General features: G+C 32.4%; 169 protein-coding genes, 7 tRNA genes and 1 other RNA gene (2 of these 177 running past the window's edge). 112 read left to right on the top strand and 65 right to left on the bottom strand.

Annotated features, from left to right (window positions below):
• Positions 1 to 61: the 3' end of a helix-turn-helix domain-containing protein gene (locus IFB02_RS02070; RefSeq protein WP_191072978.1), read on the top strand. It extends 2,378 nt beyond the left edge of the window; the window shows 61 of its 2,439 coding nt (coding positions 2,379-2,439); its start codon lies off the left edge, out of view; it ends in the stop codon at positions 59 to 61.
• A 54-nt stretch (positions 62 to 115) separates the two neighbouring features.
• Here IFB02_RS02070 and IFB02_RS02065 read toward each other — a convergent pair whose 3' ends face one another.
• Positions 116 to 1,258, bottom strand: coding sequence for an acyl-CoA dehydrogenase (locus IFB02_RS02065; protein WP_191073164.1), 1,143 nt, complete (start codon positions 1,256 to 1,258; stop codon positions 116 to 118).
• Positions 1,259 to 1,352: 94 nt separating this feature from the next.
• On the opposite strand from IFB02_RS02065, the gene IFB02_RS02060 reads away from it, so the two are divergent.
• The 10 genes from IFB02_RS02060 to IFB02_RS02015 all read left to right on the top strand — a co-directional run bounded on the left by IFB02_RS02060 (position 1,353) and on the right by IFB02_RS02015 (position 10,839).
• On the top strand, positions 1,353 to 2,417 hold the full coding sequence (locus tag IFB02_RS02060) for an anhydro-N-acetylmuramic acid kinase (protein ID WP_191072977.1): 1,065 nt from the start codon (positions 1,353 to 1,355) through the stop codon (positions 2,415 to 2,417).
• Between the two features lie 96 nt (positions 2,418 to 2,513).
• The gene (locus IFB02_RS02055; RefSeq protein ID WP_191072976.1) at positions 2,514 to 3,161 is read left to right on the top strand and encodes a hypothetical protein; all 648 of its coding nucleotides are present in this window, start codon (positions 2,514 to 2,516) and stop codon (positions 3,159 to 3,161) included.
• Entirely contained in the window at positions 3,154 to 4,662 is a 1,509-nt protein-coding gene (locus IFB02_RS02050; RefSeq protein WP_191072975.1) for a hypothetical protein, read from the top strand. The genes IFB02_RS02055 and IFB02_RS02050 overlap by 8 nt, the downstream gene beginning before the upstream one ends.
• Before the next feature lie 162 nt (positions 4,663 to 4,824).
• A complete protein-coding gene (locus IFB02_RS02045) occupies positions 4,825 to 6,051 on the top strand; it encodes a Glu/Leu/Phe/Val dehydrogenase dimerization domain-containing protein (protein WP_106688189.1) in 1,227 nt (408 codons plus the stop codon).
• Between the two features lie 4 nt (positions 6,052 to 6,055).
• On the top strand, positions 6,056 to 7,450 hold the full coding sequence (gene nhaD, locus IFB02_RS02040; protein ID WP_106688190.1) for a sodium:proton antiporter NhaD: 1,395 nt from the start codon (positions 6,056 to 6,058) through the stop codon (positions 7,448 to 7,450).
• A 63-nt stretch (positions 7,451 to 7,513) separates the two neighbouring features.
• A complete protein-coding gene (locus IFB02_RS02035; RefSeq protein ID WP_106688191.1) occupies positions 7,514 to 8,218 on the top strand; it encodes a MotA/TolQ/ExbB proton channel family protein in 705 nt (234 codons plus the stop codon).
• 1 nt (position 8,219) lies between these two features.
• A complete protein-coding gene (locus tag IFB02_RS02030) occupies positions 8,220 to 8,612 on the top strand; it encodes an ExbD/TolR family protein (RefSeq protein WP_106688192.1) in 393 nt (130 codons plus the stop codon).
• Between the two features lie 7 nt (positions 8,613 to 8,619).
• Positions 8,620 to 9,483 (top strand): energy transducer TonB, encoded by an 864-nt coding sequence (locus IFB02_RS02025; RefSeq protein WP_106688193.1) that lies wholly within the window; start codon positions 8,620 to 8,622, stop codon positions 9,481 to 9,483.
• A complete protein-coding gene (locus IFB02_RS02020) occupies positions 9,483 to 10,700 on the top strand; it encodes a bifunctional folylpolyglutamate synthase/dihydrofolate synthase (RefSeq protein WP_106688194.1) in 1,218 nt (405 codons plus the stop codon). Before IFB02_RS02025 ends, IFB02_RS02020 begins: the two co-directional genes overlap by 1 nt.
• Positions 10,701 to 10,764: 64 nt before the next feature.
• Positions 10,765 to 10,839: transfer RNA gene (locus tag IFB02_RS02015), tRNA-Val, on the top strand.
• Positions 10,840 to 10,872: 33 nt separating this feature from the next.
• Here the strand turns inward: IFB02_RS02015 and IFB02_RS02010 are convergent.
• A complete protein-coding gene (locus IFB02_RS02010; protein ID WP_191072974.1) occupies positions 10,873 to 12,156 on the bottom strand; it encodes a UDP-N-acetylmuramoyl-tripeptide--D-alanyl-D-alanine ligase in 1,284 nt (427 codons plus the stop codon).
• A 68-nt stretch (positions 12,157 to 12,224) separates the two neighbouring features.
• Positions 12,225 to 13,904 carry a gliding motility lipoprotein GldJ gene (gene gldJ / locus IFB02_RS02005; protein WP_191072973.1) on the bottom strand — a complete coding sequence of 560 codons (1,680 nt, stop codon included), beginning with the start codon at positions 13,902 to 13,904 and terminating at the stop codon, positions 12,225 to 12,227.
• Positions 13,905 to 14,170: 266 nt separating this feature from the next.
• On the opposite strand from gldJ, the gene porU reads away from it, so the two are divergent.
• The 6 genes from porU to IFB02_RS01975 all read left to right on the top strand — a co-directional run bounded on the left by porU (position 14,171) and on the right by IFB02_RS01975 (position 23,422).
• Positions 14,171 to 18,073, top strand: a complete 3,903-nt coding sequence (gene porU, locus IFB02_RS02000; RefSeq protein ID WP_106688196.1) for a type IX secretion system sortase PorU — start codon at positions 14,171 to 14,173, stop codon at positions 18,071 to 18,073.
• A gap of 32 nt (positions 18,074 to 18,105) precedes the next feature.
• Positions 18,106 to 19,338, top strand: coding sequence for a type IX secretion system outer membrane channel protein PorV (gene porV, locus IFB02_RS01995; RefSeq protein WP_106688197.1), 1,233 nt, complete (start codon positions 18,106 to 18,108; stop codon positions 19,336 to 19,338).
• A gap of 82 nt (positions 19,339 to 19,420) precedes the next feature.
• The gene (gene cdd, locus IFB02_RS01990) at positions 19,421 to 19,903 is read left to right on the top strand and encodes a cytidine deaminase (protein ID WP_106688198.1); all 483 of its coding nucleotides are present in this window, start codon (positions 19,421 to 19,423) and stop codon (positions 19,901 to 19,903) included.
• 91 nt (positions 19,904 to 19,994) lie between these two features.
• Positions 19,995 to 20,993 (top strand): pyruvate dehydrogenase (acetyl-transferring) E1 component subunit alpha, encoded by a 999-nt coding sequence (gene pdhA / locus IFB02_RS01985; RefSeq protein ID WP_106688199.1) that lies wholly within the window; start codon positions 19,995 to 19,997, stop codon positions 20,991 to 20,993.
• A 3-nt stretch (positions 20,994 to 20,996) separates the two neighbouring features.
• Positions 20,997 to 22,649, top strand: coding sequence for a pyruvate dehydrogenase complex dihydrolipoamide acetyltransferase (locus tag IFB02_RS01980; protein ID WP_106688200.1), 1,653 nt, complete (start codon positions 20,997 to 20,999; stop codon positions 22,647 to 22,649).
• A gap of 92 nt (positions 22,650 to 22,741) precedes the next feature.
• Positions 22,742 to 23,422, top strand: a complete 681-nt coding sequence (locus IFB02_RS01975; RefSeq protein ID WP_106688201.1) for an SDR family NAD(P)-dependent oxidoreductase — start codon at positions 22,742 to 22,744, stop codon at positions 23,420 to 23,422.
• A 2-nt stretch (positions 23,423 to 23,424) separates the two neighbouring features.
• Here the strand turns inward: IFB02_RS01975 and IFB02_RS01970 are convergent, their stop codons facing one another.
• A complete protein-coding gene (locus IFB02_RS01970) occupies positions 23,425 to 23,850 on the bottom strand; it encodes a hypothetical protein (protein ID WP_146131269.1) in 426 nt (141 codons plus the stop codon).
• A gap of 118 nt (positions 23,851 to 23,968) precedes the next feature.
• On the opposite strand from IFB02_RS01970, the gene IFB02_RS01965 reads away from it, so the two are divergent.
• Both IFB02_RS01965 and ctlX read left to right on the top strand, forming a co-directional pair.
• The gene (locus IFB02_RS01965) at positions 23,969 to 24,523 is read left to right on the top strand and encodes a thioredoxin family protein (protein WP_191072972.1); all 555 of its coding nucleotides are present in this window, start codon (positions 23,969 to 23,971) and stop codon (positions 24,521 to 24,523) included.
• A gap of 52 nt (positions 24,524 to 24,575) precedes the next feature.
• Positions 24,576 to 25,508 carry a citrulline utilization hydrolase CtlX gene (ctlX, locus tag IFB02_RS01960; protein ID WP_191072971.1) on the top strand — a complete coding sequence of 311 codons (933 nt, stop codon included), beginning with the start codon at positions 24,576 to 24,578 and terminating at the stop codon, positions 25,506 to 25,508.
• Between the two features lies 1 nt (position 25,509).
• On the opposite strand, the gene IFB02_RS01955 is transcribed toward ctlX, so the two are convergent.
• Positions 25,510 to 27,573 carry a tetratricopeptide repeat-containing sensor histidine kinase gene (locus IFB02_RS01955; protein WP_191072970.1) on the bottom strand — a complete coding sequence of 688 codons (2,064 nt, stop codon included), beginning with the start codon at positions 27,571 to 27,573 and terminating at the stop codon, positions 25,510 to 25,512.
• Positions 27,574 to 27,897: 324 nt separating this feature from the next.
• Between IFB02_RS01955 and argS the strand changes: the two genes are divergently transcribed.
• Positions 27,898 to 29,682 carry an arginine--tRNA ligase gene (gene argS / locus IFB02_RS01950; RefSeq protein ID WP_106688206.1) on the top strand — a complete coding sequence of 595 codons (1,785 nt, stop codon included), beginning with the start codon at positions 27,898 to 27,900 and terminating at the stop codon, positions 29,680 to 29,682.
• Between the two features lie 52 nt (positions 29,683 to 29,734).
• On the opposite strand, the gene IFB02_RS01945 is transcribed toward argS, so the two are convergent.
• From IFB02_RS01945 to IFB02_RS01935, 3 genes are read right to left on the bottom strand one after another with little or no spacing between them, the layout of a single operon-like run.
• Positions 29,735 to 32,269, bottom strand: a complete 2,535-nt coding sequence (locus tag IFB02_RS01945) for a TonB-dependent receptor (RefSeq protein ID WP_106688207.1) — start codon at positions 32,267 to 32,269, stop codon at positions 29,735 to 29,737.
• A complete protein-coding gene (locus IFB02_RS01940; protein WP_106688208.1) occupies positions 32,256 to 33,173 on the bottom strand; it encodes a FecR family protein in 918 nt (305 codons plus the stop codon). The genes IFB02_RS01945 and IFB02_RS01940 overlap by 14 nt, the downstream gene beginning before the upstream one ends.
• A gap of 39 nt (positions 33,174 to 33,212) precedes the next feature.
• A complete protein-coding gene (locus IFB02_RS01935) occupies positions 33,213 to 33,728 on the bottom strand; it encodes an RNA polymerase sigma factor (RefSeq protein WP_106688209.1) in 516 nt (171 codons plus the stop codon).
• A gap of 331 nt (positions 33,729 to 34,059) precedes the next feature.
• Here IFB02_RS01935 and IFB02_RS01930 point away from each other — a divergent pair, with 331 nt between their 5' ends.
• The 3 genes from IFB02_RS01930 to IFB02_RS01920 all read left to right on the top strand — a co-directional run bounded on the left by IFB02_RS01930 (position 34,060) and on the right by IFB02_RS01920 (position 36,613).
• Positions 34,060 to 35,112, top strand: a complete 1,053-nt coding sequence (locus IFB02_RS01930) for a hypothetical protein (RefSeq protein WP_106688210.1) — start codon at positions 34,060 to 34,062, stop codon at positions 35,110 to 35,112.
• 107 nt (positions 35,113 to 35,219) lie between these two features.
• Complete coding sequence (locus IFB02_RS01925) at positions 35,220 to 35,993, top strand: zinc metalloprotease (RefSeq protein WP_106688211.1); 774 nt, start codon at positions 35,220 to 35,222, stop codon at positions 35,991 to 35,993.
• Between the two features lie 26 nt (positions 35,994 to 36,019).
• A complete protein-coding gene (locus IFB02_RS01920) occupies positions 36,020 to 36,613 on the top strand; it encodes a porin family protein (RefSeq protein WP_106688212.1) in 594 nt (197 codons plus the stop codon).
• A gap of 56 nt (positions 36,614 to 36,669) precedes the next feature.
• Here the strand turns inward: IFB02_RS01920 and IFB02_RS01915 are convergent, their stop codons facing one another.
• On the bottom strand, positions 36,670 to 37,269 hold the full coding sequence (locus IFB02_RS01915) for a nitroreductase family protein (RefSeq protein ID WP_106688213.1): 600 nt from the start codon (positions 37,267 to 37,269) through the stop codon (positions 36,670 to 36,672).
• 103 nt (positions 37,270 to 37,372) lie between these two features.
• On the opposite strand from IFB02_RS01915, the gene IFB02_RS01910 reads away from it, so the two are divergent.
• The 4 genes from IFB02_RS01910 to IFB02_RS01895 all read left to right on the top strand — a co-directional run bounded on the left by IFB02_RS01910 (position 37,373) and on the right by IFB02_RS01895 (position 40,963).
• Positions 37,373 to 37,714: a winged helix-turn-helix transcriptional regulator gene (locus IFB02_RS01910; protein WP_106688214.1), complete on the top strand. Its 342-nt coding sequence runs from the start codon at positions 37,373 to 37,375 to the stop codon at positions 37,712 to 37,714.
• A gap of 68 nt (positions 37,715 to 37,782) precedes the next feature.
• The gene (locus IFB02_RS01905; RefSeq protein ID WP_106688215.1) at positions 37,783 to 38,382 is read left to right on the top strand and encodes a SprT-like domain-containing protein; all 600 of its coding nucleotides are present in this window, start codon (positions 37,783 to 37,785) and stop codon (positions 38,380 to 38,382) included.
• A 10-nt stretch (positions 38,383 to 38,392) separates the two neighbouring features.
• Positions 38,393 to 39,475: a mannose-1-phosphate guanylyltransferase gene (locus IFB02_RS01900; RefSeq protein ID WP_106688216.1), complete on the top strand. Its 1,083-nt coding sequence runs from the start codon at positions 38,393 to 38,395 to the stop codon at positions 39,473 to 39,475.
• A 9-nt stretch (positions 39,476 to 39,484) separates the two neighbouring features.
• Complete coding sequence (locus tag IFB02_RS01895; protein WP_106688217.1) at positions 39,485 to 40,963, top strand: DUF389 domain-containing protein; 1,479 nt, start codon at positions 39,485 to 39,487, stop codon at positions 40,961 to 40,963.
• A 24-nt stretch (positions 40,964 to 40,987) separates the two neighbouring features.
• On the opposite strand, the gene IFB02_RS01890 is transcribed toward IFB02_RS01895, so the two are convergent.
• Both IFB02_RS01890 and IFB02_RS01885 read right to left on the bottom strand, forming a co-directional pair.
• Complete coding sequence (locus IFB02_RS01890; RefSeq protein WP_106688218.1) at positions 40,988 to 41,755, bottom strand: ABC transporter ATP-binding protein; 768 nt, start codon at positions 41,753 to 41,755, stop codon at positions 40,988 to 40,990.
• Entirely contained in the window at positions 41,752 to 42,492 is a 741-nt protein-coding gene (locus IFB02_RS01885; RefSeq protein WP_106688219.1) for an MlaE family ABC transporter permease, read from the bottom strand. Before IFB02_RS01885 ends, IFB02_RS01890 begins: the two co-directional genes overlap by 4 nt.
• Positions 42,493 to 42,598: 106 nt before the next feature.
• On the opposite strand from IFB02_RS01885, the gene pafA reads away from it, so the two are divergent.
• The gene (gene pafA / locus IFB02_RS01880; protein ID WP_106688220.1) at positions 42,599 to 44,266 is read left to right on the top strand and encodes an alkaline phosphatase PafA; all 1,668 of its coding nucleotides are present in this window, start codon (positions 42,599 to 42,601) and stop codon (positions 44,264 to 44,266) included.
• A gap of 4 nt (positions 44,267 to 44,270) precedes the next feature.
• Here the strand turns inward: pafA and IFB02_RS01875 are convergent, their stop codons facing one another.
• From IFB02_RS01875 to rsfS, 7 genes are all read right to left on the bottom strand, one after another.
• The gene (locus tag IFB02_RS01875; protein WP_106688221.1) at positions 44,271 to 44,612 is read right to left on the bottom strand and encodes an SdpI family protein; all 342 of its coding nucleotides are present in this window, start codon (positions 44,610 to 44,612) and stop codon (positions 44,271 to 44,273) included.
• A gap of 2 nt (positions 44,613 to 44,614) precedes the next feature.
• Positions 44,615 to 44,881 carry an acyl-CoA-binding protein gene (locus tag IFB02_RS01870; protein WP_106688222.1) on the bottom strand — a complete coding sequence of 89 codons (267 nt, stop codon included), beginning with the start codon at positions 44,879 to 44,881 and terminating at the stop codon, positions 44,615 to 44,617.
• Between the two features lie 6 nt (positions 44,882 to 44,887).
• Positions 44,888 to 45,538 carry a phosphatidylserine decarboxylase family protein gene (locus IFB02_RS01865; RefSeq protein ID WP_106688223.1) on the bottom strand — a complete coding sequence of 217 codons (651 nt, stop codon included), beginning with the start codon at positions 45,536 to 45,538 and terminating at the stop codon, positions 44,888 to 44,890.
• Positions 45,528 to 46,352: a phosphatidate cytidylyltransferase gene (locus IFB02_RS01860; RefSeq protein ID WP_106688224.1), complete on the bottom strand. Its 825-nt coding sequence runs from the start codon at positions 46,350 to 46,352 to the stop codon at positions 45,528 to 45,530. Before IFB02_RS01860 ends, IFB02_RS01865 begins: the two co-directional genes overlap by 11 nt.
• Positions 46,353 to 46,356: 4 nt before the next feature.
• On the bottom strand, positions 46,357 to 46,965 hold the full coding sequence (locus tag IFB02_RS01855) for an LUD domain-containing protein (protein WP_106688225.1): 609 nt from the start codon (positions 46,963 to 46,965) through the stop codon (positions 46,357 to 46,359).
• Positions 46,966 to 47,080: 115 nt separating this feature from the next.
• On the bottom strand, positions 47,081 to 49,045 hold the full coding sequence (ftsH, locus tag IFB02_RS01850) for an ATP-dependent zinc metalloprotease FtsH (protein WP_106688226.1): 1,965 nt from the start codon (positions 49,043 to 49,045) through the stop codon (positions 47,081 to 47,083).
• A 9-nt stretch (positions 49,046 to 49,054) separates the two neighbouring features.
• On the bottom strand, positions 49,055 to 49,426 hold the full coding sequence (gene rsfS, locus IFB02_RS01845; RefSeq protein WP_106688227.1) for a ribosome silencing factor: 372 nt from the start codon (positions 49,424 to 49,426) through the stop codon (positions 49,055 to 49,057).
• 94 nt (positions 49,427 to 49,520) lie between these two features.
• Between rsfS and IFB02_RS01840 the strand changes: the two genes are divergently transcribed.
• Positions 49,521 to 50,249, top strand: a complete 729-nt coding sequence (locus IFB02_RS01840) for a biotin--[acetyl-CoA-carboxylase] ligase (RefSeq protein WP_106688228.1) — start codon at positions 49,521 to 49,523, stop codon at positions 50,247 to 50,249.
• Here the strand turns inward: IFB02_RS01840 and IFB02_RS01835 are convergent.
• Positions 50,233 to 50,640 carry an orotate phosphoribosyltransferase gene (locus tag IFB02_RS01835; RefSeq protein ID WP_106688229.1) on the bottom strand — a complete coding sequence of 136 codons (408 nt, stop codon included), beginning with the start codon at positions 50,638 to 50,640 and terminating at the stop codon, positions 50,233 to 50,235. The genes IFB02_RS01840 and IFB02_RS01835 overlap by 17 nt on opposite strands.
• Before the next feature lie 31 nt (positions 50,641 to 50,671).
• Positions 50,672 to 51,316, bottom strand: coding sequence for an orotate phosphoribosyltransferase (gene pyrE, locus IFB02_RS01830; RefSeq protein WP_106688230.1), 645 nt, complete (start codon positions 51,314 to 51,316; stop codon positions 50,672 to 50,674).
• A 105-nt stretch (positions 51,317 to 51,421) separates the two neighbouring features.
• Here pyrE and IFB02_RS01825 point away from each other — a divergent pair, with 105 nt between their 5' ends.
• Complete coding sequence (locus IFB02_RS01825) at positions 51,422 to 52,003, top strand: NUDIX hydrolase (protein ID WP_106688231.1); 582 nt, start codon at positions 51,422 to 51,424, stop codon at positions 52,001 to 52,003.
• 223 nt (positions 52,004 to 52,226) lie between these two features.
• Positions 52,227 to 54,566: a T9SS type A sorting domain-containing protein gene (locus tag IFB02_RS01820; RefSeq protein WP_191072969.1), complete on the top strand. Its 2,340-nt coding sequence runs from the start codon at positions 52,227 to 52,229 to the stop codon at positions 54,564 to 54,566.
• A gap of 70 nt (positions 54,567 to 54,636) precedes the next feature.
• Here the strand turns inward: IFB02_RS01820 and IFB02_RS01815 are convergent, their stop codons facing one another.
• Positions 54,637 to 56,364, bottom strand: a complete 1,728-nt coding sequence (locus tag IFB02_RS01815; RefSeq protein ID WP_191072968.1) for a M14 family metallopeptidase — start codon at positions 56,362 to 56,364, stop codon at positions 54,637 to 54,639.
• Positions 56,365 to 56,461: 97 nt separating this feature from the next.
• Here IFB02_RS01815 and IFB02_RS01810 point away from each other — a divergent pair, with 97 nt between their 5' ends.
• A complete protein-coding gene (locus IFB02_RS01810) occupies positions 56,462 to 58,123 on the top strand; it encodes a SulP family inorganic anion transporter (protein WP_191072967.1) in 1,662 nt (553 codons plus the stop codon).
• Positions 58,124 to 58,304: 181 nt separating this feature from the next.
• Here the strand turns inward: IFB02_RS01810 and coaD are convergent, their stop codons facing one another.
• Genes coaD through IFB02_RS01795 form a run of 3 tightly spaced genes read right to left on the bottom strand, consistent with a single transcriptional unit; the run spans position 58,305 to position 60,388 of the window.
• Positions 58,305 to 58,760, bottom strand: coding sequence for a pantetheine-phosphate adenylyltransferase (gene coaD / locus IFB02_RS01805; RefSeq protein WP_106688235.1), 456 nt, complete (start codon positions 58,758 to 58,760; stop codon positions 58,305 to 58,307).
• A gap of 10 nt (positions 58,761 to 58,770) precedes the next feature.
• Positions 58,771 to 59,376: a zinc-ribbon domain-containing protein gene (locus tag IFB02_RS01800; protein ID WP_106688236.1), complete on the bottom strand. Its 606-nt coding sequence runs from the start codon at positions 59,374 to 59,376 to the stop codon at positions 58,771 to 58,773.
• 37 nt (positions 59,377 to 59,413) lie between these two features.
• Positions 59,414 to 60,388, bottom strand: coding sequence for a D-alanine--D-alanine ligase (locus IFB02_RS01795; RefSeq protein WP_106688237.1), 975 nt, complete (start codon positions 60,386 to 60,388; stop codon positions 59,414 to 59,416).
• A gap of 136 nt (positions 60,389 to 60,524) precedes the next feature.
• Between IFB02_RS01795 and IFB02_RS01790 the strand changes: the two genes are divergently transcribed.
• The 4 genes from IFB02_RS01790 to IFB02_RS01775 all read left to right on the top strand — a co-directional run bounded on the left by IFB02_RS01790 (position 60,525) and on the right by IFB02_RS01775 (position 63,409).
• A complete protein-coding gene (locus IFB02_RS01790; RefSeq protein ID WP_106688238.1) occupies positions 60,525 to 61,088 on the top strand; it encodes a PASTA domain-containing protein in 564 nt (187 codons plus the stop codon).
• A 2-nt stretch (positions 61,089 to 61,090) separates the two neighbouring features.
• Entirely contained in the window at positions 61,091 to 62,134 is a 1,044-nt protein-coding gene (locus tag IFB02_RS01785; RefSeq protein WP_106688239.1) for an RluA family pseudouridine synthase, read from the top strand.
• A gap of 221 nt (positions 62,135 to 62,355) precedes the next feature.
• Entirely contained in the window at positions 62,356 to 63,114 is a 759-nt protein-coding gene (gene yaaA, locus IFB02_RS01780) for a peroxide stress protein YaaA (protein WP_106688240.1), read from the top strand.
• On the top strand, positions 63,071 to 63,409 hold the full coding sequence (locus IFB02_RS01775; RefSeq protein ID WP_106688241.1) for a hypothetical protein: 339 nt from the start codon (positions 63,071 to 63,073) through the stop codon (positions 63,407 to 63,409). The genes yaaA and IFB02_RS01775 overlap by 44 nt, the downstream gene beginning before the upstream one ends.
• Here the strand turns inward: IFB02_RS01775 and IFB02_RS01770 are convergent.
• Complete coding sequence (locus IFB02_RS01770) at positions 63,406 to 63,537, bottom strand: 30S ribosomal protein THX (RefSeq protein ID WP_106688242.1); 132 nt, start codon at positions 63,535 to 63,537, stop codon at positions 63,406 to 63,408. The genes IFB02_RS01775 and IFB02_RS01770 overlap by 4 nt on opposite strands.
• A gap of 63 nt (positions 63,538 to 63,600) precedes the next feature.
• Here IFB02_RS01770 and IFB02_RS01765 point away from each other — a divergent pair, with 63 nt between their 5' ends.
• Positions 63,601 to 64,269 (top strand): uracil-DNA glycosylase family protein, encoded by a 669-nt coding sequence (locus tag IFB02_RS01765; protein WP_106688243.1) that lies wholly within the window; start codon positions 63,601 to 63,603, stop codon positions 64,267 to 64,269.
• On the opposite strand, the gene IFB02_RS01760 is transcribed toward IFB02_RS01765, so the two are convergent.
• From IFB02_RS01760 to IFB02_RS01705, 12 genes are all read right to left on the bottom strand, one after another.
• On the bottom strand, positions 64,266 to 65,318 hold the full coding sequence (locus IFB02_RS01760; RefSeq protein ID WP_106688244.1) for an alpha/beta hydrolase: 1,053 nt from the start codon (positions 65,316 to 65,318) through the stop codon (positions 64,266 to 64,268). The genes IFB02_RS01765 and IFB02_RS01760 overlap by 4 nt on opposite strands.
• Position 65,319: 1 nt before the next feature.
• Entirely contained in the window at positions 65,320 to 65,778 is a 459-nt protein-coding gene (locus tag IFB02_RS01755; RefSeq protein ID WP_106688245.1) for a tRNA (cytidine(34)-2'-O)-methyltransferase, read from the bottom strand.
• Positions 65,768 to 65,992 carry a hypothetical protein gene (locus tag IFB02_RS01750; RefSeq protein WP_106688246.1) on the bottom strand — a complete coding sequence of 75 codons (225 nt, stop codon included), beginning with the start codon at positions 65,990 to 65,992 and terminating at the stop codon, positions 65,768 to 65,770. Before IFB02_RS01750 ends, IFB02_RS01755 begins: the two co-directional genes overlap by 11 nt.
• Before the next feature lie 53 nt (positions 65,993 to 66,045).
• A complete protein-coding gene (locus IFB02_RS01745; protein ID WP_191073180.1) occupies positions 66,046 to 66,216 on the bottom strand; it encodes a hypothetical protein in 171 nt (56 codons plus the stop codon).
• Between the two features lie 70 nt (positions 66,217 to 66,286).
• Positions 66,287 to 67,051 (bottom strand): tryptophan synthase subunit alpha, encoded by a 765-nt coding sequence (trpA, locus tag IFB02_RS01740; RefSeq protein WP_106688247.1) that lies wholly within the window; start codon positions 67,049 to 67,051, stop codon positions 66,287 to 66,289.
• 119 nt (positions 67,052 to 67,170) lie between these two features.
• Positions 67,171 to 67,449, bottom strand: coding sequence for a GIY-YIG nuclease family protein (locus tag IFB02_RS01735; protein WP_191072966.1), 279 nt, complete (start codon positions 67,447 to 67,449; stop codon positions 67,171 to 67,173).
• A 35-nt stretch (positions 67,450 to 67,484) separates the two neighbouring features.
• Positions 67,485 to 68,666 carry a tryptophan synthase subunit beta gene (gene trpB, locus IFB02_RS01730; protein ID WP_191072965.1) on the bottom strand — a complete coding sequence of 394 codons (1,182 nt, stop codon included), beginning with the start codon at positions 68,664 to 68,666 and terminating at the stop codon, positions 67,485 to 67,487.
• A 73-nt stretch (positions 68,667 to 68,739) separates the two neighbouring features.
• The gene (locus IFB02_RS01725) at positions 68,740 to 69,387 is read right to left on the bottom strand and encodes a phosphoribosylanthranilate isomerase (RefSeq protein WP_191072964.1); all 648 of its coding nucleotides are present in this window, start codon (positions 69,385 to 69,387) and stop codon (positions 68,740 to 68,742) included.
• Positions 69,384 to 70,169: an indole-3-glycerol phosphate synthase TrpC gene (trpC, locus tag IFB02_RS01720; RefSeq protein ID WP_191072963.1), complete on the bottom strand. Its 786-nt coding sequence runs from the start codon at positions 70,167 to 70,169 to the stop codon at positions 69,384 to 69,386. The genes IFB02_RS01725 and trpC overlap by 4 nt, the downstream gene beginning before the upstream one ends.
• 273 nt (positions 70,170 to 70,442) lie before the next feature.
• On the bottom strand, positions 70,443 to 71,435 hold the full coding sequence (trpD, locus tag IFB02_RS01715) for an anthranilate phosphoribosyltransferase (protein ID WP_191072962.1): 993 nt from the start codon (positions 71,433 to 71,435) through the stop codon (positions 70,443 to 70,445).
• A gap of 149 nt (positions 71,436 to 71,584) precedes the next feature.
• Complete coding sequence (locus IFB02_RS01710) at positions 71,585 to 72,151, bottom strand: anthranilate synthase component II (protein WP_106688252.1); 567 nt, start codon at positions 72,149 to 72,151, stop codon at positions 71,585 to 71,587.
• Between the two features lie 20 nt (positions 72,152 to 72,171).
• Complete coding sequence (locus IFB02_RS01705) at positions 72,172 to 73,569, bottom strand: anthranilate synthase component I family protein (protein ID WP_191072961.1); 1,398 nt, start codon at positions 73,567 to 73,569, stop codon at positions 72,172 to 72,174.
• A gap of 314 nt (positions 73,570 to 73,883) precedes the next feature.
• Here IFB02_RS01705 and IFB02_RS01700 point away from each other — a divergent pair, with 314 nt between their 5' ends.
• The 4 genes from IFB02_RS01700 to IFB02_RS01685 all read left to right on the top strand — a co-directional run bounded on the left by IFB02_RS01700 (position 73,884) and on the right by IFB02_RS01685 (position 75,781).
• Positions 73,884 to 74,369: a TlpA disulfide reductase family protein gene (locus tag IFB02_RS01700; RefSeq protein WP_106688254.1), complete on the top strand. Its 486-nt coding sequence runs from the start codon at positions 73,884 to 73,886 to the stop codon at positions 74,367 to 74,369.
• Positions 74,370 to 74,374: 5 nt separating this feature from the next.
• The gene (locus IFB02_RS01695) at positions 74,375 to 74,986 is read left to right on the top strand and encodes a thioredoxin family protein (RefSeq protein WP_106688255.1); all 612 of its coding nucleotides are present in this window, start codon (positions 74,375 to 74,377) and stop codon (positions 74,984 to 74,986) included.
• A 91-nt stretch (positions 74,987 to 75,077) separates the two neighbouring features.
• Positions 75,078 to 75,386, top strand: coding sequence for a rhodanese-like domain-containing protein (locus IFB02_RS01690; protein ID WP_106688256.1), 309 nt, complete (start codon positions 75,078 to 75,080; stop codon positions 75,384 to 75,386).
• Between the two features lie 14 nt (positions 75,387 to 75,400).
• Positions 75,401 to 75,781, top strand: a complete 381-nt coding sequence (locus IFB02_RS01685) for a rhodanese-like domain-containing protein (RefSeq protein ID WP_106688257.1) — start codon at positions 75,401 to 75,403, stop codon at positions 75,779 to 75,781.
• Between the two features lie 34 nt (positions 75,782 to 75,815).
• Here the strand turns inward: IFB02_RS01685 and IFB02_RS01680 are convergent, their stop codons facing one another.
• Positions 75,816 to 75,974, bottom strand: a complete 159-nt coding sequence (locus tag IFB02_RS01680; RefSeq protein WP_106688258.1) for a YqaE/Pmp3 family membrane protein — start codon at positions 75,972 to 75,974, stop codon at positions 75,816 to 75,818.
• A gap of 411 nt (positions 75,975 to 76,385) precedes the next feature.
• Here IFB02_RS01680 and IFB02_RS01675 point away from each other — a divergent pair, with 411 nt between their 5' ends.
• From IFB02_RS01675 to IFB02_RS01625, 11 genes are all read left to right on the top strand, one after another.
• Positions 76,386 to 77,639: a tyrosine-type recombinase/integrase gene (locus IFB02_RS01675; RefSeq protein ID WP_191072960.1), complete on the top strand. Its 1,254-nt coding sequence runs from the start codon at positions 76,386 to 76,388 to the stop codon at positions 77,637 to 77,639.
• Between the two features lie 2 nt (positions 77,640 to 77,641).
• A complete protein-coding gene (locus IFB02_RS01670; RefSeq protein WP_191072959.1) occupies positions 77,642 to 78,814 on the top strand; it encodes a hypothetical protein in 1,173 nt (390 codons plus the stop codon).
• Positions 78,815 to 79,022: 208 nt separating this feature from the next.
• Complete coding sequence (locus IFB02_RS01665; RefSeq protein ID WP_191072958.1) at positions 79,023 to 79,316, top strand: helix-turn-helix domain-containing protein; 294 nt, start codon at positions 79,023 to 79,025, stop codon at positions 79,314 to 79,316.
• A complete protein-coding gene (locus IFB02_RS01660; protein ID WP_191072957.1) occupies positions 79,316 to 79,645 on the top strand; it encodes a hypothetical protein in 330 nt (109 codons plus the stop codon). The genes IFB02_RS01665 and IFB02_RS01660 overlap by 1 nt, the downstream gene beginning before the upstream one ends.
• Before the next feature lie 5 nt (positions 79,646 to 79,650).
• A complete protein-coding gene (locus IFB02_RS01655; protein WP_191072956.1) occupies positions 79,651 to 80,856 on the top strand; it encodes a primase-helicase family protein in 1,206 nt (401 codons plus the stop codon).
• Between the two features lie 867 nt (positions 80,857 to 81,723).
• Complete coding sequence (locus IFB02_RS01650) at positions 81,724 to 84,975, top strand: Eco57I restriction-modification methylase domain-containing protein (protein ID WP_191072955.1); 3,252 nt, start codon at positions 81,724 to 81,726, stop codon at positions 84,973 to 84,975.
• Positions 84,976 to 84,994: 19 nt separating this feature from the next.
• On the top strand, positions 84,995 to 85,219 hold the full coding sequence (locus IFB02_RS01645) for a hypothetical protein (RefSeq protein WP_191072954.1): 225 nt from the start codon (positions 84,995 to 84,997) through the stop codon (positions 85,217 to 85,219).
• A gap of 20 nt (positions 85,220 to 85,239) precedes the next feature.
• Positions 85,240 to 86,634, top strand: coding sequence for a GmrSD restriction endonuclease domain-containing protein (locus IFB02_RS01640; protein WP_191072953.1), 1,395 nt, complete (start codon positions 85,240 to 85,242; stop codon positions 86,632 to 86,634).
• 10 nt (positions 86,635 to 86,644) lie between these two features.
• Positions 86,645 to 88,114 (top strand): hypothetical protein, encoded by a 1,470-nt coding sequence (locus tag IFB02_RS01635; protein WP_191072952.1) that lies wholly within the window; start codon positions 86,645 to 86,647, stop codon positions 88,112 to 88,114.
• A 201-nt stretch (positions 88,115 to 88,315) separates the two neighbouring features.
• A complete protein-coding gene (locus tag IFB02_RS01630) occupies positions 88,316 to 89,233 on the top strand; it encodes an Abi family protein (RefSeq protein ID WP_191072951.1) in 918 nt (305 codons plus the stop codon).
• A 31-nt stretch (positions 89,234 to 89,264) separates the two neighbouring features.
• On the top strand, positions 89,265 to 90,569 hold the full coding sequence (locus IFB02_RS01625; RefSeq protein WP_191072950.1) for a hypothetical protein: 1,305 nt from the start codon (positions 89,265 to 89,267) through the stop codon (positions 90,567 to 90,569).
• Positions 90,570 to 90,641: 72 nt separating this feature from the next.
• On the opposite strand, the gene ssrA is transcribed toward IFB02_RS01625, so the two are convergent.
• Positions 90,642 to 91,038, bottom strand: a transfer-messenger RNA (tmRNA) gene (gene ssrA / locus IFB02_RS01620).
• A gap of 299 nt (positions 91,039 to 91,337) precedes the next feature.
• Here ssrA and IFB02_RS01615 point away from each other — a divergent pair.
• On the top strand, positions 91,338 to 92,543 hold the full coding sequence (locus tag IFB02_RS01615) for an NAD(P)-dependent oxidoreductase (protein ID WP_106688259.1): 1,206 nt from the start codon (positions 91,338 to 91,340) through the stop codon (positions 92,541 to 92,543).
• Between the two features lie 102 nt (positions 92,544 to 92,645).
• Positions 92,646 to 94,706 carry a hypothetical protein gene (locus tag IFB02_RS01610; protein ID WP_106688260.1) on the top strand — a complete coding sequence of 687 codons (2,061 nt, stop codon included), beginning with the start codon at positions 92,646 to 92,648 and terminating at the stop codon, positions 94,704 to 94,706.
• A gap of 22 nt (positions 94,707 to 94,728) precedes the next feature.
• Here IFB02_RS01610 and IFB02_RS01605 read toward each other — a convergent pair whose 3' ends face one another.
• The 6 genes from IFB02_RS01605 to IFB02_RS01580 all read right to left on the bottom strand — a co-directional run bounded on the left by IFB02_RS01605 (position 94,729) and on the right by IFB02_RS01580 (position 97,929).
• Positions 94,729 to 95,394, bottom strand: coding sequence for a DUF1361 domain-containing protein (locus tag IFB02_RS01605; RefSeq protein ID WP_106688261.1), 666 nt, complete (start codon positions 95,392 to 95,394; stop codon positions 94,729 to 94,731).
• Positions 95,387 to 95,758 carry a ribosomal maturation YjgA family protein gene (locus IFB02_RS01600; protein WP_106688262.1) on the bottom strand — a complete coding sequence of 124 codons (372 nt, stop codon included), beginning with the start codon at positions 95,756 to 95,758 and terminating at the stop codon, positions 95,387 to 95,389. The genes IFB02_RS01605 and IFB02_RS01600 overlap by 8 nt, the downstream gene beginning before the upstream one ends.
• Complete coding sequence (locus IFB02_RS01595; RefSeq protein ID WP_106688263.1) at positions 95,755 to 96,384, bottom strand: SanA/YdcF family protein; 630 nt, start codon at positions 96,382 to 96,384, stop codon at positions 95,755 to 95,757. Before IFB02_RS01595 ends, IFB02_RS01600 begins: the two co-directional genes overlap by 4 nt.
• Positions 96,359 to 96,859 carry a hypothetical protein gene (locus IFB02_RS01590; protein ID WP_106688264.1) on the bottom strand — a complete coding sequence of 167 codons (501 nt, stop codon included), beginning with the start codon at positions 96,857 to 96,859 and terminating at the stop codon, positions 96,359 to 96,361. Before IFB02_RS01590 ends, IFB02_RS01595 begins: the two co-directional genes overlap by 26 nt.
• A 55-nt stretch (positions 96,860 to 96,914) precedes the next feature.
• Positions 96,915 to 97,208, bottom strand: coding sequence for a winged helix-turn-helix domain-containing protein (locus IFB02_RS01585; protein ID WP_106688265.1), 294 nt, complete (start codon positions 97,206 to 97,208; stop codon positions 96,915 to 96,917).
• A 115-nt stretch (positions 97,209 to 97,323) separates the two neighbouring features.
• On the bottom strand, positions 97,324 to 97,929 hold the full coding sequence (locus IFB02_RS01580; protein WP_106688266.1) for a hypothetical protein: 606 nt from the start codon (positions 97,927 to 97,929) through the stop codon (positions 97,324 to 97,326).
• A gap of 143 nt (positions 97,930 to 98,072) precedes the next feature.
• Here IFB02_RS01580 and IFB02_RS01575 point away from each other — a divergent pair, with 143 nt between their 5' ends.
• A complete protein-coding gene (locus IFB02_RS01575) occupies positions 98,073 to 98,432 on the top strand; it encodes a hypothetical protein (RefSeq protein ID WP_106688267.1) in 360 nt (119 codons plus the stop codon).
• A 1-nt stretch (position 98,433) separates the two neighbouring features.
• Positions 98,434 to 98,781 carry a DUF1801 domain-containing protein gene (locus IFB02_RS01570; protein ID WP_106688268.1) on the top strand — a complete coding sequence of 116 codons (348 nt, stop codon included), beginning with the start codon at positions 98,434 to 98,436 and terminating at the stop codon, positions 98,779 to 98,781.
• Positions 98,782 to 99,022: 241 nt separating this feature from the next.
• Here IFB02_RS01570 and kdsA read toward each other — a convergent pair whose 3' ends face one another.
• Positions 99,023 to 99,841, bottom strand: coding sequence for a 3-deoxy-8-phosphooctulonate synthase (gene kdsA / locus IFB02_RS01565; RefSeq protein ID WP_106688270.1), 819 nt, complete (start codon positions 99,839 to 99,841; stop codon positions 99,023 to 99,025).
• 291 nt (positions 99,842 to 100,132) lie between these two features.
• On the opposite strand from kdsA, the gene typA reads away from it, so the two are divergent.
• The 6 genes from typA to IFB02_RS01535 all read left to right on the top strand — a co-directional run bounded on the left by typA (position 100,133) and on the right by IFB02_RS01535 (position 106,356).
• Positions 100,133 to 101,932, top strand: coding sequence for a translational GTPase TypA (typA, locus tag IFB02_RS01560; RefSeq protein WP_106688271.1), 1,800 nt, complete (start codon positions 100,133 to 100,135; stop codon positions 101,930 to 101,932).
• A gap of 3 nt (positions 101,933 to 101,935) precedes the next feature.
• Complete coding sequence (locus IFB02_RS01555) at positions 101,936 to 102,703, top strand: nicotinamide mononucleotide transporter (RefSeq protein ID WP_106688272.1); 768 nt, start codon at positions 101,936 to 101,938, stop codon at positions 102,701 to 102,703.
• Entirely contained in the window at positions 102,704 to 102,943 is a 240-nt protein-coding gene (locus IFB02_RS01550) for a uroporphyrinogen decarboxylase (RefSeq protein ID WP_106688273.1), read from the top strand.
• Positions 102,944 to 103,070: 127 nt separating this feature from the next.
• Entirely contained in the window at positions 103,071 to 103,946 is an 876-nt protein-coding gene (locus IFB02_RS01545) for a GNAT family N-acetyltransferase (protein ID WP_223878864.1), read from the top strand.
• Entirely contained in the window at positions 103,943 to 105,040 is a 1,098-nt protein-coding gene (locus tag IFB02_RS01540) for a DegT/DnrJ/EryC1/StrS family aminotransferase (RefSeq protein ID WP_106688275.1), read from the top strand. Before IFB02_RS01545 ends, IFB02_RS01540 begins: the two co-directional genes overlap by 4 nt.
• Before the next feature lie 8 nt (positions 105,041 to 105,048).
• Complete coding sequence (locus tag IFB02_RS01535) at positions 105,049 to 106,356, top strand: O-antigen translocase (protein WP_106688276.1); 1,308 nt, start codon at positions 105,049 to 105,051, stop codon at positions 106,354 to 106,356.
• On the opposite strand, the gene IFB02_RS01530 is transcribed toward IFB02_RS01535, so the two are convergent.
• On the bottom strand, positions 106,353 to 107,498 hold the full coding sequence (locus IFB02_RS01530) for a glycosyltransferase (protein ID WP_106688277.1): 1,146 nt from the start codon (positions 107,496 to 107,498) through the stop codon (positions 106,353 to 106,355). The two genes, IFB02_RS01535 and IFB02_RS01530, sit on opposite strands and share 4 nt — an antisense overlap.
• 38 nt (positions 107,499 to 107,536) lie before the next feature.
• Between IFB02_RS01530 and IFB02_RS01525 the strand changes: the two genes are divergently transcribed.
• Both IFB02_RS01525 and IFB02_RS01520 read left to right on the top strand, forming a co-directional pair.
• A complete protein-coding gene (locus tag IFB02_RS01525; protein WP_106688278.1) occupies positions 107,537 to 108,367 on the top strand; it encodes a glycosyltransferase family A protein in 831 nt (276 codons plus the stop codon).
• 4 nt (positions 108,368 to 108,371) lie between these two features.
• Positions 108,372 to 108,785 (top strand): sugar 3,4-ketoisomerase, encoded by a 414-nt coding sequence (locus IFB02_RS01520; RefSeq protein WP_106688279.1) that lies wholly within the window; start codon positions 108,372 to 108,374, stop codon positions 108,783 to 108,785.
• On the opposite strand, the gene IFB02_RS01515 is transcribed toward IFB02_RS01520, so the two are convergent.
• The 3 genes from IFB02_RS01515 to IFB02_RS01505 are packed head-to-tail and all read right to left on the bottom strand — an operon-like array spanning position 108,778 to position 111,694.
• Positions 108,778 to 109,665, bottom strand: coding sequence for a glycosyltransferase (locus tag IFB02_RS01515; protein ID WP_106688280.1), 888 nt, complete (start codon positions 109,663 to 109,665; stop codon positions 108,778 to 108,780). The two genes, IFB02_RS01520 and IFB02_RS01515, sit on opposite strands and share 8 nt — an antisense overlap.
• Positions 109,666 to 109,668: 3 nt before the next feature.
• Positions 109,669 to 110,352, bottom strand: a complete 684-nt coding sequence (locus IFB02_RS01510; RefSeq protein ID WP_106688281.1) for a cell division ATP-binding protein FtsE — start codon at positions 110,350 to 110,352, stop codon at positions 109,669 to 109,671.
• A gap of 7 nt (positions 110,353 to 110,359) precedes the next feature.
• Positions 110,360 to 111,694, bottom strand: coding sequence for a glycosyltransferase family 39 protein (locus IFB02_RS01505; protein WP_106688282.1), 1,335 nt, complete (start codon positions 111,692 to 111,694; stop codon positions 110,360 to 110,362).
• 165 nt (positions 111,695 to 111,859) lie between these two features.
• Between IFB02_RS01505 and IFB02_RS01500 the strand changes: the two genes are divergently transcribed.
• The 4 genes from IFB02_RS01500 (at position 111,860) to IFB02_RS01485 (ending at position 119,980) form a co-directional block, all read left to right on the top strand.
• On the top strand, positions 111,860 to 114,880 hold the full coding sequence (locus tag IFB02_RS01500) for a tetratricopeptide repeat protein (protein ID WP_106688283.1): 3,021 nt from the start codon (positions 111,860 to 111,862) through the stop codon (positions 114,878 to 114,880).
• Positions 114,881 to 114,910: 30 nt separating this feature from the next.
• Complete coding sequence (locus IFB02_RS01495) at positions 114,911 to 116,641, top strand: TonB-dependent receptor (RefSeq protein WP_106688284.1); 1,731 nt, start codon at positions 114,911 to 114,913, stop codon at positions 116,639 to 116,641.
• Positions 116,642 to 116,722: 81 nt separating this feature from the next.
• Positions 116,723 to 119,356, top strand: coding sequence for a DUF7619 domain-containing protein (locus IFB02_RS01490; protein ID WP_191072949.1), 2,634 nt, complete (start codon positions 116,723 to 116,725; stop codon positions 119,354 to 119,356).
• Between the two features lie 96 nt (positions 119,357 to 119,452).
• Positions 119,453 to 119,980 (top strand): DUF2059 domain-containing protein, encoded by a 528-nt coding sequence (locus tag IFB02_RS01485; protein WP_106688286.1) that lies wholly within the window; start codon positions 119,453 to 119,455, stop codon positions 119,978 to 119,980.
• Here IFB02_RS01485 and IFB02_RS01480 read toward each other — a convergent pair.
• A complete protein-coding gene (locus IFB02_RS01480) occupies positions 119,977 to 120,675 on the bottom strand; it encodes a class I SAM-dependent methyltransferase (RefSeq protein WP_106688316.1) in 699 nt (232 codons plus the stop codon). The genes IFB02_RS01485 and IFB02_RS01480 overlap by 4 nt on opposite strands.
• A 141-nt stretch (positions 120,676 to 120,816) precedes the next feature.
• Between IFB02_RS01480 and IFB02_RS01475 the strand changes: the two genes are divergently transcribed.
• From IFB02_RS01475 to IFB02_RS01460, 4 genes are all read left to right on the top strand, one after another.
• A complete protein-coding gene (locus tag IFB02_RS01475; protein WP_106688287.1) occupies positions 120,817 to 121,311 on the top strand; it encodes a YkgJ family cysteine cluster protein in 495 nt (164 codons plus the stop codon).
• A gap of 44 nt (positions 121,312 to 121,355) precedes the next feature.
• Positions 121,356 to 122,246: a hypothetical protein gene (locus IFB02_RS01470; RefSeq protein WP_106688288.1), complete on the top strand. Its 891-nt coding sequence runs from the start codon at positions 121,356 to 121,358 to the stop codon at positions 122,244 to 122,246.
• A gap of 15 nt (positions 122,247 to 122,261) precedes the next feature.
• Positions 122,262 to 123,089: a sterol desaturase family protein gene (locus IFB02_RS01465; protein ID WP_106688289.1), complete on the top strand. Its 828-nt coding sequence runs from the start codon at positions 122,262 to 122,264 to the stop codon at positions 123,087 to 123,089.
• Positions 123,090 to 123,351: 262 nt separating this feature from the next.
• Entirely contained in the window at positions 123,352 to 124,383 is a 1,032-nt protein-coding gene (locus tag IFB02_RS01460; protein WP_106688290.1) for a cell envelope integrity protein TolA, read from the top strand.
• 3 nt (positions 124,384 to 124,386) lie between these two features.
• Here IFB02_RS01460 and IFB02_RS01455 read toward each other — a convergent pair whose 3' ends face one another.
• Complete coding sequence (locus IFB02_RS01455) at positions 124,387 to 125,679, bottom strand: exo-beta-N-acetylmuramidase NamZ family protein (protein ID WP_223878863.1); 1,293 nt, start codon at positions 125,677 to 125,679, stop codon at positions 124,387 to 124,389.
• Position 125,680: 1 nt separating this feature from the next.
• Here IFB02_RS01455 and IFB02_RS01450 point away from each other — a divergent pair, with 1 nt between their 5' ends.
• The 27 genes from IFB02_RS01450 (at position 125,681) to IFB02_RS01320 (ending at position 151,271) form a co-directional block, all read left to right on the top strand.
• On the top strand, positions 125,681 to 126,919 hold the full coding sequence (locus tag IFB02_RS01450; RefSeq protein WP_106688292.1) for an ABC transporter permease: 1,239 nt from the start codon (positions 125,681 to 125,683) through the stop codon (positions 126,917 to 126,919).
• Positions 126,920 to 127,118: 199 nt separating this feature from the next.
• Positions 127,119 to 128,099, top strand: coding sequence for a PLP-dependent cysteine synthase family protein (locus IFB02_RS01445; RefSeq protein WP_106688293.1), 981 nt, complete (start codon positions 127,119 to 127,121; stop codon positions 128,097 to 128,099).
• A gap of 128 nt (positions 128,100 to 128,227) precedes the next feature.
• Complete coding sequence (locus tag IFB02_RS01440; RefSeq protein ID WP_106688294.1) at positions 128,228 to 129,499, top strand: DUF2851 family protein; 1,272 nt, start codon at positions 128,228 to 128,230, stop codon at positions 129,497 to 129,499.
• 55 nt (positions 129,500 to 129,554) lie between these two features.
• Positions 129,555 to 129,782 (top strand): PspC domain-containing protein, encoded by a 228-nt coding sequence (locus IFB02_RS01435; protein ID WP_106688295.1) that lies wholly within the window; start codon positions 129,555 to 129,557, stop codon positions 129,780 to 129,782.
• Between the two features lie 3 nt (positions 129,783 to 129,785).
• Positions 129,786 to 130,811: a potassium channel family protein gene (locus IFB02_RS01430; protein ID WP_106688296.1), complete on the top strand. Its 1,026-nt coding sequence runs from the start codon at positions 129,786 to 129,788 to the stop codon at positions 130,809 to 130,811.
• Positions 130,812 to 130,914: 103 nt separating this feature from the next.
• Entirely contained in the window at positions 130,915 to 132,531 is a 1,617-nt protein-coding gene (locus tag IFB02_RS01425) for an alanine/glycine:cation symporter family protein (protein WP_106688297.1), read from the top strand.
• Positions 132,532 to 132,542: 11 nt separating this feature from the next.
• Positions 132,543 to 133,427, top strand: coding sequence for a ComEA family DNA-binding protein (locus IFB02_RS01420; protein WP_191072948.1), 885 nt, complete (start codon positions 132,543 to 132,545; stop codon positions 133,425 to 133,427).
• A gap of 18 nt (positions 133,428 to 133,445) precedes the next feature.
• Positions 133,446 to 134,615, top strand: coding sequence for an acyl-CoA dehydrogenase family protein (locus tag IFB02_RS01415; RefSeq protein WP_191072947.1), 1,170 nt, complete (start codon positions 133,446 to 133,448; stop codon positions 134,613 to 134,615).
• Positions 134,616 to 134,632: 17 nt separating this feature from the next.
• Positions 134,633 to 136,060, top strand: a complete 1,428-nt coding sequence (locus IFB02_RS01410; protein ID WP_191072946.1) for a carboxypeptidase-like regulatory domain-containing protein — start codon at positions 134,633 to 134,635, stop codon at positions 136,058 to 136,060.
• Between the two features lie 83 nt (positions 136,061 to 136,143).
• Positions 136,144 to 136,338, top strand: coding sequence for a 30S ribosomal protein S21 (gene rpsU, locus IFB02_RS01405; RefSeq protein WP_106688301.1), 195 nt, complete (start codon positions 136,144 to 136,146; stop codon positions 136,336 to 136,338).
• Positions 136,339 to 136,429: 91 nt separating this feature from the next.
• Positions 136,430 to 137,320 (top strand): tyrosine-type recombinase/integrase, encoded by an 891-nt coding sequence (locus IFB02_RS01400; RefSeq protein WP_106688302.1) that lies wholly within the window; start codon positions 136,430 to 136,432, stop codon positions 137,318 to 137,320.
• Positions 137,321 to 137,342: 22 nt separating this feature from the next.
• Positions 137,343 to 137,639: a ribosome hibernation-promoting factor, HPF/YfiA family gene (gene hpf / locus IFB02_RS01395; RefSeq protein ID WP_106688303.1), complete on the top strand. Its 297-nt coding sequence runs from the start codon at positions 137,343 to 137,345 to the stop codon at positions 137,637 to 137,639.
• A 105-nt stretch (positions 137,640 to 137,744) separates the two neighbouring features.
• A tRNA-Thr gene (locus tag IFB02_RS01390) sits at positions 137,745 to 137,818 on the top strand.
• A gap of 62 nt (positions 137,819 to 137,880) precedes the next feature.
• Positions 137,881 to 137,962: transfer RNA gene (locus tag IFB02_RS01385), tRNA-Tyr, on the top strand.
• A gap of 35 nt (positions 137,963 to 137,997) precedes the next feature.
• Positions 137,998 to 138,070, top strand: a tRNA-Gly gene (locus IFB02_RS01380).
• Positions 138,071 to 138,081: 11 nt separating this feature from the next.
• A tRNA-Thr gene (locus tag IFB02_RS01375) sits at positions 138,082 to 138,153 on the top strand.
• A 64-nt stretch (positions 138,154 to 138,217) separates the two neighbouring features.
• Positions 138,218 to 139,405, top strand: coding sequence for an elongation factor Tu (tuf, locus tag IFB02_RS01370; RefSeq protein ID WP_106688304.1), 1,188 nt, complete (start codon positions 138,218 to 138,220; stop codon positions 139,403 to 139,405).
• Between the two features lie 64 nt (positions 139,406 to 139,469).
• Positions 139,470 to 139,542: transfer RNA gene (locus IFB02_RS01365), tRNA-Trp, on the top strand.
• Positions 139,543 to 139,589: 47 nt separating this feature from the next.
• Positions 139,590 to 139,787, top strand: a complete 198-nt coding sequence (secE, locus tag IFB02_RS01360; protein WP_106688305.1) for a preprotein translocase subunit SecE — start codon at positions 139,590 to 139,592, stop codon at positions 139,785 to 139,787.
• Between the two features lie 4 nt (positions 139,788 to 139,791).
• Positions 139,792 to 140,346 (top strand): transcription termination/antitermination protein NusG, encoded by a 555-nt coding sequence (gene nusG, locus IFB02_RS01355; RefSeq protein ID WP_106688306.1) that lies wholly within the window; start codon positions 139,792 to 139,794, stop codon positions 140,344 to 140,346.
• Between the two features lie 74 nt (positions 140,347 to 140,420).
• A complete protein-coding gene (rplK, locus tag IFB02_RS01350; protein ID WP_106688307.1) occupies positions 140,421 to 140,861 on the top strand; it encodes a 50S ribosomal protein L11 in 441 nt (146 codons plus the stop codon).
• Between the two features lie 20 nt (positions 140,862 to 140,881).
• Entirely contained in the window at positions 140,882 to 141,571 is a 690-nt protein-coding gene (gene rplA, locus IFB02_RS01345; protein WP_191072945.1) for a 50S ribosomal protein L1, read from the top strand.
• 19 nt (positions 141,572 to 141,590) lie between these two features.
• Positions 141,591 to 142,112, top strand: coding sequence for a 50S ribosomal protein L10 (gene rplJ / locus IFB02_RS01340; RefSeq protein WP_106688309.1), 522 nt, complete (start codon positions 141,591 to 141,593; stop codon positions 142,110 to 142,112).
• Positions 142,113 to 142,172: 60 nt separating this feature from the next.
• Positions 142,173 to 142,550, top strand: coding sequence for a 50S ribosomal protein L7/L12 (gene rplL, locus IFB02_RS01335; RefSeq protein WP_106688310.1), 378 nt, complete (start codon positions 142,173 to 142,175; stop codon positions 142,548 to 142,550).
• 124 nt (positions 142,551 to 142,674) lie between these two features.
• Positions 142,675 to 146,487: a DNA-directed RNA polymerase subunit beta gene (gene rpoB / locus IFB02_RS01330; RefSeq protein ID WP_106688311.1), complete on the top strand. Its 3,813-nt coding sequence runs from the start codon at positions 142,675 to 142,677 to the stop codon at positions 146,485 to 146,487.
• 74 nt (positions 146,488 to 146,561) lie between these two features.
• Positions 146,562 to 150,863, top strand: a complete 4,302-nt coding sequence (gene rpoC / locus IFB02_RS01325) for a DNA-directed RNA polymerase subunit beta' (RefSeq protein WP_106688312.1) — start codon at positions 146,562 to 146,564, stop codon at positions 150,861 to 150,863.
• Between the two features lie 90 nt (positions 150,864 to 150,953).
• Positions 150,954 to 151,271: a DUF3467 domain-containing protein gene (locus IFB02_RS01320; RefSeq protein ID WP_106688313.1), complete on the top strand. Its 318-nt coding sequence runs from the start codon at positions 150,954 to 150,956 to the stop codon at positions 151,269 to 151,271.
• Positions 151,272 to 151,467: 196 nt separating this feature from the next.
• On the opposite strand, the gene IFB02_RS01315 is transcribed toward IFB02_RS01320, so the two are convergent.
• A complete protein-coding gene (locus tag IFB02_RS01315; protein ID WP_106688314.1) occupies positions 151,468 to 153,057 on the bottom strand; it encodes a peptide chain release factor 3 in 1,590 nt (529 codons plus the stop codon).
• Positions 153,058 to 153,476: 419 nt separating this feature from the next.
• Between IFB02_RS01315 and IFB02_RS01310 the strand changes: the two genes are divergently transcribed.
• The 10 genes from IFB02_RS01310 (at position 153,477) to IFB02_RS01265 (ending at position 194,549) form a co-directional block, all read left to right on the top strand.
• Positions 153,477 to 174,515, top strand: a complete 21,039-nt coding sequence (locus tag IFB02_RS01310) for a tandem-95 repeat protein (RefSeq protein ID WP_191072944.1) — start codon at positions 153,477 to 153,479, stop codon at positions 174,513 to 174,515.
• A 49-nt stretch (positions 174,516 to 174,564) separates the two neighbouring features.
• Complete coding sequence (locus tag IFB02_RS01305) at positions 174,565 to 175,497, top strand: PorP/SprF family type IX secretion system membrane protein (protein WP_106687881.1); 933 nt, start codon at positions 174,565 to 174,567, stop codon at positions 175,495 to 175,497.
• Positions 175,498 to 175,503: 6 nt separating this feature from the next.
• On the top strand, positions 175,504 to 177,417 hold the full coding sequence (locus IFB02_RS01300; RefSeq protein ID WP_223878862.1) for an OmpA family protein: 1,914 nt from the start codon (positions 175,504 to 175,506) through the stop codon (positions 177,415 to 177,417).
• 462 nt (positions 177,418 to 177,879) lie between these two features.
• Positions 177,880 to 190,026: a T9SS type B sorting domain-containing protein gene (locus tag IFB02_RS01295; protein WP_165569179.1), complete on the top strand. Its 12,147-nt coding sequence runs from the start codon at positions 177,880 to 177,882 to the stop codon at positions 190,024 to 190,026.
• A gap of 53 nt (positions 190,027 to 190,079) precedes the next feature.
• Positions 190,080 to 191,024, top strand: a complete 945-nt coding sequence (locus tag IFB02_RS01290) for a PorP/SprF family type IX secretion system membrane protein (protein WP_106689209.1) — start codon at positions 190,080 to 190,082, stop codon at positions 191,022 to 191,024.
• 20 nt (positions 191,025 to 191,044) lie between these two features.
• Positions 191,045 to 193,006 carry an OmpA family protein gene (locus IFB02_RS01285; RefSeq protein WP_106689208.1) on the top strand — a complete coding sequence of 654 codons (1,962 nt, stop codon included), beginning with the start codon at positions 191,045 to 191,047 and terminating at the stop codon, positions 193,004 to 193,006.
• Between the two features lie 125 nt (positions 193,007 to 193,131).
• Positions 193,132 to 193,653 carry an isopentenyl-diphosphate Delta-isomerase gene (gene idi, locus IFB02_RS01280; RefSeq protein WP_106689207.1) on the top strand — a complete coding sequence of 174 codons (522 nt, stop codon included), beginning with the start codon at positions 193,132 to 193,134 and terminating at the stop codon, positions 193,651 to 193,653.
• Positions 193,654 to 193,656: 3 nt separating this feature from the next.
• Positions 193,657 to 194,067, top strand: coding sequence for a 6-pyruvoyl trahydropterin synthase family protein (locus tag IFB02_RS01275; protein WP_106689206.1), 411 nt, complete (start codon positions 193,657 to 193,659; stop codon positions 194,065 to 194,067).
• A gap of 83 nt (positions 194,068 to 194,150) precedes the next feature.
• The gene (locus IFB02_RS01270) at positions 194,151 to 194,420 is read left to right on the top strand and encodes a hypothetical protein (protein ID WP_106689205.1); all 270 of its coding nucleotides are present in this window, start codon (positions 194,151 to 194,153) and stop codon (positions 194,418 to 194,420) included.
• Between the two features lie 55 nt (positions 194,421 to 194,475).
• Positions 194,476 to 194,549, top strand: a tRNA-Thr gene (locus tag IFB02_RS01265).
• Between the two features lie 111 nt (positions 194,550 to 194,660).
• Here IFB02_RS01265 and IFB02_RS01260 read toward each other — a convergent pair.
• The 5 genes from IFB02_RS01260 to IFB02_RS01240 form a co-directional block, all read right to left on the bottom strand.
• Complete coding sequence (locus IFB02_RS01260; RefSeq protein WP_106689204.1) at positions 194,661 to 195,362, bottom strand: DUF4369 domain-containing protein; 702 nt, start codon at positions 195,360 to 195,362, stop codon at positions 194,661 to 194,663.
• 48 nt (positions 195,363 to 195,410) lie between these two features.
• Entirely contained in the window at positions 195,411 to 196,718 is a 1,308-nt protein-coding gene (locus IFB02_RS01255) for a DUF819 family protein (RefSeq protein WP_106689203.1), read from the bottom strand.
• Between the two features lie 582 nt (positions 196,719 to 197,300).
• Positions 197,301 to 198,230, bottom strand: a complete 930-nt coding sequence (locus tag IFB02_RS01250) for an alpha/beta hydrolase (protein WP_106689202.1) — start codon at positions 198,228 to 198,230, stop codon at positions 197,301 to 197,303.
• A 386-nt stretch (positions 198,231 to 198,616) separates the two neighbouring features.
• A complete protein-coding gene (locus IFB02_RS01245; protein ID WP_106689201.1) occupies positions 198,617 to 199,210 on the bottom strand; it encodes an alpha-ketoglutarate-dependent dioxygenase AlkB family protein in 594 nt (197 codons plus the stop codon).
• 1 nt (position 199,211) lies between these two features.
• Positions 199,212 to 199,571, bottom strand: coding sequence for a DoxX family protein (locus IFB02_RS01240; protein ID WP_106689200.1), 360 nt, complete (start codon positions 199,569 to 199,571; stop codon positions 199,212 to 199,214).
• A gap of 43 nt (positions 199,572 to 199,614) precedes the next feature.
• Between IFB02_RS01240 and IFB02_RS01235 the strand changes: the two genes are divergently transcribed.
• Positions 199,615 to 200,280, top strand: coding sequence for a M15 family metallopeptidase (locus IFB02_RS01235; RefSeq protein WP_106689199.1), 666 nt, complete (start codon positions 199,615 to 199,617; stop codon positions 200,278 to 200,280).
• 64 nt (positions 200,281 to 200,344) lie between these two features.
• Here the strand turns inward: IFB02_RS01235 and IFB02_RS01230 are convergent, their stop codons facing one another.
• From IFB02_RS01230 to IFB02_RS01220, 3 genes are read right to left on the bottom strand one after another with little or no spacing between them, the layout of a single operon-like run.
• A complete protein-coding gene (locus IFB02_RS01230) occupies positions 200,345 to 200,716 on the bottom strand; it encodes a VOC family protein (protein ID WP_106689198.1) in 372 nt (123 codons plus the stop codon).
• 56 nt (positions 200,717 to 200,772) lie between these two features.
• Entirely contained in the window at positions 200,773 to 202,005 is a 1,233-nt protein-coding gene (locus tag IFB02_RS01225; RefSeq protein WP_106689197.1) for a M48 family metallopeptidase, read from the bottom strand.
• 9 nt (positions 202,006 to 202,014) lie between these two features.
• On the bottom strand, positions 202,015 to 202,812 hold the full coding sequence (locus tag IFB02_RS01220) for a TrmH family RNA methyltransferase (RefSeq protein WP_106689196.1): 798 nt from the start codon (positions 202,810 to 202,812) through the stop codon (positions 202,015 to 202,017).
• Positions 202,813 to 202,890: 78 nt separating this feature from the next.
• Here IFB02_RS01220 and IFB02_RS01215 point away from each other — a divergent pair, with 78 nt between their 5' ends.
• Positions 202,891 to 203,697, top strand: coding sequence for a DUF6503 family protein (locus IFB02_RS01215; RefSeq protein ID WP_106689195.1), 807 nt, complete (start codon positions 202,891 to 202,893; stop codon positions 203,695 to 203,697).
• 30 nt (positions 203,698 to 203,727) lie between these two features.
• Here IFB02_RS01215 and IFB02_RS01210 read toward each other — a convergent pair whose 3' ends face one another.
• From IFB02_RS01210 to IFB02_RS01200, 3 genes are all read right to left on the bottom strand, one after another.
• The gene (locus IFB02_RS01210; RefSeq protein WP_106689194.1) at positions 203,728 to 205,023 is read right to left on the bottom strand and encodes an amidohydrolase family protein; all 1,296 of its coding nucleotides are present in this window, start codon (positions 205,021 to 205,023) and stop codon (positions 203,728 to 203,730) included.
• Between the two features lie 29 nt (positions 205,024 to 205,052).
• A complete protein-coding gene (locus IFB02_RS01205) occupies positions 205,053 to 208,034 on the bottom strand; it encodes an amidohydrolase family protein (protein WP_191072943.1) in 2,982 nt (993 codons plus the stop codon).
• A gap of 82 nt (positions 208,035 to 208,116) precedes the next feature.
• Positions 208,117 to 209,184: a DUF3810 domain-containing protein gene (locus IFB02_RS01200; protein ID WP_191072942.1), complete on the bottom strand. Its 1,068-nt coding sequence runs from the start codon at positions 209,182 to 209,184 to the stop codon at positions 208,117 to 208,119.
• A gap of 284 nt (positions 209,185 to 209,468) precedes the next feature.
• Between IFB02_RS01200 and IFB02_RS01195 the strand changes: the two genes are divergently transcribed.
• Positions 209,469 to 210,929 carry an aminoacyl-histidine dipeptidase gene (locus tag IFB02_RS01195; RefSeq protein WP_106689191.1) on the top strand — a complete coding sequence of 487 codons (1,461 nt, stop codon included), beginning with the start codon at positions 209,469 to 209,471 and terminating at the stop codon, positions 210,927 to 210,929.
• 416 nt (positions 210,930 to 211,345) lie between these two features.
• On the opposite strand, the gene IFB02_RS01190 is transcribed toward IFB02_RS01195, so the two are convergent.
• Positions 211,346 to 211,814 carry the 3' portion of a hypothetical protein gene (locus IFB02_RS01190; protein WP_106689190.1) on the bottom strand. 155 nt of this gene lie beyond the right edge of the window, so 469 of the gene's 624 nt are visible here — the last part of the coding sequence; its start codon lies beyond the right edge, outside the window — the gene reads right to left on this strand; it ends in the stop codon at positions 211,346 to 211,348.

The following is a 211,814-nucleotide window of genomic DNA, read 5'->3' as shown; positions in this document are numbered from 1 at the left end:
ACTAGATGATAAATATAGTTATGGTGAAATTAGGTTGGTTTTAGACGAATTAAACTCATAAAAAAAGGCTTCAACATTTCATGTGAAGCCTTTTCAATTTTATATAATTAAAATGTTATCCTTTAATAACACCTCTAGAAATTACAATCTTTTGGATTTCAGAAGTACCTTCATAAATTTGAGTGATTTTTGCATCACGCATTAAACGCTCTACATGGTATTCTTTTACAAAACCATTTCCACCGTGTATTTGTACAGCTTCAACAGTTTGTTCCATAGCTACTTTACTAGCGTATAATTTTGCCATAGCGCTAGACATATCGTAATTGTTACCTTGGTCTTTATCCCAAGCAGCTTTCATTACTAGCATACGTGCAGCTTCAATTTCTGTATACATATCTGCAAGTTTAAAAGCAATAGCTTGGTGGTTACAAATTACGGTACCAAAAGCTTTACGCTCTTTACTATATTTTAAAGCTAACTCGTAAGCTCCAGAAGCAATACCTAAAGCTTGTGCAGCAATACCAATACGTCCACCAGAAAGTGTTTTCATTGCGAATTTAAATCCAAATCCGTCTTCACCAATTCTGTTTTCTTTTGGTACTTTAACATCGTTAAATTGAAGCGTATGTGTATCACTTCCTCTAATTCCTAATTTATCTTCTTTAGGACCAATATCAAAACCTTCCATACCTTTTTCAACTATAAAAGCATTGATTCCTCTGTGTCCTTTTTCTCTGTCTGTTTGTGCAATTACTAAATAAACATCAGAACGACCACCATTGGTAATCCAGTTTTTTGTTCCATTAATTACATAATGGTCACCTTTGTCTATTGCAGTAGTTGTTTGCGATGTTGCATCACTACCAGCTTCTGGTTCACTTAAACAAAATGCACCAATTTGCTCACCAGTTGCAAGTTTAGTAAGGTATTTTTGTTTTTGCTCTTCTGTTCCAAAAGCTTCAAGACCGTAACAAACTAAAGAGTTATTTACAGATACCATTACAGAAGCAGATGCGTCTATTTTAGATAATTCTTCCATAATTAATACGTAAGAAATCGTATCCATACCACTTCCGCCGTATTTAGGATCAACCATAATTCCCATAAATCCAAGATCACCCATTTTTTTGACTAATTCTTGCGGAAATTGTTGCTTGTCGTCACGTTCTATAACGCCTGGTAATAATTCGGTTCTAGCAAAATCACGAGCAGCGTCGCGTATCATTAAATGTTCTTCAGTAAGATTAAAATCCATAGTGGTATATAAAATTGTTAATTCAATAAAAAATGTTCTCAAAGATAACTCTTTATTAGCATTTTTTCAATCGTTATAGTTATTTTTACATTATATGATAAAAGATAATTACAAAGTTGTTGGTGTGATGTCTGGGACATCTTTAGACGGAATTGATTTAGCAGAAATCCATTTCACTAAAAATGAAACTTGGCAATTTCAAATTTTAAATTCGACTACAATTTCTTATTCTGAAGATTGGCTCAGACAACTAAAAAACTTAACTCAAAAATCAAAAGAAGATTTACAGCAAATAGATGTTGATTACACCAATTATTTAGCTGAAGTTATTACGACTTTCATTAAAAAAAACAACATAAATCACCTTGATGCTGTTTGCTCTCATGGTCATACCGCATTACACCAACCAGAACAAAAATTAACGTATCAAATCGGAAATTTACCTGTATTGGCAGAACAATTAAAACAAACTGTTGTATGTGATTTTAGAGTACAAGATGTACATTTTGGTGGTCAAGGCGCGCCATTAGTACCAATTGGTGATCAGCTTTTATTTTCGGCGTATGATTATTGTATTAATCTTGGCGGATTTGCAAACGTGTCTACCCTAATTAATAAGCAGCGCATCGCTTTCGATATTTGTCCAGTAAATATTGTGCTTAATAAATACGTACAACAATTAGGGATTGACTATGACGATAAGGGATATATAGCTTCACAAGGAAAAATAAATCAACAATTATTAGAGCAATTAAATGCTTTAAATTTCTATAAAAAATCATATCCAAAATCCTTAGGATTGGAATGGGTAGAACAGCAAATTTTCCCATTAATAGATAACTACAAATTAGAAGTAAAAGATATTTTGCACACTATGACCCATCATGTGGCGCAACAAATAGCAAAAGTGATTAACCAAAAAGATAATGCATCTGTTTTGCTAACTGGTGGCGGAACGTATAATGATTTTTTAGTTGAAAGAATTAAAGCTTTAACCAATGCTAAAATCGTTATTCCATCTGCTGAATTAATAGAGTTTAAAGAAGCATTAATCTTTGGTTTTTTAGGTGTTTTAAAATTAAGAGAAGAAAATAACTGTTTAGCATCTGTTACAGGAGCAAGTAAAGATCACTCTTCTGGGAAGATTTATAAATTTTAACACTACAATATCAGTAGTTTACTTACTTTTGAAGCTTTGGTACAGCTTTTGAAAAGTATATCAAAAAATAATAACAATTAATAAATAATTAAAAAAATGAAACAACTATTACTAGCATTTGCATTACTAATTTCTGGATTAACTTATGCTCAAGATTTTGATGATAATTGGGAAGACAGATCAGAAAAGTTGCCAGGTTACATAATCACTAATAAAGGAGAAAAGATAGAAGGTTACTTAAAAAGATTCTTAAAAATTAAAAGTCAACGTAAAGTGAAATTCTTTAAAACATTAGAAGATAAACCAGTAGTTTATGATCCAAAAGATTTAAAAGCCTATAAAATTGGAGAAGATTATTACGAAACACATCCTTACGAAGGTTTAAGCGGAAATACAAAAGTCTTTTTATTAAGAACAGTAGAAGGAAAAATTAGTCTTTTTGATTATTACATAAGAGTAGAAGATGATAAAGGTGCAGAAATGACACTTAAAAAAGATGGCAACAAAGAGATTATTTTAGACTTTGATGGTACCAAAATTCAAACAGAAGTGTTAGCAGTAAAAGATGGTGATGATTACCTAAAATTTGCTTCGCCAAAGGTATTGTTTAGCTTTAAAAATGTAATGAGTAAATACGTGAGTGATTTTCCAGAATTAGCTAAAAAAATAAAAAGCAAAGAAAAAGGATATCGCGTTTTAGGTATTTTAAAAATTGTAAACGAATACAACGCACATTTTGAATAAAACAAAATTTAATACACTAACACTGTTGTTTATTTTATTATCTACAACAGTGTTTTCTCAAACCGCCAATTTTACTTGGACAGATTGGGCAAAAAATGGTCATAATGGATATCAAAATCCAAATATTATTTTTCCTACAACAGAAGATTTTACAATCTATAGTATAGAAAAATCAGGATCTCATGTTTACGCACCAAAGCTAATTTACATTACAAAGCATGATTACAATCGTCAAGTTTTAAAAGATGTAAATTTTAAATTACCACAACGTCAACGCATGGATGCTACTTTAATAGATGTTATAGAAGGCGATAACAAACTTTACTTTTTCTCTAATATTGCTTTAAAAAAAGATGGTAAAAACGTGCTATACGTTCAAGTATTCGATAATAATAGCTTTACTATTTCAGAAGAAAAAGAGCTAGTTACCTTACCTATAGAAAAAGTAAATAACTCAGGTTTTTTTAATGTAGAAATTTCTCCAGACAAAAACACATTAGCTGTTTTAGTAAATAATGTTTTTGAGAAAAAGCAAAACGAAAAAATTACAACAGTTTTATTTGATAAAGATTTAAATGAAATAGCTAATTCAAATTTCACTTTAAATTTTGAAAGCGAAAGAGCTTACAAAGAACAGCTTTACATCACTAATGATAAAACAATACATATTGTAAAACATACAGATATTTTTAAAAAAGAACCAAAAACAACTGTTATTACAATAAACGGAACAGATATAAACACACAACAAGTTTCTGCTCCAGAGTTTTATATTTCAGACAGTAAAGTAATAACTGTAGCTAATACAAATTATCTAATAGGTTTTGCGACAGATAATGTAAAACCAGGTATTTCGGTTGGCGGAAAAAAAGATAAAAGCTTTTTTCTTTACGATATAACTAACGGAAATTTAGTAATCAATCAAGGTTGGTCAGACGCTATACTTAAAAAAGTTTTAGGTAAGGGCTTTTTAGATTTAACAGTTCAAAATGTACTAACTCAAGATAACAACATCTATTTAATTGGTGAATGTTTTAAATCCGAAAGTGCTTTAAAAGAAGGCGCAAGTTTTGAGTATGATTACACGTATAATATAGGTCCAGGAATAGTTGTAAAGTTAGATACAGCAGGAGATGTAAAGTACGAGTCTTACTTAAAATATTCAGACACTTATAAAAATGAAGCTAAGCGTATTGCCTCATTTTACCCTTTTTTAGATAACGGAAAATTAAATCTGCTAACAACAGAAAAAGAATACGTTTTAAAAGAGAAAAAAATTGTTTTAGGTAGTAGAAAAATTGAAGCAAGAGCAGTTGTTTTAAACACAATTGACGATGCTGGAGAACAAACAATTGTACCATTTTGGGACAGTAAAGTTGGTGGCGAAGATTTAATGATAGATTTTGCACCAACCTTTACAAAACAAATAGATACTACCAATTTTGCTATTTATGGCTATGGTAATCTATATCATGCATTTGGAAAAATGACATTAAACTAAAAACTTAACAATAATTTATAATAATAAAAATGGCTTTACTTTTAAAGCCATTTTTTGTTTTTTATATTTGTTGTTACTAATTAACAATTCTTCAAAAAAATGAATCAACTAAAAACCTGTTTAAACCTAAACTAACTAGTTGATTTTATTCTTAATAATTAAATGAAAGACTTACTAAAAATTTACGAAAATAAGGCTCCAGAAATTGTATTTAACTGGAAAGATTCAGAAACAGATGCAGAAGGATGGACAGTTATAAACTCTTTACGTGGTGGCGCTGCTGGTGGCGGTACACGTATGCGCAAGGGATTAGATATGAACGAGGTTTTATCTCTTGCCAAAACAATGGAAGTAAAATTTACTGTATCTGGACCAGCAATTGGTGGTGCAAAATCAGGAATTAATTTTGATCCAAAAGACCCAAGAAAACGCGGTGTTTTAGAGCGTTGGTATAAAGCAGTTTCACCTTTATTAAAAAGTTATTATGGAACTGGTGGAGATTTAAATGTAGATGAAATTCACGAAGTAATTCCAATCACAGAAGATTCAGGTGTTTGGCATCCGCAAGAAGGTGTATTTAATGGTCACTTTCAACCAACAGAAGCAGATAAAATTAATCGTATCGGTCAATTACGTCAAGGTGTAATCAAGGTTTTAGAAAATGTAAACTATTCACCAGACGTTTCAAAAAAATATACTGTTGCAGATATGATTACTGGTTATGGTGTTGCCGAAGCTGTAAAACATTATTATGAAATTTATGGCGGAAATGTAAAAGGAAAACGTGCCGTAATCCAAGGATTTGGTAATGTTGGCTCTGCAGCAGCTTATTACTTAGCTCAAATGGGTGCAAAAGTGGTAGGAATTATAGATATTTCTGGAGGAGTAATTAATGAAAACGGATTTACTTTTGAAGAAATTAAAGAGTTCTTTTTAAATAAAAACGGAAATACTTTACTAGCAGAAAACATGATTCCGTTTGAAGAAATGAATCAACGCGTTTGGTCTCTTGAAACCGAAATATTTGCACCTTGTGCAGCATCACGTTTAATTACTCAAGATCAAATAGATCAGATGATAAATACAGGTTTAGAAGTAATTTCTTGTGGTGCAAATGTACCATTTGCAGATAAAGAAATTTTCTTTGGACCAATAATGGAGCATACAGATCAACGTGTAAGTTTAATACCTGATTTTATTTCTAATTGCGGTATGGCACGTGTATTTGCTTATTTTATGGAACGTAAAGTGCAAATGACAGACGAAGCTATTTTTAATGATACGTCTTCAATAATTAAAAAAGCAATACAAAACGTACACGATAAAAGTCCGTTAAAAACCGAAATTAGTAAAACAGCATTCGAATTAGCATTAAAACAACTTATCTAAACACATGGAAACAGCAATAATTTTAGTATTTGTAATTGGTTACTTAGCCATTACATTAGAGCATAATTTAAAAATAGACAAGCTTATACCAGCATTGGTAATGATGGCAATAAGTTGGGCTTTAATTTCTTTAGGAATAGATGCGTTTCCACAATGGTTTGACTCGGCTAACCACGGTTTAGTAGAAGGTTATACTTCTATGGGACATGAAAGCAGAATGCATTTAATGGAGGAAACATTATTACATCATCTTGGTAAAACAGCTGAGATTTTAGTGTTTTTATTAGGCGCAATGACTATTGTAGAAATTATCGATTATTTTGATGGATTTTCGACAATCAAAACCTTCATTAAAACTAAAAATAAGAAAAGTATACTTTGGATATTTTCAATTTTAGCTTTCATATTATCTGCAATTATAGATAACCTAACAGCAACAATTGTATTAATTTCTATTTTACAAAAAATAGTAAGAGATAGAGACGTACGTATTTGGTATGCAGGTATTATAATCATAGCAGCAAACGCTGGTGGAGCTTGGTCACCAATTGGAGATGTGACAACTACAATGCTTTGGATTGGTAAAAAGGTATCTGTTGGGCATTTAGTAGGTTATTTATTACTACCATCTTTAGTATGTATGGTTATACCATCGTTTATAGCGTCTTTCTTACCAGCATTTAAAGGTCAATTAGAGGTTGAAGATGATGTAGAAGATAAGCCAAAAAGTAAGTATAGTTCTACAATGTTATATTTAGGATTAGGTGCAATAGTATTTGTTCCTATTTTTAAAACTGTAACACACTTACCACCATATGTTGGTATGATGTTAGCTTTAGGTGTAGTTGCTGTATTTGCAGAAGTATATAGTTCTTCTAAATTTAGTTTAGCAGAAGTAAATCATACCGAAAGTGATGCTCATGCACACCATAGTCCAGTACATAGTTCTCTATCAAAAATCGAGTTACCAAGTATTTTATTTTTCTTAGGAATTTTAATGGCTGTAGCAGCATTAGAATCTTTAGGAACTTTATTTGGTTTTGCTAATACGTTAAAAGAAAGTATGCCAATGATGGGAACAGAATTACATGGTGAAGGCGTTTCAGATTTAGTGATTTTATTACTAGGAATTGGATCTGCGGTTATAGATAACGTACCATTAGTAGCGGCAAGTTTAGGAATGTTCTCTGAGCCTATGGATAATGAGTTATGGCACTTTATAGCATACTCTGCAGGAACAGGAGGAAGTATGTTAATTATAGGTTCTGCAGCAGGAGTTGTAGCAATGGGAATGGAAAAAATAGACTTTTTCTGGTATTTAAAAAAGATATCTTGGTTAGCGTTAGTTGGTTTCTTAGCAGGAGCATTAACTTTTTTCTGGACAAGAACACTATTTTAAAAACTGATTTACAAGAAAAATAAAAATTAAACGTTACCAATATATCATACCTAAAAGAAACTTATGATAAGTACAATAATACAAGACACTGCTCAAGACGCTTCAGAAGTTTTACAAGATGGAGAATCTGTTGAAAAAACATTATCTGTAATAGAGTTAATTACAACTGGCGGTACAGCAGGAATGGTTATAATAGCATTATTATTTGTGTTATTAATTATGGCAGTTTACATCTATTTTGAGCGTATTTTAGCTATAAAAGAAGCGTCTAAAATAGATGCTAATTTTATGAATCAAATTAAAGATTACGTTAGTAATGGTAAAATTGATTCTGCTCAAAATTTATGTTCTACCGTAAATTCACCAGTTTCTAGATTAATAAGTAAAGGTATTTCTAGAATAGGAAAACCTTTAGAAGATATTAATACAGCAATAGAAAACGCAGGAAGATTAGAAATTTATAATCTAGAAAAAAACGTAAGTGTTTTAGCAACTATATCTGGTGCAGCGCCAATGATTGGTTTTCTTGGAACAGTAATTGGTATGATTTTATCAATATTTGAAATAGCCAATTCAGGAGGATCAATAGATATTAAAACCTTAGCAGACGGTTTATACACAGCTATGACTACAACTGTTGGTGGTTTAATTGTAGGTATTGTTGCTTATATTGCTTATAACCATTTAGTTGTAAAAACTGATAAAGTGGTGTATCAAATGGAAGCTAATTCACTTGAATTTTTAGACTTATTAAACGAACCTAGTTAATATGCGATTAAGAGGAAGAAATAAAGTTACCCCAGAATTTAACATGTCGTCCATGACCGACATTGTTTTCTTATTACTTATCTTTTTCATGATTGCATCTACATTAGTTTCGGCAGAAGCGATAGACTTACTTTTGCCTAAATCTTCAAGTAAAACTACCCAAACAAAAAATGTTTCTGTAAGCGTAGATAAAGATGTTAATTATTATGTAGACATGAAAAAAGTGTCTAAAGATAATTTAGAAACAGAAGTTTTAGCAAAAGTTGGTCAATCAGAATCGCCAAGTATTACTATACGATCAGATCAAGATGTAGAGATGAAACATGTAGTTTATATTATGGATATTGCAAATCGAAATAAGATTAAATCTACTTTAGCGGTAAAGTCTAAGTAATTTTCAGATGAAATATTTAAACACCAAACACGAGCAAAATTCAGCAAAAATAACCGCTTTAATTATGGTTATTTTAATATTGTTGTTATTTGTAGTTGGTCCGCCTTATATGGATCCGCCAGAAGAGTATGGTGTTGCAGTTAATTTTGGTAACTCTGCTGTAGGAAGTGGTAATGTCCAACCAGATAACCCTGTAAAATCTGAAAACTTAAATATTAATAAGCAGCCACAAGAAGAACAAGCACAAGAAGAAACTAAGGAAGAAGCTGCAGCATCTACAAATGAAACTTCAGAAGAAGTGATTACTCAAGACTCTGAAGCGGCAATAGCAATTAAAAAACAAAAAGAAGCAGAAGCTAAGGCAAAAGCAGAAGCCGAAAGAAAAGCTAAAGAAAAGGCTGCAGCAGAAGAAAAAAAGCGTCAAGATGAAGCAAAAAAGAAAGCAAAACTAGATGCTATGATGGGCGGACTTAATAACTCTGATGGTGAATCTAGTGGAAGTGAAGGAGATGACAACCAAGCAGGTGATAAAGGTCAGTTAAACGGAGATCCTTATGCACCAAGTTATTTTGGTGATGGTTCAGGTTCTGGTAGTGGAGGAGTTGGATTTGGTTTAAGAGGAAGAGAACGATTAAGTAATAAAATATTTATTCCTGAATGTGATAATGAATATGGTATTGTTGTTGTAGAAATTCGTGTTAATAGAAATGGTAACGTAGTTAGTGCTAAACCAGGTATACAAGGTACAAAAGCTGATGCTTGTTTATACCAAGCAGCTAAAAAAACAGCTATGTCTTTTAAATTCAATCCAGATCCAAACTCAAAAATAGAACAAGTTGGTTATGTTAACATAAATTTCAAACCAAACTAATGACATATCAAGAGACTGTTAATTGGATGTTTACTCAGCTTCCAATGTACCAAAAGCAAGGTAAAACAGCATTCAAAAAAGATTTAACTAACACATTGTTGTTAGCTAATCACTTAAATAATCCGCAACATAAATTTAAATCTATCCATGTAGCTGGTACTAACGGTAAAGGATCTAGCAGTCATATGCTAGCATCTGTTTTACAAGAAGCTGGTTATAAAGTAGGCTTGTATACGTCACCCCATTTAAAAGATTTTAGAGAACGAATTAAGGTTAACGGAGTAGAAGTAAGTAAGCAGTTTGTAATCGGTTTTATTAAAAGAAATAGATCTTTTTTTGAAGTAAATCCATTATCTTTTTTTGAAATGACCGTTGGTATGGCGTTTGACTATTTTGCAAAACAAAAAGTAGATATTGCCATAATAGAAGTAGGTTTAGGTGGACGATTAGATTCAACAAATATAATTACTCCAGAAGTATCTTTAATAACTAATATTGGGTATGATCACACACAGTTTCTTGGTAATACGTTACCATTAATAGCTTCAGAAAAAGCAGGTATAATAAAACCTAACATTCCTGTAGTGATTAGTGAAACTCAAAAAGAAATAGAAACAGTTTTTGAAGACATTGCAAATCAAAATAATTCTAAAATATTCTTTGCAGATCAATCTGAAATAAAAACATATCCTACAGATTTAATTGGTGATTACCAGCAGAAAAATATAAAAGGTGTATTAAAAGTAATAGAAATTCTAAAACAGAAAAACTATAAAATCTCTAATTTAAATATAAAATCAGGATTGCTTAATACTGTTTTGAATACAGGATTAAAAGGAAGATGGCAGATATTACAAAACAATCCTAAGGTTATTTGTGATACAGCACATAACTATGAAGGTTTAAAAATTACAATCAATCAATTATTAAAAGAACAATATGATAATTTACATATTGTTTTTGGTGTTGTTGATGACAAGGATTTAACCAAAATTTGGTCATTATTACCTAAAAATGCAAAATATTATATATGTAAACCTGATGTTCCTCGAGGTATGTCAGAAAAAAAATTATTAAGCCAATTTTTAGAACTTAACTTTGACGCGAACAGTTATAGTTCTGTTAATGAGGCTAGTAATGCTGCTATTTCTCAAGCTTTACCTACAGATGTTGTATATATTGGAGGTAGTACATTTGTAGTTGCTGAAATTTTTTAAAATTTTTTTCAAAAAAGTTTTTGCAGATTCAAAATCTGTCTTATATTTGCAATCCAATTACGAAGGGCGCGTAGCTCAGTTGGTTCAGAGCACTTGGTTTACACCCAAGGGGTCAGGGGTTCGAATCCCTTCGCGCCCACAAAAAAAAAGGTCTTCTTTAGAAGACCTTTTTTTATTTTAATAGTTTTAAAATTCTTTCTAAAGCCATTCCTCGTGATCCTTTTATAAGTATTGTTGAATTTTTAAAAGGAATAAAATTTTCTTCAAAACTTTCTAGAGTTTGGAATTTAATAATTTTACTATCAGATGTAGAGATGTTATTAAAATGATTTCCTATCAAGAATACTTTATTAAGATTAAATTTAGAGCATAAATCTGCGATGTTTTGATGTTCTATTTCTGCATCTTTACCAAGTTCGAACATATCGCCTAGAATAGCTATTTTAGTCTTGTCAGATAGCTTATTTAAATTATCTAATGCTACTTCCATACTTGACGGATTAGCGTTGTAAGCATCTAATATTATCTTGTTACTTCCATTTTCAATAATTTGAGATCTATTGTTGTTTGGAATATAATTTTCTATAGCAGTTTTAATATCTATATTTTCAATGCTAAAATATTTACCAATTGTTGTCGCAGCACAAAGGTTAGTAAAGTTATAAGATCCAATTAATTTAGATTCAACTTTTATATTGTTGAAAGAGTAATTAACAAATGGATTTACTTCTATCAGTTTTATATGGTTTTCGCATTCACTTTCAGTTGAAGTAAAACAGATTGTTTTTTGATAAAGTTTTAATTTATTTTTTTGAATTTCATCATCAATATTATAAAATATAGTTTTATTATTTTCAATTAAATAATCGTATAATTCACTCTTGCCTTTTATAATTCCATCTACACCACCAAAACCTTCTAAATGTGCTTTTCCAAAATTAGTGATATACCCATAATCTGGCTCTGCTATTTTGCATAAAAAAGCGATTTCTTTTTGATGATTTGCACCCATTTCTACTATACCAATTTCAGTGTCTTTATTCATTGATAGAAGTGTTAATGGTACGCCTATATGGTTGTTTAAATTTCCAACAGTTGCTATTGTATTATATTTCTTAGCAAGGACAGTATTAATTAGTTCTTTAGTAGTTGTTTTGCCATTACTTCCAGTTAGCGCTATAATCTTTAAGCCAAGGTATCTTCTATGATAGTTTGCTAACTTTTGTAATGTTTCAAGACTATTTTTAACTAAAATGGTATTGCTATTTGTTTTATATTCTTCCTGATCTACAATTGCATACTTTGCACCATTTGTTAATGCTTGATTTGCAAAAGTATTTCCGTTAAAGTTATCTCCACTTAAAGAAAAGAATAAGCAATTTTTAGTTATTTTTCTTGTGTCTGTGCTTATTCCAGAGCTATAAAGAAATAGTTGATGTAATTCTTGTATTGTCATATAGGTTAATATAAAAAGTCCTAACTGTTAAGTTAGGACTTTAATTTATTTTAAAAAAGTAAATCTTTTTAGTTTTTAGTCTTTCTTTGACCTTTAGACTTAGATCCAACTCTTGACATAGCACATCTAAAACCAATGTAATCTGTAGCCATATTTTGTGGATAATAACGTCTTTGTGCAGGATCTAACCAGTACTCTCTATCTTTCCAAGATCCTCCTTTGTAAACTCTTACTTCATCATTAATTAATGAAGTACGTCTGCTTGACTTATCGTACTCTCTAATGAATTTTCCTGAAGAATCAACTTCTATGTTATGTTTTGGAGAGTTGTACATTTTTCTTGTAAACTCATCTGTAGATGCTTCACCTTCGTCTTCATCAAAATCACTGTAGTATCTTGAAGATTGCACATCTCCATCTCTGAAGTTTCTGTTATCACTTCTATCAAAGTTAGTTCTTAAATAAGTTTCTTTTTCGTCAACAGGTTGAGTAGCTATTTCACCTGGTAAATCTCTTGCTACTATATCTCCGTTTGGTAAAGTGTCAAATACAATTTCGTCTGTTGTTACAACTTTAACTGTACCTTCTTCTGTTATTACGTTTTTAGTATAAACGTTACCTCTATAGTAGTTAAAGTCATTAAATTCATCATCAACTATAGGTCTGTAAACATCGGCAACCCATTCTGCAACATTTCCAGCCATATCATATAAACCAAAATCGTTAGGATCGTAAGATTTTACTTGAGCTGTAATATCTGCACCATCGTCAGACCAACCAGCAATTCCACCGTAATCTCCTTTACCTTGCTTGAAGTTAGCTAATTGATCACCTTTAATTTTACGTTTTCCAGAACGCGTATATTGTCCATCCCATGGATATTTTTTACGTCCTCTGTACACGTTGTAACTTCTTACCTCAGATAATCCTAAAGCTGCATATTCCCATTCTGCTTCTGTTGGTAGTCTGTATTTAGGTGAAATTAATCCTGTTTCTCTAGTTGCGTAAACATTAATTTCTTCTCCTGCAGCATTAGTTTGTGGTTTTAATTTTCCACCTCTTAAAACTTCTTCGTTTCCTCCAAAAGTTTGAGTTGGACTATTAATGTATGTATCTGTACTAAAATTAGCATCTGCTGTTGCTTCTAATTCGCTACCTTGTTTTAAATATCCATTTTTTTGTAATTGATATTCGTTAACACGGTCAGTTCTCCAATTAGCAAACTCTACAGCTTGAATCCAACTTACACCAACTACTGGATATTCTCCATAACCAGGATGACGTAAATAGTTTTCAGTCATTACTTCGTTATATCCTAATCTATTTCTCCAAACTAAAGTATCTGGTAAAACACCGTTGTAAATTGCTCTAAAGTTTTCTTCTTCTGGCGGATAAGTTCTTTTAATCCAATCAAGATACTCTAAGTACATTTTGTTGGTAACTTCCGTTTCATCCATGTAAAAAGATTGTACATGTTGTTGGTTTGGTGTATTGTTCCAATCGTGCATTACATCGTCTTGAACTCTACCCATTGTAAAAGTACCACCTTCTACAAAGACTAATCCTGGAGCTGTTTCTTGCTCTTTAAATTTGGTGTTGTATTGAAAACCACCATCTTTAGAGTTAATATCCCAACCAGTTGCTCTTGATGTGTTAGAGCCACCACCAGATCTTTTACAACCAACCAAGGTTAAAGAGACTGCAAGTGCTAAAAATAACCTTGATACAATTACTTTTTTCATATTCATACGTTTAGTATAATTATTTTGTGTTTTAAGAGGACGCAATATAAGAATTTAACCCAACACTACAAGTGTTTTTAGCATTTTTGAATAAAAAAATATTGCATTTCATCCTGTTTATTTACATTACAACGATGTTTTGAATGTTTTTAATCGTTGTTTTCAGTCTGTATAACGTGTGTTATTCAATTTTATTATTGTAATTTTGAATCAGTTTTATGAAATTATTAAGAAATAAATAATATCATCTAAAATTTGACGTTACTATTGCAATGAAAAAGATTATACTAATCACACTTTTACTTTTTTGCTCTATATTATTTTCTCAGCAAAAAAACATAGTACTTAATTGGGATGGTTATCAAACCATGAAGGCAGATACTTATTCTGTTACTGTACCTCATTTTTTACCTAAAGAAAATTTTGATTTTAATATCGATCAAGGTGTTTTTTACGTAAATCAATGGATTAGTGATTTACCAGTTAATGAAAATACTGTGACTTTAAATAACTTAGCATTTCAAACAGTTTCTAGAGAAGAATTAAAAGGATTAAAACTTTCTTCTATACCTGATACACTGGAGTATTCGTTAAAAAACAGTAAAGGTAGATTAAAAAATTATGTTGTTTTTAAGCTTAAACCATACGTAAAAGACGGTAATACAATAAAACGCGTAACTTCTTTTGTTTTAAACTATTCTAATCAAAATAATAACCAAAGAAGTTTTAGTGCAAATCAAGCTATTACAAATTCAGTTTTATCTACTGGTAGTTGGTATAAATTTCAAGTAGAAACTTCAGGTGTACATATTCTTAATAAAGATTTTTTAAGTCAGTTAGGAATAAATGTTAATAATCTTGATCCTAGGACTATCAAGATTTATGGAAATGGAGGAATGATGATGCCATTTACAAACACAGGTAATTACCCATTAGATCCGCAAGAAAATGCTATTAAAGTTATAGGTGAGCAAGATGGTGTTTTTAATGATAACGATTATATTCTTTTTTATGCCGAAGGACCAACTGCAGATGTAGATCAACAAAATATAAATACCAATATTAACCCTTATAGTGATAGAACAGTTTATTATATAAATATAGGTTCTGGTAATGGAAAAAGAATACAAGCCTACAATCAACCAACTGGAAATGCAGACCAAATTTTTACAACATTTCAAGATTATAAATACCATGAGATTGATGATGTAAATTTAGTTTTTGTAGGAAGAAGATGGTTTGGAGAAGACTTTAGCGTAGAAAATAACCAATCGTTTAATTTTAATTTTCCAAATTTGGTTGCTGATCAACCAGTAAGATTAAAAGTATATACTGCTGCATCTGCACCTACAACAACTAATTTTTCGGTTAGTGTAAATAATAATTCTGTTGGAGTTATTAATATTTCTAGTTCCAATCCTGCAGATGGTGTTTATGCATCTGGAGGAAGTTTTAATAACGATATAAATGTTACTTCAGATAACATTTCAGTTACATTAGATTACAACAATCAAGGTGTGCCAAGTGCAAGTGCGTACTTAGATTACATTTCTATTAAAGCTACAAGACAATTACAATTTACAGGAAATCAGTTTAAGTTTTATAACCAAAATGCTTTTCAAGGAACGGGAATTGCACAATATTCTTTAGGTAATGCAAGTCAAGTTCAAGAAATTTGGAATATTACAGATCTTTATAATGTAAGTACGGTTGTAAACCAAAATGCAGATCAAACATTTTCTTTTAATACTAATTTAGGAGAAGAAAATAAGTTTGTAGCAGTTACTTCTCAAAATTATTATGTGCCAATAGCTCTAGAAAACAGTACAGTTGTAAATCAAAATTTAAAAGGAACCATTTTTTTAAATGAAAATGGAGCATTTGAAGACGTAGATTATTTAATGTTAACCACGACATCTCATTTAGCTCAAGCCCAAAGATTAGCTCAAATTAACCGAGATAAATATGGGTATAGAGTTAAAGTAGTAACCTTAGGAAAAATTTATGCTGAATTTTCCTCTGGAAATCCAGATATAGCAGGTATTAGAAATTTTGTTAAATACATTTACGATAACGCAAGTACTAATGCTAACAAATTAAAATACTTATGCATTTTTGGAGATTCTTCTTTTGATTATAAAGGAAGAGTATCTTCCAATACATATAATTTTCCAACTTGGAATGCCTATAGTAGTTTTAATCTTTCCAATTCATTTATTTCAGACGATTTTTATGGCTATTTAGATCAAGGTGAAGGTAATCTAGACGCATTTAATAACGCCAATAAGCTAGATTTAGCAGTTGGACGTATTGTTGCAGATTCGCCTCAATTAGCAAAAGATATGGTAGATAAAGTAGTCGCTTACTATTCTCAAGCAGCACTAGGAAGTTGGAGAAATAATTTTGTAGTTATATCTGATGATGTAGATGAAGAATGGGAAGCTACCTTACAAGAAACTACAGATTTAGTAGCAGATGAAGTCTCAGATAACAAACCATTTATCAACGTTACAAAAATTCATACAGATGCTTATCAACAAGAAGCGTCTGCTGGAGGAGATAGATATCCTGAAGTTACAGAAGCTATATCCAATGCAATAGAAAAAGGAGCTTTAGTAGTAGATTATTTCGGACATGGAGGAGAAGATGGATTAGCTTTTGAGCGTATCTATCAAAAACCAAATGTACAAGCATTAAATAACGAATGTAAGTTAAATATTTTTATAACAGTTACATGTGAGTTTACTAGATTTGATAACCCATTAAGAGAAACTGCAGGCGAGCTAATTTATTGGAATAAAAATGCTGGAGCAATTGGATTAATAACAACAACGCGACAAATATTTGTTACTGTTGGTAGAGATTTTAATAAAATTTTAAAAGAATATTTGTTCTCTTACAGCGATAATGATACTTATTCAGATCACGAATATCCAAGTGTTGCAGAAGCATTAAGGTTAGCAAAAAATGATCCGTCGTTTACCTCTTCGCAAAAAAATCTAGCATTCTTTATTGGCGATCCAGGTTTACATCTATCCATACCACAACCTAATATTCGTTTAACAAGAATTAATGATGTGCCAATAGATCAAGAAACAGATGTTTTACAAGCATTAGGTTATGCTAAGTTAGCTGGTGAAGTTACAGATATAAACGGAAATATACTTACAGATTATAACGGAACATTAACAGCAACTATTTTTGACAAAGAGATAGAGCGTCAAACTTTAGGAAACGATAATACATCAGATGCAAACGGTGTAATAATATTAGATTACAATACATTAGGTGCATTAGTATTTAGAGGTCAAGCATCTATAACTAATGGTCAATTTGAATTTGATTTTATAGTGCCTAAAGATATTGGAATTCCTGTAGGTACAGGTAAAGTTAGTTTTTATGCAGTTAAAGAAAACTCGTTATTAGACAAAACAGGAGCTAGTTTAAATACCTTAAAAATTGGAGGAATAAATCCTAATGCAGCCGAAGATAATATTGGTCCAACTATACAATTGTATATGAATGATGAAACCTTTGTTTCTGGAGGAATAACTAATGAGTCACCAATGCTACTTGCAAAACTACAAGATGAAAACGGGATAAATACAGCAAGTGGAATTGGTCATGATATTGTAGCAATTTTAGATGGAGATGAGGTTAATCCTTACATTTTAAACGATTATTACATTGCAGATGTAGACGATTATACAAAAGGATCATTATCTTTTCCTTTCAGAAATTTAGAGCCAGGTTTACATACATTAACAGTAAAAGGTTGGGATGTTTATAATAACTCTTCAACTACCGAAATTCAATTTGTAGTTTTCAAAGAAAATGAAGATTTGGTACTAACCAACGTTTTAAATTATCCAAACCCATTTGTAAATTATACCGAATTTTGGTTTAGCCATAATAGTTCAGAAACATTAAATATTTCAGTTCAAATATTTACAATTTCAGGGAAGTTGGTTAGAACATTAAACGGTTCTACAGATTCTGGAAATAAATCGTGTTGTGGATCAACTACAGCAGGAACATCTAGAGATATAATTTGGGATGGAAGAGATGATTTTGGTCAAAAAATAGGAAAAGGTACTTATATTTACAAACTAAAGGTACATTCACCTTCAACAAATAAAACAGCAGAAAAAATAGAGAAACTTGTAATACTTTAATAATAAATTATATTTGCTAACAAATTATATATATGAAAAATAAAATATTAATAGCGCTTTCTTTTTGCTTAACATTAAGTGGATTTGCGCAGGATAACGTAGTAATCAATCCAAGTGATACAAGGGTAATAACTACAGGAGTTCCTTTTTTATTAATTGCACCAGACGCTAGAGCTGCTGCTTTAGGTGATATGGGAGTAGCTACATCTGTAGATGCGTTTTCGCAACAATGGAATGCTTCAAAATATACTTTTTCAGAAGATCAATCTGGTGTTGCAGTAAGTTATACACCGTATTTAAGTAAATTAGTTAACGATATTTTCTTAGGTAATGTAACTTATTTTAATAGAATTAACGAGCAAAGTGCTGTCGCAGCAAGTTTTAAATACTTTTCTTTAGGAGATATAGAATTTGTTGAAGACGAGTTTTCTGAAGCATTAATTCAACGTCCAAACGAATTCACATTAGATTTATCTTACGGATTAAGATTAAGTGATCAATACGGTATGGCAGTAACTATGCGCTATTTAAGATCAGATTTAAAACTTAATACAGGAAATAACGATGCAAGTGCAGCAAGTACTTTTGGAGTAGATATTTCTGGATTTTATCAAAGTGAAGAACAAGCTTACAGTGATTTTAATGGACGTTGGCGAGGTGGATTTGCAATCCAAAATATTGGACCAAAATTTAAATATGACGAGGCTGGACAAGAAAACTTTCAGCCAACAAATTTAAGATTAGGTGCTGGTTTTGATTTTATTTTTGACGAGTATAATAAACTTGGTGTAACTGCCGAGTTTTCAAAACTATTAGTTCCTACGCCACCACAATATGGTTTTATCGATACAAATGGAGATGGAGAACAAACTAACGATGATCCAGCAACACCAGATGTAGACGAAAGCGAACCTACACAAATTGTAGCAGGAAAAGATAACGATGTGCCTTTCTTATCAGGGATTTTTCAATCATTTGGTGATGCGCCAGGTGGATTTAAAGAAGAAATGCAAGAGATAACCTATGCATTAGGAGCAGAATATGTTTACCAAGATGCATTTGCTTTAAGAGCAGGATATTTTCATGAAAGTGAAACTAAAGGTGCAAGAAAGTTTTTTGCTTTGGGAGCAGGATTTAAATACAACGTATTAAATTTAGATATGTCCTACTTGTTTTCTTCAGCAAAAGTGCCAAGTCCTTTAGAAGGTACATTAAGATTCTCTTTAACTTTTAACTTAGGCGCAGGAAATTACGACGAGTATTAAAAGCATTAAACAAAAAAACAAAAAAAAACTATTGTGAAAGCAATAGTTTTTTTGTCTATAATAGTTTAGTATCTTTATTATTATGAAAGAAATAAAAATAGAAACCACTTTACAGGTTTTTGATCATCTAAACGATACACCAAAAGATGTTCAAGATTTAATGGCAAAAGCAATCGAAGCAAGAGATAAAGCTTATGCGCCTTATTCTAAATTTAATGTTGGAGCAGCGTTATTGTTAGAAAATAATCAAATAATAACAGGAAGTAATCAAGAAAATGCCTCTTATCCGTCAGGATTATGTGCAGAGCGAACAGCAATATATTTTGCAGGAGCACAACATCCAGATCAAAAAATAGTAAGAATGGCAATATCTGCAGGATCAAAAATACATCCTACAATAACGCCAATTCCACCTTGTGGAGCTTGTCGTCAAGCTATATCAGAATACGAAAACAAACAAAATCTACCTATAGAAATATACTTTATGGGAGAGACAGGTAAGGTTGTTAAATCAGACTCGTTAGCCAATTTATTACCATTAGGTTTTGATAGAAGCGTGCTATAACGATTTCGTAAAATTTTTACCAATTTCGGTTTTTTCATTACTAACTAAAATGTTACTTTTGTTAACCGTTAAAATTTTTTAAACGTCACCAATGCAAAAAATAACTAAAGAAACGTATTTAAAATGGTATGAAGACATGCTATTTTGGAGGAAGTTTGAAGATAAACTAGCAGCAGTTTACATTCAACAAAAAGTTAGAGGTTTTTTACACCTTTATAATGGTCAAGAAGCAGTATTAGCAGGTGCTTTACATGCAATGGATTTGACTAAAGATAAGATGATAACTGCTTATCGTAACCATGTACAGCCTATAGGAATGGGTGTAGATCCAAAAAGAGTAATGGCAGAGCTTTATGGTAAAGCAACTGGTACATCTCAAGGATTAGGTGGATCTATGCATATATTTTCTAAAGAACACCGTTTTTATGGTGGTCATGGTATTGTTGGAGGACAAATACCTTTAGGAGCAGGTATTGCTTTTGGTGATAAATATCACAATAGCGATGCAGTAACAATTTGCTGTTTTGGTGATGGTGCTGCACGTCAAGGTTCATTACACGAATCATTTAACTTAGCAATGTTATGGAATTTACCTGTTGTGTTTGTTTGTGAAAACAATGGATATGCAATGGGTACATCTGTAGAGCGTACAGCAAATCATACAGATATCTGGAAACTAGGTTTAGGGTACGAGATGCCTTGTGGACCAGTAGATGGAATGAATCCAATTAAAGTTGCAGAAGCTTTTGACGAAGCTATCCAACGTGCCAGAAAAGGTGGCGGACCAACATTTTTAGAAGTAAAAACGTACCGTTATAGAGGTCACTCTATGTCCGATGCGCAACATTACCGTACTAAAGAAGAAGTAGAAGAATACAAAAAAATAGATCCTATAACTCAGGTTAAGGATATTATTTTAGAGAATAATTACGCTACAGAAGACGAGATCAAACAAATTGATAAACGTGTTAAAAAATTAGTTTCTGAATGCGAAAAATTTGCTGAAGAATCTCCATTCCCAGATAAAAGTGTAATGTACGATTCTGTTTACGAGCAAGAAGATTATCCATTTATACAACACAAATTATAAGCTATGGCAGAAGTAATAAACATGCCTCGTTTGAGTGACACCATGGAAGAAGGAACTGTCGCAACTTGGTTAAAAAAAGTAGGCGATAAAGTTGAAGAAGGTGATATTTTAGCAGAAATTGAAACCGATAAAGCAACAATGGAGTTTGAGTCTTTTCACGAAGGAACATTATTACATATTGGTGTTCACGAAGGAGAAACTACTAAAGTAGACGAGCTTTTAGCTATTATTGGTGAAGAAGGTGAAGATATTTCAGATTTATTAGACGGAAAATCTTCTGCTAAAGAAGAAACAAAGTCTGAAGATCAAACTGAAGAAAAAGAAGATACTACTAAAGACGATACAACTTCTAATGATGATTCAACTGAAAGTGCTTCAGAAGAATTACCAGAAGGTGTTACAGTAGTAACAATGCCTCGATTAAGTGATACAATGGAAGAAGGTACTGTTGCAACTTGGCTAAAAAATGTTGGTGACGCAGTAGAAGAAGGAGATATCTTAGCAGAAATTGAAACTGATAAAGCGACAATGGAGTTTGAATCGTTTCAATCAGGAACATTATTACACATTGGTTTAGAAGAAGGACAATCTGCAAAAGTAGATGCTTTATTAGCTATTTTAGGACCTGAAGGAACAGATGTTTCAGGTGTTGCTAAAAACTTTAAAGCTGGAGGAGAAGCATCAGCTAAAAAAGAAGAAGCTCCTAAAAAAGAATCTAAACCAGAGCCTAAAAAAGAAACGCCAAAACAAGACACTAAAACAGAATCTAAACCTGTTGCTCAGCCAACTCAAACTGCTTCTGGCGGACGCATTTTTGTATCGCCATTAGCGAAGAAAATGGCAGACGAAAAAGGAATTAACTTATCTCAAGTTAAAGGTTCTGGAGAAAATGGTCGTATTGTAAAGCGTGATATAGAAAACTTTACGCCAGCAGCACAATCTGCTCAAGTTGGTAAGTTTGTACCTTCAGGTCAAGAAGATTTTGATGAAGTGCCAAACAGCCAAATGCGTAAAGCTATTGCTAAAAACTTAGCTAAATCTAAGTTTTCTGCACCACATTATTACTTAAATGTAGAGTTTGATATGGACAATGCTATTGCATTCCGTACACAATACAACTCTATACCAGATACAAAAATTTCATTTAACGATATGGTTGTTAAAGCTTGTGCATTAGCATTAAAGCAACATCCACAAGTTAACTCACAGTGGTTTGACGATAAGATGAAATTAAACAATCACGTACACATTGGTGTAGCAGTAGCTGTAGAAGATGGTTTACTAGTGCCAGTTGTTAAGTTTGCTAACGAGCAATCATTACCACAAATTGGTGCAGCAGTAAAAGATTTTGCAGGTAGAGCTAGAAATAAAAAATTAACTTTAGATGAGATGGAAGGAAGCACATTCACCATTTCTAATTTAGGTATGTTTGGAATAGAAAGCTTTACGTCTATTATTAATCAACCTAACTCTGCAATTTTATCTGTTGGAGCAATCGTACAAAAACCAGTTGTTAAAAACGGTCAAATCGTTCCAGGTAACACAATGAAACTAACTTTAGCGTGTGACCACAGAACAGTTGATGGTGCTACAGGAGCACAATTCCTTCAAACATTAAAAGGATATATAGAAAATCCTGTAACAATGCTAGTTTAAATTTCCGCGTAAGCGAAAACTAAATAAAATAAAACCTGTTTCATCTTATTTGAAGCAGGTTTTTTTAACTTTATAATCCAAATAAAATTAAGATGAAAAACATAATAATAACAGGAACAAGTCGCGGTATTGGTTTTGAATTAGTTCAAATCTTTGCCCAAAAAGGTTTTAACGTATTAGCGTTATCTAGAAACGAGCAACCTGTTGTTGATCTTAATTTGCAAAACGTAACCTCTTTTTCGTTTGATTTAAGTAATGAAGACGATTATCATAAAGTTGAAGATTTTATAAAAGCTAATTGGCAACAAGTTGATGTGCTTATTAATAATGCTGGTGCTTTATTAAACAAACCATTTGCAGAAACATCTATATCTGATTTTGAATACGTGTATAAAACCAACGTTTTTGGTGTTGCTGAAATGACAAGAATCGTAATTCCTCATATGACTAAATCAAGTCATGTGGTTACAATAAGTTCTATGGGTGGAGTACAAGGAAGTATGAAATTTCCTGGTTTAGCTGCCTACAGTTCTAGTAAAGGCGCTGTTATTACTTTAACCGAATTATTAGCTGAAGAATATAAAGAAACAGGACCAAGTTTTAATGTCTTGGCTTTAGGAGCAGTACAAACCGAGATGTTAGAAGAAGCGTTTCCTGGTTATGTTGCACCAACAACTGCTAAAGAAATGGCAGAATATATAGCCGATTTTTCTTTAAACGGACAAAAATATTATAACGGTAAACTATTGCAAGTATCTAATTCAACACCGTAAAATTAACTGCGCTCTAAAGCAGCATAAGCATCTGCACTAGAAAATTTTTCTTTGTAGAAAATATTGTATTGTAGTATTTCAACAACTTTTATTAAGGTTTCAAAATCTTTTTTCTTGTAGGCGTGTTTTAAACTATTGTGTATTTTAAAATACATTTCGGTAGTTTTTGTTTCAGGATTATAGCCGTAAAAAAATAAAATTTCGTTGTCTTTAGGTTTAAAAAAGTTGTAGTCTTCTTTAATGCTACCTTTACTGTTTTTATAAATCTTTAGGTAGACTTTATTAGAATTAATATATTTATGTAATCCCAGTTCAGAAGGAGTTAATCTATATCTATTAACTTCTAAAAATTTTGAAGTATCAATATTATCTTGAGCTTTAGCTACAGTAAATGTAACAAAAAGCAATAGGAAAAGGGAAAATCTCATGTTGCTATTAATCTGTTAGAATGTTAGGGAAAACATAATATTATCTCTAAGTAAAAGAAATTTATTTAATATTCAAAGTAAAACACTAAAAATAATTTAATTATTTAACAACTTAATTATGGCGTTAACACCATCTAATTCATTTCCAATTAAGACTTTAGCTCCAGAATTCTCTTTATTGGATACAGTGTCAGATCAAACTTTAAATCTTCAGCAATTAAAAGGAGAAAAAGCAACAGTAATTATGTTTATCTGTAACCATTGTCCTTATGTGATTCATGTAAACAATAAAATAGTAGAATTAGCTAATACATATAAAAGTAAAGGCGTTTCTTTTATTGCAATAAGTAGTAACGACGTAGAAAATTATCCACAAGATGCTCCCGATAAAATGAAAGACGTTGCTAAGCAGAATAAATATCCTTTTCCGTATTTATATGATCCAACTCAAGAAGTAGCTAAAGCTTATGATGCAGCTTGTACACCAGATTTTTATGTGTTTGATAAAGATTTAAAATCTACATACCATGGTAGATTAGATGCATCTAGACCAGGTAACGATATTGATTTAACTGGAGAAGATCTTGATCAAGCGATACAAGCGGTATTAAACAATAAACAACCATTACAACAACAGTTGCCATCTATGGGATGTAATATAAAATGGAAATAACGTAATTATAATTAATTACTTTATTTTTGTCAGATCTAACTATAATATTAAAATGAAACAAACAACAAATACAATATTAATGATTCGTCCAGTTAATTTTAGGATGAATGAACAAACTGCAATTAACAACTACTTTCAAGAAGAAATAGATTTAAAAAATGCTGAAATTAATGCTAAAGCTCAAGAAGAATTTGATGCATTTGTAGAAAAATTAAGAGCAGTTGGTGTAAATGTAATTGTAGAAAATGATGATGTAACATTAGATACTCCAGATTCTATATTTCCAAATAATTGGGTAAGTTTTCATGAAAATGGTGACGTAGCTTTATATCCTATGTTTGCTGAAAATAGAAGAAGAGAACGAAGAGAAGAAGTTATAAACCGATTAGAAAAAGAAGGGTTTACAATAAATAATATTGTAGATTATACTTCTGCCGAAGATGAAGGCGTTTTTTTAGAAGGAACAGGAAGTTTATTATTAGATAGAGTAAATAGAAAGGCTTATTGTGCATTGTCGCCAAGAGCAGACGAAAGTTTGTTTATAGAATTTTGTGAAGATTTTGAATTTACTCCAGTAGTATTTACAGCAAATCAAACCGTAGAAGGAAAGCGTTTACCAATTTACCACACAAATGTAATGATGTGTTTAGCCGAAACTTTTGCAGTAATTTGTCTAGATACTATAGATGATAAAAAAGAACGCAAAAATGTAGTAAAACATCTTGAACAAGATGGAAAACAAATTATAAAAATTACCGAAGCACAAATGCATCAATTTGCAGGAAACATGCTTCAAGTTAGAAGTGAAGATGATAAATTATATTTAGTAATGAGTCAATCTGCTCACGACAGTTTAACAACAGAACAAATTAAAAAGATAGAGGCACATTGCCCAATAGTTTCTAGTAGTTTAGAAACTATAGAGACTTGTGGTGGCGGAAGTGCGAGGTGTATGATGGCTGAGGTATTTCTACCGAAGGTGTAGTTCATGTCTCACCAGGATTCTCAACTTTATTTTTAGGCAGCTCTACATAAAAAGTGCTGCCTATTTTTGGTGTACTTTCAACCCAGATTTTACCATTATTAAGTTCGACTAATTCTTTACAAATAGTCAGTCCTAAACCAGTACCTTTTTCTTTTTGTGTTCCTCTAGTAGTAAAGGTATTGCTTCCAAAAAGTTTTTCTTGATCTTCTTTTTGTATGCCTACGCCAGTATCTGCAACGCTTAAAATAGCATTGCCATTACTAATTTGATTGGATATAGAAATGCTATCTCCTTTATCACAAAATTTAACAGCATTAGCAAGTATGTTTTGTATAACAATTTCTACCATACTTTTATCTGCATAAATAAAATCTCTTAAGGTATTATCTATTAGTTTAATGCCTTTAGCTTCAAGCTTTTGGTCAATTAATTTTACTTTATCAGCAAAAACCTCTTGTATGTCAAATAAACTAGGTTTAGGCTCTAAAGATTGCATTTGGGATTTAGACCAATTTAATAAGTTAAATAACAACAACGAGGCGTTATTAGCATTTTCACTTAATTCAGGTAATAAACTATGAAACTCGTCTTGGCTTAATTGACCATCTTTTAATAAATCTATAAAACCCTTTGTAGATGTTAAAGAGTCTTTTAAATCATGCGACACTATAGAAAACAGTTTGTCTTTTACTTTATTAATGTTTTCAAGGTGTTTACTTTGTTCTAAAATAGCTTCGTTTTGTAATTCTATTTTTTTGTTTTTAGCCTCTAATTCTCTAGTGTACTTTAATCTGTTATTTCGTTTTAAAGAGAATAAAACAAAGAAAGTTAAGACAACAGCAAATGCGGCTAATAAGGCATAAAAAATTAATTTAAAGCGGTCAAATTTGTCTTTGCTTACTGTGTTTACAGGTAATAGTTCTTGTTGTGTTGGAGTTAGTGTATCTACAACTTCTTCAATAGGTTCTTCAATAATTACAGGTAATACACTAGCCTTTTCTTTATCTAATTTATCTTTAAGTTTGTGATATTCTCTTTGCCAAACAAATGCATTTTCAAAATTACCTTTAGTAGAATCTAAGGTTTTCATTAATTTGTAATTATACATTAATGTTTGATCATCATTTTCAATTCTACCTAAATTTGCAGCTTCTAGTAATTGTTCTTCAGCAGTTTTTAATCTGTTTTGTAGCAAGTTTAATTCGCCTAAAGCATTTAATGCAATCGCCATTTCGCGATTTTTTTGAAGATTTCTATTAAGCTTAATAGCTTCTACAAGATATTTAGCAGAAGTTTTATAATCTTCTTTTTTTAGATAAGCATCACCTAAATAAGGTAATATTTGAGCTCTAAGTGTAACATTATCCATGTTCGCATAACCTAAAGCACTTTCATAATAACTAATAGCTTGTGTATAGTTATTTTTAATAACATAAATATCGGCTAAAGTTTTATTGGTTTCTATCAAACGATCTATGTTATTGGTTTGGTTATCTACATTTAGTCGTTTTAAATTGTAAGTTATGGCTTTGTCTAAATCTCCAGATTGTTGATAAGCGTTGGCTAGGCTCTTGTATATGCTAGATAACTCGTTATATTTCTGTCTTTTTTCAAGTTCGTTAATAGAAGACATTGCGTAAGCTAAACCTTCTTTATAATGTCCTTTTTCAATCTCTAAAACACCAAGATTACTATTTACTTTAGCAACAGATAAAGTGTCTTTAATGTCTGTAAATAGTAGTTTAGAGTTTTTGTACGTGTTAATGGCTTTGGTTGTATTGCCATTTTTTTGATAGATTTTTGCCTTATAAAAAATGATATCGGCAAGACCTTTTTTGTAGTTTATATCTCTAGCAAGTTTTTCACTTTGCTGTATAAATTGTAAGGCCTTACTAAAGTTATTATCTTTAAATAATAATTCGATAATTTTTACAGATGTGTTTACTTTAGAAGAGTCAGGATTTTGATAAGCTAATTGAATAGTAAGGCTGTCCAGCTTTTCGTTTTGAGAAAAACCGAAGTATCCAATTAATAGCACAAGAAATAGGACTAATAGTCTCTTCATTTAAATTTACACAGCGTTTTTTAAGTTCTAAATCCTTAGAAACGATACAACTAACGATTTAATACTAAAAAACTAAGTTGGTTTAGTTTAAAGAAGAAAATTTAGAGGGATTATTTACTTCTTAGCATAAAATTCACTAATTCCTTGCTTTAAACATAATTTTTAAGAGGTAATACCAAAAAATTAGACCAACGGTTATGCCTTTATTTTCAACCTAGTAAAAAGTGTTTTTATAGACACATTCGAGCGATATTTTACTTCATCTAATTTACCTGATAAAGCGTTAAAAAAATACTATCTTTGCGCTTTTAAAATAGCCAAAGCATGAGTTTACAACATACATTAACAGCAAAAATTAAAGATGCTGTATCTACTATTTATGATGCTAAATTAGAAACGGTAGAATTTCAAGCAACACGAAAAGAATTTCCAGGAGATATAACAGTTGTAGTATTTTCTATGTTACGCGTTGTTAAAGGTAATCCAGTGCAAATTGGAGAATCTATAGGTAATTATTTAGTAGAAAATGTAAACGAAGTCCAAGGTTTTAACGTTGTAAAAGGCTTTTTAAATTTAGAAATTAGCGCATCGTATTTTGTAGACTTTTTTAATACAATAAAAGATGAAACTACTTACGGTTTTAATAACGCTTTCGCGGAAAACGACGCCGTAATGGTAGAGTATTCTTCGCCTAACACAAATAAACCACTTCACTTAGGTCACATACGTAATAACCTTTTAGGGTATAGTGTTGCCGAAATTTTAAAAGCTTCTGGTAAAAAGGTTTATAAAACACAAATTATAAACGATAGAGGAATACACATTTGTAAAAGTATGTTAGCTTGGCAAAAGTTTGGAAACAACGAAACGCCAGAAACTACAGGCTTAAAAGGCGATAAGTTAGTCGGGAATTATTACGTTAAGTTTGATCAAGAGTATAAAAAAGAAATCGAAACTCTAAAAGCAGCAGGTAAAACAGAAGACGAAGCAAAAAAAGAAGCTCCAATTTTAGTTGAAGCTCAAGAGATGCTAAAAAAATGGGAAGCAGGAGATGAAGATGTAGTTGCTCTTTGGAGTAAAATGAATGGTTGGGTTTACGATGGTTTTGATGTAACCTATAAAAATCTTGGTGTAGACTTTGATAAATTATATTACGAAAGCAAAACTTATCTTTTAGGAAAAGAATTTGTTAGCGAAGGACTAAAATCTGGTGTATTTTATAAACGTGAAGATGGCTCTGTTTGGTGCGATTTAACCGAAGATGGTCTAGACGAGAAAATTGTACTTCGTGCAGATGGTACAGCAGTTTATATGACTCAAGACATTGGAACTGCAATACAACGTATAAAGGATTTTCCTGATGTTGGCGGTATGGTTTATACCGTTGGTAACGAGCAAGATTACCATTTTCAAGTTCTGTTTTTAATCCTTAAAAAATTAGGATTTGATTGGGCTAAAAACCTATACCATTTAAGTTACGGTATGGTAGATTTACCATCTGGAAAAATGAAAAGTCGTGAAGGTACAGTTGTAGATGCAGACGATTTAATTGCAGATATGGCAACTACCGCCAAAACAATTTCAGAAGAATTAGGAAAATTAGATGGTTATACTCAAGACGAAAAAGAAGAACTTTATAAAACTATCGGTCTTGGTGCATTAAAGTATTATATCTTAAAAGTAGATCCTAAAAAACGAATCCTTTTTGATCCTAAAGAGTCTATAGATTTCCAAGGAAATACTGGTCCGTTTATTCAATATACATATGCAAGAATTCAGTCTATACTTCGTAAATCTGATGTAGATACTTCAGTGAAACTAGATGCAAATGAAGTAGATTTACACGAAAAAGAACGCGAATTAATTAAACAACTACAATTATTTCCTGATACGGTACAACAAGCAGCAACGCAACATAGTCCTGCTTTAATTGCAAATTATACTTACGATTTAGTAAAAGCGTTTAACAGCTTTTATCAAAATGTATCTATTTTAGGTGCAGATACTAAAAACGAAATTATTTTTAGAGTTCAGTTATCTAATACTGTAGCAAAGACCATAAAAAATGCGTTTAGCTTGTTAGGTATTAATGTGCCTGAACGAATGTAAAATACATATAGAATAATAAAAAAACGCTTTCAATTATTGAAAGCGTTTTTTATTAAAAACTAATTCTTAAACTGGCGTTAGGTGTAATAGGTAAAGATGTATTATTAATTTCGATAACATTAGTGTTGTCATCTGGATTAACTTTGTAGTATCTATTAATAATGTTTTTCTGGTTAGTCACATTTCTTACACCAATTCTAATAGATGTTTTAACTGCATTAAACCAATTTGGCTGATAATTTAAAGAAGCATCTAATCTAAAAAATGAAGGAAGTTGTTGCGCATTTGGCGCATCGTAATTAACAAAAAAATCATTACCTGTTTGTACTGTAGGATTATCTTCAATAGGTTTAGTATATGGCAATCCACTATGCCAATTTGCTCCAACAGATAGTTCTAAATTATCTAAAACAGAATAATTACCAGCAACAGAAACAGAATGTCTTATATCTACATTATTAGGAAATGTTGACGGATTAAAACTTTCAAAATCATAATTATTCGTACTATATGTATAACTTATCCAAGCACTATATTGTTTTGCGGTTTTGTTAATTAAAAATTCAATTCCGTTAGCGGTATATGCTCCAGTTGCATTTATATATTGAAAGTTGTTGTGAAATCCTTGATTACTAGCAGTAATCCCGTTTACATGTTTATAAAAACCTGTAACATCTACATAAAAATTGTTTTGTTTGTAATTAATTCCAAACGTAGCTTGTTTACTAGTAGAAACTGGTAAACTACTGTTGTTGGCTAAAATCCAACGTCTATTTTCTACGCCTAAAAAATCGTCTTGAAAATCGACTATTTGTGTTGCCGATTGGTTTTTAAATTCACCTTCTAATTTTAAAGCAAATTTAGTAGACAGTTGCTGTCTAATATTTAATCTAGGTTCAATTAAAAGTTTATCAAACTTTTGAAAATAATTAGCTCTAACACCAAGTCTAAAATAGGTGTTGTTTTTATTAAATTCGGCTTCTGTAAAAGCAGCATGTTTTAATAAAACATCTTTTTTTGTACGCTCGTATGCTGGTGCATTAACTAAGGTTTGATTAAGGATTCCAATTTCATTAAACTCGTAGCCATTTAAAAGGTTTAGGTGGTTACTTAATTTGTAATTAGAAGTAAGTTTTATACCGGTTTCTAAAACCTCGTTAGCTTGTTGTAATAGTTGGTTGGTAGACTCACGTAAATCCGATGCATTTACATTATACTGACTGTAAAAAGCAGACAGTTTGGTGTTAAATTTGCTTGACCAATTGGCGTCCCAATTGGCGCCAAATCCTAAATTGTCTTGAGATAGAACACTAGATTTTCTATTACTTTGATTGTTATTATCTGTAATAGTTTCAGCATAATCTAAATTGTTTTTTATCCCAATAATATTGGCTCTAAATTTATGGTTACTATTTAAATCGAATAACAGTTTTGCCGAATAATCATAAAAGAAAAATTCTGAATTTGTCGAGCTGTTTTCAATATTTTGATTGGTATTAATATCACTGTCTTGAAAACTTCTGTTAAAATAATTGTTATAAGTTGGCGTTTTAAATGCATCTGTATATGCACGTCTACCAGAGATTAAAAGTTCTAGTTTTTTGGTAATAGGAATATTAAAAAACGCATCTGCGCTAATAAGGTTTGCACCAACATTTCCAGAAAATAGTCCTGACAATTCATCTTTTGTAAGCATGTTAATCGTACTAGAAACACCATCGCTATATTGGCTACTTGTACCATTTTTTGTAACAATAACTTTATTGGTTAAGTTAGGGTTATAAGCAGAAATTAATCCAAAAAAATGACCAGAATGGTACATTTTTATTCCGTCCCAAAGCATTAAGTTTTGGTCGTTTGTTCCACCACGAACGTTAATGTTAGCAATGCTTTCGTTACTACTTTCTATTCCAGGTAAGACTTGTATGGATTGTAAAACATCAGGCTCTGTTAATCCAGGTAATACACCAAAATTGGTAGTGCTTAAAATTAAGCTACCATCTTTTAATTTTTTTAATCCGTTGGTTAAAAATTTGGTGATTATTATTTGGTTTAAGGTTTCTGCACTTTCATCTAAATAAATTGGATTACAACCTTGTTGTTTTAATAACGCAAACGCTTTTAAAGATTGCGTTTTAAATCCTAAATAAGAGATGTTTATGCTATTTTCTTTATTGATGTTTTCTAAAATGAAATAACCATTTTCATCTGAAATTACTCCAGTGTTTTTACCAACAACACTAATGGTTGCTCCAAAAAGTGGTTGTTTGTCTTTAGCGTTAAAAATATAACCGCAAATGGTTTCTTTTTTTATTGAATTTGAAACAGTTACGTATCTATTATCTAAAGTTTTAAACTCTAAACTGGTATTAGAATTTAGGTAATCTATAGTTTGATTAAGATCTAATTCGGTTTTTGGTGTTGTTATTAAAACACCTTCTACATCTTGATTGGCATAAGAGAATTTTACATCAAATTTAGTTTCGGTAGCTTTTATAAAATCTATTAAAGCAATTGTGTTTTGTTGAGCAAAACACGTTAAACTAAATAAAAAAACTAAAATAGTTATGTATTTATTTCCCTTCATATTTATAAAAGGTTACTTTTTTACCATCTATTTTGTAGCTTATATTTAAAGGAATTGTAACAGCTTGTAATGCAATATTTTTATCCTTGTGCGTAAAAGCACCAGTAAACAACATGTTGGTATCTATGTTTTTATAATCTATGGTTATGTTATATTGAATTTCTAATTCTTTAATAACATTAGATAAAGGGACTTTTACAAAAGAAGATTCTGCATTGATCCAAGATGGCGCATTAGCATTAAAATCGTCTAAATTTTCTACAACACCATTTATAAGTCTAAAGGTTTTACCTGGTGTTAATTTTACAGTGTTGTTTTGGTTTGTCACTGCAACTAAACCTTCGTAACATTGGACTTCAAAATAATTGTCTCTTTGTTTTACATTAAATTGTGTTCCTAATACTTGAACTTTTCCAACATTTGTGTTAACAGTAAATTTTTGCCCTTTTTCTACTTTAAAATAAGCTTCACCTTTTAAATCTAAATTACGATTGTTATCCCAATTCTTTTTGTTGTAACTAAGTTTTGATTTTGCATTTAGTATGACTTCAGATTGGTCTGGTAATGTTAGATTTTGCGTTTGGGCTATATCAGTTTTATAGTCAACAGTATTATTAAAAAATATGAAATATGAGGCGCAAAGCATTATGGTTAGCATTGCTGCAACACGATAAATTAATTTATAATTTAATGCTCTAACTTTAGTGTCTTTCTTTTTAAGTTGTCGCGATTTAAATTGCGATAAAGCATTGTTTGCATCTACTTCTGGAGCATTTAGGTGTTTACTATAATGTTCAATTTTAAGTAAAGTGTCATCCAACGCTTTAGATTGCTTTAACGACTCTTCTTCAGATTTAGAAAGATCGTTATTAAACCATTTTAATATGTTGTTATTTTCTTCCATTTCAATTATAAGACAATTAACTGTTGTTTTACCCTACCTTTATATGTTTTCAATTTTTTCACGAAGTGTTTTTAACGCGCCAGACATACGTTTTTCAACTGCTTTTTGAGAAATATCTAATAGTTCTGCAATCTCACGATATTTTTTTCCTTCAATTCTATTTAATAAAAAAACTTCTCTTTGTGCATCGGTTAATAAAGCGATTGCTTGTTGTAGCTTTTGTTTAAACTGTTCTTCTTCTAATAAATATTCTGGGTTTTGATTGGTTTGATCAATATAAGGTGTTGCTTTAGCGTATTCTAAAACCACTTTTTCGTGTTTTACTTTATTTAAAAACAGATTATTTACTGTTGTAAAAAGATAGGTTTTTGCTTTTTCAAATTCAATTTTAGAACAATTTTCCCAAATTTTAGAAAATGCATCTTGCACAATATCTAAAGCATTATCACTATCGCCACATTTGTAGTAAGCAAAATTGCTAGCAGCTTGTATGTGTTTTAAATAGAAGGCATTAAACTGTGCATCTTCACAAAGATTACTAGTGTTTTTATCCATAAACTAAAATTAATTTGGAGCTAAAAATTAAAAAATTTAATTACAAAAGTAGGGTAAAATTATTTTGTGTTGTCTTAATTGTAAATAATCCAAAATCCAAACTTATGCAAACTAGCAGAATGATAAAAATTATAGAAGTATGTTTAATTATAGTATTGTTAACTACTGTAATCGCTTCATTTTATATTTTATTTGAAATAAATAATAACTTAAGGTAGGGTAAAATTATTTTAAGTTGTCTTACTTATAGAAACCCAAAAAATTGCTTTGAAAAAGAATTAAAAGAAAAAGAATTAGAAAAAAAGAAAAATAAACTTAAACAATTAAAACTATGAAAAATTTAAAATTAATTACAGCTTTTGCATTATTAGCACTATTCAGTTTTACATCTTGTCAAGATGAAATTGATACCGATAACGGAGAAAACCCTAATACAAACACAGCAGATTCTCAAACAGCATCTAACTTAGAGCGAGTATCTATGTACGATGGATCTTTTGACGATTTTTTAGATGGCGTTTCATGTTCGTCTATCTTATTACCAGTAACTGCAACTGTAAACGGGACGCAAGTAACAATTGTTAACGAAGCAGATTACCAACAAGTGATAGATATTATGGCACAATTTAATGACGATAGTGACGAGGTACAGTTGCAATTTCCTTTAACTATTCAATTAAATAATTATACAGAGCTTGTTGTGACTAGTCAATCTCAATACAATTTGGTAGCTCAAGCCTGTCAAGCTGTAGAGCAAATTGCAGAAGACGCCATCTCTTGTGTAGAAGTAAACTATCCAATTACAATTTTAAATTATAATTTAAATTTAGAACAAACTGGAAGCGTTGTGATAGAGTCTAACCAACAATTATATGCTTATATAAATAATTTAAGTGACGATACATTATTTGCTGTTAACTATCCAATAACAGCAACTATTTCTGGTGATACAGCAACTACAATTGCTAGCGATTTAGAATTACAAGTTCAAATTAACGACTGTTTAGGACTTGAAGGCGCGCAAGAAGAGGCTGAAGAAAACGCACAACAATTAGAGCAATTACTTGTAAATGGTGTGTATCAAATAGAATCTTTTGTAGATACTAGTGTTGATACAGCTTCAGATTATGCCGAGTTTACTATAGATTTTGCAAACGATATGACTTTAGTTGCAGAAAATATAATTAACGCAACTGTGCAAGACGTACAAGGAACATATCAAGTGACTTCGCAAACAGAAGTATATTTAGAGTTAAATTTTGCAGGAAATACTTCATTTTCTTTACTAAATCACCAATGGGAAGTTACAAGTTATAACAATACTAGTATTTCTTTACAAAGTACTACTAATGCTGCCATAACATTAGTTTTAACACAAATTTAGAAATATAAGTTGGTTAGTTAGTTAATTATTTTGGTATAATTAATGTACTTAAGAACTGCTGTCTATCAAGGCAGTAGTTCTTTTTAAAAACCCAAATCTTATTTAAAATGAAACACTATTTTTTAATACCAATCTTATTAGTAACTCTTTTATTGTCTTGCAGTAAAGAAGATTCTGCAGAAGCAAATCAAGAATTAACAGGTGTAACCGCTAATCAACAACCAACAGGTACATCCTCTAACCACTTACTTTCAGATGCTGTTTTTAGTAGCATGGTAGTAGAGTTAGTGTATGTAGAAGGTTTTAAACCAACACAAACTGCGATTAATAATTTTGTAAACTTTTTAGAAGAAAGAACTTATAAACCAAACGGAATTACTGTAGTAACTAGATCAATAGTTTCTCCAGGAATGTCGTCTTATACAACACAAGATATTATTGATATAGAAAACGCTAACAGAACTAAATATAACACCGAAGATCAAATTGCAGTTTGGGCATTTTTTGCAGATGGGCAGTCTGCTAACAATACCGCAAACGGTGTTGTGTTAGGAACAGCGTATCGTAATACATCTTTTGTTATTTATGAAGAAACCTTGCATAGCTACAGCGATAGTGCTTTTGAAGCCAACAGAGATGTTTTAGAAACTACGGTTATCACACATGAATTTGGTCATATTTTAGGATTAACAAATTTAGGTGCAGCAATGCAAACCAATCACGAGGATACAGAGCATCCTAAACATTGTAATGATGAAGATTGCTTAATGTATTGGTCTGCCGAAACTGGATCGGGAATGGAAAATTTAATTGGTGTAAGTACAGCACCACAATTAGACAGCCAATGTATTGCAGATTTGCAAGCTAACGGCGGAAAATAATTAATAACAAACTAAAAAAGATAAAAATGAAAAATTTACTATTAACAATAGCATTAGTTTTTGGTGTAATATTTACATCAAATGCTCAAGATACAGATACAAAAAGTAAATCTACTGCAGGTATAAAAGGAGGATATAATTTAGCTGCTGTAAGTTATGATGGCGAAGGAGAAACAGGACAAAGAAGCGGATTTCATGTTGGTGTATTTGGCGAGTCTTATTTATCAAATGTAGTAGCACTTCAATTAGAGTTGCTTTACTCGCAACAAGGTTATCAATTAGAAAATAACAATAGCACGTTTACACAAAAGCTTAACTATATAAACATGCCTTTAGTATTAAAGATTTATCCGGTTTCTAATTTTTATTTAGAAGCTGGTCCACAATTAGGCTTTGCAATTTCGCATAAAGAGACTTACGACAGTAATTTTAATTTATTTGATACAGAGCAAGAGTTTGATCCTAATAATATAGATTATGGCGCTAATTTTGGTGCCGGAATTAAAACAGATTCAGGTGTTAGTTTAGGCGTGCGTTATCACTTAGGTTTAGGAGATATTTATGACGATGGCGAACCAAAAAACCGTGTTTGGCAATTCTCAGTAGCTTTCGGTTTTTAATCACTGAGGAAAAAAGGGAAAAGAAAAACCGCTTTGTAAAAAGCGGTTTTTTGATTTTATACAGTTTGTACAACGTCATCAAGATTTAATCTTGATTTAGGTTTTTTACTAGGTTGATTAAAATCCTCTTCATCTCTATAGCCTATAGCCACAGCAACTAAGGTTGCTTGATCTTTAAAGTTTAAAATAGTATCGTAATCTTTTGGATTAATACCTTCCATTGGTGTAGAGTCAATTCCCATAGCAGCACAAGCGCTTAATAAAACACCTAAGGATAAATACACTTGTTTGTCAAACCAAGATTTAATTTGATCTTCCGGTAAAGGTTTTATAAATTCTTTATAATATTTAACAGCTCCTTCTGGTAAAGCATCTTCAATTTGTTGTTCAAAAGTATTTAGATTATCAATTCTACTCAGTACAACTACTGTATCACAATTGATAACTTTTTCGGTGTTTATCCATGATACTTTAGATAATTTTTCTTTTGTGTTTTGGTCAGACACAAAAGTAAATTTCCATGGTTGACTATTTATAGAAGAAGGACTAAGTTGTAGTATTTGCTTTAGTTCTTCTATTTTTTGTGTTTCAATTTTTTTTGAAGCATCATACATTTTGGTCGTATAACGCTCTTGCATTGCGGTTAAAAAACTCATATTTAATATTATTTCATTTATACTATAAAAATTATAGTAGCAAAAATAAGTATAGTTTTTTATCTTTGCAATAACGGTCAAAAAGTATAGTAGTATTTTTAAAATGTCTAAAAAAGGAAAACACGTGTTTAATGGTAAAGAATATCCTTGTTGCGCAAGTCTTACAATGGGCGTAATTGGCGGTAAATGGAAAACCGTAATCTTATACCATTTAAAAGATGAAGCAAAACGTTACAGCCAATTAAGAAAAGAAATGCCTGCTGTTACCGAAAGAACTTTAAGTCTACAACTAAAAACTTTGGAAGACGATGGTATTGTAAAGCGAAAGGTATACACAACAAAACCGCCTTTAAAAGTAGAGTATTCTTTAACTAAACTAGGTGAAACTTTAATTCCTTTAATTATTTCTATTGCAGAATGGGGCGAAACAGCTTCAAAAACTTAATGGGTTAGATAGAAGTTCTATGTCATTTTAATTTCTTTTTATAAGCGCAAAATTTTACATTTGTAGCGATGCAGCATACCATATCTAATTACATTCCTGAAGCTTCAGTAGCAAAAGTATTACAGCTTTTAGATCAGGATAATCTAACGGTTTTAGTAAAAAAAGAGCGTAAAACACGTCATGGTGATTACCGTAAATTACCTAATGGTAAGCATCAAATTACTGTAAATGGAAGCTTAAATAAATATCGGTTTTTAATCACTTTAATTCACGAAATTGCGCATCTTGAAGCCTATAAAAATTTTGGAAAATTTATTAAACCGCATGGAAAAGAGTGGAAAGCAACATTTCAACATTTAATGTTACCATTTTTAAATCCAGAAGTTTTTCCGCTGCAATTATTACCAATGTTGGCAAAACATTTTAAAAACCCAAAAGCGTCTAGCGATACAGACGTGCATTTAGCCTATGCTTTAAAGCAATTTGACGTCAATACCAATAAAACTTATATATTTGAAGTACCTTTAAATAGCATCTTTAAAATCTATAACGGTAAAGTGTTTAAAAAAGGTAAAAAACGTCGTACACGTTACGAGTGTGTTGAGGTAGCAACAGGTAGACTATACTTGTTTAATGCCAATGCAGAAGTAACGCCTATAGACAATTAAATAACAATACATGCAAAACAAAAACTATTACGCGATATTAATGGCTGGCGGCGTTGGATCTAGATTTTGGCCAGTAAGTACAGAGAGTTTTCCTAAACAATTTCATGATATGTTGGGAACAGGCGATACTTTAATACAAAAGACGTTTCAGCGATTAAATAAATTAATTCCAACCGAAAATATTTTCATTTTAACTAATGAAAAATATAATGATCTTGTTTTACAGCAATTACCAGATGTAAAACCAGAACAGGTTGTTTTAGAACCAGCAATGCGTAATACAGCACCATGTATTTTATATGCATCTTTAAAAATTCAAAAAGAAAATCCAGATGCAGTTATGATTGTAGCGCCAAGTGATCATTGGATTGAAGACGAAGCTGCATTTACGCAAAATGTCCAGCAAGCCTTTCAGTTTTGTGAACAAAACGATGCGTTAATGACATTAGGTATTAAACCAACGTTTCCTAACACAGGTTATGGTTATATAGAATGTGGTAACGCTTCCGCAGAAAATATTAGCAACGTGATTCAATTTAGAGAAAAACCTGATTACGATATTGCTAAACAGTTTTTAGCTCAAGGCAATTTTTTATGGAATGCAGGTATTTTTATGTGGAGCGCAACTGCTGTGATAAAAGCATTTAAAACCAATCAACCTGAATTATTTGAGCATTTTTACAAAGGAATAGAAACTTACAATACAAGTGCTGAAGAAGAATTTATAGAAGAAAATTACGCTAAAGCGGAAAATATTTCGGTAGATTATGCTATCATGGAATCGTCTAAAAATGTATTTGTAATTCCTGCAACTTTTGACTGGAATGATCTAGGAACTTGGGGAAGTTTATATGATAAATTAGACAAAGATTCAAGTCAAAATGCAATTGTAAATGCCAAAACATTAACGCAAGACGCTACAGGAAATATGATTAGAACTACAAAAGATAAAGTTGTAGTTGTAGATGGATTAAAAGATTATATAATTGTTGATAAAGACGAAGTTTTGCTTATCTTTCCTAAAGAAAAAGAACAAGACATTAAAAAAGTACTTCAAAGTGTAAAAACTAAATTTGGAGAACATTACGGTTAATTTTAATTAATGAGTACAACAAACAATCCTAACGAAAATAAGTTTAACTTCTCTGAAGAAGACAAACAACAAGAAGCTGTAGAGCAAAAAAAGGAAGCGGTAAAAAAAGATGCCGAAGGTTTATTTAAAAGTATAAAAACCTTTTTAAATGAGCTTTTAGACTTTAGAGAGGATACAGATCGTGATGCTACTATAGAAGCTATAAAAAATGATATACCTTTTAAAGGCGCAACAGCATGGATTTTAATATGTTCTATCTTTGTTGCATCTATAGGATTAAATGCAAATAGTACAGCAGTAGTTATTGGAGCCATGTTAATTTCTCCTTTAATGGGACCAATTTTAGGAGTTGGGTTATCTATTGCAATTAACGATATTGATACATTAAGACGATCTTTAATCAACTTAGCAATAATGATTGTGTTAAGTTTATTAACTGCATTTTTGTTTTTTAGATTTTTCCCTTTAAGCGAAGACACATCCGAGCTTTTAGGACGAGTACAACCAGATATTCGTGATGTATTAATTGCCTTTTTTGGTGGATTAGCCTTAATTATTGCGCGTACCAAACGTGGTACAATTGCATCTGTAATATTTGGTGTAGCAATTGCAACTGCTTTAATGCCACCTTTATGTACAGCTGGTTATGGATTAGCAAAAGCCAATTGGAAGTACTTTGGTCAAGCCATGTACTTATTTACAATTAACACTATTTTTATAGCATTAGCTACGTTTTTAGTACTTAAGATTTTGCGTTTTCCTATGCTTAAATATGCTAATTCCGCTAAGAGAAAACGTATTGCTAGAGTCGCATCTTTAGTAGCAATTATTGTCATGATTCCTGCGGTATTTACGTTTTTAAGTGTTTTAAAAGAAAGTCAGTTTACAATAGATGCGAAGGACTTTGTTAATAATGAGCTTAAAGCTTTACCAAATTCTAATTACATTAAAAAATACGCCACTATTAATTATAGTGAAAATGGCGATTCTAATATAGAGTTAACCACTTTTGGAACAGATGTGATTTCTGACGAAACTAAAAATGTATTAGAGCAAAGATTGCAGTCTTATCGTTTTTTAAAGAATACTAAACTATTAATTAATCAAACTAAAAACAGACAAATTAATAATTTAGATTATATGGAAGAATTGCGTACACGCGACTCTTTAGACTTGTTAACGCAACAACAAAAAATAGCTATTTTAGAAGATAAGGTTAGAGAATTATCTGTGTTAGAAAAAGATCAAATTCCGTTTAAATCCTTAACAGAAGAGATTCATATTAATTATGAAACAGTAGATGAGGTATCTTATTCCAAAGTCATTACAAGTAACTTTAAAACTATAGACACATTACCAGTTTTTTCAATAAAATGGAATGATTCTTTAATTGATCAGCAGCAAATTGCTAATGAAAAGGACAAACTTTACAAGTGGTTAAAGTTTAAACTTAAAACGGACACTTTAGTAGTGACTCAAAAACGATAATTAATTAAGTAAGTAAAGCTAGAACTATCCGCGTTCTTCAATATACATCTGTCTAACTTTTTTAAACAACTCTGAAGAGTAAACAAAATCGGTTACAGCTTCATTGTCTGTTTTAAAAATGTCGTATCTAGAACCTTCCCATTCTTTATAACCATTTTTAAGAAAGACAATCTTTTCGCCAATTTGCATTACCGAGTTCATATCGTGCGAATTGATTACGGTTGTGATTTGATATTCTTCGGTGATTTCTTTTATTAAATCATCAATAACTATAGAAGTCTTTGGGTCTAATCCAGAGTTAGGTTCGTCACAAAAAAGATACTTAGGTTTGTTAACAATTGCACGCGCAATTGCTACACGTTTTTGCATTCCTCCAGAAGCTTCACTTGGCATTTTTTTATGAGCATCTGCTAAATTAACACGTTTTAAAACAAAGTCTACTCGATCTTGCATTTCACTTTTACTTTGTTTTGTAAACATTTTAAGAGGAAACATTACGTTCTCTTCAATAGTCATAGAATCAAACAAAGCACTACCTTGAAATACCATTCCTATTTGTGCTCTAATATTTCTTTTTTGATCTTCGCTTAATTTAGCAAATACATTTCCGTCGTAGGCGATGCTTCCTTCTTCATAATTAAAAATTCCTAATAAGCACTTTAAAAATACAGTTTTTCCAGATCCACTTTGCCCAATAATAAGGTTTGTTTTACCTTTTTCAAAAGTAGTAGTGATACCTTTTAATATATGGGCATCACCAAAAGACTTATGTAAATTTTTTACTTCAATCATTGGCTTAAAAGTAGTTGGGTTAATAAATAGTTTAATACAATTATTACAACACTTGTCCATACAAAAGATGTTGTACTTGCTTTACCTACTTCTAATGCGCCACCACGCATATAATAACCTTGATAAGAAGGAATTGTTGCTAGAATAAAAGCAAAAATTAGAGTCTTTATAAAAGCATATGCAATATGAAAAGGCGTAAAATCTAATTGTAAACCTTCTATGTAATCGCCCATGCTGGCATAACCACCATAAACACAAGCTGCTAATCCGCCAAGAATACCTAAAAACATAGAGATTGAAATAACAAATGGGTATAATGTTAAAGCAATAAATTTAGGGAATACTAAATAATTTAGACTGTTAATTCCCATAACTTCTAATGCGTCTATTTGCTCTGTAACACGCATAGTTCCTATGCTTGAAGTAATAAAAGAACCAACTTTTCCAGCCATAATTATAGACATAAAAGTTGGCGCAAATTCTAAAATAATAGATTGTCTAGTTGCAAATCCAACAAGATTTTTAGGGATTAAAGGATTGTCTATATTTAATGCAGTTTGTATGGTGACAACGCCACCAACAAAAAATGAAATAAAGGCAACAATACCTAAAGATCCAATAATTAAATCGTCAATGTCTTTTAGTATTAATTGTTTCATAACCGACCATTTGGTTGGTTTTCTAAACATTTCTACTATCATTAACGTATATGTGCCTAAATAGTGTAGGTAATTCATATCAATTTTATTACTGCTAAAATATAAAATTCTTGTAGGTATTTAACGTTAATTTCAAATTAGATGTCATAAAATCTGTATTTTTGGGCTTTAAAATTAAATATACATGAGAGCAATACTTTCTGTTTGCATAATCTTTTTAATACTAGCTTGTCAATCTCAAAAACAAGTAGTCACTTCTAACACAAATAATGTAACAACAACCGATTTGGATAAGCCTAAATTAGTTGTTGGAATAGTTGTAGATCAAATGCGATATGAATACCTAACAAGGTTTGAAAATAAATATGGTAATGGAGGATTTAAGCGTTTAATTAACAATGGTTTTAATTGTAAAAACAATCATTTTAATTATGTGCCTACTTATACTGGTCCAGGACACGCATCTGTTTTTACAGGAGCTACACCAAAAACACATGGAGTAATTGCTAATAATTGGTACGATAAGTATAGTGATTCTTTTGTGTATTGTGCTGGAGATACAACGGTACAATCTGTAGGAACACTTGATAAGGCAGGACAAATGTCTCCGCATAGAATGAAAACAACCACTTTTGCAGACGAAAACAGATTGTTTACTCAAATGAAAGGAAAAACCATTGGAATTTCTATTAAAGATAGAGGCGCAATTTTACCTGCTGGACATAGTGCAAATGCTGCATATTGGTTTCATGGTAAAGACGAAGGTCAATTTATTTCTAGTACTTATTACTTTGATCAATTACCACAATGGGTTAAAACCTATAACGCAACAAATCCTGCAGAAAAATATTTAAAAGATTGGAATACCTTATATGATATTTCTACTTATACCGAAAGTGGAAGTGATTTAAATGATTTTGAAGGCGGATTTTATGGAAAAGAAACCGCAACTTTTCCTTATGATTTAAAAACTTTAAGTGCTTCAAATAGAGGTTATGATATTTTAAAATCTACACCTTACGGAAATAGTCTTGTAACCGAATTTTCTATAGCTGCTTTAAAAGGCGAATTATTAGGTCAAGACAATTATACAGATGTATTAACTGTAAGTTATTCTAGTACAGATTACGTTGGACACAATTTTGGTGTTAATAGTAAAGAAATTGAAGACACTTACATTAGATTAGATTTAGAAATAGAGCAGTTGCTTTATGCTTTAGACAAGCAAGTAGGCTCAGGAAATTATACGGTTTTTCTAACTGCAGATCACGGCGCTGTTAATGTGCCAGCATATTTAAAAAGTGTAAAAATACCAGCTGGATACTTTAATGGTAAAGATTTTAAAGCTTATTTAGATACCTTAGAAGTAGAAGGACATAAGTTGTCTAATTGGATTAAAAATATTAGTAATCAGCAAATATTTTTAGATCATGATAAGATTGCTAGTTTAAATTTAGATTTAACTCTTGTTCAAAACCGTATTGTAAATCACATTATAAATTATCCTGGAGTAGATAAAGCTTATACAGCTACAACTATGGCTACTACACAATTTAATAATGGGATAGAAGTATTATTACAAAATGGATTTAACCAAAAACGTTCTGGAGATGTATTGTTTGTTTTAGATCCTGCAGTAATCCAATACAGTCATACAGGATCTACACATGGTTCTCCTTTAAATTATGATACTCATGTGCCGTTATTATTTTATGGTAACGGAATATTAAATGGAAGTACTAACGATTATACAACAATTCCAGATATAGCACCAACCATATCGGCACTTTTAGGTATTACTTTTCCTAATGGAGCAACAGGAAAACCATTAAGTTATCTATTGGTAGACTAAAGGATTAAAAACGTTTTTTTAATTGATTTTCTGTTGTGAAAATCATCCAAAATAATGATAAGCCTATTAATAATAGGCTTACATATAATTGTAGTTGATTATCAAGTGAAATAATTGATATTATTAAACCTATTAAAGTAAGTAGTACACCAGAAATAATCATTTTTTTAGAAGAAAACTTTTGCGCAAAATCCCAAGATTCTTGATTTTTCATAGATCTAATGGTTCTATAGCCATAAATTAAATTAATTTCTTTTGGCGGAAAATAGAATAATATTGCACCAACAATAGAGAAAACAACACCACATAATATACAAGGATTTAATAAGGTGTTTAGATCTATCATTATTATTTTCTATATAAGAAGTAGTTATTTACTAATTCAATGTATTTTTCTTTTGCCTCTTCTGGAGTTATATTTTTTATCTGAAATAAGGCATTTGTTTTAAAGGCATTAATTATTTGCTTTCTACTATTAGGTCTGCCATAATCGTTTGTGGCTTTTTTATAGTAGGCGTAAAGCCTAAGAAGAAAATCTGCAGGAAAAGGTTCTGTATGATTGTTAATACAATCTACAGCGTCTTCAAACTTCTTATTTAATGCTTCAGGAGTCATTAGTGTTTAAATTTCGGCAATAATACTTTCGCCTCCTTTAACTTTTTGATTTAATGTAACTTTAATATTAGTGTCTAAAGGTAAAAATAAATCTACTCTAGAGCCAAATTTTATAAATCCAGAATCTGTACCTTGTACAGCATCATCATCTTGTTTAGCATAGTTAACAATTCGCTTTGCTAATGCACCTGCAATTTGTCTGTATAAAACTTTACCGTAAATAGGATTTTCTACAACTACGGTTGTGCGCTCGTTTTCTGTACTAGCTTTAGGATGCCATGCCACTAGATATTTACCAGGATGATATTTACTAAATGCCACTTTACCACTAATTGGATATCTTGTCACATGTACATTTATAGGAGACATAAATACACTTACTTGTAATCTCTTTTCTTTAAAATATTCTGGTTCATAAACTTCTTCTATAACCACAACTTTTCCATCTACAGGAGATACAACAGTATTGTCATTAAGTACTGTGTTTCTTTTTGGGTTTCTAAAAAATTGAAGAATTAAAAATAAAATAACAAATAGCGCAAAAAATATCACGTATTTAAGCCATAATGCAACAACAAATTTGTCTGCTAAGACTGCAGAAATTGCAATAAATAAAAATGTAATTGCAATAATTTTATATCCTTCTTTATGAAACATAATTTAAAATTCTTAAGAATAAATAAATAAATGGTGCTGCAAAAATTATACTGTCAAACCGATCTAATAATCCACCATGACCAGGCATAATAACACCGCTATCTTTAACATTTGCTTGTCTTTTAATTTTAGATTCTATAAGATCGCCTATAGTACCCATAACGCTTACAATTATACTTAAAATAAGCCAACTTGTAAATGTTAATTCGTTATTTGTAAAAATAAAAATAAAATAGCTAGCAACTGTGGCAAAAAATAATCCACCTAAAAATCCTTCAACTGTTTTCTTAGGAGAAATACTTGGAAACAATTTTTGTTTACCAAAATTTTTACCAACTAAATAAGCAAAGGTATCATTAACCCAAACTAAAATAAATGCACCTAAGACAAGTACAGGATTAAACTCTTTACCATGTCTTCCTATTAAAACTAAAAATATAAAACCACTTGCAAGGTAAAAAGTGGTTATAATGTACCTTTTTGAACTAAATAACGGAATTCTTTTTTCTGAAAAAAGATCTTTAATCAGTAATAGTTGAACAAAAATAGTAAGGACTTGAAGTATTTGAGTTGCTTCTGTTAATCCTTTTTGAGAATTCATAACAAATTGCCAATACCCGAATACAAAATACATAATAGTGAATATAATGTAAGGGTAATAGCTTTTAAGTTGAATAAGTTTACAAAACTCTGCCATGCATATCATTCCAAAAATATAGAATAATACAACAAACGCATGTTGATTAAACAACGACAGTATTAGTAACGTTATATATAAAAGCCCAGATAATCCTCTGGTTAGTGTTTCGCTCATAAAACTATAGGTCTTCTAACAGCAACAAATATAAGTTTTTTGAACTGCTTCCGTAGGATAAAAAGTCTTTTTCCTCTTGAAGTTTAAAATGTTTTATTGTAGTAATGTTTGTAGGTATCTTATTAGGATTCTTACTTTTAATTTCCCTTAATCCTTCACTAATGTTAGGTACAATTTGACTAGTTGTAGCGTAAACAATAACGTTGTTAGGAAATTCGTTTAATTTTTTTTCGGCTAATTGATTAGAGCTAACAAGTAAGGATCCATCGTTTGCAATTAAATTTTCACAAGTTGTAATAAAATAAGTGCATTGTGATAGTGAACTGCCTACATTAAGTTGAGAGCTTTTAAACTTATCTTCTAAATTTTTATCGTAGAAAAATACCTTATCGTCTTCCCAGTTATTTTCTAGTATAATATTGTTCAAGTTGTCGTACACTTCGTCTAAAGAATCGCAATACAAAAACTTACCACCATTTTTTTTGAAGTTTATTGTAAAACTTTCATCTATTGGTAGTTCCTCTTTTGGCATGTATTTGCCTCTTTCGGTGGATTTTATATCTTCTTTATTCTTTTCAGATTTAGAACTAAATAACTTTCTAAAAAGACTCATTTAAATAATGCTATAATCAATTCTTAAATTCAAGATTATCAAATATAAAAAAAACTTAGACTATCTTAATGGATAATCTAAGTTTTTGTTCTTAAATTGATATTTCTCTATCCAGTTATTCTTCTTCTTCCTTTATTTGATCTGTAAGATGAACTTCTTTTTTAAAGTTTCTTTCTCCAAAAATCTTTTCTAAGTTGTCTTTGAAAATAACTTCTTTTTCTAATAACACTTCAGCTAATTCGGTTAATTTATCTTTATTTTCTTCAAGTAGTTGAATTGCTCTTGCGTATTGTTTTTCTATAATATCAGAGATTTCTTTATCTATAAGCTCTGCAGTTTGTTCACTGTATGGTTTAGAGAAACCATATTCATTTTGTCCTGAAGAATCGTAGTATGTTAAATTACCTACTTTATCACTTAAACCATAAACAGTAACCATTGCTCTAGCTTGTTTTGTTACTTTTTCTAAATCGCTTAATGCTCCTGTAGATATTTTATTAAAAATTACTTTTTCTGCAGCACGACCACCTAAAGCAGCACACATTTCGTCTAGCATTTGTTCTGGTCTAACAATAAGTCTTTCTTCTGGTAAATACCAAGCAGCACCTAAAGATCTTCCACGAGGTACAATGGTTACTTTTACTAACGGAGCAGCATGCTCCAACATCCAACTTACAGTTGCGTGACCAGCTTCATGAAAAGCAATAGCACGTTTTTCTTCTGGAGTAACGATTTTATTTTTCTTTTCTAATCCACCAATTATTCTGTCTACAGCATCCAAAAAGTCTTGTTTATCAACAGCCTTTTTATTATTTCTTGCAGCTATTAAAGCGGCTTCGTTACAAACGTTTGCAATATCTGCTCCAGAAAAACCTGGTGTTTGTTTAGATAAAAAGTCAAGGTCTAAGCCTTCTGCTTTTTTAAGAGGTCTTAAGTGAACTTCAAATATTTCTTTACGTTCTCTTACGTCTGGTAGATCTACAAATATTTGTCTATCAAAACGTCCAGCACGCATTAACGCTTTATCTAAAATATCTGCACGGTTGGTTGCTGCAAGTACAATTACGTTTGTATTTGTGCCAAAACCATCCATTTCTGTTAGTAATTGGTTAAGTGTATTTTCACGCTCGTCGTTACTTCCTGACATTGCGTTTTTACCTCTTGCACGACCAATAGCATCTATTTCATCAATAAATATAATTGAAGGCGATTTTTCTTTTGCCTGCTTAAATAAGTCACGAACACGAGATGCACCAACACCAACAAACATTTCTACAAAGTCTGATCCTGATAAAGAGAAAAAAGGTACTTTAGCTTCTCCAGCAACTGCTTTTGCTAATAATGTTTTTCCTGTTCCTGGAGGACCAACTAATAATGCTCCTTTAGGTATTTTACCTCCTAAAGAGGTGTATTTTTCTGGGTTTTTTAGGAAGTCTACAATTTCTTGTACTTCTTCTTTAGCACCTTCTAAACCAGCTACATCTTTAAACGATGTTTTAACATCGGTTTTTTCGTCAAATAATTTTGCTTTAGATTTTCCTATGTTAAAAATCTGTCCGCCAGCGCCGCCACCAGCTCCAGAAGACATACGTCTCATAATAAAAATCCATACACCAATTAATAATATAAAAGGTAGTAGGCTAAATAGTAACTCGCCCCAAGCGTTAGTTTCTGTTTTAAATTCTACCGTTGTGGTTACATTATTTGCCTTTTTAATTTGGTCTAATTCTTTTTCAAAATTTTGTAAGTCACCAAATTCAAAAGAATAGTTTGGTACGTTTTGAGAATCACCAAATAAAGACGTTGGTTTAGATTTTTTATGTTCTTCTTTTTCTTGAGCTTCTTTAGTAAGATATACTTTAGCAACTCTTGTATTTTTTATGATGTCTACTTTTTTAACGTCACCGTTTTTTAAATACTCGAAAAATTGAGCAGGAGATGTTTTGTTAGCACTGTTTAAAGAGTCGCTACCAAAAAATTGTAATCCAATAAAAAATACGAATAAACCAGCATAAATCCAGTACGGATTAAACTTTGGTTTTTTTGGAGGGATAGCTTTTTTGTTGTTATTATTTGCCATGTAAAGTGATTAATAATTAGTTTGTATAGCAGTTACTTTGGCGTCTCCCCAAAGACTTTCTATATCGTAATATTCTCTTATGTGTTTTTGAAATACGTGAACAACAACGTTAACGTAATCTATTAAAACCCATTCGGCATTATCTTCACCTTCGACATGCCAAGGTTTGTCCTGTAGAGTTTTGCTTACTTTTTTTTGAATGGAATTAACTATGGCGTTAACTTGTGTGTTAGATGTACCTTCACAAATAACAAAATAGTCACATACAGTGTTTTCTATTTCTCTAAGATCTAGAATATTTATTTCTTTTCCTTTTACATCTTCAATACCGCTTATGATAGAAGTGATAAGCAGATCTGAGTTAGATTCTTTTTTCGCCATTAATAAGATTTAATTTGTGCAAAGTTATTATTTTTAAGTTCTTTATACTCTAAAAAAATCATAAGATTTTACAATACGAAGATAACTATTTAATATGCGTATAATCAAACTTAATGCCACCGATTCTACAAATTTATTTTTACGTAGTTTATCTTTAGATACAACTTTAACAGATTTTACTGTTGTTGTAGCAAAACACCAAACTAATGGTCGCGGTCAAATGGGAACTGTTTGGAATACGCAAGATGCTAAAAACCTTACCTTTAGTGTGTTTAAGCGTTTTGATAGTTTTAACTTAAATCTGCAATTTGCTATAAGTATGATTGTAAGTTTATCTGTGGTTAGTGCGTTAAATAAACTTAATATTCCTAAAGTAAGAATAAAGTGGCCAAACGACATTTTGTCAGCTAACAATAAAATTTGTGGTATTTTAATTGAAAATATTATTAAACAAACAGATGTAGCTGGTAGTATAATTGGCATTGGGTTAAATGTAAATCAAACAGATTTTAAAGATTTACCACAAGCATCTTCTTTACAAAACATAATAGGAAAACATTTTGACTTGGATGAAGTGTTACATCTAATTATAGAACAACTAAAGTTTTATTTTGAATTATTTGATCAATCTGGATTTGATAATTTAAAAGCTTTATATCAATCACAATTGTTTAGAAAAGATAAACCTTCTACATTTTCTAATGAAGAAGGTTTATTTACAGGTATAATTAAAGGAGTTACTAAAGAAGGACTTTTAAAAGTCCAAATAGAAGACCTAATTATAAAGTATTTTGATTTAAAAGCTGTTAAGCTACTGTACTAATCGCAGTTGGCATATTAGTGGCTAACGTTTCTATAAATTTATTGATAGGTCCTTTTATCATCATAGCCATCATAGCATTAAATTGTCCTTCAAACACTAATTGCACTTCGCTAGTGTTTTCATCAATTTCAGAGATATTGCCAATCAAAGAAAAGTCTATTTTTCCGCCAGCAGCACCTAATACTATTTGATTTGGTGGCGTTGTTTCTTTTTTCTTAAGAACAATTTCTGGCATTCCTTTTAAAGCAAATAAAAATTTATCTTCTCCTAAAATTTCAAATTTACTAATGTTTTCTGGCATTAAAGATTTGAAGTTTTTTACATCACTTAAAAATTCAAATGTATTTTGAGCAGACTTATTTACGCTTACTTTTGGGGATTCTAATTTCATAGTATATTTTTATTTGTTCTATTATTTAATATCAATTTGCGTTCCAAACACTTGGATTTGCATTCCATTTACTTAAAGTTTCAATTTCAGCCTCAGTGATATAGTTAGTCGCTGCAGCTTCCTCTAGCAAATGTTGGTAGTTACTTAATGTGTGTAAGGTGATATGTTCTTTTTCGAAGTTGTTTTTTGCAACTTCAAATCCATAAGAAAAAATTGCAATCATACCTTTTACGTTTAAGTTAGCATCTTTTAAAGCTTTAACAGCATTTAAACTGCTTTTTCCTGTGCTAATTAGGTCTTCAATAACTACTACGTTTTGTCCACTTTCTACATAACCTTCAATTTGGTTTTGTCTTCCGTGTGATTTAGCTTCTGGTCTTACATAAATAAAAGGAACACCTAAATATTCTGCAACTAGCATTCCTATTCCAATAGCGCCTGTTGCAACACCAGCAATAACATCTGGTTTGCCATAGTGAGACTCTAAAAATTTAGCCATTTCTTCTCTAACATAATTTCTTACAGGAGGAAAAGATAGGATTATACGGTTATCACAATAAATTGGAGATTTCCATCCTGATGCCCAGGTAAATGGTTGTTGTGGTTGTAGTTTAATAGCGTTTACTTGTAGTAAAACTTTTGCGGTTTGCCTAGCAATATGTTTGTCGATTATCATGGCAACAAAATTACATATTAAAATTTTTGTATTAAAAATAACTTTAAAATAAAATTTGAAATTACTTTAGTTTTTTATTTTTACCAATAAATTAGCCTATATACTATGCAATGCATTTATGTAAATAACAAACCAATTTATTTAACAACTGTTGTTGAAAAAGAAACCGATTTTAAAAATTTTTTATTGAAAGATGTTGATTTAAACGTTGTTTTAAAAACATTAAGTAAGAAAAAAATAAATGCGGTTAGATTAATTGGTCATTCTGAAGATAAATTGCTTAAAACTTTTAAGAAAAAATTACCTAATGTTATTGCTGGCGGCGGAAAAGTATATAATTCAAACAATAAAATATTGTTTATATACAGAAACGATAAATGGGATTTGCCAAAAGGAAAAGCTGAAAAAAAAGAACAAATCCAAGACACTGCAATGCGTGAAGTAGAGGAAGAAACAGGTGTAGGAAATCTAAAAATTACCGAAACTCTTCCAGTAACTTACCATATATACAAACGTAATGGTAAGCATAAGCTAAAAATTACCCATTGGTTTAAAATGCAAACTACTTTTGATGGTCCATTAGAACCACAAATTAATGAAGGCATTACTAAAGTAGATTGGCTAGATGATGCTCAAGCTAAAGATGCATTATCAAATTCTTACGCCAATATAAAATTACTTTTTTAAGATTATTACATTACATCAATTTTCTAGGATGTTATTGGTCGTTTAAATTTACTTTTAAGCTTTAAAAACGTGCACTTTTATTCGATTAAAGTCTTTGGTCGGTACTTTAATTAGGTTAATCTTTTAAAAGAGTATTAATGCACTTAGCCTATTATTTTTTTGTAGGAGAATTCACTGTTCTAAATTTACTTTAGCTAAATGTAAATGTAATAAACCGGCTATTATGATTAAAATATTACTTAATTTTTCCAAAAGTCTAAGACTTTTTCTTCCCTTATTTTTATTAACTTTTTCTATCCAATCTCACTCTAATACCAATTCTTGGTGTGGTGATATTGATGGATTTAAATTTAAAAACGGAAATACTTCTGTAGCAATTACTAACAATGCAACTTATAGTATTAACGAATTACCAAATAACTTTTACGTGCAATTAATAGTTAGTGGTTACTCACAAAGTGCTAAATTTTATTTAGAAAATTTAAGTACAGGAGCTACCTATAACTTAACAGAAAATTATGCGCCTTACACATTTCCTGGTGGCGGAAGTGCTTGGAATTATGGTACTGGAGTTTTTAAATTAAAAGCTAAATTATACAAGTATAATTACGGTAACGGTTGGGCTTGTGATATTAAAACAGTTCAGTTTACCTTATCTAATGCTTCTTCTTGTGGCGAAATTGATGGATTTGTATTTTCTAACGGAAACTCAACTTTAAACATTGATAATAATACAACTTACCAAGTCAGCGATTTGCCAATTGATTTTTATATTGAATCTTTAACTAGCGGAAATTCTGAAAGTGTTCAATTAAAACTTAAAAATCTTGATACTGGTTATACTTATAATGTAGGTGAAAATTACGAGCCTTATACAATTCCTGGTGGCGGATCTGTTTGGAATTATGGATACGGTAATTTTAAGCTTACTGCAAAATTATATGCTTACGATTATTGTCAATCTACAATTTGTGATGAAAAAACAATTTATTTCACTTTAGATAATACTGTAGACTGTGCAACACTTACTGGATTAGAATTTACTAATGGAACAGATAGTTTGCCTTTAGTAGATAATCAAGCTTATTCTGTTACAGAATTACCTAATAATTTTTATATCAATGCGCAGTTAGATGGTACAGTTAGTAAAATTAAATACTATGTAACAAATCTTGATACTAATAATACAGTTAGTATTTCTGAAAGCGTTGCGCCATATACTTTTCCTTCTACAGGAAATAGTTGGAATTTAGGTGCTGGAAATTTTCAGATTAAAGCAAAATTATATACATCAACAATTAATTATTCTGGTAATAATTGTGGTAGTAGTAGCCAGACGTATTCTTTATGTGATACCTATATTTATAACTTTACAATAACAGATCCTTCGGTTTGTGGTAGTTTAGATTCGTTTGTTTTTACAGATGGGACATTAGCAACTCCAATAGAAAATTTACAAACCTATAATATACTTGATTTACCAGAAAGTTTTTATATAAACACCTTAACAAGTGGAGCAGTGGATAAGGTAAAATTAGAAGTAACTAATTTAGATACAAATCAAACTTATAATATTACAGAAAATTACATGCCTTATACCTTTCCTGCTGGAGAAAATCCATGGGATTTAGGTTTAGGTAACTTTAAAATTACAGCCAAAATTTATGCTTTGCAAAATAACTCAAATGGTTGTAAGACAACAGGTCTAGAAAATGATAAAGATTTTAATACGCAAAACGCTTCTTATTCATATTCTAGTGGATATAATGGAGGTAGTAACAACAATCCTGTTTATTCATTATGTGAAGAACAAACCATCTATTTTACCCTAATTGAAGAAAGTCCTTGTAATCTTATTGCAGGAACAGGTACGTTAAGTGTAAGTGCTGTTGTTATACCTTTAGGTGGTACTTTTAATCTAACAGTTACACCAAACGGTGATGCGCAATTAGAAGATGGATATGTTTTAGGTACAGTTTTAGCATCGGTTGGACAAGAAGTAATCTATGCTGTTAGTAACGATTTAGTGATTAATTTACCATATTTAAATGGTCCTTTTAATGTACATATGTTTGCGTATGATCCTAATACTTTTGATTTTTCTACTATAGCAATTGGTGTAGATACTATTACAGATGTGCAAAACTCAATTGTAGCAAATACTATTTGTGCAGATTTATCTAATGCAGGTTCACAAATAGTAATTATTCCAGGAGGATTAGATCAAAGAACAGTTAATACTGAAGAAAAACCTAAAGCTGAAACCAAATCTAAATTAGAACAATTAGTAACAGCTAAAGAAACTGAAGATAATTTAAATGTAGAAGACATTAAATTATACCCTAATCCTGCAATAGATTATTTAAATATTAAAATACGTTTAAATGAAGGTGAAATATTTAACTATTCTATTACAGATTTAAATGGAAAACAAGTTAATAATGGTGTAGTAAATTCATCTTTAACGACAATTAATACTAAGCTTCTAGCTGAAGGATTGTATGTATTAAAATTACAATCTGGTTACCGTACAATTACTAAAAAAATAGTTGTAAAAAAATAATACATGTGTGTAAAACCTGTGTGTATTTACGTGTGTAAATTAAAAACCGCTACTTTAAGTAGCGGTTTTTTTAATTAATACGATAAACAGGATACTGTAAATGTGCTTTTTCGTAATGGTCACTATGCTTATGTAGCCAATCTAATTGCATATACCAATTGTTATTAAAATTGTTGTCACTTGCTTTTAAAGCATCAAAATTAGCTTTTAACTTAGGGTTTTTGGCTAATATATCTAAAGCTAGATCTTCCCAAACATATGGTGAAAAGCCTTCTTTTTGCTGAAGAATAGTATCAAAAAAGTTCCAATTAAAAAATGAATCTGGTGCAGTTGGTTCTAAGGTTTCAATTAAATATCTAATACCGTTTTGATTGGTGTTTACTATTAGATCTCCTTTTTTAAAAGTGATAGATTCTGTTTTAGATGAAACTTTTGTGTTGTAATGTTGGTAATGACCTTCGTAAGGTGATGTTCGTGTTTCAAAGGTTTCGATTTTATAGCTTTCAACTAAAATAATACTGTCTTTTTCTAAAGGTTTCATTTCAATATTATTCATTTTTAAACGCTCTACAATTGGCCACCAACCTTTAGGAATAATGTAAGCTTTAGGAATTTTTACCGTAGTAGTTGGTTTAAAATAATTGTTGTAAACTACATCTTTTGTAAAGGGTTTGTTACGGTCGTATTTTAAGCGTTGTAAACCTGTGATTTCACTTGTAATAAATTCACCTTCATAACCTTTAAATTTAAGAATTGTTTGTTGTGTTGTGTCTACTGTCCAATCTAAAGGGTAAATAGTATTTGGTTTAAGTGTTTCGTTTGAGTTTTCCTTAAGTTGTTTAATTGTTTGGCTATGTTGACTTACTACATCAGTCATTATTTTCATTAGTTCGTAAGTACCTTCAACACGTTGTTTGTATGGTTTTAGCATATGTGTTTCGACCATTATGCCTAATGTGTTAAATAATGTTGTGTAACCAGTAGAATATCTTGGATAATCCATAAATTGCGAAAATCCTTTTTCTGGTACGCTATTAAATACGTTTACATAAGGTGTGATAGACCAATTGTTTTGCTCTAGATTTTGCTCTAATTCTGGTTGAAGTTTTTCATTTAAAAAACGTCCTAATTCTCCACCTAATTTATTATGCTGAGTAAATAAATGCGTTAGTGTATATTGGTAATCTGCACCATTACTAACATGATTATCTATAAACACATCTGGTTTTACATGATGAAAAATTTCAGCAAAAGTTTTTGCGTTTTCACTATCTGCTTTGATAAAGTCTCTATTTAAATCATAATTACGAGCATTTCCTCTAAAACCATATGCTTCTGGTCCGTTTTGATTGGTTCTTGTTGTACTATTTCGATTTAAACTTCCGCCAATATTATAAATTGGTATTGTTGCTAAAATCACATTGTCCGGCATTTTTAAACTACCGTTTGCAAGATCTCTAAATAATAGCATTGTGGCATCTATACCATCAGATTCACCTGGATGAATACCATTATTTATTAATATAATTCGTTTTTGCTGTCTTTCTGTTTTTAAATTAAAATTAGCTTTATTATTAAGTGTAACCAAGTGTAAAGGTTTACCAGAATCTGTGTTTCCAAAACTATCAATTTGTACAGTAGGATAGTAATTTGCTAGGTTTTTATAAAACAAAATAGTTTCGTTGTAGGTAGCGGTTTCTTGTCCGTTACTTTTTTCAAAAACAGTTGTAAAATCAATGTTTTCTTTTTTTGTTTGGCAAGAAAAAACTAAAGTAAGTATAAGTAAGTACTTTTTCATTTTAAGGGATTTAATTGGCATATCACACAAATATAGTAATATAGACTTGTGTTTTTTGTAATTAAACGTACTTTTGCAAGCTTAAAAACCTAAGAGAATGACAGAGTTTATCAGAAAAATTGTTCCTAATGCTAAAGATGATGTGTTAGCAGGTATTACTGTTTCTTTAGCTATGATTCCAGAAGTTGTTGCTTTTGCATTTGTCGCGCAAATAGATCCTTTAATGGCATTATCTGGAGCATTTATAATAGGATTAATTACTGCAATTTTTGGAGGTAGACCAGGATTAATTTCTGGTGCTGCAGGTGCAGTAGCTGTAATATTTGTATCTATGATAGCCGAAGGACATACCAAAGGTATGCTAATGGATACGCCTATAGAAAACATGGGTTTTTTCTATTTAATGGCTTGTGTTGTGCTTATGGGATTAATACAAATTTTAGCTGGTGTATTTAAGTTAGGTAAATTTGTTAGGTTAATACCGCATCCTGTAATGATGGGTTTTGTAAACGGTCTTTCTATAGTCATTTTTATAGCACAAGTAAAAATGTTTAGTCATAAAAGCTTAAAAGTCTCTGATGAAGGTGTAAAACAATACATAAGTACATTTATGGAAGGCGCAGAACTTTATACTATGATAGGCTTAGTATTACTTACAATGGGTATTATTTGGTTGTTGCCTAAAGTAACCAAAAAATTACCTGCAGCTCTTACAGCAATTATTGTAACTAGCTTAATAGTAATTGGTTTTAATATAGATGTATCTACCGTTGGATCTTATATAGTTGAAGGTGGCGGAACAGGTTTAAAAGGCGAATTTCCTACACCAAATATGGAGCTTTGGGAAAAGCTACCAATTAATCTAGATACTTTAAAATTTATTGCCTTACCAGCATTTTTAGCAGCATCTGTTGGATTAATTGAAACCTTAATGACTATGAATTTGGTTGACGAATTAACCGAAACTAGAGGTAACGGAAACAAAGAATGTATCGCTCAAGGCGCAGGAAATATAGTGTCTGGTTTATTTGGTGCGACTGGAGGTTGTGGTATGATTGGACAAACAGTTATTAATATAAATTCTGGAGGAAGAGGAAGATTGTCCGGAATTATGATGGCAGTAACCTTATTATCTTTTGTGCTTTTTGCAGATAAACTAATAGAAATGGTGCCAATTGCGGCGTTGGTTGGCGTTATGTTTATGATGGTTATCGAAACCTTTGCTTGGTCAAGTTTTAGAATTTTAAAGAAAATACCAAAATCGGATGCATTTGTATTAATTACAGTGTCTTTAGTGACTGTATTTATAGATTTAGCTGTAGCTGTTTTTATTGGAGTAATCATTTCGGCATTAGTATTTGCTTGGGAAAACGCTAAAAAAATTAGAGCAAGAAAACGAATGAAAGCCGATGGTACTAAAGTCTACGAAATTTGGGGACCATTATTTTTTGGAAGTATTACTGCTTTTAACGAAAAATTTGATGTGAAAAACGATCCTGATAATGTAGAAATTGATTTTGTTGAATCTAGAATTAGCGACCATTCTGCTTTAGAAGCTATATTTAATTTAGTTGAAAAGTACGAAGCCGAAGGTAAACAGATAAGACTAAAACATTTAAGTGAAGACTGTAAAGTGTTGATGTATAAAGCAAGTCCTAAGTTTAGAGAAGTTGTAGTAGAAGATATTGATGATCCAAGATATCATCTAGCTGCAGATCCAGAGAAGTTTCCTAAACCTTTATCGGAATATAAGTTTTAGTTTAGAAATACTTAAAGTTGTAAGTGTCTAAAGTGTCTAAAGTGTCTAAAGTATTTAAGTATTAAAGTTGAAAGTTGAAAGTTGAAAGTTGAAAGAGTCTAAAGTTTCTAATTTTTTAACTTCAGACTTCAGACTTCAGACTTCAGACTTCAAACTTCTGACTTCTGACTTCTCACTTCAATCATTTTACTCGTACACTTTTAGGTACTAGTTTGGTGTAATCTCCGTTATTTTTAATGACGTCTCTAACAATAGAAGACGATATAAAACTAGTTCTTGCTGCAGTTAGTAAGAATACAGTTTCTATTGTCGATAATTTACGGTTGGTATGCGCGATAGCTTTTTCAAATTCAAAATCGGCAGGATTACGTAAGCCTCTTAAAATAAAATCGGCTTCAATTTCTTTACAAAAATCTACAGTTAGTCCTTTGTAAGTGACTACTTTTATTTTGGGTTCGTCTTTAAAAGCGTCTTCAATAAATTGCTTTCTTTCTTCTAAAGAAAACATATATTTTTTTGAAGAGTTTACACCAATTGCAACAACAACTTCATCAAATAATTTTATACCTCTTTTAATTATATCGTAGTGTCCATTGGTTATAGGATCAAAAGATCCAGGAAAAAGTGCGCGTCTCATTTTGTATTTATTAGTTTCGGTCTATATCGTAAATTATACCTTTGTTAAATAAATCTTTTAATTCGGATTTAGTGTAACCTTCACTATCGCTAGTATAATTTTGGTCTTTATCTATTTTGTAGATTTTACTTCTTTTATCTATTTCGTAGTCGTTAAAAATAACAAATACACTGTCATTTTTAATTTCAGAAATTTTTAATGAAGAGTAATAACCGTTTTTTTCAGTTGTGATAGAATATACATCGCCAACTTGCGGATCTTCGATGTATATTTTATTGTTTTTATCGTTTTGGCTACTTAAATAAAACGCTAAAGCGATTAAAAGACTTATAATAAATAAACCCGAAAAATACCATATTGGATAACCGTTCTGTTTTTCTAACTCAAATTTTTGTTTAATTTGGTTAGGCAATTCTTTTAGTTTAAATGTGGTTTTACACTCATTACATTCTATGATGTTTTCTTTACCCATGGGAAACGTTGGTATCCAATATAAATAGGCATATTTACCAAATATTGAATAATTCATAGATGTAGTTGTGTCGCAATTTGGACAAGTTACATTTGTTATTTTACCGTCTTTTAGTCTAGACGCTTTTCTGCCATAAAATATCATAAATAGATTGTTGGTTGGTTAGATAAATATAGGTCTTTTATTTTAATGCTTCTTCAATAGCATTTGTAAACAGGTTTTTAAGACTAATACCAGCTACTGCGGCTTGTTGAGGTAAAATACTTTCTTTTGTTAATCCAGGAACTGTATTAATTTCTAATAAATGCGGTTTATTATCTTTAAAAATAAATTCACTTCTAGAAAAGCCTTTCATTTTTAATACTTCGTATATTTTTTTGGCTACAGTATTTACTTGTTCTTCTTGTTCTTTGGTAAGTCTAGCTGGAGTAATTTCTTGAGATTTACCTAAGTATTTGGCTTCGTAATCAAAGAAGTCGTTTTCGCTAACAATTTCGGTAATTGGTAAAACTTTAGTTTCGCCTTTATAAGTAATCACACCAACAGACACTTCGGTGCCATCTAAAAAAGATTCGATTATAATTTCGTCATCTTCTTTAAAAGCAACATTAATGGCGTGTTGCAAATCTTCTTTTTTATGCACTTTGGTAATCCCAAAACTACTACCAGCTTTGTTAGCTTTTACAAAACAAGGTAAGCCTACTTTACTAATAATTTGGTCTTCATAAATAGTATCACCTGCGTTTAAAAAGTAGCTTTCTGCGGTTAAAATTCCGTATGGTTTTAAAATACTTAAGCAATCTCTTTTGTTAAACGTGATACCAGCTTGATACATACTACAACTAGTATGTTTAATGTTTAATAATTTAAAATAGCCTTGCATAAAACCATCTTCTCCAGGACTACCGTGTATGGCATTAAAAACACAGTCAAAAGTAGTTTTTGAGTTATCTTTAGTAAAAGAAAAATCGTTTTTATCAATAGGATATTCGTTATTATTATCATCTACATAAACCCATTTGTCTTTAAAAATATGAATGCGATAGGCATTAAATAAGGTCTTATCTAAAGTCTCGTAAACCACGTTTCCGCTTTTTAAAGAAATTTGATATTCACTAGAATATCCACCCATAATTATGGCTATATTTTTTTTCATTTAGTCTAAATTATATCGAAATACTCTAAGGTTTTCAATAAACCCAAAAAATATTCGTTGTGTAAAAATATCATTTATTTTAATCCGAAGGAAAACCTTTTTGTTTTTATATATTTGTCTACATAAATTTTACTAAATGAGTTTTATTGGTTTTATAAAAAGTAAAGAATTTTTAAAGCAAATTATAATTGCTATTGTAGCAGTTGTAGTAATTGTTTTTTTGTTGCTTAAATGGTTAAACGTAACCACAAATCACGGTACATTTGAGACTGTGCCAGACTTAACAGGAAAATCTATTGAGGTAGCTAAAATGGAGTTAGAACAAAATAATTTGGTAATGCAAATTCAAGACTCTGCTAATTTTAATCCAAACTACCCAAGATTTGCAGTTATAGAACAAGACCCAAAACCAAATGCTCAAGTTAAAGAAAATCGTAAAATTTACATTACCTTAAATCCTTCTGGATATCGTAAAGTTGCAGTGCCAGATTTAAGACAACGTACATTTAGACAAGCAAAACCAACCTTAGAGGCTTTAGGCTTTAAAGTAGGAAAAAAGACATATATAGACAATATTGCTAAAGATATGGTTTTAGGTATGCGTTACAAAGGAGAAGTTTTAGAACCAGGAACAAAACTGCCAAAAACAGCATCTATAGATTTAGTTTTAGGTAATGGTAATCGTTCAACAAGTAATTAATTATGAACGATTATACACCAGAATTACCAGAAGAAGATAACGACGATCTTTACGAGCATTATTCGTTTACCGCAGATAAAGGACAATCGCCTTTACGTATTGATAAATGGTTAATGAATAAGGTAGAAAACGCTACCCGAAACAAGATACAAGACGCCGCAAAAAACGGAAGCATCTTTGTAAATGGTACACCAGTAAAATCCAATTACAAGGTAAAACCAAATGATCAAATACGAGTATTATTTCAGCATCCGCCACATGAAAACTTATTGGTTGCAGAAGATATTCCATTAGACATCGTTTACGAAGACGATCAATTATTAGTCGTTAACAAACCAGCAGGCATGGTTGTACATCCAGGACATGGTAATTATTCCGGAACATTAATTAACGCACTAATTTTTCATTTTGATAATTTACCAAATAACTCAAGTGAGAGACCAGGATTAGTACACCGTATTGATAAAGATACGTCAGGATTGTTAGTGGTTGCAAAAACCGAACACGCTATGGCGCATCTTACTGCTCAATTTAAAGCCAAAACTAGCGAGCGTGAGTATGTTGCAATAGTTTGGGGAAATCTAGAAGAAGACCAAGGTACAATAGAAGGTAACATAGGAAGACATCCAAAAAACCGATTACAAAATACCGTATTCTTGGACGATGAAGCCGATAAAGGAAAACCAGCAGTAACGCACTATAAAGTATTAGAGCGATTAGGTTATGTTACGCTAGTAAGCTGCAAATTAGAAACCGGACGTACGCACCAAATACGCGTACACATGAAGCATATAGGACATACTTTATTTAATGACGAGCGTTACGGCGGAAACCTAATCTTAAAAGGCACAACCTTTACCAAATACAAACAATTTGTAGAGAACTGTTTTAAAGTATTACCACGTCAAGCCTTACATGCCAAAACCTTAGGGTTTATGCATCCAACAAAAAACGAATTTATGAGTTTTGACACGCCAATACCACAAGACATGCAAGATTGTATAGAAAAATGGAAAGGTTACTCCAAACACATAGATAATAATTAGGGCGTTACCACAAGGGTCGCGCTATTCACTATATCTTTTTTTGCAAATGATTAAAGCTTAACCTCAAAGTAAAAGCAGCAAAAAAAGGATGTCGTTACTATCGCTAACGCGCTTACTCAAACCCAATAATAAAACCGAATAGTTCTATTGTAAATTACTATAAATTCAGCTTTTTTAACGCAATAACAATTTGTAATTTAGTATCAGAAAAAGATAGATTTATGAAACTAGTATTATCACCAGCAAAGTCATTAGATTTTGAAACCCAATTACCAACAAATAAAACTACTCAGCCACAATTTTTAGAGCAATCTTTAAGATTAAATAAAGCACTAAAAACAAAAAGTCCAAAGTCTTTATCAAAGCTAATGAGTATAAGTGATAAGTTAGCAGATTTAAATTACCAACGTAATCAAGAGTTTACAGTACCATTTACAGAAGATAACGCTAGACCAGCAATGTATGCTTTTAATGGTGATGTTTACAAAGGATTAGATGCTTACACTATACCTAAAGATAAGCTTGAACTTACACAAGATACGGTTAGAATTTTATCCGGACTTTACGGTGTTTTAAAACCATTAGATTTAATACAACCTTACCGTTTAGAAATGGGAACAAAGCTTAAAGTAGGTACAAAAGACAATTTATATCAATTCTGGAAAAAAGATATAGTACATGCGTTAAATGAAGAGTTAGAAGACGACGAGTTGTTTGTCAACCTTGCGTCTAACGAGTATTTCAAAGCAATTGATAAAAAAGCATTAAAAGTACCTGTAATAGACATTACGTTTAAAGAATTTAAAAACGGTAAGCTTAAAATAATTTCGTTCTTTGCAAAAGAAGCACGTGGTTTAATGTCAAGATATATCATCGATACAAATGCAAAAACCATAGATGATTTAAAGAAGTTTAACTACGATAACTATCAATTTGATGGAAAACTCTCAGAAGAAAATCACTTGGTCTTTACAAGATAATAAGCGTACAGAACAAGAACGCAATGTTTTTAAACCAACAGGTAAGCCTGTAAAAAGTAAAAATGTAACTTATTTATTTTGGGCAGTAATTATACTGCTAACTACAAGTTATTTGTTACCATTACTATATGAAGATAGAGTAGAAGTTTGTCTTACAAAAACATTCTGTTTTAACTCAAAAGACCATGTTTTATTATATGGATTTTACGTATTTACTACAATAGTGATACTACTGTTAGCTGTTTTTGGCGCATACGTAATAGGAAAAAAAATAGGGCAAAAGTTTAAAATTTAAGCTTTTGCCTTTTTATTAATATCAATTTTGGTTTCTGGTCTAACGCGTTTTTTAATTTTTGGACGTCTAACACCAAAGGTACCTCGTTGAATTTTTCCTCTTTTTGATTTTTTATCTCCTTTTCCCATATTTTAATTGTATTTTTCTACTATTAACATACAAAAAATATAAACCAAATCCAAGAGTGTATTGTGTTTAAACATCATCATCCATATCCGCCATTCATGAAAAAAGATACTAAAAAACTGATTGTTGGGACATTACCGCCACCAAGATTTAGTACAGGCGATTTGTTGGAAAAAGATGTAGATTTTTGTTATGGCAGTTATTACAATTCACTTTGGTTGTATATTGATAAAATACATAATCTTAACTTAAGATTTGATAATTCTCAAGAAGCTATAGATCAGCGAATACATTTTTTAATCAAACACAAAATAGGCGTTTGTGATATTGTAGATAGTTGCGAACGTAAAAAAATAGATGCATCCGATTTAGGAATGACTAATATTAAACTTAGAGATTTAATAGGTTATTTAAAACAATATCCAAATATTAATACACTTCTATTTACTGGTGGGAATAGTAAAAACGGACCGGAATATTTCTTTAGAAAACATATCAAACCTTATCATTTAAAGCTAGAATTAGTCTCTAATGAAATACCAAGAATTCATCAATTTGAATTACCTAATGCCAATTCAGAAAATAGAATTATTAAAACAGTATCTCTAACCTCATCTTCAGGTAGCGCTAATCGAGCCATAGGAAGTAATCCATTATATAAACAGCTTAAAGCTAAGAATCCGAAATTCAACACCTTTGATTTTAGAGTGTTACAGTATCAAGAGTTCATTTAATAAAAAATAGAATCTAGATAAGAAATCATCACTTTTAATGCCGGAACAGCATCATCTTCAAAGTTTATTTTTAAAAATTCATTAGAACCAGAATCTAAAAAAGCATGTGGTCTGTCTTGATGTTGCCAATATTTAATATTAGTATGACCAGCATCTTTTAGTTTTTTAATATAAGCTTCTATAGATTTAGGAGTAGTTGTTGTGTCTTCTGTACCAACGGTAAAAAGCATTGGAGGAAGTTTTTTTTCGGTTGGGTTTGGTATGTTGTAATACGGAGATACTTTTTTATATAAATCTGCATTATCTGTAACATTGTAAGCATTGGTGAAAATGCCTCTAGCTTCGGCATTTCCTAACATCCAAAAAATATTATCTGAAGATTCAAATCCATTTAAAGCAGCATTGTAAAGATCAAAAGCACCATAACTTATTATAGCAGCTTGGACTTCAAATAAATTTTGATGTTCTACAGCTTCTAAAGTTAGTCCTTTTGGTAAATAAGTTGGAGAAAAACCTAATGGTGCTTGGGTAAATCCAGTGCTTGATAAGTTGTTATGTTGGGAAGCAACCATTGTAGCTAAATGTCCGCCAGCACTATCGCCAGTTACAATAACTTGATTTGGATTTCCTTTATATTTTGCAATATTTTCTTTAACCCAAAGTAATGCGCCATAAGCATCTTCAACAATAGTGTTTAAGGTTACAGTATTGTTTTGATCGCCAAGTAATCTATAATTTACATTACAAACTATATATTCTGCATTGGTCGCTAAATATTTAGCAGATTGATCCATTATAGAATTATCGTTGATTAACCAACCGCCACCATGATACATTACAATTACAGGATAACTAGACTTTCCTGTGTTTGGTGTGTAAATATCCATTGTTAAATCAAAGCCATTTGGAGATGCCCAAATAATATCTTCAGTTAATTTTAGTGTTGTATTGTTAGTAGTTTCTGATGAAACAACAGTTTTAGTATTACAATTAAAAAGTAATATTATAAAAGAGTAAATGATGAAATTTGTAAAATGTTTTCTTTTCATTTTATTTAAGATTTAGTTGTCTTAGGCCTTCAAAAACGACTATGCTTACTGCGTTAGCAATGTTAAAACTTCGTATGTGTTCACTGTATAAAGGAATTTTAAATAATTTATCTTGATGTGAATTAATTAGTGGTTTTGGTAATCCTACAGATTCTTTACCAAAAACTAAAAATAAATCGTCTTCAAATGAAATGTCCCAATGATTTTTCTGTCCATGTGCAGACAAAAATACCATGTTTTTATCACTGTTTTTAGTGAAAAAATCGTCTATACTATCGTAGTAAATAACATCTATATGTTGCCAGTAATCTAATCCAGCACGTTTTAAGCGTTTGTCTGTAAGTTCAAAACCAAAAGGTTTTACTAAGTGTAATTTACTGCCAGAACCTAAAGCTAATCTACCTATGTTTCCTGTGTTATTAGGTATTTCTGGTTCGATTAAAACAATGTTAAGCGACATTTTTTTGTGTAATATTTAAAATGATTACTCTTATTAAAAGTATCCAAGGTAAACCATGTAATAAGATATCAAACCAATCCATTAGTTGCATATCTTTTGCGCCACCAATTACCCATTTAATTTTTCCCCATAAATGCGGTTCGGGAAAAAAAGGAGCCAAACCAAGCGTAAGGCATAACAATACAATTAATCGAATATTATTTAGTGGTTTCATATAAAAAAAGCCTACTCGTTTAAGAATAGGCTTTAAATATAAATATTTACAGTTTAACTGTTTGTTTTATTTTGCTGATTTTTGATTGTTTTTTCATCAATATCAAAATCATTTGTTTCCAATTTTGTGTTTCCTGTTGGATTAGTTGGATTGGTCTGTTTAACGGTTGTTTTAAATTTCTTTCTGTCTTTAATCATTCCCATAATTTTTCTTTTTTGGTTCATAATAAAGATAATGATAACTACAGACTTCAGCTTTTAATACTTCGTTAAAATAGTATTGACAAGCGTTAAACTATCTTAAAATATTGTTTATAAACGTTTGTATACTATTTATTCCGTTGTTTGATAAATGTTTAATAAACGCACTTCCAATAATAGCTCCTTTAGCATAAGTTGTGGCTTGAGTAAAAGTATCGTTGTTATTTATTCCAAAACCAACGATTTGCGGATTGTTAAGTTGCATATCTGCAATGCGCTTAAAATAATTGGTTTGCGTATCACCAAAACCTTGACTACTTCCTGTAACACTTGCGCTGCTTACCATGTAAATAAATCCGTTTGAAATAGAATCTATAAATTGAATTCGCTCTTTTGAGGTTTGTGGTGTAATTAAAAATACATTTATTAATCCGTACTTTTCAAATGTACTTTTGTATTGTTCATTATACACATCTACTGGCAAATCTGGAATTATTAACCCATCTATACCAATTTCTTGACATTTTTTACAAAAAGCTTCAACGCCATATTGCAACATCGGATTAAAATATCCCATAATAATTAATGGAATAGAAACAGTATTTCTTACATCTTTTAATTGCTTAAAAAGCACTTCTGTAGTCATTCCATTTTTTAATGCTTCTGTAGAGCTTGCTTGTATTGTTGGTCCATCTGCTAAAGGATCACTAAAAGGTAATCCAATTTCTATCATATCTGCACCGCTATTTTCTAGACTTTCTATTATTGTAACGGTATCATTTAAATTAGGATAACCTGCTGTAAAGTATATTGACAAAAGTTTTTTGTCTTCGTTTAGTTTTTGGTTTATTCTGTTCATTTTATATGTTATTCCTGTTTAAGTAGGAATCTATTTTTAGGTTTTTAAATACTGCTAGAACAAGTTGAGAGTGACTTTTATTTAAGTTTTCGTCAACCTGAACTTGTTTCAGGTTCTCATTATATATTGATAGATTCTAGATTTGGATTTTTTTCTTTTATTAAATTTAATTTCCAGTCTTTATGCCAGTTTTTTAATTGTTTTTCTCGTGAAATAGCTTGGTTGATGTCGGTGAATTTTTCAAAATATATTAAATCTTTAAGATTGTATTTTCTTGTGAATTCCGAACCCATTCCATATTGATGTTCGACTATTCTTTTATGTAAATCAATAGTGACACCAACATAAAATGTCGTTCTGTATTTATTGGTCATGATATATGTGTAGCTAAATTTCATGATTTGTGGGATGCTGAAACAAGTTCAGCATGACGTTATAATTTAAAATGTTTAATGTAAGTCTCTAAATCCTTATCACCACGACCAGATAAACTTACAACTACAATATCGTTTGGTTTAAACGTTTTTTGTTCAAAAACACCTAATGCATGAGATGTTTCTATAGCAGGAATAATACCTTCTAATTGGCATAATTCTAAACCAGCTTGCATGGCTTGATCGTCTGTGATCGAAATAAATTCAGCACGACCTGTTTTATACAAATGCGCATGCATTGGTCCAACACCAGGATAATCTAAACCTGCTGAAATAGAATAAGGCTCGGTAATTTGACCATCGTTGGTTTGCATTAATAAGGTTTTACTACCGTGAATGATGCCTTCTTTTCCTAATACAGATGTTGCTGCACTTTCACCAGAATCTACACCTAAACCAGCAGCTTCTACAGCTATAAGTTTTACGTTTTCATTATTTAAATAATGGTAATATGCGCCAGCAGCATTACTACCGCCACCAACACAAGCAATAACGTAGTCTGGATTTTCGGTGTCTTCTTTATCTTTTAGTTGAAATTTAATTTCTTCTGAAACTACCGCTTGAAACTTTGCTACCATATCCGGATAAGGATGCGGACCAACAACACTTCCAATAATATAATGTGTGTCTACAGGATTATTAATCCAATCTCTAATTGCTTCGTTTGTAGCGTCTTTTAAGGTTTTGCTTCCAGATGTTGCAGGTATTACTGTAGCGCCAAGCATTTTCATACGTGCTACGTTTGGTGCTTGACGTGCGATATCAATTTCACCCATATAAACAATACATTCTATACCCATAAGTGCGCAAACTGTTGCTGTTGCTACACCATGTTGTCCAGCGCCAGTTTCGGCAATAATACGGTTTTTGCCTAATCGTTTTGCCATTAAAATTTGACCAATGGTATTGTTAATTTTATGTGCGCCAGTATGATTTAAATCTTCGCGTTTTAAATAGATTTTAGTATTGTGTTTTTCTGAAAGTCGTTTGGCAAAATAGAGTGGAGATGGACGACCAACATAATCTTTTAATAACTGGTCAAATTCAGCTTTAAAAGATGGCTCTGCCATAATTTTTAAATAGTTTTGACGTAATTCTTCTACGTTTGGATAGAGCATTTCTGGGATAAATGCACCACCAAAATCTCCGTAATATCCTTTTTCGTTAATGTTGTAATTCATAATCATTTCCTGCGCAGGCAGGAATCTTTTTTAATTATACATTTCTTTTATTTATTTTGAAATAGATTCCGCATCAAGTGCGGAATGACATGCTGCTCTTAAATTTTTCTAATGCTTCAATATCTTTTAAACCTGCTGTAATTTCAAATTTGCTATTCACGTCAATAGCGTGACAATATTTGGATTCTTTTTTTTGTAGGAATGACTGAATAATGTCAACTTCATCTAATCCTATGCCACCACTTAAAAAATAAGGTGTTGTTGAAGGATAGTTTTTTAATACGTCCCAATTAAATGTGTATCCATTTCCGCCAGGTAATTTTCCTTTTGTATCGAATAAAAAATAATCACAAATGTTTTCAAAAGGTTGTAATACTGAAAAATCAAAATGGTCCTTTATTGAAAAGACTTTGATGATTTCTACAGGGTGAGATGCTGAATCAAGTTCAGCATGACGCAACTTGTTACAAAACTCAGGAGTTTCTTGTCCATGTAATTGAATAACATCTAATTGGTGAGTTTTAATTTGATCTAATATGAAATCTAAACTTGCATCTACAAATACACCAACTTTTTTTATCGTTTTTGGTAACTTAGGAATAACACCTTCAAAAAAGCGACTTGATTTTTTGTAAAAAATGAAACCCAAATAATCAGGTTGCAAAGCTGCAACTTGGTTAATGTTGTCTTGGTATTTCATTCCGCAGATCTTTATTTTCATTTTTCTAAATTTTGAATAAACTGAGTTGCGCTTTCTCCTGGATTGTCTGTTTTCATAAAGTTTTCGCCTATTAAAAAACCTTTATAGCCAAATTGCTTTAAATCTTTAATGGCTTCAACAGTGCTTATTCCGCTTTCAGATACTTTAACAAAATCATTAGGAATCATTTCACTTAACGTTTTACTTGTATCTAGCGAGACTTCAAAAGTTTTTAAATTTCGGTTATTTACGCCTAACATATCAATGCTTGGCATGATGGATTTGTGTAATTCTTCTTCATTATGGACTTCTAGTAAAACATCTAAATTTAATTGTTTAGCAAGTGTTGAAAACTGCTTGATTTCTTCTTTAGAAAGTATTGCAGCAATTAATAAAATGACATCTGCACCATAAGCTTTTGCTTCGATAATTTGATATTGGTCTATTATAAATTCTTTTCTAAGTAGTGGTAAATTACTACTTGCTCTTGCAAGAATTAAATCGTCTAAACTACCGCCAAAATATTTACCGTCGGTTAGTACAGACATACCGCAAACACCAGCGTTTTCGTAACCTTTTGCAACATCTTGAACGTTTAAATTTTGATTTATAGTTGCTTTAGAAGGTGAACGACGTTTGTGTTCTGCAATTATACCTGAAGCACTATTTTTTAATCGCTCTGTTAATAAAATGGTTTGTCTTTCAAATAGAATGGATTGTTCTAATTGATTGATAGGAATTAGTGATTTTTTTAAATCGACTTCTTTACGTTTATCTGCTGTAATTTTATCTAAAATGTTCATTTTATCTTATTTATTCATTTTGCCTTGATGCAAAACGAAACAAAAAATCATATCAAAATTAGGAAATTGCTAAAGCATCTTTCACTTTCGGAATTTCGTGCTTAAAGCTACGCTTTGCATCTACATTCCTACGCTCATTATTTCTGAATTTTGATGATTTCGACTATGTCGAAACTTAGGACTTGACTTTTATAATGTTATTTTCTATTTTAATATATATTACCTTTTTTACTAACTACTAACTACTAACTACTAACTACTAACTACTAACTACTAACTACTTATCTCGATTAATTTTTCTAGACTTCGTTTAGCTGCTCCAGTTCCTAAGCTTTCCTTAGCTAGTTTAAAACCTTCTTTATGCGAAATGTGCTTAACTGTAGCTATAGCTAATCCAGCGTTAGCACAAACCACATTGTTTTGGGCTTTTGTGCCTTTACCAGTAATCACTTTTTTAAAGATTTTTGCAGCATCTTCTACAGTGTCTCCTCCAAATATTTCTGAAGCTTCAATTTGATCGACTTCTAAATCGCATGGATTTAAAATAACTTCGGATTGATTTCTTATAATTTTGGTTTGTCCAGTTAGGGAAATCTCATCATAACCATCCATGGAGTGAATGATGCTATAATTTTTATCGGTTTGTTGGTATAAATAGCCGTAAAGGCGCTGTAATTCTAAATTAAATACACCAACCATTTGGTTTTTAGGAAACGCAGGATTAACCATTGGTCCTAGCATATTAAAGAATGTTTTTACGCCTAATTCTTTTCTAATTGGACCTACATTTTTCATTGCTGGATGAAATAAAGGCGCATGCATAACGCATATATTGGCTTGGTCTATACTGCGTTTTAAAATATCTTCATTATTGGTGAATTTTACACCTAATTCTTCTAAAACATTTGAAGATCCAGAAGCAGAAGATACTCCATAATTACCATGTTTGGCTACTTTTATTCCTGCTCCAGCAGCGATAAAAGAAGAAAGTGTAGAGATGTTAAATGTGTTTTTACCATCGCCACCAGTACCACATAAGTCTATAGCGTTAAAGTCTGATAAATCAACAGGAATACAAAGTTCTAGCAAAGCATCTCTAAAGCCTTTTAACTCTTCTAAGGTGATACTTCGCATCATGTAAACTGTTAAAAAAGCTGCTATCTGACTTTGATTATACATACCTGTAGATATGTTAACTAATACTTGTTTAGCTTCTTCTGTCGAAATGCTTTCGTGGTTTATTAATCGGTTTAATATGTGTTTCATTTTTATTATCTAATTTTCAAACTGAGCTTGTCGAAGTGCTCTATAAATTCTTCACATTGCTCTGAATGAAATTAATTTTTATGCTTTATTTTTTTATATGTTTTTAATTAAATCTTTTCGGATGCCGCAACAAATACTGAATGGCAGATTCAATCTTTTAACCAATTTTCTAAAATTTTCTTTCCGTAAGGTGTTAACACACTTTCTGGATGATATTGTACACCTTTTACATCGTATGTTTTATGACGCAAAGACATAATTTGTCCGTTTTCGTCTACCGATGTAGCTTCTAAACTTTCAGGTAAATTAGAATCTACAACCCAAGAATGGTATCTACCTACTTCTATAGTTTTTTCTAAGCCATTAAAAAGAGATTCATCTTCAACGGTTATTGTTACTTTTGTAGAAACGCCATGATATACATCGTTAAGGTTAATTAATTGTCCGCCAAAAACTTCTCCTATTGCTTGTTGACCTAAACAAACACCAAAAATACTTTTTGTTGGCGCATAGGTTTTTATAATGTCTTTTAATAAACCAGCTTCATCTGGTATTCCTGGTCCAGGAGATAAAACAATTTTGTCAAATTGATCGACAAAGTCTAAGGTTAGTTTATCGTTTCTTCTTACAGTAACTTCACAATCTAAATCTTCTAAGTAATGAACTAAATTGTAAGTAAAACTGTCGTAATTATCTATAACTAATACTTTTTTCATGATATTTTCAAGATTTGGGATTAATTAATTTCTTCTGCTAAATCAATTGCTTTTGTTAATGCGCCTAACTTGTTAAACACTTCTTGTAATTCGTTTTCTGGATCAGATTTAGATACTAAACCTGCACCAGCTTGCCAATGTAATTGGTGGTTTTTACTTAAAAAAGTTCTAATCATAATGGCATGATTGTAATTACCTTCAAAATCCATAAATCCTATCGCTCCGCCATAAAATGCGCGACTGGTTTTTTCGTATTTTTCTATTAGTTGCATTGCCATATGTTTTGGTGCGCCACTTAATGTGCCAGCCGGAAAAGTATCTGCAACTACTTGCATTGTAGCAGTATCTTTATGGACTTTACCAGTAACTTTACTTACTAAGTGAATAACATGAGAGAAGAATTGTGCTTCACGATACGTGTCTACTTTTACTTCGCTTCCGTGTCTACTTAAATCGTTTCTTGCAAGATCAACAAGCATAACGTGTTCTGCATTTTCTTTTACGTCTTCTGCTAGTTTTTTTGCTAGTTTTTGATCTTCTTCATCGTTACCGGTTCTTTTAAATGTACCAGCTATTGGATGTATTTCGGCTTTACCTTTGTTGACCACTAATTGCGCTTCTGGCGAACTTCCAAAAATTTTAAAATCACCGTAATCAAAATAGAATAGGTAAGGCGATGGATTTATACTTCTTAAGGCACGATAAACATTAAACTCGTCGCCTTTAAAAGCTTGATTAAATTTTCTAGATAGTACTAACTGAAATACATCACCTCTTGCACAATGTTTTTTTGCTAATTCTACATGAGATTTATACTCGTCATCTGTTAAATTTGAAGATATTTCAGAATTTGTTTTGAAACTATAAGACGCAAAATTTTTAGAGTTTATTAATTGTAAAACTTCGTCTATATTGTTTTCTGTTTCAAAGCAATGCGCAAACACATAAGCTTCGTTTTTAAAGTGATTTATGGCTATAATGTTTTGATAAACTGCATAATATATATCTGGAATATTTATAGAGTTTGGCTTTTTATTAATCTCTACATCTTCAAAATGTTTTACAGCATCGTAAGCAGTGTAACCAAATATTCCGTTGTTTATAAATTTAAAATCGGTATCAGAATCTACTTTAAAGCGTTTGGTAAATTTATGCATCATTTGCGTTACATTTTTTACTTTATTACGCATAACGCTTCCGTCAGGAAACGTTTGTGTTATAGACTTATCGTCTACTTTTATAGATGCAATTGGATTAAAGCAAACGTATGAAAAACTATTGTCGTTGGCATGATAATCGCTACTTTCTAGCAAGATACTATTGGGATATTTATCCCTGATTTTTAAATAAATACTTACAGGAGTAATCGTATCTGCAAGTATCTTTTTGTAATGTGTGTAAAGACTAAAAGTTTTCATTTTAATAATTTGTTTTAAGTCTCTGCTTTTAAGAGATATTTAATTAGTTAGTTAAAAAAAAAAGGCTTGTCGTGAATGACAAGCCTTTTAGATATAATTTAAATTTTAAATATATAGCAATGCTACTTCACGAAATTTGAGTTCTTGAAGTTCCACCACCATGTATGATTTAAAATTGTGTTCATCGATTTTTTTTGATGGTTCAAATATAAAAATGAATTTTCAGTTTTCAAACTTAAATGGGCTTTAATTATTTGTTAAAGTTTTAATTAGCCGTAAAACGATTAGTATTTTTAGTAACAATTTTATTAATAATGAAATATTTAGTTACTGCAGTAATGCTTATGTTGTTTGTCTCTTGTAAAGACTCGGCAAAAGAAAATACATTTAAAGAAGTTGACTTTTCTCAATTAGAACACGTTTTAAATAAGCAAGATAATAAAACCTATGTTGTTAACTTTTGGGCAACTTGGTGCGCACCTTGTGTAAAAGAATTACCTTATTTTGAAAAATTAAACAAAGACTATAAGGATAAAAATGTAGAGGTTATTTTGGTGAGTTTAGATTTCCCTAAGCATTTTGATACCAAGTTAAAAACGTTCGTTAAAGAAAACCAATTACAATCACAATTATATGCTTTAAACGATATGGATTCTAATACATGGATACCAAAAGTAGATAAAGATTGGTCTGGAGCAATTCCTGCGACACTAATTTTCAACTCAAAAAAAAGAGCGTTTTATGAGCAACCTTTTGAATATAACCAATTACAAGACACCTTAAACCAATTTTTAAATTAAATGATATGAAAACAACACAAAAACTATTAATATTATTTGTGCTAGTGCTATCTGTTAGTGCTTTTACAATTAAATCAAGCCAAGGTTATAAAATAGGTGATGTCGCAACAGACTTTAAACTAGAGAACATTGATGGTACAATGGTATCATTATCAGATTTCGAAGATGCTAAAGGATTTATAATAACATTTACTTGTAATACATGTCCTTATGCAATAGCTTATGAGGATAGAGTAGAAGCGTTAAATAAAAAATACGCTAGCAAAGGTTATCCTGTTATAGCAATTATGCCAAATAATACTACTATTAAACCAGGAGATAATATGGAGGCAATGCAAAAAAGAGCAAAAGAGAAAGGCTTTACATTTCCGTATTTAATAGATGCAGAACAAGACATTTATCCACAATATGGCGCAACAAAAACGCCGCATATATACGTTTTACAAAAAACAAAAAAAGGTAATATTGTAAAATACATTGGTGCAATAGATGATAATTTTCAAGATGCCAATGCAGTTAAGACCAAATATGTAGAAGATGCTGTTAATGCATTATTGCAAGGAAATGAAATAAAAGTGAAAGAAACCAAAGCAATAGGCTGTTCTATAAAGGCCTAATTTAAAATATCAAAAAACCGAACTGTAACATTTCGGTTTTTTTTACGTCTTAATACTTAAGAAATATTAATTTTGAAAAAAATAATATAAAATGGCAGACTTATCACAAGAGCAATGGACAGAGCAATTACAAGCAGACGATAACGCAATTATATTAGACGTTAGAACAGAAGCTGAAGTTGCCGAACGTAAAATACCAAATTCTATAAACATAGATATACATAAAGGACAAGGCTTTATTTATCAGCTTGAAGAACTTGACAAAAGTAAAAACTACTACGTGTATTGTAGATCAGGAGCAAGAAGTGGTCAAGCATGTAATATCATGAATCAGTTAGGATTTGAAAATGCTTACAATTTAGTTGGAGGAATATTAGATTGGAACGGAGAAGTAGAATAAAAAAACTATTTATAATGAAAAAGATATCAATTATACTTAGTTTCTTATTAATTTCATTAGTAAGTTGTGAAGAAAAAGCAACAAACGTACAAGTTGTTTCTTACGAAGAAATGGAAACTTATTTAGATCTAGAAGACATACAACTAGTAGATGTAAGAACACCTAAAGAGTATAAAGAAGGTCATATAAATCAAGCCCAAAACATAGATTTCTTTTCGCCAACATTTGATCAAGATATACAAAAGTTGGATAAAGATAAACCCGTAATGGTTTACTGTCAAATGGGAGGAAGAAGTGCAAAATGCGCAGAAAAAATGAAAGAACTAGGATTTGTTAAAATCTACGACTTTAAAGGTGGATATAGCAAATGGAAAAGTCAAGAACAAACAAAATAAAAAATCCCAATCGTTAGATTGGGATTTTTTTAATTTATCTGTCACTAGTTACATAAAAGGCGTGTATTACACCAGGTAACCAGAATATAAGAGATAAAATTAAATTTATTAAAAAATCTTTACCTAAACCTTTATTTAAAAAAACCGATAAAGGCGGAATAAAAAGATTAAGGATAATAGTTAAAATGCTCATAGTTTTTATTTTTTTGGTTGTTCAATAAAATTAAAACTATTAAAGTAAGAATTGTCTTAATAAAACTACAATTAGGATAAGTTTAAATAAAGCTGTTAAAGACTGTTAAACGGTAATATTATCAACTTTTTTGTGGCTAAAAAAATAAAACCCTGTAAAATCAATACTTTACAGGGTTTTTTGTGGAGTCGGAGAGTATTGGTATTATATATTTAGATTTTTTGTTTAAAGTATAATAAATGCTATATTTGATAGTAATAACGCTATGTTGTAGTTATTTTCTGTTTGCAAGATATAATAAACAATAACTATTTTGTCACCTATTTTGTCACCTATTTTGTCACCTATTTTGTCACCTATTTTGTCACCTGTTTTGTCAGCCTAATTTAAAACACAATTATTTTAATAATAATGAAACATTCTTTTTACTTAAAAAATCCTCAAAACCAAAAAGGAGAAAAGCCATCGTTAATCTATTTTACATGTCATTTTAATAAAGAGAAAAAAAAGTTTGTTTATTCTACAGGAGAAACAATAGCTCCAATAAATTGGGATTTTGATTATAGGCAACCTTATTTAAAAGGAAAACATAAGGTTCCTAATAATTTAACAGTAAATACTCAGCTATCAAGGTATTCTCAGAAATTTGAAGAAACTCAGGCATTATGTTTAAAAATTAATGAAGAATTTACTTCAAAAATATTACGTGATTCATTTGATTTAGAGTTTAAAAAAATTTCTAAAAAGAGTAATAGTTTTTTTGATGCATACGATGATTTTATGATGGAAAAACAAAAACGTAAAGAATGGAAACCTTCAACAATAAAAAGATATATTAATATAAAAAACCACTTACTTGATTTTGAAGCTAGAAAAAAATACAAACTTACATTCAGTACAATAAATAATAATTTTGATACTGAATTTAAAGATTTTTGTTATAGAGTCTTAGACCATAGTACCAATACATTTGCCAGAAACCTTGGACTATTTAAAACATTTATGTTTTGGGCATTAAAAAATAAATACACATATAACAATGCTTTTATAGATTTCAAAAAACCAGAAAGAGTTATCACTAAAGAAATTGCGTTAAATTTAGATCAAGTAAATGAAATTTACACATACCAACCTCAGTCTCTGGCATTAGAAAAAGTTAAAGATGTTTTTGTGTTTCAATGTTTAACAGGACTTAGGTATGGAGAGTTAAAAAGAATAAATAAACGTACTGTAACTGAAAATTCAATCCTAATTAAGGAGGAAAAAGATGTTGCTAAAGAAGTAAGAGAAATTCCTCTATTTGAAGTTAGTAAAAATATTTTAGAAAAATATAAATTTCAATTACCATTAATTAGTAATCAAAAGCAGAATCAGTTTATTAAAGAAATATTTAAAAATGCTCAATTTACCTTTGAAGTAGAATATAGTAGAACTAAAAATAGGGAACATAAAATACTAAAAGCACCATTTTATAAAAGGGTAAGTACTCATACTGCCAGAAGGACTTTCATTACAATTTTAAAAAATAAAGGAGTTGCAGATAAAACAATTATGGAGATGACTGGGCATAAAGATTTTAAAACGTTTAATAGTTATTATAAAGTAGATAATCTTGCAAAACATGACGCTATTAATAAGGCATTTTCAGCATTAAAAATTGATTAACTATGAATTGGAAAGAGTTTCAAGATCACTCAGATATAGCTCCTATTAAAGAAGCAGATTTTTTAATAATAAATAAAGTTAACAATGAACTAAACAATTGGGTTGAAACTACGATTAACAACCTAAAAGACTCGAAAGATGCAGAAAGTGAATTTGCGAATTTGTTTTTTGATGTTAGAAAAAAATATGTAGAACAATTAATTAAACCAATAGCTTCTTATGAAATATTAATAAAAGGGAATGATAATAATTTTCCACTAATATTTAATCAAACTAATTTAAATAAAATCTTAACAATATTTGATTCAATTTTTAAACACAGCAAAAAAGAGGATAGAATAAATTTGTTTAAAAAAAGTTTTTTTGAATTTAAGTTAGCGAAATCAAAATATCATCTTTTAAAACAACTTTTATTAACAGTAAATGAAAATGTAATTAATCCTAAAGACCGTCTTCCAAACTTTGATACTTTTGAAGTTTCTACTTTACATCATTATAAAGAACAAACAAAAATTGCATCTAAATTAAATGATAATTATGAAGATCAAATAAGTAATTTATTATCAAGAAATAAAGAATCTATACAGGAATTAAGAGAACTAAATCAAGAAATATTAAAATTAGAAAAAAAATATTATAAGGCTGATACAGAATTATCAGAAGTTAAATCGGAGCTAAAAACTACTAAAAATCAATATCAAATAATAAAAAACTACATACCTGTATTAGAATCTTCAAATGTCATTCAATTTGATATAACTTATTGGGGAGATAATTATCCTGCTTTAAAAGTATTTTTCAATTTTTTGATTGAAAGAAAAATCTCTTATTTAAATTGGAGTTTATTTGCGTCTCTAATGTGTAAAGGGAATGAAGATCCTATTGATTTTACTTTTAATGATTTTTCAAAGAAAGATTATGGTTATATGTTTTATCTACTTAAAGAGTTTTTTGTATTTGAAATTAGAAAAGACCGCTCTTCATTTAATGATTTTTTAAATTTTAAATTCAGAATAAATGGTAGTAAATTTAAAAAAAATGATATATCTAAATTTGTAAGAAATTATGGTGTAGATGTTACTAAAATAGGAACGGATGAAATAGAATCTTCAGAATTGAAAAATCAAAAAATGATAGAGAATTTATATTTAGATATAAAAACTAGAATTTTTTAGTAGTTTAAAATTTCTAATTCTTCTCTTTATTCTCCTTTTTTTATCATTTTGCCAACCTAATTATTTTTTGTAAATATCTGTATTTTAGTTTTTTGTGTTTGATTTTAAAAAAATAAGTCTTCCTGTTTTTTCTCTTTTTTCTCTAATCTTTCTTTGTAGTATACAATTAGCGCTAGTTGTAATTCATTAATATTAAATAATAATAATTATGACAAAAATTGTAATAACAACAAAAGAGGAATTGTCTGAAATTATAAATAAAACAGTCGGACAACAAATAAAAGAATTAAAATCATCGATTAATAAGTTAGCTAAGCCTAGCAAGAAAAACCTGACCATTAAAGAGGTTGCAACGCAGTTAAACGTATCAGAGTTAACTGTCCGTAATTATATAACAAAGGGTTTTATTAAGGCAGAGAAAATTGGTCGAAGAGTGATTATTAATGCGGAAGCATTAGAGGACTCATTATCAGAAGTAAAATCTTTAAAATACAGAAGGTAATGAGACAGCTTTATAAAACAGAAGAATTTCCTGTGTGCGAAATTCAAAAATTGGTAAATGATGTTAATTCTCATATAAACCATATACAAAGTAATTATAGTTGTGACACTAAATCATCTGAGTTATTAAATTGGATTGCAGAAAAATTAAATTCAATATCCAAAATAGCAAGAAGAGATGTTAGGTTTGATTATTTGTTTATTCAATCAGAGATAGACAAACTCTACAAAATAGATAACTCTTTAACAGGATTTATCATTAGGCTTGACTTTAATAAAGAAAAAGAACCTAATAGAGGATTCTTAGAGTTTAATTTAACCAAAAAATAAGAGCTATGAATTATTTAAGAATAGGAGTAGATTATTTTAAAATAACAGAAAAGCCATTACATAGCGGAGACACAATTACTACACTGGTTAAATGGAATAAAAGTGAAATAAGTACAGATCACGGTAAATCGTTTTTACAAAAAATACCAAAATATGATGGTTTTGTGACTATTCCAAGTCACGTTGATTTTAAAGAAAAAATTAAGGGATTTTATAATGAGTACCATCAGCTTAAACATGATTTGAAAAAAGGAGAGTTTAATAAAACTAAAATGTTTTTAAAACATATTTTTGGTCAGCAATATGCACTAGGGTTAGATTATCTAACAATTTTGTGGCATTACCCAACACAAATTTTACCCATATTATGTTTAGTAAGTAATGAAAGAAGTACTGGTAAAACTACTTTTTTAAATTGGTTAAAGCTGATTTTTGAAAAGAACATGACTATAAATAAAAATGAAGATTTTAGAAGTCAATTTAATGCAGATTGGGCAACAAAACTTATCGTGGCAATAGATGAAGTTTTACTTGACAGAAGAGAAGATAGTGAAAGGATTAAAAATCTTTCTACAGCTAGAACATATAAGATAGAGCATAAAGGAAAGGACAAAATAGAAACTCCTTTTTTTGGTAAATTTATTTTATGTTCTAATAATGAGGATAACTTTATTTTAATTGATGATAAAGAAATTAGGTATTGGGTTCTTAAAATTCCAACAATTAATCAGGGAATGGAAGTGTCAGATTTATTAGAGGATTTAGAATCTGAAATACCATATTTTTTAAACTACATTAACCAAAGAAAACCTAATGTAACCAAAAAAACCAGAATGTGGTTTACTAAGGAGCAGATAACAACAGAAGCTTTGATTAAATTAGTTAGAGGAAATAAAACCAATTTGGAAAATGAAATATTTGAGCTTTTAAAGGATGATTTTATCAAGTTTGAAAAATCAGCTTTATGTTACAGCGCATCGGATTTGGTCGACAAGTTAAAAGCTAATAATGTAAGAACAACACCAACAAAGATTTCTAAAATTTTGAAAGATAAGTTTGGTTTAGAACAGAAAAATTCTTCTTATACTCGTTATAATTTGTCTAGTTATCCTAGTATTGAAGATTCTAAGCATTATGTAGAAAGTACAATATGTAAAGGAAGATATTTCAAAATTGAAAAGGAATTAGTTTTTAAAAGTGTTGATTGTTGACGATGTAGCACAATCATAGTGATACACTACAATGCAAAATCGACTTGATTTCAACAACAGTTCAACAATAAATATTAATTGTTGAACTGTTGTTGTTTTGGAGTTGACGTGAAAACTATTGTAAAATATAGTGTTTAGGAATATCATCAACAAAACAACATATTTTATTATTTTTTTATGTAGGTTTTGATTACGTATTACCGATTTGTGTTGGTTTTGTGTATTATCATTAGGTTTATGTAGGTTAAGTTATGTTGTATTATTGTTTGTATTAGGTTAAATCGTTGGTTAAGTTATGTTGTATTGTTGGTTAATCTAACTTATAGTGTTGGTTTAGTGTTTGTATCACTAGGTTTATGTTGGTTTAGTGAAGTCGCAACACGTTTTATTGTTGTTTGAATTAGGTTAAAGCGTTGGTTAAGCTAGATTGGAAAGTTGGTTAAGTTTAGTTGTATTGTTGGTTGATCTAATCATAAAGTGTTGGTTTAGTGTTTGTATCACTAGTTTTCATGTTGGTTAAGTAAAGTTACAACACGTTGTATTGTTGTTTGAATTAGGCTAAAGCGTTGGTTAAGTTAGGTTATTCTGTTGGTCGAGTTAAGTTGTAATGTTGGTAAAGTAGGTTGTGTTTGGTTTTGATAAACAAAGCTTACTGTTAGTGTAACATTATAATTCAATGATATTAATTAGTAATAGGATATTATTTTATTAATATTAATACCTCTTTATAAAAAGTATTCTGAATATTAAATACACTAGCACTATTAAAAGTTAAAAGCATTCACAAAGAGTGGATAACTTTTACTGAAAACCATAATGCATTATTAGTTAATATTTATATTTTTAATGATTAAATAAAAGCTATTAATGTCATTATATCAACCATCAGTATTAAAGCACTATTTAAAATTACAAGATAGTGAAGCCATAAATAAAGCCTATACTAAATACAAAAGATACTTTCTTAATCCTACAATACAAGATAATATACGTAGCTCTAAAGAAGAAGAATACCAAGGTATATTCCTTACAGAGTTATTTGTAAATGTATTAGATTATACACTTAAACCAAAAGCTAACTTTAATCTTGTAGCAGAGTATAAAAACCAAAACAATGCACGTAAAGCAGATGGTGCAATATTAGATAACGATATTGCTATTGGTGTTATAGAATTAAAAGGTACTAACACTAAAGATTTAGAAAGCATACGTAAACAAGCGTTCGATTATAAAGCTAATCAAAAAGGATGCGTGTATGTTATAACTTCTAACTTTGAAAAACTAAGGTTTTATATTAACGATGCAACCGAGTTTGAAGAGTTTAATCTGTTCGAGCTTACACCAGAGCGTTTTGAGTTATTATACATCTGTTTACAAAAAGACAATGTATTAAATAATACACCTCTAAAAATTAAAGAGCAGTCCGTTGTAGAAGAAGAACAAATCACAAAACAATTCTATAAAGACTATTCACTATTTAAACGAGAGCTATTTAGAGACCTAGTAAAACGCAACGCAAAAACGTTAAAATCACAAGCGTCTAATGACACCTCGAGCGCAGTCGAGAGGTCACAAGAAGAATTATTAGAAGTGCAACGTCTTGAAAAAAACGTTAAGCTAACACTCTTTAAAAAATCACAAAAACTAATAGACCGTTACCTATTTATTTTCTTTGCAGAAGATAGAGGCTTACTACCACCAAATAGCACACAACAAATATTAGATAAGTGGAAAGCAGATGTAGATTTTGGAGACGATAGACCACTTTACGTACTATTTAAACAATACTTTAATTTCTTAGATACAGGAAGAGCAGGAACAACTAAAAGAGCCGAAATATATGCTTATAACGGTGGTTTATTTAAAGAAGATAAAACCTTAGATAGCTTAGATATAGATAGCGATTTACTATACAAACACACCAGTAAATTAGCAGCTTACGATTTCGAGAGTCAAGTAGATGTGAATATACTAGGTCATATCTTCGAAAACTCTTTAAACGAAATAGAAAGCGTTAATGCAGAAATTGAAGGTGCAGACTTCGATAAACAAAAATCTAAACGTAAAAAAGATGGTGTCTTTTACACACCAAAATACATTACAAAGTACATTGTAGAAAATACGGTTGGTAAACTGTGTGAAGAAAAGAAAACCAAGCTAGGTTTTAAAGAAGAAGAATATTTTAAAGGGCGTAAGAATAGACAAAAAGCTACCATTACCAAATTAGTAGATATTTTAGATACTTATCGTGATTGGTTACTACAACTAACTATTTGCGACCCAGCATGTGGCTCAGGTGCATTCCTTAATCAAGCTTTAAACTTTTTAATTGCAGAACACCAATACATAGATGAGCTTAAAACAAAAGTATTAGGTGGTGGCTTACAGTTCCCAGATATAGAAAACACAATATTAGAAAACAACATTTACGGTGTAGATTTAAACGAAGAGTCTGTAGAAATAGCAAAACTTTCCCTATGGTTACGCACAGCACAACCAAGACGTAAATTAAACGATTTAAGTAACAATATTAAATGTGGTAACTCTTTAATAGATAGCAAAGCGGTTGCAGGCGATAAAGCCTTTAATTGGCAAGAGCAATTTCCTAAAGTATTTGAAAATGGTGGTTTTGATGTCATTATTGGTAATCCGCCTTATGTAAGACAAGAATTGTTTAAAGACCATTCAGAATATCTAAAAAAGTATAATGTTTATTCTGGGAAAGCAGACTTGTTTACATATTTTTTTGAAAAAGCAAACAATTTATTGAAAACGAATGGATATTTATCATTTATATGTTCAGGTAAATTTTTTGAAGCAAATTACGGTAAACCTTTAGTAAAGTATCTGGTTAAAAATTTTGTTTTTCAAGAAGTAATAAATTTTGATGATTTAGAGGTTTTTGAAGGAATTTCAGCATATCCTCTAATTTTTACTGGGGTAAAGAAAACGCCAAGTATTAATTATCATTTTAAGTTTTGTTTCATTCCTGACTATGTTAAAAATAAAATTAGCGAAATCGTTTCAAATATTCCTTTTTCAAAAGTAAATATAAATGACTTTGTAGAATTTGATTATAACTTTTATGATACTGAAACAGCAAATGTTTTTAAGAAGATAAATAGAAATAGTATTTACTTAAATGATTTAAATCTTTTACCATTAGTAGGTGTTAAAACAGGTTTTAATGAAGGTTTTATGTCAAAAGAGAATACAGTAATATCAAGACCTTACATATTTGGGAAAAATATAAAGCGTTTTTTAACTCCTTTAAATGAAAACAAGATAATTTTCCCTTATGTAAAAAAGGAAAATTTATATCAATTAATGAATGAAGATGAAATAATTAACAATAAACATTTAGAACATCATAGAGAAAAACTTGAAAGAAGAGCTATAATTAAAGATGGCATAAAAAATGGTTCAAAAAAATGGTTTGAATATCAACAAATAAATAGAAAGTTAGATTTTGAAAAAGAATATATAGTATACCCAAATGTTTCTTTAGGAACAAACTTTACTTTATCTAAAGGAAATGTTATTGATATGACTGGTTTTATAATACCTTCTAATGACAAATTTCTATTATTTTTATTGAATTCTAAAATAACCAAATTTGTAATGAATAAAATTGCAATTTCAAGAAGAGGAGGTTATAATGAGTATAAAGTTCAATATTTAAGTAAAATACCACTTAAAGATATTCAAGATTCAGAAAAAAAGAAATACAGGGAAGTTGTAGATATTATAGTTAACAATAATGATAAGTTATATAATCTATTAAACAAATTCCAAACCTACTTAAAACAAAAATTCAAATTAGAAAAACTCCCAAAAAAACTACAAAATTGGCACGAATTAGAATTTGGTGACTTTATAAAAGAGCTTAACAAAGCGATAAAAACAAATAACAAACAACGTGTTAAAGATAGTTTAGAAGAAGTACCAACCCTAACCAAAAAAGACGAGTTTGAGTGGTTAGACCTCTTTGAAGATAACAAACAAAAAGCACAAGCCTTACAAACCCAAATCAATCAAACCGATAAAGAAATCGATGCTATGGTATATGAACTATATGGGTTAACTGAAGAAGAAATCCAAATTGTTGAGAATAGTTAATTAAAACATAATAAAAAATATGGCAAGATTAGTAATTAAATGTAAAACAGCATCTACAGTATTGGATGGTGTTGAAATTAAACCATCAATAACTTTAATAGAATCAACTATCTATTTAGAGCCAAATAAAATACCAACAGAAGCAAGTATTAAAGCATTGAAAGAACAGTATTCAAATACAGCTGTTCAATTTGCATTACCAGCAGGAGAGATTTGTACATGTGAAATTGATATAGTTGAATAATTCGTAAAACCTTTAAAAATATGGCATTTAATCCTAAAACAGAATACACTATAGTTCCTACAGAAATAAGTATTAAAGATTTTTTTGAATACAAAGAGGATTATGTAACAAGACCACCATATCAAAGAAAGGCTGTATGGAATAAAAAGAAAAAACAAGCTTTAATGGATAGTCTATTTAGACGTTATTACATTCCAAAACTTGTAATAAGAGAAGTTAGAAAAGATGATACAGGCACAGTTAGTGAAATTGTAGATGGTCAACAACGTATTACTACTGTCCAAGATTTTTTTGATAATAAGTATCCTTTACCAAAAACATTATCCGATTTAGGTGATGGTTTAGCAGGTAAATATTATAAAGATTTAGGCACAGATATTAGAAAATTTATTGATAAATCTCTTAAATACCAGGCAGATGTAATTAAGAACATAGAGGAGCCTAACAATGTAGAACATCAAATTATAGCAACTGAAATATTTTGGCGTTTACAACAAGGTGAATCCCTTAATTATATGGAAGTAGCTCACGCTCAACTATCAAGTTTAAGTAGAAATTTTATTGTTAAATATTCTGATGACTTAACTTTTGATTACGAAGCTTACACTCCAATCGATTCTAATAAAGATAAATTACCTTTTTTTAATTTATTGGATGTAGATAATGGAAGAATGAAACATCTTCAATTTATGGCACGTTTCTTATTAATTGAAAAAGAAGGTGGTTATACAGATTTAAGTGATAAAAAAATCACTGAGTTTATCAATGAACATAAAACTAAAAATGGTATTGGAGATTATTCATTTGAAAATGAAAAATTAGCTTCTAATGTGAAAACTAATCTAAATATATTTTATAGCATCTTTAAAGATGACGCTATGCTAGATGATAATAATGGTATAAAAGAGTTTTCTACAGAGTATTTTATTATTTCAATCTATATGCTAATTCGTCATTTAAGAATGTATTATGTAATTGATGAAGAAACGAAAGTTAATATAAAAGAATTTGTATATGACTTTTATAAGAGGTGGAAAACTTACGACGAAGGCACAGATACAGATTTATTAACTTTTAGTAATAGACGACAACAAGGAGAAACTGATTTAGAAGTAAGAGATATGATCTTGCGTCAAATATTCTTCAAATATGTTTTAGATAACAATATTTGTTTAAAAGAGAAGGATTCAAATAGAGCTTTTTCTGAATTACAAAGAATATTAATTTATAGACAGGGCAAAGGTTTATGTCAACAATGTTTAAGGGAGGGAGTTCCCGAAAAAGAAGCAAAAGTGAGTTGGTCTAAATATCAAGCAGATCACGTTTTACCACATTCTAAAGGAGGTGAAACAATATTAGAAAACGGCGAGTTATTGTGCGCTTTTCATAACCTTTCAAAAGGTAATAGAACCTAATTATCGTTTTATGTCATTAGAAGAAAAGAAATATGATGTAGAAGCTAATAATGATTGGGCTAAAAATGTAAAAGGTGAGCACTTGTTTATAGATAATGCTCAAAGAGGTCGTAAAGGTTATTTCTGTATTGGTTGCGATAAGCAAATGGAAGCTGTTATAAGAAAGAAAAACCCAAATCATAGATCTTATTTTCGTCACGTTCCTGTTGACATTGAAAAAGACGATACACCTTGCACCTTTAGTAATCGTCAATATAGAGAAACTTTAGCAACAGATATTCTACAAAGGGTAAAAGCTATAAAAGTACCAAATGTTTACAAATATCCACCAAGAGGTGAAGATGGAGCACCAATGCTGTTAGAAAAAGCAAAATTTGTAACTGCAAAAAAGGTCAAATCTCAATTAACCTTTTATGAAGATTGTAAGGGAGCTATAAAATATGGTAAAAATCCAGAAGTTGAAGACAGGTATTTATTAATTAGACCCGATGTTACTTTTTTTGATGCTAATAACAAGCCTATATTATTGATAGAATTAGTAATCACTCATAAAGTAAAAGAAGAAAAGAAAATTAAGTTAAGACGATTAGGTGTTGATACTGTTAGTATTATAGTGCCTAAATCTTCCGCACAAGAAATTGAAGACAATTTTAAAACAACAAAACGAGTAAAATGGGAATATAATGGAATCGAAGCAAGCACCAAATATATACGAGTTTCCTCTGGAACTTCAGAAGGAATACTGGAATTTGATGAAGACCAAAGAAGAATTTTTGAAGAATCGCTCACCTGCCGCAAAGCGAGACTTAATAACACGCTACGAACTATTAAAAAAAGCCTTCAATCTGAACCTTACCGAAGAGCTGAACACGACTTTGAATCTGAATTATCAAGAATTGAGAGCGCTACAAAAGCAGAGAGAGAGGGACTGGAACAAATGGAAGAAAGATTTGAACGAGAAATATATGCAGAATTTAGAGGCAAGTTCGATGAGATTAAAGAAAGACGAGAAATTGTTAGTACTGAAAGATCAAACTTTGAACGGAAAAGTAGAAACTTGGAAACAAGATATCTTAACAAAAGAAGAGAGATTGAACGAGAGGAAGAAGAGCTATCAAGATGTATTAGAGAAAGCTCAGACATTGAAGAAAAATCAAAATCAATTAGAAATTCTATCGATCGAGTTAGAAGAAAAATTAAAGATTTACCAAAGACGTTTAAAAAACTTGAAATTGAATCAAAAAGAAAGTTTGACACAGATAGAAGAGAACTTGAAAATGAAGAAAGAGAGCTTGTTAGTTCAGTTACAGAAGAATTTTACAGAGGAATTAGATCAAATACCAGAAAATTTCCCGAAGGAATTAGAAATATATTGGAAGCAAAAAGAATGGGATACGATTTCGAAAATGCTAAACGCGAAGAAAATAGCTATAAAAGGGCACGTGAATTATTTAACAAGGGAACTTGGAAAGCACGGTAAATCATTAGAATGGTTTCTTGAAACTTATAAAGATGAGATTAATTAAAGATAATATAGTAAATCCTAGTAATTGTGTGGTAAAAAGTTGTACATTTGCATTAACAGTACACACCACGCTACCCATAAGCACAGCGTCCCAGGGTGTGTCTTTTGCTTTTTATAGGTTTCTTTTTATTAAAATTTAAAACTCAACCTATATAAATGTTCGACAAAAATCCATTCACACTTACTCAACAAGTCAAGCAACTACAAGATCGTGGTTTAAAAATCAAACATCCTCGTATTGCTGAGAAATATCTTATAAATATTAGTTATTATAGGTTAGGAGAGTACTGGTATGTAATGCAGTCTGATAAAGAAAATCATATTTTCAAACCCAATAGTAAATTCGAAGATGTTATAGCTTTGTACAATTTCGATGCAGAGTTAAGATTGTTACTTTTTGATGTTATAGAAAAGATAGAAATTAGTTTGCGTACTAAATTAATCTATTACTTATCTCATGAAATAGATCCTTGGTGGTTTTGTAATTCAGAGATTTTTATAGATAGATTGAAATTTTCCAGAACATTAGCTAAAATAGAAGAGGAAGTAACTAGGTCAAGAAGTAAAGATGTCACAATAAAACATCATTTTAAAAAGCATAAAGATGATTTAAGATTTCCTCCATCATGGAAAACTTTAGAACAAGTAAGTTTTGGTAATTTATCAAAGTTATATGGTAATTTACATCATAGAATAAATTCTAAAGATGAAATAGCAAAGGATTTTGGTGCAGTAAACCATACCTATTTACCAAGCTGGTTGCAGTCAATAGCTCAGATACGTAATTTTTGTGCGCATCACTCTAGGTTATGGAATCGTAATTTACCTAGTACAGTAAAAATATTACCAAACCCACCAAACCCTTGGATAACAGATAGTCACAATGTGCCAAAACAACACGAGTTTTCTAAACTTTATATACATATGTGTTTAATGAGGTATATGCTTAATGCCATTTTACCTAAAAATGAGTTTGGAAATAAATTAAATAGTTTACTTTTAAAATATCCTAATGTAGATCCTAATGCACTAGGTATGAAACCAAATTGGCAAGATGAACCACTATGGAAATAATAAAATCAATAATAATTTAAAACCAACCAAAATGAAAAAATTAATCTTATTCTTATTACTACCTATTTTTAGTATTGCTCAAGACGGAGAATCTACTACAAAAAAAGAACAAGTATCAAATTATATATCAGATGCAAACTTCAAAACAATTTTTAATTCTCATATGTCTCAAGCTATTGTAGGTGATTCAGATTTAAGTAGTCTAGGATCTTATGTTAGTATAGATGTAGTTAAACCCAAATTATCATTAGCTATTACAAAAAACTGGTTTAGTAAAAATGATTATTTAGTTGGAGCAACCACATTAAAGTTTGATGGAGGTATTAATGAAGGTGTTGCAACTGTATTTAGTGATGAGCAATATAATACAAACATCAACCTAAGATTGGATCAAAGCTTCGTGTTTAATTTTTGGGGTTTATCAAGATTTAAATATAGCATAGAAAACAAAAAACTATTAGACGAGAGTATATTAAAGATAGATAAGGATAAAACTGATAATTCAGAATATTTGAAATTATTAAATAACGAATTAGACAGTTTAGAAAAATCTAAAAAAACGAATACAATAGAATATCATGAAATAAAAGCAAAAGTTAAAGAGTTAGAAAAAAAAGATTATGAAACTTTAAAAAAAGAAAAAGAATTAGAAGCAGAATGGTCATCAGTTAGACTAGTTTGGTTAAATATGTATGCAAAATACGGCACTCAAAAATTGTATACTTATAACCCTACATTACAAATGTCTGACCAGTTAACTAAGCTAACACCAGAAAATCATGAGTTTGGATTAAGTTTGAATTTGTTTTATGATCAAGATAGAGATTTGGATTCATCTTATAAAAATTCTTGGGTGTATTTATTAAATGGTCAGTATGCTTTAAAGTACTCTTATGCAGATACTAATAATTCAAACGCTTTAACCACGGATAAAATTGTGACAGAAAATACAATTGGTAATCAAGCTAATTCAAACAGGTTTATAGAAGAAACAACAAATGCTTATTTATTTTCAACTTATGATACATTTAAAAGACATCAAATAGCTTTTGATTTTAATAAGAAAATATTAGAAAATTTCTATTTTCATGTTTATGGTGATTATAACGAAATAAAAGATTCTGATAATTATAATGGAAACTATAAGAATTTAGGTTTAGGGTTAATTTTTGGCTTAAATAAAAAAGACAAACCAAAAGACAAGACCATTATTAATTTTGAAATATTTACTTATTTTAAAGATTTAGAGGATAAGTTTGAAGATTCAGGAGATGAATTTTATAAAAGAGCAACTATTGGAGTGCGAACTACAATTCCGTTAATTTTAAATATGTAAAAATATTTTTTGTCACCTATTTTGTCACCTATAAAAATAAAACCCTGTAAAATCAATGCTTTACAGGGTTTTCTGTGGAGTCGGAGAGAATCGAACTCTCGTCCAAACAAGTAACCAAATAGCTTTCTACACGTTTAGTCTTTTCTTGTGTTTTCATCAGCAACCTGGTTAAAGACAACCTAGTTACTGCCTATCTTCTTAAAGTTTCGAATTGGCATCAAAGCGCTACCAAATCTATATTGACATTTACGATGCCTCAAAAAGGAACGCCGCCAATCAAGGCTTTCCATAGACATTTAGCTTGCTTACCTTGTAAGCCTAGGCGTAATCTTACTATAATTCAGATTAGGCAGCTAAAGCGTAGTTATTCTCGCCGTTTAAAAGTTGACCTAGCGTTTAACGTGTCTCATAGTCGTTACACGACGTGCTTACCATCTAATTAATCTCGCTGTCAAAACCAGTCGACCCCAAAATTGTTATGGCGTTACCCACTTTTGCTTTTAATGGCAAAAGTGCGTCAGGCTTTCGGTAGTCGCAATCATAGATGTGCTCCAACAATACCTCAATCCTTAACGCGGTCCTAAACCCAAAGTTAGTTTTAAATACCTTTTAAAGTAAAGGACTGCGAATTTACTAAAAATAATGTATCAAAAAATATACCAACACACATTTATAAAAAACTTAAGAAAAAATGACATTATTAGTATAAAAATTTCATTTGCTAAAGCTTAATAATAAAGGTATTTTAGCAGGATTAAAATGTATTACATGAAATTCGCAATAATAAAAGAACGTAAAAATCCACCAGATAGACGCGTTGTATTCTCACCAAAAGATTTAAAAACACTAAAAGATAATTTTCCAGAAGCAAACGTAGTAGTAGAAGCTTCAGATATTAGGGTTTTTCCAGATAAAGACTATTCAGATTTAGGATTTACAGTAACTCAAGATGTCTCAGAAGCAGACGTTATGTTAGGTGTAAAAGAAGTGCCTTTAGAGGCATTAATTCCTAATAAAAAATATTTTTTCTTCAGTCATACTATAAAAAAGCAGCCTTACAACCGTAAGTTGTTAAAAGCCATTTTAGAAAAAAATATCGAGTTATACGATCACGAAACCATCGTTAAAGAAAGCGGTGCAAGACTAATAGGTTTTGGTCGCTACGCAGGATTAGTTGGTGCTTATAATGGATTTAGAGCTTTAGGATTACGTGACGGTTTGTTTGAACTTCCAAAGGTAGAACACTTAAAAGATTTAGATGAGGTAAAAGCAGAGCTTGATAAAATAAAATTACCTAACATAAAGATTGTGCTTTCTGGAACAGGTAAAGTCGCAAAAGGCGCTAAAGAAATTTTAGACCATTTAAAAATTAAAGAAGTAAGTGATGCGTTATACTTAACTACAGATTTTACAGAGCCAGTTTATTGCATGATTGATGTTATGGAATACAACAAACGTAAAGATGGTAAAGTAGGAAGTAGACCAGAATTTTATAAAGATCCAAGCGGTTACGAAAGTAATTTTATGCCTTATGCTAAGGTAACCGATTTTTTTATCGCAGGTCATTTTTATGGTGATGGCGCACCTTATTTATTTACAAGAGAAGATGCAAAACATCCAGATTTTAAAATCAATTTGGTAGCAGATGTGTCTTGTGATATTGATGGACCAGTTGCTAGTACAATAAGACCATCTACTATTGCAGATCCATTTTATGGTTACGATCCAATAACAGAACAAGAAGTGCCATACAATGCAAAAGGAGCAATTACCGTTATGGCTGTAGATAATTTACCATGTGAATTACCAAAAGACGCAAGTGAAGGTTTTGGAGAGATGTTTTTAAAATCGGTGATACCAGCATTTTTTAATGGTGATAAAAACGGTGTTTTAAAACGTGCAAAAATGACAGAAAACGGAAAATTAACCAAAAGATATGCCTATCTACAAGATTACGTAGATGGAAAAGAATAAGGTTAAGGTAGTTTTTTTTAACTAAATTGTTTTAAATTTATAGTAACACGCAACTATTTAGATGTTTAGTCATCTATTAAATGTAATCAATAATTAAAGAATATGAAATTTTCAAAACTACTATATGCTTTTGCATTCCTTCTAATAGTTTTTTCTTGTGAGAAGGATAACAATATTCCTATTAACCAAGAACAGGAAGATGGTTTAACAGATAATCCTTTTTTAGCAAATTTTGGAAATTCTATTTCTGCTAGTTTTATTGGTCAAGTTGTAGATGAAAACAACCAACCAATTGTTGGTGTAAACATCACTTTAGGAAGCGGATTTGCAACTACAGATGTTAATGGTGTTTTTACTGTTAATGAAGCAACTGTTTTTGAAAAGCTAGCCTATATCAAAGCATCTAAGCAAGGCTACATTACAGGATCAAGATCTTTAGTGCCAACCAATGGTATAAACCAAGTAAAAATTATGCTATTAGATGCAACACCAATTGCAACTATAGTTTCTGGTCAAGCCATAACTATAGATTTACCAAATGGTACAAAAGTAGATTTTGAAGGTAGTTTCGAGACAAATTTAGGAGTTCCTTACCAAGGAAATGTAGATGTTGTTTTAAAGCATTTAAATCCTGATGAAGACGATATGAACCTACAAATGCCAGGTATGTTAATAGCACAAGATTTAAATGATCAATTACAAGTGTTAGAAACTTACGGTATGATTGCTGTAGAATTAATTGGAGCTAACGGAGAAGATTTAAACATCGCTTCTGGTACAACAGCAACTATAACTATTCCTGTTCCAACCAATGCAACAAATCCGCCAGCAACAATACCATTATGGTATTTTGATGAGCAATATGGGTATTGGATAGAAGAAGGTGAAGCTACACTAATAGGTAGTGAATATGTTGGAGATGTTTCGCATTTTAGTTTCTGGAATTGTGATGCACCTTTTGAAGTTGTTCAAGCATGCATTACGTTACAAGATAATAACGGAAACCCTTTGCCAAGTTTATATACTCAATTGACGTTACAAACGACTACATGGAATTCAACTTCAGCAGGATATACCAATAGTAACGGAGAAGTTTGTGGTTTAATTGCTGCTAATGAAGCGTTGACTTTAACAGTTCCTAATTATGGTTGTGATGTGTTTACAACTACAATTGGACCATTTTCTGCAGATGATACAGTTACGGTTACAGTAACAAATTCAACAGAACAAATCACAACACTAACAGGAATGTTTAATGATTGTGATGGTAACCCAATTACTAATGGTTATATGCAATTAGTTAATGGTAACAATGCGCAAATTATACCTATTACTGATGGAACCGTAAACGAAAGTATTAGTTATTGTGCTTCCAATAGTGCTTATACGATTAATGTAGTAGATGTAAATTTAGGTCAAGAAACAGATACGTTTACAGGAAATTTTACTACTACAACAGATTTAGGAACAGCTTCAACATGTGTAACATTAGGCGACTTTGATAATGATGGTGTTTATGATCTGGATGAAGATATTAACGGAAACGGAAATTTATTAGATGATGATACAGATTTAGATGGCATACCAAATTATCAAGATGAAGATGACGACGACGATGGTATAAATACTGTAGATGAAGTATATGGAACAAATACTAATCCTATGGATCAAGATAGCGATGGCGATAACATACCTGATTATTTAGATCCGCAAGATGTTGCTGTTTATGGTGCTGAATGGTTTTCTGAAGATTGCGATGGATTAACTTACGACTTAGAACAGTTTAACGATAATTACATAAACTCTGTAATAACGTTTCATGAAACTCAAGCAGATGCAGATTCAGCTGTAAATCCCTTAGTAACTCCTTATGATAATGTAAATAATTTAGATATGTTGATTGTAAGAGTTGAAAATACTATTACAGGTCAAGTTTCTACTAATGGTGTTTTTTATTTATTAGGTCCGCCAACATATATAGATTCTGACAATGATGGTTTATTTGATTGTGAAGAACTAACCGGAATAGATAATGGTCAATCTATAGCTAATCCAAACGGAAACATTACAGATCCGGATAATCCAGATACCGATGGAGATGGTGTTAATGATGGCGATGAAGCTATAAATGGAACCGATCCAAACGATGCTACAGATTTTTAAAACTAATAAAAAAGCTTCCTAATTAGGAAGCTTTTTTATTGCTGTTATTTTTAAATGCATAATAAAATACGCCTAAAAATAATGCAAAAAGACTTGTGAATAACCACGCATTGTAATGCGCTTTAGGTTTGAGAATTATTTCAAAACAACTTTCAAAAATAGATATAGGTTGACTTAAAATTTCCCAAGAATTAAATCTTAAATATCTTCCTAAATACACACCAAAAGCAACTAAAACTATAAGTAAAGGTGTGATGTAGGTTGAGGTTGTTTTGCCAAATTTCTTTTTAAAAACCGTTTCCATAGTCAACATCGATTGATAGAAAAAATACATGCCTGTAACAGCAAAAGCACTTATAGTTAATACATCTAACCAAATACGGTTTGGATGACTGTATTGTAAATGAAACAGATCGGTAATTATATACGGCGCATTAGGTAAAAACAATAACCAAACTATGCTAATTACACTAAAGGCAATAGTATTTAGTTTTTGTTGAAATGATAAATAAGTACTTATGGCAAAAGGGATAAAGGCTAAAAATAAATTCCATACTAAGAACAAATAGTAATAAGTACCAGTCAACTTCATTCTTATCATTAATATAAATAGGCTAAAAACAGATAAGCCTATAAACGTTGAAAAGATTTTGCTTTGGTCAATAAGTAGTTGTTTTATGTTATTCATTGTGTAAAAGTTTTAAGTCGATAAAATAAATGGTAATAACGCCTAAAATGTAAGCCACTAAATCCTGTATGCTAAAGTTGGTTCCAAATACAACTCTTAAAAGTTTAAATTGATTGAGATTTAAATTATTTAGAAGCTGAAAATATTGCGCAAATTCAATACAAAATGCAATTATTAGAGTAATAATTGCAATTTTTAAAGAAGACATTCTACTGAATGTTTTAAAAAATGAAAACACCAAAATAGTCGCCAAAAAATCACCAAAAGTGTGTCTGATAAAACCGCTTTTTAAGAATAGAGCGATACTAATTTCAGTTATTAGAATACAGATAAAAATGATGAGGTAGGTTTTGTTTATTTTCATGAGATTTCAACTTTTGGACCTAGATATTTTGGTTGTTTATTTATTATAACATCTATTACCGCTTTAGTTCTGGCAAAATATTCTCTTATTTTGGTTTTAAAACCGTAACGATTAGACACGTCTTTTGCGTTAAATGCAGTTGCATTAAGGTTAAAATTTTCAGCTAAATAAATAGCGCGTTCATTATGAAATTTTTGAGAAATAATAGTCACGTTTTCTAACCCAAAAATTTTCTTTGCTCGAACAACAGAATCTAAAGTTCTAAATCCTGCATAATCCAAATAGATATCGGTTTCTGGTATGCCAAGTTGCATTAAGTCCGACTTAAAAGAAGAAGGTTCGTCGTAATCCTTTCTGCTATTGTCACCGCTAATTAAAATTTTATCAATCTTATTGTTTTTCCATAGTAAATAGGCGGCTTCTAATCTGTATTTATAATATAAATTCACATAACCATTAGATGTTATTTTTCCAGCACCTAAAACTAGTCCAACCTTGTTTGTTGGTAAATTTTCAATGTTATCAAAGGTTTTGTTTTTTGCTTTATAACTTATTAGAAAATTACAAAGTATAACCGCTAATAATAAAATACATCCAAGTTTAAATAGTTGTTTTAAGCGTTTCATTTTTTAGTTGATTTTTGTTGAAAATTGATGTTTTTAAATTTTGAAAATCTGTTTTTAGTAAGCCTTTAAAATCTAAATCATAAAACCTGTTTAAGTTTTTTCCTAAGTGATAAGATTTTAAATAATAACGGTAATATTCTGGTAAGATTATTGTGCCTAAACACACAACTCCAAACAGGTATAAGCTTCTTTTACCATTACCAAAACATAGATATTGCAAAGCAATTTCATCTTCTTCTTTACTTGTGTAGCCTGTAATTACATGGTATGCGTCATGCCTTTCTGCTTTAGGTATTAAATCAAAACCATTTTGGTCTAAAAACACGCCAAGCTTGTAACCAAAACTTGTCTTAGTGTATTTTAAAAGATCTACTTTTGTTAAGTTCCAAGGTGTATTTTTCTTGAAATACTTGGTGTATATCCCTTGTGTGATTTCAAAAAGAAAGGCGACTAGATTTTTCCGATATCTTCTCATATGTTATATATTAAAGTACTTTGAATTTCAAAGTAAATTCATAAAAATTTTTGATTTATGTGTTTTTAATTAATTTTTCTAAAGCTTCAATGTGTTTTTTAAACTCAGCTTGTCCCAATTTTGTAGCGCTATAACGCGTGTTAGGTTTTCGGTTTATAAATTGTTTTTCAATTTTAATATACTCTGCTTTTTCTAATGCTTTGGTGTGACTAGCAAGATTACCATCTGTAGCGCCTAAAAGTTCTTTTAGCGTATTAAAATCGGCATACTCGTTAACCATTAATACAGACATAATGCCAAGTCTAATACGGTGATCAAATAGTTTATTTATGTTATTAATTATACTCATTTAACTTCCTGCAAAAGGCGAATTAAAAATGCCTACAGCTAATTCTGCCCAAATTAAAAACAACAAAAATACTATAATAGCAACGATTATATATTTCTTTTTTAAAGCTTTCATTTTAGCGATCATATTTAAAGTGCATCATCGAACCATAAATAATATGCATAAATCCAAAACCAATCACCCAAAACCAGAATCCGTAGCTAGGCATTAAAGCACAAATTAAGCCTAAAATAATTTGGGTAAACCCTAAATATCTAATATCGCCAATGCTATATTTTGATGCGTTTATTAAAGCCAATCCATAAAAAATAAGCATTAGAGCAGCAGTATGCCCATAGCGTTCCTGATTTAAAATGATTAAAATATAAAGTCCGCCAACAATTAATGGAATTAAAAAATTTATGACTAATCGCTTAGAGGAATTATCCCAAATTTTCTCGCCGTTTTTCTTTGCTTTTTTAGTAGTTAGAAAAATGCCAGTTCCTATGCTTAAAACAGCAACCATAATTAAAATAGCTGCACAAATTTTAAAGACATTTCCATCTAAAATTAAATAACCTCTAACCGAATTTGCTACTATATAATAAGCTATTGCAGCACCAATAAGCGCATATACACCAGCTAAAATACCAGATAAACCGCTTAATGAAATAAAACGAGACGACTTATTCATTAAGTGTTTTATCTCGCTAATGTCTTTTAAATAATCTTTATTACTCATATTTTAAAGTACTTTGAAAAACAAAGTAAAGTTTTTATTTTGAATATAACAAGTTAAAAGATTGCTAAAATTTTAAAAATTGAAATATAGCAAGCATTTCAATTTTTTTATTAAATTTAATTCTAACTAAAAATCAAAAAATTATGCTTGGGTTATTATTAATTATAGCAAATATTACTGGAGGAATTTTGCTTGGTCTGTCAACATTGGATAAATGGGATGGAGAAAGTAACTTTTTTAACAAAATAGCAGGTGTTTTAGCGCCTTTTCAAACCATAATTGGTGGCGCATTAGTTGTAATACCGTTGTTAAGACTTTTTGGAGGTCATTTTAGTCTGTATGGAATTATAAGTATTCTTGGAGGTATTTTACTACTTACGCACGTATTTGGCAAAGCGCCAGCATTTGAAAATTCATTAAGAAAATTATCTGACAAGTTAATGCCTTTTAAAGCGATTATCGGAATTGTTTTATTAGTGATTGGTATTTTAGCCATATTCTAAAATGAATCCTGCCGAACAATATATATTAAATCAGCCCGAACCTTTTCGGGCTATTTTATTGCATTTACAAATTTTAGTAGAACAAACTTTACCTGAAATAGAATTAAAATACAAATATAAAATCCCATTTTACTATTTAAAAGGAAAACCTTTTTGCTACTTCAATGCAAGTCATAAAAAGCAATTTGTAGATGTTGGTTTTGTAAAAGGTCCACAAATTAAAATACACCAAGAACATCAAATTACCGAAAATCGTAAAAAAATGATGTCACTTAGATACACGTCTTTAGATGCTATAAATGATAATATTTTTATAGATGTGTTGAAAGCAGCTAGTGAGTTGTATTGATGATTTTTTACAACACTGAAGCATCATGTACAAATATTGAATAAATTACAGCAGCCAAAGATACAAGTAGAAAAACTAACAATATGATACCAAAAGTAGATAATACTATTTGTACGCCAGCTACAGAATAAGAATCATCAAAAAAGTCTTTTAAAACCTGACGCCTTTTCTCTTTTTTAGGGTAACGTATAAAGAGGATTATATATCCAAATATAGGGTAAAATAACTCTCCCATTAAAACCTAAAAACTCTGCACCAATTTTCTAATCGCAACTAAATTAGTTAGTAAACCTTCTAAATTATCTAAGTGTAACATGTTTGCACCATCGCTTTTTGCGTTAGCTGGATCAAAATGTGTTTCTATAAATAAACCATCTACATTATTTACAACGCCAGCACGCGCAATAGTTTCGATCATATCTGGTCGTCCGCCAGTAACACCAGCACTTTGGTTAGGTTGTTGTAAAGAATGAGTGACATCTAAAACTACTGGTGCATATTGTTTCATTGTAGGGATACCTCTAAAATCTACAATCATATCTTGGTAACCAAACATAGTACCACGATCGGTAATCCAAGCTTTGTCACTACCTGCATCTTTTACTTTTTGTACAGCGTGTTTCATCGCTTCAGGACTCATAAATTGTCCTTTTTTAAGGTTGACTACTTTACCAGTTTTGGCAGCAGCAACAACCAAATCGGTTTGACGTACTAAAAACGCTGGAATTTGTAATACATCTACGTATTGTGCTGCTTTTGCAGCATCGCTAACTTCATGTATATCTGTAATGGTTGGTACATCAAATTTTTCAGACACTTTAGCAAGAATCTCTAATGCATTATCATCGCCTATACCTGTAAAACTATCTATTCTACTACGATTTGCTTTTTTAAAACTTCCTTTAAATACGTAAGGTATATTTAGCTTATCGGTAATGCTAACTACTTTTTCGGCAATACGGTAAGCCATGTCTTCGCCTTCAATAGCGCATGGACCACAAAGTAAAAAGAAGTTATTACTATCTGTATGTTTGATTTTAGGTATATCTTGAAGTGTCATTATTATAGTTTTAGATGTCACAAAGATACTATTAATGACCGAAATAAATAGGCTTTTATTTTTAGTTGAAATAAATAATCTTGGCAAACACATGCGTTAGCGATTGAAGAATTGTTGGAGCACATCTTTGATTGCGACTTCTGAAAGCGCGACACTTTGTAACTTGTTAATAATCTTTGTTTTAGTCAAAAAATAGGCGAAGTTACAAAGGGTAATGCCCAATTAAAAAATAAAGTGTTGAATATATATAATTTATACCTACCTTTGCACGCTTAAAATAAGGCACTATTTATGGCTAAGATTAAAAACATTGCAATTATTGCGCACGTAGACCACGGTAAAACAACGCTGGTTGATAAAATTATGTATCACTGTCAGTTATTTAGAGAAAACGAAAATACTGGTGATTTAATTTTGGATAATAACGATTTAGAGCGTGAACGTGGAATTACGATTACTTCTAAAAACGTATCGGTTACTTATAAAGACACTAAAATTAATATTATTGATACACCAGGTCACGCCGATTTTGGTGGAGAAGTAGAGCGTGTTTTAAACATGGCAGATGGTGTACTTTTATTAGTTGATGCTTTTGAAGGACCAATGCCTCAAACGCGTTTTGTACTTCAAAAAGCTATTGATTTAGGGTTAAAACCTTGCGTAGTTGTAAACAAAGTAGACAAAGAAAACTGTACGCCAGATGAGGTACACGAAAAAGTATTTGACTTAATGTTTGAACTTGGTGCAGAAGAGTGGCAATTAGACTTTCCAACAGTTTATGGTTCTGCAAAGAACAACTGGATGAGTGAAGATTGGAAGCAACAAACAGAAAACATCGAACCATTATTAGATATGGTTATCGAGCATATTCCTGAACCAAAAATTGAAGAAGGAACAACACAAATGTTAATCACGTCTTTAGACTACTCTAGCTTTACTGGTCGTATCGCTATTGGACGTTTAACACGTGGCGACTTAAAAGTTAACCAACAAATTACGTTAGTAAAGCGTGATGGTTCTATGGTAAAAAATAGAATTAAAGAATTACATGTCTTTGAAGGTTTAGGTCGTATAAAAGTAGATCAAGTACAAACTGGAGATATTTGTGCTATTGTTGGTCTTGATGGTTTTGAAATTGGTGATACTGTTGCCGATTTTGAAAATCCTGAAGGATTAAAAACTATCGCAATTGACGAGCCAACAATGAGTATGTTATTTACCATTAACGATTCGCCTTTCTTTGGAAAAGACGGAAAGTTTGTAACGTCAAGACATATTAAAGATCGTTTAACAAAAGAGTTAGAAAAAAACTTAGCCTTACGTGTACAAGAGACTGATAGTGCCGATAAATTTATGGTATTTGGTCGTGGTGTATTACACTTATCGGTTTTAATTGAAACGATGCGTCGTGAAGGTTATGAGTTACAAATTGGTCAGCCACAAGTAATCATTAAAGAAATTGATGGTGTAAAATGTGAGCCAGTAGAAGAAATGACTATCGATTTACCAGAAACAGTATCTGGTAAAGCAGTAGAGCTTGTAACAATGCGTAAAGGTGAAATGATGAGTATGGAAGCTAAAGGAGACCGTATGGTTTGTGAGTTTATCATTCCGTCAAGAGGTATCATCGGTTTACGTAACCAATTATTAACTGCGACTGCAGGTGAAGCTATTATGGCGCACCGTTTTAAAGAATATCAACCAGTAAAAGGTGGTATTCCAGAAAGACAAAACGGATCTTTAGTATCTATGGAAAACGGTCAAGCTATTCCTTATTCTATTGATAAATTACAAGAAAGAGGAAAGTTTTTTATAGATCCAGGAGAAGATATTTACGAAGGTCAAGTAATTGGAGAAAACTCTCGTCAAGATGATATGACTGTAAACGTTACAAAAACTAAAAAGTTAAGTAACGTACGTAGTGCAGGAGCAGACGATAAAGCTAAAATTGTACCTGCAATTAAGTTTTCTTTAGAAGAAGCTTTAGAATACATACAAAAAGATGAGTATGTAGAGGTAACACCAAACCACTTACGATTACGTAAAATTTTATTAAAAGAAGTAGAGCGTAAACGTAATAAAGCTTTGTAAAAAGTGACCGATACTACCATATCAAATCCTTTGCTTAGGCGCATTGTACACTCTAAATATATAGATGTACTTGGAGTAGTTTTGGTAGTTGGAATTACACTTTACAGAAACTTTCATGAAACTATATATTATGAAGGAGGTATCCGTTTTGGGATACCTTTTTCTAGTTTGTGGAGCTATATAGAAAAAGGCGCTTTCCCAATAGGTATTTTATCTATTTTAGGAGCTGTTTTTTCTTTATTAGCTACACGTTTTTTAGTTAGACAAAGTAATGTAGGTAACGTAATTTGGATTTTTACGACTATAAATTCTGGAGTTATAGATTATTTATTTGGCAATCACTCGGCTATAATAACTTATCCATTAACCTTTGGATTAGCGTTATTGTCTACAAAAAAATGGTATGAAGGCGAACGTATTAAAAATGCAGATTTTAGGTATTGGATATTATTTATTGTTGCATTTATAATTTCGTATAGTCTAGTATATTTAGGGTTTTATTGGTTTGGAACAACAATTACCAATCCAATTTTTAAACATACAATTGCAATTATTTTTGGAATTTCTATTATAGGAAACGTTGGTATTGTATTTAAATACAAACAGTCCTTTTTAGTCTGGACATTTTATAATTTTGCGCAAATAGTAAAGAATTTTATTCAAGGTAATTTAGCTAATGTTATCAAATATGTATTTTATTTAAGCAATGCTATTTTAACCTATTTTGATTGGCATCTTAATGGAGATGTAAAAACTTTAAAAGAAAAATAAATGGAATTATTCGGTATAACTTTAACAGAATATATTGGCTATTTAGCTTCACTTTTTGTCCTGTTATCTTTTACGATGAAACACGTAGTAAAACTTAGAATTGTAAACATGATAGGTTGTACATTATTTATAATTTATGGTTTTATGTTACCTACTGTTAGAGTTGGTTTACCTATAATAATAGCTAATGCTGCAATATTTTGTGTTAACTTTTATTATGCGTTTTTAAAGAAAAATTAGTACTTTCAAAGCTGTAAACAGTTACTCTATTTTTTCAGTACTTAAATATTCAGCGTCACATCTTAAACTTTGGAATGACTTTATAAGTCAATCCAAAAATGGCACTTTTCTATTTAATCGTCATTTTATGGATTACCATAAAGACCGATTTGAAGACTATTCTTTAATGGTGTTTAAAGATGAAAAGTTAGTCGCAGTTTTGCCAGCAAATAGAGTAGAAGATAAGCTCTTTTCTCATCAAGGTTTGACTTATGGAGGATTAGTTTTTTCTGAAAAATTAAAGCTAAAAGACGTAACTTTAATTTTAAAAACTATACTTCAGTTTTTAGAAAAATCACAATTGTATACACTTAATATTAAAGCGCTACCAAGTATATATTCCAAGTTTCCAAATGACGAACTAGAGTATTTGCTTTTTATTTTAAAAGCACAATTACAACGCACAGATATTTATAGTGTTATAGATGGTAAAGCAGGTAAGATTTCTATTTCCGAATTAAGAAAAAGAGGCATTAAACGTGCAAAAAACCATTCGCTTTTAGTAAAAGAACAAAATGTTTTTGAAGACTTTTGGAATCATATTTTAATTCCGAATTTAGAAAACACACATCAAGCAAAACCAACGCATAGTTTACAAGAAATAGAATTGTTGCATCAAAACTTTAATGCTAATATTAGACAATTTAATGTTTATAAAGATGAAAGTATTATTGGTGGTACAACTATTTTTGAGACTAATCAAGTAGCACATGCGCAATATATTTCTGCTAATAAAATTGGACAAGAATTAGGCGCTTTAGACGTGTTGTTTGATACTTTAATTAATCATACATTTAAAGATAAATCTTATTTTAGTTTTGGTATTTCTAACGAAAACCAAGGACAGAATATAAACCAAGGATTACTGTATTGGAAAGAAAGTTTTGGAGCAAGAAGTATTGCACAGAATTTTTATAAAATTGATACTAAAAACCATACACTTTTAGATCGCATATTTATATGATAAAGTTTTTAGACTTACATAAAATTAATGCACGTTTTGAAGCCGATTTTAAAACACAATTTAATACGTTTTTAAATAAAGGTTGGTACATTCTTGGTGATGGCGTAACGCAGTTTGAAACCGAATTTGCTAATTATTGCGGTACTAAATATTGCATTGGTACAAGTAACGGTTTAGATGCATTAGAATTGATTTTTAAAGCGTATTTAGAGTTAGGTTTGTTGCAACCAAACGATGAAGTAATTGTTCCTGCAAACACGTATATAGCAAGCATAATTTCAATAATAAATACAGGTTTGACGCCAGTTTTGGTAGAGCCAAATCCTAAAACTTTTAATATTGATGTTGAAACCATAAAAAAACACATTTCAATAAAGACTAAAGCTATTTTAGCGGTGCATTTATATGGTCAATTATGTGATATGAATGGCATAAATGAATTAGCTAAACATAAAAATTTATTAGTTATTGAAGATGCTGCGCAAGCGCATGGAGCAGTAGCAGATTCAAAAAAAGCAGGCAACTTATCTCATGCAGCTGCATTTAGTTTTTATCCGGCTAAAAATTTAGGTGCATTAGGCGATGCTGGTGCAGTTACTACAAATAATAAGGCATTGGCAGATGTGATTTTCAAGCTTAGAAATTATGGTACGTCTACTAAATATAAAAACGAAATTATTGGAAGTAACTGTAGATTGGACGAACTTCAGGCATTGTTTCTTTCAACTAAATTAAAACATTTAGACACAGATAATTTAAGACGTCAAGAGATTGCAAAACGCTACTTAAATGAAATACATAATACTAAAATAAAATTACCGTTTTATGATGGTTCTTTAAATCATGTGTTTCATTTATTTGTAGTTTTAGTTGATAATCGTCAAGCGTTTATCAACCATTTAAAGGCTAATAAAATAGAGTCATCTATACATTATCCTACAGCTCCGCATAAACAAAAAGCGCTTCATCGATTTAATAGTCTAAAATTTCCTTTAACAGAAAAAATTCACGAAACTTGTGTTAGTCTACCTATTAGTCCTGTCATGACTCAAAACGAAGTAGATCAAGTTATTACAACCATTAATAATTACTAAATTACTAGTTGAAAAAAGTACTAAACTATATTAATAATAATGTGTTATTAAAAGTAGCGTCACTTAATTCGGTTTCGGTTATAGTAAAGATTATTGCAGGATTTTTAACCTCAAAATTCATGGCAATTTTTATTGGAGCCGAAGGTATGGCTCTAGTTGGTAACTTACGCAATTTTGTAGGATCTGTACAATCTATTTCTATTTTAGGACTTTACAAAGGTGTTGTAAAATATATAGCGCAGCATAAAAAAGATACGTCTCAATTATCTAAAATATTATCTACCGTTTTTTACTTGGGCTTTATTGCTACAATGTTAGTTAGCTTTATCATTTACTTTAAAGCAGATTACATAAATGATGTGATTTTTAAAGCCTATTATAACTATTCTTATGTATTAAAAATTCTAGCTTTAGCATTACCATTTTATGCTTTAAATATGCTGGCATTTGCAATAATGAATGGATTTTCTAAGTATAAATACTTAATAATATTTAACATTTTTGGACAAATATTAGGCGCAGTAATTACCATACTTTTAATTTGGAAAGACAAGATTGATGGTGCATTGATTGCGGTTGCTATAGCCGAATCTATTTTGTTTTTAATAACCTTAGTTGGCATTATTAATAGGCAAAATTTAACGCCTTTAATAAAGGCAAGTCGTTTTAGTTTAGATGTAGTAAAACGATTAAGCTCTTACTCTGGAATGGCTTTATTTTCGGCAATTATTTTACCATTTATAGCGATTTACATTAGAAGTTATATTATTGATAATGTTGGTGTAGAAGAAGCTGGTTATTGGGAAGCAATGAATAGGATTTCTAAATACTACCTAATGTTTGTAAGTACATTACTTACATTATACATTTTACCTCGGTTTGCAGAAATTGATAACATTAAAGATTTTAGAAAAGAAGTTTTTAATTTTTACAAAACCATAATTCCCATATTTGGACTTGGCTTATTAGCGATATATTTATTACGACATATTATTGTTTTGGTGGTTTTAACTGAAGAATTTACGCCAGTAGAAGATCTGTTTTTATGGCAGCTTTTAGGAGATTTTGTTAAGGTGTTATCTATAGTTATAGCTTATCAGTTTTTAGCCAAACGTATGTTTTGGCATTACATAGTTACCGAAGCATTTTCTGTAATTACACTTTATTATACTAGCCAATATTTAATAGATGAATTTGGTCTTGTAGGAGCAAATATGGCGCATTTTATTACTTACGTTTTATATTACGCCATTATCTTATTAATCTTTTATTCTTCACTATTTGGTATTCTTCCAGAAAAACAAGACGATAATTAATTGTCTTTCCAAGTGGTTAAATAGCGATTAGCAATGGTGATATAATTATGGTGAGTTTTAATAAAATCCTTAGCGTTATTACCAATAGTTTTTATTGTAGTTGGATTGTTTATTAGCCATTCCAACTGTTCTACTAAATAAGAAACATCTGCTAAGGCATTAATAGCAACAGTATTTGATGTAAGATTATAATGTTGCAACCATTCTTGTTCTGCACCTGTAAATACAACTTTACCCTTTGCCATAGCTTCTAAAGCATTGTAACCTTGATCGTAGCTGTAAACTTGGTCTAAAACAATATCTGCTTTATTGTAACTGTTTATATAAGTTTTATAAGGTAGATTTTTGGTTTCAATAATAGTGACTTTTTCTTTGTAGTTTTCTTTTATAATTTTTAAAGCTTCAGTGAAAAAGACAGATCCTTTTTTTATTGAAGAATGCGTATTAATTCCATGAAAAATGGTGATCGTATTGTTGGGTTGTTCAACAGTATTGGTTTCAAAAAGACTTGTGTTTATAGGATTAGGGATTAAACCTAAATATTTAGAATTATTACTAAATGCACGACTATAATCTATATCCGAACAAATCACTCCATTAATAGATCTATATATTAAATCATGTGATTTTTTATAAGCTTCACTAATGTATTTAAGCGAAAATTGAAATCTATTTTTCAAGCTTTTATCTGCTAAATAAGGTGTTAGAACAGAATAGCCATTTTCTGGATTTAAAAAGTAATTTACTGTTGTATAGTCTTCGCCACAACACAATAAAAAGGTTTTAGAATTATGTTTAAAAATAAACTCTAAAAACGTGTAGTTGCTTTTAGGAGCTAAGCCCAAAGGATCTTCGTTAATTAATTGAACAACATCGTAATTTGTAAGTTTATCTTTAAAGGTGTTTAGTCTAAAATTATATTCAATTTGTATAGCGTTAACACCAAAACTTCTAATTAATAAGTTGTTTAATTTTTTTAAAAACCAATTGGATTTTATTTTAGATTTTAAAAGAATATCAGACGGGAATTGCTTCATTCCATCACCAGTACTAATTAAAGTAACATCGTGACCTAAATGTTGTAAGCCTTCTTTTAAAGAGTTGTGTAGTCGGCTATATTCACCAATCAATAATATCTTCATTTAAATTTTTTACATTTGTTTACCAAATATAGCTGTTAATGGGTAATGCCAAAAAAAAAGATGAAAAATTAGAAATACTACTTTCTACTAAAGATCAAACTAATCTAGAGTTTTTAACGCCTATATTTAGTAAAATTTCTACTATAAACTTTACTGTTTTAGTCATTAATCAAACCCAAAAAGGTCAAGAGTTAACATCTAATTTAAATCATGTAAAGATTATTAATACGTACACAAAAGGTTTGTCGGTTAGCCGTAATCTAGCTTTAAAACATGCAACAGGCGATATATGTTTACTAGCAGACGATGATATAAAGTATGTAGATGGTTTTTCAGATATTATTTTAAATGCTTTTAAAAACAATCCAAATTTTGATGTGCTTACGTTTATGATGTCAGATTTTAAAGGTAATTTATCTAAAGTCTACAATATACCAAAGCAGCACAATTACAAAACACTAGTCAAAGCAAATTCTGTAACTATTGCTTTTAAAAGACAACAGATTTTAGATACTAAAGTGACCTTTGATATTAATTTTGGATTAGGTAGCACTTTTGAAATTGCCGAAGAATTTATCTGGCTAAGAAGCCTTTATAAATCCAAATTATTAATTGGGTTTGTACCAAAACTAATAGTGCAACATCCTTTTGAAAGTACAGGAAGATTTGGAGGTAAAGACAAAATAGTTAGAGCTAGAGCAGCATTATTTTATAAATATTCTAAGCAATTTGCACATTTAAAACTAATGAGATATTTATATTTGATGCTTAAAACGCAACAAATACAATTAAAGGACGTTTTAAAAAAATATCGTATTGGTAGCGCTGCAATACAGCAGTATAAAACCATGCTAAATTCTAAACACTAGTTAAATGAAAGATACTACAGTAGACTCTGTAAAACTTATTGATATTCCTAAAATAAAAGATGTAAGAGGAAATTTATCTGTAGTAGAAAAAGATATTATACCATATAATATAAAACGTGTTTACTATTTATACGATGTGCCTAGTGATGCTTATCGTGGCGGACATGCGCATAAAAATTTATATCAGTTTTTAATTCCATTAAGCGGAAGTTTTGATGTTATCCTTAAAGATGGAAAAAACACTAAAACTATAACATTAAACAAGCCTGATAAAGGACTATTAATTGTACCAGGAATTTGGAGAGAATTAGAAAATTTTTCTTCAGGATCTGTTTGTCTTGTGTTAGCTTCTGAAGAATATGATGAAGCAGATTATATTTACGATTTTCAGGATTTTACAACTATGAAATCTATCTAGTTTGTTGTAAAGAAATAAAATACCCTAACTTATAAAACTGAAGTAATTTGGTCTTTGGCGAAGCGCCAACAATTAAACGCTGTAATGTAGGTTCAAATCGTTTAAATAGGAATAAATACAGATGTTCTAATCGGTATTTTTTTACCAATTTATACGCCTTTAATAAACTGTTTTGATGGGTAATTAGCTTATTTTGGCTATTTAAATGATGAAGTAAATTAACAGCTTCTTTTTGTTTATTAAAAAATACAATATTGTCTTCTAAGCCTAAATGGTAAACCTCATTGTTTATATGATGTACATTAACTTTATGTTGCATTAAATGAGTCGCAAAAATTAAATCTGCACCGTAAGACGTAGTTTTAAATTGCTTTGTAATGGATAAGTAAAGCGCTTTTTTTATTAAAAAATTAGCCGAAATGATAATTTTATAAGGCGTTTTATTTCTAATGTCTGCATTAACTTGCTCGTATTTTTTTCCGTATAAATACCTTAAAGACGTTTTGTTTTTAGTGTCTTTTTGGTAGGCAAATCCACCAAAAACAGCTTCGCTATTTGTATTAATATGTTGTAGGTAATTTAAAATAAAGTCGTTACTTTTAGGGAAAACATCGGCATCTAAATACAGTAGCCAATCGTATTTTGCAAGATTAGCTAATTTAAGTCTTGTAAGTAATCGACCAGAATTGTTTGGATTAATAATATGCTGACAATTTGAAAGCTTATTTATCTTCTTATTTAAATTAATAAACGTTGAATTAGATCCATCTTCAAGACAAATAATCTCGAAGTTGATGCGTTCTTTTAAACATTTATTATGTAAATCTAATACCAAGTCATAAATGTTGTAATTGTAGGTTGGTATTAAGATGGAAAGCATAAATTAACTTTTACGTTGCACGACTTCAAATATTTTGTTGTCGTCGCATTTTAGAGTTTTACTTGGGTATTTTAAAAGTAATGCATAATCATGAGTTGCCATTAAAATAGTATTGCCATTTTTGTTAATGTCTTGCAGTACTTCCATGACTTCAATACTAGTTTGCGGATCAAGATTTCCTGTTGGTTCATCTGCAAGGATTAATTCTGGTTCGTTTAATAATGCTCTTGCAATAGCTATACGTTGTTGCTCGCCACCAGATAATTCATGCGGAAATTTAAAACCTTTAGTTTTCATACCAACTTTATCTAAAACATGCTCAATGCGTTCTTTCATTTTAGCTTTGTCTTTCCAGCCAGTTGCTTTTAAAACAAAAAGTAAATTGTCGTTTATTGTTCTGTCTGTTAGTAGTTTAAAATCTTGAAAAACAATACCTAATTTTCTTCTTAAAAAAGGAATTTCTTTTTCTTTTAAAGTACTTAAATTAAAATCTACAATATGTCCTTGTCCTTGTTGTAGTTTTAAATCACCGTAAAGGGTTTTCATAAAACTACTTTTTCCAGATCCTGTTTTTCCTATAAGATAAACAAAGTCACCTTTGTTAACTTCTAAATTTACATTAGATAATACTAAGTTATCACCTTGAAAAATACTAGCGTCTTTAAGTTCTAAAACGGTGTTAGACATATATAATTTATGTTTTAATTTTTTTTAAACGGTTATTTAAATTAAGCATTACAAAGTAAACAATTAATGCGAAATAAGGATAGCAGAAACGACTATTGTTTCCAAAAGCTACTAATGCTTGTGCTAGTGATGCAGATAGCACGATGCAAATAATAAATAGGTTAACGTCGTAATTTGTACATTTATTTTTAAAAAAGTGATAGATTTTTTTAAAACTAAATATTATAAAAAACACATTTATAATTAGTAGTAAATACCTTTGTAAGTAAAGCCAAGTTGCTATTATTCCTAATCTAAAATAGCTATTTTTTACTTTGTTGTTATTCCAATAAAAGCTGCTTTTGTTGCCCCAAAAAAGTAACCAAGATATGCCAACTTGCTTAAGGTATAATTCTGGATGTTTTTTAAATAAATCTTTAGAGATTAAGGATAATCTATGTGATAACTCTACTTCTGTTAATTTGGTTTTGTGTAGTAATTCTTGATGCGCAAACCAAACACTCATTGCAATTCGGTCTGGATTGTATTGTTTTAAAGAGTCTCTATGTTTAACTAAAATAGTTTTGATTAAAGTATCATTGGTGACAGCTTTTTCAAAAAAAGGAGTAGCAGTTTGCGCTAGATTAATTCCAAAATATTGTGTGTTAGTAAAGTGACCAATGGTTTTAAGATTGTAATTATTCCATAATATGTATGATAGTAAAGGAACACTTAAAGTTATTAGGCTTTTTATAAGACTGTTTTTTAAGTTGGTTTTAAATTGTTTTACTATAAAAAATAGTGCGAATCCTATTGGTATGTAAATAAAAAAAGGTCTAATCATATAAAGCCAACCAAACATAAAGCTTAATAAAATGTAATGTTTAATACTAGCTTGAAGGTTAAATAAATTGGACTTAATAATATGCCAAATAGTTAATAATAAAACAAAAGCCGAAATATTTTCAGTAAGCACAGCAAAATCAAATAAGACAACATTAACAAAAGACGTGTAAATAATTGCAGTCCAAAAAGCAAGATTAGTTGTTTTGGTTATGTGTCGTGTAATATTAAATAATAATACTGTAGTTAAAACACCAAGAATGATTTGAAAACCAATTAACACAGTTAAATTACCACCAAACAGACTAATAAATATTGGAAAACCAGGTGTACGTTTTCCGTCATAATTACTCCAATCAAAATTTGTTATTGTATCTGCTAAAGCTAAATAATCATAACTATCTGGAGTAAGAGTAATAGCGCCATAAAAACAAACAAAAATTAATCTTATAGCAATAGCATAAACTAATAAAAGCGCCATTGGTTTTTGATGTATTAATGCTTTAATTTTATTAATCATAATTATAAAATACAAATACTCTATTTGTTATTATGGTTGGTAAATATAGTGTTTATAAACTTCAAAAAAATTACATTTAATAACTACGTTTATAATTATTAGTTAAATCTAACGTTAAGCAATTAGATTAATTTATCTTTGATTTACAATTTAAAAAACGTGTCAATGTTAGTAAAAAAACAGCTCACCTTTTTAGTGGTTTTTCTATTTTCGGTAATGATGATGGCGCAACAAACAGCCATTTATACAAGTCCTTTAACCGATTATCAAAAAGCACTTCAACTATTTAATAATCAGCAATATTTAGCAGCGCAAACCTTGTTTAGTCAGGTTAAAAAGCAAACCGATAATCCAAATATTGAAAGTGATTGTGCTTTCTATATTGCTAATTCAGCAATTAGATTAAACCAGCAAGGCGCAGATACGATGATGGAAAATTTTGTTGAAAATTATCCAACAAGCACTAAAAAGAATACAGCATTTTTAGATGTAGCCGATTATTATTTTGAAAACGGAAAATACGCTTACGCTCAAAAATGGTACGAAAAAGTAGACGAAGCGTCTATGAGTAGAGCAGACCGAGAAAAATTCAATTTTAATAATGGTTACGCTTCATTTGTAACCAAAAATTATAACGATGCTAAAAAGTATTTAACGCGTGTAGAGACGTCACAAAAATATGGTTCTCAAGCAAAATACTATCTTGGTTTCATGTCTTATCAAGGTGATGATTATGATAGCGCCAACAAGTATTTTGATCAAGTTAGTGATGACGAAAAGTACAAAGAAAAGCTAAGCTATTATCAAGCCGATTTAAATTTTAAACTAGGTAAGTTTGAAAAAGCGATAGAATTAGCTAAAGAAAAACTGCCAACTAGTGATAGAAATGAAATTTCTGAACTTAATAAAATTATAGGCGAAAGCTATTTCAACTTAGAAAAATACAGCGAAGCTATTCCGTATTTAAAAGAATACCAAGGTAGAAAAGGTAAGTGGAGCAATACCGATTATTACCAATTAGGTTACGCATATTACAAGCAAAAAGATTACGACAGTGCGATTTCAGAATTTAATAAAATTGTAAGCGCAAATAATAGCGTTGCCCAAAATGCTTACTATCATTTAGGTGAAAGTTACGTGCATGTTGGTAAAAAGCAAGAAGCATTAAACGCTTTTAGAAATGCATCTCAAATGGATTACGATTTAAAAATTCAGGAAGATGCTTGGTTAAATTATGCTAAAATTAGTTACGAGATTGGTAACGCTTACCAATCGGTACCACAAGTTTTGACAGGTTATTTAGAAAAATATCCTGATACGCAATATAAAGATGAAGTAGAAACACTTTTAATAGACTCTTACATTACGTCTAAAAATTACAAAGAAGCGTTAGAACTATTAAAAAACAAAAAGAGTTTTGAGAGTAAAGTAGCATATCAAAAAGTAGCATTTTATCGTGGTTTAGAATTGTATAATGAAGGAAATTACCAAGACGCAAAAGACCTTTTTGAAAAATCATTAAGCGAGCAACAAGACCAAACGTTTACAGCGCGAGCAACATTTTGGAACGCCGAAACCGATTATAATTTAAGTGATTACAACGAAGCTTTAATTGGTTTTAAACAGTTTGAACAACAAACTGAAGCATCTTCAACTGCAGAATACACTAACTTAGATTACAACATTGCTTATACCTATTTTAAGCAAAAAAAATATAGTGAAGCGACGCAGTATTTCAACAGTTTTATCTCAAAACACAAAGAAGATAAAGTAAGATTGAATGATGCTTACTTGCGTTTAGCCGATGGTTATTTTGTGTCAAGTCGTTATACAGATGCTATTTCGGCTTACGAAAAAGCAATTGCTGTTGGACAATTAGAAAACGATTATGCGTTCTTTCAAAAAGCGATGAGTTATGGTTACATAAGCCAAGATGCTAAAAAAAGAAGTGAGTTAGAGCAATTTATTTCAACCTATAAAAATTCTAAATTACGTGATGATGCGATGTACGCTTTAGGAGATTCTTATGTAAAATCTGGTGACGATGCTAAAGCAATTCAAACCTTTGATCGCTTAATTTCAGAGTACAAAACAAGTCCGTTTAACAGCAAAGCACAATTGCGTCAAGGATTAGTGTTTTACAATAAAAATGATAACCAACGCGCATTGACTAAGTTAAAAGCTGTGGCAGAGAATTATCCTAATTCGGCAGAAGCCAATCAAGCGGTTTCTACAGCACGTTTAATCTACATAGATTTAGGTCAGGTAGATGCTTATGCAGCTTGGGTAAATACTTTGGATTATGTAGAAGTTACAAATGCCGATTTAGATAATGACACTTACGAAGCTGCTGAAAAACAGTTTTTAGACAACAATACCAATGCAGCGATTAAGCAGTTTAATAACTATTTAAACCAATTTCCTAATGGATTACATGCCAATTCAGCACATTTTTATTTGGCGCAAATGTATTTTAAAAAGGACTTGCCAGATAATGCAAAACCACATTTTGAATATGTTGTTAATCAATCGCAAAGCGAATTTACAGAAGAAGCTTTGCTGCGTTTATCACAAATTCAGTTAAACCAAAAAGATTGGAATGCAGCAATACCAACGTTAAAACGTTTGGAAGCCGAATCTAATTTTCCGCAAAACTCTCTGTTTGCACAGTCTAATTTAATGCAAGCCAATTATCAATTAGAGCAATATAGTCAAGCAGTCGCTTACGCGGAAAAAGTACTTGCTAACACCAATTTAGATAACAAAATTAAAAGTGATGCTTACGTCATTATTGCACGTTCTGCAATCAAAACAAATGATGAAGCTAAAGCTAAAACAGCATATCAAAACGTTGAAGCAACTGCAACAGGAGAAACTGCTGCAGAAGCTTTGTACTATAGCGCTTATTTTAAAAACAAAGAAGGCGATTATGAAGCGTCTAACGCAGTAGCACAGCGATTAGCTAAAGATTATTCGGGTTACAAATATTACGGAGCAAAAGGTTTAATCGTTATGGCAAAGAATTTTTACGCTTTAGGCGATGCGTTTCAAGCGACTTACATTTTAGAAAGTGTGATTAAAAACTTCAGCAACTTTGAAGATGTAAAAATGGAAGCCGAAACCGAATTAGCAACTATAAAAGCAGAAGAAGCTAAAACAAATTCTTCTGTAATTACCGAAGATTAAGATACAATCATAATTCAATAAAACTAAATTATGTTTAATAACAAAAAGCAAATCATATTACTGTTTTTATCACTGATAACAACCGTAATGTTATTTTCTCAAGAAAGAGATCAAGACACTATAAATACAGACGTTATAGATGTAATAAAGCCATATACGCCAACTGTTTCGGATGCATTTAAAGTCAAAGAAACGCCAACGTTAGATGATGCCGAAACTGGTGCGAAAAAAGAAGTGCAATACAATATTTTTTCGTTTCCTGTAGCGTCAACATTTACACCTGCAAAAGGTAAAGCAGCAGTTGTTGATAAAGCAAAAAAAGTGAAATTATACGATAACTATGCTAGTTTAGGTGTTGGGACTTATACAACTATTCTTGGCGAAGTATTTTTAAATCATGCAATTGGACGTGATCAATCTTTAAGCGCTCATATTGCACATCAATCGTCTCAAGGCGATGTAGAAGATGTGTTGACAGAAAGTGGTTTTTCAGATTCTAAATTAAATTTAAGTTATACCAATCGTGGTCGTGATTTTACTTGGACGGCTTTAGGTGGATTTAATTACCAAACTTACAATTGGTATGGTTTACAACAACCAACTTTTGATCAAACAACTGCAGATGGATTGGACGTTGGTCATTCTTTTTACACTGCGCATGTTGGTGGCGATATTAATTTTGAAGATGCAATTGTTAATGATGGAAGTGTGTTGTTTAGACGATTTGGAGACGATTACAGTTCTGGAGAAAATAGATTTAAAGCCGATGTAAACGGTACATTTACTATTCAAGATTTAGATATAAACACAGGTGTTTTTGTAGATTATTTAAGCGGAAGTTTTGATCGCGATTACTACTCGCCAACCGAATTAAACTATGGTAATTTTCAAGTTGGTGTCAATCCAAAATTACAACTTAAGCAAGACGATTTAACGGTAGATTTAGGTTTAAAAGCAGTTTATTTTAATAATACAGAAGCTAGTGATAGTAAGTTTTTTATCTATCCAGATATTGCAGCAAGTTATAAATTAGTAGACGAAATTTTAATCGTTTTTGCAGGAGTAAAAGGAGGATTAATACAAAATAACTATCATGATTTTGCACAAGAAAATCCGTTTGTGTCACCAAATTTATTTATTGTTCCTACAGATCAGCAATACAATGCATTTGGAGGATTAAGAGGAAAATTATCTAGCAATACAAGTTATACGATTAGCGGAAGATACCAAGCTGAAAAAAATAAAGCTTTATTTGTAAATAATGATGTGTTGGCAACAGACCAACCATATACTTACGGAAATTCTTTTGGTGTAACTTATGATAATGTAAACACGTTTAGCGTTGCAGGTGAAGTAAATGTAGACGTAAATAGAAACTTTACCTTAGGTTTAAAAGCCGAGTATTTTACTTACGATGTTAATAGTGAAGAAGAAGCTTGGAATTTACCAGATATTGAAGCGTCTTTATTTTTAGATTACCAAATAGACGATCATTGGTTTGCAGGTGCTAATTTATTTTATGTAGGAGAACGTAAAGATAGAGCGTATCTAACAACATTTCCTTTAATTTCATATCAAGCAATTACATTGGATAGTTATATAGATGCTAATGCACATGTTGGTTATCACGTAACAGATCGATGGTCAGTTTTTGCCAAAGCAAATAATATCGCATCCCAAAATTATAATAAGTGGCAAAATACACCAGTTCAAGGTATACAGTTTTTAGCTGGTGCTACTTACAAGTTTGATTTTGATTAGAAAACATTATTGATTATTTATTCATTAAAAAGCTTTGTTTCCAAAGCTTTTTTTATTTTAGCTACTAAATCGCATATCAATATGAAAAAAATCTACTTGTCCTTTTTGTTAATTCTTAATATATACACAATACAAGCCCAAATAGTTAATATTCCAGATGCAAATTTTAAGAATGCTTTACTTAATAATTATCCTGTTATAGATACTAACGGTGACGGAGAAATACAAACCTATGAGGCTGAGGTAATAAACTATTTGAATGTAGAAAATAAAAACATCTCTGATTTATCAGGAATAGAGGCTTTTATTAATCTAACTAATTTACAAGTCAGATCAAACAATTTAGTAAATTTAGATGTTAGTAATAATATGCAATTATTTAATTTAGATTGTTCATATAATCAAATTACAAATCTCACTTTAGGTAATAATCTTAACTTAAAAAAAATATTTTGTAATAACAATATGTTATCTTCAATAGACTTGACATCTGTTATAAATCTAGAAGAATTAACGATTTATGCAAATAGTTTAACAAGTTTAAATGTTAGTAATAATTCAAATCTAAAGGATCTTACTGCATATGGGAATTCTTTAAATAGTATAAATTTAAATGGAGCTTCAGCTATCGAGTATCTTAGTGTTTCAGATAATCAATTGTCTTCTCTAGATTTAAGTTCAAATGTAAATTTGATAGAAATGAATTGTAATTTTAATTTATTGACAGCAATTAATTTTGGTAATTTAAGCCAGCTTACATATTTAAATGTTAGCAATAATTTATTGCAAAATTTAAATATTAATAATTTGATAGTTCTTGAAGATTTATATGCTACAAATAATCAATTGAATTTTTTAGATGTGAGTGGTAATAATTTTCTAGATAGGTTATTTTTAAATTATAATTCTTTTTCAGATATTAACTCAATTATTAATAATACAAATTCTATCACACTCTTAAATGTTTCTGATAATCAGATAGTAAGCTTAGATGTGACAGGCAATTCTTCTATTACTAAGCTTTATTTAAATAATAATTTATTGAACGACTTTACTAGTAATAATACTGTAGAATGGTTAGAGTTAAAGAATAATCAATTTGTTTCCTTAGATTTAAGTGAAAATAATGAAAGTTTAAGTAGAATAGTTTTAAGTGATAATTCAAACCTTAGTTATATAAATCTTAAAAATAGTTTCAATAATAATTTTTTCTATATTGATTCTTACAATACCTATCAAAACTTATCTAATTTAGAAGCTGTCTGTTTGGATGATATTAATAGTAGTCTTGCTGGATGGATTCAACAACAAAATTCTCAATCTATAATTTTTACAGAGTATTGTTCATTTACTCCTGGAGGTGACTATTATGAAGTTCAAGGACAAGTTAGTATCGATTTGGATAATAATGGTTGTGATGTTGGAGATGAGATTTATCCTAATTTAAATATTCAAATAGATAATGGTTCAGAAGTAGATTCGTTTTACAGTTCTGATTCAGGAATATATTATATGCCTATACAATCAGGTAACTATACTATAACACCTCAATTAGAAAACCCTGTTTATTTTTCAGTAAATCCAATATCCAATATTGTAAACTTTCCTTCAGATGTAAGCCCTTCTAGCCAAGATTACTGTATTACACCAAATGGTAATTATAATGATTTAGAAGTTGTTATAGTTCCATTAGAGGCAGCAAGACCTGGTTTTGATACTGATTATAAAATTGTATTTAAAAATAAAGGTACAACAACTTTATCAGGGATATTAAATTTAACTTATGATGATAATCATATGGATTTAGTGACAGTTAATCCTATTGCAGATAGCCAGTCTACTGGTGTTTTGTCGTTTAATTATAATTTGTTACTTCCTTTTGAAACAAGAGAGATTACCTTTACAATGAACCTAAATACCCCAACAGACGTTAGTTATCCTTTGTTAGGTGATGATGTTTTAAACTTTTTAGCAACTATAACTCCAGTAGATTCAGATGAAACACCACTGGACAATACATTTGCTTTAGATCAAATAGTAGTGAATTCTTATGATCCAAATGACAAAACTTGTTTAGAAGGAGAAACAATTGATATTAGTAGAGTAGGAGAATTTATTCATTACTTAATAAGATTTGAAAATACAGGTACAGCAAATGCTGTTAATATTGTTGTTAAAGATGTTATAGATGCCTCAAAATATGATATTTCATCATTAGTACCTTTAGATGCTAGTCATAATTTTTATACAAGAATAAGAAATGGTAATGAAGTTGAATTTATTTTTGAAAATATACAGTTACCATATGACGATGCTAACAATGATGGTCATGTATTGTTTAAAATAAAAACTGAATCAAGTTTGGTTGTAGGTGATACTTTCACTAATCAAGCAGAAATATACTTTGATTTTAATGCCCCAATTGTAACTAATAATGAAATAACAACTGTTGTTGAAGATAATTTAAGTGTACAAAGCTATGATTTAATTAATAAAGTTAAGGTGTTTCCTAATCCAACAAATAACAATATCTTTATAGAAGCTATTAAAGGAGTCGAAATTTATACTATAGAAGTGATAGATATTTCAGGAAAAGAATTATTGAGGCTTAAAAATGTAAATAATTGTAATTTATTGGGATTAACCTCAGGTATTTATTTCTTAAAAATTCAAACCAATAAAGGAGAGGTTAATAAAAAGATAATAAAGAAATAGTTGCTAAGTTACTAAGAAATCACTTTTTGAATGAGTTATTCAATTTTGAAGTGGCATAATAATTGTTAAATTTATCACATTAACAATCTTTTTAAAATGAAAAAAATATTCACTCTTATTTGCTTTTTGGTAGTAGCAAATACAGGTTTTGCGCAAGTAGATGCCTACAGCGAAGATGTAAAAAAATGTATAAAAAGTAATGGTACCATTGCGTACTATGAAAATGTTGTAGACCAAATGTTTACGATGCTTCAAGATCAATTTAAATCACAAGATGTACCTGCTGAAGTTTGGACAGAAGTAAAAAGTAAAAAAACAGATGCAATGGATGAACTGGCTCAAATGATTGTCTCTGCTTATCGTGCACATTTTACCCATGAAGATGTAAAAAAAATGAATGCTTTATACGCAACTAAAGCTGGTCAAAACATGTTTAAACCAGATGCATTATCAGAAGGTGATAAAGTTGTCTTAAAAGAATTTTATGCTAGCGAAACAGGACAGAAAATAGTTAACTCACAAGATTCTATGAATGCGTCTATGAGTAATATTTCTGAAATGTGGAGCAAAGATTTATACCAAGCTGTAATTTCTAAATTATCAGAGAAAGGTTATAATCTTTAAATAAAAAGCTTAGCTAAATAATCATAATGCTCGCCTTCTGCGAGCATTTTGCATTTTAAACCAACAGCTTTACAAGCAGTGTCTAACAAGTTAAAGTCAAGGTAAAGCCATTTCATTGGTGTTTCTTTTTCACCTTTATAAGAAATGTAATAATCTAATTCGCCATAATAATTCGCGTTCATATCTTGCCAAAATCCACCATCTTCATCTAAGTACATATACTTTATATCACTAGAATCAATTAAGATTTGTCCGTTTTCATTTAAAATAGATTTTAAGTGTAAAAGGTATTTAGATACTTGATTTAAGGTCTGAAAAATGCCAGTACCATTCATAAGTAATAAAATGGTATCAAAGGTTTCGGTTTCGTCTAAAATAGATTTATACTCAATATTTAAAACGCCTCTTTGTTTTGCAACTTCTACTGCGCCTTTAGAGATGTCTATTGCTTTAACTTCAATTCCCTTTTGTTGCAAATACAAACTATGGCTACCTGCGCCACAACCAACATCAAGCGTGTTTCCTTTGGCTAATTTTAATGCTTTTTGCTCTAATTTAGGCATGTCTTTAAAGCTTCTAAAAAGATAAGGAAGCGGTAAATCGTCTTCATCAGATATGTTAGTTGAGGTAATAATGTCTTCGGTATAATTACCGTTATGATAGTCTAGTAAGGCTTTACCAAAAAGGTCTTTCATTTTGTAATGTTCAATTTTAATGTCAATATTCCAACTTCCAACTTCCAACTTCCAACTTCCAACTTCTAACTTCTAACTTCTGCTTTCAATTCATTTCCGCGAAAGCGAAAAAACATAGTTTTAAAATAGTATTTTTGCACAATGCAAGAGTTTATAAATAACCTTCCAAAGCTTGCCAAAGATAAGCATAAGGAAAATAAAAACTTTTTTAAAAAGTTAAAAAAGAAACCACCAAAACAGTTGGATTACATCATGCAAGAGTTGCATGAAGCCGAGTTTGAACGCACAGATTGCTTAGATTGTGCTAATTGTTGCAAAACTACAGGTCCGTTATTTACCAATAAAGATGTAGAGCGTATTGCAAAGCATTTTAAAATGAAACCGCAACAGTTTATAGATACGTATTTGCGCATTGATGAAGATAACGATTACGTCTTACAAAGTGTACCATGTACGTTTTTAGGTGCCGATAATTATTGTTCTATTTATAATGTTAGACCTAAGGCTTGTGCCGAATTTCCGCATACGGATAGAAAAAAGTTTCAGCAAATATCAAATTTAACGATGAAAAATGTAGCTATTTGTCCTGCTGCGTATAATATAGTTGAAGCAATGAAAAAGCGTATTAATCTATAAAGTTTGGTTTGGTTTTTGTGCATTATTGGCGTAAATTCAATCTTATGAAAAAAACTATCTTATCTCTACTTTTAATTCTGTTTGTAACTAGTTTTGCAGTATCGCAACAGTGGTTTACTTCTTTTAAATTTGCAAAACGACTTGCTGTTTTAGAAAATAAAATGATTATTGCAGTTTGGGAAGAATCTGCATTAGACAACATTCCTGTTTTAGTCGAAGCTGATAATAAAAAACTATATCAGTTAACACTTTTTGAAAATGAACAAGTAGATAAGTTAGTTTGGCAATATTTTATTCCAGTTATTTTAAGTGATCAAGATTACATGCAGTTAGCTGGCAAACATTTAAACGGTAAAAGTTTAAAATACAAACAGCGATTTAACGATGATCAAATAAAAATTATGGATCCAAACGGAAATATAATTAATACTAATCAAGATCCTTTCTCTACAGCTAATCTGACTAATTTGATTAGAAATTATGCGCTAAATGTAGGTTACTTGCAACCAGAATTGACAAATTATTTTGAAAATAAGTCGTTTTCTTCAACATTTAGACTTACTGTAAAATATCAAGATATGGCAACGTTTGCTCATCAATCTGTTAAAAAAGATATCTGTGAATTATCTGGATTATATCTTGCAGAAGCTAAGCAAAAATTATCAAAAAGTGATTTTGACAACACACAAGCGTTACAGCAAAAACTTGAACTTTTGCAATTAAACGAATACTTAATTTTAGGAAAAGCTAGAAAAGTATACAAAGCTTTAAAAAAGATAAATCTAGAAGATGTAGATGCAATTAACACGTCTTTATTTGCCTTTTTAAACTATACCTCTTTAACAGCTATAAATAAAGTAGACGAAGCTTTAAAATGGAAAGATCAAGTAAATCAAACAGATTTAAATAAAGTAAAGCATATTGTAAAAAATTAGTAAATTGTTGCTGTTATGGAAACTATTTTAAATTATTTTGAAACTATACCATCTACTCACAGAAGTATTTTACTAATTGGAGGAATTACCTTGTTTTGGGTTTTAGAAGGTATTGTACCGTTAGTCAATTTTAAATATAAAAAATGGCAGCATGCTGTACCTAATTTGTTTTTTACATTAACCACAATTATTATAAATTTTGCATTAGCAGGTTTGTTAGTGTTTACTGCGCTTTGGGTAAAGCAAAATAATTTTGGAATTATTAATTGGTTACCAGAAATGCCTTTATGGTTATATGCCTTACTTGGAGTTTTATTATTAGATTTTTTTGGTGCGTATTTAGCACATTATGTAGAGCATAAGGTAAAACCTTTATGGATGATACATCTAGTACATCATTCGGATCATAATGTAGATACAACAACTGCAAATAGACATCATCCTTTAGAAAGTTTTATAAGATTTGCTTTTACACTTTTTGGTGTTTTTATTGTAGGTACACCAATCGCAATTGTGTTTTTGTACCAATCATTATCATTAGTAGCAACACAATTTACACATGCAAATATTAAAATGTCTAAACGAGTAGATAAAATAATTAGTTATGTGTTAATTTCTCCAGACATGCATAAAATTCATCATCACTACAAGTTACCTTATACAGATTCTAATTACGGTAATATCTTTTCTGTTTGGGACAGGATTTTTGGGACGTATATGTATATGGACAGAGAAGATGTTGTTTACGGTGTAGATACGTTTCCTAACGAAAAAGAAAACGCAAGTTTAAAACATCTATTAAAGCAACCATTTCATAAATATAGAAAACCTACTACGCTATAATTATTGCATTTAATTAATTAAAAACTTCATTTTAATAGTAACAATTAAAGTTTTAGAGTAAAACGCTAAATTATTATTAGTTTTTAGTTTGTTTTAATTTTAATTTATTGATAATCAGATAAATTAGTTGTTAATCGACTATTTTGTGTAGTTTGGCTAATTTCTTCTAAATTTAAAATAGAATACTACTAATACTAGATTTTTCGACTTACATTTGGTTTCCCCTTAGACTGATTTTTAGCTTAATGTTAAAAATATAATAATGAAAAACCTACTAAATAGTATAGTTGTAACCTTAATTTTTGTGCTTTTTAATTCACTTCAAGCTCAAGACCAATATACTATTATTCATAAAAATTTAAATAGTACTGCATCTGGATTACATCACAATTTGAATAAATCTGGAGATACCATAGTAATGACTAGTGATAAGTCTATTTTACGCGTAAGCTTTTTAAGTCATGAGCAAAAAGAAACAGTAATGATAGATTTAGATAATAAAGTAGCAAAAATACCTTTATATCATCTACCAATAGGACGTTATACTATAGCAGTATATAGAGAAGATATGATTATTGCTTATGATATTGTTAGAAAACTTCCAATACAAACTGTAGCTAATGCAACAACAGATCTTGAAGAAAGCATTTGGGACTCAAGTTTAGATGACACCGAAAAAGTTAAAAGAAATTTTAAGCCAAAACATAAAAAGGACAATTCTAGATTAGCAAATACATCTACAGATAAAGAGGCAAATAAGTCTATTTCAGAAAAAAATAATTTATTAGAAAAAGAAAGAGCCTTAGCAAAAGCTAATTGGGAAAAGGCTAGAGAAGAGGAAGAAGCAAACAAAAAAGCATCTAGAAAAGCTTTAGCAAAACAAAAGGAAGAAGCGCGTCAAAAGGCTTTAAAAGAAGTAGAAGCGCAAAGATTAGCTGAAGCGCAAAAAAATGCTTTAAAAAAGGAAGAAGAACGAAAAATAGCCGAAGCTAAACGCAAAGCAATAGAAGCCGCTAAAAAGAGAATTTTAGCAGATATCGCAGAAAAGAAAGAGTTAGAAAAACAAAAGTTTGTATTAGAAAACTCAAAAAAAGAGCAATCTAAAAATACAAGAGACGATAAAGCAGTTGCACAGGTAGATCGATCTAAAGCTGTTACTGTTACACCAGAAGTAAAAGCTAAAGAAGTTAAATATAACTTATCTGTTATAAACGACGATTCTGTTAACAGACAATCTAGAGAAGATTACCGTAAACAAAATTTAAGACCAAACGGTAAGCCTTATGAAGATTAATCTTTAAGGATATAATAAATAAGGTTGACGTCTTACCAAATAATCTTTTAAGCCACTTTGCCAAGTGGCTTTTATTTTGTCTTCACTCCAACCAGCAATAATTTGTTCTTTTAAAGAATTAGTACCAGCTAATTTATCAATAAAATTAGTGTCTAAGAAAAATTGGTCTTTGTGTTTAGAGTTGTTATATGCATTTATAATAAAAGAAAGATCAATACTGTCCAAATACTTGTAAGTTCTTAAATCGTAGCCATAACATAATTTGTTTTCATGTTTAGGGTATTTTGCACCTTCATTAGATTTAGGTGTAAAATTAAAAGACGTTTTTTCAAAATCTGGAGATCCATAAACCTGAAACTGCATATCTGTACCACGACCAGCGCTTACATTGGTGCCTTCAAAAAAGCATAAACTAGGATATAAGTTTATGGCTTTAGCATTAGGTAAATTTGGTGATGGTTTTACAGGTAAATCATAAGTAAGATCTCTACTGTAATGTTTCATTTTAATAACTGTTAAATCACAAGCTATAGACTTGTCTAGCCAACCTTCGCCATTAATCATTTGTGCATATTCACCAATAGTTAAACCATGTACAATTGGTACAGGATGCATTCCAACAAAACTTTTGTATTTAGAAGCTAAAATTGGTCCATCTACATAATGTCCATTAGGATTTGGTCTATCAAGAACAATTAATTTAATGTTATTTTCTGCACAAGCTTCCATAACATAATGTAATGTAGAGATATAGGTATAAAATCTTGCGCCAACATCTTGAATATCAAAAACCATCACATCAATGTTTTCTAATTGCGCATTGGTTGGTTTTTTATTGTTTCCGTAAAGTGAAACTATTGGCAAACCAGTTTTAGTATCAATGCCATCTTTAATATGTTCGCCAGCATCTGCTTTTCCTCTAAAACCATGTTCTGGAGCAAATACTTTTTTAATATCTACATTTAAGTTGGATTTAAGGTAATCAACAAGATGTAACGTAACAGTTTTACTACCCATTGTACTTTGGTCTATAGCAACACGTTGTAGAATATTTATTTGCGATGTTTGGTTGGCAACAACACCAATACCTTTATTTTTTAATAGCGGAAGATATAATTGAGTTTGATTAACGCCCAAAATTAATTCTTCACTATTAGTGGTAATCGTATCGTTTTTAGCAAGAGTTAAATCGCTTTTAGTAGTTGTTAAACTGTTTTTAGATTTATTACCGCAAGAAATAAGTATTAAAACAAATAATAAAACTGTATTTTTACGCCAATTAAAAGAATATTTCATATTGAATCTTGAGTTTTTTATAGCTAAACGTATAATTGATAGCAAAGCGTATAAAAGTAGTATTTCGGCTCCAATTATAAAAATAGGAATTTTAGCCATAATATTAGGTATGATAGTTATGTTAATAGCTATTGCAACTGGTATTGGCTTACAAAAAAAGATTAGAGAAAAAGTAGTAGCTTTTGAAGGTCATACCGTTATTAAAAACTATGATACTAATTATTCTCAAGAAAGTAAGCGACCAATATCTACAAAGCAAGATTTTTATCCCAACTTTACAAGCGTTCCAGAAGTAACACATATACAAGGAACAGCAACAAAATCTGGAATAATAAGATTAGAAAACGATTTTGAATATATTGTATTAAAAGGCGTTGGTAAAGATTACGATTGGCAATATTTTGAATCGTTTTTAGTAGAAGGAAAGCTACCAGATTTTCCTAAAAAAAAATGGAATGATCAAATTTTAATTTCAGAATATTTAGCAAATAGATTACAATTAAAATTAGGTGATAAAATAAACACCTATTTTCTTAAAGAAGATACAACAAAACCGCCAAATATAATAACCTATAACATTGTTGGTATCTATAATTCTGGGTTAAAAGAATTTGATCAGTTATACGTCATAGGCGACATAACGCATATACAACGTTTAAATAAATGGGAAGAAGATCAAGTTGGACGTTTTGAGGTTTTTATAAATGACTTTAATCAGTTAGAAACAGTCGGAGATAAAATTAGAAGCGAAGTACCAACGCTTTTAAATGCAGTTACAGTAAATAACATGCATCCTATAATTTTCGAGTGGATTTCAATATTCGATAAAAATACTTACGCCATAATAGGTATCATGATTTTGGTTGCAGGTATAAATATGATCACAGCCTTATTAGTGTTAATACTAGAACGCACACAAATGATAGGTATATTAAAAGCATTAGGAAGTAGTAATCTAAGTATTAGAAAAATCTTTTTATACAATGCAACCTATTTAATTTTAAAAGGATTATTCTGGGGAAATTTAATAGGAATAAGTATTCTTTTAATCCAAAAATACTTTGGGTTATTTCCATTAGATCCAAAAACATATTACGTATCAACAGTTCCAATTTATATCAATATAGGATATATCATAGCACTTAATTTAGGAACCTTTATCCTATGTTTATTAATGCTAATAATACCATCGGTAATTGTGTCAAAGATTTCACCGGTAAAAGCTATACGTTTCGAGTAAATTTTAGATTTATTGTAGCGTTACCACAAGGGTCGCGCTATCCGTTTCTAGTTTTGGCTCGATGCGCGCCTCGCCAAAAGCTAACCACTACTATCGCTAACGCGGGTAAACACTAATGGTCGTTTTTTTAAATCAACGTAAAGACTATTCGTTTAATTCTAAAACAATTCCGTACTTTTGCACTCGCAAAATGTAACAAATGAACTACGCAAAAAACATATTAGAAACTATAGGTAACACACCATTAGTAAAGATAAATAAGCTAACCGAAACGCTTCCATGTTTAGTCTTATCTAAATACGAAACCTTTAATCCTGGAAACTCGGTAAAGGATCGTATGGCGCTTAAGATGATAGAAGATGCAGAAGCAGATGGACGTTTAAAACCTGGTGGAACCATTATAGAAGGAACTTCTGGAAACACAGGAATGGGATTAGCATTAGCTGCAATTGTAAAAGGTTACAAATGTATTTTTGTGATGGCAGATAAGCAAAGTAAAGAAAAGGTAGACATCTTAAAAGCTGTAGGAGCAGAAGTTGTAGTTTGTCCAACTGCGGTAGAACCAGATGATCCACGTTCTTACTATTCTGTATCTAAACGATTAAGTACCGAGATAGAAAATAGTTGGTACGTTAACCAATATGATAACCCAAGTAATGCAAAAGCACATTACGAAAGCACAGGTCCAGAAATCTGGCAACAAACCGAAGGTAAAGTAACACACTTTGTCGTTGGTGTTGGTACTGGCGGAACCATTTCTGGAGTTGGAAAATATTTAAAAGAACAAAATCCAAACGTTAAAGTTTGGGGAGTAGATACCTACGGAAGTGTGTTTAAAAAATATCATGAAACAGGTGTTTTTGACGAAAACGAAATCTATCCATACGTAACCGAAGGTATTGGTGAAGATATTTTACCAGAAAATGTAGATTTTAGCATCATCGATGGATTTACAAAAGTAACCGATAAAGACGCAGCGGTTTACACACAAAGACTAGCTAAAGAAGAAGGTATGTTTTTAGGGAATAGTGCAGGAGCTGCAATAAAAGGTGTGTTACAATTAAAAGAGCATTTTAAACCAGAAGATGTAGTTGTGGTTTTATTCCATGATCACGGAAGTAGATACGTTGGAAAAATGTTTAATGACGATTGGATGCGCGAAAAAGGTTATATAGAATAATAACATTATTGCGAAAGCAGTAATCTCGATAATAAAAACTCACAGTCTACAGCTGTGAGTTTTTTAGTTATACATGTTATGTATTGAAAATTAATTCAATACTAAAAATTAATTTGTATTTTCAATCCATGCAAGAAGACTTTTTACACTATCTATGGAAATACAAAAAGTTTGAGGCAACCAACCTGCAAACTACAAACGGAGAAGTTGTTTTAATAAAAAATTTCGGATCTCATAATTTAAATTCTGGACCAGATTTTTTTAATGCACAAATACAAATCTCTGATCAGCTTTGGGCAGGAAATGTAGAGCTTCATTTAAAATCAAGTGATTGGTTTATACATAATCACCAAAACGACACAGCTTACGACAATGTGATCTTACATGTGGTATGGCAACATGATACAGATATATTTAGAGAAGATAATACTGTAATACCAACGTTAGAGCTTAAAAATTATGTTCAGTTAAAGGCATTACATAATTATCAAAATTTGATAAATAATAAAGAAAATTGGATTAATTGTCAAAATCAAATAAGTGATATATCTGCATTTGTAAAAGACAATTGGTTAGAGCGTTTGTTCTTTGAACGATTAGAAAATAAAGCTCAATTAATACATTCAATATTACAACAATCCAAAAATAATTGGGAAGCACTATTGTTTAAAATGTTGGCTAAAAACTTTGGGCTTAAAGTTAATGGCGATGCTTTTTTTAGTGTAGCAAATAGTTTTGATTTTTCGATAGTTATGAAGCAACAAAACAGTCTTCAAAACTTAGAAGCTTTGTTTTTAGGTCAAGCAGGTTTATTAGAAAGTGATGTTCAAGATGCTTACTTTTTACAGTTACAGAATGACTACAAGTTTTTGTGTCAAAAGTTTGGTATAAGCAATAACAATGTAATACCAATGCAATTCTTTAGGTTGCGTCCGCCTAATTTTCCGACAATACGTTGGTCGCAATTGGCTAATTTATATGTAGAACACAAAAATTTATTTTCAAAAATAATAGACTGTAAAACTAAAGAAGATATATATGATGTTTTTAAAGTTAAAACTTCAGAATACTGGGATACACATTACACGTTTGGCAAAGCTTCAAAAAAAGTCATTAAAAAAGTTAGTACTTCATTTATACATTTACTTATTATAAATACGATTGTTCCGCTTAAATTTTGCTACGCAAAACAGCAGGGAAAAGATATCGATGAAGAGTTGATACAATTATTGTCACAAGTTTCAGCAGAAAAAAACAGTATAATTGATAAATTTGATTCGTTAAATGTAAAAGCAACTTCGGCATTACAAAGTCAAGCATTACTTCAACTAAAAAATGAATATTGTAGTAAAAACAAATGCTTACAATGCGCTATTGGTAATGTTATTCTAACGACTTAGGATATTCAATTAAAAATTAAATTTAAACTAATGTTAAAATTAATTACCTTGCACTATGCAATTTTTATATAAACCATTACATTATTTTCAAAAAAGAGGCTATCACGTTTGCCAGCGTATAGCAGATCGTTTAGGGATAAGAGCCAAAGTTGTAAGAACTAGTTTTATGTACCTTACATTTGTGACTTTAGGTTTTGGATTTGCATTATATTTATTTTTAGCATTTTGGATGCGTGTAAAAGACTTAATCTACACAAAAAGATCTTCGGTTTTTGATTTGTAAACTATGACCAATCCATTAATTCAACTTTTTAGATCTAAGGTATATACAGCTATAACCCTATTAATTACATTATTAGTTATTGGTGTTTTAGGGTTTAAATTTATGTCCCATTATAGTTGGGTAGATGCGTTGTATATGACTGTAATCACAATAACTACAGTAGGTTTTGGAGAAGTACAACCATTAGATGATGTCTCTAAAATATTCACGATTTTTTTAATACTAACAAGTGTAATTATTGTAGGTTATGCAATAACAGTAATAACAGAATACATCTTAAGTAGAAACAATATTGAAGAACTAAAACAAAAGAAAATGCAGAAAAAAATTGATGCTATGTCCAATCATATAATTATTTGTGGTTATGGACGAAACGGAAAACAAGCTGCAACAAAATTGTTAGCTTACAACAAACCTTTTGTTATTATTGAAAAAAATAAAGAAACTATTGAAAAATTTCAAGATGAAAACACTCATTTTGTATTAGGAAATGCTAACGAAGATGAGGTTTTACATCAAGCAGGTATAGAACGCGCAAGTACATTAATTTCTGCTTTGCCAAACGATGCCGATAATTTATTTGTAGTGTTATCTGCAAGACAAATAAAAAAAGATTTACGCATTATAAGTCGAGCATCTCAAGAAACCTCTTACGAAAAACTAAAACTAGCAGGAGCAAATAATGTTATACTTCCAGATAGAATTGGTGGTGACCACATGGCGTCTTTAGTTGTTGTTCCAGATTTAATAGAATTTATAGATAATCTAGCAATAGTTGGCGAAACCAACATTAATATAGAAGAAATTAGTGTAGAAAAACTTTACGATGCCAATACAACCCAAAGAACCATTAAAGATCTAGATTTAAGACATAAAACAGGTTGTACTGTCATAGGTTACAAAGGACAAAACGGTGAGTATGTTGTTAACCCAGAAGCCGAACAAAAGCTGGCGCCAAATTCAAAAATAATAGTATTAGGAAGGCCAGAACAAATCCATAAATTAAATACAGTTTATAAGTTAGACTAACATTGGTTTTAACACGTATTGTTTTAAAATTCCATCAATTTTTTGCATATTGCTAACTTTAACACAAATTTTAACTAAATTTAACTAACAAATTAAAATAATTATGAAGAAATCTCTTCTTTCAATGTTAGCATTGATATTACCAATAATCTCTTTTGCACAAGATAGTACTGCAGAAAAAATTGACGCTGTATTTAAAAAATATACAGGTTGGTTTGTTGAGGGAATATTTTCTGAAATTCCTTTTACAGATACTATTAAGATTCCATGGGTATTATTGGTTTTAGTTGGAGGAGCATTATTCTTTACAATTTATTTCAAGTTTATAAATATTACTGGTTTTAAAACAGCAATTAAAGTTGTACAAGGTAAATATGAAGATATAGAGAAGCATGGTGTAGATACTTTATACGGTGATCAAACACCAGGTGGAGATGTTTTTGAAACAATTAAAGATGAAGGTGCAGATGGAGAAGTATCTCACTTCCAGGCCTTAACAGCAGCATTATCTGCAACAGTAGGTTTAGGTAATATTGCTGGTGTTGCTGTAGCTCTATCTATTGGTGGACCAGGAGCAACATTTTGGATGATAATCGCAGGATTATTAGGTATGGCTTCTAAGTTTGCAGAATGTACTTTAGGTGTAAAGTATAGAGATGTTGGAGAAGACGGTACTGTATACGGTGGACCAATGTATTATCTAACAAAAGGATTAAAAGAAAAAGGCGCTGGTGGTATTGGTAAAGTATTAGCAGTTTTATTTGCCATATTTGTAGTTGGTGGATCTTTTGGTGGAGGAAATATGTTTCAAGCTAATCAAGCTGCAGCACAATTCACTAAATTATTTGGTTTAACAAGCGATAATGCAGGTATGTATTTTGGGATTATTATGGCTGTATTAGTTGCAGTTGTAATTATTGGTGGAATTAAGCGTATTGCTTCTGTAACAGAAAAAATTGTTCCTTTTATGGCTGGTATTTATGTATTAGCAGCCTTAATTATATTGTTAGCAAACTTTACATTAATTGATGATGCATTTGGAGCTATTTTTAGTGGTGCATTTACACCATTAGCTGGTTTAGGTGGTATCATTGGAGTTATGATCCAAGGTGTGCGTCGTGGAGCATTCTCTAACGAAGCAGGAGTTGGATCTGCTGCTATTGCTCACTCTGCTGTACGTACAAAATATCCTGCTAGTGAAGGTATCGTAGCATTGTTAGAACCATTTGTAGATACTGTTGTAATTTGTACAATGACGGCTTTAGTTATTGTTATTACAAATTTTGATGGTGGATTTATGCAATATGGTGTAGAGATAAAAGAAGGTGTAGAAATTACTGCAACTGCTTTTGATAGTGTAATACCGCATTTTTCAATTGTATTAACTGTAGCTGTAATTTTATTTGCATTTAGTACTATGATTTCTTGGTCATACTATGGTATGCAAGGTTGGGTTTTCTTATTCGGTAAAGGAAAAATAACAGATTTAGTATATAAGATATTATTCTTAATGTTTGTTATCATAGGAGCGTCAATCAGTTTAGGTGCTGTTATAGACTTTTCAGACGCTATGATTTTTGCGATGGTAGTACCTAATATAATTGGTGTTATTATGTTATCTCCAATTATTAAAAAAGAACTTAGTAAATACATGAACGCTATTAATAAAAAAGAAGATGCTTTAGAAGACGGAGCAACAGATTTAGTAGATAAAATGTAAAAATTACTAGAATGAAATTTCAATCCCATTTCTCGTTTACAAAACAACAAAGAAATGGGATTTTTTTATTGTTTTCAATAATTGTAATTATTCAATTGTTTATATTTTTTGTGCTTCCTTCGCTTGATAGTCCTAGAATTAATTCAAATAAAACTCCAGAACAAATTACTGCTTTTATTACTCAAATAGACTCATTAAAAGCTATAGAGATTGAAAACAGAAAGCCTAAAATTTATCCTTTCAATCCTAATTTTATTACCGACTACAAAGGTTATACTTTAGGAATGACTCAAGAAGAAATTGATAGATTATTAAGGTTTAGGTCAAAGGATAAATGGATTAATTCTTCACAACAATTTCAAGAGGTTACTAAAGTTTCAGATAGTTTACTTAATAAAATTTCACCGTATTTTAAGTTTCCAGAATGGGTTAAGAATTCTAGAACAAAGGTTAGTCCTAATTATGTGTCTTCTAATTCTAAGCTCGATTCATCTAAGAAAATAGATTTAAATACAGCTACAATTTCTGATTTAAAAAAAATATACGGTATTGGAGAAGCTTTGTCTGCAAGAATTGTTAATCACAGAGAAAAAATTAATGGCTTTAACGATTTTGTAGAACTTACAGAAGTTTATGGCTTAACTACTGAAGTAATTGATAGGATAAAAACACAGTTTGTTATTCTTACACCAAGAAAAATTAAAAAAATAAACCTAAATACTGCAACAAAATCAGAGTTGGTTACAGTGCAATATATTGATTATGAAATCGCTCATCAAATAATAGAAACTAGAACGCTGTTAGATGGATTTTCAAATCTAGACCAATTAAAAAAAGTTAAAGGATTTCCGCTTAAAAAATTTGATATAATTAAGTTATCTTTACAACTCAATTAAATTAAAAACTAACAAGCTATGGGAAGTATGTACTTCACAGAAGAACATCAATTATTTAGAAAAAGTTTACAAGATTTTTTACAAAAAGAAGTTGTGCCTCACATTGATAAATGGGAGCAAACCGGAACAATAGATCGCTTTATTTGGAACAAATTTGGTGAGATGGGATTTTTTGGTATAAGCTATCCAGAACAATATGGCGGATTAGATTTAGATATCTTTTACATGATAATTCTTTTAGAAGAATTACAACGCATTAATTCTGGAGGATTTGCTGCTGCTATTTGGGCGCATACTTATTTAGCAATGACTCACCTTAATGCAGAAGGTAGTGAAGCAATAAAAGATAAATACCTAACAGCTAGTATAACTGGCGATATGATAGGTTGTTTATGTATAACAGAACCTTTTGGTGGTAGTGATGTGGCAGGAATGAGAACAACTGCTGTAAAACAAGGTGATACTTATGTGTTAAATGGCTCTAAAACATTTATTACAAATGGAGTTTACAGTGATTATTTAATCGTTGCTGCAAAAACAAACCCAGAATTAGGTAATAAAGGAATTAGTATCTTTTTAGTAGATAGAGATACAAAAGGAGTTTCAGCCACAAAACTTGATAAACTTGGATGGAGAGCATCAGATACAGGTGAAATTGCTTTTGATAATGTTGTAATCCCATCAAGTAATTTAATGGGAGAAGAGAATAAAGGTTTTCCTTACATTATGCAGCATTTTGCATTAGAACGCCTAATTATGGGTGTAAATGCGCATGCAAGAACGCAGTTTGCAATCGAGTATACAATTAAATATATGTCCGAAAGACAAGCTTTTGGTACAACTATTGATAAATTTCAAGCATTAAGACACCGTTTAGCAGATCATTTAACTGAGGTTGAATTTTGCAAAACTTTCAATTATAATATAGCAGCTAGATTAGATAAAGGCGAATATGTAGTAAAAGAAGCTACAATGTCTAAATTAAAATCTACTAAAGTTGCAGATGAAGCAATTTATGATTGTTTACAATTTTTAGGCGGATATGGTTACATGGAAGAATATCCTCTAGCAAGATTGTTAAGAGATAGTAGATTAGGACCAATTGGTGGCGGAACTTCAGAAATATTAAGAGAAATAATTGCAAAAATGGTTATAGACGGTAAAGATTATAAACCAGCAACAAAATAAAATTTGTCCCATTATTTATGAAACGTTCTTACTTAAAACAGTCCTTATTATTTGTTTTTATTTTAATAAGCTCAATTGCTACTGCACAACACGAGCTTAAAAATAAAGTAGTAGATTTTATTAATCTTCTACCAATAGAAAGTGCAAGTGTATATGTTCAAAATACAACAATAGGTACTGTTACAAATGCAGATGGTAAATTTGTCCTTCTTGTGCCAGAAAGTATGTCAAAAGATACATTAGTAATATCTTCAATAGGATTTAAAAGTTTTAAAGTACCAGTTGAAGAATTTGACAACTCTTTTGAAGTGTTTTTAGAAGAAGATATTGCAACCTTAGAAGAAGTAGTGTTAAACGCAACTCCAAGACCAAAAACAGGAGATAGTATTGTTTTAAGAGCATTGGATAGATTAGATCGAAATATGCCTAATCAAGCCTATTTACAAAAAGGATTTTTAAGACATAAAGAACGAAACAAAAAAGAATTTAAATGGTTAGTAGAAAGTGCTATAACTATTTATGACGATTCTACTTACGTTAATGGCGATGTAGACAATATAAAAATAAATGTAGATGAAGTAAGGAAAAGTTATGACTTAAGAGACGTAGATAGCTTATTTGCGTATTCTACCTATTTAAAATACAATGCCAACGTTAATCTAAAGCCAAAAAACTTAAGACGAGATACAATAAACACATCATCTTTAGTAAAAGCAATAAAGTGGAATGATACCAGAGTTAACGGGTTAGAAAACCTATTTAAGGGTAAATTAAATATGGTAAGAAACTCAAAAGCACCAAAAGCCTTATTTGGTAAAGATGTTTTAGCAAAACATAAATTTATCCTAGACACTATTTTAGTAGATAACGAACGTAAAATTTACAAAATAAAAATAGATAAAGCAGAAGATTTTGTAGGATTAGATACAGAAGGAATCTATAATGAAGGCTATAATGCAAAAGGATGGATTTACATTTATTGGGATAATTTCGCAATTAAAAAAATAGAATATGATTTAGTAGCAGCTTCAGCAGCACAAAAAACTAGAAGTAAAAGATTATTTGATACGCAAACCAATCATAAATTAGTGATTAGTTATATGGAGTATCAAGATAAAATGTACCCAAATTATATTTACTACGAAACTCCAAAACTTGTAAATGTTGGTTTAAAAAACGAAAAATTAACCGAAGAAGAGCAAGAAAGGTATAATAAAGAAGAACGCTTTTATTACACAGTACAAGAAATACTGTTTACAGAAGTTATTGTAGATCAAGACAAAGTAAAGCAGTCATTAACACAACAATGGGATCCAGATATTTTCGCAAAAAAGCCATACCATAAATCATTTTGGGACAATTATAACACTTTGTTAGAAAGCGAAGAAGACGAGCAATTAATAAAAGATTTAACTAAAAGGTCAAGTCTATTTAATAAAGAATAATTTTTTTAAAATTAAATTGAAAAAATTAAAATAGTTTCTATATTTGCACACCAAAATTTTAAAAGAGAGGAGGTTAAGACACTATGTTAATAATTCCATTAAAAGAAGGAGAGAATATAGAAAGAGCGTTAAAGCGTTACAAGCGTAAGTTTGATAAAACAGGAACGCGTAAATCTTTATATGGTCGTAAGCAATTTACAAAACCATCTATAGAAAAAAGAGCACAAATACAAAAAGCACAATATGTACAAAGATTAAAAGATCAAGAATCTATTTAATTAAAAGTATTTAATAAACAAAATCCCGCTTAATAAAGCGGGATTTTTTTATATAAATAATTCCCTTATATTTATAAATCAACAACAAATTATGCTTTTAAAAACATTCTTAGAATATCTGTTATTAGAAAAAAAATACTCTCAATTAACAGTAACTGCATATAAAAAAGACATATCTGCATTCCAACAATATCTTGAAGATTCAACATCAAACAAAGACTTAAAAGAAGTCAGCTATCAAGATATTAGACAGTGGATAATACATATGGTAAATTTAGGAATGTCCAACCGAACTGTTAACAGGAAGGTTTCCGCACTAAACAGTTTTTATAAATATTTAATAAAGATTGAAGAAATAAGCTCTAACCCATTATCTACTCACAAAGCATTAAAGACAAGTAAAAAAAATCAAATCCCTTTTTCCGAAACAGAAATAAATGCAGTATTAAATACAATAAGTCATGCACAAACATTCGAAGGAGCAAGAAATAAATTAATAATAGAATTATTTTATGCAACAGGAATAAGAAGAATAGAACTAATAAACATCAAATTAAAAGACATTGATTTAGAAAATAAAACAGTAAAAATATTAGGAAAAAGAAATAAAGAAAGATTAATTCCATTAATACAAACAATCATAACAAGTATAAATCAATATTTAAACTATCGTGATCAACTAGAAAATTCAAATCAATGCGACTATCTTTTGGTAACCCAAAAAGGTGTTAAACTTTATGAAACCTTAGTTTATCGAATAATAAAAGACTACTTTAGTGTAGTGACAAGTAAGATTAAAAAAAGTCCGCATATACTTAGACATTCGTTTGCTACACATCTTTTAAATAAAGGAGCAGAAATTAATGCTGTAAAAGAATTATTAGGGCATTCATCACTAGCTGCAACCCAAGTCTATACACATAATAGTATAGCACAATTAAAAAAAGTGTATCAAAAAGCACATCCAAGAAGTAAAAAATAATGTTTAACCAAAATAAAACACAATGAAGGTAAACACACAAGCAGTAAATTTTAATGCAAAGCCACAATTGCTAGAGTTTATACAAAACAAGATGAATAAATTAGATCATTTTTATGATAAAGTCATCCAAACAGAAGTTTATTTAAAGGTTGAAAACACAACAAATAATTTAAATAAAATTTTTGAAGCAAAAATTAATATACCAGGAGAAAGTTTAATGGTAAAAAAACAATGTAAGACATTTGAAGAAGGAGTAGATACCGCAATTTCAACATTAAAAAGGCAATTACAAAAACGAAAACAAAAATTACGAGCATAATTTTAAAATATTTTCAAAAAATGTTTTGAAAAAAAAATAAAATATATACATTTGCAGTCCGTTAGAAATAGCGGGCTTTTTTTGTAGGTCAAAAAAAGTTCAAAAGCCGATGTAGCTCAGCTGGCTAGAGCAGCTGATTTGTAATCAGCAGGTCGTGGGTTCGAGTCCCTCCATCGGCTCGTTTAGATTGAAAACTTAATAAGAGTTTTTACGTTCATATAAAGAGTGAAAAGTTTAAATTGGGGAGATACTCAAGCGGCCAACGAGGGCAGACTGTAAATCTGCTGACTATGTCTTCGCAGGTTCGAATCCTGCTCTCCCCACTTTTTTAAACTTAAATTAAGGATTTTAAATAATTGCGGGAGTAGCTCAGTTGGTAGAGCGTCAGCCTTCCAAGCTGAATGTCGCCGGTTCGAACCCGGTCTCCCGCTCTAATATTTAAGCCGGTGTAGCTCAGGGGTAGAGCGTTTCCTTGGTAAGGAAGAGGTCACGGGTTCAAATCCCGTCATTGGCTCTAATTTAAACAAAGATTAGAATACACTAATATTATTATATAACTAAGATTAAATTATTAAAACATGGCAAAGGCAACTTTTGATCGTTCAAAACCACACTTAAATATTGGTACTATTGGACACGTAGATCACGGTAAAACAACTTTAACTGCTGCTATTACTAAAGTATTAGCTGATGCAGGTTTATCAGAAGCAAGAGATTTCGATACTATCGATAACGCTCCAGAAGAAAAAGAAAGAGGTATTACAATTAATACTTCTCACGTAGAATATCAAACAGCTAATCGTCACTATGCACACGTTGACTGTCCTGGTCACGCCGATTATGTAAAGAACATGGTAACTGGTGCTGCTCAAATGGATGGTGCTATTTTAGTAGTAGCTGCAACAGATGGTCCAATGCCACAAACTCGTGAGCACATCTTATTAGGTCGTCAGGTAGGTATTCCTCGTATCGTTGTTTTCTTAAACAAAGTTGATATGGTTGATGATGCTGAGCTTTTAGAGTTAGTAGATATGGAAGTTAGAGAATTATTATCTTTCTACGAATATGATGGTGATAATGGTCCTGTTATTTCTGGTTCTGCATTAGGAGCTTTAAATGGTGAGCAAAAGTGGGTGGATACTGTAATGGAGTTAATGAATGCTGTAGATGAGTGGATTGAAGAGCCAGTGCGTGATATGGATAAGCCTTTCTTAATGCCTATCGAAGATGTGTTCTCTATTACTGGTCGTGGTACAGTAGCTACTGGACGTATTGAAACTGGTGTTGCTAACACAGGTGATCCTGTTGAGATTATCGGTATGGGAGCAGAGAAATTAACTTCTACTATTACAGGTATCGAGATGTTCCGTCAAATATTAGATAGAGGAGAAGCTGGTGATAATGCTGGTATTTTATTAAGAGGTATTGAAAAGACTCAAATCTCTAGAGGAATGGTTATTACTAAGCCAGGATCTGTAACTCCTCACAAAAATTTCAAAGCAGAGGTTTATATCCTTAAAAAAGAAGAAGGTGGACGTCATACTCCATTCCATAACAATTATCGTCCTCAGTTCTACGTGCGTACTACAGACGTTACAGGAACTATTTCTTTACCAGATGGAGTAGAGATGGTAATGCCAGGAGATAACTTAACTATCACTGTTGAGTTAATTCAACCAATTGCAATGAACGTAGGTTTACGTTTCGCTATCCGTGAAGGTGGTAGAACAGTTGGTGCTGGTCAGGTAACTGAAATTTTAGACTAATTTTTAGTCTCAATAAATAACTAAATTAAGGTGTTTCTTAAGAGAAACACCTTGATTTATATTTACGGGTTTAGCTCAGTTGGTAGAGCACTGGTCTCCAAAACCAGGTGTCGGGAGTTCGAGTCTCTCAACCCGTGCAAAAACATTGAAATAAAGTTTTTCTTTATTTAACCAATAAAATATTATGGCTGGAGTAGTTAATTATATAAAAGAATCTTTTACAGAACTTAAGAATAATGTAAGTTGGACTCCTTGGGCAGAAGCTCAAAGTTTAACAATTCTTGTAGCTGTATTTTCAATCATTTTTTCACTAGCTATTTGGGGAGTAGATACAGTTTTTAGTAAAGTGATTACACTTTATTTTAATCTAATAAACGGATAGTTTTATGGCTGAAGTAGGAGAGAAAAAATGGTATGTTGTAAGAGCAGTTAGTGGACAAGAAAATAAAGTTAAGACTTACATTGAAAACGAAATAGCTAGACTAGGTTTACAAGATTATGTAGAACAAGTTTTAGTTCCAACTGAAAAGGTTGTTCAGATTCGTAATGGAAAAAAAATAAACAAAGAGAAAGTTTATTTTAGTGGTTACATAATGATTAAAGCTAACTTAACAGGAGAAGTTCCTCACATTATTAAATCTGTTACAAATGTTATAGGTTTTTTAGGAGCTACTAAAGGAGGTGATCCTTTACCATTAAGACAGTCTGAAGTAAATAGAATGTTAGGTAAGGTTGATGAGCTTACAGTAGATGCTGATGTTAATGTAGCGATACCTTACACTATCGGAGAAACTGTAAAGGTTATTGATGGTCCATTTAATGGTTTTGATGGTACTATCGAAAATATAAATGAAGAAAAACGTAAACTTGAAGTAATGGTTAAGATTTTTGGAAGAAAAACTCCATTAGAATTAAGTTATATGCAAGTAGAGAAGATTTAATAATTGTTACACCAAATAAGTAAGTAATAATGTAGGCTTCCAATTTATATTATTACAATACAAAAATTTTAAAAATGGCAAAAGAATTAGGTAAAGTAGTTAAACTACAAGTTAGGGGAGGTGCAGCGAACCCATCGCCACCGGTTGGACCCGCTTTAGGTGCTGCTGGAGTTAATATCATGGAGTTCTGTAAGCAGTTTAATGCTAGAACACAAGATAAAGCTGGTAAAGTATTACCAGTTGTGATATCTGTTTACAAAGACAAGTCTTTTGATTTTGTAATTAAGACACCACCTGCAGCAGTTCAATTATTAGAAGCGGCCAAAGTAAAAAAAGGTTCAGGAGAACCTCATGTAAGAAAAGTAGCAAAAGTTTCTTGGGATCAAATCAGAACTATAGCTGAAGATAAAATGCAAGATTTAAATGCGTTTACTATTGATTCAGCAATGAGAATGATTGCTGGTACTGCAAGATCTATGGGTATAACTGTTAAAGGTGGAGATGCACCAAATTAACCTAAAAAGATTTTAAGAAAATGGCAAGATTAACAAAGAAACTAAAAGAAGCTCAAGCTAAAATCGAGAAGGATAGATTATATTCTTTAGAAGAAGCTTCAGCTTTAGTAAAAGAAATAACAAATACTAAGTTTGATGCATCAGTTGATATAGCAGTTAGACTTGGTGTAGATCCAAGAAAAGCTAATCAAATGGTAAGAGGTGTTGTATCTCTTCCTCATGGAACAGGTAAGGACGTTAAAGTTCTTGCATTAGTAACTCCAGATAAAGAAGCAGAAGCTAAAGAAGCAGGTGCTGACTTTGTTGGATTAGACGAGTATTTAGATAAGATTAAAAGCGGTTGGACTGACGTTGATGTAATTATAACAATGCCAAGCGTTATGGGTAAGTTAGGTCCGTTAGGACGTATTTTAGGTCCAAGAGGATTAATGCCTAACCCTAAAACAGGTACAGTAACTATGGATATTGCAAAAGCAGTAACTGAAGTAAAAGCTGGTAAAATCGATTTTAAAGTTGATAAAACTGGTATCGTACATGCATCTATAGGGAAAGCATCTTTTACTGCAGATAAAATTGCAGGAAATGCAAACGAATTATTAACAACATTAATTAAACTTAAACCTACAGCAGCAAAAGGTACTTATGTAAAAAGTATTTACATGTCAAGTACTATGAGCCCAAGTATTGCAATTGATACTAAAATTGGTTAAGTAGTTAAAAACTTTTATTATGACAAGAGAAGAAAAATCACAAGTAATTCAAGACTTAACTGCTCAATTAGCTGATAATGCTAATATCTATATTGCAGATATTTCTGGATTAAACGCTGTTGCAACTTCAGATTTACGTCGCGCATGCTTCAAAGCAAACGTGAAATTAGCAGTTGTTAAAAATACATTACTAGAAAAAGCAATGGAAGCTTCAGACAAAGATTTTGGAGACTTACCATCAACTTTAAAAGGTAATACTTCTGTAATGTATGCTGAGGCAGGGAATGCTCCAGCTAAAGTTATAAAGGCTTTCAGAAAAAAATCTAATAAACCTTTATTAAAAGGTGCATTCATAGAAGAAGCTATTTACTTAGGTGATGATCAATTAGACGCACTAGTAGATATCAAGTCTAGAGAAGAATTAATTGGTGATATTATAGGATTATTACAATCACCAGCTAAGAATGTAATTTCTGCTCTTAAATCAGGAGGAAATACATTATCTGGATTAGTAAAGACCTTATCAGAAAGAGAAGGTTAAAAAAGTACGCACTTTTACAATTATATATTTAAATTAAAAAATTATTAAAACGATAGAAAAATGGCAGATTTAAAAGATTTCGCAGAACAATTAGTTAACTTAACAGTTAAAGAAGTAAACGAGTTAGCTACTATTTTAAAAGATGAGTATGGTATAGAGCCTGCTGCTGCTGCAGTAGCTGTTGCTGCTGGTGGTGCTGCTGCTGGTGGAGACGCTGCAGAAGAAAAAACTGAATTTGATGTAGTTCTTAAATCAGCTGGAGCTTCTAAGCTTGCAGTTGTTAAATTAGTAAAAGAATTAACAGGTTTAGGATTAAAAGAAGCTAAAGAATTAGTAGATGGTGCACCAAGCAACATCAAAGAAGGAGTTTCTAAAGACGAAGCTGAAGGCTTAAAATCTTCATTAGAAGAAGCAGGAGCAGAGGTTGAGCTTAAGTAAGCTTACCCAATAAATTTTACAAAGGTTTAGGTCTGGAGAGGTATCTCTAAGACCTAAACCATTTGTCGTATATAGTCACAAGCTATATACAAACATTTTTTTTTAATCAAAATTTCGTCCATTGATGTTAGTAACACAAGCTGAAAGATTAAATTTCTCTTCTATTGTAAATAGAACAGAATATCCTGACTTTATGGATATTCAGATTAAATCCTTCCAGGATTTTTTCCAACTAGAAACTAAATCTGAAGAAAGAGGTGATGAAGGACTATATAACACCTTCCTAGAAAACTTTCCAATTACAGACACACGTAATCAATTCGTATTAGAATTTTTAGATTACTTTATCGATCCACCAAGATATACTATAGAAGAGTGTATTGAAAGAGGATTAACTTATAGCGTACCTTTAAAAGCTAGATTAAAATTATATTGTACAGATCCAGAACACGAAGATTTCGAGACTATTGTACAAGATGTATATTTAGGTACTATTCCATATATGACTCCAAGTGGAACTTTTGTTATCAATGGAGCAGAAAGAGTTGTTGTATCTCAATTACATAGATCGCCAGGAGTATTTTTTGGTCAATCATTCCATGCTAATGGAACAAAATTATATTCAGCTAGAGTAATACCTTTTAAAGGATCTTGGATAGAGTTTGCTACAGACATTAATCAAGTGATGTATGCTTACATCGATAGAAAGAAAAAATTACCTGTAACGACTTTATTTAGAGCAATTGGATTTGAGCGTGATAAAGATATATTAGAAATTTTTGATCTTGCAGAAGAAGTTAAAGTTTCTAAATCTGGTCTTAAAAAAGTATTAGGACGAAAATTAGCAGCACGTGTACTTAACACTTGGCATGAAGATTTCGTAGATGAAGATACAGGAGAAGTTGTATCTATTGAACGTAACGAAATAGTTCTAGATCGTGATACAGAACTAGATAAAGATAATATTGAAGAAATCTTAGAAGTAGGAGTTAAAACAATCTTACTTCATAAAGAATCTTCTCAGCAAGGTGATTATGCTATTATTCATAACACTTTACAAAAAGATCCAACAAACTCTGAAAAAGAAGCTGTAGAGCATATCTATCGTCAATTACGTAACGCAGAGCCGCCAGATGAGGAAACAGCTAGAGGTATAATTGATAAATTATTCTTCTCTGATCAACGTTATTCTCTTGGTGAAGTTGGACGTTATAGAATGAACAAAAAATTAGGTCTTGATATTGGTATGGACAAACAAGTTCTTACTAAAGAAGATATCATTACCATTATTAAATATTTAATCGAGTTAATCAATTCTAAAGCAGAGATTGATGATATTGATCACTTATCTAACCGTCGTGTACGTACAGTAGGAGAACAATTATCATCTCAATTTGGTGTTGGTTTAGCTCGTATGGCTCGTACAATTCGCGAGCGTATGAATGTACGTGATAACGAAGTTTTTACTCCAATAGACTTAATTAATGCTAAGACATTATCTTCAGTAATTAATTCATTCTTTGGAACAAACCAGTTATCTCAGTTTATGGATCAAACAAATCCATTAGCAGAGATTACTCACAAACGTCGTTTATCTGCATTAGGACCAGGAGGATTATCAAGAGAAAGAGCAGGATTCGAGGTACGTGACGTTCACTATACACACTACGGAAGACTTTGTCCTATTGAAACACCAGAAGGTCCAAATATTGGATTAATTTCTTCACTTTCAGTATATGCTAAAGTGAATTCAATGGGATTCATTGAAACTCCATATAGAAAAGTAACAGACGGTGTTGTAGATATTAAAGGAACACCAACATATTTAAGTGCAGAAGAAGAAGAAGAAAAGTTAATCGCTCAAGCAACTGTAAAAGTTGATGAAGATGGTAAAATACTTCATGATAAAGTAATTGCTAGAATGGAAGGCGATTTCCCAGTAATGGATCCAAAAGAAATTCATTATACAGATGTAGCGCCTAACCAAATTTCTTCTATATCAGCATCTTTAATCCCATTCTTAGAGCATGATGATGCCAACCGTGCATTAATGGGATCAAACATGATGCGTCAAGCAGTACCATTATTAAGACCTCAATCTCCAATTGTAGGAACAGGTCTTGAAAAACAGGTAGCATCAGATTCTCGTGTATTAATTAATGCAGAAGGAAATGGTGTTGTAGAATACGTAGACGCTAATGAAATAGTAATTAAATACGAGCGTACAGAAGACGAAGCTAAAGTTAGTTTTGATAGCGACGTTAAAACATATCCTTTAATCAAGTTTAGAAAAACTAATCAAGGTACATCAATAAACTTAAAGCCTATTGTAAGAAAAGGTGATACAGTTGTTAAAGGTCAAGTACTTTGTGAAGGTTATGCTACTGAAAAAGGAGAATTAGCCTTAGGAAGAAATATGAAAGTAGCCTTTATGCCTTGGAAAGGGTATAACTTTGAGGATGCAATTGTAATTTCAGAAAAAGTAGTACGTGAAGATATTTTTACTTCTATTCATATAGATGAGTATTCATTAGAAGTAAGAGATACAAAACTAGGTAATGAAGAGTTAACTAACGATATACCAAACGTTTCTGAAGAAGCTACTAAAGATTTAGATGAAAATGGTATGATCCGCGTTGGAGCAGAAGTTAAACCTGGAGATATTTTAATTGGAAAAATTACTCCTAAAGGTGAATCTGATCCAACACCAGAAGAAAAACTTTTAAGAGCAATTTTTGGTGATAAAGCTGGTGACGTAAAAGATGCATCATTAAAAGCATCGCCTTCTTTACATGGTGTTGTTATAAACAAAAAATTATTTTCTAGAGCGATTAAAGATAAACGTAAAAGAGCTCAAGACAAAGAAGATATTTCTAAATTAGAAATGCTATATGCAACAAAATTTGACGAATTACAATCTGTATTAGTAGACAAATTATTTGCTATAGTAAACGGTAAAACATCTCAAGGTATCTTTAACGATCTTGGAGAAGAAGTGTTGCCAAAAGGTAAAAAGTTTACTTTAAAAATGTTAAACGCAGTAGATGATTATACGCATTTAACAGGAGGAACTTGGACAACTGATGAGCATACTAATAAGTTAATCGCAGATTTAATCCATAACTATAAGATTAAAGAAAACGATTTACAAGGAGCTTTAAGACGTGAGAAATTTACAATATCTGTAGGAGATGAACTTCCATCAGGAATAATTAAACTAGCTAAAGTTTACATTGCTAAAAAACGTAAACTTAAAGTAGGAGATAAGATGGCAGGACGACATGGTAACAAAGGTATTGTTGCTAGAATTGTTCGTCAAGAAGATATGCCATTCTTAGAAGATGGAACGCCAGTAGATATCGTACTTAACCCATTAGGTGTACCATCTCGTATGAATATTGGACAGATTTATGAAACTGTTTTAGGATGGGCAGGACAAGATTTAGGTAGAAAATTTGCAACTCCAATTTTTGATGGAGCTACTATAGATCAAATTAATGAGTTAACAGACGAAGCAGGTATACCAAGATACGGACATACTTATTTATATGATGGAGGTACAGGAGATCGTTTTGATCAACCTGCAACAGTAGGTGTGATTTACATGCTTAAGCTTGGTCACATGGTTGATGATAAGATGCATGCTCGTTCTATTGGACCTTACTCTTTAATTACACAACAACCTTTAGGTGGTAAAGCACAATTTGGAGGTCAGCGTTTTGGAGAGATGGAAGTTTGGGCACTAGAAGCATATGGTGCATCAAGCACACTTAGAGAAATCTTGACAGTAAAATCTGATGACGTGGTAGGTAGAGCAAAAACTTACGAAGCAATCGTAAAAGGAGAGCCAATGCCAGAACCAGGATTACCAGAATCTTTTAACGTATTAATGCACGAATTAAAAGGATTAGGGTTAGACATTAGATTAGAAGAATAAAAAAATAGTAGTCAGTAATCAGTATGTAGTAAATCTGCATACTGAAAGCTGGAGACTGAATACTATAAGAAATTATGGCTAGAAAACAAGATAAGAATTCAGTAAAGAGATTTAATAAAATCTCAATTGGTTTAGCATCACCAGAATCTATATTAGCAGAATCTAGAGGTGAAGTTTTAAAACCAGAAACTATAAATTATCGTACTCATAAACCAGAAAGAGATGGTTTATTTTGCGAGCGTATTTTTGGACCTGTAAAAGATTACGAATGTGCTTGTGGTAAATATAAACGTATTCGTTATAAAGGAATAGTTTGTGACCGTTGTGGAGTAGAAGTTACAGAAAAAAAAGTACGTCGTGACCGTGTAGGACATATCAATTTAGTTGTCCCAGTTGCTCATATCTGGTATTTCCGTTCTTTACCTAATAAAATAGGGTATTTATTAGGATTACCTTCAAAGAAATTAGATATGATTATTTACTACGAAAGATACGTAGTAATTCAACCAGGAAATGCTAAAAATGAAGAAGGAGAACCATTACAAAAAATGGACTTCTTAACAGAAGAAGAATATTTAAACATTTTAGAAACGCTTCCTCAAGACAATAATTATCTTGAAGATACAGACCCAAATAAGTTTATAGCTAAAATGGGTGCAGAATGTTTAATTGATTTATTAGCTAGAATTGACTTAGATGGCTTATCATTTGAGTTACGTCATAAAGCAAATACTGAAACTTCAAAACAACGTAAAACAGAAGCTTTAAAGCGTTTACAAGTTGTTGAAGCTTTAAGAGAATCTAATGAATACAGAGAGAATCGTCCAGAATGGATGATAATGAAAGTGGTACCTGTAATTCCACCAGAATTAAGACCTCTTGTACCTTTAGATGGTGGACGTTTTGCTACTTCAGATTTAAATGATTTATACCGTCGTGTAATTATTCGTAACAACCGTTTAAAGCGATTAGTAGAAATTAAAGCGCCTGAAGTAATTTTACGTAATGAAAAGCGTATGTTACAAGAATCTGTAGATTCATTATTTGATAACACACGTAAATCTTCAGCAGTAAAAACAGATTCTAACAGACCATTAAAGTCTTTATCAGACTCTTTAAAAGGTAAACAAGGACGTTTCCGTCAAAACTTATTAGGAAAACGTGTAGACTATTCAGCACGTTCTGTAATTGTTGTAGGACCAGAATTAAAATTATTTGAATGTGGTCTTCCTAAAAATATGGCGGCAGAATTATACAAGCCTTTCGTTATTAGAAAATTAATCGAGAGAGGAATTGTAAAAACAGTTAAGTCTGCAAAGAAAATTATAGACAAAAAAGAACCAGTAGTTTGGGATATTTTAGAAAACGTTTTAAAAGGACATCCAGTACTATTAAACCGTGCTCCTACGCTTCACAGACTTGGTATTCAAGCTTTCCAACCTAAATTAATAGAAGGAAAAGCGATACAATTACATCCATTAGTGTGTACGGCATTTAACGCCGATTTTGATGGTGACCAAATGGCGGTTCACTTACCATTAGGTCCAGAAGCTATTCTTGAAGCGCAATTATTAATGTTAGCGTCTCATAATATCTTAAACCCTGCAAATGGTTCGCCAGTAACAGTACCATCTCAGGATATGGTACTTGGGTTATATTATATGACGAAGCACAAAAAATCTACTCCAGAACTAGTAGTGAAAGGAGAAGGTTTAACGTTCTATTCAGCAGAAGAAGTTACAATAGCTTACAACGAAAAGCGTGTAGATCTTAACGCAGGAATTAAAGTACGTGCTATAGATTTTAATGAAGCAGGAGAATTAGTACCTCAAATTATAGAAACAACTGTTGGTCGTGTACTTTTCAATGAAAAAGTACCAGCAGCAGCAGGTTTTATAAATACGGTATTAACAAAAAAATCTTTAAGAGATATTATTGGTAATATCCTTAAAGTAACAAGTGTACCAGAAACAGCTGCTTTCCTTGACGAAATTAAAACATTAGGTTATAATTTCGCATTTAGAGGTGGATTATCATTTAGTTTAGGTGATATTATTATCCCACCAGAAAAGCAGTCAATGATAGACGAGGCTAACAAAAAAGTGGACGGAATTACCGGAAACTATAACATGGGACTAATAACAAATAACGAACGTTATAACCAAGTTATTGATATCTGGACTTCTACAAATGCCGAGTTAACAGAGCTTTCTATGAAGCGTATTAGAGAAGACCAACAAGGGTTTAACTCTGTATATATGATGCTAGATTCTGGAGCTCGTGGATCTAAAGAACAGATTCGTCAGCTTACAGGAATGCGTGGATTAATGGCAAAACCTAAAAAATCTAACGCAGGTGGAGGAGAAATTATTGAAAACCCAATTCTTTCTAACTTTAAAGAAGGGCTTTCAATTTTAGAATACTTTATCTCAACGCACGGTGCTCGTAAAGGTCTTGCCGATACAGCATTAAAAACAGCCGATGCAGGTTACTTAACACGTCGTTTAGTAGACGTATCACAAGATGTTATTGTAAATAGTGAAGATTGTGGTACTTTAAGAGGAGTAGAAGTTACACCTCTTAAAAAGAATGACGAAGTTGTTGAGAGTTTAGCTGAAAGAATTGTTGGACGTGTATCATTAAACGATGTATACAATCCTTTAACTGAAGAAGTTTTAGTAGAGGCTGGTCAATTAATTAATGAAACAATTGCTGATAAAATAGAACAATCACCAGTAGAATCTGTAGAAGTTCGTTCACCATTAACATGTGAAGCAAAACAAGGTATTTGTGCACAATGTTACGGACGTAACCTTGCTACTAATAAAATGGTTCAACGTGGTGAAGCTGTTGGAGTAGTAGCAGCTCAATCTATTGGAGAACCAGGAACACAGTTAACACTTCGTACATTCCACGTTGGAGGTATTGCAGGAAACATTTCAGAAGAAAATAAACTTGTAACTAAATTTGATGGAATTGCCGAAATCGAAGACCTTAAAACAGTTAAGGGTACCGATAATGAAGGTAACGAAGTAGATGTTGTAATCTCTCGTACATCAGAATTAAAATTAGTAGATAAGAAAACAGGAATTGTACTAAGTACAAATAATATACCTTACGGTTCTCACATTTTTATTAAAAATGGAGAATCTTTAAAAGCAGGAGATGTTGTTTGTTCATGGGATCCATACAACGGTGTAATTATTTCAGAATTTGCTGGTAAAGTAAGATATGAAAACATCGAACAAGGTATAACTTATCAAGTTGAAATTGATGAGCAAACAGGTTTCCAAGAGAAAGTAATTTCTGAATCTAGAAATAAAAAGCTTATCCCTACTTTAATTATCGAAGATAGTAAAGGTGAAGCTATAAGATCATACAACTTACCAGTTGGTGCTCATATAATGATTGACGATGGAGAAAAGATTAAGGTTGGTAAAATCTTAGTTAAGATTCCTCGTAAATCTGCAAAAGCAGGTGATATTACAGGAGGTTTACCTCGTGTAACCGAGTTATTTGAAGCACGTAATCCTTCTAATCCAGCAGTAGTTAGTGAGATTGATGGTGTTGTATCTTTCGGTAAGATTAAGCGTGGTAATCGTGAGATTATTGTGGAATCTAAATTAGGTGAAATTAAAAAATACCTAGTTAAGTTATCTAACCAAATTTTAGTACAAGAAAACGATTTTGTTAAAGCAGGAATGCCATTATCAGATGGATCTGTAACGCCTAATGATATATTAAATATCAAAGGTCCTTCAGCTGTACAACAATATCTAGTTAATGAGGTACAAGAAGTATATCGTCTTCAAGGTGTTAAAATTAATGATAAACACTTTGAGGTTGTAGTAAGACAAATGATGCGTAAAGTAAGAATTATCGATTCTGGTGATACTACTTTCTTAGAAGATCAGCTTGTTCATAAATCAGATTTTATCGAAGAAAATGATGAAATCTTTGGAATGAAAGTTGTTGAAAACGCAGGCGACTCTACAAACTTAAAAGAAGGACAAATTATTACAGCCTTCCAATTAAGAGACGAAAATTCTATACTAAAACGTGAAGATAAACAGTTAGTAGACGCTAGAGACGCAAGACCAGCAACTGCAACACCTATCTTACAAGGTATAACTAGAGCATCGTTACAAACTAAATCATTTATATCTGCAGCATCGTTCCAGGAAACTACAAAAGTACTAAACGAAGCAGCTGTAAGTGGTAAAGTAGATACTTTAGAAGGTCTAAAAGAAAATGTTATCGTAGGACACCGTATTCCAGCAGGTACAGGTATGCGTACTTATGATAATATCATAGTAGGATCTAAAGAAGAATTTGATCAAATGATGAAGGCTAAGCAAGAAGTAAACTTTAACTAGTTTATAATTGACTTTTAATTCACATTATATTATAACACTAAAGAATCCTGCATTTTAGCAGGATTCTTTTTTTTAATTAATTTATAAATTATGTCAGACGCAAAAGATAATAAACCAAAACAAGGAATAAATATAGAGTTAGATGAGAAAACTGCAGAAGGAACTTATTCTAACCTAGCCATTATTAATCACTCAGTTTCAGAATTTGTTATAGATTTTGTAAGCATTATGCCAGGTACTCCAAAAAGTAAAGTAAAATCTAGAATAATATTAACTCCGCAACATGCAAAAAGATTATTAAAAGCTTTAGGAGATAATGTACAGCGATTTGAAAATGCTCATGGAGAAATTAAAGATTATGAGCAACCTCCAATTCCTTTAAATTTTGGACCAACTGGTCAAGCATAAAAAAATCCCATCTTAATAGATGGGATTTTTTTGTATAAATATTTATTATTGAAATTATTTTTTTAATAATATTTGTTTATTGAATGTAAAAAAATCGCTTATTTAAATCGTTTTTAAAGGCTTAAAATAATTAACCTTACACATTTTGAATGAAAATATTTTGACTCGTTTAAAATGTCTTTAAATGTTGTTTTGGTTATTTGAACTCAGAAACATAATGAAATTTAATACTTGGGTATTTTTGTTCTGTCATTTGTAAAGAAAATGCAGAATCTGCTAAAAATACTAATTGGTCATGTTTGTCTTTTGCTAAAAAGCGTTGTTTTACACGAGTAAATTCTTTGAATTCTTCATTTTTTTCATCTTCTGGATCTACCCAACAAGCTTTATATACATTTAAATTTTCGTATGTACATTTTGCGCCATATTCGTGCTCTAATCTATACTGTATTACTTCATACTGTAAAGCTCCAACGGTACCAATTACTTTTCTTCCATTAAGTTCTAGGGTAAATAATTGAGCTACACCTTCATCCATTAATTGATCAATACCTTTATAAAGTTGTTTTGATTTTAAAGGATCTGCGTTGTTAATGTATCTAAAATGTTCTGGTGAGAAGCTTGGTATTCCTTTGTAATTTATAATTTCTCCTTCTGTTAAAGTATCTCCAATTTTAAAGTTACCTGTATCGTGTAAGCCTACAATATCACCAGGATAAGAAATGTCTACAATTTCTTTTTTTTCAGCAAAAAAGGCGTTTGGACTAGAAAATTTCATTTTCTTATTATTTCTTACATGTAAATAAGGAGTGTTTCTTTTAAATTCTCCAGAAACAATTTTAATAAAAGCTAGTCGGTCTCTGTGTTTTGGATCCATATTAGCATGTATTTTAAAAACAAAACCTGTAAACTCTTTTTCATTTGGTTTTACTAAGCGTTCTTCACTTTTTTTAGGTCTTGGTATAGGAGCAATATCTATAAAACAATCTAATAGTTCCCTTACTCCAAAATTGTTTAAGGCAGATCCAAAAAATACTGGTTGTAGTTTACCTTCTAAGTAATTTTCTTTATTAAATTCAGGATAGATTCCTTCAACTAATTCTAATTCCTCTCTTAAAGTATCGGCAGATTTATCTCCAACTATCTTATTAATTTCAGGTGAGTTTATATCTGAAATTTCGATAGTTTCTTCAATGTTTTTTCTTTTATCTCCACTAAACAGATTAATGTTTTTCTCCCATATATTATAAATTCCTTTAAATTCATAACCCATGCCAATAGGAAAACTTAATGGTGTAACAGTTAACTTTAATTTTTGTTCTATTTCATCTAATAACTCAAATGCATCTTTTCCTTCACGGTCTAATTTATTAACAAACACTATCATAGGTATGTTGCGCATTCGGCAAACTTCTACTAATTTTTCGGTTTGTTCCTCAACACCTTTAGCGACATCAATTACTACAATTACACTATCTACAGCGGTTAATGTACGGTAAGTATCTTCTGCAAAATCTTTGTGTCCAGGCGTATCTAAAATATTTATTTTTATACCATTGTACTCAAATGCAAGAACAGATGTTGCTACAGATATACCTCTTTGTCTTTCAATTTCCATGAAATCACTAGTAGCACCTTTTTTTATTTTATTGCTTTTTACAGCACCAGCTTCTTGTATTGCTCCACCAAAAAGTAATAATTTTTCAGTTAGTGTTGTTTTACCTGCATCTGGATGCGATATTATACCAAAAGTTCTTCTTCGTTTGATTTCTTCAGTAAATTTCATAGAAAATTAAATTTGTGCAAAGATAATTGTATTCTTAAGATATAATAATTTTAAATTCATATTAGTAAATAGAATGACTACTCAATATTTGTAGAATTTTAATAAATTTTTAACGAATGTAAATTCGGCTTTTGTAAGTAGAAATCTGTTAATCTAATAAAGTTGTTGTTTAACGAAAAACTTACTTTTATAACATTTATTATTTGAGTAAATAAGTTAAAACTATTTAATTTCGTATTGCTTTATTGTTCCCCTTAAAACAATTTCAGTGTGTAAATATTTGTAAAATCGGATAATTAGACTAGGTTATTGTTTATTCCCCTGATTTTCAATACAATTTAATGTTACCTATAAATTTAAATAATTTATAGGCTAACTAATATTATGAAATTTAGAAGTTTAAATCTTATTATTTTAACATGAGCAAAATTACTTTCTCCCAAAGAATTAAGTTTGTAGCATTTTTATTCTTTTCTTTATTATTAACCTCTAATGCTTTTGCAGACGGTACTAGACAAGTAATGCCTAATGCAACTAATGGAACTGCAATTTATATTAGGACAGATGCATCTAATTCTGGACCATATATTGGAGCTCCAGAATCTAATAGATTGTATTTTACAATTGCGGATGCCACATCAGAAAATTTATACTTTGGTGTTCAGGCAAGAATTAGAAACTCTTATCAAGGTGGTAATAATCCTTTATTAACTAATTTTTATTATAGAATATTTAATGCTGCAGGTGTTGCTCAAACACCACCAACATTATTCACAAATAGTGGTACTGCAGCAGGATATATTCCTAATTATGCTAGAGCAGTTGCAGGTCCAAATATTGGAGGTGCTACGCCAGCTGGATATAATCCTATAGTTTTTGATCCTTCTGCAAACGGAGATTATTATATAGAACTTTATTCAAGTAACGATGGTGGTGCAACAGCAGTAAATACTGCTCCTGGAGGAATTAATTTTCTACCATATTTTGATTTTACCGTATCTGATGCTGCTAATAATCAAGTTGACGGTAGAATTTGGTCAAGAAAATGGAGTTTTATTACCTATTTAGTTGAAAATGCAGATAACAATGCAGGAACTCCAAATGTTCCAAATCCTTCAGGAAATGCTTCTTTTGAAGGAGACTTTTTTGCATATACAGATGATCAAGTAATTGTAGAAGTACAGTTCGAACCTGGTTTTAGGCCTTTTGGTTATCAATTAGCGATGAATAGATTTGGAGTTGTTAATGATGATGATAATCCTGCTAACGATTTTTTATTAACAAGAGGATCAGTGTCTTATGGGACTGGTCTGGCTCCTTCATTAGATAATGGATTTCAGATTTTTATAACATCTCCAGATCAGAATGTTTTTGTACCAAGTATAGAACCAGATCCAGTTGTAGCAGATGAAATTAGAGGTTGTCCTGGAAATTATTTTATTCCAATAACATTAATTTTAGCTCAAGATACTGCAATTATTTTAGATTTTAATGGAGTTGCTGGTTATCAAGAAAATACCGAAGATGTTTTAATAGAAGTTTATGAAAATACACCAGGATTAAAGTTAATTCCTTGGGACGGAAATGATGGTTTAGGTAACCCTGTTACAGGCGGTACAACAACCATTACAGTAACATCTTATATAGGTCGTACAAATGTACCTATGGATGATGCCGAACTAAATATTAATGGTCTTAGCATTAGTGGTGTTGCTCCAACAGTTGGAAACAGACGATTATTTTGGGATGATAGAAATATTACCGTGACAAATGATGGTACTGGTTGTAACCCAACAGGTAGTAACGCTTTAAATAACCTGACAACAGTTAATCCTGCTTTTAGTAGAGAGCGATTAATAGATGGAATATTTGGTCCAGCACATGCTTGGAGCTCTAGTAATCCAGACGATTCTGTTCCTGCAATTAGCCAAGGTGGAAATAATACAAATAATGTTCTGTGTGATGATTTTGGTAACACAAGAATAGTAAACACTTGGTTCTATGGTGCGACAAAAACTATTCCTCCTTCACCAATTTTAATTCCTAGCTGTGATTCTGATGAAGATGGATTAACCGATAGTGCAGATTTAGATGATGATAATGATGGTATACTAGATACAACAGAACAAGCAGGATTAAATCCTTTTGGAGACGAAGATGGTGATGGTGCAGCAGATTATTACGATTCTGATTATTCTGGATTTGTAGATGCAAACGGCGATGGTATTAGTGATCAATTCGATATTGATGGAGATGGATTAATAAATCAATTTGATACAGATGCAGACGGAGATGGTTGTTTTGATGCTGTTGAAGGAAATGGTGGATTTGTAACAGCAGATCTTAATCCAGATGGATCCATTAACGATACAGAAGATGCAAATGGAGTTCCTAACGCTGCTTCTGGAGGACAAAACGATGTGAGTTCTCAAAATGCAGCAGTAAGTGGTTGTGATACAGATGGTGATGGTGTTTTAAATGAAAGCGATATTTGTGAAGGTTTTGATGATTCAGTAGATTCAGATGGAGATTCAATACCAGACGGTTGTGATTTAGATGATGATAACGATGGTATTTTAGATGAAAATGAATGCTCAGAGACGTTAAATGTTAACTTCACATATAATGAAACATTATCATCAAATGGGAATTTAGTATTTACCGCGATGATAAATGGGGTAGAAGAAATATTAACTATTAGGCAATCTACTAATCCAACTCATTATTTTGGGTCAACTAATACAGTTGAACCAAGTGGTGTAATAATTACAGCAGGAAATACTCCGTCAATTCAAGCACAGGATGGTGATGGAGCACCAGGATTAGATGTTTTTGAAAGCGCTATAACTTTTTATTCTTCTATAGCAATTGATAGAATTCAACTTCCTACTCTTGATGATTATGATAGAGATAATAATGGTACGGACCCTACAGATGGTATTGCATTTACCATTTCTGGTACATGGCAAATCAATAATGGAGATATGGCTTCTTATGATTTGAATACAGGAGCACTAATATCTAATAATCAAGCTGGGAATGCATCCTTAAATCTATCTGTAGGTGGAAGTTCTGCTCAAGAGTTGGTTTCAAGAGGAGCAATAGGTTCCGTTTTAGTTAGAGGCACAGCTGGAGGTGAAACTAATGGAGCAAGCGCAACATTTATTGCTAATAATCCTTTCACTAACGCTTCATTATTATTTGAAGATTTAGCTCAAAATGGTTCAAGGGAAAATATTATTAATACAATCACTTCAATTGTTTTGAATGCTACAGTTTTAGCGTGTCCAGACACTGATAATGATGGTATTCCAAACCAATTAGATACAGATTCAGATGCAGATGGATGTCCAGATGCATTAGAAGGAGGAGACAATATAGACTTAACTTCTGTAGATGTAAATGGACAATTAACCGGAGCAGTTAATACAACAACAGGAGTACCAAATAATGTAGATGTTAATAATGGTCAATCAGTCGGAGGATCTGTAGATGGAGTACCATCAGATGCTTTTGGTCAGTGTGATTCAGATGGAGATGGAGTCATAGATGCAAATGATGTTTGTAATGGTTATGATGATAATTTAAATGCAGATGGAGATGCTGTACCTGATGGTTGTGATTTAGACGATGATAATGATGGTATTTTAGATTCTGTAGAGTGTGAAAGTTTATTATCTCAAGGAGGATTTGAAAATGTATCAGGTTTAAATAATGGAAATAATTTTCCAGTAGATATTTCTCCATGGGTTTTAGGAACAGGTAATGATGCCAATGTTGTTCAAGTTGATGGAGCTGGAGGATTTGATTACGGTAGTGCAGGTCCTTTTGAAGATGCCAATCCTTTAACAGGAGCAGGAACACTTCAACACTACTTAGATATAGCTAATGGTTCTAATGATTTTTATCAATCTTTCACATTAACAACTACTTCAAAAGTAACTTATTCAGGATATTTCTCAGCAAGAGATAACCTAGTTGGTAATGGTAGTATCCAAATTGTTTCAGGAATTGGAACTACAGGAACTGTTATGGACGGAACAGGTATTTTAGTAATAGATTCAAATGGAGATTCTCAAAACACTCCTTGGTTATTTATAGAAAGAGAAGTTATTCTTCCTCCAGGTACATATTCTTATGTAGTTTCTATGGAAGAAGAATTAAATTTTGATGAAGCAAGAGTATTAAGTTGTAAAGATACAGATGGTGATGGATTCTTTGATTATCAAGATATAGATTCAGATAATGATGGATGTAATGATGCTGTAGAAGCAGGTCATTTAGATAATGATAATAATGGTGAGGTAGATGGTACATCTTATGATGCAAATGGTCAAGTTGTTGGCTATTCTTCAGCTTACACTGGAACAAATGTAAATGTAACTACTCCAACTCAAGTAGTTGTAGATGCTTCTGCTTTATTGGATCAAAATGTAGAATCTGGTAATCCAGCTACATTTACAATAACATCAGTATCAGCAACTTCTACAAATACTTATACAGGAACAGCACCTAATACAACACCAGATTATTCTGTTGGAACAGATGTTTCTCCAGGGATTAATTATCAGTGGTATATAGGAAATCCAACTTCAGGAGGAACAGCAATTCTTGCATCAGACTCTAATTATACTGGAGAAAATTCTCAAACTTTAAATATTTTAGATGTTACAGGTTTAAACAATACTCAATATTGTTTATTAATAACACATGATAATAATAATTGTATAAATGAAATTAACTGTGTAACACTAACTGTTTTTATTAATCCAATCACGCAAGACGACACCATCACAGGATTAACGACCAACACGGCAGCAGTAGTCGATCCATTTGCAGACAATGGTAATGGAATAGATACCGATCCAGATGGGACGTTAGACGCTAGTACGGTAAACATTATTACAGCCGGCGCAACGGATAGTGATGGCGATGGTGATAACGATACGTTAGTGGTTGCAGGTGAAGGAACCTGGACGGTAGACAATACTACAGGCGCCGTGACCTTTACCCCAGAGGTAGGCTTTACAGGCGATCCAACACCAATAGCATATACAGTAGAAGACAACGATGGTAATGTTTCAAACGCATCTACGATCAGCTTAGATTACGATGCACAGACGCCAATCACGCAAGACGATACCATCACAGGATTAACGACCAACACGGCAGCAGTAGTCGATCCATTTGCAGACAATGGTAATGGAATAGATACCGATCCAGATGGGACGTTAGACGCTAGTACGGTAAACATTATTACAGCCGGCGCAACAGATAGTGATGGCGATGGTGATAACGATACGTTAGTGGTTGCAGGTGAAGGAACCTGGACGGTAGACAATACTACAGGCGCCGTGACCTTTACCCCAGAGGTAGGCTTTACAGGCGATCCAACACCAATAGCATATACAGTAGAAGACAACGATGGTAATGTTTCAAACGCATCTACGATCAGCTTAGATTACGATGCACAGACGCCAATCACGCAAGACGATACCATCACAGGATTAACGACCAACACGGCAGCAGTAGTCGATCCATTTGCAGACAATGGTAATGGAATAGATACCGATCCAGATGGGACGTTAGACGCTAGTACGGTAAACATTATTACAGCCGGCGCAACGGATAGTGATGGCGATGGTGATAACGATACGTTAGTGGTTGCAGGCGAAGGAACCTGGACGGTAGACAATACTACAGGCGCCGTGACCTTTACCCCAGAGGTAGGCTTTACAGGCGATCCAACACCAATAGCATATACAGTAGAAGACAACGATGGTAATGTTTCAAACGCATCTACGATCAGCTTAGATTACGATGCACAGACGCCAATCACGCAAGACGATACCATCACAGGATTAACGACCAACACGGCAGCAGTAGTCGATCCATTTGCAGACAATGGTAATGGAATAGATACCGATCCAGATGGGACGTTAGACGCTAGTACGGTAAACATTATTACAGCCGGCGCAACGGATAGTGATGGCGATGGTGATAACGATACGTTAGTGGTTGCAGGTGAAGGAACCTGGACGGTAGACAATACTACAGGCGCCGTGACCTTTACCCCAGAGGTAGGCTTTACAGGCGATCCAACACCAATAGCATATACAGTAGAAGACAACGATGGTAATGTTTCAAACGCATCTACGATCAGCTTAGATTACGATGCACAGACGCCAATCACGCAAGACGATACCATCACAGGATTAACGACCAACACGGCAGCAGTAGTCGATCCATTTGCAGACAATGGTAATGGAATAGATACCGATCCAGATGGGACGTTAGACGCTAGTACGGTAAACATTATTACAGCCGGCGCAACGGATAGTGATGGCGATGGTGATAACGATACGTTAGTGGTTGCAGGCGAAGGAACCTGGACGGTAGACAATACTACAGGCGCCGTGACCTTTACCCCAGAGGTAGGCTTTACAGGCGATCCAACACCAATAGCATATACAGTAGAAGACAACGATGGTAATGTTTCAAACGCATCTACGATCAGCTTAGATTACGATGCACAGACGCCAATCACGCAAGACGATACCATCACAGGATTAACGACCAACACGGCAGCAGTAGTCGATCCATTTGCAGACAATGGTAATGGAATAGATACCGATCCAGATGGGACGTTAGACGCTAGTACGGTAAACATTATTACAGCCGGCGCAACGGATAGTGATGGCGATGGTGATAACGATACGTTAGTGGTTGCAGGTGAAGGAACCTGGACGGTAGACAATACTACAGGCGCCGTGACCTTTACCCCAGAGGTAGGCTTTACAGGCGATCCAACACCAATAGCATATACAGTAGAAGACAACGATGGTAATGTTTCAAACGCATCTACGATCAGCTTAGATTACGATGCACAGACGCCAATCACGCAAGACGATACCATCACAGGATTAACGACCAACACGGCAGCAGTAGTCGATCCATTTGCAGACAATGGTAATGGAATAGATACCGATCCAGATGGGACGTTAGACGCTAGTACGGTAAACATTATTACAGCCGGCGCAACAGATAGTGATGGCGATGGTGATAACGATACGTTAGTGGTTGCAGGTGAAGGAACCTGGACGGTAGACAATACTACAGGCGCCGTGACCTTTACCCCAGAGGTAGGCTTTACAGGCGATCCAACACCAATAGCATATACAGTAGAAGACAACGATGGTAATGTTTCAAACGCATCTACGATCAGCTTAGATTACGATGCACAGACGCCAATCACGCAAGACGATACCATCACAGGATTAACGACCAACACGGCAGCAGTAGTCGATCCATTTGCAGACAATGGTAATGGAATAGATACCGATCCAGATGGGACGTTAGACGCTAGTACGGTAAACATTATTACAGCCGGCGCAACGGATAGTGATGGCGATGGTGATAACGATACGTTAGTGGTTGCAGGCGAAGGAACCTGGACGGTAGACAATACTACAGGCGCCGTGACCTTTACCCCAGAGGTAGGCTTTACAGGCGATCCAACACCAATAGCATATACAGTAGAAGACAACGATGGTAATGTTTCAAACGCATCTACGATCAGCTTAGATTACGATGCACAGACGCCAATCACGCAAGACGATACCATCACAGGATTAACGACCAACACGGCAGCAGTAGTCGATCCATTTGCAGACAATGGTAATGGAATAGATACCGATCCAGATGGGACGTTAGACGCTAGTACGGTAAACATTATTACAGCCGGCGCAACGGATAGTGATGGCGATGGTGATAACGATACGTTAGTGGTTGCAGGTGAAGGAACCTGGACGGTAGACAATACTACAGGCGCCGTGACCTTTACCCCAGAGGTAGGCTTTACAGGCGATCCAACACCAATAGCATATACAGTAGAAGACAACGATGGTAATGTTTCAAACGCATCTACGATCAGCTTAGATTACGATGCACAGACGCCAATCACGCAAGACGATACCATCACAGGATTAACGACCAACACGGCAGCAGTAGTCGATCCATTTGCAGACAATGGTAATGGAATAGATACCGATCCAGATGGGACGTTAGACGCTAGTACGGTAAACATTATTACAGCCGGCGCAACGGATAGTGATGGCGATGGTGATAACGATACGTTAGTGGTTGCAGGCGAAGGAACCTGGACGGTAGACAATACTACAGGCGCCGTGACCTTTACCCCAGAGGTAGGCTTTACAGGCGATCCAACACCAATAGCATATACAGTAGAAGACAACGATGGTAATGTTTCAAACGCATCTACGATCAGCTTAGATTACGATGCACAGACGCCAATCACGCAAGACGATACCATCACAGGATTAACGACCAACACGGCAGCAGTAGTCGATCCATTTGCAGACAATGGTAATGGAATAGATACCGATCCAGATGGGACGTTAGACGCTAGTACGGTAAACATTATTACAGCCGGCGCAACAGATAGTGATGGCGATGGTGATAACGATACGTTAGTGGTTGCAGGTGAAGGAACCTGGACGGTAGACAATACTACAGGCGCCGTGACCTTTACCCCAGAGGTAGGCTTTACAGGCGATCCAACACCAATAGCATATACAGTAGAAGACAACGATGGTAATGTTTCAAACGCATCTACGATCAGCTTAGATTACGATGCACAGACGCCAATCACGCAAGACGATACCATCACAGGATTAACGACCAACACGGCAGCAGTAGTCGATCCATTTGCAGACAATGGTAATGGAATAGATACCGATCCAGATGGGACGTTAGACGCTAGTACGGTAAACATTATTACAGCCGGCGCAACGGATAGTGATGGCGATGGTGATAACGATACGTTAGTGGTTGCAGGTGAAGGAACCTGGACGGTAGACAATACTACAGGCGCCGTGACCTTTACCCCAGAGGTAGGCTTTACAGGCGATCCAACACCAATAGCATATACAGTAGAAGACAACGATGGTAATGTTTCAAACGCATCTACGATCAGCTTAGATTACGATGCACAGACGCCAATCACGCAAGACGATACCATCACAGGATTAACGACCAACACGGCAGCAGTAGTCGATCCATTTGCAGACAATGGTAATGGAATAGATACCGATCCAGATGGGACGTTAGACGCTAGTACGGTAAACATTATTACAGCCGGCGCAACAGATAGTGATGGCGATGGTGATAACGATACGTTAGTGGTTGCAGGCGAAGGAACCTGGACGGTAGACAATACTACAGGCGCCGTGACCTTTACCCCAGAGGTAGGCTTTACAGGCGATCCAACACCAATAGCATATACAGTAGAAGACAACGATGGTAATGTTTCAAACGCATCTACGATCAGCTTAGATTACGATGCACAGACGCCAATCACGCAAGACGATACCATCACAGGATTAACGACCAACACGGCAGCAGTAGTCGATCCATTTGCAGACAATGGTAATGGAATAGATACCGATCCAGATGGGACGTTAGACGCTAGTACGGTAAACATTATTACAGCCGGCGCAACGGATAGTGATGGCGATGGTGATAACGATACGTTAGTGGTTGCAGGTGAAGGAACCTGGACGGTAGACAATACTACAGGCGCCGTGACCTTTACCCCAGAGGTAGGCTTTACAGGCGATCCAACACCAATAGCATATACAGTAGAAGACAACGATGGTAATGTTTCAAACGCATCTACGATCAGCTTAGATTACGATGCACAGACGCCAATCACGCAAGACGATACCATCACAGGATTAACGACCAACACGGCAGCAGTAGTCGATCCATTTGCAGACAATGGTAATGGAATAGATACCGATCCAGATGGGACGTTAGACGCTAGTACGGTAAACATTATTACAGCCGGCGCAACAGATAGTGATGGCGATGGTGATAACGATACGTTAGTGGTTGCAGGTGAAGGAACCTGGACGGTAGACAATACTACAGGCGCCGTGACCTTTACCCCAGAGGTAGGCTTTACAGGCGATCCAACACCAATAGCATATACAGTAGAAGACAACGATGGTAATGTTTCAAACGCATCTACGATCAGCTTAGATTACGATGCACAGACGCCAATCACGCAAGACGATACCATCACAGGATTAACGACCAACACGGCAGCAGTAGTCGATCCATTTGCAGACAATGGTAATGGAATAGATACCGATCCAGATGGGACGTTAGACGCTAGTACGGTAAACATTATTACAGCCGGCGCAACAGATAGTGATGGCGATGGTGATAACGATACGTTAGTGGTTGCAGGTGAAGGAACCTGGACGGTAGACAATACTACAGGCGCCGTGACCTTTACCCCAGAGGTAGGCTTTACAGGCGATCCAACACCAATAGCATATACAGTAGAAGACAACGATGGTAATGTTTCAAACGCATCTACGATCAGCTTAGATTACGATGCACAGACGCCAATCACGCAAGACGATACCATCACAGGATTAACGACCAACACGGCAGCAGTAGTCGATCCATTTGCAGACAATGGTAATGGAATAGATACCGATCCAGATGGGACGTTAGACGCTAGTACGGTAAACATTATTACAGCCGGCGCAACAGATAGTGATGGCGATGGTGATAACGATACGTTAGTGGTTGCAGGTGAAGGAACCTGGACGGTAGACAATACTACAGGCGCCGTGACCTTTACCCCAGAGGTAGGCTTTACAGGCGATCCAACACCAATAGCATATACAGTAGAAGACAACGATGGTAATGTTTCAAACGCATCTACGATCAGCTTAGATTACGATGCACAGACGCCAATCACGCAAGACGATACCATCACAGGATTAACGACCAACACGGCAGCAGTAGTCGATCCATTTGCAGACAATGGTAATGGAATAGATACCGATCCAGATGGGACGTTAGACGCTAGTACGGTAAACATTATTACAGCCGGCGCAACAGATAGTGATGGCGATGGTGATAACGATACGTTAGTGGTTGCAGGTGAAGGAACCTGGACGGTAGACAATACTACAGGCGCCGTGACCTTTACCCCAGAGGTAGGCTTTACAGGCGATCCAACACCAATAGCATATACAGTAGAAGACAACGATGGTAATGTTTCAAACGCATCTACGATCAGCTTAGATTACGATGCACAGACGCCAATCACGCAAGACGATACCATCACAGGATTAACGACCAACACGGCAGCAGTAGTCGATCCATTTGCAGACAATGGTAATGGAATAGATACCGATCCAGATGGGACGTTAGACGCTAGTACGGTAAACATTATTACAGCCGGCGCAACAGATAGTGATGGCGATGGTGATAACGATACGTTAGTGGTTGCAGGTGAAGGAACCTGGACGGTAGACAATACTACAGGCGCCGTGACCTTTACCCCAGAGGTAGGCTTTACAGGCGATCCAACACCAATAGCATATACAGTAGAAGACAACGATGGTAATGTTTCAAACGCATCTACGATCAGCTTAGATTACGATGCACAGACGCCAATCACGCAAGACGATACCATCACAGGATTAACGACCAACACGGCAGCAGTAGTCGATCCATTTGCAGACAATGGTAATGGAATAGATACCGATCCAGATGGGACGTTAGACGCTAGTACGGTAAACATTATTACAGCCGGCGCAACGGATAGTGATGGCGATGGTGATAACGATACGTTAGTGGTTGCAGGCGAAGGAACCTGGACGGTAGACAATACTACAGGCGCCGTGACCTTTACCCCAGAGGTAGGCTTTACAGGCGATCCAACACCAATAGCATATACAGTAGAAGACAACGATGGTAATGTTTCAAACGCATCTACGATCAGCTTAGATTACGATGCACAGACGCCAATCACGCAAGACGATACCATCACAGGATTAACGACCAACACGGCAGCAGTAGTCGATCCATTTGCAGACAATGGTAATGGAATAGATACCGATCCAGATGGGACGTTAGACGCTAGTACGGTAAACATTATTACAGCCGGCGCAACGGATAGTGATGGCGATGGTGATAACGATACGTTAGTGGTTGCAGGTGAAGGAACCTGGACGGTAGACAATACTACAGGCGCCGTGACCTTTACCCCAGAGGTAGGCTTTACAGGCGATCCAACACCAATAGCATATACAGTAGAAGACAACGATGGTAATGTTTCAAACGCATCTACGATCAGCTTAGATTACGATGCACAGACGCCAATCACGCAAGACGATACCATCACAGGATTAACGACCAACACGGCAGCAGTAGTCGATCCATTTGCAGACAATGGTAATGGAATAGATACCGATCCAGATGGGACGTTAGACGCTAGTACGGTAAACATTATTACAGCCGGCGCAACAGATAGTGATGGCGATGGTGATAACGATACGTTAGTGGTTGCAGGTGAAGGAACCTGGACGGTAGACAATACTACAGGCGCCGTGACCTTTACCCCAGAGGTAGGCTTTACAGGCGATCCAACACCAATAGCATATACAGTAGAAGACAACGATGGTAATGTTTCAAACGCATCTACGATCAGCTTAGATTACGATGCACAGACGCCAATCACGCAAGACGATACCATCACAGGATTAACGACCAACACGGCAGCAGTAGTCGATCCATTTGCAGACAATGGTAATGGAATAGATACCGATCCAGATGGGACGTTAGACGCTAGTACGGTAAACATTATTACAGCCGGCGCAACGGATAGTGATGGCGATGGTGATAACGATACGTTAGTGGTTGCAGGCGAAGGAACCTGGACGGTAGACAATACCACAGGCGCCGTGACCTTTACCCCAGAGGTAGGCTTTACAGGCGATCCAACACCAATAGCATATACAGTAGAAGACAACGATGGTAATGTTTCAAACGCATCTACGATCAGCTTAGATTACGATGCACAGACGCCAATCACGCAAGACGATACCATCACAGGATTAACGACCAACACGGCAGCAGTAGTCGATCCATTTGCAGACAATGGTAATGGAATAGATACCGATCCAGATGGGACGTTAGACGCTAGTACGGTAAACATTATTACAGCCGGCGCAACGGATAGTGATGGCGATGGTGATAACGATACGTTAGTGGTTGCAGGTGAAGGAACCTGGACGGTAGACAATACCACAGGCGCCGTGACCTTTACCCCAGAGGTAGGCTTTACAGGCGATCCAACACCAATAGCATATACAGTAGAAGACAACGATGGTAATGTTTCAAACGCATCTACGATCAGCTTAGATTACGATGCACAGACGCCAATCACGCAAGACGATACCATCACAGGATTAACGACCAACACGGCAGCAGTAGTCGATCCATTTGCAGACAATGGTAATGGAATAGATACCGATCCAGATGGGACGTTAGACGCTAGTACGGTAAACATTATTACAGCCGGCGCAACAGATAGTGATGGCGATGGTGATAACGATACGTTAGTGGTTGCAGGTGAAGGAACCTGGACGGTAGACAATACTACAGGCGCCGTGACCTTTACCCCAGAGGTAGGCTTTACAGGCGATCCAACACCAATAGCATATACAGTAGAAGACAACGATGGTAATGTTTCAAACGCATCTACGATCAGCTTAGATTACGATGCACAGACGCCAATTGCAATAAATGATACAGCTTCAACTGAACCTGGGATTTCTATAGTGATACCAATACTAAATAATGATAACGATCCAGATGGTACGATAGAAGATACAACAGTAGATTTAGATCCATTGACACCAGGACAGCAAAGTACTATCACAGTACCAGGAGAAGGGACATATACAGATAATGGAGATGGTACAATCACATTTACACCAGATCCTACATTTACAGGAACGACAACACCAATATCTTACACCGTAGAGGATAATGATGGAAATGTATCAAATACAGCTACAATAACAGTAACAGTAGATACTTGTCCATTCCCTACAGATAGTGATGGAGACGGTTTAACCGACTGTGAGGAAACGACAGGAATTGACGATCCAAACACACCATTAGTACCAACGGGACCATCAGATCCAAACGATCCATGTGATCCAATCGGATTAGATGCAACGGATACAGATGGAGATGGTTTAACCGATTGTGAGGAAACAACAGGCAATGACGATCCAAACACACCGTTAGTACCAACAGGACCATCAGATCCAAACGATCCATGTGATCCAATCGGATTAGATGCAACGGATACAGATGGAGATGGTTTAACCGATTGTGAGGAAACAACAGGAAATGACGATCCAAACACACCATTAGTACCAACAGGACCATCAGATCCAAACGATCCATGTGATCCAATCGGATTAGATGCAACGGATACAGATGGAGATGGTTTAACCGACTGTGAGGAAACAACAGGTAATGACGATCCAAATACACCATTAGTACCAACAGGACCATCCGATCCAAACGATCCATGTGATCCAATAGGATTAAATGCAACGGATACAGATGGAGATGGTTTAACCGACTGTGAGGAAACGACAGGTAATGACGATCCAAACACACCATTAGTACCAACAGGACCATCAGATCCAAACGATCCATGTGATCCAATCGGATTAGATGCAACAGATACAGATGGAGACGGTTTAACCGATTGTGAGGAAACGACAGGCAATGACGATCCAAATACACCATTAGTACCAACGGGACCATCAGATCCAAACGATCCATGTGATCCAATCGGATTAGATGCAACAGATACAGATGGAGACGGTTTAACCGATTGTGAGGAAACGACAGGTAATGACGATCCAAACACACCATTAGTACCAACGGGACCATCAGATCCAAACGATCCATGTGATCCAATCGGATTAGATGCAACGGATACAGATGGAGATGGCTTAACCGACTGTGAGGAAACAACAGGAAATGACGATCCAAACACACCATTAGTACCAACAGGACCATCCGATCCAAACGATCCATGTGATCCAATCGGATTAGATGCAACAGATACAGATGGAGACGGTTTAACCGATTGTGAGGAAACAACAGGTAATGACGATCCAAACACGCCATTAGTACCAACAGGACCATCAGATCCAAACGATCCATGTGATCCAAATACCGGAGCAGGAGGATGTACTCCAATTGCAGTGGATGATTCATCAAGTACACAGCCTAATACTCCAGTAGTGATAGATATTACAGATAATGATAGTGATCCAAATGGTACGATAGAAGATACAACAGTAGATTTAGATCCATTGACACCAGGACAGCAAAGTACTATCACAGTACCAGGAGAAGGAACATATACAGATAATGGAGATGGTACAATCACATTTACACCAGATCCTACATTTACAGGAACGACAACGCCAATATCTTATACCGTAGAGGATAATGATGGAAATGTATCAAATACAGCTACAATAACAGTAACAGTAGATACTTGTCCATTCCCTACAGATAGTGATGGAGATGGCTTAACCGACTGTGAGGAAACAACAGGAAATGACGATCCAAACACACCATTAGTACCAACAGGACCATCCGATCCAAACGATCCATGTGATCCAATCGGATTAGATGCAACAGATACAGATGGAGACGGTTTAACCGATTGTGAGGAAACAACAGGTAATGACGATCCAAACACGCCATTAGTACCAACAGGACCATCAGATCCAAACGATCCATGTGATCCAATAGGATTAAATGCAACGGATACAGATGGAGATGGTTTAACTGACTGTGAGGAAACGACAGGTAATGACGATCCAAACACACCATTAGTACCAACGGGACCATCAGATCCAAACGATCCATGTGATCCAATCGGATTAGATGCAACGGATACAGATGGAGACGGTTTAACCGATTGTGAGGAAACGACAGGTAATGACGATCCAAACACACCATTAGTACCAACGGGACCATCAGATCCAAACGATCCATGTGATCCAATCGGATTAGATGCAACGGATACAGATGGAGATGGTTTAACCGATTGTGAGGAAACAACAGGCAATGACGATCCAAACACACCGTTAGTACCAACAGGACCATCAGATCCAAACGATCCATGTGATCCAATCGGATTAGATGCAACGGATACAGATGGAGATGGTTTAACCGATTGTGAGGAAACAACAGGAAATGACGATCCAAACACACCATTAGTACCAACAGGACCATCAGATCCAAACGATCCATGTGATCCAATCGGATTAGATGCAACGGATACAGATGGAGATGGTTTAACCGACTGTGAGGAAACAACAGGTAATGACGATCCAAATACACCATTAGTACCAACAGGACCATCCGATCCAAACGATCCATGTGATCCAATCGGATTAGATGCAACGGATACAGATGGAGATGGTTTAACCGACTGTGAGGAAACAACAGGTAATGACGATCCAAATACACCATTAGTACCAACAGGACCATCAGATCCAAACGATCCATGTGATCCAATAGGATTAAATGCAACGGATACAGATGGAGATGGCTTAACCGACTGTGAGGAAACAACAGGTAATGACGATCCAAACACACCATTAGTACCAACGGGACCATCCGATCCAAACGATCCATGTGATCCAATCGGATTAGATGCAACAGATACAGATGGAGATGGTTTAACTGACTGTGAGGAAACGACAGGTAATGACGATCCAAACACACCATTAGTACCAACAGGACCATCCGATCCAAACGATCCATGTGATCCAATCGGATTAGATGCAACAGATACAGATGGAGACGGTTTAACCGATTGTGAGGAAACGACAGGTAATGACGATCCAAACACACCATTAGTACCAACGGGACCATCAGATCCAAACGATCCATGTGATCCAATCGGATTAGATGCAACGGATACAGATGGAGATGGCTTAACCGACTGTGAGGAAACAACAGGAAATGACGATCCAAACACACCATTAGTACCAACAGGACCATCCGATCCAAACGATCCATGTGATCCAATCGGATTAGATGCAACAGATACAGATGGAGACGGTTTAACCGATTGTGAGGAAACAACAGGTAATGACGATCCAAACACGCCATTAGTACCAACAGGACCATCAGATCCAAACGATCCATGTGATCCAATAGGATTAAATGCAACGGATACAGATGGAGATGGTTTAACTGACTGTGAGGAAACGACAGGTAATGACGATCCAAACACACCATTAGTACCAACAGGACCATCCGATCCAAACGATCCATGTGATCCAATCGGATTAGATGCAACAGATACAGATGGAGACGGTTTAACCGATTGTGAGGAAACGACAGGTAATGACGATCCAAACACACCATTAGTACCAACGGGACCATCAGATCCAAACGATCCATGTGATCCAATCGGATTAGATGCAACAGATACAGATGGAGACGGTTTAACCGATTGTGAGGAAACGACAGGTAATGACGATCCAAACACACCATTAGTACCAACGGGACCATCAGATCCAAACGATCCATGTGATCCAATCGGATTAGATGCAACGGATACAGATGGAGATGGCTTAACCGACTGTGAGGAAACAACAGGAAATGACGATCCAAACACACCATTAGTACCAACAGGACCATCCGATCCAAACGATCCATGTGATCCAATCGGATTAGATGCAACAGATACAGATGGAGACGGTTTAACCGATTGTGAGGAAACAACAGGTAATGACGATCCAAACACGCCATTAGTACCAACAGGACCATCAGATCCAAACGATCCATGTGATCCAAATACCGGAGCAGGAGGATGTACTCCAATTGCAGTGGATGATTCATCAAGTACACAGCCTAATACTCCAGTAGTGATAGATATTACAGATAATGATAGTGATCCAAATGGTACGATAGAAGATACAACAGTAGATTTAGATCCATTGACACCAGGACAGCAAAGTACTATCACAGTACCAGGAGAAGGAACATATACAGATAATGGAGATGGTACAATCACATTTACACCAGATCCTACATTTACAGGAACGACAACGCCAATATCTTATACCGTAGAGGATAATGATGGAAATGTATCAAATACAGCTACAATAACAGTAACAGTAGATACTTGTCCATTCCCTACAGATAGTGATGGAGATGGCTTAACCGACTGTGAGGAAACAACAGGTAATGACGATCCAAACACACCATTAGTACCAACAGGACCATCAGATCCAAACGATCCATGTGATCCAATCGGATTAGATGCAACAGATACAGATGGAGACGGTTTAACCGATTGTGAGGAAACGACAGGCAATGACGATCCAAATACACCATTAGTACCAACGGGACCATCAGATCCAAACGATCCATGTGATCCAATCGGATTAGATGCAACAGATACAGATGGAGACGGTTTAACCGATTGTGAGGAAACGACAGGTAATGACGATCCAAACACACCATTAGTACCAACGGGACCATCAGATCCAAACGATCCATGTGATCCAATCGGATTAGATGCAACGGATACAGATGGAGATGGCTTAACCGACTGTGAGGAAACAACAGGAAATGACGATCCAAACACACCATTAGTACCAACAGGACCATCCGATCCAAACGATCCATGTGATCCAATCGGATTAGATGCAACAGATACAGATGGAGACGGTTTAACCGATTGTGAGGAAACAACAGGTAATGACGATCCAAACACGCCATTAGTACCAACAGGACCATCAGATCCAAACGATCCATGTGATCCAAATACCGGAGCAGGAGGATGTACTCCAATTGCAGTGGATGATTCATCAAGTACACAGCCTAATACTCCAGTAGTGATAGATATTACAGATAATGATAGTGATCCAAATGGTACGATAGAAGATACAACAGTAGATTTAGATCCATTGACACCAGGACAGCAAAGTACTATCACAGTACCAGGAGAAGGAACATATACAGATAATGGAGATGGTACAATCACATTTACACCAGATCCTACATTTACAGGAACGACAACGCCAATATCTTATACCGTAGAGGATAATGATGGAAATGTATCAAATACAGCTACAATAACAGTAACAGTAGATACTTGTCCATTCCCTACAGATAGTGATGGAGATGGCTTAACCGACTGTGAGGAAACAACAGGTAATGACGATCCAAACACACCATTAGTACCAACAGGACCATCAGATCCAAACGATCCATGTGATCCAATCGGATTAGATGCAACAGATACAGATGGAGATGGTTTAACTGACTGTGAGGAAACGACAGGCAATGACGATCCAAATACACCATTAGTACCAACAGGACCATCCGATCCAAACGATCCATGTGATCCAATCGGATTAGATGCAACAGATACAGATGGAGATGGTTTAACCGATTGTGAGGAAACAACAGGCAATGACGATCCAAATACACCATTAGTACCAACAGGACCATCAGATCCAAACGATCCATGTGATCCAATAGGATTAAATGCAACGGATACAGATGGAGATGGTTTAACTGACTGTGAGGAAACGACAGGCAATGACGATCCAAATACACCATTAGTACCAACAGGACCATCCGATCCAAACGATCCATGTGATCCAATCGGATTAGATGCAACGGATACAGATGGAGATGGTTTAACCGACTGTGAGGAAACAACAGGTAATGACGATCCAAACACGCCATTAGTACCAACGGGACCATCAGATCCAAACGATCCATGTGATCCAATCGGATTAGATGCAACAGATAGTGATGGAGATGGTTTAACCGACTGTGAGGAAACAACAGGAATTGACGATCCAAACACACCATTAGTACCAACAGGACCATCAGATCCAAACGATCCATGTGATCCAAATACCGGAGCAGGAGGATGTACACCAATCGCAGTGGATGATTCTGTAGTCAATGCGACTTCAGGTTCACCTGTTTCAGTAGATGTCACATCAAATGATTCTGACGCTAATGGAACAATAGATCCAACTACAGTAAATCTTACAGATCCTTCAGCTTTTGATGCTGATGGTGATGGGTATAATGATACATTAGTAGTTCCAGGAGAAGGTACGTGGGTAGTAGATCCTACTACAGGAATAATTACATTTATACCTGAATCAGGCTTTACGGACGATCCAACTCCAATAGGTTATACTGTAGAAGATAATGATGGAAATGTATCTAACGAAGCTACAGTTTCAATAGATTATGCAACTCAAAACCCAATTGCAGAGGATGATGATAGTTTATTAAATCCATTTGGTTCAATTGTTATTATAGATTTAGTTGCAGATAATGGTAATGGTCCAGATGTTGATTCTGATGGAACTTTAGATTTATCAACAATTAACATTACTACAAACGGAGCTACAGATAGCGATGGAGATGGGTTTAATGATACGTTGGTAGTACCAGGAGAAGGTACTTGGACTATAGATAATTTAGGTATATTAACATTTACTCCAGAAGATGGATTTAATGATAATCCAACACCAATTAACTATACAATTCAGGACAATGATGGAAATGTATCTAATCAAGCTACTATTACAATTACTTACGAACCAGATGGAGATCCTGATGGAGATGGAGTATTAAGTTCAGTAGAAATATTAGAAGGAACAGATTCAAATAATCCGTGTGATTATAATCCAGATAGTGTTACTGAAATTCAATCAGAACCATGGTTATCTTCAGATTGTGATGGTGATGGCTATCTAAATGAAACTGAAATAAATGATGGTACAAATCCATTAGACGCTTGTGATTTTAATTATTTAAACGAAGCTGATGTGGCTCAATCTGGAGATTGGTTTGATGCAGATTGTGATAACGATAATGTACCAAATGGAGTAGAGTTTCCTTATGGAGATACAGACAACGATGGTATTCCAGATTGGTTAGATCCAGATGATGATGGTGATGGTATAGATACTGTAAATGAAGATTATGGAGATACAGATATTTCTGATGGAAGTGTAGATTCAACAGGAGATAATAATCCAACTAATGATGATACAGATGGTGACGGAATTCCAGATTATTTAGATACAGATGATGATAACGACGGAATATTAACAGAAGACGAGTATCCAGATTCTAACGGAAATGGTATTGGATTTGGTGATGATGCTGTAGATAGTGATGGAGATGGACTGCCAGATTATCTAGGTGTAAACAATGCAAATCCTTCTGAGGATGATTTAGAAGTATTTAATGCTGTAACTCCTAACGGAGATGGAGATAATGATGTATTTGTGATAAGAAATATAGAGTTATATCCAGATAACACGGTTACAATCTATAACAGATGGGGAGTAATTGTATATCAAACATCAGGTTATGGTCAATCAGGAAACTTCTTTAATGGGGTATCCAATGGTAGAGCTACTATTGAAGCAGATAAGCAATTACCAGTAGGAACATATTTCTATATCATTGAATATAACAATGGTAACGAAACAAAATCTAAAGCAGGTTACTTATACATTCAACGTTAATTAAAAAGAGGCAATTTATTTTGCCTCTTCATTAAATAAAAAAGTTAAAATGAAAATTAAATTTTTAACCATACTAACACTTTTTACTACGTTAGTAGTAAATCAAGTTTATGCTCAGCAAGATGCACAGTATACTCAGTATATGTACAATACAATGAGTGTTAATCCTGCTTATGCTGGTTCTAGAGATGGATTAAGCGCATTATTGTTATATAGAACACAATGGGTTGGTTTAGATGGAGCTCCAGATACAGGAACATTTAATATCCATTCGCCTATAGACGAAAACAATAAGATAGGCTTAGGTTTATCAATAATTAATGATAGAATTGGACCAACTCAAGAAACCTACGTAGATGCAGATTTTTCATATACAATTAATGTTTCAGACGAAGGTAGATTAGCTTTAGGTTTAAAAGCTGGAGGACACTTATTAGATGTTAGATATTCTGAGTTAAGCCAATATAACGGCGGAGATGTATTATTGCAGTCTGATATAGAGAATAAATTTTCACCAAATTTTGGAGCAGGAGTTTACTATCGAAAAGCAGATAAATGGTATTTAGGACTTTCTGTTCCAAATATTTTAGAAACAAAACATTTTGACGAGTCTTCTTTATCTACTGCGACAGAACGAATGAACTTTTATTTAATTGGAGGTTATGTTTTTGATATCAATTCTGATTTAAAACTAAAACCAGCTGCTTTAATTAAAGCAGTACAAGGAGCACCATTACAAGCAGATATTTCGGCAAATGCATTATTAAAAGAAAAATTTACTTTTGGATTGGCCTATAGATGGGATGCAGCTGTTAGTGCAATGTTAGGTTACCAATTATCCGAAAGCTTTATGCTTGGTTTTGCATACGATAGAGAAACTACAGATTTAGGACAAACTAAATTCGAACAAGGTTCTTTTGAAGTTTTTCTAAGATTTGAACCAAGAGACGTAACTAAGATATTATCACCAAGATTTTTCTAAAAAATTATGAAAAGATTATATATATTATTTCCACTTTTATTAGTGTTTATATACAATACAAGTTTTGCTCAAGAAGGTATTTCTGCTAAAACAGAAAAGAAATACGAAAAATTATCATATGTAGAAACTACTAAAGAATTACTAAAATTAGTAGAAGACGGTAATCGTACACCAGAAGTCTTAAAAACACTTGCAAACGCATATTATTTTAACGTAAAAATGGAAGATGCGTCAAAATGGTACGGAGAATTATTTGCATTAAAAGATATTGTTGTAGAATACGAATATTATTACCGTTACGCCATGTCATTAAAAGCAATTGGCGATTACCAAAATGCAAATAAATACATGAAAAAATTTGCAGTATTAAAACCAGAAGATTCTAGAGCGATTTTATTTTCAAAATCACCAAATTATTTAGAAACAATAGAAGCATTATCTGGAGATTTCGAACTTGAAAATTTAGAGGTTAATTCTAGGTTTTCAGATTTTGGTACTTCGTTTTATAAAAACGGTATTGTATTCGCATCATCAAGAGGCGATGGTAAATTGTATAAATGGAATGAACAACCTTTTCTAGATTTATTTTATATCGAAAAAGATTCAACTAAACCTGTAAAACTTTCAGAAGAAATAAATACAAAATTCCATGAGTCTTCAACAACATTCTCAAAAGATGGGAATGTAATGTATTTTACCAGAAATAATTACTTTAAAGGAAAAGTTAGAAAAAGTGATGAAAAAGTTAATGGTCTAAAAATATATAAAGCACATTTAGTAGATGGAAAATGGACAAATATAGAAAGTTTACCATTTAATAATGATGATTATAATGTAGCTCATCCTGCATTAAACCTAGACGAAACAAAATTATATTTTGCTAGTGATATGCCTGGAACTTTCGGTAAATCGGATTTGTTTTATGTAGATATTCATGAAGATGGTACCTACGGTGATCCAGTTAACTTAGGAGATAAAGTTAATACAGAAGGAAGAGAAAACTTCCCGTACATAAGTAACAATGGTACTTTGTATTTTTCTTCAGATGGACATCAAGGATTAGGCGGATTAGATATTTTTATGACCAAATTAGATCAAGCAAATATATCTGTCACAAACTTAGGTAAGCCTATTAACAGTTCTAGAGACGATTTTGAATTTATAGTAGACGAGTTTTCTAATCAAGGTTACTTAACATCTAATAGATATAATGGTAAAGGAGACGACGATATCTATAAGTTTAATAGACAATTTTGTACCCAATTTATATCAGGAACAACAGTAGATAAAACTACCAATACAATTATTCCATACGCAAGTGTTGTTATATTAAATAGTAAAGGCGTAGAAGTTCAAAACTTAACCTCCGATCAAAATGGTGTTTTTAGTTACGAAGGAAGTTGTAAAAAACAAACCTATAAAATTATTGCATCTAAAGATAATTTTATACAATCTGAAGAAACCTTTAACGTAGATCCAAATATAGAAGAAGACGTTGTACTTAAATTAAATTTAAAACCTGAAGTAGATCAACCGGTAGCAGTAGGAAAAGATTTATTTACAGAGCTTAAATTAAATCCAATTTATTTTGATTTTGATAAATCCAACATAAGACCAGATGCACAAGTAGAATTACAAAAAGTAATAGATTATCTTCAAAAATATCCAAGTGTTAATATAGATGTACAATCACATACAGATTCTCGTGCATCAGATAGTTATAACATCGCTTTATCTCAAAGAAGAAATGAAGCGACTAAGAATTGGATCATAACAAAAGGTAATATTGATTCTAGCAGAATATCTGGAAGAGGTTATGGTGAAACACAATTAGTAAATAAATGTGCAAATGGAATTGAATGTACAGAAGCGCAACATCAACAAAACAGAAGAAGTATGTTTATTGTTACTAAACGTTAAACAAAATATACAAATTCATTATATTATCAAATTATTATTAAAAGCGGTAAATCTTTGATTTAATGTTAATTAAAGAGGTTAAATAGTATTAAGTTATTAAGAATCAATATAAATAGAAATTTAATCATGTATTTCATCTGATTTTTTATGCGTTTTAACGATAAAAACAAATGATAAAGCAAGTTGTCTTTAAAGCGATTAATTTTTTCGATAACTTTAATATTCCAAATCTTGTAAATGCTATGCAAATTTTGGTCTAATCAAACTAAAATTAATTTATTCGCTTAATGAAAACGATGTGTGTAACATTTTGTTTAACCCTTCTTACATTTAAAATAGATGTAATTAATATGATATAACTATAACACTACAGTTAATAACAATTAACTGTGGTGTTTTTTTATGCACATCATTTCAGGCTGTACATTAATTTTTTTTAGAATAATAACTAATTGTTATCATATGAAAAAAATTACTTTTCCTACTCGATTGAAAAAACTATTGTTTTTTTGCTTATTAATCAGTACAACAAGTTTAACTTTTGCACAAGTTACAGGAACTTGGACTACTTCAGGTCCTTCCGGTGAATGGCAAGCTCAGGCAGGTAATGTATGGGTTAGGGTTATTAATGTTTCTGGAGGTAATTCTATAACCTCTGCAGAAACTATGGGATGTCCTGGAAATTATTCGGATCCTGCTGTAGATTTAAACCCTTCTTTAAGAGCATTAGCTAACACGCCTACTGCAGGGAATTTTACCTTTGGTTTCTTTGATGGTCCAGCATCAACTACACCTGTAGTGATTAATGATCCTATAATACATTTAGACCGTTTAGGAGGTTCATTGGATCCTGATACTGGTGGTCCTCAACCAAATTTATCCAACTCAGTTTTACTAACATTAGTTGGTGGTAATACATTTACTGAGCTATCAGAAAACGGTGTACATTTTGAGGTTTCCTCAAATACGGTTAATAGAACTGTAGGAACTACTTTTACAAGTGGTTCTACAGCTGAATGCGGAACGGCTTCTGGAGCAGGTGCTGGTACAGCAGCAGGAAGTGTTAGAGCAAATGGTACTTTTACAACCATATCTCTAAATACATCGCAAGCTCCAGGAAATCCTCCAGCTTACGATGGTGGAGATGCAATTGAGTTTGTTTTTACAGGTATTAACGTTTTTATTAATGCTGAGCAAGATTCTGGTTATGTTACGGAAGGAATAGGAGGTGTTGCAGTAGCCAATGTATTAGCTAATGATACTTATAATACTTCTGCGCCTACAACAGCAAATGTTAACTTATCAGAAGTAAGTTCATCAAATGCTGGTATTTCTTTAAATACAACAACTGGAGAAATTAATGTTGCTCCAACAGTTCCAGCAGGAATCTATACTTTAGAATATCAAATATGTGAAACAGCGGTTCCAACAAATTGTGATACAGCATTAACTACTATAATTGTAAATCCTGATTCTGACGGTGATGGTTTAGCTGATGATGTAGACTTAGATGATGATAATGATGGAATAACAGATATAGAAGAAGGTTGCTCAACAACAGCAACACTTGTTGCGCCTTCTAACGCTTTAGCAGATGATATGGAGACAGGTTCAGCTTTGTTTCCCTTAGATCCTCCAGGACCAGGTGTATTACCTGCTGGAGGTGTTAATATGACAACAATTGCAGGAGATACATCACCAGGTTCGCCACCAGGCGCAACAGGTAATCAGTGGCAAATTTTCTCTCCACCAGTCGCTTCTGGTAATATAGTAATCCAAGGAGAATCAGTTTCTTTCGCTACACCTTATTTAGATTTAATAGGTGCTGGTTCAAATGAGTTAGAAAGAATTGTAGAATTAGATTTTGGTGATACAGCTGAAAATATTTCTACAATTAATCATACTTATACTTTCGTTGTTGGTATTGCAGGCTTAGCCGATCCGGGAGTTGAAGGAGCTGTAATTTCTTCAGTTCCGCTAACTGTTATTGGTAATGTAGACGTGTTTTCTACAGGAGTATTTTCTTTATTTGATGGAGCAACTCCACCTAATCAAGGAGCTAACGGAACAACGCTCTCTACAAATCCACCAGGTGGAGGTGGAGGACCACCTAATGGCTATACATTCTTTTATGTGCCTAGAAATGTCTCAATTTTTACTTTAGAAACTCTGGGAACAGATCAATATGGATTTATTTTCGGAGCTGTAACTACTAATTGTCTTGATTTCGACGGAGACGGAATTGTTAATAGTTTAGACTCAGACTCAGATAATGATGGAATTTATGATGTAATAGAATCTGGAGGAGCAGATACAAATAATGATGGTTTTGCAGATGATGATGATAATAATGCAGACAATACTGCTTCTAATGGTGTTCCAACATCAGCAGGAGCAGGTAACACACCAACAGAGACAACACCAGGAACTCCAGATTATTTAAATTTAGATTCTGATGGTGATGGCTGTTCAGATGCTAATGAAGCATATAATAATAATACAGTAGATGGAGGAGATACAGGTGTTTACGGTACAGATCCTGCAACTGTTAATCCAGATGGAACAGTAACAACTGCAGCTTATAATACAGGTGCAGTAGCAGCAGTAACAACTCCTGATACAGATTTAGATGGCGATGGCCTTGTAGGTGCATGTGATTTAGACGATGATGGTGATGGTAATCCAAATACAACAGATCCTGTTACAGGCACACCAACAGCAGCACCAGATTCAGATAATGCTACAGCTGGAATTCCAGCAACAATTCAAATATTATCAAACGATGATTATTTAAATGATGGAGATCCTAATAACTTAGGAACAACAACTATAACCGATGCAGGTACAGGTTCTGCATCAGGAACAATATCTTTTGACCCAACAACAGGAGAATTAATTTATACTCCAATTTTTGCTGAAGGAGGTTCAACTGTTACTGTTGATTATACAGTTTGTAACGATGCTTCAGGATCACCAATTTGTTCTACAGAAACAGTAACAATCACAGTAGCATTTGGAGATCAAGATGGAGACGGTATTGCAGACGATTTAGATCAATGTCCAGGATATGATGATACTGAAGATGTAGACGGAGATGGAATTGCAGATGGATGTGATTTAGATGATGATAATGATGGTATAGCAGATACAACAGAGTGTTCTAATCTATTAACTAACTCAGGATTTAATAATTTTACAGGTCTTGCTTTTGGTAATAACATAGGAGTTAACATAGCTCCTTGGGTATTAGGAGGCGGAGATCAAGCAAATGTTGTAAGAGTAGATGGTGCTGGAGGATATGATTATGCAAACGGAGGACCATTTGAAGATGCAAATGATTTAACAGGAGATGGCGACGATCAATTTTATTTAGATATAGTTGGAACTAACGACTTTTATCAAGTTATCAATATTTCAGCGCCAGGTTCAATTTCCTTTGGAGGATATTTTTCTAGTCGTGATGGATTATCAGGAACTGCTCAATTAAGAATGTTCACTGGTAATACTGGAGCAACAGGTACTTTAGTAGCAGATTCAGGAATTATAAATATAGTTCCTTTAGCAGGTGATTCTCAAAATTCACCTTGGGAATTTTATTATGAGCAAGTTTTCTTACCAGCTGGAGTTTATTCTTTCGTGGTTTCAATGGATAATGATGCTAATTTTGATGAAGGATTTGCAATATTCTGTGTAGATTCAGATAACGATGGATTACCAGATAACTTAGATTTAGATTCAGATAATGATGGTATATATGATTCAGTTGAAGCTGGATCTACAGATAATAATTTAGATGGAATTGCAGATGGATTAGATACTGATAATAATGGTATTCCTGATACAGCAGGAGCTGGTGTAATTCCTATTGAAACAACTCCAGGAACTCCAGATTATTTAAATTTAGATTCAGATGGTGATGGCTGTTCTGATGCAAATGAAGCATTTGGAGATCCTAATGCAGATGGTGGTGATGGCGGATCATATGGAACAGGTGAGCCTCAATTGGCTGTTAATCCTAATGGTACAGTGACAAGTGCTGATTATTCTACTGGTACCAACAGTGATGTAGTCACAGTAGGACCAGATCCAGACAGTGATGGTATAGCTAACACCTGTGATTTAGATGATGATGGTGATGGAAACCCAGATGTATTAGATCCAAACCCATTAGTAGCGACCGCATTAGACGATGCAAATACCAGTGATGTAGGCGTAGCAGTAGTCACAAGCGTTTTAGACAATGACGATTACTTAGACAATGCCGATGCAAATAACTTAGGAACAACAACAGTAACAGATTTAGGAACAGGAACAGCAGCAGGCGTAGTAAGTATAGACCCAACAACAGGAGCGATCACTTACACACCAACAGGTGCAGAAGCTGGAACGGATGTTACTATTGTTTATGAGGTATGTAATGACGAGTCAGGTTTACCAATATGTTCACAAGCTACATTAACAATCACAGTATCAGACGCACCAGATGCAGATGGCGATGGTGTAAATGATTATGTAGATTTAGATGACGACAATGATGGAATATTAGACACTGACGAATCAGCCGGTTTACCAGCACCAAGTTTAGATGACGACAATGATGGAATCGCTAACTACGAAGATCCAGACCAACCAGGTTATGTAGATGCTAATGGTGATGGTATAGATGATCAGTATGATGCCGATGGCGATGGTGTACCAAACCACTTAGATTTAGATTCAGACAATGATGGTATATATGATGTTGTAGAAGTAGGCGGTACCGATTCAGATAACGATGGACAAGCTGACGATACAGACGGTAATACTACCAATAACAACGGTGTACCAAGTACAGCAGGTGCAGGAATCACACCAATCAACAGTGATGCAGATGGTATCCCAGATTTCTTAGATACCGATAGTGATAATGATGGATGTAATGATGCAGATGAAGCTTATTCAGATGCAACAGCAGATGCAGACGATAATGGAACATACGGAACAGGAACATTAGTATTAGGAAGTGGAACAAACGCAGACGGAACCGTATCTGCAGCAGATTACAGTGTAGGCACCAACAGTGATGTAGTCACAGTAGGCCCAGATCCAGACAATGATGGTATAGCCAACACTTGTGATTTAGATGATGATGGTGATGGAAACCCAGATGTATTAGATCCAAACCCATTAGTAGCGACCGCATTAGACGATGCAAATACCAGTGATGTAGGCGTAGCAGTAGTCACAAGCGTTTTAGACAATGACGATTACTTAGACAATGCCGATGCAAATAACTTAGGAACAACAACAGTAACAGATTTAGGAACAGGAACAGCAGCAGGCGTAGTAAGTATAGACCCAACAACAGGAGCGATCACTTACACACCAACAGGTGCAGAAGCTGGAACGGATGTTACTATTGTTTATGAGGTATGTAATGACGAGTCAGGTTTACCAATATGTTCACAAGCTACATTAACAATCACAGTATCAGACGCACCAGATGCAGATGGCGATGGTGTAAATGATTATGTAGATTTAGATGACGACAATGATGGAATATTAGACACTGACGAATCAGCCGGTTTACCAGCACCAAGTTTAGATGACGACAATGATGGAATCGCTAACTACGAAGATCCAGACCAACCAGGTTATGTAGATGCTAATGGTGATGGTATAGATGATCAGTATGATGCCGATGGCGATGGTGTACCAAACCACTTAGATTTAGATTCAGACAATGATGGTATATATGATGTTGTAGAAGTAGGCGGTACCGATTCAGATAACGATGGACAAGCTGACGATACAGACGGTAATACTACCAATAACAACGGTGTACCAAGTACAGCAGGTGCAGGAATCACACCAATCAACAGTGATGCAGATGGTATCCCAGATTTCTTAGATACCGATAGTGATAATGATGGATGTAATGATGCAGATGAAGCTTATTCAGATGCAACAGCAGATGCAGACGATAATGGAACATACGGAACAGGAACATTAGTATTAGGAAGTGGAACAAACGCAGACGGAACCGTATCTGCAGCAGATTACAGTGTAGGCACCAACAGTGATGTAGTCACAGTAGGCCCAGATCCAGACAATGATGGTATAGCCAACACTTGTGATTTAGATGATGATGGTGATGGAAACCCAGATGTATTAGATCCAAACCCATTAGTAGCGACCGCATTAGACGATGCAAATACCAGTGATGTAGGCGTAGCAGTAGTCACAAGCGTTTTAGACAATGACGATTACTTAGACAATGCCGATGCAAATAACTTAGGAACAACAACAGTAACAGATTTAGGAACAGGAACAGCAGCAGGCGTAGTAAGTATAGACCCAACAACAGGAGCGATCACTTACACACCAACAGGTGCAGAAGCTGGAACGGATGTTACTATTGTTTATGAGGTATGTAATGACGAGTCAGGTTTACCAATATGTTCACAAGCTACATTAACAATCACAGTATCAGACGCACCAGATGCAGATGGCGATGGTGTAAATGATTATGTAGATTTAGATGACGACAATGATGGAATATTAGACACTGACGAATCAGCCGGTTTACCAGCACCAAGTTTAGATGACGACAATGATGGAATCGCTAACTACGAAGATCCAGACCAACCAGGTTATGTAGATGCTAATGGTGATGGTATAGATGATCAGTATGATGCCGATGGCGATGGTGTACCAAACCACTTAGATTTAGATTCAGACAATGATGGTATATATGATGTTGTAGAAGTAGGCGGTACCGATTCAGATAACGATGGACAAGCTGACGATACAGACGGTAATACTACCAATAACAACGGTGTACCAAGTACAGCAGGTGCAGGAATCACACCAATCAACAGTGATGCAGATGGTATCCCAGATTTCTTAGATACCGATAGTGATAATGATGGATGTAATGATGCAGATGAAGCTTATTCAGATGCAACAGCAGATGCAGACGATAATGGAACATACGGAACAGGAACATTAGTATTAGGAAGTGGAACAAACGCAGACGGAACCGTATCTGCAGCAGATTACAGTGTAGGCACCAACAGTGATGTAGTCACAGTAGGCCCAGATCCAGACAATGATGGTATAGCCAACACTTGTGATTTAGATGATGATGGTGATGGAAACCCAGATGTATTAGATCCAAACCCATTAGTAGCGACCGCATTAGACGATGCAAATACCAGTGATGTAGGCGTAGCAGTAGTCACAAGCGTTTTAGACAATGACGATTACTTAGACAATGCCGATGCAAATAACTTAGGAACAACAACAGTAACAGATTTAGGAACAGGAACAGCAGCAGGCGTAGTAAGTATAGACCCAACAACAGGAGCGATCACTTACACACCAACAGGTGCAGAAGCTGGAACGGATGTTACTATTGTTTATGAGGTATGTAATGACGAGTCAGGTTTACCAATATGTTCACAAGCTACATTAACAATCACAGTATCAGACGCACCAGATGCAGATGGCGATGGTGTAAATGATTATGTAGATTTAGATGACGACAATGATGGAATATTAGACACTGACGAATCAGCCGGTTTACCAGCACCAAGTTTAGATGACGACAATGATGGAATCGCTAACTACGAAGATCCAGACCAACCAGGTTATGTAGATGCCAATGGAGATGGTATAGATGATCAGTATGATGCCGATGGCGATGGTGTACCAAACCACTTAGACTTAGATTCAGACAACGATGGTATATATGATGTTGTAGAAGTAGGCGGTACCGATTCAGATAACGATGGACAAGCTGACGATACAGACGGTAATACTACCAATAACAACGGTGTACCAAACACAGCAAATTCAGGAACAGGATTAACACCAATCAACAGTGATGCAGATGGTATCCCAGATTTCTTAGATACCGATAGTGATGAAGATGGTTGTTCAGATGCAAACGAAGCATTTGGAGATTCGAATGCCGATGGCGGAGATGGCGGACAGTATGGAACAGGCGATCCATTAACAGTAGGATCAGGAGCAATCAACGCAGACGGAACGGTATCCGCAGCAGATTACAGTGTAGGCACCAACAGTGATGTAGTCACAGTAGGCCCAGATCCAGACAGTGATGGTATTGCAAACACATGTGATTTAGACGATGATGGCGATGGTGATCCAGATATAACTGATCCAGATCCTAATGATCCTTGTGTGTACAATGTTTCAACTCAAGTATTAGCAGATGTTGCGACTTCTTGGACGTTATTAGATTGTGACGGCGATGGTACGCCAAATGGTGTAGATCCTAATCCAGAAGATCCGTGTCAAGATGATGGTACAATTGGAGATGAAGATTTAGGAAATCCAATATTTGCAAATGCAGATTGTGATGGAGATGGTGTTACAAATGGAGATGAAATCGATCCAGACGGTAATGGTACTGACGATGGAAACGGAACAGATTGGAACGATCCATGTGATTACAATGAAGCAGATATTACATTAATGCAAGGAGGACCAGTTTGGGATGTAGCAGATTGTGATGGAGATGGAACACCTAACGGAAATGATACAGATCCATTAGATCCTTGTGTGGATACAGATGTAAGTAATGTCGACTTAACAGATACAACTTCAGATTGGGCATTAGCAGATTGTGATGGTGATGGAGTAATCAATATCACAGAAGTAGATCCTGATGGAAATGGAATAGATGATGGTAACGGAACAGACTCTGAAGATCCATGCTCATACGATGCTTCATTACAAGACTATACTATGACAACTAGTACTTATCAAAACTTAGATTGTGATGGTGATGGAGTTACAAATGCAAATGAAATTGATCCAGATGGAAATGGAATAGATGATGGCAATGGAACAGATGCACAAGATCCATGTGATTATAATCCAATTTTAATTACAGAAACACAGACTTCAGCATGGTTAACAGCTGACTGTGATAACGATGGATTAACAAATGGTGAAGAGACAACAGGAGTAGATGATCCATCAACACCAGCAGATCCAAATGGAAACACAACCGATCCATTAGACATAGATACTGATGGCGATGGCGTAACTGATGGGCAAGAAGCATTAGATATGACAGATCCAAACGATCCATGTTCATTAGAACTTACTAGTCAGACAGAGCCAATAGATGCAAGTTGGAATGATTTAGATTGTGATAACGATGGATTAACAAATGCGGAAGAAACAACAGGAGTGGATGATCCAAACACACCAGCAGATCCAAATGGAAACATTACAGATCCATTCGATATTGATACAGATGGAGATGGCGTAACCGATGGACAAGAAGCTTTAGATATGACAGATCCAAACGATCTATGTTCATTAGAAGTTTCAAGTCAAACTGAGCCAGTAGATGCAAGTTGGAATGATTTAGATTGTGATAACGATGGTCTTACAAATGGAGAAGAAACAACAGGAGTAGACGATCCATCAACACCAGCAGATCCAAATGGAAACACAACCGATCCGTTAGACATAGACACTGATGGTGATGGCGTAACCGATGGACAAGAAGCTTTAGATATGACAGATCCAAACGATCCATGTTCATTAGAACTTACAAGTCAAACAGAGCCAGTAGATGTTAGTTGGAATGACTTAGATTGTGATAATGATGGATTAACGAATGCGGAAGAAACAACAGGAGTAGATGATCCATCAACTCCAGCAGATCCAGCAGGAAACATTACAGATCCATTCGATATAGATACAGATGGTGATGGCGTAACCGATGGACAAGAAGCATTAGACATGACAGATCCAAACGATCCATGTTCATTAGAGCTTACAAGTCAAACAGAAACAGTTGATTCATCATGGAACAACTTAGATTGTGATAACGATGGTCTTACAAATGGAGAAGAAACAACAGGAGTAGACGATCCATCAACACCAGCAGATCCAAATGGAAACACAACCGATCCGTTAGACATAGACACTGATGGTGATGGCGTAACCGATGGACAAGAAGCATTAGATATGACAGATCCAAACGATCCATGTTCATTAGAACTTATAAGTCAAACAGAGCCAGTAGATGCAAATTGGAATGACTTAGATTGTGATAACGATGGATTAACAAATGGAGAGGAAACAACAGGAGTAGATGATCCATCAACTCCAGCAGATCCAGCAGGAAACATTACAGATCCATTCGATATTGATACAGATGGTGATGGTGTAACCGATGGACAAGAAGCATTAGATATGACAGATCCAAACGATCCATGTTCATTAGAGCTTACAAGTCAAACAGAACCAGTGGATTCATCATGGAACAACTTAGATTGTGATAACGATGGATTAACAAATGGTGAAGAGACTACAGGAGTAGATGATCCAAATACACCAGCAGATCCAAATGGAAACACAACAGATCCATTAGATAATGATACAGATGGTGATGGCGTAACAGATGGACAAGAAGCAGTTGATGGAACAGATCCAAACGACGGTTGTTCATTAGAACTTACAAGTCAGACTGAACCAGTAGATGCAAATTGGAATGACTTAGATTGTGATAACGATGGATTAACAAATGGAGAGGAAACAACAGGAGTAGATGATCCATCAACTCCAGCAGATCCAGCAGGAAACATTACAGATCCATTCGATATTGATACAGATGGCGATGGAGTAACTGATGGACAAGAAGCATTAGATATGACAGATCCAAATGATCCATGTTCATTCGAGGTTTCAAGTCAAACGGAACCAGCAGATTCTAACTGGAATGATTTAGATTGTGATAATGATGGTCTTACAAATGGAGAAGAGACAACAGGAGTAGACGATCCATCAACACCAGCAGATCCAAATGGAAACACAACAGATCCATTAGATAATGACACTGATGGCGATGGCGTAACCGATGGACAAGAAGCTCTAGATGGAACAGATCCAAACGATGGTTGTTCATTAGAACTTACAAGTCAGACTGAACCAGTAGATGCAAATTGGAATGACTTAGATTGTGATAACGACGGATTAACCAATGGAGAGGAAACAACAGGAGTAGACGATCCATCAACTCCAGCAGATCCAGCAGGAAACATCACAGATCCATTCGATATTGATACAGATGGCGATGGTGTAACCGATGGACAAGAAGCATTAGATATGACAGATCCAAACGATCCATGTTCGTTAGAACTTACAAGTCAAACAGAACCAGTAGATTCTGGATGGAACAACTTAGATTGTGATAACGATGGTCTTACAAATGGTGAAGAATTATCAGGAGTTGACGATCCAAATACACCAGCAGATCCAAATGGAAACACAACAGATCCATTAGATAACGATACAGATGGTGATGGTGTTAACGACGGACAAGAAGCTGTAGATGGAACAGATCCAAACGATCTATGTAGCTACTTAGTTTCAAGTCAAGATATCACCATGGTAGAAACTGTTTGGAATACATCAGACTGTGATGGCGATGGAGTAACTAATGGTCAAGAAATCATTGACGGAACAGATCCATTAGATTCATGTAGTTACGATCCAGCAAACCAAGATATTACAATAGTAACATCTCAATGGTTAGATTCAGATTGTGATGGCGATGGCGTTACAAATGGAGAAGAAGTAGATGATAATACAGATCCATTAGATCCATGTAGCTTCAATGTGAATAGTCAAGATGATACAATGACAAGTGAAGCTTACGATTTACTAGATTGTGACGGCGATGGTGTTATAAACGGAGTAGAAATTGCAGACGGAACAAACCCATTAGATAGTTGTGATTATGTAAGTACAAGTCAAGACTTAGATATTGTAACACCAGAGTGGAATGCAACCGATTGTGATGGTGATGGTGTAATCAATGGACAAGAGATTATTGACGGAACCGATGCACAAGATCCATGTGACTTCTTAACCGAGAGTCAAGACATATCTATCATAACAGATGCTTATGCAAATCTTGATTGTGATGGAGATGGAGTAACAAATGGAGATGAAGCATTAGATGGAACAGATCCAAACGATTTCTGTGACTATATAGCATCAAGTCAAACAGTTTCAACATCAGAAGCATTTGATAATGCAGACTGTGATGGCGATAGTGTAAGTAATGGTCAAGAAGAATTAGATGGAACAGATCCACAAGATCCATGTGATTTTGATTTCAATAGTCAAGACTTAGCATTGGTTAGCGATGCGTGGTTGTTAGAAGATTGTGATGGCGATGGTTTCTTAAATGGTGATGAGCCAGGAGACGAGAATGATAATGATATTCCAGATTATTTAGAAGTTAACAACGGTGATCCAAACTCACCAGATAACTTAGACATCTTTGATATCATGACACCAAACGGAGATGGATTAAATGATGTATTTGTGATAAGAGGCTTAGAGCAATATCCAAACAATACATTAAAGATTTACAACAGATGGGGCGTAAAAGTTTACGAAGTAGACGGTTATGGTCAAGACGGTAAATTCTTCAGAGGTGTATCAGAAGGTCGTGTTACAATTAACAAAGACGAGAAGTTACCAGTAGGAACATATTACTATGTATTAGAGTATGTAAACGATTCAGGTAAACGTGTATCAAAAGCAGGACCATTATATATTAATAGAAAATAAAAACATAAATACCTAGCAGAGTGTTAGCTCTGCTAGGTCTAATATCAGTACATATGAAAAATACTTTTTTAACTATTTTGATATTAATTACTTTAGGCATTTTCAGTACTAAAGTACAGGCACAACAAGATGCACAGTACACACAGTATATGTACAATCCTATAAGTATCAATCCTGCATACGCTGGTACACGAGATGTATTTAGTTTCTTAGGTTTATATAGAACGCAATGGGTTGGATTAGATGGAGCACCAAAAACCTTTACTTTATCAGGACATTCACCTGTTGGAGAAAAAGTAGGATTAGGGATGAATGTTACACACGACGAAATTTTTATTACCAACGAAACCTACATTGACATAGATTTTAGTTATAAAATCAATCTTTCAGACGAAGCCAAATTAGCATTAGGAATCAAAGCAGGAGGACATTTATTAACTATAGATACCAACAGATTAAATCAAGGTGCATTTAATCCTGGAGATGCAGATGCCGAAATTAACATAGACAACAAGTTTTCACCACAATTTGGTATAGGTGCCTATTATTACACAAATAAATTTTATTTAGGATTAAGTGTACCAAATATGTTAGAGACAGAGCACTTTGATGAAAACTCAGCAAATAATAATTCTATAGCAACAGCAAAAGAGCGTGTAAATGTTTACTTAATGGCTGGAAGAACCTTCGATTTAAATGCCGATTTAAAATTCAAACCAGCAACCTTATTCAAAGTTGTAGATGGATCGCCATTACAAGTAGACTTATCTGCAAACTTTTTAATCAAAGAGAAGTTAACTTTAGGAGCAGCATATAGATGGAGCGCAGCATTAAGCGGTATGATAGGTTACCAATTATCAGATCAATTAATGTTAGGATTTGCATACGATAGAGAAACAACAGAGTTAAGACAATACAACGATGGTTCATTTGAATTTTTCTTAAGATTCGAATTATTCAAACGTAACAACCGTATGATTTCTCCAAGATTCTTTTAATCAACAAAAACAAACACAAAATGAAAAACAATATTTATTTAATCTTCGCTTTTATAAGCTTAAGTGTTATTGCACTTAACGCACAAGAAAAAGTGGTAGAAAAGGCAAATAAAGAATACAATGAGTATGCATTTGTTGATGCTAGAGAAGCATACAAAGAAGTAGCAAAAGACGGCTATGTAACACCAGATTTATTACAACGATTAGGTGATTCTTATTACTACACCGCAGATTATGTAAATGCAGCAAAGTGGTACGCACAATTGTATGAACTTCAAGATGAAAACACCAATCCAGAATACCTTTACAGATATGCATTATCTTTAAAAAGTACCGAAGATTACACAGCATCAGATGTAATTATGGAAGAGTTTTTAGACTCTAAAGGACAAGATTATCGTGCTAAGTTATTTTTAAACGAACGTAATTATTTAGCTGAAATTGAAGAACAATCTGGAAGATTCGATTTATCTAATATAGGATTCAATTCAAAACTATCAGATTTTGCACCAGCATTTTATAAAGGTGAATTAATATTTGCGTCTAATAGAACAAATGGAAGAGTCCCAAAACGTATTCACGATTGGAATGAGCAACCATTTTTAGACATCTACAAAGTTAGTAACGCCGAAGAAGATAAAGGAAAAGGACCGCAAAAGTTAGATAAAAGTATAAACACCAAGTTTCATGAATCTACAGCAGCATTCACAAAAGATGGAATGACAATGTATTTTACAAGAAATAATTATACAAACAAAGACTACAAAGAAGATTCTGAAGGGACAAATAGATTAAAATTATACAGAGCTAAAAAAACAGAAGAAAATACTTGGGAAGTAGAAGAATTACCGTTTAACAGTGACGAGTATTCTGTAGCACATCCAGCATTAAGTAATGATGGTAAAACCTTATACTTTGCAAGTGATATGCCTGGCGGAAAAGGAATGTCTGATCTGTACAAAGTAGCAATAGAAGGAGACGGATTTGGAACACCGGTAAGTTTAGGCGATGGTATAAATACAGAAGGAAGAGAAACGTTTCCGTTTATTTCACCAAACAATAAAATTTATTTTGCATCAGATGGGCATGTAGGTTTAGGAGGACTAGACGTTTTTGTAGCAGATATGTTAGATGATTCAAATTTTGGAGACGTATATAATGTAGGTCGACCAATTAATAGCGAGTTTGACGATTTTACATTTATCGTAAATAAATTAGGAAAAGGATACTTTGCTTCAAATCGTGAAGGTGGCGTAGGCGATGATGATATTTATGCATTTAAAAGTATAAAACCATTAACAACTAAATCAGGATGTAGTCAAGATTTTGCTGGAATAGTAAAAGATGACAGAAGCGAAGACCCAATAGCAGATGCTAAAGTATATTTATTAAATGCCGAAGGACAAGTTATAGATGAAGCAGTATCAGAATTTGATGGATCTTTTTCATTTAAAGATTTAACATGTAGCACGCAATATTCGGTAAGAAGTCAGAAAAAAGATTACTCTACTGCCGAAAAAGCGTTTGCAACAGGAAAGAAAAACGGTACTGTAGAGCGTACATTGTTTATGAAGCAAGGTAACGATTTAGGGCCAACAGCAGCGCCAATAGGATCAGATTTAGTAAAAGTATTAGGATTAAACATCATCTATTTCGATTTAGATAAAGACTATATTAGACCAGATGCACAAATAGAATTACGTAAAGTAATAGCTGTGATGAAGTTGTATCCAACAATGAAAATAGATGTAAGATCACATACAGATAGTCGCGCAAATGATAATTATAATATGGATTTATCAAATCGTAGAGCACAATCAACAATAGATTATATAGTAAATGTTGGTGGTATCAGTAAAGATCGTATCACAGGAAGAGGATACGGAGAAACTCAATTAGTAAACCGTTGTAGCAACGGTGTAAATTGTAGTGAAACAGAACACCAATTAAACAGACGTAGTGAGTTTATAATTGTAGAATAAACTCAATACATAAAATATAAAAAGGTGCCTAAATTATAGGCACCTTTTTTAGTTTGATAAAACATTAACTATATTAAATTAAGACTATTCTATTTTGTAAATTTGTTGGGAATCAAAAATAACTAATGAAAGAAGAAGAAAAAGTAATTTTAGTAAACGAAAACGATGAACAAATAGGTTTAATGCCCAAAATGGAAGCACATGAAAAAGCATTGCTTCATAGAGCATTTTCAGTATTTGTATTTAATAGTAAAAACGAATTAATGCTACAACAAAGAGCATTATCAAAATACCATTCGCCAGGACTTTGGACCAATACATGTTGTAGTCATCAAAGAGAAGGAGAAACTAATTTAGAAGCAGGAAAACGACGTTTAATGGAAGAAATGGGTTTTGTAACAGAACTTGAAGAAAAAACATCGTTTATTTACAAAGCGCCATTTGATAATGGATTAACAGAACACGAATTTGATCATATAATGGTTGGATATTACGATCAATTACCAAATATAAATCCTGAAGAAGTCGAAGCTTGGAAATGGATGAAACTAGACGCTGTAAAAGAAGACATGAAGTTAAATCCAGACCAATATACAGCATGGTTTAAAATAATTTTTGATAAATTTTACGAATTTATAAAACATTAAAAAATGAAAGTTACAGTAAGTCGTAAGGCACATTTTAATGCAGCACACAGATTATATAGAAAAGATTGGGATAATGAAAAAAACGCGCAGATATTCGGTAAATGTAACAATCCAAGTTATCATGGACATAACTACGAGTTAATAGCACATGTAACAGGAGACATAGATCCAGAAACAGGTTACGTAATAGATATGAAAATATTAAAAGATATAATAAAGGAAGAAGTAGAAGATGCTTTTGACCATAAAAATCTTAATGTAGATGTACCAGAATTTAAAAACTTAAACCCAACTGCAGAAAATATTGTTGTCGTTATCTACAATAAAATAAAAGCAAAATTAGATTCAAAGTTCGATTTAAAAATAACACTTTACGAAACACCAAGAAATTTTGTAACCTATCCATCTCTATAGATTAACATTAATAAAATAAAAAGTTATATAGTGAAGATAAAAAACTTTATATGTAGCTTTGCACAAAATAAAATTATAAAATTATGGCAAATAAAAGAGACCTAAAAAAAGACATTAATTATGTATTAGGAGATATTATTGAAGCAGTCTACATTTGGGAATATGCTAATACAGACAAAGACACAAAACAAAGTGAAGCAATTATAGACGATGCTATAGCAACTTTTGATGAATTAATAGAGAAAGTCAACGCTAAAAATGTAGAAAATAAGAAAGCTCACTTTACTTCTGTAAAGCAAGAATTAGAAGATAAGGGAAGAGCTTTAATCGAAAGAATAAATAAACTTGGATAATTTTTAAAAAAAAGTTTGCAAATATAAAATCTAAAATTATATTTGCACTCGCTTTGCCGATGTAGCTCAGCTGGCTAGAGCAGCTGATTTGTAATCAGCAGGTCGTGGGTTCGAGTCCCTCCATCGGCTCTTAAAGCTTCTCAATTATTGAGAAGCTTTTTTTTATACACCATATTTAATAAACTAAAAAAGCCATTCTAACTAGAATGGCTTTTTAAATTATTTTTAGCTAATTATTTATTAATTAGTCTCTTCTGCTTTTCTTTCGGCAATAAACTCTTCAAGCTTTTTACCATATTTAGATGCTTTAATCTCTGGAGTTAAAACCTTATTAATAGTATCTAAAAGATTAATATTAGCGTCGTAAATTTCAGATAAAGCAATATAAGGAGCGACTTCGCTATCTTTATTATTTAGTGCAAAATTTACTGTATAAAGATATTTTCTTTTTGTAAATCCTTTTAATGCTTTTTCTGTTCTTTTTATTGTAGCGCTATCTTTTTGCTGAATAGCATCAAAATTCTCTTTAAAAACATCCAAGTTTTTATTATTTAGTTTATTCATCATCTCTAAATACTCTTGGTATAAAGCTTCTTGTTTAGATCCTTCAATTTTAGCATAAAAATTAAAATTTTCTAATTTAGTATCTATCTTAGTTACACCTTTGTCACCAAAAAAAGAAATTCGGTCTTCTTCTTTAGAGTTTTTATCTAAATATAGATGAAACACTTCAGGTTCTTCAATATCTGCTTGCAGTGTAAAATTAGAATCACCATTTACAGTTACAGAATCTACTGTAACTAAAGTCGTATCTACAACTTTTTTTAAATAAACAGTTCCTTTTTTTAATCCTTTTACTGTTGCTTCAACTGTAAGTTTTTGACCTTCGTTACTACACGCAAGTATGATTGAAAGTATAAATAATACTAATATTTTTTTCATGCTTTATAATTTTAAGTGCGCAAATATCTTATAAATTTATTAGAAAAACTAACTAGATGCCAATTGCATTAATATGGTACAACCTATAGCTGCAATTGTTCCTACTGCATAACCAAACACAGCTAATAAAACACCTACAGTAGCTAAAGAAGGATGAAAAGCAGACGCTACAATTGGTGCCGATGCTGCGCCACCAACATTTGCCTGACTACCAACAGCAAGGAAAAAATAAGGTGCTTTTATCACTTTTGCTACACCTATTAAAAGTAAAGCATGAATACTCATCCAAACTACTCCTATAGCTATTAAACCAACGTTATCAAAGATTAAGGTTAAATCCATTTTCATTCCAATACTTGCAACAAGTATGTAAATAAAAACACTTCCAAATTTACTAGCTCCTGCACCTTCGTAATTTCTAGCTTTAGTAAAAGAAAGTAATATGGCAATTATAGTTGAAATACTTATCATCCAAAAGAATGAACTATCCAAAAATGTAAATACATTTTTTAGGGTTTGATTTTCTATTCCGGTAACAATTTCTTTAAAAAATGGCGCTAAAATATTTGCAAATAAATGCGCAATACTAACTGTTCCAAAAGCTATTGCCGCCATAAGCATTAAATCTGTTAAAGTTGGATTACGTTTTACACTTTCAGTAAAATTCGACATTTTATCTTTTAAAGATTCAATAGAAGATGTATCTGCTTTTAGCCATTTATTTATTTTGTTTCTTTTACCTATTCCAATTAGTAAAATAGCCATCCAAATATTTGCAACTACAATATCTACAAATACCATTCCTCCATAAAGTTTTTGGTTATAACCATAAATTTCTAACATAGCAGTTTGGTTAGCGCCGCCACCAATCCAACTTCCTGCAAGAGTAGATAAGCCTCTCCAAACAGCATCTGGACCAACGCCGCCAACTGTTTCTGGTGAAAACATAGAGATTATTAAAATAGCGATTGGTCCTCCAATTACAATACCTATTGTTCCTGTAAAAAACATGATTAGAGCTTTCCAACCTAAATTAAAAACACCTTTTAAGTCAATACTTAATGTCATTAAAACTAAAGCAGCTGGTAAAAGGTATCTACTTGCAACATAATATAGACTTGTGCTGTGTTTTGTTATTTCACCTGTGTTAGTGTTTGTAGTTTCCCATTCTGGAGCAATTAAACCAATTGTAGTTAAAACAGCTGGTAACATGTAAGCCATAAATAGTCCAGGAACTATTTTATAAAATTTTTCCCAAAAGCCACCTTTTAAAGACTCAGTATAAAAAATAGCACCAAGTGCTAACATTAATATTCCAAAAACAATGGTGTCGTTTGTAAATAATGGTTCGTTCATAATTTAGTTTTATAGTTACCGCAAAATAATCAAATAAAACTGTAATAAAAAGGACTTAAAATAAAGTTTGGCACAGCGTTTGTTTTATATGTAGTGTAATTATTTACGATGACATAGTAAAGGTGTGGTTACCAGTACTAAAGAGTAAAAAATTACTCATATTTTTGGTTGGTTAGTATGAAAAAGCATCTCTTTTGAGGTGCTTTTTCTATATCATAAACTTTAACAAAACTTTTAAACTTTAACTGTAAGGAAATCAGTATTATATAGACTAAATATATGTAATATTTGTGAAGACGTAATTAAGGTGTGGTTACCTTAATTAAATAGCAAAGATTATTCATATTTTTGGTTGGTTAGTATGAAAAAGCATCTCGATTTGAGGTGCTTTTTCTGTTTTTAAAAAAATAATTAAAGTTTTGTAATGAAATTATTTTTGGCACGACTATTGAAATACAAATTATGTAATTATTTATGTAGACTTAGCAATGGTGTGGTTACCTAAACTAACGAGTAATAATTACTTATTTTTGGTTGGTTAGTATGAAAAAGCATCTCGGTTTGAGATGCTTTTTCTATTTGTTATTTATTTATAAACTCTACTAAGATATGAATCAATTTAGGAGATAAAGGACGTTGGGTTTCGGCATACGATTTAGAATTCTCTAAATCATCTCCTTCAATATCTACAAGTACATGGTTCATGTTGTCTATAATTTCTATTGAAGCTTTACTGTTGGCAGCTTTAAGCAAATTTGCTTCTGCTTCACTTACTTGTAAATCCTTAGTACCATTAACAATTAATATTGGGATTTTAAGTATTTTTAAAATTTCGGTTGGATTATAACTCATCCAATTAATCATAAACTTTTGAATTTCGATATTAAAAATAGAAGCTAAAGCAATTGGGTAATCTGTAGTTGTTTTACCAGACTTTAAAATACCAAAGACACGTTTTGTATCTTCGGTAAAATTTGGAGCCGTTTTATTAACTTGTTCTATTATAACTTGATCTATTGGTTGTCCAGCACCAGCTAAAGATATAAATCCATCTGCATTTTCTTTTGCAGCAAGCATACCAACTAAGCTACCTTGGCTATGACCAATTATATAAATTTTATTATAATTATTAGATTTTTTAAAGAAGTCTAATACTGATTTAGCATCATCTACAAAGTGATCAAACATAATATCTTTATCAAGCGTATTAGATTTTAATTGCTTTACAATTCTTTTATCATATCTATATGTTGCGATATTATTATTGCTAAGATTTATTGCTAACTTTTTTAAGCTATTATTCTTTAAAAAATTTTGATTTCCATCTCTGTCAGTAGGACCAGAGCCAGCAATAATAATCGCTAGATTAGGTTTTTTTACATCTTTAGGAAGTAATAATGTCCCATCAATATGTTTGTTAATAGACAGCTCTTCACTTGTGTAATTAATTTTGTCTTGAGCATGACTAAGACTGGATAAAAGCGTAAATAGTACAATAAGTAATTTTTTCATAATCTAAATTTTAGCTAATACAAACAAAATAAATACCAAAAGTTATTGAAGGCTTTTACAAATGTAATTTAAATATTATTTAATTGGTACGTTAACATATTAAGTTTTAAAAGTGTTTTTTGTCGTGTTTTTGTTAAGTTTTGACGATAAATGTTAAAATTTTGTGTATTTCATCGAATATTTATGTTTTTAAACTTAACTAACTTTAAAATAATGTTATGTTTGAGACGTACTAAGAATTACATACTTTTTAGTTCAATGGATTAATTAATTAATATTTGCATCGTTAGTAGATATAGTGACCCTAAATCTTAACTAATATAAATGATGCCAAATAGCATTGAGTCAAGGTTGAGGGACCTTGACTCTTTTGTTTTTACAAGTTTCTACTTAATTATTCTAAAGGTTAGATTTATTCTTTGTCCGATTTCTTTTTTTGTTTTTGCAATTTGATGTAACCAAAAATGTTGTGTTTCGCCTTGCATTAACAATAAGCTACCGTGTTGTAATAATAGTTTCTGTTTTAGAAATTTATCATTTTTATGTTTTAAATGAAAATATCGTTCTGCACCAAAACTTACTGAAGCAATTATTGGGTTTTGACCTAATTCTTTTTCATTATCGGCATGCCAACCATTACTATCGTTTCCGTTTCGGTATAAATTAGCTAAGCAAGTAGTAAATTTTGAGCTTACTTTAGTTTCAACTTTATCTTTTATTTGCTGTAATTCTTCCGAAAAATTTTCAGGATACATAGTAATGTTTGAATACCTGTAAGGTTTGCTATTATTACCAAAAAGCGCTGTTAATCTTGGTTGTTTATAGGTTTTTCCAAACACAGTTATATCATCTTGTTGCCAATTTATATGTTTTAAAAGCGAATTAAAATAGGCGTCTGCATCTTCTTTATTAAAAAAGTTAGGGTAATATTTTATGTCGGAATCGGGTAAGTCTAATGATATATCTTCAGAAAAAAGCATCTTAAAATTGTAGATAATAATAAGCCCAATACATTAAAAAGAATTGTAACGGAATGCGTAAAATTAATACCCATTTTGGCAAACCTGCACTAGCTTTTTCATTAGAAAGCATATAAAAGTGAACCGTGAAAAACACAAGAAGCATTAAAATAATACCGTAAATAGCTGCGTTTTTTGTAGACGGAAAGCATAGCGTAGCACCAAGAATAATTTCGGCAACACCGCTAAGTAATACCATTAATTTGTGATTAGGAATATATTTGGGCATAATACGCATGTACATTTTTGGTTTTATAAAATGCATAATTCCAGCCAAAATATACATACACGCCATAGCGTAAAGATGCCAAGGATAAATCATAGTAACGTTTTATTTTATAAATTTAACCTATAATTTATAGATCATGAAATTTTGTTTTACACTTTTATTAACTTTAGTTTCAAACCTTACAATTGCGCAGCTTCCTAAAGGATTTGTGTATGTTCAAGATAGTTTACCAGATTTAAATGTAGAACTACGTTATTGCTACGATAATAATTTTGTAGGAGAACAAATAGAGGGTTATATAAATGAAGTTGTGATTGTCACTGCGCAAACAGTAGATGCTTTAAAAAAGGTGCAAGCCGATTTAAAAGCTGATGGTTTTACCCTTAAAGTTTTTGATGCCTATAGACCACAACGCGCTGTTAACCATTTTGTACGCTGGGCAAAACAGGTTAATGATACAATGATGAAAACGCAATATTACCCAAAAGTTAATAAGCGTAATTTATTTAAAGAAGGTTACATTGCTTCAAAATCAAGGCACAGTAGTGGTAGTACTTTGGATGTTACTATCGTGAATTTAGAAACAGGTGAAGAACTGGATATGGGATCGCCTTACGACTTTTTTGGACCAGAATCTTGGGTAAGCAATACAAATCTAACAGAAGAACAAATTGCTAACAGACAACGTTTACAAAAGGTTATGCTTAAAAATGGTTTTAGAAATTATTCGCAAGAATGGTGGCATTTTACGTTAAAAAATGAACCTTTTAAAAATCAATATTTTGATTTTTTAGTCGAATAAATAAATGGTCACACTGAGCTTGTCGAAGTGTATGTTAGAGTTAGCCTAATAGATTTTAAGTGTTTTAAACATGCTGATCAATCAAAACAGGATTACCATCAGGATCTAAAATCACAAAACTTGCTGGACCAGAAGAACTCTCATCTGCTTCTGTAATTAAAGGAATTTGATTGGATTTGATGTGTTTTTGTATATCTCTTACATCTGTAAAATCGTCTAATTTATTAGCGTTTTCGTCCCAACCAGGATTAAAAGTTAAGATGTTTTTATCAAACATACCTTGAAATAGTCCTACAAGCGCATTACCATTTTTCATGATTAAATAGTTTTTTTCAATCTCGCCTGCAAAAGCGGTAAAGCCTAAGGTTTCGTAAAAAGCTTTGGATTTGTGTATGTCTTTTACAGTAAGACTAACTGAAAATGCGCCAAGTTTCATTATCTAATTTTTTAAAATGAAGTTTTGAAGATAGGGATTTTTTACCAAAAGAGATGTTACAGTTTTAAATTCTTAATTCTTTCTAACAATGTAGGATGTGAATAATGCATAAACACATACGCAGGATGAGGTGTTAAATTACTTAAACTGTTTTTAGATAACTTTTTAAGTGAAGTTATTAAAGGCTCAGCTTTGTAGGTGTTTTTTGCGTAATCATCTGCTTGGTATTCAAACTTTCTAGAAAACCAATTCATAATTAATCCTGTAATTTCAGAAAGCGGACTGTATAGAATTCCAAATGCAATTAACCCGATATGAAAGCTTGTTTGTTGTACGCCTAAAGCTTCAGATAATAAAGGATTGTCAATTAATAAAGACAATATAAAAAGGGTAAAACCTGTCAGCAAAATAGAAGAAATTAAATTGAAAATAATGTGCTTTTTCTTATAATGACCAACCTCATGCGCTAGTACTGCAACGATTTCATCTTCGTCTAAATCATTAACTAAAGTGTCGTAAAGTGTCACACGCTTTTCATTTCCAAAACCAGAAAAATAGGCATTGGCTTTTGTGCTTCGTTTTGAACCGTCAATGATAAAAATCTTATCTAGGTTAAAGCCTACACTTTCAGCATATTTAGAAATAGAATCACGCAAACTTCCGTCTTCTAAAGGTGTTTGTTTGTTAAAAATAGGAACAATTAATCGCGAATAAAATAGGTTGATAAAAATGGTGAAAACAGATACTAAAATCCAAGCATAAATCCAGAACAGATCTTTAGTCGTGTGATAAAACCATGTGATGATGCCAAGTAGGATTCCACCAACAATTATGGTCATTAACCAACCTTTAATTTTATCTAAAATAAAGGTTTTTTTAGTAGTTTTATTAAACCCAAATTGTTCTTCTATCACAAAGGTTTTGTAATAAGAAAATGGCGTCGTTAAAATATCACTACCTATCATTATAATTCCAAAAAAGATAAGCGTTACTAAAATATTATGGTCTGTAATCTGTCTTGCTAATTGGTCCACAAAAGCAAAACCATCTAAAAAGAAAAACGCCAATGTTAATACAAACGAAAATGTTGACGTTAATATCCCAAAACGATAGTTTGTAGCTTTGTAGCGTTGTGATTTTTTATACTCGTCTTCATCATAAACATCTTGTAACTCTTCAGGTAATTGGTCATTATAATGTTTCGCGTTAAGCGCATCTAAAATTTTATCAATAATAAAATTAATAGTTATAATGGCGATGATGATGTAGAATAGGGTAGTGTGATTCATGATAGTATTTTAAATAAAATCTCTTTGTCTTTTAGCTTCAAAAACTAAAATTCCTGCAGCAACAGATACATTCATAGAGTCAATTTTTCCACTCATTGGGATAATGATGTTTTGTGTTGAAGCATCGCGCCAAGCTTGGCTTAAACCATCTGCTTCTGTACCAACAACAATAGCGCTAGCTTTAGTAAAATCTTGTTGATGGTAATACTCTGCGTCTTGTAAAATAGCACTGTAAATATTGATGTTATTCGACTTTAAAAATGCGATAATATCTTCTGTGCTACCAGTCGCAATGGTATTAGTAAATACGCAACCAACACTAGATCTAATGATGTTTGGATTATACAAATCGGTTTTTGGATTTGCTAAAATAAAAGCATCTACGTTTGCAGCATCTGCGGTACGTAACAACGCACCAATATTTCCAGGTTTTTCTGGTGCTTCTGCAATTAAAATTAATGGATTTTCACTATTTAATTTCAAGTTCTCTAATTGATGCAATTTACTTTTTGCAATCGCTATAATGCCTTCAGTGGTATCTCTATGCGCTATTTTTTGATAAACGTCTTTAGAGATTTCAATAATTTGAGTAGAATCGTTTAGCTTAGGTAAACTGTCTTCTGGACAAATTTCTGGAAAAAACAAAAGGGTTTCTATGTCGTAATCTCCTTGTAGTGTTAATTGTATTTCGCGTAAACCTTCAACAACAAAAAGCCCAGATTTACGGCGTTCTCTAGATTTTTCTTTCAATAAAACAATTTGTTTTATTAGCTGGTTTTGTGTGCTAGAAATTTGTTTGTAAGTCATAACACAAAAGTAATTTAAAAAATGTAAGTATTGTAACAATAAACCGACCTACTGTAAATTAAAACTAAAACCTTAAACATGAAACAAACCTTCTCATTACTTACCCTTGCTATCTTTCTTTTAAATTGTAAAAATGAAACCAAAAAAGAGATAGAAGTTATCACCGATTATAAAAACGAAAAACTGGACGTAACAACCTCAATTTATCCAGAAACACTTACTAAAATTTTTGATGCGCATGGCGGAATAGATCTTTGGAACCAAATGAAATCCTTAGAATTTACAATGTCAAAACCTAACGGAAATGAAGTAACCTTAACTAATTTAAAAACTAGAGAAGCATTAATTACACATCCTGATTTTACATTAGGTCATGATGGCTCTCAAACTTGGTTTGTGAATAATACAGATGGTGAGTATAAAGGTTACGACCCAAAATATTACTATAATTTGATGTTTTATTTTTATGCAATGCCTTTTGTATTTGGAGATGACGGAATTAATATTAGCGATGCAGAACCTTTAACTTTTGAAGGTGAAACGTATCCTGGTATTAAATTTACTTACGAAAGTGGAGTAGGAGAAACACCAGAAGACCAATATATTGTGTATTATAATCCAGAAACTTACGTAATGGAATGGTTAGGATATACCGTAAACTTTATTCCTAATATAGATACTAAAGAATTACACTTTAGAAAATATAGCAAATGGCAAAATGTAAATGGTATTTTGTTACCTGCAGAAATGGTACGTTATAAATACAAAAATAATTTGCCAACAGAACCAATGGGAACAACAGAATTTATAGACGTTAAATTAACAAAACAAGCGGTTCCTAAAACAACTTTTAAAGCACCAGAAAATGCTACAATTGTAGAATAAAAAAAAGCGAGCTAAATGCTCGCTTTTTTATTATTGATTTTTATATTTTTCAGAGTAGCGTTTGGCTAATTCTGTTTGATGTGTTTCAAGACTTATGTCTCTACCTTGTATAAAGGCTTTTGTAAGTTTGTTGGTGCGCATATCTAAAGCATCACCTTCACTAATAAATAAGGTTGCATCTTTACCAACTTCTAAAGATCCAACAGTATCATCAACTCCTAAAATCTTTGCTGTGTTAAAGGTAATTAAACTTAAAGCTTGTTCTTTAGTTAATCCGTAAGCAACTGTTGTACCTGCTAAAAATGGTAAATTTCTGGTGTTCATACGTTCCATATCACCTGCATTTTCTAAACCAACTAAAACGCCAGCATTAACTAATTCTGTAGCTAATTTAAATGGTAAATCGTAATCATCATCTGTATTGTTTGGTAACGAATGTACGCGTTGTAATAATACAGGAATATTATTTTCTTTTAATAAATCGGTTACTTTATTAGCTTCGTATCCACCAACAATTACCATGTTTTTTATGTTTTGCGCTTTCGCGAAAATGATAGCATCGGTAATTCCTTTTTCTTTATCAACATGAACATATAAAGTTTTAGAACCATCTGTTAACCCATTTAAAGCTTCAAACGGTAAGTTTTTTGGATTTTTGTCACTAGTTTGATAGGCATTGTTTTGAGAGAAAAACTGAACTAACTCTTCAACTTCTTTAGAGTAGTTTTTGTTTTCTTTTAAAATTCTAGGTTCACCTAACCACCAACGTCCACGCGAATACGCACTTGGCCAATTTAAATGGATTCCATCATCTTCTTTTATAATCGCATCTTCCCAATTCCAAGCATCTAGTTGTACAATACTAGATGTTCCAGAAATACGTCCGCCACGAGGCGTAATTTGCGCCATTAAAATACCGTTTGGACGCATAGATTCTACAACTTTAGATTCGGTGTTGTAAGCAATGATGCTTCGTACATGCGGATTCATAGCTCCGATTTCGTCTTCATCATCACTAGCTCTTACAGCATCTACTTCTACTAAACCTAAAGTAGAATTAGGAGCAATAAAACCAGGATAAACATGTTTGCCTTTAGCGTCAATAATTTCACCTTGTCTGGCTATTTTCATCATGGCGCTTCCAACAAAAGTGATTTTTCCGTTATCAAACATGATTAAAGCATTTTTAATCACATTTCCGTTACCCATATGTAAAGTAGCACCTTCAATAGAGTATGCATTACTTTGTTTTGGTGCTGGAGTTTGTTGCGCTAGACCAGAAAAACTCACCAAAAGTGTTAATAATAATATATTTAGTTTTTTCATTGTTGTATTTAATTAAATGACACAGTTGATTAAAGTTGATGTTCTACCGAATCGCAGTGTAATTGTTCTTTTTCTTTTTTCTCGATTGGCTTCGTTTTTAACCCTTTGTTTTTTGCTTGAAGCATTAGGTTAGTAAGCTCAGATTTTTGAGTTTTTAAAGCATTTCGCATTGCTTTATCTTTTTCAATATCAAAATATACTGTACCATCTATTATTGTTTTTTCTGCTTTAGCATAAATAGATAAAGGATGATCAGACCATAAAACTACATCGGCATCTTTACCTACTTTAATACTTCCAACACGATCATCGATATGTAATAATTTTGCTGGATTTAAAGTAACAAACTTCCAAGCGTCTTCTTCGCTAATATCTCCGTATTTTACACTTTTTGCAGCTTCTTGATTTAAACGTCTAGACATTTCGGCATCATCACTATTTATGGCAACGGTTACACCAGCATTGTGCATAATTGGTGCATTAAAAGGAATGGCATCGTTAACCTCATATTTATATGCCCACCAATCGCTAAATGTAGATCCGCCAACACCATGTTTTACCATTTTGTCTGCTACTTTGTAACCTTCTAAAATATGTGTGAATGTATTGATGCTAAAGTTGAATTGTTCTGCAACCTTCATTAGCATATTAATTTCACTTTGAACGTAAGAGTGACAAGAAATAAAACGTTCTTTATTTAAAATTTCGGCAAGCGTTTCTAATTCTATGTCTTTTCTGTAAGGTTTACCGCTTTTCTTTAATGCATCATATTCTTTTGCTCTTTGGAAATAATCTACATACACTTGTTCTACACCCATTCTTGTTTGCGGAAAACGGTTTTTAGAATAGTCGCCCCAATTACTTTGCTTTACGTTTTCACCTAAAGCAAACTTGATAAATTTTGGCGAGTTTGTGTAAATTAAATTTTCTGGAGTTTCTCCCCATTTTAATTTAATAATTGCCGAACGACCACCAATTGGATTTGCAGATCCATGTAATATTTGTATTGAAGTGACGCCGCCAGAAAGGTTACGGTAAATATTAATATCTTCTGCATCTATAACATCTTCAATAGTTACTTCTGCTGTACTGTTTTGTCCAGCTTCATTAACACTTTCTGTAGCTATGTGAGAATGTTCGTCGATAATTCCAGAAGTTAAATGTTTTCCTGTTGCATCTACAACTGTAGCATTACCAGCACTAAGATTTTTACCAATTTTAGAAATTTTTCCGTTTTTAATTAAAACGTCTGTTTGCTCTAAAATACCATCTGCTTCATTAGTCCAAACTGTTGCGTTTTTAAATAAAATAGTTTCTTGTTGAGGTAAACTTTCGTAACCAAATGCTGTGTTTGGATAAGTTACAGGATAGATATTAGGTTGTTCAGTCTTATTATTCTTATCCTTTTCTTTTTTATCATTAGTAGCGTCTTCTTTTTTAGATGCTATAAATGTTGTTTCCTTTCCGTTTGGTAAGTAAGCTTTACCAGAAAATTTATTAGTGTTTTTAACATGAGACATTAATCTAATAAACTCTTGCTTAGTGGTATCTTTTGTCGTTAAGGTTAGTTGTAACCAATCGTCTTTAAACGCTATTGAAGATCCAAACTCGTTGTCTTCTGTTTTAATTTTAGACTTAAGTTTTTCAATCTCTCCATTAATTGTTAATTGGTAATCTGTATTATCGATTTGTAAAGTATAATCACCGCGTAAGTCTTTAGTGTTCATCGGGTTAATTTCGTCTTTAATACCAGTTACCCAATTTTGATAAAGTACAGTGTTATCTTCAAAAATATCACCAGAAGTGATTAAAAAGTTAGCGTAAGCTCCAGATTTTAAATGTCCTAATTGTGTTGATTTACCTAAGATTTGCGCCGGAATAGTAGTTAAAGCTTCTAACGCTTTGGTTTTATCTAAACCATATTCTATAGCTTTTTTTAGATTAGAAAGTAAATCCTTTTCTTCTTTTAAATCGTGTGTCGTAAACGCAAAAGAGATATTGTGTTCTGCTAGTATTTTAGGGTTTGCAGGAGATTGATTCCAAGCTTTTAAATCTGCTAAACTAACTGAACTTGCCATTAATGGATCTTCCATATCATAAGCATCTGGAAAATTTACTGGAACAATAAGTTGTGCGTTAGTTGCTTTTATATCTGTAATCCATTCGTACTCATCGCCGCCAGCAACAAAAATATATTGCGTGTTAAATTGATCGCCAATTTTATCAAAGCGTAAAATGTTTTCTTTACTAGAAGCATTAAGAATTTGAATTTGATTTCTATTTGCATTAAACGCTTCTAAAGCAAGATCTTTTTCTTTAATGTTACCTTTAGCATACCAATCTGCATCAAGATTTACTTGTCTTAATAATGCCATAGTACCCATTAAAGATGTTGGATACATTTGTCGAGACGTTTTACTTTTTGATGTGCTGTAAAACTGACCTAATTTTTTATCCAAAAGTCTAGTGGCATTACTACCTTCAGACGCTAATGTTACTAATACGCCTGTACCTTGGATTATACCATCGTCTATATGAGAGTTTACAACACCAAAACCAGCTTTTCTAAGTTTTTCAGCTTTATTGTTATCAAACTGAAAAAAGTCTATAGCGTTTTGATCAGGTCTAATATGATCATTCCAATAATACCCTTCGCGACTAGCATCGTATTGTGGCGATCGTCTATCGCTTGAAGCATTTTCTACTGGTTTCATCCCAAAATCGCTATACGTTTCTATAAACGAAGGATAAATTGTTTTACCGCTAACATCTATTGTAATTGCGTTTTTTGGGATAGTAATATTACTACCGCTAGAAACAACCTTACCGTCTTTAATAAGTAACGTACCGTTATTAATAATTTGGCTTGGAGTAATGTAAATTTTAGCATTTGTAAATGCTGTGTAATTGGATGTGTTAGTTTTAACACCATCATTTTTAGGAAAATATTCTTGTGCAATAATCCATTGACTACACAATAATAAACCTAAAAAGGCTAGAGTTTTTTTCATAGAAAAGTTAGTTTAAGTCAATAATGCATTAAAGATAAACTATGCATGTTGTTAGTCAAAATGAAGTGTAAAATTTAACTTTTTAGAATGACTTTTTATCCAAATAGTTAACCAGTAAAGCAACAACATAACTGTAGCTTTCCATGCCTTTAGCTTGGTTATTTGCTTTTAGATAAGTCGTATAAGTACTTTTAAAAAATATCTCAGAAGGATTTTTATAGCCATTCCAAAAGTCTTGTACTTCTTGGTAGTTTTTTAAAATTCCAATGTTAATAGTTTCAACTAACTTATAATACGTATCAGGATTTCGTTTGTAAATTTCATTTAAACAATGTCTAAGCCCAAAGGTGTAACCACAATATTTAAAATAAATATCAGGATTATTTACAGATGCTAAAAAGCCCATAAAATTAGCTTCGTTTTCTAAAGCATAACCCAATTGATGTGCAATTTCGTGTGCAGAAGTCGTTGGGAATTTATACTCCGGAATTAAATAATCTACCTGCGCTTCGTTAGTTAGCGGATTCAAATATCCGCTAAAACCCATATACGTTAGCGGTAAACTAAAAATAGAGGTTTTTAAACTTTTTGGATGGTATTCCAAATGCGGAAACTCTTTTTCCAGCGCTTTATAACCATTAGGAGTTTGTTTTAAAATTTCGGTTTTAGTGTAAGGTAAAACAACTTTTACAGTGTCGTTTTTAGCAAGTTGCAACTGTAAACTGTTGGATTTTTCAATAAGTTTTTTGGTGACCGAAAGTAGTTGTTCTGTGGTGTAATTATCTTCTAAATTTAAGTTTTTGTGTAAAGGATTTCGGTAATAATTAAATCCCCAAAGTAAATGAAACGCAAAATACACAACACCTATAACAGCGCCAACATCTAACAACCATTTCACGGTATCTTTATAAATGCGTTTTCTATTTAAAACTAACCATCTAAGTATTAAAATCAAGCCAACGCCATAAACAAAATCACCAAAACTAAACGGTAACCAACCCAAAATATATCTAAAACATTTAGATAAAAATGGGTATAAACCATCGCTGTAATAACGGTCTACAAATTCAGGAAAACGTTTGGCAAGTTGCACCAAAATGTAGGTAGGTACAATTAATCCCGTTAAAATTAATTTGGTGTGTTTTCGCATAGACTTCAAAAATAACTAAAATTAGGACCAATCGTTCAGGTTTTTTTAAAAGGTTAGTTCCTGCTGTCCGTTATATCTTTTTATCGTGCCTCAAAAAAGGATACCACTTCCATCAGGAGTAGCGACTAAGGTTAGTGATTATTTAAAAGGTTTCTTTTTTGTCATTCAGAGTTGTCACATTGAGCGCAGTCGAAATGAAAGCGAAGAATCTCATAATTTCAACTTAAAAAAGTAATTAATCCATAGTGCATTTTGTACTTTTGTGTTTCAATAAAAATAAAAATATGAGTCAAGACGTAAGAGCCTTAGAGCCTAAAGCATTATGGAATAAATTTGCCGATTTAAACGCTGTACCAAGACCTTCTAAAAAAGAAGAACGCGTTATAAAATTTATGAAAGATTTTGGAGCTAAGCTAGGTTTAGAAACTATAGAAGACGAAGTAGGAAACGTAATTATCAAAAAGCCAGCAACAGCAGGAATGGAAGATCGCGTAACCATTGTAATGCAATCGCATTTAGATATGGTACATCAAAAAAATGGCGATATCGTTTTTGATTTTGATACGCAAGGTATTGAGATGTATGTAGATGGTGATTGGGTAAAAGCAAAAGGAACAACACTTGGTGCAGATAACGGTTTAGGTGTTGCTACCATTATGGCTATTTTAGAAAGTACAGATATACCACATCCAGCAATAGAAGCTTTATTTACCATTGATGAAGAAACCGGAATGACTGGCGCAATGGGATTAAAAGGCGGATTATTAACTGGTGATATTTTATTGAATTTAGACACCGAAGAAGATGACGAAATTGGTGTTGGTTGTGCTGGTGGAGTAGATGTAACTGCAAGACGTACTTATGAAGAAGAAGAAACACCAGAATTTAAAATCGGTTATCAAGTTGAGGTAAAAGGATTACAAGGCGGACATTCAGGAATGCAAATACACGAAGGTTTAGGTAACGCCAATAAAATTATGAACCGTGTGTTATTTGACGGTTTTGAAAACTTTGGTTTACGTATCTCTCAAATAGAAGGCGGAAGTTTACGTAACGCTATACCACGCGAGAGCAAAGCAATTGTCGCAATAGATGCGATACACGAAGACGCTTTTTTAGCCGAAATGAAAGAGCAAGCCAATACCATAAAAAAGGAACTTAAAACCATGGAGCCAGATTTAGAGATTTTAGTCACTAAAACTGAAACACCAGAAAAAATTATGGATTTAGGTGTGCAAGAAGGTGTAACTAGAGCTATTTATGCGGCTTTAAATGGCGTGTACCGTATGAGTGCAGATATTCCAGAATTAGTAGAAACCTCTAATAATATTGCACGAGTAACTATAAAAGATGGCGAGATAGAAATTGCGTGTTTAACACGAAGCTCTGTAGAGAGTTCTAAACTAGATTTAGCCAATACCTTACGAGCTACGTTTGAATTAACAGGTTGCGAAGTAGAGTTTTCTGGAGATTATCCAGGTTGGACACCAAATATGGATGCATCAATCTTAAAAGTGGTTACCAATGTTTACGAGCGTTTAAATAACGAAAAGCCACACGTTGCAGCTTGCCATGCAGGATTAGAATGTGGTATTTTAGGACAAAATTATCCAGATATGGAAATGATTAGTTTTGGACCAAATATTAAAGGTGCACATAGCCCAGACGAGCGTGCACAAATTAGCTCTGCACAAAAGTATTGGAAGTTTGTGTTAGAAATTTTAAAAGACATCCCAAAGAAATAGGGAAGTAGAAAATATTCAATAAAAAAAGCCCAGTTTTGCTGGGCTTTTTTTATTCTGTTTAATTTCCACTGTGTATAGCGTAGTGAGGCGCACCTCACGTAGAGCTATAATTACGCCTTATTTGTTATACACGCTGATGTGTGTAGTTTCGTGATGAGCTCTCGTAGACTCGATAAATATACGATTAAAAAGTCGAGGTACAATTAACAGTGGACGATGGTATGTAATTAGTAGAAAGGAAGCGTTTGGAAAACGCGATTCTATGTGCTTAGGCAATTACATACCATCGGTCTTGGCTAAGGGTAGTTGCGAGGGTTGGCACGGACTTTTGCAAATAAGCAACCTCCTGAAAATTCCGCAGTAATTTTCAGGATAAGCCTGTAACAGCAATTGTTTATAGCCATTGTTGCCTCCAGTTATTTTATTTCAATCAAGTTATATTCTTCGACTTTTTTCTTTAGTGCAGGACATATTGGTTTGTTCATTACTCTCTCTTTAATTCCCATTTGATTTAAAACTAAAATCTCTGCCAAATCACCTGCTACGTAAGAGGCATCGCAAACATTAGCATCTCTTGTTTGTTTACCATTTGGATGGACTTGACAGAACGAATGTACTCTTTCGTGAATAAGCGTATTTAAAATTGAATATTCGTCTCTTTTAAGTTTCCATTTATTCAGCTTTGTAGTCTCAACACATTGAGTTGTAACAGCGGTTGTGGAAGAAAAGGGATTGAATTTTCGCCATAAAAAAACTGAATTTTCATCGTAAACTCCTTTTGATTCGTACTTTTCTATAAGCCAATGAGTGTACGACTTATATTCAGCTATATCTTCTTTAATAAAATTTGTTCTTCCTTCACTCCAATCAATATCATTTGTTGCC

The organism is Mesoflavibacter profundi (assembly GCF_014764305.1).
Lineage (GTDB): Bacteria > Bacteroidota > Bacteroidia > Flavobacteriales > Flavobacteriaceae > Mesoflavibacter > Mesoflavibacter profundi.
The sequence above is the reverse complement of the archived record's forward strand: the minus strand, read 5'-3'. Positions and strand labels throughout refer to the sequence as shown.

Excerpts from the sequence above, each read along its gene's own strand:
- IFB02_RS01195 (WP_106689191.1), top strand. The coding sequence starts at position 209,469 with ATGAGTCAAGACGTAAGAGCCTTAGAGCCTAAAGCATTATGGAATAAA.
- rplL (WP_106688310.1), top strand. The coding sequence starts at position 142,173 with ATGGCAGATTTAAAAGATTTCGCAGAACAATTAGTTAACTTAACAGTT.
- tuf (WP_106688304.1), top strand. The coding sequence starts at position 138,218 with ATGGCAAAGGCAACTTTTGATCGTTCAAAACCACACTTAAATATTGGT.
- cdd (WP_106688198.1), top strand. The coding sequence starts at position 19,421 with ATGAAAGAAATAAAAATAGAAACCACTTTACAGGTTTTTGATCATCTA.
- IFB02_RS01890 (WP_106688218.1), bottom strand. The coding sequence starts at position 41,755 with ATGATTGAAGTAAAAAATTTACATAAGTCTTTTGGTGATGCCCATATA.
- IFB02_RS01490 (WP_191072949.1), top strand. The coding sequence starts at position 116,723 with ATGAAAAAAATCTACTTGTCCTTTTTGTTAATTCTTAATATATACACA.
- IFB02_RS01640 (WP_191072953.1), top strand. The coding sequence starts at position 85,240 with ATGGCATTTAATCCTAAAACAGAATACACTATAGTTCCTACAGAAATA.
- IFB02_RS01885 (WP_106688219.1), bottom strand. The coding sequence starts at position 42,492 with ATGAATTACCTACACTATTTAGGCACATATACGTTAATGATAGTAGAA.
- IFB02_RS01425 (WP_106688297.1), top strand. The coding sequence starts at position 130,915 with ATGAAGAAATCTCTTCTTTCAATGTTAGCATTGATATTACCAATAATC.
- IFB02_RS01430 (WP_106688296.1), top strand. The coding sequence starts at position 129,786 with ATGACCAATCCATTAATTCAACTTTTTAGATCTAAGGTATATACAGCT.
- IFB02_RS01255 (WP_106689203.1), bottom strand. The coding sequence starts at position 196,718 with ATGAACGAACCATTATTTACAAACGACACCATTGTTTTTGGAATATTA.
- IFB02_RS01905 (WP_106688215.1), top strand. The coding sequence starts at position 37,783 with ATGCAGCATACCATATCTAATTACATTCCTGAAGCTTCAGTAGCAAAA.
- IFB02_RS01775 (WP_106688241.1), top strand. The coding sequence starts at position 63,071 with ATGGAAAACTCTCAGAAGAAAATCACTTGGTCTTTACAAGATAATAAG.
- IFB02_RS01790 (WP_106688238.1), top strand. The coding sequence starts at position 60,525 with ATGAGTTTTATTGGTTTTATAAAAAGTAAAGAATTTTTAAAGCAAATT.
- trpD (WP_191072962.1), bottom strand. The coding sequence starts at position 71,435 with ATGAAACACATATTAAACCGATTAATAAACCACGAAAGCATTTCGACA.
- IFB02_RS01685 (WP_106688257.1), top strand. The coding sequence starts at position 75,401 with ATGAAAAAGATATCAATTATACTTAGTTTCTTATTAATTTCATTAGTA.
- IFB02_RS01675 (WP_191072960.1), top strand. The coding sequence starts at position 76,386 with ATGAAACATTCTTTTTACTTAAAAAATCCTCAAAACCAAAAAGGAGAA.
- IFB02_RS01840 (WP_106688228.1), top strand. The coding sequence starts at position 49,521 with ATGCGTATAATCAAACTTAATGCCACCGATTCTACAAATTTATTTTTA.
- IFB02_RS01900 (WP_106688216.1), top strand. The coding sequence starts at position 38,393 with ATGCAAAACAAAAACTATTACGCGATATTAATGGCTGGCGGCGTTGGA.
- IFB02_RS01590 (WP_106688264.1), bottom strand. The coding sequence starts at position 96,859 with ATGAGAAGATATCGGAAAAATCTAGTCGCCTTTCTTTTTGAAATCACA.
- IFB02_RS01785 (WP_106688239.1), top strand. The coding sequence starts at position 61,091 with ATGAACGATTATACACCAGAATTACCAGAAGAAGATAACGACGATCTT.
- IFB02_RS01630 (WP_191072951.1), top strand. The coding sequence starts at position 88,316 with ATGTTCGACAAAAATCCATTCACACTTACTCAACAAGTCAAGCAACTA.
- IFB02_RS01290 (WP_106689209.1), top strand. The coding sequence starts at position 190,080 with ATGAAAAATACTTTTTTAACTATTTTGATATTAATTACTTTAGGCATT.
- IFB02_RS01945 (WP_106688207.1), bottom strand. The coding sequence starts at position 32,269 with ATGAAGGGAAATAAATACATAACTATTTTAGTTTTTTTATTTAGTTTA.
- IFB02_RS01795 (WP_106688237.1), bottom strand. The coding sequence starts at position 60,388 with ATGAAAAAAAATATAGCCATAATTATGGGTGGATATTCTAGTGAATAT.
- IFB02_RS02065 (WP_191073164.1), bottom strand. The coding sequence starts at position 1,258 with ATGGATTTTAATCTTACTGAAGAACATTTAATGATACGCGACGCTGCT.
- ctlX (WP_191072971.1), top strand. The coding sequence starts at position 24,576 with ATGAAACAAACAACAAATACAATATTAATGATTCGTCCAGTTAATTTT.
- IFB02_RS01520 (WP_106688279.1), top strand. The coding sequence starts at position 108,372 with ATGAAAGATACTACAGTAGACTCTGTAAAACTTATTGATATTCCTAAA.
- IFB02_RS01690 (WP_106688256.1), top strand. The coding sequence starts at position 75,078 with ATGGCAGACTTATCACAAGAGCAATGGACAGAGCAATTACAAGCAGAC.
- IFB02_RS01220 (WP_106689196.1), bottom strand. The coding sequence starts at position 202,812 with ATGACTTACAAACAAATTTCTAGCACACAAAACCAGCTAATAAAACAA.
- IFB02_RS01575 (WP_106688267.1), top strand. The coding sequence starts at position 98,073 with ATGCTTGGGTTATTATTAATTATAGCAAATATTACTGGAGGAATTTTG.
- IFB02_RS01860 (WP_106688224.1), bottom strand. The coding sequence starts at position 46,352 with ATGAGCGAAACACTAACCAGAGGATTATCTGGGCTTTTATATATAACG.
- IFB02_RS02025 (WP_106688193.1), top strand. The coding sequence starts at position 8,620 with ATGAAATATTTAAACACCAAACACGAGCAAAATTCAGCAAAAATAACC.
- IFB02_RS01625 (WP_191072950.1), top strand. The coding sequence starts at position 89,265 with ATGAAAAAATTAATCTTATTCTTATTACTACCTATTTTTAGTATTGCT.
- IFB02_RS01610 (WP_106688260.1), top strand. The coding sequence starts at position 92,646 with ATGAAATTTTCAAAACTACTATATGCTTTTGCATTCCTTCTAATAGTT.
- IFB02_RS01420 (WP_191072948.1), top strand. The coding sequence starts at position 132,543 with ATGAAATTTCAATCCCATTTCTCGTTTACAAAACAACAAAGAAATGGG.
- IFB02_RS02055 (WP_191072976.1), top strand. The coding sequence starts at position 2,514 with ATGAAACAACTATTACTAGCATTTGCATTACTAATTTCTGGATTAACT.
- IFB02_RS01600 (WP_106688262.1), bottom strand. The coding sequence starts at position 95,758 with ATGAAAATAAACAAAACCTACCTCATCATTTTTATCTGTATTCTAATA.
- rpoC (WP_106688312.1), top strand. The coding sequence starts at position 146,562 with ATGGCTAGAAAACAAGATAAGAATTCAGTAAAGAGATTTAATAAAATC.
- IFB02_RS01585 (WP_106688265.1), bottom strand. The coding sequence starts at position 97,208 with ATGAGTATAATTAATAACATAAATAAACTATTTGATCACCGTATTAGA.
- IFB02_RS01510 (WP_106688281.1), bottom strand. The coding sequence starts at position 110,352 with ATGTCTAACACCGTTTTAGAACTTAAAGACGCTAGTATTTTTCAAGGT.
- IFB02_RS01980 (WP_106688200.1), top strand. The coding sequence starts at position 20,997 with ATGGCAGAAGTAATAAACATGCCTCGTTTGAGTGACACCATGGAAGAA.
- typA (WP_106688271.1), top strand. The coding sequence starts at position 100,133 with ATGGCTAAGATTAAAAACATTGCAATTATTGCGCACGTAGACCACGGT.
- IFB02_RS01200 (WP_191072942.1), bottom strand. The coding sequence starts at position 209,184 with ATGCGAAAACACACCAAATTAATTTTAACGGGATTAATTGTACCTACC.
- IFB02_RS01955 (WP_191072970.1), bottom strand. The coding sequence starts at position 27,573 with ATGAAGAGACTATTAGTCCTATTTCTTGTGCTATTAATTGGATACTTC.
- IFB02_RS01680 (WP_106688258.1), bottom strand. The coding sequence starts at position 75,974 with ATGAGCATTTTAACTATTATCCTTAATCTTTTTATTCCGCCTTTATCG.
- rplK (WP_106688307.1), top strand. The coding sequence starts at position 140,421 with ATGGCAAAAGAATTAGGTAAAGTAGTTAAACTACAAGTTAGGGGAGGT.
- IFB02_RS01455 (WP_223878863.1), bottom strand. The coding sequence starts at position 125,679 with ATGAAATATTCTTTTAATTGGCGTAAAAATACAGTTTTATTATTTGTT.
- IFB02_RS01310 (WP_191072944.1), top strand. The coding sequence starts at position 153,477 with ATGAGCAAAATTACTTTCTCCCAAAGAATTAAGTTTGTAGCATTTTTA.
- IFB02_RS01925 (WP_106688211.1), top strand. The coding sequence starts at position 35,220 with ATGAAACACTATTTTTTAATACCAATCTTATTAGTAACTCTTTTATTG.
- IFB02_RS01825 (WP_106688231.1), top strand. The coding sequence starts at position 51,422 with ATGCAATGCATTTATGTAAATAACAAACCAATTTATTTAACAACTGTT.
- IFB02_RS02030 (WP_106688192.1), top strand. The coding sequence starts at position 8,220 with ATGCGATTAAGAGGAAGAAATAAAGTTACCCCAGAATTTAACATGTCG.
- rplA (WP_191072945.1), top strand. The coding sequence starts at position 140,882 with ATGGCAAGATTAACAAAGAAACTAAAAGAAGCTCAAGCTAAAATCGAG.
- IFB02_RS01615 (WP_106688259.1), top strand. The coding sequence starts at position 91,338 with ATGAAATTCGCAATAATAAAAGAACGTAAAAATCCACCAGATAGACGC.
- gldJ (WP_191072973.1), bottom strand. The coding sequence starts at position 13,904 with ATGAATATGAAAAAAGTAATTGTATCAAGGTTATTTTTAGCACTTGCA.
- IFB02_RS01650 (WP_191072955.1), top strand. The coding sequence starts at position 81,724 with ATGTCATTATATCAACCATCAGTATTAAAGCACTATTTAAAATTACAA.
- IFB02_RS01745 (WP_191073180.1), bottom strand. The coding sequence starts at position 66,216 with ATGAACCAAAAAAGAAAAATTATGGGAATGATTAAAGACAGAAAGAAA.
- IFB02_RS01595 (WP_106688263.1), bottom strand. The coding sequence starts at position 96,384 with ATGAAACGCTTAAAACAACTATTTAAACTTGGATGTATTTTATTATTA.
- argS (WP_106688206.1), top strand. The coding sequence starts at position 27,898 with ATGAGTTTACAACATACATTAACAGCAAAAATTAAAGATGCTGTATCT.
- nusG (WP_106688306.1), top strand. The coding sequence starts at position 139,792 with ATGGCTGAAGTAGGAGAGAAAAAATGGTATGTTGTAAGAGCAGTTAGT.
- IFB02_RS01965 (WP_191072972.1), top strand. The coding sequence starts at position 23,969 with ATGGCGTTAACACCATCTAATTCATTTCCAATTAAGACTTTAGCTCCA.
- nhaD (WP_106688190.1), top strand. The coding sequence starts at position 6,056 with ATGGAAACAGCAATAATTTTAGTATTTGTAATTGGTTACTTAGCCATT.
- trpC (WP_191072963.1), bottom strand. The coding sequence starts at position 70,169 with ATGAACATTTTAGATAAAATTACAGCAGATAAACGTAAAGAAGTCGAT.
- IFB02_RS01285 (WP_106689208.1), top strand. The coding sequence starts at position 191,045 with ATGAAAAACAATATTTATTTAATCTTCGCTTTTATAAGCTTAAGTGTT.
- IFB02_RS01735 (WP_191072966.1), bottom strand. The coding sequence starts at position 67,449 with ATGAAATTTAGCTACACATATATCATGACCAATAAATACAGAACGACA.
- IFB02_RS02010 (WP_191072974.1), bottom strand. The coding sequence starts at position 12,156 with ATGACAATACAAGAATTACATCAACTATTTCTTTATAGCTCTGGAATA.
- IFB02_RS01770 (WP_106688242.1), bottom strand. The coding sequence starts at position 63,537 with ATGGGAAAAGGAGATAAAAAATCAAAAAGAGGAAAAATTCAACGAGGT.
- IFB02_RS01580 (WP_106688266.1), bottom strand. The coding sequence starts at position 97,929 with ATGAGTAATAAAGATTATTTAAAAGACATTAGCGAGATAAAACACTTA.
- IFB02_RS01760 (WP_106688244.1), bottom strand. The coding sequence starts at position 65,318 with ATGAAAAGAAAACATTTTACAAATTTCATCATTTACTCTTTTATAATA.
- IFB02_RS01410 (WP_191072946.1), top strand. The coding sequence starts at position 134,633 with ATGAAACGTTCTTACTTAAAACAGTCCTTATTATTTGTTTTTATTTTA.
- IFB02_RS01940 (WP_106688208.1), bottom strand. The coding sequence starts at position 33,173 with ATGGAAGAAAATAACAACATATTAAAATGGTTTAATAACGATCTTTCT.
- IFB02_RS01275 (WP_106689206.1), top strand. The coding sequence starts at position 193,657 with ATGAAAGTTACAGTAAGTCGTAAGGCACATTTTAATGCAGCACACAGA.
- IFB02_RS01470 (WP_106688288.1), top strand. The coding sequence starts at position 121,356 with ATGAAAAAAACTATCTTATCTCTACTTTTAATTCTGTTTGTAACTAGT.
- rpoB (WP_106688311.1), top strand. The coding sequence starts at position 142,675 with ATGTTAGTAACACAAGCTGAAAGATTAAATTTCTCTTCTATTGTAAAT.
- IFB02_RS01865 (WP_106688223.1), bottom strand. The coding sequence starts at position 45,538 with ATGTTTCATAAAGAAGGATATAAAATTATTGCAATTACATTTTTATTT.
- rpsU (WP_106688301.1), top strand. The coding sequence starts at position 136,144 with ATGTTAATAATTCCATTAAAAGAAGGAGAGAATATAGAAAGAGCGTTA.
- IFB02_RS01635 (WP_191072952.1), top strand. The coding sequence starts at position 86,645 with ATGTCATTAGAAGAAAAGAAATATGATGTAGAAGCTAATAATGATTGG.
- IFB02_RS01295 (WP_165569179.1), top strand. The coding sequence starts at position 177,880 with ATGAAAAAAATTACTTTTCCTACTCGATTGAAAAAACTATTGTTTTTT.
- IFB02_RS01300 (WP_223878862.1), top strand. The coding sequence starts at position 175,504 with ATGAAAAGATTATATATATTATTTCCACTTTTATTAGTGTTTATATAC.
- IFB02_RS01210 (WP_106689194.1), bottom strand. The coding sequence starts at position 205,023 with ATGAAAAAACTAAATATATTATTATTAACACTTTTGGTGAGTTTTTCT.
- IFB02_RS01460 (WP_106688290.1), top strand. The coding sequence starts at position 123,352 with ATGAAAAACCTACTAAATAGTATAGTTGTAACCTTAATTTTTGTGCTT.
- IFB02_RS01570 (WP_106688268.1), top strand. The coding sequence starts at position 98,434 with ATGAATCCTGCCGAACAATATATATTAAATCAGCCCGAACCTTTTCGG.
- IFB02_RS01910 (WP_106688214.1), top strand. The coding sequence starts at position 37,373 with ATGTCTAAAAAAGGAAAACACGTGTTTAATGGTAAAGAATATCCTTGT.
- IFB02_RS01670 (WP_191072959.1), top strand. The coding sequence starts at position 77,642 with ATGAATTGGAAAGAGTTTCAAGATCACTCAGATATAGCTCCTATTAAA.
- kdsA (WP_106688270.1), bottom strand. The coding sequence starts at position 99,841 with ATGACACTTCAAGATATACCTAAAATCAAACATACAGATAGTAATAAC.
- IFB02_RS02035 (WP_106688191.1), top strand. The coding sequence starts at position 7,514 with ATGATAAGTACAATAATACAAGACACTGCTCAAGACGCTTCAGAAGTT.
- IFB02_RS02060 (WP_191072977.1), top strand. The coding sequence starts at position 1,353 with ATGATAAAAGATAATTACAAAGTTGTTGGTGTGATGTCTGGGACATCT.
- IFB02_RS01975 (WP_106688201.1), top strand. The coding sequence starts at position 22,742 with ATGAAAAACATAATAATAACAGGAACAAGTCGCGGTATTGGTTTTGAA.
- IFB02_RS01440 (WP_106688294.1), top strand. The coding sequence starts at position 128,228 with ATGCAAGAAGACTTTTTACACTATCTATGGAAATACAAAAAGTTTGAG.
- IFB02_RS01305 (WP_106687881.1), top strand. The coding sequence starts at position 174,565 with ATGAAAATTAAATTTTTAACCATACTAACACTTTTTACTACGTTAGTA.
- IFB02_RS01525 (WP_106688278.1), top strand. The coding sequence starts at position 107,537 with ATGGGTAATGCCAAAAAAAAAGATGAAAAATTAGAAATACTACTTTCT.
- IFB02_RS01250 (WP_106689202.1), bottom strand. The coding sequence starts at position 198,230 with ATGAAAAAATTACTTATTGTACTATTTACGCTTTTATCCAGTCTTAGT.
- IFB02_RS01660 (WP_191072957.1), top strand. The coding sequence starts at position 79,316 with ATGAGACAGCTTTATAAAACAGAAGAATTTCCTGTGTGCGAAATTCAA.
- IFB02_RS01205 (WP_191072943.1), bottom strand. The coding sequence starts at position 208,034 with ATGAAAAAAACTCTAGCCTTTTTAGGTTTATTATTGTGTAGTCAATGG.
- IFB02_RS01445 (WP_106688293.1), top strand. The coding sequence starts at position 127,119 with ATGAACTACGCAAAAAACATATTAGAAACTATAGGTAACACACCATTA.
- IFB02_RS01530 (WP_106688277.1), bottom strand. The coding sequence starts at position 107,498 with ATGAAGATATTATTGATTGGTGAATATAGCCGACTACACAACTCTTTA.
- IFB02_RS01540 (WP_106688275.1), top strand. The coding sequence starts at position 103,943 with ATGATAAAGTTTTTAGACTTACATAAAATTAATGCACGTTTTGAAGCC.
- hpf (WP_106688303.1), top strand. The coding sequence starts at position 137,343 with ATGAAGGTAAACACACAAGCAGTAAATTTTAATGCAAAGCCACAATTG.
- IFB02_RS01500 (WP_106688283.1), top strand. The coding sequence starts at position 111,860 with ATGTTAGTAAAAAAACAGCTCACCTTTTTAGTGGTTTTTCTATTTTCG.
- IFB02_RS02045 (WP_106688189.1), top strand. The coding sequence starts at position 4,825 with ATGAAAGACTTACTAAAAATTTACGAAAATAAGGCTCCAGAAATTGTA.
- IFB02_RS01320 (WP_106688313.1), top strand. The coding sequence starts at position 150,954 with ATGTCAGACGCAAAAGATAATAAACCAAAACAAGGAATAAATATAGAG.
- pafA (WP_106688220.1), top strand. The coding sequence starts at position 42,599 with ATGAGAGCAATACTTTCTGTTTGCATAATCTTTTTAATACTAGCTTGT.
- ftsH (WP_106688226.1), bottom strand. The coding sequence starts at position 49,045 with ATGGCAAATAATAACAACAAAAAAGCTATCCCTCCAAAAAAACCAAAG.
- IFB02_RS01665 (WP_191072958.1), top strand. The coding sequence starts at position 79,023 with ATGACAAAAATTGTAATAACAACAAAAGAGGAATTGTCTGAAATTATA.
- IFB02_RS01755 (WP_106688245.1), bottom strand. The coding sequence starts at position 65,778 with ATGTCGCTTAACATTGTTTTAATCGAACCAGAAATACCTAATAACACA.
- IFB02_RS01920 (WP_106688212.1), top strand. The coding sequence starts at position 36,020 with ATGAAAAATTTACTATTAACAATAGCATTAGTTTTTGGTGTAATATTT.
- IFB02_RS01970 (WP_146131269.1), bottom strand. The coding sequence starts at position 23,850 with ATGAGATTTTCCCTTTTCCTATTGCTTTTTGTTACATTTACTGTAGCT.
- IFB02_RS01835 (WP_106688229.1), bottom strand. The coding sequence starts at position 50,640 with ATGAAATTAGAATCCCCAAAAGTAAGCGTAAATAAGTCTGCTCAAAAT.
- trpA (WP_106688247.1), bottom strand. The coding sequence starts at position 67,051 with ATGAACAGAATAAACCAAAAACTAAACGAAGACAAAAAACTTTTGTCA.
- IFB02_RS01485 (WP_106688286.1), top strand. The coding sequence starts at position 119,453 with ATGAAAAAAATATTCACTCTTATTTGCTTTTTGGTAGTAGCAAATACA.
- IFB02_RS01465 (WP_106688289.1), top strand. The coding sequence starts at position 122,262 with ATGGAAACTATTTTAAATTATTTTGAAACTATACCATCTACTCACAGA.
- yaaA (WP_106688240.1), top strand. The coding sequence starts at position 62,356 with ATGAAACTAGTATTATCACCAGCAAAGTCATTAGATTTTGAAACCCAA.
- IFB02_RS02020 (WP_106688194.1), top strand. The coding sequence starts at position 9,483 with ATGACATATCAAGAGACTGTTAATTGGATGTTTACTCAGCTTCCAATG.
- IFB02_RS01700 (WP_106688254.1), top strand. The coding sequence starts at position 73,884 with ATGAAATATTTAGTTACTGCAGTAATGCTTATGTTGTTTGTCTCTTGT.
- IFB02_RS01750 (WP_106688246.1), bottom strand. The coding sequence starts at position 65,992 with ATGAAACCACTAAATAATATTCGATTAATTGTATTGTTATGCCTTACG.
- IFB02_RS01695 (WP_106688255.1), top strand. The coding sequence starts at position 74,375 with ATGAAAACAACACAAAAACTATTAATATTATTTGTGCTAGTGCTATCT.
- pyrE (WP_106688230.1), bottom strand. The coding sequence starts at position 51,316 with ATGATAATCGACAAACATATTGCTAGGCAAACCGCAAAAGTTTTACTA.
- IFB02_RS01415 (WP_191072947.1), top strand. The coding sequence starts at position 133,446 with ATGGGAAGTATGTACTTCACAGAAGAACATCAATTATTTAGAAAAAGT.
- IFB02_RS01230 (WP_106689198.1), bottom strand. The coding sequence starts at position 200,716 with ATGAAACTTGGCGCATTTTCAGTTAGTCTTACTGTAAAAGACATACAC.
- rplJ (WP_106688309.1), top strand. The coding sequence starts at position 141,591 with ATGACAAGAGAAGAAAAATCACAAGTAATTCAAGACTTAACTGCTCAA.
- IFB02_RS01710 (WP_106688252.1), bottom strand. The coding sequence starts at position 72,151 with ATGAAAAAAGTATTAGTTATAGATAATTACGACAGTTTTACTTACAAT.
- IFB02_RS01225 (WP_106689197.1), bottom strand. The coding sequence starts at position 202,005 with ATGAATCACACTACCCTATTCTACATCATCATCGCCATTATAACTATT.
- secE (WP_106688305.1), top strand. The coding sequence starts at position 139,590 with ATGGCTGGAGTAGTTAATTATATAAAAGAATCTTTTACAGAACTTAAG.
- IFB02_RS01645 (WP_191072954.1), top strand. The coding sequence starts at position 84,995 with ATGGCAAGATTAGTAATTAAATGTAAAACAGCATCTACAGTATTGGAT.
- pdhA (WP_106688199.1), top strand. The coding sequence starts at position 19,995 with ATGCAAAAAATAACTAAAGAAACGTATTTAAAATGGTATGAAGACATG.
- IFB02_RS01435 (WP_106688295.1), top strand. The coding sequence starts at position 129,555 with ATGCAATTTTTATATAAACCATTACATTATTTTCAAAAAAGAGGCTAT.
- IFB02_RS01515 (WP_106688280.1), bottom strand. The coding sequence starts at position 109,665 with ATGCTTTCCATCTTAATACCAACCTACAATTACAACATTTATGACTTG.
- IFB02_RS01705 (WP_191072961.1), bottom strand. The coding sequence starts at position 73,569 with ATGAAAACTTTTAGTCTTTACACACATTACAAAAAGATACTTGCAGAT.
- IFB02_RS01475 (WP_106688287.1), top strand. The coding sequence starts at position 120,817 with ATGCAAGAGTTTATAAATAACCTTCCAAAGCTTGCCAAAGATAAGCAT.
- porU (WP_106688196.1), top strand. The coding sequence starts at position 14,171 with ATGAAAAAGATTATACTAATCACACTTTTACTTTTTTGCTCTATATTA.
- IFB02_RS01810 (WP_191072967.1), top strand. The coding sequence starts at position 56,462 with ATGACAGAGTTTATCAGAAAAATTGTTCCTAATGCTAAAGATGATGTG.
- IFB02_RS01400 (WP_106688302.1), top strand. The coding sequence starts at position 136,430 with ATGCTTTTAAAAACATTCTTAGAATATCTGTTATTAGAAAAAAAATAC.
- IFB02_RS01800 (WP_106688236.1), bottom strand. The coding sequence starts at position 59,376 with ATGATATTTTATGGCAGAAAAGCGTCTAGACTAAAAGACGGTAAAATA.
- IFB02_RS01815 (WP_191072968.1), bottom strand. The coding sequence starts at position 56,364 with ATGAAAAAGTACTTACTTATACTTACTTTAGTTTTTTCTTGCCAAACA.
- IFB02_RS01820 (WP_191072969.1), top strand. The coding sequence starts at position 52,227 with ATGATTAAAATATTACTTAATTTTTCCAAAAGTCTAAGACTTTTTCTT.
- trpB (WP_191072965.1), bottom strand. The coding sequence starts at position 68,666 with ATGAATTACAACATTAACGAAAAAGGATATTACGGAGATTTTGGTGGT.
- IFB02_RS01545 (WP_223878864.1), top strand. The coding sequence starts at position 103,071 with ATGGATTACCATAAAGACCGATTTGAAGACTATTCTTTAATGGTGTTT.
- IFB02_RS01875 (WP_106688221.1), bottom strand. The coding sequence starts at position 44,612 with ATGATAGATCTAAACACCTTATTAAATCCTTGTATATTATGTGGTGTT.
- idi (WP_106689207.1), top strand. The coding sequence starts at position 193,132 with ATGAAAGAAGAAGAAAAAGTAATTTTAGTAAACGAAAACGATGAACAA.
- IFB02_RS01260 (WP_106689204.1), bottom strand. The coding sequence starts at position 195,362 with ATGAAAAAAATATTAGTATTATTTATACTTTCAATCATACTTGCGTGT.
- IFB02_RS01605 (WP_106688261.1), bottom strand. The coding sequence starts at position 95,394 with ATGAATAACATAAAACAACTACTTATTGACCAAAGCAAAATCTTTTCA.
- IFB02_RS01550 (WP_106688273.1), top strand. The coding sequence starts at position 102,704 with ATGGAATTATTCGGTATAACTTTAACAGAATATATTGGCTATTTAGCT.
- IFB02_RS01495 (WP_106688284.1), top strand. The coding sequence starts at position 114,911 with ATGTTTAATAACAAAAAGCAAATCATATTACTGTTTTTATCACTGATA.
- IFB02_RS01930 (WP_106688210.1), top strand. The coding sequence starts at position 34,060 with ATGAAAAATTTAAAATTAATTACAGCTTTTGCATTATTAGCACTATTC.
- IFB02_RS01315 (WP_106688314.1), bottom strand. The coding sequence starts at position 153,057 with ATGAAATTTACTGAAGAAATCAAACGAAGAAGAACTTTTGGTATAATA.
- IFB02_RS01655 (WP_191072956.1), top strand. The coding sequence starts at position 79,651 with ATGAATTATTTAAGAATAGGAGTAGATTATTTTAAAATAACAGAAAAG.
- IFB02_RS01240 (WP_106689200.1), bottom strand. The coding sequence starts at position 199,571 with ATGATTTATCCTTGGCATCTTTACGCTATGGCGTGTATGTATATTTTG.
- porV (WP_106688197.1), top strand. The coding sequence starts at position 18,106 with ATGAAAAATAAAATATTAATAGCGCTTTCTTTTTGCTTAACATTAAGT.
- IFB02_RS01725 (WP_191072964.1), bottom strand. The coding sequence starts at position 69,387 with ATGAAAATAAAGATCTGCGGAATGAAATACCAAGACAACATTAACCAA.
- IFB02_RS01270 (WP_106689205.1), top strand. The coding sequence starts at position 194,151 with ATGGCAAATAAAAGAGACCTAAAAAAAGACATTAATTATGTATTAGGA.
- IFB02_RS01870 (WP_106688222.1), bottom strand. The coding sequence starts at position 44,881 with ATGACTCCTGAAGCATTAAATAAGAAGTTTGAAGACGCTGTAGATTGT.
- IFB02_RS01935 (WP_106688209.1), bottom strand. The coding sequence starts at position 33,728 with ATGGATAAAAACACTAGTAATCTTTGTGAAGATGCACAGTTTAATGCC.
- rsfS (WP_106688227.1), bottom strand. The coding sequence starts at position 49,426 with ATGGCGAAAAAAGAATCTAACTCAGATCTGCTTATCACTTCTATCATA.
- IFB02_RS01895 (WP_106688217.1), top strand. The coding sequence starts at position 39,485 with ATGAGTACAACAAACAATCCTAACGAAAATAAGTTTAACTTCTCTGAA.
- IFB02_RS01855 (WP_106688225.1), bottom strand. The coding sequence starts at position 46,965 with ATGAGTCTTTTTAGAAAGTTATTTAGTTCTAAATCTGAAAAGAATAAA.
- IFB02_RS01215 (WP_106689195.1), top strand. The coding sequence starts at position 202,891 with ATGAAACAAACCTTCTCATTACTTACCCTTGCTATCTTTCTTTTAAAT.
- IFB02_RS01245 (WP_106689201.1), bottom strand. The coding sequence starts at position 199,210 with ATGCTTTTTTCTGAAGATATATCATTAGACTTACCCGATTCCGACATA.
- IFB02_RS01505 (WP_106688282.1), bottom strand. The coding sequence starts at position 111,694 with ATGATTAATAAAATTAAAGCATTAATACATCAAAAACCAATGGCGCTT.
- IFB02_RS01915 (WP_106688213.1), bottom strand. The coding sequence starts at position 37,269 with ATGAGTTTTTTAACCGCAATGCAAGAGCGTTATACGACCAAAATGTAT.
- IFB02_RS01235 (WP_106689199.1), top strand. The coding sequence starts at position 199,615 with ATGAAATTTTGTTTTACACTTTTATTAACTTTAGTTTCAAACCTTACA.
- IFB02_RS01480 (WP_106688316.1), bottom strand. The coding sequence starts at position 120,675 with ATGAAAGACCTTTTTGGTAAAGCCTTACTAGACTATCATAACGGTAAT.
- coaD (WP_106688235.1), bottom strand. The coding sequence starts at position 58,760 with ATGAGACGCGCACTTTTTCCTGGATCTTTTGATCCTATAACCAATGGA.